Raw genomic sequence first — 227,958 nt, 5'->3', positions numbered from 1 at the left:
GCGGAATGCCCGGGTGGTCCACGATCGTGTTGAGGTTCTCCAGCGCGAACGTGACCCCGTATTTTGCCCCGAGCTCAGCCAGCCGCTCCAGGGTCCGCAGTCCGGTGAGCCACATCTGACCGGTGGAGCGAAGGACCGGGTTGACTGCCGTGCCGCCCTCCCCGAGCTCAGCGGGGTGGACCACCATACGCTCCACGCCCAGCTCAAGGGCTACCGGCACCAGCTTCTCCGCGGAGGCCACCACTTCATCGGCGCTGGCCGGATCGGTGAGGCTGCCGCCGAAGTACCCGCTCATCGAGGAGAATCGGGCGCCGGTGGCGGCGAGGGCCGCGATGTCGCGTCCCCGCGTATCCCAGAGCTCGATGTCGAAACCCTGCTCATGGATACGGACGACGCGCTCGATCAGGGGAAGGTCGCCGTAGACCATCTCCGCGCACACTGCCAGGCGCATGCTCACGATTCCCCTCCAGCCGGCTGCAGTTCAGGTTCGGCGGCGCGGAGCCCGGCAATGGAGCCGACGTCCACCGGCAACCCGGACTCGGCTGACCGGGCGGCGGCCAGTGCCACCGCCAGGGCGTTGCGGGCATCTGCACCGCCCGGGCGTGCAGGGGCGCCGTCTGGCCTCCCGTCGCGGCGGGTCTTCACGCCGTCGACAAAGTGCGCCAATTCGGCGGTGTAGGCGTCATGGAAGAGATCCACGTTGAGCCGGACCGTATCTGAGCCGATACCGGCGGCGGTGTAGGTGGTGGCACTGGATGCCTGGGGACCGCCGGCCGTGACCATGCCGGCGGAACCGAACACTTCGCCGCGAACGTCGTACCCGTAGAGGGCGTTGAAGTTGGCCTCCGCCACGGCGATTGCACCGTTGCTGTAGGTGATGGTCACAACGGCGGTGTCCAGCAGCCCCGTGCCCCTGTGCTCCGGGGCCACCAGGGCGTCGGCCACAGCGTGGACCCGAACGGGGACCGCCCCGGGATTCAGCCAGTTCAGGGTGTCGAAATCATGGATCAGGGTTTCCAGGAAGATGGTGCCCGGCGGAATCCGTTCAGGATTGGCGATACCTGCGGCGGTGCCGGGGTCGCGGGTCAGCGACCGGAGCAGTTGGGGCCGGCCCACGGCACCGTCGTCGATGAGTTTCCGCGCCGCTGCGAAATCCTTGGCGTACCGGCGGTTGAAGCCGAACTGGACCATCACGCCGGATGCCTCGGCGGCGTCAAGGGCGGCATCCAGCTCCTCGATGGTCCGGCCGCCCGGCTTCTCACAGAAAACGTGCTTGCCGGCACGTGCCGCGTCCGCGATGAGCGCTGCATGGAACCGGGCGGGGGCGGCAATCATGATGGCATCCACCTCGGGGTCGGTAAGGACGTCCGCGGGGTCTGTGCTGATCTTCGCCACGCGCAGCCGGTCCGCGAGGGCCTGCACGGCAGGCAGCGCCGGGTCCGCAATGGCTTCAAGGCGGGCGCCCGGAATACGCTCGGCGACGGACTCGGCATGGAAGGTGCCAATCCAGCCGGCCCCGACCAGTCCGATGCGGACCGGCCTGTCGGCGCTGACAGGGTGCTGAAGATAGGGCATGAATACTCCTGCTGTGGGAAGACTAGATCGTTCTAGTGAAGATACTATGGCACGGCTCACGACCCGTGTCTAGATCGTTCTATAGACTGTTTCCCAACGAGGAGGAAAGATGACGGAGCAGCATCGCCGCGCCACCCTGATGGACGTGGCCCAGGCCGCCGGAGTGTCTCGGGCCCTGGTGTCCATCGTCATGCGCGGCGCCCCCGGCGCTTCGGAGGGTACGCGGCAGAAGGTACTGGCAGCGGCCCGGGAATTGGGATACCGGCCGGACTCCCGCGCGCGGCTGCTGCGCAGCAGCCGGACACGGCTACTGGGCCTGAGCTTCTCGAGCTCCCAGCCGTTCCACGCCGAGATCGTTGACGCCGCGTATGCGGCGGTTTCCGCCAAAGGCTACGAGATCGCGCTGGGCGCCGTTGCCAGCGGACGCACCGAAAGCCGCGCCGCTGAGGCACTGCTCGACGTCGGCGCGGAGGCACTCATCCTCGTCTCCCCCACCCTCGGCGACCAGGAGCTGACCCGGCTGGCCGCCCAGGTGCCCGTGGTCAGCCTGCTGCGTGACGACGTCGTGCCTTCCGTCGATTCGGTGAGCAGCGACGACCAGGCGGGAATCCGGGCGGCCGTTGACCACTTGGCAGGGCTGGGCCACCGCAATATCGTGCATGTGGACGGCGGAACGGCGGTATCCGCGGACAAGCGGCGGGAGGCCTTCGGCGCGGAGATGCGGCGCCGCGGCCTCGATCCCGTCACCGTTCCCGGCGGGCCTACCGAGGAGGACGGCATCAGTGCGGGGCCTTTGTTGCCCACGGAAAGGATGACGGCGGTGATCGCCTTCAACGACCGGTGCGCGCTGGGCGTCATGGAGAGCTTACGGGCCGCCGGGCTGGGCGTCCCGTCCGACGTCTCAGTGCTGGGATACGACGACAGCCAGTTCGCCAGGCTGAGCTACGTGCAGCTGTCCTCCGTCAGCCAGGACGCCCCGCTGCTGGCTGCGGCGGCCGTGGACCGCGCCGTCGACCGGGTGGAGCGCGTGGTCCCGCCGGAGCGCCTGGTCCAAACGCCGCACCTGGTGGTACGGCGAACGACGGCGGCTCCGCGACTACCGGACAGGGCAGGCTTCCGCCGGACCTAGAAACCGGTCGGTTCAGTTTCCAGCTCAGGTTCGGTCGGCCGGTGCTCGTGGTGGAGCGGACGTAGCGCCATGGTCCGTGGAAACCAGACCACAGCGTCGTACCGCTTCCCCATGACTGTGGGGACGTAGTTCCCCCGCTCCCGGTCCGGGTTGTACACGACCCCGATGGCCCGGTGGCCGCGCCAACTGGACAACCATGGTCCGGACCGGTCGGAATCGAACACGAGCGCGGCGGGCCCGGCCAGCGCCTGGTTGAGGATCTGCTCGTGGCTGCCGGGCGCCGCCCGGGGGACGTCCATGGCCTGTTCCGGTGAACCCCAGGCCGGGGCCGCGGTGACCGAGCCGGTGAACGAGGAGAAGCCGACCAGGACTGAGGTTCCCGGATGCCGCTGGCGCACCAGCTGGCCAATGTTAACCATGCCGTCGTCGGCCATGTCAGTGGCGCGCGCGTCCCCAACGTGGGTGTTGTGTGCCCAGACAAGTCCCTTGGATCCGAAGCCGTGATGGCGGGCCAACCTGCCGATGGTGTCGCTCATGTGATGGTCGCGGATGTTCCACGACTGCTGGTCGCCGCGGATCATGGTGCGGTAGTAGCGTTCAGCGTTGGCAGCGACGATGGCATTCTGCACGGCGTCGAACGCCGAGGGATCCTCATGCGTCCGCCCAAGCGTGCGGCGGTGCACCTCGGCGAGCAGGGCCACCACATCTTCCTCACAGGGCTGCGGAACCAGGCGGTTGCTCCAGGCGTACCGCTGCGGGTCCTCGCGGAAAGGCACAAAGCATTGCCACGCGCGCAATGCCGCGGGCAGCGCGTCCGCCGCGTTGGCGCCAAGCCAGTTGAAGATCTCCCGGAGGGAATCCCAAAGAGAGTAGACGTCAAGCCCGTAGAACCCGGTGCGCCGGTGTCCGGGCAGACCGAGGTTCCATTCACGGAGCCAGGTCAGGAACGCGGCCACCTCGTGGTTGGCCCACATCCACGTGGGCCAACGTTCAAAGCCTGCCAGCAGCTGGCGGGCGTCGAGCTCCTGGTCCGCTTCCCCGCGGACCCAGCGGTTGATGCGCCAGCAGTCCGGCCAGTCGCCCTCCACTCCGATCCATGTGAAGCCATGTTCCTCAATGAGACGCCGGCTGAGCAGTGCCCGCCAGCGGTAGTACTCATGGGTACCGTGCGACGCTTCGCCCAGGCACACGAACCGGGCGGACCCGGCCAGCCTGACCAGCCCGTCAAGATCGCGGGGGGTGTTCAGCGGCTTTGCCAGGGCACGGATTTCCGCCTGTTCGGGGCCCCAACCCGCATCCTCGTCGGCGACCGGGCCGCTCATTGCCGCACCTCCGTGTTTGGATTCGCTTCAGCGGACGGGAGAAGGTAATGGCTGAACCAGCCGGCAGCGAGTTCGGCCGCCCGGGCAAGCGTTCCCGGCTCCTCAAAGAGATGGGTGGCCCCGGGAACGATCTCCAGGCGCGTGGGGGCCCGCATCAGGGACTGGGCCTGCCGGTTGAGGGTGAGCACCTGCGGATCGGCGCCACCGACGATCAGGAGCGTGGGGGCCCGCACGGCGGCAAGCCGTGCCCCCGCAAGGTCAGGCCGGCCGCCCCGGGATACGACCGCTGCGACGTTGGCCCCCGGCTCGGCTGCTGCCCAGAGCGCGGCACCGGCTCCGGTACTCGCCCCAAAATAGCCTATGCGCCCCTGCCAGCCGTCCTGCCTTGTATCCACCCAGCCCGTGGCCGACCCCAGTCGGCGCGCCAGCAGGGCGATATCGAACACGTTGCTGCGGTCCACTTCCTCCGCCGGGGTGAGCAGGTCAAGGAGCAGCGTTCCCAGGCCGGCATCATGAAGGACCGACGCCACAAACCTGTTCCGGGGGCTGTGCCGGCTGCTGCCGCTGCCGTGGGCGAAGATCACAATTCCCTGGCAGCCCGGAGGGCGGTAGAAGTTCCCGCTCAACCGGACTGCTCCCGCCGGAATTTCGACCTCTTCCTCAGCCCCTTCAGCCTGCAAGTTGGCTTCCTGCCTGCCGTCCCGGACGAGGCGAAGCCGGCGTTCGGCGTCGTCGAGCAACCGCACCACCTCGTCGTCCTCGGTTGCCGAGAAGTCGTGGTAGTAGTAGCCCACGGCTTGGAAGTTCCGGGGGGCAGCCAGGCACACGACGTCATCCGCCTCCGTCAGTGAGGGGATGGTACGCGCCGGAGCCACCGGGACGGCCAGGACCACCCTGGCCGCACCGAGCTGCCGGGCAATGTGGCACGCAACCCGGGCGGTGGAACCTGTGGCGATGCCGTCGTCCACCACCACGGCGGTGCTGCCGCGCAGGTCCATGGGCGGGCGCCCCTGCCGGTAGCGGGCCGTGCGGTCCTCCAGCACCTGGCGTTCATTCTTTTCAACGGCGGCCAGGTCCTCTTCCGTGACGCGGGCCAGGGAAAGGACACGTTCATCCAGGACCCGGGCACCGCCCTCGCCGATGGCGCCCATGGCCACTTCCGGCTGGAACGGAACGCCCAGTTTCCGCACCATAATCACGTCCAGCGGGGCGTCTAGGGCTTTGGCCACCTCGAACGCCACCGGAACTCCGCCGCGGGGCAGGCCCAGCACCACCACGTCCCGGCCCCGCAGGCCGGCCAGCCGCTGTCCAAGCCGCCGGCCCGCGTCGGCCCTGTCCAGGAACTCGAACATCGCGTCGTCCTCTCAGGGGGTCTCTTCCCCGTGCGGTGAAGCCGCCTCGGGAGTCCACCACATGCGAAGGACGAAATGGGCGTCGGCAGTGCTTTTGGCAATCATCGCCCCGGCGTCCCCGACCAGTTTCACGCCGAATTCGATTTCCACCTGCTCAGGGGTGAGTTCCGCCATGGCCTCCAGCGCGGCATGGGCGGCGGGGCGGACACTGGCGAGGGCATCCTCCAGCCGCCTGCCCGTGTCCAGGATCCCCTGTTCGTTGCGGGCCGGATGGTCCACGCCGTAGCTGTTGTCCTCAGCCTCGACAAGGATGGTCCCGGAGCCCACTTCGTACCGCAACACCTCAGTCATGGCGGGCTGCCTCCTCTAGTGGGACATGCGCATGTTGTGGTGGGCCGCGGTGCTTGGCCGGATGGCGGCCGCTGTAACCGCCAGGGCCACAGCCCCTGCGATCCATGACGTCCAGGCTGCCCCCGTTGCGGAGGCGTAAGACCCCAGCCATGGCGAAAGGACAAGGGCGGCGGCCAGGACGGCCTGCACATATTCCATCGCCGGCGTTCCGGGCATGGCCAGGTTTACGATGCCGCTGACGGCCAAGAGCCCGCCCAGGACAAGCATGAGCGTGGCGGACATGCCTTCCTGCCGGGTGAAAAGGACCGCGGCGGCCGTGAAGAGTCCGGCGGCGACGGCCACATAGTCCTGCCACCGATACCACTTTTTCATTGATAGTCCCCTTCCTTGGGGCACGGGCACGCCCTGTGCGTTCCCGTGCGCGGGCGGTCGGGCCCGCGATTCAAGTCAACGCTTCGGCCGGTACGGTCAACAGGGCAGAAAGACCTGTTCCCGTCCCGGCCCGCGAAGGGGACTTTTGGCTCTGGATCCCATGGCCTGGACGGCGGATTGTGGAAGTGCCGGACGGTTACGCGCGTCCGGTCCAATCCTGACAGGAGGCATGACATGACTGACCTGATGAAGTGGTTCGACACCCGTCACTCTCCCCTGGACGTGCTCGAGCGGCTCTTTGACAGCGAACTGGGGAGTTCGGCAATCCGGGTGGAGGAGGTCATCGACGGAAACACGGTGGTGGTGCGGGCTGAACTGCCGGGCATCGACCCTGACAAGGACGTCGATGTGGCAGTGTCCCAGGGCACCCTGGTGATCAAGGCGAAGCGGGAAGAAAAAAAGGAACACAAGGACAAGGACACGTACCGTTCGGAATTCCGGTACGGCTCTTTCGTTCGCCGGATTCCGCTGCCTGACGGCGTAGACGACAGCCAGGTGACGGCTTCGTACAAGGACGGCGTCCTTGAGGTCCGCGCCCCCCTGCCGGAACAGGAAAAGCAGCCAGCGTCATCAAAGATTCCCATCAGCAGGAGCTAAGGCCGACTGGTCCGCCGGCCGCCGGCCATTCATAACCGGGCCGGAACCGGCGGTGGCTGCGGCCACCCCAGCCCGCCGGGTCCTGGCCAGCCCACGACAAAAAAGGAGTACGCCATGGAACGCGTCATCGACAAAGTAGCACTGGTCACCGGAGGAGCCCGCGGTATCGGAGCCGCTGTGGCGACGCGGCTGCACGGAGAAGGCGCCCGTGTGGTCATCGCCGATGTGCTGGACGAAGAGGGGAAGGAAGTTGCCGGGCGGCTGGGATCCGGGGCGCTCTACGTCCATTTGGACGTTACAAGCCCTCAGGACTGGGAAAACGCGGTCAAGGCAGCGGTGGGCACCTTTGGCGGCCTGAATACCTTGGTGAACAACGCCGGAATAGTGAATTTTGCGTCGATTGAGGACTACACGATCGAGCAGTGGAACGCCGTGATCGGAGTTAACCTGACCGGCGTCTTTAACGGGATCAAGGCTGCCATACCGGCACTGAAGGAAGGGAAAGGCGCCTCCATCGTGAACGTCTCCTCGATAGCCGGTCTTCGCGGATACGAGCAGATCCCCGGGTACACCGCTTCCAAATTCGGAGTGCGGGGCCTGACCAAGAGCGCAGCCCTGGATCTGGGGCACTATGGGATCAGGGTCAATTCGATTCACCCGGGGGTGATTTCCACGCCGATGACTGCCGGCTTGGCCACCGACATGAGCCACGTGGCGCTGGGCCGGGTCGGCCATCCCGGCGAGGTAGCCGCCCTGGTGCTCTACCTGGCCTCCGACGAAGCCTCCTTCATCACCGGAGCCGAGTTCGTGATCGATGGCGGTGACACGGCAGGCACCGTCACACCCCGAACGGAGGGCTAGGAAGCCGTGGAGATGACCGGCCAGCAACACGACGATCGGCGAAAGAATGCCGGCGTCTTGAAGGTTCAGCCGTATCTTGCGGACTACGAGGCAACGCGCAAGACCTTCTCATGGGACCAGGCCAGGCGCGGACTGTCCGGCTTGCCCGGAGGCCGTGGCCTCAACATCGCGTACGAAGCGGCTGACCGCCATGCCATCGGGTCCCAGGGCAGGAAGGAAGCATTGCGCTTCATCCGGGCCGACGGCAGCACCTACTCACTGACGTACTCGGAACTGGCCTTCCAAAGCAGCAGGTTTGCTTCTGTCCTCCGCGGCCTTGGCGTACAGGCGGGAGCCCGGGTCTTCACGCTTCTAACCCGGTGCCCCGGGCTTTACATTGCCATGCTGGGCACCTTTAAGAACGCGGGCGTCGTCTGTCCGCTCTTCTCGGCATTCGGGCCGGACCCCATACGCCAGCGGCTGCAACTGGGGACCGGGCAGGTCCTGGTCACCACCAAGGCCCTGTACCGGAAAAAGGTGGCGCCGGTACGGGCGGACCTGCCGGACCTCCGCTACATACTGTTGACCGACGCCGATGGGGCGCCGGAGCCCGGCACCCTGGACCTCGAGGCGCTTATGGCATCGGCGGCCCCTGCGGCCGGGATCGCGCCGACGCAGCCTGAGGACGTGGCCCTGCTGCACTTCACGAGCGGAACCACCGGAACCCCCAAAGGCGCGATCCATGTCCACGAAGCTGTGGTGGCGCACTATGCCACCGGCCGGTTCGTGCTGGACCTCCACCCCGATGATGTCTACTGGTGCACCGCCGACCCGGGATGGGTGACGGGCACCTCTTACGGCGTCATCGCCCCGTTGGTGCACGGAGTCACCGTGCTCGTGGATGAAGAGGAAATGGACGTCGACCGCTGGTACCGGATTCTCGCCGACCAGAAAGTGACCATCTGGTACACGGCCCCCACGGCACTGCGCATGCTGATGAAAGCCGGTGCGGAGCGGGCAGCGGGGTACGGCTTCCCGGCACTGCGGCTCATCGCCAGCGTCGGCGAGCCGCTGAATCCTGAAGCCATCGTTTGGGCACAGAAGGTGTTGGGACTGCCGGTTCATGACAACTGGTGGCAAACGGAAACCGGCGGCATCATGATCGCAAACTACCCCTCAATGCCGATCCGGCCCGGCTCCATGGGAAGACCGATGCCAGGCATCGAAGCCGCCCTGGTGGCGCGGGATTCCGAAGGCAAACCCGTCATCGAGGAGGGCGAAGTGAAACTCATCACCGAGTCGGACACCATGGGTGAACTTGCGCTCCGTCCAGGCTGGCCGTCCATGTTCCGCGGCTACCTCAATGACGAGGAGCGCTACCGCCGCTGCTTCGCCGGCGGCTGGTATCTCACCGGGGATTTGGCCAAGCGCGATAAGGACGGCTACTTCTGGTTCGTGGGCCGTGGAGATGACCTCATAAAGTCTTCAGGCCACTTGATCGGCCCCTTTGAAGTGGAGAGCTGCCTCCTGGAGCACCCGGCGGTCGCCGAAGCCGGCGTGATCGGAATTCCTGATCCGGTGGCAGGCGAAGTTGTAAAGGCCTTTATAGAACTGAAGGCAGGCAACCAGCCGTCGGATGACCTCCGCCTCGAAATCATCGGGTTCGCCCGGAAGCGGCTCGGCGCTGCTGTCGCTCCGCGGCTGCTCGACTTCACCACGGGCCTGCCCAGGACCCGCAGCGGAAAAATACTGCGCCGGCTCCTGAAGGCACGCGAGCTGGGGCTGCCGGAAGGAGACTTATCAACGTTGGAGCAAGGGAGCCGAAGGCCATGAACTCCCTTCGTGAGCCGGGCGTCCCGGACCCGCAGCAAGCCCGCCACCTGTTGCGGCAGATGCTGCGGGTACGGCGCCTTGAGGAAAAGTGCATCGAGCTCTACAGCGCCGCCAAGATCCGCGGATTCCTGCATGTCTACATCGGCGAAGAGGCAGTGGCGGCCGGCGTCCTGGAAACGCTCGCAGCCGGGGACGCAGTGGTGGCCACGTACCGGGAACACGGGCATGCGCTGCTCCGGGGCGTATCCGCCGGCGCCATCCTTGCTGAAATGTACGGGCATGTGGAAGGTTGCTGCCGAGGTCGGGGCGGCTCCATGCATCTCTTCGACGCCGCCACCCGTTTCTACGGCGGAAATGCGATTGTGGCCGGAGGACTGCCGCTTGCCGTCGGGCTGGCACTCGCCGACAAGATGTCCGGGCGGCGACGGGTAACCGCCTGCTTCTTTGGTGAGGGAGCTGTGGCCGAAGGCGAGTTCCACGAAAGCCTGAACCTTGCAGCGCTGTGGCAGCTTCCCGTGCTGTTCTGCTGCGAGAACAATCTTTACGCCATGGGCACTGCGCTGGTCCGGTCTGAATCGCAAACGGACATGGCGCTTAAGGCTGCCGGCTACGAGGTCCCGGCCTGGTCGGTGGACGGCATGGACGTGTTGGCAGTCCAGGAAGCTGCCCGCCGTGCCGTGGATGCGGTGCGGTCAGGCGGCGGCCCGCATTTCCTGGAACTTCGCACGTATCGGTTCCGGGCGCACTCCATGTTCGATCCCGAGTTGTACCGGGAGAAGGCAGAGGTGGCGCGATGGATGGAGCGGGATCCCATCCAGCTGCTCAAGACTGCGATGGAGGCCGCTGGCCAGCTCCCCGAGGAGGAGTGGACGGCGCTGCAGGCCGACGTCGATGCCGAGGTTGGTGCCGCCGTCGAATTCGCCGAAGCGGGCACCCTTGAACCCGTGGAGGACCTGGAACGTTTCGTCTACAGCGAGCGCAGCGCAGCCGGGGAAAGCGGGGCCTGAGGATGAAGACCACCTACAGGGAAGCGGTCCGTGCAGCCTTACGTGAGGCGCTGCAGCGTGACGACCGGGTTTTCCTCATGGGCGAGGACGTGGGCCGCTACGGCGGCAGCTTTGCCGTCAGCCTGGGCCTGCTGGAAGAGTTCGGGCCCGAACGCATACGCGACACGCCGCTGTCAGAGTCCGGGTTCGTGGGCGCCGGCATCGGCGCGGCGCTGGGCGGAATGCGTCCCGTCGTCGAAATCATGACGGTCAACTTCAGTCTGCTGGCGCTGGACCAAATCATTAACAATGCCGCCACGCTGCTGCACATGTCCGGCGGACAGTTCAACGTCCCGCTGGTCGTTCGGATGACCACCGGCGCGGGAAGGCAACTGGGGGCGCAGCATTCGCACAGCCTGGAGGGCTGGTACGCACACATTCCAGGGCTGCGCATCCTGGCTCCGGCGACCCTCGAGGACGCCCGTGGAATGCTTTGGACGGCCCTCGAGGACCCGGACCCGGTCCTGATCTTCGAGCACGGCTCGCTGTATAACGTCGCCGGCGAATTGCCCGACGGCGCAGGGCCGGTAAACATCGGCAAGGCTGCGGTCCGGCGCCCGGGAACCGCAGTTACCCTCATCACCTACGGCGGCACCCTGCCCGCCGTCCTCGATGCTGCAGACCAACTGGCCCTGGAAGGAACGGACGCCGAGGTTATTGACCTGCGGACGTTGCGTCCGCTCGACGAGGTGACGATCCTCGGCAGCGTCGAGAAGACCCACCGCGCGGTGGTCGTCGACGAAGGCTGGCGCAGCGGCAGCCTCTCCGCGGAAATCAGTGCCAGGATCGGCGAGCACGCCTTCTATGCCCTCGATGCCCCCGTGGAACGGGTGTGTACCGTGGAAGCGCCTGTCCCGTATGCGAAGCATCTCGAGGTGGCTGCGCTGCCTTCCGTGGACCGGATCGCCGCTGCCGTCCGCAAGGTGGTGGGAACCCATGGCTGATTTCCGGATGCCGTCCCTTGGTGCAGACATGGAGCACGGCAAAGTGGTGGAGTGGCTGGTGCAACCCGGCGACTACATCCACAAGGGCGATCTGGTGGCCGTGGTGGACACCGACAAGACCGTGATGGACATCGAGTCCTTCGACGAGGGCGTGGTGGCCGAGTTCCTGGTGGATATCGGCGACACCGTGGAAGTGGGCACGCCGATTGCCCGGATAACCGCCACCCCGGCTGAAGTCCCGCCACCCCCGTCAGGGTTGCCCGCTCCCGGCGCCGGGAAGCCGGCCGCCCACCCCGTCCACGGGGACCGGCGTGGCGGAACGGGTGCCACGTTACCTCCGCCCATGCGCCATTTGGCGCATACGCTGGGGGTCGACGTCGGCCGCATCAGCGGCAGCGGCGAGAACGGCGAGGTGACGAGGGCCGACGTCGAACGCGCCGCGTCCGCCCACGTCACCGGGGCGCCGCACGGCGAAGCCCCCGGGCCTCTTCCGCCGGCAAAGGTCCCTGCTGCTGCAGGAGCACATCGCGTGCGTTCCTCGCCGCTGGCACGGCGGTTGGCGGAGCAGCTTGGCGTCAACCTGCAGGCACTGACGGGCACCGGGCCGGACGGCGCCGTGAAGGAAGCTGATGTCCGGCGCGCCGCCGGTGCCGGCGGGAAAGCGCAAACACTCCGGAACGCCATTGGCGCACTGATGTCCCGCTCAAAGACCGAAATTCCGCACTACTACCTCTCAACCACACTGGATCTGGCGGCGGCCATGGCGTGGATGCAGTCGGCCAACCGGCAGCGTGCGCTCGCCTCGCGGCTGGTCCCGTCCGCCCTGCTGCTGAAAGCAGCAGCGCTGGCGGCCAGGGAGGTGCCGGAGATGAACGGCTTCTATACCGACGGCGCCTTCCGTCCCAGCAGCGATGTCCATCTCGGCGTCGCTGTTGCGCTACGGAATGGCGGACTGGTTGCCCCCGCCCTGCGGAATGCGGACACGCTGGCGCTCGATGACTTGATGGAACAGTTGCGGAACCTCGTGGAACGGGCCCGGGCCGGACGGCTCCAGCGTGCGGAAATGGCCGACCCAACCATCACAGTTACGAACCTGGGCGATCTCGGCGTGGAAAGCGTATACGGCATCATCTATCCCCCGCAGGTGGCCATGGTCGGTTTCGGCAGGGTGGTGGAGCAGCCTTGGGCGAACGGGGGCATGCTCGGCATCCGCCACGCAGCCACCGCCACCCTTTCCGCCGATCACCGCGTGAGCAACGGGCTGCGCGGCGGCCGCTTTCTTGCCCGTATTGACGAATTGCTGCAGACCCCGGAGGAGCTATGACCCAGCAGGAAGCACGAACCGCAGTCCAGTCGGCTCTCAGCCAGGTAGCGCCCGACGTCGGGCCCGGCGACCTCGCAGCCGGTGCTCGGCTGCGACAGGACCTCGAATTGGATTCGCTCGATTTTCTCCGCCTGATCGAGACGGTTGCCCGGGACACAGGAGTCGACATACCGGAACAGGATTATCCTTCGGTCGCTACCGTCGGCGGGCTGGTGGATTACATCGCAGCGCACGGCTAGCACTGCGCCCCGGGGCCTAACCCACCGGTAACGTTCCCACGGCGTTAACGGCGGATTCACGTTTTGCTTCACTCCGCTTGCCTGAATGAACGGGTCCAATCCCCGGCCCCTCAGGAGACACTGTGTCCCGTTCACTCACCACGTCACGGCGAGGCTTCCTCGCATCAACGGGCGGTGCCGTCGCGGCAGCGGCCATCTACGGCTTTTCGGCAGCCCCGGCCTGGGCTGATCCGCGCTTCCCGAGCAACCCGTTTACGCTCGGAGTCGCCTCCGGCGATCCCACTCCGGGCGGCGTTGTGCTGTGGACGCGGCTGGCCCCTGAACCGCAGGCAGCCGACGGGATGGGTGGCATGCCCCCGTACAAGATCCAGGTGACGTGGCAGGTGGCCACGGACCCGGATTTCCGTACCGTGGTCAAGGCGGGCAGCGAGCAGGCAACACCGGAGCTTGCCCACTCGGTGCACGCAGAGGTCGGTGGTCTGCTGCCTTCGAGGGACTACTGGTACCGCTTCCTCGTGGGCACCGAAGAAAGCCCGGTGGGACACACGCGCACGGCACCGGCAGCGGGTACGGACCCCCGCCGGCTGACGTTCGCCCTGGCTTCCTGCCAGGCCTGGGCCGGAGGCCGCTACGCAGCGTACCGCACCATGGCCGAAGAGGATCTCGACCTCGTAGTCCACGTGGGCGACTACATCTACGAGGGCCGAAACCACGAGTCCCTGGCCGACTTCCGCAACAACCATGCCAAGTACAAGAGTTCAGTGGACCTGCAGGCGGCACACGCGGCCTTTCCCTTCGTGGTCACGTTCGATGACCACGAAGTGGAGAACAACTGGGCCAACGGCATCTCCCAGCCGGACAATGAGGCGTCCAACGACCCGGAACGTTTCCGTCAGTTGCGGGCCAACGCGTTCCAGGCCTACTACGAGCACCTCCCGCTGCGCCGGCCGCAGCGGCCCACCGGCCCGGACATGGTCCTTTACCGCGGCCTGGACTACGGCAACCTGGCCCGGTTCCACGTTCTGGACACCCGGCAGTACCGCTCCGACCAGCTGACGGAAAACTTTCCCGGCGGTCCGCAGCACCCTGACGTGTACGACCCGTCCCGGACCCTGATGGGTGACGCACAGGAACAGTGGCTGTTCCAGGGCCTGGCCTCCTCACCCGCCCGCTGGAACGTCATCGCCCAGCAGACCATGATGGCGCAGTACGACTACGACCCCGGGGAAACTCTCTCGGTCAACCATGACCAGTGGGACGGCTACGTGGTCTCGCGCAACCGCCTGACCAACTTCATTGCGCAGCAGCGCCCTGCAAACCCTGTTGTCCTCACCGGGGACTGGCATTCGGCATTTGTCAATGACGTCCTGCAGGATCACGCCGATCCGGCCTCGCAAGTGGTCGCTGCGGAATTTGTCGGGACATCCATCAGTTCGGGATGCGGCTGGGCCCAGGCCATCAAGAACGGTCTGCCGGCAAACCCGCACACCCGCTACATCAACCCCGACAAGCGCGGCTGGACACGCTGCACGGTGACGCCGGAGGAGTTCCGCAGCGACTACCTCGTTGTGCCGTCCGCCGCGGACACGGCCGCCCCCGCCGCCGTCGATGCCTCTTTCACAGTCCGGAACGGCGTCGCGGGCGCGGAAAGGATCTGAGCATGCCCGCCTTCAAACTCTCATTCCGCCGGACAGCCGCCGCCGCGCTGGCCCTCGGACTTCCCGCTGCCTCCCTCGCCGTGTCAGCCGGTCCGTCCACCGCCGCACAGCAGGCCCCTGCGGCTGACACGGCAGTGCCAGTGGCGTCCCGGGCCCTTGACCTTGGGGCGGCGGACCTGCCGGAGCAACGCGCTGTCAGCACACTGGCGCCCGGCCTCACGCTGACGTCCATCACCCGCGGCGCGGCCGCGGAAAACCTGTACTGGACGGCGGAAGTGGCTATCCCGTCCGCGTCCCCCGATCCGGATGCGCCGCCGTCGGCCCTTTCCTCTGAAGCGCAGGCCCGTGCGGTGGCCGCGAGGCTCCTGGCAGCCGGGATTCCCGCGCGCGTAGAACACGTCCAGTCCCCACAGCTTGCCGATGCCGGCGGTGACCTCGGCTACCGCGTGCGCGCCGGGCAGTTCGCAGCCAAAGCCGACGGCTCCCCCACTGTCGCCCGGATCAAGGACGCGGGATTCGCCTCCTCCGTGATCTACACCGGCTGGGACGGAGATGAGGGCACCAGCGAAAATACGCGCGGACCCTGGAAGCTGAAAGTCCTCACCATCGATCCGAAGGTTTTCCGGGGCGAGCTCACCTCTTCCTTCGGCCCCAATCTCCAGGACCGGGAAACCACAAGCCAACTGTCCTCCGCTGCGGGTGCGCTCGCGGCCGTCAACGGCGGCTACTTCGTACTGGACCCCGGGGCGGGCGCCCCCGGCGATCCTGCCGGCACCGCGGTACGGGACGGCAAGGTGCTCAGCGAGCCTGTTGGTGACCGCCCTTCCCTGGTCATCGGGAACAGGAACGAGGGCTCCATCCAGCGCCTGCAGTGGGACGGCTCGGTTGCTGCTGCCGGAAAGGCGGCGAAGCTGGCCCTGGACGGCATCAACCGGGTGCCCGGGCTGATCCGCAACTGCGGCGGCGCCGATGACACCCCGACATCGCTGCCCCTTCACGACGTCACCTGCACCGATACCGACGAAATCGTTACCTTCACGCCCGAGTTCGGTCCCGCAACCCCGTCAGGGCCCGGTGTGGAGGTGGTCCTGGACGCGAAGGGAACCGTCACCGCCGTCAACAACGTTCGCGGTACGGCAGTCCCGGCCGGTGGACGCACCATCCAGGCCATCGGAGCGGACGCCCCACGGCTCGCCGGCCTGGCCCGGACGGGTTCCCGACTGACCGTGGAAACCGGCCTCGTGGGAAGCGACGGCAAGCCCCTCGAACAGGGCGCCTCCGATGTGGTCAACGGCGGTCCGATGCTTGTCGAAAACGGCACCGTCCGGGTCACCGCTTCCCGGGACGGCATGGTCCGTGCCGGCGACAGCAACAGCTTCTACTACGGCTGGGTGCACAAGCGGAACCCCCGCACCATCGCCGGCATTGATGCCCAGGGCCGCACCCTGCTGGTGACCGCAGACGGACGGCAAACCGCATCCCTGGGCCTGAGCATCAAGGAAGCGGCGGACGTTGCCCGCTCGCTGGGCATGGTCGACGCCATCAACCTCGACGGCGGCGGGTCCACCACCATGGTCAGCGGCGGCAAGGTAGTGAACTCAACCTCCGACGCAGCCGGCGAACGCCCCGTGGGCGATGCGCTGCTCCTTCTCCCCGGCCGCAAGCCCTGAAGTTTTTCCATCCCCAACCAACAAACTGGAGAACACCAACCATGAAGTACACCAAGCTGCTGACCGCGGCTGCCATGACCGCCGGCCTGGCCCTGGGAACATCCCTCCCGGCCCAGGCGGCGGACACCAACCCCAACGGCACTGCCAACCACTTCGACCTGCAGGCTCACCGCGGCGGGCTGGGCCTTACCGTCGAATCCACCCTGGCGTCCTTTGCCAAGGGCCTCGAGACCGGGGTGAGCACCCTCGAGCTTGACCTGCAGATCACCAAGGATGGCCGCGAAGTCGTCACCCACGACCGCAAAATCAACGGCCTGAAGTGCCAGGACACGGCGCCGGTCACCCCCGGAGATCCGATGTACCCGTACGCGGGCAAGTACATCAAGGACCTGACCTTCGAGCAGGTCCGCAGTATGGACTGCGGCTCCCAAACCCTTGCCAACTACCCCGGGCAGCAGGCTTCCCCCGGGGCCAAAATGCCGACGCTCGCCGAAGTATTCGACCTCACCAAGCGCTACCGCGCCAGCCAGGTGAAGTTCAACATCGAAACCAAGGTCGAAGCCGGAGCGCCCGAGCAGACCGCGCCGCGCGAACAGTTCGTGGACATTGTCCTGCGCGAAATCAAGGCCGCCCACATGGAGGAGCGAGTCTCCATCCAAAGCTTCGACTGGGGTGCGCTGCGGCTCGTCCAGGAACGCGATCCCGGCATCCGGACCGTCGCCCTGACCAACAAGGACTTCCTGCAGGCCGGCCAGCCGGGCTCCTCCCCTTGGCTCGGCGGCATCGACTCCGACGACTTCGGCGGGGACCTGGTGGAAGCAGCAGCATTCCTCGGATTCGACGCCATCTCGCCTGTCCACGGCACGCCGCAGAACGGCAAGGTCACGGACGAGGGATACGTCCCTTATGTAACCGCGGACATGGTGGCGCGTGCGCACGCCAAGGGAATGCAGGTGGTTCCGTGGACCATCAATGACAAGCCGACGATGCGCGCCCTGATGGACGCCGGCGTGGACGGCCTGATCACGGACTACCCGGACCGCCTTCGTGAGGTCATGGCGGAGCGCTCGCTGAAGCTGCCCATGCAGTACACGCTGCAGCCCGGCGCAGCCCCCGCGGCGAACTGACCTGATTCGCGAGGCCCCCGTTCCGGTACTCCCGGGGCGGGGGTCTTTTCAGGCTCCGCGTCCTTCCGGACCAGGCTCGGTCCGGGGGCTGCGGAGCGCCCGCAGCCCGTTCAGGATCGTGGCGAGGTCCACCAGTTCCTGCAGCAATGCTCCCGTGACCGCCGGGATGAATCCCGTCATGGCCACGGCCATCAACCCCACGCTCAGCCCGATGCCGGTCCAGATACTCACGAGCGCCACGTTAACAGTGCGTTTCCCGATGGCGACAGCAAGTGCCACCTTGGACAGGTCGTCAAGCATGATGACGACGTCGGCGGACTCGCTCGCTGCCGTGGCGCCTTTGGCTCCCATGGCGATTCCGACGTCGGCCGCGGCAAGTACGGGGGCGTCATTGACGCCGTCGCCCACCATCATGACCGGACGCGCGCTCACCGCGGCGACGGTGCGCACCTTGTCCTCGGGGAGGCAGTCCGCCTGGACGCTCGTGATTCCTGCCTCCCGGGCGATGTGGGCGGCGGTCCCCGCGGCATCTCCGGTCAGGAGCATGGTGTTGCCAAGGCCCAGCCGGCGCAGCCTGGCGAGGGTCTGTTGCGCTTCGGCGCGCAGGGGATCCCTCATGATGAGCGCGCCTGCGTAGGTGCCGTTGATGGCGACGTAGATGGCGAGCTGGCCGCTTTCCAGGACCGGTTCCCGGAAGCCGGACGACGAACTGCGGACCAGGCCGGCCTTGCCCACGACCACCATGGTGCCGTCGCACACCGCTTCGACGCCCTGGGTGGCATGCTCTTTGGCCTGCGTTACGGGAAGAAGGGGAAGACCGGACGCTGCTGCCGCCCGGATCACCGACGATGCCAGCACGTGGGAGGAATATTGCTCCGCTGAGGCGGCCAGTTGGAGAATGCTGTCGGCATCCGGGGCGTCCTGCCCGACGGTCTCGATCTTGTCCAGTACAGGGCGGCCGGTGGTGAGCGTCCCGGTCTTGTCAAAGACCGCGGTCCGGGCCTTCGCCAGCTGTTCCAGGGTGCCGGTGTTCTTGATGATGATCCCACGGTGGGCCGCCTGGCTGGTGCCAGCGAGGAACGCGACCGGCGCCGCGATGAGGAGCGGGCAGGGTGTTGCCACCACCAGTACCTGGGCAAATCGGACGGGATCGCCTGACAGCCACCAGGCGGTTGCTGCCATGGCGATCGCGAGCACAGTGAACGGCACGGCGTAGCGGTCCGCCAGCCGGACAACGGGTGCGCGGCTGGATGAGGCATCCTTGACCAGGGCAATGATGCGGCTGTACTGGGAGTCCGCAGCGGCGGCGGTGGCCCGCATCCGGAGGGCCGATTCACCGTTGACTGAGCCGCTGAGCAGGAGGTCCCCGGCAGTGTGGTCCACGGGCAGGCTCTCCCCCGTCAACGATGATTCGTCCATGCTGGCCGCAGCGGACAGGAGCTCGCCGTCCACCGGGACCAGCTCCGAGGGGCGCACGACCAGGATGTCGCCCGGCACCACAGCTGCGACGGAAATGTCCTCCAGAGCGGTGCCGTCCGACTCGCGGTGCGCCGAACGCGGTGCGCGGTCCAGCAACGACCTGAGCTCGCGGACTGCGCGGCCCTGGGCGAAGCTTTCCAATGCCTCGCCGCCGGACAACATGAGGATCACCACCAGCGATGCCAGGTACTCCCTCACCCACACCGTGCTGGCCACAGCCATCAGTGCCAGCACGTCGATGCCCCACCTGCCGCCGTGCAGCGAGCGCACCATCGATATGGCACGCAGCAAGCCGACGACGGCGGCGTAAGCGGAGGCGCCCAGCCTCGCCTGCTGCTCCAGGCCAGTCAGCAGCAGGACGCCGGTGGCCGCGAGCACCACGCAGGTGGATACCACAAGGGGGTACCGGCGGACCGGACCGGGCAGGCTGCGCAACCACTCCGGGGTCCGCGTTGGGGGTGCCGCCCCCAGGCCGTGTCGTTCGAGACTGTCCGGGGACGCCGGATCTTTCCCGGGGAGGACAGGGTTGCCGGGCGTCATCCCACTGCCTCCGCGGCACTCCGGCCAGGCAGGCGGCTTGCCGGTGTTAATAAAGGCTTGCGTTGGCGCATACAACTGAAAATATGGCCGTCGCGGCTGCCCGGCTAGGGGATTTGTGCCCTGGCCGAGATCACGACGCCAATATGTCGTGTTATGTTAGGACATTAAGTCTAACTTTAGAGAAACTGTTGGTGGGTCTCTCAGCCCTCCCCGCGCAGTGGCGTACGAAAGGACCCGTAATGCAGCTTGGACTCATCACTGATTCGCTTGGATCGCGTCCCCTTGAGCAGGTTCTCGACACCGCCGCCGCGCTGGGCTTGGAGACTGTGGAGATTGCCACCGGCAACTGGTCCGAGTCACCGCATGCAAACCTGAAGGAGCTCCTTAGCAGTGCTGCGGCACGTAACGTTCTCGCTGAATCCATCAGCTCACGCGGGCTCACGTTGAGCGCTCTGAACGCGAACGGCAACCAGCTTCACCCGGTGACCGGCCCTGCGCATGACGGGGTTGTACGGGACACGATCAGAGTGGCTTCTGAGCTGGGGGTTCCCACCGTCGTGCTGATGTCCGGGCTTCCCGGCGCGCGGGGAGAGAAGGCACCGAACTGGATCACTACGTCGTGGCCGCCGGAGACACTTGAGATCCTTGAATACCAGTGGACCGAGGTTGCCGAGCCCTACTGGGTTGATCTTGCTGATTTCGCGCGGGCCCACGACGTCCGGCTGGCTGTTGAAATGCACGGCCGCCAACTTGTCTTCAATGTGGCCACCCTGAAGCGGCTGCAGGGCATCGTGGGCGAAGATATCGTCGGTGCGAACCTCGATCCGTCCCACCTCATGTGGATGGGAGCGGACATCCTTGCGGTTATACGGGCGCTGGGATCATCGATTTTCCACGTACATGCCAAGGACGCCCGCATCGACAAACCCAACGTGGCGGTCAATGGCATCCTTGACACCCTGCCTCCTGCCCGCACGGCAGACCGATCGTGGAACTACGTGACCCTCGGCCTGGGTCATCCCGGCGGCGCTGGCTTCTGGGCCGATTTCGTTTACACGCTGCAGTCGGTTGGTTATAACGGCCCACTGAATATCGAGCACGAGGATGTCATCGTGAACTCCGGCGAAGGCGTCCGCAGATCTGCCGAGCTCCTGCGTTCCGTCGTGCTGCGGGACGCCCCGGATTGGATGCCCGCACGCATCTAGGGGCTGAATAGCACCATTATGGAGTTCCTGGGCCTCCCGGTCCTGTCCAACAGCGTGACGACCGAGGGGTTTCCGACACCATCGCTTCTGCGGCGCTGACGAGCCGATTGACCCCTCCACCGGACGACTCACCATCCGCGTCCTCGTGGATCTAACGAGCGTGGAGATGTTCATCGGAGATGGACGGGTGGTGCACTCCCACCGGGTATTCCCCTTGACGGTGACGACGGAATTCGCCTTTACGCCCATGAGGGAGCCGCCACTTTCCGGAACCTGACCATTAATGAAATCAAGGCAACGTAGTAGTTCAAACGCCGCGCCATCACCGCGTGGACCATGGCCACGCCCCTTGGGCAGGACAATTCATTCACCTTGCAGCTGCCGGAAACGTCTCAAGAGGAGCCGTCCACGAGGAGTCTCATATCGAAGTCGGCGCCATCGTCTTGTACCCGACACCCTGGAACATGCGGACGGGCTTTCTCTACACGTCACAACAATTCGACTCTGACCCCGAGTGTGCACAATGTCGACAAGTGCCAAAGGATATTCCGCCAGTCTCACTCATCAACCTCGGAGGCGTGGTGCCTCCAGGGGTAGCCCACGGCGGCCATCCGGAGCCATGATGGCACTATGACTGATCCCCAACGGAAGCTGTCCGCCGCCGAGATCGCCGAAGCCCGACTGACAGGCTGGCGCCTGACCGGCGGGGCCCTCACCGCCACCTTCGAGACCCGTAAATTCTCCACCGGCCTGCAACTCGTGAACCGCATCGGCGACTCCGCCGAGGAGGCCAACCACCACCCCGACCTCACGCTCACCTACCCCGAGGTCGGCGTCACGCTCTTGAGCCACGACGTCGGCGGGATCACCAGCCGCGACATTGACCTGGCCCGCACCATCAGCGGCCACGCCGCGGACCTCGGGATCGCCGCCGCGGAGTGATCCCCGACGTCGGGCTGTGGCTCCGGACGTCGAGGCGCTGAAGCCGTGAACGGCTACCGCCGTTACGGCCGCTGTCGCGTGAACCACGGATCTTTCCATCCGTCCCCTTACTCAAGGAACGGGCCCCGGCCGCTGTGCCGCTTCGTTGGTAGACGGCGATCCGGGCTCCATCGCCCGCGCGAAACACCTGTGCAGGTGCAAAGGCCACAAGTCACGCTCACCGACCGCAACGAACTTCGGGAGTGCAGCGTGGACAGGAATTTCCTCAGGTCCGCAGGGTCCTCTTTCGAGCCAGTGGCGCCCAGGCCAGTACGATCCATGCATCGTCGGGGTCACCCTTTGCCAAGGCCGCAAGTTGACCGCTGGGTACGGGGATGCTCATGGTCAACAGGCTGCTGTGAGACATTTAAGGGTCGTGTCCGGCCGGTCCCGCAGGAACGATGTGAGGGGGTGGCGAGGGCCCCTCGACACGAACGGGCAGCTCGTCGTCCCCCCGAAGAATGGCGCGGAGCAACCGCGGCTCCCCTCCCCTGAGCGACATGTGCGCGTCGCCGCGCCGCAGTACCAGGCCCCCGTCCGGGGTGGCATACCTCTTCTGCAGATCTCCCAGCTCCTCGGCTCGCAGCAACGCGACCGTGCTGGACCCAGCCAAGTCGACCACGCGGACCAGCGAGGAGGGTCCTGTCAGATCACTCGCAACGACGCGCTGCTCGCTCTCGGCGAGGATTGTCTTCTGCGCGTCGCGTGTCAGGACCAGGGGACGGGACGGCCCAACCAGCAGTCGGCTCAGCACGTCCGCCGCGGCGTTCGGGCGGCCCGTTCTCTGCGCAGCCTCCTGCATCCGCTGCAGGCGACCCGGCTCCCGCAGCAGCTCGTCGATCTTCCAGCCGATCGTCGCGGGAATATTGCAGCGGACCGCCGCCCCCTGTTCCATCAGGTAATCGCCGTTGCGGACCTCCTGCCCCGGGATGGTATTCACAAGCACCATGGGCAGCCCTGCAGCCATGCACTCCGACGCCGACAGCCCGCCCGGCTTCCCCACAAACAGGTCGGCGCGGCGCAGGAGCTGCGGCATCTCCGCCGTGAAGCCGAGCACCCGATAGCGGTCGCCAGCGGGCGCCACCAGCTGCTCGATTCGCTGCCGAAGCGCATCGTTGCGTCCGCACAGGACCGTGGCCGTAAAGGACGAGCGCATGTGCAGCGTCTGCCGCACGATCGAGAGGGCATAGTCGCCGCCGGTCGCGCCCGCCGAGATCAGCAGCATCGGGGGCTTGTTTGCATCGCGCGCAGGCGCTGGGTTGGGCGGGGTGGCGATAGGGATGCCCGTGACCGCGACGCGGTCGGGGGGCAAACCCAGCGCCATCAGTTGCACCCTCCCTTCCTCCCGGGCGAGGAAGAGCGTATGGAACGCACCCGTAAGCCACAGGCCCTGGAAGTCGTAGTCCGTTGTGACGACGGCGGTCCTCGCGTCAATCACGCCACGAAGGAGCAGCGACGCCAGCAGTTGGGCTGGCAGGAAGTGTGTGCATATGATCGCTGTCGGCCGGAATCGCTTGATCGCATCGATCACTGGAAGAGCGTTCACCCGCGTCCAGGGGTCAACTGGGCCCCGGTGCCGGAACGGACGGTCGTTGATGTTGTAGCCCCACTCGACCAGCCAGGGCAAGTCCTCGACCAGGACGAAGTAACCCTTGCCCAGCAGTGTGCGGTAGAGCAAGCTGCTCACCTGCAGCACGTCCAGCACCTGCACCTCATCGACGTCGGTGCGCACGGCACAGGCTTGCTGCAATGCCGCCGCGGCGCTGTTGTGCCCCGCTCCTACCCCTGCTGACAGGATAAGTACGCGTTCCCTTCCGGCGGCGTCGGGGCCTCGTGCCGACCTTCTGCGCATGAAGGGAGTCTAGCGGGCCGCGTCATCATCCCTGGACCCCAACTTGTACTCGATCAGCATGGCCAACGTGCAACACACGCCCCATAAGCTTCCGCGCCCATGACAATCGTCGCCGGCCTGGCCAATGCCGAAGCCAACAACCCGACATCACAAATATGGACGCCATACCGGTCAAATACCTGAAGAGCGTCCTCAATGTCCAGGTTCGCGGTCGCGCGTCGACGCTTCAACAGATCAGCATCAAGCCTTCTGGGAGACGCAGATTCACGGCTGAAGCAATTGTTTCGGGATGGTCTTCCGGTGTGAGGTGCTTGCCTTTTGGGATCCTGATGAGGTCGCAGCCCAGTTCAGCGGCAAACCTTTCCCCGTATTTGATCTTCTGGAATCGGTCGGCTTCGCCCCATACCACTTGAGCGGGAAGAGCCAAAGTGTGGAGCCGTTCGGAGACTTCCTCCGTGTCCCGCCAGAGAGCCGACCCATTCCAAAAGATATCCAGCCTGGGCTGAAAGGCTGAGATCGATGTTGGCGCCTTGAGGGATACTCGTCCCGTAGCCAGCATTTACCAGGCCAGGCAGCGGCCTTGGATCAGAGGCATGACGTGGCGCCAGAGACGTGGTGACGTCGGGATGCCGTGAACGAGGATTCAACAGCCTGCTGCGGGTGTTGTGTGTGTTTGAGATCGCAGAATCCCAGCCAGGTGCGACCTATCGTTAGCGATATTGGAACAGCCAGCAGAGAACGGGTGAGAGGTAAGAGAATGGTAAAGGCAGTCTGGAACGGGAAAATCATTGCCGAGTCGGAGGAGACCGTGGTGGTTGAGGGCAACCACTATTTTCCGCGCGAGGCGGTGAATCCGCTGTATCTGAAGGATAGTGACATGTATTCCGTCTGCCCTTGGAAGGGGGAGGCCGGCTATCACACACTGGAGGTTGAGGGGAAGATCAACGTGGACGCCGCCTGGTATTACAGGGATCCCAAAAAGCGGGCAGTGATGATCAAGGACCGTGTTGCCTTCTGGCGGGGCGTGCGGATCGAGGAATGACGTGCGGCGTGTTCAGAGGTAGCTGCAGACCCTCGATGGTTCGCAGGCAACCGGGTCTCCCGCGGCCACGGCCTGGTAGGAGGCGGCCACACTTGCCCGCAGCGCCGTCAGCTCTGCAATTTTCACGTCGAGCTCGGCGAGTTGGTCAGCGAGAATGTCCCTGACGTGGACACACGGAGCGCTGCCGGGCTCCCGGGCGGAAAGGATGCTGCGGATTTGGCTTATGGACAGGCCCGCGGCCCTGCCCCGGGCAATGAAGTCAAGCCGGTCCAAGCTGTCTTTACCGTATAGCCGGTATCCGTTGGCTTCCCTTTGTGCAGGCGGAAGCAGCTCCTGTTCTTCATAGAAGCGAAGTGTCTTGGGCGTCATCCCCACAGCTTCGGCGGCTTCACCAATACGCAATTGTGGTCCTCGTTTCCACCGGTATGGGAGCGGTATCTCTACGTTCCAGTATAGGTAGGGGTTGCCGCCGCCCTCTGCAACCTGCCCTGCCCGGCACCCCCGTCTTCTTGACCTTCCCCGCGGGGGAAGGTGCAGGGTGGGATCAGGATGGCGCCAGCGCCCAGAGAACGCCGCATGGTGCCCGTTCAGTTTCGCAACCGGAGGTTTCATGTCTGCTGTACAACGCTTTGACTTCGACCTGGTAATTATCGGTTCCGGCGGAGGTGCGTTCGCCGCGGCAATCCGCGCCGCAAACCTGGGCAAGAGCGTCCTGATGGTGGAGCGGTCAACGATCGGCGGCACCTGCGTGAACACAGGGTGTGTGCCCTCCAAAGCCCTGCTCTCCGCAGCGGAGGCCCGCCACGTGTCCCTGGACGCCGGGAGCCGGTTTCCGGGAATCGCTGCAGGCGCCGGCCCCGTGGACATGCCCGCGTTGGTTGGTGGCAAGCGCGCCTTGGTGGAGAAGATGCGCTCGGACAAGTATGCGGACCTTATTGAAGACTATGGCTGGGAGCTTCGGAAGGGAACCGCGGCTTTTGCAGGCACGCCGGAGGAACCCGCTATCGAGATCACCTCAGCCGACGGCAGGCAGGAGTCGGTGACCGCCAAGCACTATATTGTGGCCACTGGCTCGGCGCCCTGGGCACCGCCGATCCCGGGGCTTCAAGACACTGACTATCTGACCTCCACCTCGGCTATGGAATTGGAAGAGGTCCCCGAATCCCTGCTAGTGGTTGGCGGGGGCTTTGTCGCCCTCGAGCAAGCCCAGCTGTTCGCACGGCTGGGGTCCAAGGTGACGATGCTGGTCCGGTCACGGCTCGCGTCGGCTGAAGAGCCGGAAGTCTCGTTGGCCCTAATGAGCGTCTTCACCGATGAGGGCATCCGTGTCATCCGGCGGGCCACGTTGGTTTCTGTTAGCCAGGATGCTGCGGCAGGAAGCGTGGCGGCGGTGGCAGACGTCTCGGGAAGCCGGGAGGAGTTCCGGGCGGCCCGCCTCTTGATGGCCACAGGTCGGCACCCCGTTACCGAAGCCTTGAACCTCGATAGGGTCGGCGTGAAGACCGGGAACAGGGGCGAAATCCTGGTGGAAAAAAGCCTGGTCAGCAGCAACCCGAGAATCTGGGCCGCCGGTGACGTCACAGGTCACCGGGAGTTTGTCTACGTCGCGTCGGCACACGGCGCCCTGGCAGTGGACAACGCGTTTAACGACGCCGGCCGGGAGGTTGACTACCACCACCTGCCCCGGGTGGCGTTCACCAGCCCGGCAATGGCCGCTGTAGGTCTGACCGACCACCAGGCGAACGGCGCCGGCGTCACCTGTGAATGCCGGGTTCTGCCACTGGAGTACGTTCCGCGCGCTTTGGTGAATCGGGACACCCGTGGGTTTATCAAGCTCGTAGCCGAAAACGGGACCGGGAAAATCCTGGGACTGACCGCCGTCGGCAAGGAGGCGGGCGACCTGGCCGCCGCCGGCGTCTACATCCTGGAAGCAGGCATGACCATTGAACAGGTAGCTAACCTGTGGAGCCCCTACCTCACGATGGCCGAGGGCATCAAAATTGCGGCACAGTCCTACACCACCGACATCTCCAGGCTCTCCTGCTGTGCAACGTGACCAACCCTGACCAGGCGGGGTCACCGGAGCCGGACTGAATTGGGCTGCGGCCAGCGATTACCGAGATTTCATGATCCGGAATCTCGATGACAAAGCGCAGGTCGACGACTATCAGGGCCAGGACGCCACGGTCATCAAGGCCGAAGCCCGCATCACCGGGCCGGGAACGCAGGGAGACGTTCACTGCAACAACTTTGCCGCGGCGGGCTGTGGTCGTCGGAGGCAGCGCAACGGGCACCGAGACAGCCACCTTCCTGAACCGTTTCGGGTGGATGTCACCCTGGTCCACAGGGGACCCCGCCTGATGGAACGCAACTCGACGATGGCACATCGGTGAGTACCGACGTCGTAATTTTCGCAACGGGACGCAAACCGCGTAGCAGCAACCTGGAGTTCGAGTCCGCGAAGGTACAGCTTGGACCCAAGGGGGCCGTGCTGATCGACGAACGGTGCCGGGCGGGCACGAACGTGTGGGCGATCGGGGACGTCACCGGTGTCATGCCCTTTACGCATGTGGCTAAGTACCAGGGCCGCATCGTTGCGGACGCCATCCTGGGCCACTCACGGCCGGCCAACTATGACGGCATCCCGAGGGTGGTGTTCCGGGATCCGGACCGCCGCCGCCGGCATCGCCCAAGGCGCAGACGAGCGAGCAGGGGCTGTCAACAGCCTTCGCCGAACTGGACCTGGCCGAATCGATCACCCGCCCCTCAACCTACGAGCAGGACCCCCGCGGGTACCTCGGACTGCTCACCGACACGGACAGGGGCACCCTCATCGGGGCTTGGGCGGTGTCCCACTGGCCGGAGAGTGGATCCGCCAGGCCTCCCTCGCAATCAGCACGGGGCGCCGGGCCTCCATCCACCATCACTGGCCGGCGCTGACCGCTGCCGACCGGAGGGCAGCCGCATCCTGGATGGTGATGCGTCCGCGGCCCTGACGTATGACTCCCTTGGCGGCGAAGTCGGCCAGGGCTTTGCTGGTGGCTTCGCGGGTCGCGCCGAGAAGACCGGCAATTTGTTCATGGGTGAGGCGGATGGCCTTGCCTTGGCCGAAGCGGCCGCTGGGCGCGGCAGCATCGAGACTGATTAATAGCGAGGCGGTGCGGGCCAGCAGGGGCCGCAGAGCCAGGTCCGTGAGGCGTTCTTCCAGGCGGACCACGCGTTCCCCAAGCAGCCGGGAAATGCGAAGGGCGATGCGGGAATCGGAGATCAGATACCGCTCCACATCCTCAACGCCAAGCTGGCAGATAGCCGCGTCCTCGATTGCCTCGGCGTAATTGTCATACATCCGCTGGCCCACAAGCATCATCTCCCCGAAGACGGCGCCCGGTTCCAGGATCGCCATGGTGAGGGCCTTGCCGTCTTCGGTGACGCGGAAAATCCGGATCCGGCCCGATTTGAGGATAAACAGGGCCGTGACGGGCTGGGACTGGCTAAAGACGAGTTCCCCCCGGCGGAACATCCGCGCCGGGGCCATCATGTCCATGGCGTGCATCTCTTCTGCGCTCAGGTCCGCAAAGAGATCCACCTCGTTGAGGCAGGTGAATGGATCATCTGGACCTGAGGTGAGGGGGTACGGCTCCCGTTGGCCGGGTGACCAGGGCCGGGGGCCGCCCACTGCGGCCTCCAGCCCTTCTTCCCATTTATCGCTCATGCGCGGGCTTCAGGACACGGACGGCAACAACTGCCAGGATGATGCCGTAGACCAGGTGACCCATCAGGGACCAACCAGCGGTCGCGTCGATCATGAACACCGGCATGCCGAGCATTGTGGGCATGATCAGCAGGGGGCCGAGCACCCACCAGAGTGCTCCGTAGGCCAGTCCGATCAGCGCGCCGCGCCCGTAGGACTTCAGGAGCCCTGCGAACGGCACGGTCAGGCCCAGACCAATCAGGACAGAGATCACGAGGTGGATCCCGAAGCCCACCAGGGCGGAGTCCGAGCCGACCATCGAGGCGATCATGGGCAGCATACCCATCATGGCCATGAGGACACCGAAGACCAGGCCGCCGGCGATGCCGCCGATGGTGCCCGCGCTGATGCGGCGGCCCAGGTGATGAGTGAAGGCGTGTGGCTGGTGTGCCACGGGAGATGTAGCGGACATCGTCGTGCTGCCTTTCGTTGAAACGGAACTGCTTACCTTCGAAAGATAGGCCTGCGGGAACTGCCGCTCTGTAATAGCGGACACACAACGCCGGAAGTTTCCGACGGCCCGCGGTGACGGCCCAACCCCGGCGGCGGGGATGCCGTTCGCGGATGATTCAGTCCGTGCGTTCCATGACGTGACCGCAGCAGCAGGTGGGATTCTTGTCTCCGCCCTGCCCAGGGGCCGCGCCCTTGGTGACCGTAATTTCGCATCCGCAGTCCTCGTTCGGGCAACGATAGATCTCACCCTCCTGCAGAGCCATGACCAGCTCCTTCCTTAGTCTTGATTGCCGGTAGGTTCACGCTAAAACCTTCCAGTCTGGGGAAGTCAAGGGTGCAGTGCGGCGCTCGGTGTCCGGGCAGACTGCCGCCAAAGCTGCGGTCGGAAGCTGGACGCGGACGCTGTCTCCGATGGACAGGGTTGGGGAAGGAGTCGCTTCGGCGTGCAGTTCCACGCCGGCCGCCGAGACAGAGACCAAGTGCCGGGGTCCGCGGGAGCGTATGCCGGTCACCACAGCTGGAGTGCCTGCGCTGTGGTTGTGGAGGAGGACGATGCGTTCCTGGCGGATGACCAGCGTGGCAGGCCCGTCCGGCAAATGCTGGTCAGCGGGCAGCGCCTGGGCGCCCAGAACCGAGTCGTGCATCCAGTCCTTGACGGTTCCGGGGATTTCGCAGGCCGGAATCGGTGTGGAGTAGCCCCACCGACGCCGCCCCCACATTGCGGGCACCGACATCGACAGTGTTCTCATCACCGTCACGAGCTTGCCGCACCAGCGGCCCTGCATGATGACCAACCCGTGAAACCGATGAGAGAGGCAAGGGCGGCAGAAATCCCGGCAATGGCCAGGGAGAGAACCAGGCCCCTGAGTAGGTCACCGGCGTGTGCGGTGTGGGCCGTGGTGAACAGCTCAGGATTGCTTTGTCCGGGCGCGGGTCCTGACAGGCAGCGTGCATGTCATGGGGTCAATTACCGGCAAGAATTGTCTTTCCACCAGACCTCATCCAGTGCCGGAACCCATTCGGCGGCAAGCTCCGGATTGGCATTCATGGACAGCACCTCATAGCCCGGGACCACGGGGGACGCGGGAAGATGTTCGGACAGGGCTCGTTCCTCGGGACTGAGTGCACCCGGGTGCAGGACGGGGTACTGTCCCCGGATGTTGAGGGGATGATCAGGAAGCTGGCGTTTCCCACGGTTCCTTCCTCCAGGCTGAAAACCTTGGTACCGGCGGGGTAAGTCCCGTCCGCCACCAGCTTGGTCAGCGCGGCCCGGCCGTAAGTCATGGTGATATCGACCTGTCCGGCGTACAGGGCGTCGAGTTCGGTCACGGACTTCGGACAGGTTGATCCGTTCCGCCAGAGTCTTCAAGTTCGTTCACCAAGGCATGGATGAGCGTGGTGAAAGATTCTTCGTTGAAGACCAGCGGGACATTGGCGTAACCCCCGGAGACGCTGTAGAGCACTTGCCGGATGAAAACCGAACCGGTGAAGTCGGGTGGTGCGGGATAGGTGAGGCGCCCGGGCTTCGTTTTAGCCGAGTCCAGCAGCCCGGCCCGGGTGGCCGGTGGCTCCAGGAACTAGACCATTTCCTGGCCGCGGGTCTTGCGCTCGGAGCTGCGGACCTTTTCCTCGGCCTGGCTGATCGCCCAGGCCGCGTTAACCAGCCCTATATGGCTGAAAGCTTGGGGGAAATTCCCCAGCAGCTCGCCGCTGCCGGGGGCTACCTCCTCGGAAAGCAGGCCGAGCTCGGTCGCAAAACCTGCTGCGCTGTCGAAGACTTCCCGCGCCCGTTGAACGTAGCCCGCCAAGGCAAGGGCATGGGCGAGCCAGAACGTACACAGCAGGAAGGCCCCTTCCGTCCCTGGCAGACCGTCTTCGCCGCCGTATCGGTACACCAGGCCCCGTTCATCGCTCAGGCGACGCTCGATGGCGTCAATGGTAGCCAGCATTCGCGGATCATCCCCCGGAAGGAAGTCGACGATGGAGAGCATCAGCGCTGAAGCATCCAGCTCATCAGACCCGAACGCTTGCGTGTAAGCGTTCGCCTTTTCACTCCAGCCCTCCTTTTGTATTGCAGCGGCAATCTGGTCGCGCACATCCCTCCAAAGGGGAACCCTGTCCGTGGCGTCCAGGAGATCGGCGAGGCTGATGGCCCTGTCCACCGCAACCCAGCACATGAGCTTTGAATACAGGTAATGACGCGGGTCTCCGCGGACCTCCCAAATCCCCTGGTCCGGGGACTGCCACCGGGCAGCCGCCGCATCGGCGGCGTCTGCCAGGAACCTGCGGGTTTCCGGGTCCATTTCGGCCAAGTACTCCGGCAAGGTCGCTGCAGCGTCCAAGAGTTCCCCATACACATCAAGCTGGCTTTGCCGCCACGCCGCATTTCCTACCCGGACAGGAAGGCTCGAACGCCAACCCGCCAGGTGGGGCAGTTCACGTTCTGACAAGTCGCGTTCACCCCCAACCCCATACATGATCTGCAGCTCTTGCCCCTGGCCCAGCTGGCCCAAACCCGCCGTTGCCAGGAAGCGGAAAAACTTTCCGGCCTCATCCGGGCAGGCGGAAACCCAGAGCGCCTGCAAAGTCATGCTTGCATCACGCACCCACGTATAGCGGTAGTCCCAGTTACGCTGCCCACCGATAACCTCCGGCAAAGACGTGGTGGGAGCGGCGACGATCGCCCCGGTCGGAAAGAACGTCAACGCCTGCAGGACCCGGCCGCTCAGCTCGACTATGTCCCGCCACGGGCCGGCATAGCTCTGATGCATTTAGGACCAGCTGGTCCAGCCTTCCCAAGTATCAGCCAGTCGCCTGAAGATTTCCTCCTGGCTCCAAAAGGAAGGTTCGGCCTCCCAGCTGTTGGCATGTTCCAAGGCGAATCCCAGGACATCCCCAGCGTGTATCACGATGCGGGCGCGGGCGACATCGTCCTCCACGGCGAACGGGACGGAAGACGAAAGGGACAAGACAGTGGCGCCTCCTCTCACCAGGAGGCCCTCTGATCCGTCGCGGACGGCCGGGCGTATCAGCCCATACTCCGGCCTCGGAACAAAGACCACATCAAGCTCGACAATTCCCTCGTTACAGGTGACCTGCCGGAAAAGGGCCCCAGAGGCGCCTGCGCCAAGGTCATGTCCCCTGTTCCCATCACCGAGAGCCAATGCATCCGTTAAGGTGACCTCGCCTCCTTCCGTACGAAACGACGTCTCAAGAACCATCGTGGAACCGAGATAACGACGGGTAGAGCTGTAGGCCGCCACAGGTGCAATGGACCAGAACCCTGCCTGCTCCCCCAGAAGACGCCCAAAGACGGAAGGGCTGTCAAAACGCGGCAGGCACAGCCAGTCAACAGAGCCGGCTACACTCACCAATGCAGCTGTCCGGCAATCAGAGAGCAGACCGTAGTCTGCGATGGTTCTACTGGTCATCACCACACCCTGACTGAACCGGTGAATATCTACAAGACGAGCCCATCCGGGACCGGGACGCCCGCCCAGCTCCAATCAGGCTGCGAACTCCTGAAGAGTCTCTTTCGTGGACAGGACAGCCCCTGCGATGTAGTTGAAATTCACCAGAGCGGCCGCATACCCGTCGCCCAGATCGGGGTGCTGTGCGGCGGCGGTAGCGTCGGCAACTACGGCGACCTCGAACCCCTGCTCCAGCAATTCCCGCAGGTGGCTCTCAACACAAAGGTTGGCAGACATGCCCGCAAGAACAACCTTGCTGATCCCCCTCTTACGCAACTGAAGAACCAGATCGTTCTGCTCGGGACCATAAACCTTGTGCGGACTGCACACCACTGTTCTGCCATCTTCAAGATAGGGCTTGAACTGGTCCAGCCAATCCGCCCCCGAGTGCTTGAAGCCAGCCAGGTCCAACGGCCCCGGGCGGTCAAACATACCGATCTCATGCATCTTCTTCTCGAGCGTGCCACCGAACTCCCACTCGAGCTCCCAGGTCACACCGTCGGGACTAAGAAAATCATTTTGCGGATCATTCAAAACAAGAGCCGTAGTAGAACTATCAAACTGCATTGAAAGCCTCCTCATCGATGACTGAAGGCGTAGACATGCCTTCCGGTTCAACGTAGGACCACCGAAAATGCCGGTCTGTAATCTCCCGCACAAAAGGATGACTCAATCAGGTGTCCGACGCCGGGAAAGATCCAGGGTGCGGAACTGCCCCCGGTTTTGACTCCTGCGTTTCGGGCGGAGTGCCTGGAGAAGACTAGGCGGGGTGTGCATGTGATGTGCATACCCCGCCTTGTTTACCGTGGTTCTATCAATGTCCTCGCGTTGGTGAGGCGCGGGCCGGTCAATGGCGCTGCATATTGTGGACGAGGGACGTTTCTTAGCCGAGGCCCGGGACGAGCAGGACTTTGCAGGCGTCTGCGGTGAGCAGGTCTACTGCTTCGTCGATCTGGCTTAGTTTCATGCGGTGGGTGATGAGCCAGTCGAGTTCGAGCTTCCCGGAGTCCAGCAGCAGCAGGCTTTGTTCCCAGGTCTCCCAGAGCCGGCGACCGAAGATTCCGCGAAGGGTGATGCCTTTCTTGTTGATGTAGGCGGCGATGTCGACCTCGGCCGGGCGGCTGGGGTGTCCGACGGTGATGACGGTGGCTTCACGGCGCACGGCTTCGAACAGGGTTGCCAAGGTGCCGGGGGCTCCGGAGCATTCGAAGGCGACGTCGAAGCCGCCGCGTCGGCCGGTGAGTTCGCGGCACCGCTCAACGATGCCGTCGTTGGGGTGCAGAGCGGTCGCGCCGAGCTTTTCGGCCTGGGCGCGCCGGTAGGGGTTGGGGTCGACGGCGATGACGTGGGAGGCACCCATGAGCAGTGCCAGGTTCACCACGACGAGGCCGACCGGTCCTGCGCCACTGACGAGCACGGCCCGTCCTGCAACGGAGTAGTCGGCCCGCTGGATAGCGTGGACGGCTACGCCGGCCGCTTCGAGCAGGGCGCCGGATTCGAGTGACAGGCCGGTGGGGAGCTTGACGCAGATGTCCTGGGGTACCGCTGCGTATTCAGCGAAGACACCGTCGATGTGCATGCCGAGGATGCCGGTCCGTTCGCAGGTGTGGGCATCTCCCGTGCGGCAGGGAAAGCACTGGCCGCAGGTCAGGTGGCTCTCAAGAGCGACCTGGTCGCCCACCTTGAGCCCCCTAACGCCCGCGCCGACTTCGACGACGGTGCCTGCGCCTTCGTGGCCGAGGATGACCGGGAGGTTGAGGTTGAAGGCCTGGGCGGAGGGGGTCCATTCGTAGAGTTCCCGGTCGGTGCCGCAGAGGGACGCGGCCCCCACCTGGATGACGACCGATCCTTCTGTGGCCTTGGGGTCGCCCGCGTCGGTGACGTACTTAACGCCTCGCTCGGCCGCGTTTTTTACTACTGCCCGCATTGGGGGCCGCCTTTCGTTCGTTCTGGTATGCGTGGAGCAATTGCTTGTGGGTGTTACCCGGCGGTTTGGCCGACGAAGCGGCGCAGGATGTCGGTGGGGCCCACCTGGCCGCCCTTGAGGACGAGCCGGCAGCCGGCGACGGCGGAGGCACCGTCGGGTTGCAGGATTGGTCCTGCAGTGACGAACTGGTCGGAGACCCGGAGTTCGCGGACACCCATGGCGATGAGCGCGTGGCTGGAGGTATCCCCGCCACAGACGGCGATGTCGCGGGTGAGCCCTGCGCCGGCCATCCGTGCGGCGACGCCGCCGATCAGCGCGCCGACGTGGCCGGCGTCCAGGGGTGCGCCGGTTCCGTAGCGTGGGTCCGCAGCGCCGCGGGTGGTATGGACGACGACGTTGCGGCCCTTCCGGAGGGCTGCTGAAACGCGCTCGTCGAGGGCCGCCACGGCCGCGGGGTCGTGGCGTTGCAGCAGGCGTGCAGGGACGGGGACGTCTTCCCAGCCGTGGGTGAGGGCGTCGTTGATCTGCTCTGCTGTGGTGCTGGACGCTGAGGCGCTGACGGCCAGCACGGGTCCCGAAGGCCTCTGCGGTCCGGGGGTGCGCGGGGCGTGGTCCGAGACCGTCCGCGCCAGGGCTGCCATGATGCCGCCGGATCCCACCACGATCGAGGGTCCGTGCCCGTGTTCTTCCCGTGTGAGTGCTTCTGCCACGGCGTCCATCTGGTGTTCGTCCACTGCGTCGACGACGAAGGCCTGCGCGCCGGGGTCCCGCCGCCGGTCGGCCCAGGCGTCCTTGAAGGTGCCGTCGTCGTAGGCGGGCAGGTGGATCGCTCCCGGTACCTGGCCGTCGTCGAGCTGTTCGGCCAGGACCTGGCGCAGGTCGGCTTCAGCCATCGGGGTTGAAGGGTGCCGGGACATGACGGGGTGGCGGTCGAGCCGGTAGGTCTTTCCGGCGTGGGTGGCGTAGTGGTTGCTGAAGGCGGTGTACCGCCCGAACCCCGGCTGGGCCGGCACCACGGGGATCGGGCCGTGGAGGGGGAACTGCTCGTGGAGAAGCTGGATGCCGCGGCCGATGCTGCCGACGGTGGTGGAGCTGTCGAAAGTGGAGCAGACCTTGTAGAGCAGTACCTCGAGGTTCAGTGGTGCGATGCCTGCCAGGTCCCTGCGGACCAGGGTGTCGAAGGCTTCCCCGGCCAGGGATCTGGAGGGCCCGGCGATTCCGACGACGTCAGCATCGGCGGGCAGTGGCGCGTCGCCGATAACGAGGACAGCTTCGAGGCCGTAGCGGTGGGACTGGGCCAGGACGTCGGCGGCTCCGGTGAGGTCGTCGGCGACGAAACCGAAAGCGGGCATGTCAGGCACCTTTCGCGAAGGCTTGGACTGCGTGCAGGAGCGCATCGTCCCCGGTTGAGGCGAGTTTGTCGGCGGCGGACTGCAGCGGCACACCGTCCACTGCAGCTTCCCATGCCTGGCGTAGGCTGCGCACCCCGGCCCCTGGACCGTCAGGGTGCGCGGCGACACCGCCGCCGGCGAGCATCATCAGGTCCGTGGAACCCACGGCCTCGAACGTGGGTCCGGGGGTGGTGACGTTCTGCCCGGAGGACAGTACGGGCAGCGGCGCGATGGTCTCACCCAACGGTTCGAGCAGGCGCCGGATGTTCGCGGCGACCTCTTCGTCGAGTTCGTAGAACTTGCTGCCCAGTCCGCTGGCGTGCAGGTGGTCGGCGCCGGCGAGGCGGGCCATCTGCTGCCAGACCCGGTAGTCCATGCCCAGGGCCTTGGACCGCATCGAAGCGGCGAGCCCGGCGCGGTGGCCGTGGATCGGGACTTCGGCGAAGCTGCGCAGCATGGCCAGCGCGGGCAGGCCCATGACCGGGATGTTCAGCATCACGCAGCGGCCGCCGGCTTCGACGACGAGGTCGTGGCGTTTGCGCAGGCCCGCGAGGTCGCCGGTGATGTTGAAGGCGTACATGGTGGCGTGGCCGGTGACCTGCTCGGCGGCGCGGATCTCTTCGGTGGCGACGGCGACCCGGCGTTCCAGTGGCAGGTACGCGGGGTCGGTCATCAGTTCGTCGTCTTTGATCAGGTCAATGGAGGCCATCGCCAGGTCGCGGACCACGAGCCGGAATTCCTCTTCGGAGAGTCCGACGTTGGGCTTGACGATGGTGCCGACCATGACGCCCTGGACGTCGCTGATGAGTTTGCGGGTCCCTTCGATGCCGAATGCCGGGCCGGGGTGGGCGGCGACGAAGTCTTCGGGCAGGGCCATGTCCTGCAGGCGGCAGGCGTAGAGATCGCCCAGTTCGAAGAGGTTGCCGGCGATGGCGGTTTGCAGGGTGGCCAGGTCCGTGCCGACGTTCTCCATGGGGAAATCGACGGTGACAAGGGCAGCCCGGACCTTCTCGGGAGTTGACCGTGAAGGCAGGGAGGGCCGGCAAAAGCCGAGCTCCTGAACGTTCGAGATGCGCGCGGCGTGCCGCTCACGGATCCGGGCTGACTCGCCCGGTACAGGCAGGAACGTGCCGCTGGACTGCTCGCCGGCCATGATGGCTGCGGCCTTTTCAGGGTCGATTTCGGACTCTAGGTAGTAGGTGCAGCGCACCGAGCGCGGGTCGCGCATGGTTTCTCCGTCCATGAAGGGGATATGCAAGGGAAGGTTCAGACTGCGGCGATGACCGGGTCGGCCGGCTGCAGGCCCCCGGCCCGCTTCAGGGCCCAGGACGCGACGATCGGGGCGAGCAGCGCTGTCACGAGGACGGCGGTGGCGGCCTGGGCTGAGGCGGAGGCGACGAAGGGCTCGAACCTCGGGTCCGCGACGGCGACCACCGCAGGGACGGCGACAGCGTTGCCGGCCGTGGTGCCGGCGGCGAAACCGATGCCGCTCTTGGAGCCGCGCCGAAGGATGAACCGGTACCCGAGATAGGTCAGGCCTCCGGTGAACACCACGACGATCAGACCGAGGAAGATTCCGGCGAAACCGCCGGTGAGCACGGTCTTGAGGTTGATGCCGGTGCCAACGGCGAAGGACATGAACGGGATCACGATGTTCGGCACGTGGTCCAGGGCCTTCGTCCACTCGCGGTCCACGGCGCCGATGATCAGGCCGATGATGAACGGGATCAGTGCCGCGGCGAAGGCGAGTACCGGGATGTCGCCCAGCCCGGAAGCGCCCAGGAAGATCAGGGCCAGGAACGGTCCGTCATCAAAGGCGCTGGCGACGTAGGCGCCCTCGTCCCGCTCGTCGCCGTACTGGCCAGCGAACGCCAGCCACAGGGCGCCGTTGCTGTTGCCGAAGATTGCCAGCATCGCCAGGATCGATACGCCTGCGATGCCGTCGATGCCGACCATCAGGCCCAGGATCACGGCAATCGTGGCCGGGATCAGGGTCTTGCAGACCAGCACCACGGTGGTGGTGGAGGCGGCAGCCTTGCCGCTGTGGCTTCCGGTGATTTGTGCGCCCGTGGCGAGGATCAGCACGGCGATCAGCGTCAGGGCGCCCTCCTTGAACAGCGCGGTGGTGAAGCCGCCTATTTTCAGGGCTTCGGGCGCGAAGGTGTTCATCAGCACGCCCAGTACGAGCGGGATCAGCATCATGCCTGCGGGGACCTTTTGGAGGAAAGCAAACATTGGGAAGCGTGAGCGCCCGGTCCTCAAGTGCATCTGTGTCATTTACTCGACCTTTCTACGTCATTGTATGTTCCAGTCGTCGGATCACGTCCGTACAATTAGTACGTACATTACCTGTGGTAGGGATCACCCGTCAAGCGGGAGAATTCAAGCCTGCGGGCTAAGATGTGCTCGAACGGCAAAGGAGTCAGTGTGAGTGTGCAATCAGCCGGGGCAGAGCCCCGGGAGCGGGCCAACGGTCTGAACCGGGAGGAAGGGCCGCCCCTTCATGCGCAGATCCGGGACATCCTGCACCGGCAGATAGTGGAACGGCCCCTGCTGCCGGGGTCGCCCCTTCCCACCGAAGAGGAACTCCAGAAACAGTTCGGCGTCTCCCGGAGCGTTGTACGCCAGGCGTTGTCCGGACTGTCCGACCTTGGACTGATCCGCCGCCAGCGCGGCCGCGGCAGCGTCGTGGCCGCCGCCCCGGTCCTGCGCCGGCATCTGCAGCGGGCCGGCGGGCTGGACGAACAAGCCGCCGCGCACGGCCAGCGCTTGCGGACCCACGTCCTTTCTGTCGAACACGCCGCACCGCCGGAGCCGGCGGTAAACGCCCTGAACACCACGAACACATGGAAAATCGAACGCATCCGCTACTTGGAGGACGTCCCGGTGGCATTCATGAGGACCTGGGTTCCCCGCGACCTCTTTCCGCACTTCACCAAGGAACTGCTGGAGAACGCCTCACTGCTTGGCCTCATGCGCGAGCATGGCTACCATCCGGCGGGCGGGCCCAGGCAGGTCCAGGCGGTGGCCGCAGATGCCGACCTGGCTCACAAACTCAGCTCGAGCGTCCGCGAACCCCTACTCCTGCTTCAAGGCGTAACCCGTGACGCTCTCGGCAACGGTCTGGAATGGTTCAACGTCTGGCACAGCCCCAACACCGTCTTTGACGTCGACGCACAAGTGACATCGCAACCGACGCCTATCTCCCAGGAACACGTCCGGCGCCTTCGATCCCTGGCACAACAACTCGAATCAGAACTGGCAGCCCTGGAGCACAGCACTCGTTGAACAAGTGCGGGCGCGAAGCAACCGGAGACCGGGAAAAGGAGGTAGAAGCACTGCGCCGGGCGCTCGACCTTGCTAATAGAGCGCCAGCAATCCCCGATATGCCCGCTGCGACACCGACGACGAGATCGAAGCCTTCATCCGTGGTGAAACCATGCCGCTAACCGGTTGATCCACAGCAACAGCACCACGAGCGTCCACGCCGTCCGTTTGTTCCCATCAATGAGTGCCTGGAACCGCGCGACGGACTCCAACAAGGCTGCCGCCTTCACCGCGAACTCCGGATAAGTCTCCGTATCCATGACAGCCGTAGCTGTCATGGCCAATGCCGAGGCCAACAAACCGACCTCACGGATGAATTTCTGTGTCCCTGAGACCTTGAACGTCGGCTGGAGAACTTCGTTGAAGGGCGAAGTTCAGAAAATCAACCACGGAAGGATCTGTTCCATTGCCTCTCCTAGCTGATCTTCTCCGGGACGGTGCCGGAAAGCACAGGAGCCTCAGGATGCAGACGTATGAGGCTGATGCCGATGCTGATAAACCAGGCCCAGAGCAGTACACCGTATCCCCAGTAAAACGTTGGTGCCACGAACCGCAGTGCCTCACTGAGCACACCAAGGGCTCCTGTCAGCAGGCCCAGCCAGGCGACCGCCCGAGGCAGTACGCCCTTGAGCATGACCAGTGAGATGAGAAAAATGCCCACGGGCGACAAGAGCCCCGCAATCGCCGGGGTGTTGTTTTCGGCAATGAGCGCTTCCGCCGCCGCTGCGAAGACCCCGCGCTCACCCTCAGAACCTGCCACCGAGTATCGGTCGCTGAGGTAGACAAGGCTGAGCGACCCCCGGCTTGAAACGGGCACAGCCAGCAACAATGCCCACGGCAACCCGCCTACAACCGCGGCAAGGAGAGCCCAGCTCCTGCTCAGCGGGGCCAACGCAATGTAGAGCGCGACGAACACAACCACCGGCAGGATACTGGGCAGTATCCAGAGGATCTGTTCGGCAATATAGAGAGTCTTGTTCTCTGCAATGAATTCCAGCGTTTCACGGCCCCCGTGGACCGGGGGCGGTGCGATGAAATCAATGATCAAGGCTGAGATCAACAGCACAACAAAAAGAATCCCGGCAACGCCGCCGGCCACATAGAGACCACGCACGGACTGGCCAGCGTCTCCCCGCGTCCTCCGTGAAGGTTTTCGCTCATTCATGGTGCAACGCTACCCACCCAGTCCATAGATATGTGAGGGCCGAAGGACCTACTTAAAACGGATACTGGAATCGGGCTCTGTACGCGTTGTGGCGGCCACCACGGATGTGCACGGAAGGAATGTTCGTACGTCCTGGACAGGTTGGAGCAGAATGCAGCGACGCGAGATCCATCAGGGCGTCGACCCTCCGGGAACCAGGATTTGAGGATTGTCTTGTCCGAGATAACAGGAGGAGCAAAGCTTGATCGCTTCGTCGAGTCCTTGCGCGCTCCCCATGCGCCAAATAGCGTTGCGGAATCACCCAGGCCAAGGTGTAAACAAAACCGGGGAAAGCCCCGTCACGCTGGAGGCGGGCCAGGGTCTACTCCGTCTGCGCCGCGCCGCTCGTGTTCCGTTGGGCCCTGATCCAGGCGGAAGGGTGGGTACTCGTCACGCATCAGGGCGGTGTATGTGAGAGTCCGGTAGATCCAGCGGTTGAGTCCGAGAATGAGGTCAAACAATGAGCGAACGTAATGACCGGTGAACAGGAGGGTCACGGCGGCGATGAGCACGAGCAATCCTAGTAGGGAAAGTCCCGTTCCGGTTTCATACCTTATTCCCTGGTTTTCCGGGTTGGTCCAACGGATGGTGCTTGAACCCGTGAACGCCGCCACGATGAGCAAGTGCGGAATTGACAGAAGCCACCATTTTACCAATACCAGCCCTCTGGAAAGCTGCTCGGGGTACTCTGCGTCGAAGTCGGCCGGATAGTCCGTCTTGGCCAGGGTAAAGGGCGGATACCGGTCCGTTCCCAGTGCTGCGTAGGCGTAAAACGCCACCCGCCAGTTCCAGCGCAGGACCCCGACGTTAAAGTGAAAAAGGGAGCGCGGGTAGCGGCCGGTGAACAAGATCGCGAACCCGGCGGTGATCGTGACAATGACGAACGCGAACCAAAGGAAGAACAGCACGATGAAATGCGGAATCGCCAGGAACCATTTGACCAACCACTTCCAGCGTGAAAGAGCGGGATCCAGTTCACCCCGCAACGTTGAAGGGTAGCCATCCGTTTGCCGACGGTGCAGGCTGTAGCCAGACCGGGCAGGTGGTGGCCCGCCGCCGGCCCTGGCATCCAGCATCGACTCACTCCCGGCCGGGTCTGGCTCTGGGAGTGCTGGACCGAGGACCGCAGGCACCGCCACGCCAGGCCCTTGCGAAGGCAGTCCTTGTCCTGCAGATTGAGGTGGCAGCATCCTGGAAGGAGGCCCAATCGAGCGGGTAGCCTGATGCCGTCCCAGCCCTATTGCCCCGAAAATTAGCAGCAGAACCCCGATGACCAGGAGCAAGGTTCCGCCGATCAGCAACCCGACAGCAACCGGACCCAGCAGTTCTGACCTGAATCCGGCCTGCAGATCCACCGCAAGTCCCGGGGTGGCGTCGCCGTTCATCAGCACCACTGACCAATTCCCGGGCTGAATGTTCCAGTCGATCTCCTGTGGACCGGCCCCTGATGCCGAAGCTACCCAAAAGCCTTGTTCCACGGGCAGTCCCGGTTGGGCAGATCCTTCCACTTCCTCATACTCGGCACGGAATGGCCCATAGTTCACTTTCAGAAGTTCGGAGTAGTCTGAGCCGGCCAGGTACCGCTCCACATCACCTCGGGGGGCTATACCTATGAATATTTCCTTCGCTTCTCTGACCGGTTCGGCGCGGATCCTGATGTTGCCGACGTCGAAGGGCAAGGGTTCTGGCACATCGTCGTTCCGCAGGCCTTCGGCCTTGCCGAATGTGATCGCGCGCGAATCGACAGCAAATCTTTCGACGGGTGAGTTGATGTATCCATCGCCGTTTTGTGCGGCGTACGCTCCAATTCCGCCAATGACCAAGCCGGCACCGATCAGTGAAAACAGAACGCCCACGATAAGCATGACAATGAAACGGGTCTTCACCGTAATCCTCCCGGCAGCACCGCAATGGTGAAGACGACGGCAGTAAGAGTCTTCGTAGAGTGCGTCATGTCCGTTCTCCTCGTTTACCGGGACTTGCTTCCTCAACTGGAGGGCCGATGCTCATCACTTGAGAGTTGAGGCGAGCATCTGGCCCCACGCCCGTGCCCGGTCCAGTTCTCCGGGAAGGAGCCCGCTGTCCCCACTGACCAAGAAACTCTCTGGATCCGCCACTAGCTCAAAACCGTGTTCTTTCAGGTTCTTTCCAATAGTTTTGGACGCATGCCCAGTCAATAGTGCCGGCATGTCCACCCGAGTATCGAAGGCTGCTGCCTTGCCAGCGCCCGGCCCGAGAGAGTCGAGCCAATCACGTAGGCCTAAACCTTTGGCCGAGGGATCCACGGTCAGCCCTTTGTTCCTGCTCCTGGAGTCACTTACGGCTGCATGACGTGTTTGCGCCCGTGTCATGCCGTGCGCGTGTGTGGGGCCGCCGACAACCAGTAAGTCGAGGCCGGCGAGATCCATGCGGGTTGCCTCTTGTGCAGAGACCACGTCCGCGGCTCCTGCCGATCCCAGTCCCTCTGCTATTGCCAGGGCGATGCTGTGGGTATTGCCGTACATCGATTCGTAAACGACTGTTGCTTTCACTTTCCCGCCTACAATCTAGAATTTGTCCGAATATCAATCCTGAAGAGACACTGTGGGGCCGGCCACCCCACCCTCCATATGCAAAGGAATACATGTGTCTGTATGCCCGCGCATAGGGTCCTCCGGCCCGCTTTGCCGTCCGCCGGTGCCCAGCTGCGCGGTCCGAACTGCGCCCGAATATCCATCAACGGGCTGCGCACCGGCTATCTGCCTCAGCGCGCATTTGCGTGACCGCTCTTTGGATGACGGCTGACTTGTGCGTCCCGCCTAGCCCTGTCTCACTGGTCTCGGGTGCGCGGAAGACACGCCCTTCCTGGGTGGCGGCCGCGTTTCCTTTCCGAGGCCGCCCGGCCCACTAGATTGTCGGTAACGAGCGACTTACTGGCGGACGACGAACATCGGATGTTCAGAGGTTCGAAGATCTGGCGGAGGTTTGCTCGCTGCAGGGCAGACAGCTTGCTTTCATCGTGACAGTGTTTGCCAAGAGGGACGAAGGTGTCCAAAGCGTCCGCTCTGGGGGCTCGCCTGGCCTCGGCAAATAGCCGCCGTACCATCGGTTGGGCCAGCTCGAAGGAGACACTGCTCCATTTGGCGGTTGATACTGCCAGGGTGATAGCCGACGGATATCGTGCGATAGCGACGAGGTCGAAGCCTTCGTCCGTGGTGAAGTCATGGCGATAACCGTTGATCCACAGCAACAGCACCATGAGGGTCCGGGCGGTCCGTTTGTTCCCATCAATGAGTGGGTGGAAACGGGCTACCGATTCCAACAAGGCTGCCGCCTTCACCGCCAGTTCCCGGGTAGGCTTTCGGCGCCCATGACAGTCGCAGCTGGCCTGGCCAATGCCGAGGCCAGCAACTCGACATCACGGATAGGAAACCCGTGCCGATCGACTACCTGAAGCGCATCCTCAAGGTCCAGGTATGGTGTCACGCGTCCTCAAGGCGCTTCAGCAGATCAGCGTCATGACTCATAACAAAATCAAGACCGTCGCTGATTTCACGCCGGCGGGCGTAGCGCTGCAGAACCAACTCTGCGCCCTGCAACAGAAGCGCGGACTTCGATGTATGTTCCTCGGCAGCCAACTTCTCCAGCCGCCGGTCAAGGTCTTCAGGAACACGGAGATTGATAGCCATACGCTTATGGTACGAAAACGGCGCTTACACTGGAGGGGCTGCACGCACCCTAAATCGATTGAAGCACGCCTGCATTAATACGAATCCCACTCTGGTCAAAGGGATTGGTGTTTGCGTACTGTGACGCCATGAAGCACGAGCTCCAGCGTGGCCCCAAAGAAGAGGTTGTTGACGCGCCGGCGTTGGAATTGCGCGTTCATGGAATTGGCGATCAGCATCTTTTGGACGCCCTCGGCCACCCGCCTGTGCTCTTTCTGGGGTACCCGACTCGCCCTGACACGTTGGCGCCCCCGAGACTTCCTAACCACGAACTTCGGCTCATCAATTGGTCCCGGACGTCCCGCAGGGCAGCTCGGTTCCTCTGGTATTTGGCTCTGCCCTTCACGTTAATCAACGTGGCAGCAAATATGGCGCCTCCTCCGAACGGCCACGGAACCCGCGTAATTGGGTGGATGGTGCGATTCATAGCCGTCATCATCGGTCTCGTGATGACCGTATCGCTCCATCTCTGGGGAGTCGCCATCATCGAAACTGGATTCCGCTGGATCAGATTGCCATCCGCGCCGCAGCTGCCCGTCGTTCCATGGCTGGATCCGGGCAGCAGCCAATTCCCAAACCTGGTTGTTACAACAGTTATCGCCCTTGGGATTATTCTGCGGGTCATCTTTCTGGTCACTCGAAGGCTGACTGCGAATCCAGTAGCGCTTGGACTAATCGGAGCCCTGCACCTCACTGCTGTGCTCGCGACATCCGCTGTTCTTTACTTCTCACCACCGACTCTCTGGCGGGCACCGACAGGGCTGGGTTGGCTAACAGTTCAAAGCCCGACTACGCAGGACCAGCTTGAACAACTCCGTTCTTGGCATGCAACGATGCCTTTGGCAGAGTACTGCACGAGATTGGTTGAAAACCCCCAACTGTTCACTACCCGCTGGGACACACTGACGGCCCTGGTTGCTTCATCCGTTGGGCTGACTCTCTTGTTAGGTGTCCTGCTCATCGCAAGTGGATATGTGACCAAGTCCCAGATGGTGCCGAACTGGCCCGAAAGCCCTCGTGTCAGCGACAAACGCGCACCAAGAAGCCCCAGTCTGGCAGGCGCCGCCTTGGTGCTGATCATCGCCGTCTCATTGTTCCAAGCAACCGGTTCCGCACTCCGCTTCGGGGTCGGCTGGATAGCAACCTACCTCGATGGCTTCGACGGCTTCACGATCTTCCAGGACGGAACCGGGCTCAGCCCGCTCGACCGCCTGGTCATGCCCGCCTATGGCGGAGCGTGCGAAGACGCGGGTGCAATCGTTGACCGTATCCCCCTCTATGGGCTCGTCTGCCTCTTAATTCTCGTTCTGTCGGCATTCCTGATAAACGCCGTATTGCCTCACGGTGCAAGATGGCCACGGGAATGGGAAAGGACCCAACGCGCCGAATACATCCACCGGTTCATAGGCGGTCTTCCGCACACCCTGCTTCCCTCATTACTGTTGGCCCTCGCAGCCTCCGCATACGCCGGCAACGCTTTACTCTTATCCAGCTGGATTCGCGGACCTCTAGGAGAATCCCTCAGTGCGCTTATCTCACAAGTCATCGCCGTGGCGATCGTTGTGTTCATGCTCTTGGCGGGGCACATGCACTCGGTCAGCAAGATCTACAACCAGATTGCCGATGTGGCCGGCTTCTGGCCTGTCGAATGGCACCCCTGGGCAGGGCGGTCATATCGAGAAACTGTGATCCAGGGAGTGACAAATGAACTCAACCGGCAGGGCCTGGAACGCATCGCCCTAGTAGGGCATTCGCAAGGATCAGTAATCTGCGCCTGGCTCCTCGTCCACACGGAGCTCGACAATGATCGGCGGGTTCATCTGATCACCTGCGGCTCCCCCCTTTATTCCCTTTATGCAGCCTTCTTCCCCGCCCACTTCTCCGAGAACTTCTTCGCCAGACTCAGCAACAAATCAATCTCCCTCGCAAATTTTTGGCGCAAGACAGATCCTATTGCGACCCCAATCCCCAGCGCCAACCGGCTAGACAACGTACTGCTGGATGATCCACTCGAACCCGACAAGGATCCAGAACCCCGAGTTCACAGCGACTACTGGATCGACCCCGATCAAATTGAACACATCAGACAGAAACTTAAGCCCTAACGCCCTGCTGCCGGCGCCTCGGAGGTAGTAAGGCGGCAGCCCGCCTATCCGGCCGATTGCCCAAAATCTACGGCCAATTTGACAGGCGTAAATGCCCCATCGTCCATTGCCGAGGTGAACGGCTGACCTGCCGGCCCGGGTCAAGACCATCCGGACCGATCACCACGGCGACAGGTCAAATCGTCTGCTGGGTGTCGGCTCACAGGCCGTGTTCGGATTTCATAGCCTGACCCAAGAATCATTCCCCGGCTCTTTCCGACCGGCAAGACAGCGATACCGTCCGCACTCATCCCGCGCCGGCCATGCCGCCTGATCTCCGCGCGCCAATGAATGCGCGGCTGCTTGTCATTCTGATACGTCCCATGATCGCTGGGCGGGCCCTCCGCGCAACCAAGGCGCTACCGCGCCGGCCCCGGAACCGAAAACTTCCCCACACCCGCAGTAGAAGCAGTGCCTGCGGATGAAGTTTTCGGCCCCGTTGCCGATCCCCCAAGTTGCACTCAGGCTCAACCCAGCGGATGGTCCCCTACGAGAACTACGCCCACCACCGACAACCGCAGAACAATGTCGACGCAAGGGGGTCTAGGAGAACAGTGATCATGGAAAAGCTCGCCATCAAGACACCGCCGGATGTGCTCAGCTTCATCGGGCACACCCTCGGCTTCTGGCCGAAGGAAAGCTTGGTCTGCATTACCCTGAACGAGAACAGCATCAGTGCCACCCTTCGGATCGACATGCCCCGCTAGGCCGGCCTGGAGCTCCCCTACGCGCGCACCGTCGCCCACTACCTCACGGCCGACACCACCGCCACATCCATCCTCTTCCCCCTCTACACCCGCGAACCCTGCCAACCCGGACATCCCAAACCCCACGCCGGCACCATCACCGCCCTCACCGGAGTCCTCGCCGAACAAGGCATGACCATCCGCGACGGGCTCTTCGTCGGAGACGACACCATCTCCCCCTACGACGACGAACCCGGCCACGAGCTCGCCTGCCCGTCAGCTCCACCCAGGCCAGCGCCATCAACGCCGAATTCATCTACCGCGGCAGCGCCATCCAACCCAACAACCAAATCACCCTCCCGACCAGCCGAGAGGCAACTGCTAACGCGGCCGCCGTCGAACGCCACTTTGACGCGAAGCCTTGGTCCGCCGCCAAATCGGACTCCGCCTATTCGACGAAGCCAGATACCGCGAAGCAGCCCAGGAATTCGAATGGGCACGCGACCTCTACCGTCGGCCACCGCGAACACCAGGCCCAAGCCTGCCAACAGGCCATGGCCCGCGCCCTGCAGCTGATAGCCTCCCCCGCTGAAGTCCCTGAGTGAAGGTCGCCCGACATCTGCTGCCACTGCGAGAGCACGGTTATCAAGCAGGTATTACAGCCTGAGGCGGCGGGACCCAATGAATCTGAAGCCTGACAGGATCCTGGCCCGAACTTCACCGCCTTCAAGGTTCACGCGCAAACGGTCCTGGAACCGCGGGATACGCCATCTAAGAGGGGCCAAGATAACCGCTGGGATGTCGGGAGCGTTCCTTCACTGGCGCTGTAGCCCCCAGTGCTGGCAGTGAAAAAGTAAGATGGGTATGGTTGGCACTCCAGAGCTCGGCGTTCGGCGGGATTGGTGTGCACGCAAGAACTTGTGCACCGTAACAGGACCGGAAGGACTCCATGGAGGTTTACGGGAAACCCATCGATGAGCAGACGCGCTGTGTTCACTACCGGACTTACAAGGACGTCGTCGCCATCAAGTTTCGCTGCTGCGGAAAGTACTATCCGTGCTTCCGGTGCCATGAAGAATCCTCCGGCCATCCCGCCCAGGTGTGGCCGGAGGATCAATGGCAAGAGCGCGCCATTCTCTGCGGCGTCTGCCGGGCAGAGCTGACCATTGCTGATTACCGTGCAAGCACCCGCTGCCTATCATGCGAGGCGGAGTTCAACGAAGCATGCAGGAATCACGCCCACCTCTATTTTGATGTCCTGCCTGAGGATCAGGCCTCAGAAACGTCGAATTCGAGGCCTCGGGCTGAGATGGCATCACCGATGGCTTCGGCAGACTGGATCAGCCCGACGATAACGGGAACCACAATTTCATAGCCGGCGGCCTTTTGACCGCGGGCCACAAATGCTTCCCGCGCCGTGGTGATAGACGCTGACAGCATCGGAACCGCGCGTACCGTAAGCGACAGCACCAGGCCGGCCCGCCAGGGGCTGACGCCGACATGATGCAACGGTCCAAGAACTTTACCGAATAAGTCCAGCATGTCGCTGCTGCGGGTGGTGTATGTCAGCAGGCTCGCCAGAAGAACGGCCACGCATATCCGGACCCCGAACACTGCCCCACCGTGCAGACTGCTGAACACCATCTGGGCTGCGACCGTCAGCACTATGAAAGGAATCACGGGTAGGACCGCCGCCCAAGCGAACAGCAACCGGATGCCGGCGACTGGGTAGAGCAGCACGCTGAACAGCAGAATGCCGCCCAGCGCATACAGATTCTCTACGAGAAAAACACCTGCAAGAATCAGGGACAGCAGCAGGAATTTCACGGACGTTGGCGTCCGGTGCAGGACCGAAGCACTATCGACATAGAGACCGGTCATAGGTGAATGTTCTTCTTTTGACGGGAGCCGATCAGGCGCCGATAAGCGGCAACAGCCTCCTGTGGCGATCCGTCGAAGTGAACCTGCCCCCGATCCATGACAATGACCCGATCGAAATCCTCAATGATTTCCAAATGGTGAGTCATCAGGATGATCTGCTGGCTCAAGTCGCCGATGGTTTCGAGGAAGATATGGACGTTGTGCAAATCAAGGAGGGTAGTTGGTTCGTCGCAGATCAGAATCTCCGGATCGGTGACCAGGACGGAGGCCAGGGCGAGCATTTGCTTTTGCCCTCCGGAAAGAAGGTGGGGTGAGTGGGCGGCAAGTCCCGATAGCCCGTAACGGTCCAGGGCCTCGGCCACGATGTCGGCCTTTTTCAGCTTGGACAGTTTTCGTCCCCGTAGCCCCAGACCGATGTCCTCGGCAACAGAGGGCATGATGATCTGGTGATTTGCATCTGAAAACATGAAACCGACCCTGCGACGAACCCGGGCAGCGTCCTTGCGCGTATCAACACCATCCACTGAAATGGATCCGCGCCGCGGGACCAACAACCCATTTAGCGTCCGGGCCAAGGTGGATTTGCCGCTGCCATTGGCGCCAATGAAGGCGATCCGGTGCTCGTGAAGTTCGAGGTTTACTTCCCGGAGCACCTGGAATCCGTCGAAGTCATGGCTGACATTTTGCAGAGAAATCATGCACACACGTCCTTCCTGCTGCCACGAGCGACCCTAGACCGCCCTTTCGCCTCGCCGGACACCTGCAGGCGGAACCGGATAGGCGCGATGCACTGCAGCGGCTACCAACGCGGCCAGTACTGCCTTAAGGATGTCTCCGGGAAGGAATACCGCCGAACCGACCAAGGTGACGCCCAGATCCAAACCGGTGAACAGGGGCGACACCAGCGCTCCGAGCAGGTCAATGACCAGCACTCCACCGAGCAGAACGGCGGTCAGCACCTTTGGAAAATAGCGCTTTCCAGAACGGATCCTGTCCGTAATAAAACCGATAACGAAGGCGCCGGCGACCCACCCGAGCAGATAACCCAATGACGGGGTCATGAACACGCCGATACCTCCCCGGCCTCCGGACAACAGCGGGAGACCTGCTGCAACCAGAGCCAAAAAGGTCACGATGGTCAGCGTTCCCCGCCGAGCACCGAGAACGGCGCCAGCCAGGAACACGCCGAGGTTCTGCAGGATGATCGGCACTGCAAGACCTGCAACCGGAACCGCTACAAATCCCAGGGCTGCTATGAGCGCCGCGAATAGGGCAATAAGTCCCAGGTCTCGCGGCAACAGCAAGGGGCGTCGACCGGGGGAACACAGCTCGGCCCGTTGCTTGGCAATGGAATTACGTGACATGGATATCCTTTCAGCCACGACTCCGGCGTCACGGCGAGTATGGTCTTTTTTCGAGGAGACTTCAACGCGGGGCTAACTGCCTATGTTTTGTCCAGATGTTTGATGGAAAGGCGGCACCCGACCCCCAGTGACGTCGTCGCCTTCGAGGATCCCTTTCGGTAACGGCGACGTGGGGGCTACGGCCGTGTCAAGGCGTGAAAGCTTCCCTGTTGTACGCGCTCACTATGTGCGAATCGACACCGCACCGTACCGTTGCAAAGGCATCTGCCCCTTTAGCTGGAAGCCAAAGGGGCAGGTGCCATCGAACTGAGCTGCTAGGCGTCTTTCAAGTCGATACCTTTGGTCTCGCGCAGTTTGTAGACCACGAAGCCCGTCATTGCACAAAGGATCATTATGTAGACATTCGACATCCAGCCCAGAGACCAGCTGTTGAAAAGTGCGTTGAGATAAGGTGCTGTGCCGCCGAAAATTGCAACCGAGAATGAGTACGCGAAACCAATGCCCTGCGTCCGGATCCTGGTTGGGAATGCTTCGGAAAGAACGGACGCGAGCAGGGCGCCGGAAGCGCCCACGATGAGGAGAGCCGTTGTGGAAGCAACGAACAGCGTCCAGGGCTGGGAGTTGATCATGCTCATCAGTGGGATTTGGGCGATGATCATCGCGAGTGCAAAGCCGATGAGGACAGGGCGGCGTCCGATCTTGTCTGACAACCTGCCCCAAAGAGGGAGCGAAACCAGTGCAATCAATTGCGCGAGAACAGTAACCCAGTAGGCTCCTTCGGCATCCATGCCCTGCCTGGTGATCGCGTAGGTGGACGCGTACGACGTCCACGTATAGTGAGCTGCTGTGATTCCGGATGTCATACCGATCATCATCAGAATGGACCGCACGACCTTTTTGCGGTCCACGGGCGGCACCGTGTAGACAGCCCGCGTTTCCTGCTGTCCGTCGAAGACTTCGCTTTCACTCATGCCCCGGCGCATGTACAGTGCGGCAAGAGCGAGTACGGCGCCGAAGAGGAACGGAATACGCCATCCCCACTCCGCAACTTCCGTGTTGGAGAGCACATTTGTGACCCCGCCACCGATTGAAAAGGCAAGGACAGATCCGCCGAAGATCGCCACGAACACAATTGAGCCCCATTGACCTCGCTTATTGTGGGGTGCAATCTCGGCAATGTATGTGTTGGCAGTCGCAGATTCACCGCCATGCGCAAATCCCTGGGCAACGCGGGCGAGAAGCAACAGAACGGAAGCTGCAACGCCAATCTGACCGTAGGTGGGCATCAGACCAATCAGCAACGACCCGCCTGCCATCATGAGCATCGTTGTTATCAGCACGAACTTACGGCCCTTCACATCGGAGATGCGTCCGAAGATGATGCCGCCGAGTGGTCGCATGAGAAAACCAACCGCGAATACCGCCAAGGTTGACAGCAATGCAGAGACGGGATCGGTTGAGTTAAACATTGCCTTCGCAATGAAGGGCGCGAACACCGCATAGGCGCTCCATTCGTACCATTCCAAGATGTTGCCGACCGTACTGGCCATCATGGAACGTCGTCTGATAGCGGCTGCTCCCGCCGCCGTTGGTGGCTGCTCGACATTGAGGTTAAGTGCCATGAAAGAGATTCCTTTGTAGTCGTGCGACGTCGTTTGTTGTCGTTGATTCCCGGTCCGGTCCCCCGGCCCATACCCCTCCTAACCAGACGGCAAAGGTTAGTCAGGACGATATTTAAGGCATCGCATGGTTCGGTGTGCATCGCCTCGGCGACTCGGGATACACGCCGTCCGAAGACGTCTTCGTAGCCGGGTCAGCGCAGCGGTCCGTTGTCGTGTGGTGAAAAGTTGTGGTACCGATCGATCGGGCACTAGCTAGTCCGAATCCAGGTCATACTGAGCGTCAGGCAAACTTTGAGGGCTGCTCATAGTGCCTGCAAAAGAGTTCTGGCCCAAAGACACCCAAGACTCCACAACTGGGCGGCAGGCCGAGATGCTTGCCTCGTGCTGCCCAGTGAGCAGTCTGCGGCCCCTGTCACTGTCCGCGGTTATCCGCCAGTTTATGTTTGGAGCAGTGCGAACTCTCCTCCTGCTCGTTCTGTCTCCAGGAACTGGGCGACGAATGCGGTGTTGAAGTCTCCGCTTACGAACTTCTCCGTCTCCAGGATTTTTTTGTGGAAGGGTGCTGTGGTGGTGATGCCTTCGATGACGAGTTCGTCCAGGGCGCGCATGGTTCGGGCGATGGCCTCGTCGCGGTCCTTGCCCCAGCAGATGAGTTTGCCGATCATGGAGTCGTAGTAGGGCGGGATGGTGTACCCGGTTTCGATGTGGGTGTCCATCCTGATCCCGAAGCCACCAGGGGCACGGAAGCTTGTGATTGTTCCTGGGCGTGGGACGAAATTATTCTCCGGGTCTTCGGCATTGATGCGGCACTCGATGGCGTGGCCAGTGATGACGATGTCGTCTTGGGTCAGGTTCAGCAGCGTTCCGCCGGCGATCTGCAGCTGGAGCTTGATGAGGTCAATGCCGGAGACCATTTCGGAGACAGGGTGTTCAACCTGGATCCGGGTGTTCATCTCTATGAAGTAGAACTTGCGCTCGACGTTATCGAAAACGAACTCCACGGTCCCGGCGTTTTTGTACCCGACCTCGTGGCAGAGCGCGACTGCGGCGTCGGCCATCTCCTGCCTGAGCTCAGCAGTCAAGACCGGGGAGGGTGATTCCTCGATGAGCTTTTGATTGCGTCGCTGCGCCGTGCAGTCACGCTCCCCTAGGTGAAGCACGGTCTGGCCGTCGGAGATCACTTGAATTTCTATGTGCCGGATGTCGGTGAGGTAACGCTCGATGTAGACCGACGGGTCACCGAACGCGACCTCGGCCTCCGACATGATCTCCGTGAGATCCTTTTCCAGCGTCTGGGCGGTTTCGACGACGCGCATGCCGCGCCCGCCGCCGCCGGCTGCTGCCTTGATCAGGAGGGGGTAGCCGACCTCGCTGGCCACGGCGAGGGCTTCGCTGTATTCAGCAATCGCGCCCAGTGAACCGGGAACGGTGGGCACCCCTGCCCGGCGGGCGATTTTCTTGGCTTCGATTTTGTCTCCCATGCGGCGGATGATGCCGGCAGCGGGACCGATGAAACCGATCTGCTCTTCTTCACACAGTGCGGCGAAGTCCGCGTTCTCGGAGAGGAAACCGTAGCCAGGATGGATGGCGTCCACTTTGTAGGCAAATGCCGCGCTGATGACCGCGCGCCGGTTCCGGTAACTGGCCGTCGCTTGCGCTGGCCCGATGCAGACGGCCTGGTCCGCCAGTTTTACGGGCAGGGAGTTGGCGTCTCCTTCGGAGTAGGCAAGGACACTGCGGATGCCCAATTCCTTGCACGCCCTGATAACTCGCAGGGCTATCTCACCGCGGTTGGCGATGAGCACGCTTTTCAGTGGTTCACCCATTGCGCTTGATCACCATCAGGGGCTGACCGAACTCGACCGCCTGCTCGTTCTCGACCAGGATCCTCACGACAGTGCCCTCGACCTGCGCCTCGATGTTGCTCATCAGTTTCATGACCTCCACAATGCACAGCACCGACTCGGGAGTGACACTGTCACCAACCGAAACGAAGTTAGGGGCACCGGGTTTCGGGGCCGCATAGAAGATTCCGACCATCGGTGCCTTGATCAGCACTTCATCGGAGGCGAGTGCGTCGGCGGAGAAGGGAACAGTCCGGGAGTTTGCCGGCGGTGCCGTCTCGACCGGTGCAGGCACGGCGACCGGGGCGGGTGCCGGAGTTGCAACGACCGGAGCAACCGCAGATACGGGAGCGGGTGCCGAAGCCGAGGCTGGCTGTTGCTGGTCGCGGGAGACGAACAACTCCACGTCGCCGAACTTGAGGGACAATTCGCGGACGTCCTGGGTGAGGTTCGCCCAGTCAACGATGGCCTTGAGTTCCGCGATATCGGGCGGGTTAAGCGACATTTTCGTTTTCTCCTTTTTTGATGCTGATTTGCAGATTTCCTGCGCGCAGCGATTGGCTGCCGGTCTGACTCTTCTGATGGATCGCCTTGATCAGGTCCAGAAGCGGCCGGGGGATTTCATCGGCGTTTCCGCCGTTTGCAACGGTTTTCTTCATTTCGTCGACCTGCGTGCCGGCGAACATCGCGCGCAGGAGCAGCAGGTCGATGCTCTCGTCGGGATAGCGCTTCCGCAGGTCGGGGAGCATCGGCGCGACCGGGGCGGGTTCGAGTGCGATGTTCGATGCGCCGTTGGCCACGATTTTGGCGTGCAGTTCCGGGTCAATCGGCGCCAGCAGCGTGCCGTAGTAACCCAGGGCATACTTCTTGATTTCGTTCGGCACTATTGAGTAACGCTCACCTGAGATCACGTTCATCACCGCCTGGGTCCCCACGAACTGGGCGAAGGGGGTGATCATGATCGGGAAGGCCAGCTCGGACCGCACCCGGGCCACTTCGTGGAGCAGCTCATCGAAGCGATGTGAAAGGCCTGCGGTTGCCAGCTGGGAGTGAAAGTTGGACAGCATGCCCCCGGGAAGCTGATGCATGAAGTGCAGGCCGCTGTACGCGACGGGATGGCCGACCGGCTTGTCCTCCGCCTCAGCAATGGCTGAAAGCTTCCCGCTGATCGTATCGATGATGTCGTCGTCGACATTGACCATATACCCGAGAGCCCGCAGATCACGCACAATATCCTGCGTCGCCGGCTGCGCGGCACCGTTGGCCATGGGACCGACAGAGGTATGCAGCGCGTCGCAGCCTAGTTCCACCGCCTCCAGATAAACCAGCGGCGCCAGCCCCGTCAGACAATGGCTGTGCAGCTCCAGAGTCCGGTCGCCAATAGCTTCTTTGAGCGCAGGAACCAGAGTGCGGACCCGGTCGGGCGTCAAAAGGCCAGCGGCGTCTTTGAGCATGATCGCATCGACATCAGCCTTCTCAATCAGCTCCAGGGCCTTGGCGACGAAGAGCTCGTCAGTGTGCACCGGGCTCTCAGAGAACGAAACCGCCCCGAACGTGGACGCTCCCAGCTCCTTGGCCCGGATCAGGCCCGGAGCGATATTGTCGATGTCGTTGAGTCCATCGAACGAGCCGATCACCCTGAACCCATTGGCGTACAAGTTCTCGACCCAGGCTTCGATGACATCGTCGGCTAGGAAATCAAACGCAGCAATGTTCTTGGAACGGATCAACGCCCTGAACCTGGTGTTGGGAGCATGCTCATGCGCCAGGCGCACCCGCTCCCACGGGTCTTCCTTCAGATAGCGCACCGCCACATCAAACTGAATCGGCGCCATCAGATCGACCTGGTCAAAACCTACCTTGTCGAATTCACCGGCCATCGAAACGATGTGATCACTCCGCATCCGCGTCGCCCACAGGCTTTGATGCGCATCACGCAACGTCGTATCAATAATCTTGATCTCCCGACGGCTGCCCGCCGGACGCCCACCAAGACTCATTACCGACGTAATCGACGGTGTGGTGCTAGTCGACATGGCTCTCCTCATATCAATATAGTGAAAGTTAGTTTCAGGATCTGCCATACTATGGGGTGACCCGGCTAACAAAGTCAACTATTTTTCGAGGCAAGCGGAATGGATGAAGCAATGACTGCAGCGTGGACGAGCGAAGGTGAACCCCTAAAACAACGCCAAGTGATCCAATCCGTCGCGCGGGCTTCGCGCATCCTGCTCGCGGTCGCTCGATCAGCACAAGGACTCACCGCAACTGAGGTCGCGACGGGCCTCGGCCTCGCCATGCCCACGGCCTACCATCTGCTCACGACACTTGAGGAAGAAAAACTACTGAGCAAGGAGTCGGGCAAGCGCTACACCCTCGGCCTGGGCGCCATCGATATCGCGAACTCACCCGGCCTGCGCGTACGCGTCGACGCCAAACACAGACAGGCCCTCAGGCAACTCGCCGAGACCACACGTGAAACGGCATATCTCACCGGCTGGTTCCGCGGGGAGATCCGCATCCTCGCCACGGTTGAAGGATCACAGGCCGTGCGGGTCGCCGGCCTCGAAGTGGGATTCACGGGTGATGTGCACGCACGAGCAAGCGCCAAGGTCCTCCTCGCCTTCGCCGACGAGGAACAGCGCTCATCGATCCTGGACAACCATGAATACACCCGATTCACCCCGATGACGGTGAGCGACCGCGCCGGTCTCGAAGCCCAACTGGCCGAGATACGACGCACCGGAATCCTCTACGACCGTGGCGAATACCGTGAGGATGTTCGGTCCTTGAGCGCCCCGATCCGTAGTGACGGACGCGTCGCCGCTGCCTTGGCGGTCACGGTTCCATCCAGCCGTTACGAGCGTACTGAGGCAGCGCTGGTCGCGGCTCTCCTCTCAGCAGTCTCCTTGGCGCAGCAGTAGGTACGGCGCCACGATATCAGGCCGGTCGCCGTACATCTCTCAGCGGGTTGTCGAAATATTCTTCGCAGATGCCGGGATCAGGGACAGCTTTGATCTACTGCTCACCCTGGCGACCCACGGTCCTGGAAATTTGGACGAGCCCGCCTAGGAGTACGAAGCATCCGCGGGCGGAACAGCGCCCGGTGAATGCTGCTGGTGGCCGGTATCCCTAGGATATTCATGGAGCGGCCAGGGCCGGCCTGGGCACGGCGTGGATCAACCGGTCCGGCGGGCACTACCCCGGATATTTTCAGGCTCCGGACTACACCGTTCCCGGCCTGGACCACCTGGCCTGAGGGCCAAGGAACAGCAATGACGAATCTGGCAGCGCTTAGCCCGCCAGTGGCGACATACCCGAATCCGCAACTCATCACCGCCCGCCATCGGAAGGAACTCCATGACCACCGCCACCACATACTTCGAGCTGAGCGACACCCGCCGGGCCGAAATGCACGATCTGTACCGCCACCTGCACGCACATCCGGAACTGTCCATGCAGGAAACCAGGACGGCCGAGTTCATCCTGCAGAAGCTTCAAGCACTCGGCCTGGAGGCGTTTCTGTGCGGTGGCACCGGCGTAGTAGGCGTCCTCCGGAACGGTGACGGGCCAGTGGTCGGTTACCGCGCAGACACTGACGGTCTTCCCATGCAGGAGGATACAGGGCTCGATTACGCCAGCACCGAAACAGGCACGTTGGCCGACGGGACGGCGGTCCCCGTCATGCACGGATGCGGCCATGACACCCACATCACCGTCGCTCTGACGGCAGCGCAGCTTCTCAGCGAGAACCAGGACACTTGGTCCGGCACCGCCGTCTTCATCTTCCAACCGGGGGAAGAAACGGCCGCCGGTGCAAAGGCAATGGTTGAAGACGGACTCTGGGACAAGGCGCCCACACCGGAGATCATCTACGGCCAGCACGTATGGCCCGGTCTGGCAGGAAGTGTCAACATCAGCAGCGGCACGGCGATGGCGATGGCAGATTCATGGAAGATCACCGTCAGGGGCCGCCAGGCACACGGCTCCCAGCCCGAACAGTCCATTGACCCGATTGTGCTCGGAGCCCACATGGTAGTGCGGATCCAAACCATCGTCGCGCGCGAAATCCACCCCATGAAATCCGCAGTCGTGACCATCGGCACTTTCCATGCCGGCCTGAAGGAGAACATCATCCCGGCCACGGCGGAGTTCTCCGTAAACGTCCGGACCTTTGACGTCGACGTCCGCACCCGCGTGCTCGAATCCCTGCGGCGCATCATCCGCGCTGAAGCCGACGCTTCCGGCGCGCCCGCACCGCTCATTGAAGAGATTTCCAGCTTTCCCCAGTGCTATAACGATCCTGCCTCAGCAGACGCCCTCATCACCGAGCTCCAGGCAACACTGGGAGAAGACCGTGTGAACGTCGTTCCCCCGGTGATGGGCAGTGAGGACTTCGGGCTGCTCGCCGAGGTGCTCGGGGCACCGTCTGTCTACTGGATGTTCGGCGCCTTCTCCCAAGAAAGGCTCGACGCCGAAGGCGACCTGCCGGGCAACCATTCACCGCATTTCGCCCCCGATGTTGAGCCGACGCTGAGCACCGGAGTCCGGGCAGCCTTGACTGCCCTGCTGTCCCGGATGGGGACGTCCCGGGTCCGCCTGTAACGGCGGACGCTGGTTCGCTTTCGGCCACCGATCTGACCTTCGCTATCCGACGTCGGGACAATTCTGCTCGGAGGCCCTGGTGCGCACTTCGCCCGCATCGATGAAGTCGACGGCCGGGCCAACGCGGTCGTGACCGAAGACCGTGAGGACGCATCGGCGCTCGCCGCGGCCGCGGACAGTCTCACCATGTCCGGAGCAGAACTCCCGCGGCTGCGCGGCCTGCCCATGGCCCATAAGGACACCAAAAACACTCAGGGGGCGCCAACCACCTACGGGTCCGTCATTTTTCGGGATTTCGTCCCTGACGTCGAGGACCTGGTCATCGCACGGCTCAACGCATCAGGCGTCGTAACGACAAGGAAGGCCAACGTGCCCCGTCTGAGGCAGGACCACTCACGGTCGCTGAAGTGTTAGGCACGACGGTCAACCTGTACAACCCGGACGTGAGCGCGCGGGGCAGCAGCGGGGGCGCGGCTGCCCCGTTGCCCCCGCATCGAACCCCCGGCGACGGAAGCGATATGGGAGGGTCCCCGCGCATCCCGGCCTCATTCTGCAACATCTCCGGATTCCGGCCGTCGCTGGGAGTGATCCCCTTGGCGCTGACCCACAACTCATGCCCCTGGCTGGCCCGGACGGGAATGATGTGGAGGCATGCGCTGGCCATGGCTTCCGTACCGGACCGGATTCTCTGCGCCCTATTCCTTGTCGGTTACAAGCGGAAGATTCGGGGAACCATTGCAGAGTGACCTGGCTGGTCTGCGGATCGCTTGGTCGGCCGTTTTCGGCTGGACATCCTGGTCGGAAAGGATGTACTGCGCGTCCAAACCAGTTGCAGCGATTCGACGATTTGGGCGCAATCTCGAGGACGCCGCCGCTACGCTGTCACGCGCCTTCAGGGCGCTTGAGCAGATCAGCGTCATGATTCACAACAAAATGAGGGCCCTCGCTGCTTTCACGCCGCGCGCGTGGCGCTTCAGAACCAATTCTGCCCCCTGCGACAGAAGCGCGGAGTTGGAGGTGTATTCATCGGCAGCAAGGTCTCCAGCCATCGACCGGTCTTCAGGGAGGCGGAGATTTCATAGCCATGTCTTCGCGCTATACATCATGCCGTCACTGGCTTAGATGCCCATGTGGCCCCAGTTGTTCGGACCTGCACGTTCTTGGACTATAAAGTTTCTGGATTGGGATCAGCCGTTTGCAGCCACTACTCATTTTTGCAAAGGTCAAGCATTGATGTGAAAAGCCCCTGACCTGCGGAAACACTGTGCCCGAGGTGGGACTCGAACTGCATTCCAGGCCCTGCAAACACTGGGAAGCTGCGGAAACACGCGGAATTCGAAGCAGTACGACTGCTGTAAGGCCCGATCCGAAGCCTTGAGTGTGGACAATGTACACAGCACTTCCTTGCCCCGTCTGCTTCAATCCCTGCCCCCGCGGAGTTGCTCACAATGGCCCTGCTCAGATCGGCCGTGAAGTACATACCCGGCGCCAAAATACCACTTCCACTGTGCGTCTCACCGCGATAAGCGTCCCGGGAATAGGCATTCGGAGGCGGCCACATGCTGCCCGGACTGGTCCGGATTCGCGCCAAAGCTGTTACTGTCTGAGCTCGAGGAGCAGAATTTTAGGTCGCCGAGTAGGTGGTATAGGGCTTTTCTGGTCGGATCTACTGACAGAGTCCGTCTCGTGTACCTTCCGACGCAAATGCCGAGACTATGTCCGGCAGCGGCCTGCCGAGAATCACTTTTTGTGGCAGGGAATTCTGTTGGGCAGGCAGGATGCAGGTTCGCTGGATATCGGTTATTGCCCCGTAAACACAGGTGGACGACCTTCAACAAACGCGGCCATACCTTCAGAAGCGTCCTTGGATGCGAACACAGTGGCTGCTTCAATGTCGGTCAGCGCAATGGTTGGCGCGTCCGTGAAGGAGCCTGGGGTTGCCGCACGGATAAGTCGCTTCGTTGCCTGCACAGCAAGCGGTGCGTTTGCCGCAACAAGTTGGGCTAGGCGGATCGCCTCGGGCAGCACATCGCCGGGAGAAACGACACTATTGACCATTCCCCAGCACGCGGCTTCCTCAGCTGTGAAGAGCCGGCCTGTCAGAAGCAGATCGGATGCGATCTTCTTTGGTAGCTGTTGTGATGCCCGGTGCACACCGCCGCCTGCAGCAAATAGTCCCCGCCTCACCTCTGGAAGACCGAATCGTACCGTTGAGGCGGCAAGGGCGAGATCACAGGCCAGCACGATCTCGAGACCACCTCCCACGGCATCGCCGTTCACCGCTGCAATTAGGGGTTTTGTTATCTTGCGCGTGGCGATCCCTGCGAATCCCCACGTAGGATGTCGAGTTGCCTCAATGGACGCTCCTCTGGCTACAGCCTTCATATCCAGTCCTGCGCAGAATGCCCGTCCGGAACCGGTGATGACACCGATTCGTAGTTCCGGCGACGTTTCGAGTCTCGTCAGCGCTGTGCTGAGTTGGTCGGTCATCGCTCCGTTGACTGCATTGAGTACGTCAGGCCGGTTGAGGGTGACGAGCAGAATTTGACCACGGGCTTCGACCAGCACCTCGCTCCCCCGCTCATCTTGCATCGTGAGCCTTAACCACGATTTCGCTGGCCGGGACACGGATCATCCCCTCTTGGGCAACCGACGCCACCAATTCCCCTCCTCGGTTGTACAGCCGCCCCACAACTAGGCCGCGTTCTCCCCCTGCCCAAGGGCTCTCCTGCACGTACAGTAACCATTCGTCAAGGCCGGCCGGCGCGTGCCACCACATGGAGTGGTCAAGGCTTGCGAGGGACAATCCGGGAGTCGACAACGTTAACCCGTGTCGGAAGATGACGGACTCCAGCACTGTGAAGTCAGTTGCCATGGCAAGGGCCGCGCTGCTCACCGCGTCCGTGTGATTGGGACGGGCAGTAGCACCGCGAGCCCGAAGCCACAACGATTGTCGGGCATTGTCTCCAGATGTTCCCGGATCAAGCTCGCTTGGTACCCGGCGCAATTCCACCGAGTCCCGGTGACCAAATCTGTCAATGTCCGACCCAAAAGTCCTTCGGCCTTGGTTCGCGTTGGGTAAATCTTCCGGATCGGGATACCTACCACTTATCCGGGTCTGATGTTCAAGGCCGACGCGGGTCGCATGGAATGACATTGTTGCTGTGAGTAGGAGCCTGCCCTTCTGATTCGCCCTGATGCCGCGCACAGAGAAGGAGCGTCCGTCACGAATCGTCTCTACGTCATAGTGGATCGGCAGGGAGGCGTCACCAGCGCGTACGAAGTAAGTGTGAAGAGAGTGAGCGAGCCGCTCGGAGATGTCTTCTACTGTCGCTGACGCCGCCATGACCGCCTGTCCGATGAGTTGCCCGCCAAATATACGGCCCTTGGGTCCGGGAACAAGGTTTCCAACGAAAGTACATGGGCGGTCAGGCTCCCGTCTCACTGACACCATGTCGTACAGGTTCATGCTCACTGGCGCGGGCTTTCCGGTGTTCATCAGATGTTGCGTCCGCCGGAGATCTCAAGGGTTATGCCCGTGAGGTAGCTGGACATGTCACTGGCCAGGAAGAGCGCTGCTTGGGCTACCTCTGAAGGCTGACCGAAACGCCCGAGCGGCACGTCAGCCAGGCGCGCTGCCCGTACTTCATCGGTCAGTTTCTGCGTCATGGCGGTCTCAATGATTCCCGGCTGAAGGGCGTTCACGCGCACTCCGGCGAAGCCGACTTCTTTCGCGGCAGCTTTGGTCAGCCCTACTATCCCGGCTTTGGCTGCACTGTAGTTGGTTTGACCGGGGTTGCCGACCTTTCCCGAGATCGATGACATGTTGATGATAGATCCGCCCTGGCCTTGGTCACGCATGAGTGCCGCGGCCGCCCGGGTTCCCAACCATGTACCGCGCAAGTGGACGTCGATCACAAATTCGAAGTCATCCAGGGACATCTTCCGCATCGTCTTGTCACGCGTCACACCTGCGTTGTTCACCATGACATCGAGCCGGCCGAAGGCTGAAGTTGCGAACGTAAGCAACCGGTCAACATCGTCCTCGGAGGTCACATCGCAGGCGACGCCTTGCGCACGTGCCTCAGGTCCAAGTCTTGCGGCAGCGGCATCCGCCGCCGCGCCATCGAGGTCTCCGAGGACGACATTTGCTCCTTGGGCGAAGAACGCTTGGGCGATGGCGAAGCCGAGACCGTTGGCTCCGCCGGTGATCACCGCGGTGCGGCCAGCAAGAAGTGATGTCATGAGGGGTCTCCTAGTAGTACAACGTTTTATCCGAGTGGTTGCCTGCGATATGTGGTCAGGTGACAAGGAGCGAGACCGTGTCAGCGACACATCCGGGCGCGTCATTACCCTCAATTTCGATGGTATTGCGCACGACGACACGAGCACCTGTGGGTGTTGTATCCACGCTGGTGAGGTGTGCCCGCATTCGAATGCGGGAACCGATGAGGACAGGAGCCGGGAATCGCACGCGGTCCAGGCCGTAGTTCACCTTCATCTTGAAGCCAGCGAACGCGTATGCATCCATAGCGAGTAAAGGCAGGAGTGAAAGTGTGAAATACCCATGTGCAATAGTCCCGCCGTATGGTCCCTTCGCGGCTCGTTCCGTGTCCAGATGGATCCACTGATGGTCCCCGGTAACATCTGCAAACTGTCGCACGGCTGTCTGCGTGACCGTGTGCCAGGACCCCACACCGAGTTCCTTCCCGAGAGCTGCATGTACCCCGGTTACACCGTTGAGGGTCCGCATGCTACTTTGACCCTGCTTCGGCGGACATCTGAACAAGGTCAAGTTTGCGGATCTTGCCGGTTGGTGTTTTCGGCATGGAGTCGACCAGATGCAGCCTGGCGGGGATCTTGAACGCGGCCGCCTGCGAACGCATCCATTCCAGGAGTTCCTGGCCGGTTACTTCGACTCCATTCCGCAGCACCACGAAAGCCTCCGGGACCTCGCCCAGGTCCGTATCGGGTGAACCGATCACGGCGGCTTCAAGCACTGCCTCGTGCGAGGAGAGCAGCCGCTCTATCTCACCGGGGTAGATGTTCTGGCCACCGCGAATAATCAGCTCACGTTTGCGGTCTACGATGCTCAAACGACCATTGTTGAACACGCCGATGTCACCGGTCCTCAACCAGCCGTCCTCCACTGGGCGCGGTTCGCTGGTACCTACGTAGGCTGAGAACACGGACTCGCCGCTGATGAGTATCTCGCCGCGGCCGTCGGGCTCGCCCGAGGGTGCGAGCTTCACCTGCACACCAGGTACGACAAGGCCTGCTGAGGAGAAGTCTCCGTTGTTCGCGTCCTTCGTACCGATCCGATTCTGGGATGCGATTGCGGTGCCTTCGGTGAGACCGTAGCCAAAGTACAGGAACGCTTGAGGGAAGACACTCCAAGCGTCTGCGGCAATCTGCGTCGGACTCGCGGCAGCCCCGATGCCCAGGGTGATCGGATGGTTGTACCGGACACCAGCCTGATACAGCCTCGTCATCATTGTCGGTACCAGCGGCAGGAACGTGGGTTTGGAGTCCTCCAATGCGCGACGGACGTTATCTGGCGAGAAGCGGCGAAGCAGCCGCATCGTCGCCCCAGTCATCGCGAGCATGTTAATGCCCTGGTTCAGCGCGTAGGTGTTGAAAATCGGCAACGTGAGCAGGATGACATCCTGCCTTCCGACCCCGATCCAGCGGTACGTGGCGTCGTAGTTGGCGGCCAGATTCCGGATGCTGAGCTGCACCCCTTTGGGACGGCCTGTGGATCCGGACGTTTGCAGCACGAGGGCAGGATCGTCGTTGTCCAGCGTTGCCATCTGCGGAGCTTGCGCTTGGGCTCCAATCGTGTGGAATTCCCCGTCGATGAGATATCCGCCTGCGGACGAACTGCTCACATCGATCGGAGTGTCGCTAACCAGGAAGGAGATACCGAGGTTATCCACCACGTCGAGCACCTCGCTCTGGCGCATGCCCCGGTTGAGAGGAACGACGACGCCGCCGAGGTAAAACACCGCGTACTGGTAGATCACGAAGTTCGGCGTGCTGTCAATGAAGAGCCCGACACGGGTGCCTGGAGAGATCCGCTCGGCCAGTGTGGCTGCAGCACTGAGTATTGCGTCTCGCAGCTCCGCGTATGAATACGACGCGTCGTCGGTGACGATCGCCGGCTTTCCCGGCTGAGAGAACGCCCAGTCGAGGAGCGGCAGAGCCCGGTTCATACTTTCACTCCGGAGTTGAACCAGGCGATAGCACCCTTGAGGCCAAGTTCAGCAATCTTGTCGGTCATCGCATGTGTAGACGGTGAGGTGTGCGCGATTGCATCCCACTCGGCGCCCATGAGAACCGATTCGCGGAATCCCTGTTGGTCGAGCTGCCGATTGAGGGCCAGCTTTTTAAGGCGCAGCAAATCCAAGGGCATCCTCGCAATGTTCGTTGCCAGCTCCTGCGCACTCTCCAGCACAGTTCCGGCCGGCACTGCCGTGTTTGCCCAGCCCAAGGCCGCAGCTTCGCTCCCGCTCATCCGGCTGCCCGCAATGAAGGAGAGCTCCTTCGCCTTTTTAGGCCCGATCAACCACGCCGTCGGCGGACTCAGCAATCCTCCGCCGAGCGGGATGGCGGGCCAGCCGATCACGGCGGACTCGCTGACAACCGTGATGTCTGTGCAGACCGAGAGGATGGTTGCTCCACCCATGCAGTACCCCTCTATTGCCGCGATCACGGGCTTGGGGGTATCCCACACAGCGAGCCATCGATCGATGTTGCGACGAAGGGATGCCCAATCGGCATACGGCTCGTGGCCCGCAGCTGCGTCCGAATATCCGTTCGCCGGTTCGACGTCATAGCCGACACTGAAATTGTTGTCCGCGCCCGAGATGACAATAACCGAGACGTCGTCGTTCCTGCCCAGCTCGGCGATCGTGGTCGAGAATGCGTCAAGCATCGGATCATTCAATGCATTCAGCTTTTGTGGTCGATTCAGCACCACGTGTGCGATGCGTTCGTCGATCGTCGTAGTTACCAGTTGCGTCAAGTCATTCTCCTTTGAATTCGACAGCGTCGAGGTCACCCTTGCTCAAAAAGGTCTGCACGGCAGCTTTGTGGTCCGCTGTCGCTGCGAGGACACCCTGCGCGAGCGATTCACGGTCCAAGGCGTCGGCCAAGGAGCCCTCCATGGCGCGGTTGGCAAGCAATTTGGTCAGTCCGAGGGCCAGCGGCGCCTTCCTGGCGAGAGTTGCACAATAGTCCACGGCGGCCCGATCGAAGTCCTCCTCAAGGATCTCCGCCACGAAGCCGAGTTGCCGTCCTTCCTGGGCGGTGAAGCGGTGACCGGTAAGCAGTGCCGACTTCGCCCGGTGCAGTCCGATCGACTGGGCCAGCAGGTAGGTGCCACCCATGTCCGGCATGAGGCCCATTCTGACGAATGATTGTTGGAACCAGGCGGTGGGTGCCGCGAGGATGATGTCACTTGCCAGTGCAATGTTGAATCCGGCGCCGGAGGCGATACCGTTCACTGCGGCGACGACCGGCTTCTGCAGGTCTGTTATGCCTTCTGTGATTTGGCGGCCAAATGTCAGGACATCATTCGTCTGCGAAGGGGTGCGTATACCCATGCCTCTTACGTCACCTCCAGCGCAGAAGGCGCGGCCTGTTCCCGTGATGAGGACCACGCGGGCATTGGGGTCAGTTGCTATGGAGCGCAGGGCCGTCACGAGCTGCTCTTTCACTTCGTCATCAAGGGCGTTCAGCGTTTCGGTCCCGTTCAGGAGCAGCCGGACCACACCGGGCGCCGGCCGGTCTATCTCAAGGACGGTCATGGTTCTCCCCAAGTAGCGAATCCAGTTCAATGACGTGGTCGAGGAAATGGTGGAGGCCTACCTCCCAGGTGAAACCGACGCCCCCGTGGACCTGGATTCCGAGCTCGATCGCGGTGCGGGAGAGCGCGAAGGCCTGGTGTGCCCAACGGCCGGCGTTCTCGGGCTCGTGTGCAGCCGCGATTGCTGCCGTCCATGCTTGTTCCCGTGCGATGTGGGCGTTGGCGAGATGATGGCGGACGGCTTGGAATGCCTTAATCTTTTGACCGAACTGCTCCCGCGTCTGCGCCCATTCGACGGCCTTGGTGATCACGGCGTCGGCGGCGCCGACTGCAACGGCTGCGAATGCGGCGCCGGCCTCGGCCAGCTGCCGGTCCGTGAGCCCCACGGTTTCCTCCGGGAAGACCGCCATCGGGACGAGCAGCGAGAAGATCTGTGTGGAAGTCGGACTCGCCGTTACTAGCGATCCGGTGCCGTCAAGGACGATGAGACCCGCCGTGTAATAGGGGACCACGGTCTCTGACCCGCGGTGGAATACGGGGACAGCTCCTCGTGCCAGTTGCTCTTCGTCAAGATCGAACCAGCGCCCGGCAAGCAGGGTCGGAACGAGCGGTGTTGAGTACGGGAACCGGCCCGTTACCCGTGCGACTTCGAGTATCTCGCGGAGTTCCATCCCGTTCTCCGAATCAGCGGAAATCGTCTGCCAGCCACCGTCGGCAAGTAGACCCCATATGCTCTGATTCGGTGCGGGTGGTGCGCCGTCGGCACTCCGCAGGATTTCGGCGACGTTCTCAGCGACCATCGTTCCGACCTCTTCAACGATTGTTGCCATGTTTATCTCGCCACTTTCAATACGCGGTCGGTGATGATGTTGCGTTGGATCTCATTTGTGCCTGAATAAATCGACATTGCTTTCGACGCCAGGTAGTTGTGCCTCCAGTAGTCGCGATGCTGTGCACAGCGGCTGTCGAGTCCAAGCCTGGTCGCGTCCTGGATCAGCTCGCTCCACTGCACTTTGAGGACCGAACCGGCGACGAACCAGTCTTCACCAGCGGCCTTCTCTTCTGTGGCGCGGATGATGTGCCAACGCAATAGTTCACGCCGTTCCTGCAACCGGGCAGCATCGCCCTGCATGTGGGTCGCGCAGCATCGGTTCAGCAAATCGATCTGCGCGGTTGCTTCAACCAGCCGGGTCGCAGCTTCTGTCGTGCCACGTTCGTTGCTCAGCACCGTCATCGCAACCGCCCAGCCCTCATGTTCCTCGCCGACAAGGTCTTCGTCAGCAACGAATACATCAGTAAAGAACACGTCGCTGAACTCCTCCTCGCCATTGATTTGGCGGATGGGACGCGCGTCAACACCGTCCTGCTCCATGTCGAGCAGGAAGAAGCTGAGGTTGTGATGCCGCGGCAACCCAGAAGAGCTCTTGGCGAGCATCAGACAGCGCTTCGAGTACTGGGCGAAACTGGTCCATGTCTTTTGGCCGGTGATCAGGTAGCCCCCATCGACCTTCGTCGCTGTTGTGCTCACAGCGGCGAGGTCAGAGCCGGCACCGGGCTCTGAAAAACCTTGGCACCATATCTCTGAAGCGTCGAGGATGCGGGGTAGATATTTTTCCTTCTGTTCAACGGATCCTGCAGCCATGATTGTCGGCCCTGCGAGTACGCGGCCGATGCGGCCGAATCCCTCCGGGGCGTTCGCCCGCGAGGATTCCTCGTAATAGATGAGTTCCTCAATCGGTCCGAGGCCGCGCCCGCCATACTGCGTTGGCCAGGAAAGCCCTGCGTGTCCTTCTTTATAAAGTGCTACGTCCCAGTCCATCTGGATCTGCTGAACCTCGTCCGGGCTCAGGGACTGGCGGTCGGTGCGCCAGATTTCGGGGACCGCGCCGTCAACCCAGGCGCTGACCTCCTGCCTGAATCGTGCCGCGGCGGGGTCGTCAAATCGTGTAATGCTCATGTGCGGTCACTGCTCCTGGGTAGTTTGAGGGTCGATGAGCCGAGTAGGTCCGGGGAGGCGGTAACCATGCGCACTGCCAGGTCGCCATACATGGCGCCCACCTCTGCGGCGCTCAGCCGTCCGCCGGGACGCCACCAGTTGGTGACGGACTCGCCCATGCCAAGGATTGCGAAAGCCGCCGGAGTTTCATCGACCCACCGGAAGTCGCCGGATTCCATCCCCTCTCGAATGATGTCTTTGAAGAGCTGCTCATACGACTTCAGCATCGCCCGCAGTGAGGTGCGGACGTCCTCATTGAAATGGATCAGGCTGTCGCGGAACATTACTACATGGGGCGAGCTGGCGTAATGAACGACGTGGGCCTCCACCGCTGCCGCCAGACGCGCGCTTGGGGAAGGGTCTGCGGCCTCAAGTGCCGTCACGACCGAGTTATGCAATGCTTCAGTTCCTGCGCGGATCATTTTCTCGACGAGCGCCTGCTTTGATGTGGTGTAGTTGTAGATGCTTTGTGCTTCGATACCCACCTCTTTGGCAATCTGGCGTAGCGTCATGCCGGTGTAACCCCACGTGTTGAACAGCCTCGTCGCAGACTCGATAATTCGTTCTTCGGTTCCATTCGTGTCCACGCGCATTTTTACTTCTCTCCGACCGATAGATGCCGGTCAATCAGTTGTGGTTTCGAAACAAGTTCGTCAGGGGGGCCAGCCCACACCATTTGGCCAGTTTCCAGAATGTGTACGCGGTCTGCGAGACCGGTCACGAAACTGAAGTTCTGCTCGGTGATCAGGATTCCCACATCGAACTGGGCGGGCAACGCACCGATGGCGGCTTGAAGCTGTTCGACGATCAGCGGCGCGAGGCCCTCTGTCGGTTCATCCAGCAGCAGATAATCAGGCGCGCTCATCAGAGCCCTGGCGATAGTAACCGCCTGCTGTTCTCCGCCGCTGAGTTCGTAGCCTCGGCGTTTCATGAGCTTCTCGACCAGGGGGATGTTGGTGAGGACTCGATCGAGCTGATCCTTCGGTGCCGTCTTGGACCTCGCCAGATCCAGGTTCTCTGCCACGCTCAGGGCGGTAAAGATGCGGCGGTTATCCGGCACCCATGCGACTCCATGACGGGCCACTTTGTAGGCGGGAAATTTGCCCAGCGAGACGTTGTTAACGCTGATCTCGCCTCTTAGGGTCAGCTCCGGGTCATGGATGATTGCCTTTAGCAGTGTCGTTTTACCGGCGCCGTTCCGGCCGAGCAGTCCGACCGTTTCACCTTTGGCAACCGTGATCGACACATCCGTGAAGGCGACGGCGAGTCCGTATGAGGCGGACAGGGATTTAACGACCAGTTCGTTCATGATGGACCCGCCTCATAGGAATTGCCGAGATAGATCTCGCGGGTGAGAGGGTGGTCGCGCACAGTGGCAGGCTTCCCTTCGAGCGCTATTCGACCGTTTGCCATGAGTACAACCCTGTCTGCGAGAGCGAAGACAAGGTTCATGTCGTGCGCTGTAATCACTACGGTCATGTCCGGCCGGGACTCGCGCAACCGCTGCACCAGCTGCACCGTTCGTGGAATGTCTTCCGCCCCCATGCCCGCCGTTGGCTCATCCATCAGCAACATAGAGGGGTTCTGGACCAGTGCCATGGCCAGTTCGAGCCCCTTGCGGTCACCATGGGCGAGAGTGCTCGATGACTGGTGCCGTCGGCTTTCGAGGCCGACTGCCTCAAGGACTGAGGTAATGCTGCCGTCAGGACGGGGTGTCCGAGAAAGTGGTTTGCAGTACATACCCTTGCGCGCGTCCCTCGCGATTACCAGGTTCTGCTCAACGCTCTTCTCGGGGAAGTAGCGGGCAATCTGAAAGGTCCTTGCGACGCCCATGTGCGCCAGGTGCTTCGCTCCTGCCCGGGTCACGTCTTTGCCGAACAGGGACACCGCGCCCTTCGTAGCGCGGTGCTCCCCAGCCATCACACCGAACAACGTAGTCTTGCCGGCGCCGTTCGGTCCGATGATTGCCACCGTCTCTCCGGTCGATATGGAAAGGGACACATCTTGAACGACGGGTGGACCGCCGTAGTTTTTATAGACGTTTTTAAGTTCGAGCACCGTCATCGTCGACTCCTCATCTTCTTCAGGACGCCGCGCAGCGCCGCCAGCACACCGAGCACGCCGCTGGGGAAGACCAGAACCACAGCGAGCAGGATGATGCCGAGGTAAAGGGTGCCATGGGACGAGCCGCCGAAGACCAGTGCATTGATGAACTGGAACAGAATTGCTCCGATGGCGGGCCCCCAGAACTTCATCATTCCACCCAGCAGAGCCATAATGATTATTTGTCCACTGAAGGTAAAGGCCAACGAGCTGGGGGTCACAATGCCGCCTTGCTGTGCGAAGAGCCCGCCTGCCAAACCAGCTACAGCGCCGGCCAGAGTAAAGGCAGCGAGCCGCATCGACCTCACCGGGATTCCGATGGCCGCAGCTTTAATCGGATCGTCCCGGATGGCGTTCAAGCTCTCACCGAAGGCTGACAGATGGATGCGTCGCAGAATAGCCATCACAACGGCCACCAAGATGACCGAGTACCACCAGAATGAGCTGGGAGGTGTGATGTTGGTCCCGAAAAAACTTCCGCGAGGAATACCGAAGATGCCGTTGTCACCTTGCAATGCCGGAATCCGGAACGTCAGAAGATAGGCGATCTGTCCGACAATCATCGTGAGCATGGCGAACTCGACCTTGGCCAGCCGCTGCCCTAACAGCCCGATGATCAGAGCCGCGGTCCCGGCTATGACGGCCGAGACGGCCAGGAACGCGAGGGGCCCCCATGCTTCGGCCTTCAGCAAGGCTGTCGTGTATGCGCCCATTCCAAAGAACGCGGCATGGCCAAAGGAATAAATGCCGGACCACCCGAAGAGCACGCCCAGGCTGGTCGCCAAGAGTGCGTAGATAATTGAGATACTCAAAATGTATTGGCCGTTTGCCGGCATCATCAGGTACGCGAGGCTTGCCACAACCAAAAAGATCAAAGGTTCGTATACCGGACGCAGATCGTACCGTGAAACCCTAACTGCGGACTTCGTCGGCGGTTCCGCTGGGGCATGCGCAATCGAGTGCGTGTTTGTACTCATGCCGCCCTCCCCAGTTTCGCACTGCCAAGAAGTCCGCGTGGCCGTATAAGGAGCACGGCGGCAACGAGGATATAGAACGTAAAGCCAGTGAGGAACGGCATATAGGCCACGGCGAACGCCTCGCTGACGCCGACAATGAGAGCAGCAACGAGCGAACCTGTCACTGATCCCAAACCGCCGATGATCACAATGGCAAAGCTCTGCAGGATAAATGCATGGCCAAGGCCGGGAGACACCGACACGTTAGGAGCAATGAGGGCGCCTGCCAACCCCGCCAAGGCGCTGCCGATCCCAAACACCAGGAGCATGACGGCCTTCGTGTTGAGCCCGACAGCTTCCCCCATCGTCTGATCCTGTGCTACGGCTCGCACGCCACGTCCGAACCTGCTCTTGTTGATGAGCAGAAACAGCCCGACGGCGATTAAGGCACCGACCACTACCAGCATCGCGTCATAGACGGGGATGGTCGCACCAAGGACCTGGATGCTGCCAGAAAGGGCAGTTGGCTTATCGATGGAACGTGGAGTGTTTCCCCAGATCACCTCCGCAGCGCCTTCAACGATCAACAGGACTGCGAACGTGGCCAGCAGCATGGTGATGTGATCTCTGCGGTATAGCCGGCGCACCACGGTGCTCTCGGTGACCAGCCCCAGGGCAGTGACCACCGCAGTGCCTGCCAGGATCGCTAGGAGAAACGCCGGGATGCTCGGAACGCTTGAGCCAATGAGTGTCGCTGCGATCAGGGCGCCCACGACGAAGAACGATCCGTGGGCGAAGTTCAGCACACCGATAACACCATAGATCAACGTCAGTCCGCTGGCCACCAGGAAGAGTGGCACTCCGTAGGCCACCCCGCTGATGAGCGTTGAAATCATGGTGAACGTCACTTCCTCAGGACGACGGTCTCAAGGACCTTGACGTTTTCCGTGGCGGAGGTGTCACCCACGGTGTTGGTGATCACTACAGGGGCATCTGACTGGTGCGAGGTGGCATCGATGGTCAGCTTGCCGCCGGGGGTTTCGAAGCTCAGACCGGCGAGTGACTCCACCACCTTCGCTGTTTCGGCGGAACCGGCCTTCTCAATCGCTGCCTTCATACCCAGAACGCCGACGTAGGCGTCGTAGCTCCAGTCAACAGGCATTTTGCCGGTCTTGGCCTTGAAGTCATCGACGAACTTTTTGTTCGACTCGGTGTCGAAGGCTGCGTAGTTGTAGTCGTAGGAGTTCCACACTTCGGGAGCAACACCGTTAAGGGTTCGGGCGATCGGATAGTAGCCGCCCGGGTTGGCAATGACTGCGAATTTTGAGGAGAGGTCATATGGAGCAGCCTGCTGGAGGAAACTTCCGGTTCCGGAGCTGAAAGTGCCCAGGTAGAGGGCGCTCTTCTTCGGGTCGCTGACGCCATTCACGAGTTTCTGTACCTGGAGACCGAAATTCTGCTCGCCGATCGGGACGAAGGTCTCGCTGGTTACCTTCACGGGAACCCCTTCGTTCTTGAGCTCCTTCTGGAAGAGACCCCACTGGGTTGTACCGGTCACGTAGTTGTAACCGAACGCTGAATAATCGGTAGCCTCAGGGAACTTCTCAGCAATAGTCTTTGCCAACGGGCCGATCAGAGCAGAATCGTTGTTACTGGTCCGGAAGAAGTTCCGGTATGGGGCTGCCTGCCCGTCCTTCCCGGTGAGCCCGTCATTCGTACACCCGGTCGCCACCATGGCAATGTCCATGCCTTCCAGGGTGGGAGCAACTGCAAGGCAACTCGCACTTGAAAGCATTCCAACGATCAGGTTCACTCCCTGGTTCGACAGGTTCCGCACCGCAGCTGCCGCGGTTTCAGGCGTAGTCTGCTCATCCTGGACCACCAGTTTCAGCTGGCGTCCCAGCACGCCGCCCGTGGCGTTGATCTGCTCGACCGCGACTTCGGCGCCCGCCACCTGGTTCTCACCAATCTCGGCGAGGGGTCCCGTTTTCGGCCCGATCACGCCGATCGTAATGGGATCAGTGCTGCTGCTTCCGGCTGTTCCGCCCGATGCGCACGCCGACATGGCCGCGATCGTTCCTACTGCGGTAGCTACGGCAAAGGAACGTTTCATAAAATTCTTCATCGAATCTCTTCCATTCACTTGTTCGGATAATGCTAGAGAATTGCCAGGGCGTTTCCGGGGGATCCGGAAGCGCCACGGAGGTTAAGGGGAGCCGCGGTGAAAAGAAACTCGTGCCGCGATGCGTCGGAGCAAGCAGCGGAGAGTCCCTCCAGATTGAACAGTTCGGCCAGCGGAATGCCGAGCAGCGGCAGGAGCCTGCGATGCAGCGAGCCGATCCTCGGATCCCCGGGAACCGGCTCCACGGCCGGTAGATCCGTGACCACCGCAGCTACCTGCCAGTTCCACAGCAACCGCGCCGTGTCCTCACCGGCATGTAGGCCCGGAATTTCCGTCACGTGCCCGGCGTCAGGACCCCGCGATGCGTACTTTGCCGGCCACCCCGTACGGATGAGCAGGATGTCGCCTTGGCGCACTTGAGTGCCTTGGGCCCACGCGACCTCACGAAGCAGGTCGGCAGAAAGGGCAAACTGTTCATCGCACGGGATGCCATCTTGCCCTGACAGCAAGAGATGAGCCTCCACGTCGAGCAGGACTCCACGTCCGACGATGCCACGTTCCGCCCAGGTTTCAATTCCAAGCCAGGTGTCGCTGGGATTCTCTGCCGCCTCAACGCCGCCGTAATACCCGAACTCCCTCGCACGCACATGAAAGAAGCCATCCCATTGGCTCGAGCCCTGCGGGAAGTAGCTATTAATCTTGTCGTCCCGCGTATTGCGGTCGACGTCAAACTGAACATGCTCCATCGGCTCACGCCCGAACAGGGGCGGGTTGGGCTGGTCGACGGGAAGGCTGAGCGGGATCACGACGCCGGCTGTTGCCGTTGATAGCGCCGCGCGTATCCGCGCCGGGGTCAGATAGTTGAGAGTGCCGAGCTGGTCGCCGGCCCCAAAGTAGGTCCAGGAGTGCGGCATGCCCAATTTCTCGATGCGTGGCAGCTGGTCATATGCGGGAACTTCATTGTTTGTGTCCACACCCAAAGTATTGACTGACGAGCGTTCGTCAGTCAATACTTTTTCAAGGAATACTTTCGGGCAAAGCGCCCAGAAGCATTCCTTCCCTCTGGCCAAAGGAGCCCATATTGTGCTGACTACACGCTTCACCTCAACGTTCGGGGTCGCTGCGCCCATAATGCAAGGCGGGATGCAGTGGATCGGGAACGCAGACCTTGCCGCCGCTGTTTCGAATGCAGGAGGGCTTGGAACGATCACCGCTCTCACGTTCCCAACGCCAGCAGCGCTCGGTGAGCAGATCCGCCGTTGCCAGGATCTGACCGACAAGCCCTTCGCGGTCAATCTCACGACCCTGCCCTCCATCAACCCGCCGCCGTATGCCGAGTACCAAGCCGTGATCATCAAGCATCGCGTTCCCGTGGTGGAAACTTCAGGCTCCAACCCAGCGATGTTCGTGGATACCTACCACGATGCCGGGATCAAGGTCGTGCATAAGGCAACCAGCATCCGGCATGCCCTAAAAGCCGTGCAGGCAGGCGTGGATGCCATCGCGATCATTGGATTCGAAGCGGGGGGACATCCGGGCGAACTGGACATCCCGCTCTTCGTGCTGCTCGCGGCCGCCGCCCGTAGAATCAGCGTCCCCCTGCTCGCAGCCGGCGGAGTGGCAGACGGCGCCGGCCTAGCTGCGGCCCTGGCACTCGGCGCCGAAGGCGTCCTCATGGCCACCCGGTTCATGGCTACGCAGGAGACACCCATCCACCAGCGGGTCAAGGAGGAGCTGGTCGCCCGCGACGAGTTGCAGACCAACCTCATATTCAGGCAGCTGCACAACACAGCGAGGGTGTCGAAGAACAGCGTATCCGATGAGGTTGTTCGCATCCTCGCTGGTGGTGGTGAATTCGCCGACGTTCGGGAGCTCGTTGCAGGCAAACGCGGCAGGACCGTCTACGAAACCGGAGATCTTGAGGCCGGTATCTGGTGGGCAGGGCTTTCGCAATCGCTCATTGACGATATTCCCACTTGCACCGAGCTCATTGAGCGCATGGTGCGGGAAGCCGAAGAGATCATCGCATCCCGCTGTTCAACGGTCAGCATCTGATGTCAGCACCTGCTGGGCTGGGCTGCGCATCGAAGACAGGTGAAGGAGAATAATGAAAATTGTCGTACTGGCTAAACAAGTACCCGACACGTATGGCGAACGGGACCTCGATCCCACGACCGGGCGCATTGACCGGATGAGCGCAGACGTCGTCATCGACGAGATCTGCGAGCGTGCCCTGGAAGCCGCCCTCGCACACAAAGACGAAACCGATACTGAAGTGGTGCTCATGACCATGGGTCCTGCAGATGCCACCACCATGCTCCGTAGGGGCCTTGCAATCGGAGCTGATTCGGCTGTGCACATCGTAGATGACGCCCTTGCAGGAGCCGATATGCTGCGCACTTCAGCAGTACTCGCATCAGCCCTTGAGCGGGAAGGGTTCGACCTGGTTATCACCGGGAATGAGTCCACGGATGGACGGGGAGGGGCGATGGCAGCGATGCTCTCGGAACGGCTCGGACTCCCCCACGCCACCTATCTGAACACTGTCGAGATAAAAGGAAATACCGTTTCCGGAGAACGCGCCGGTGAAGACAACACCCGGACCATCCGCGCAACCCTGCCCGCCATTATTTCCGTTACTGAACGCATGCCTGAAGCGCGTTTTCCCACGTTCAAAGGCTCGATGCGGGCGAAGAAAAAGCCGATCAAAACCCTCACTCTGGCCGAGCTTCCGGTGCCGGCGTTAACAGCACAATCCGTTGTTATCTCTACGAGCCAGCGGCCGCCCCGCCAAGCCGGCACCAAAATAATCGACGACGGGTCGGCGGCCACACAGCTGGTTGACTTCCTGACTTCATCCCGCCTCATCTAGGAGCTAGCCAATATGAAGGACACACTCGCCCTCATCAGACCCGCCGCAGACGGAAGCGTCGATGTGGCATCGGCCGCGTTGCTTGCGGCAGCTTCACGGCTCGGCCGACCGGTCGCCGTAGTCGTGACGGAGAATACCCTTAGCCAGGCAACCGTCGATGCGCTCAGCCAGTCCGGCGCCGAACAGGTCCTGCACTATGAGGCACCCGGACTCGCCGACGTACTGCTGACACCAATAGTAGATGCCTTAGCGGCCTCGGCAGCAAAAACCCTGCCCGGCGCAATTCTCTTGGAGAACACCGTTGACGGCCGTGAGATTGCCGGTCGGCTCGCTGTGCGTCTGGACACCGGCTTGGTGGTCGACGCGGTAGATGTTCGGGAAGAAGACGGCCGCGCCGTCGCTACCTCTTCTGTCTTCGGCGGTTCCTACACGGTGCAGTCAACCGTCGAGAACGGACCGCTGATCGTTACCGTCCGCCAGGGAGCGATCGAGGGTTCGGCGCCGCCCGCGATCGCGTCCCTGGCGCGAGAAGCGTTACCGTCAAGCACGAAGCCCGCCGCCAGCGTGGAAGCCGTGAAGGAGTCCACAGTCACATCTGACCGCCCAGGGCTGCGCGGCGCCGCACGAGTAGTGGCTGGCGGGCGGGGCCTTCGGTCGCGGGAGGAATTCGTACTGGTTGAGCAACTCGCCGATGCCCTTGGCGCCGCCGTCGGCGCTTCCCGTGCGGCCGTAGATGCCGGCTTCATCCAACAAACTTCGCAGGTGGGCCAGACCGGCATCACCGTCTCCCCGCAACTGTATGTAGCCCTTGGCATCTCTGGTGCCATTCAACACCGCGCTGGAATGCAGACCGCCAAGACGATCATTGCCATCAATAAGGACCCGGACGCCCCCATTTTCGAGATCGCTGACTTCGGCGTCGTCGGTGACGTCTTCACTGTCGTTCCTGAACTGATCCAAGCCATCGGGGCGTCTCGACGATGATCCAGTCAGTGACGAACAGCCTTTCGGATTTCCGTCAGAGCTCGTGGTTCAAGCTGGTCTGGATCATTCCGGTCGCAATTCTGGTAATGCTGGGCGTCCTCTTTGGGGCCCGGGCTTTTCTTGCCGGGGACATGGGCCGGAACTTTCTGCAGGCGTACCCGGGCGAGTCGCATCTGCCGGAAGGGGCACCCGTTGGGTTCCCGGCCTGGCTGGCATGGCAGCATGGCATCAATGCTTTCCTGATGGTTTTCGTCATCAAATCCGGCTGGATGGTGCGTACAGTTAAACGTCCGCAGATGTACTGGAAGCGGACGAACACGGGGATAATCAGAACCCCAAACCCACCGACCAAGATCAGCATCAATCTGTGGTTACATATAGTCACGGACACCCTCTGGGTCCTCAACGGCGCCATCTTTTATGTGCTGCTGTTCACCACCGGTCAATGGACCAGAATCGTGCCGACCACCTGGGACGTATTCCCCAACGCACTCTCAGCCGCCCTCCAATACGCCTCCCTGAACTGGCCGACCGAAAATGGCTGGGTCAACTACAACTCACTGCAGCTGCTGAGCTACTTCGCCATCGTCTTCATGATCGCACCGCTTGCGCTGCTGACCGGGCTGCGCATCTCACCATCTTGGCCCAAAACTGCTCCTGTGCTGAATCGGCTTTACCCCATCGAACTCGCCCGCACCCTACATTTCCCGATCATGCTGGTGTTCGTCGCCTTCATCGTAGTCCACGTCACACTCGTGCTTTCCACAAGTGCACTGCGGAACCTCAACCACATGTACGCCACCAACGACGAGGTGAACTGGCTTGGCTTTTGGATCTTTGTCGGTTCCGTCTTACTAATGGTCGTCGCATGGATCGCCCTGCGACCGATGTCGCTGAGAGTCATAGCCTCCACAATGGGCACAGTCACTAGGAACTGAGGCCCGGGACAGACCATCACGCCTCTCCCTTCACATCGGTTACCCAAGTCAGCAGATAGAGCACAACGCCGGGCAGCAAACAGCGACAGAGTCTTCTTGGTAGAGATCGAGGAAGCCAGTCTCGACAACCTGTTGCCTGCCGGCAAACCAGCGCAGCATGGTCGATGAGCTGGATACAGCCCGAAAGCCTTACCTGGCGCAACCCTTAACTCTCAAAGGAAACGACTCATGAATCAGGCTTTTGTGTACGACGCCGTGCGCACTCCGTTCGGGAAATTTGGCTCCGGCCTCGCCGCCGTCCGCCCGGATGACCTCGCAGCACACGTGATCAAGGAATCCGTGAAGCGCGCCCCGGGGCTTGATCCGGAGCGGATTGATGAGGTGGTGTTCGGCAACGCCAACGGCGCCGGGGAGGAGAACCGCAATATTGCCCGAATGGGCACCCTGCTCGCGGGCCTGCCGGTGTCCATTCCGGGCACCACGGTCAACCGGCTGTGCGGTTCCTCCCTCGACGCGGCGATCATCGCTTCGCGCCAGATCAACGCCGGCGATGCCGACCTCATGCTGGTGGGCGGTGCCGAGTCGATGTCGCGTGCGCCCTGGGTGCTGCCCAAGACGGAGAAGCCCTACCCGGCCGGGGACATGACGCTGGCCTCCACCACCTTGGGCTGGCGCCTGGTGAACAAGGTGATGCCCAAGGAGTGGACCATTTCCCTGGGCGAGGCCACCGAGCGGCTCCGCGAAAAGTACAAGGTGACCCGCGAAGCGCAGGACGAGTTCGCCGCGAACTCGCACAACCTCTCCGCCGCCGCCTGGGACGAGGGGTTCTATGACAACCTGGTGGCGCCGGTTCCCGGTACGGACCTGGTGCGGGATGACGGCATCCCCCCGGCTCCTCCGCGGAGAAACTCGCTGGCCTGAAGACGGTGTTCCGCAACGAAAACGGCACGGTCACTGCTGGCAATGCGTCCCCGCTGTCCGATGGCGCCTCCGCGGCCTGGGTGGGCAGCGAGGCTGCCGCCGGGCTGCTGGGATTGGATCCGCCGGCCCGGATCGCCGGGCGTGGAGCGCATGCAAACGATCCGCAGTACTTCGGTTACGCGCCCGTGGAGGCGGCGAACAATGCCCTCGCGAAGGCGGGGATCGGCTGGGACCAGGTAGGCGCCGTCGAACTTAACGAAGCCTTTGCCGCGCAGTCCCTGGCCTGCATCAACGCCTGGGGCATCGACCCCTCGACCGTGAACCGGCACGGCGGCGCCATCGCCATGGGCAACCCGCTCGGCGCGTCCGGAACCGGATCCTGGGCACCCTCGCCCGGTCCCTGCAGGCCTCCGGGCAGCGCTGGGGTGTCGCGGCGATCTGCATCGGCGTCGGGCAGGGCCTCGCCGCGGTCCTCGAAAACGTAACTGCTCGCAAAAATAGGGACTGCTGACGTCTACGGAAGCCGTAAATGAGCCCTTGCCAAGCAATGGTCCACCAAGAGTGCGGGAGGGGGCCCGCTGGCCTTTGCAGGTACCCCCGCCGGTTACGGAGGGACCGACCTCCTTGCCGTTGACTGCACACATCGACCAGATTGTTGCCTCCCCTTGGATTGGACTCCACTACAGGCACGAGTTTCTGCTCCATCACAGGCACGAATTACTGGAATCCAGATCGAGCGCCAAACAGACACGTCCTTAGTGATATGCCAAGCCGACCAGAATTGACGCCCTGTCTCGCCAGGCAGAGCTTGCACTGGCGCCATGGGCCGCCGCTTCAATTCAGCAGCAGCTCCCCCGCCGTCTTGATCGCCAGCTACGCGGTGCCAGTCCTCGCTGCGCCCCGTTCTTGCCACAACCAGTACCCTCAACGTCTCTGTCCGATCATCACCCATCCCAATGGGAGCACGCCATTCTCCCCTGGACGTAATCATCGCAGTCATCGACATCAACTCCTCCCCTGTGTGGACGCTGGCCCCACCCCAACGAGCATCGCTTCCTCATAGCCAGCTCCAACGAAAGGGCGAAGAAACGTTCCTTCCCGCCCTGCTGCTCCGGGCAATTGCGAGGACGGTCCACCACGATGACCTTCGACATCTCGCCAACCTAGGCAAGCTGGAACGCATCGCTGGCAACGGTCGTTCCGCACCCACGCACTACTGGCCCCGGCCGTCCCTTCAATCCGAATGAATGTGGGCAAGTTCACGAAAATTCTTGATTTTATAAAATATAAAAGTTAGAGTCCTTGGGAACGGGGACTCGCCCCTTTCCTTAAACGGAGGCCTAGATGGACGACTCAATGACGAGTACTTCAAGCCCAGCGGAACGACTGGACCTGGAACCGGAGCTGCCGGTAACTCCGCCACGCGAGCAGCGACGGGTTTTGGTTTCAAGCCTGATCGGTGCGCTGATCGAGTGGTACGACTTCTATCTGTTCGGCATAGCATCCGCCATGGTGTTTAGCGTCCTATTCTTCCCGTCCTTTGATCCGCTCGTCGGGACGTTCCTGGCGTTTACGACCCTGGCCGTGGGTTTCTTTGCCCGCCCGCTCGGCGGGGCGATCTGGGGCCACTACGGCGACAGGATCGGCCGGAAACAGATGCTGGTCCTTTCGATTGTCGCGATGGGCATCTGCACTACGGCCATGGGGTTGTTGCCGACTTATGCCCAGGTCGGGGTGGCGGCACCCATCATGCTTTTACTGCTCCGCCTTGTGCAGGGCGTCGCTGCCGGCGGCGAATGGGGCGGAGCCGTCCTTATGGCGATGGAACACTCGCCCAAGCGCCGCGGATTCTCCAGCAGCTTCCCCCAGATTGGCCTTACCGGCGGAATCCTTGTCGCGAACGGGGTATTTGCTGCGGTCGCCGGCCTGATGTCTGAGGAGCAGCTCTTGGATTGGGGCTGGCGGATACCGTTCCTGTTCTCGGCCGTTCTTGTGATTATCGGCCTGTGGATCCGCTTGGGAGTGAGTGAAAGCCCCGTTTTCCTGGCGGAGCAAAAGAAACAGGCGCAGGATCCGACACGCAAGAAAGCGCCCCTGGTGGAGGTCTTCAGGCACCCGCGGACCCTCATCGTAACGATCCTTTTGGTCATTGGGCCATTTGCAGTTAGCGCCGTCTATCTGACGTTCGCCGCCTCCTACGGCCTGCAGGTAGGTTTCTCGCGGTCCGATTTGTTGACAGCTTCCATCATCGCGGCCGCCCTGGGGGTTATCGGTCAGCCGATTTTTGCCACATGGTCCGACTATATTGGCCGGAAGAAAGTTGTGGCGATCGGCCTGATCCTTCAGGCCGTCACGGGAGTGTTGTTCTTCGCGCAGATGAACGCCGGCAGCGTCCCCGGCCTGTACTGGTCCATCTCCCTGATTTCGATCGCCCATGCGATCTGCTACGCGCCGCTGGCGGCCTGGCTCGGCGAGCTTTTTCCCACCCACCTGCGATACACCGGCTCCTCCATGGGGTACCAGATTGCCGGCACCCTGGGTGGCGGGCTAACCCCGGCAATCTGCACGTCACTTCTGATAGCAGCCGGCGGCGCGCCCCACTCCGAATTGGTCGTTGGCTTCACCGCGGCAATCAGCCTGCTCTCGCTGGTCGGCGTGCTGATGGCCAAAGAAACGTACAACGCGAAGCTCTAAAGCCATGAGCGAACACCGACCCACCAAGGAATACAGATGACGATCACTACCCTCAACACGCCCGCGACTTCCCGCGGATCCAAACTCGGCGTTATTGACGTGGATTTTCACCCGATGCCCCTGCCCGCTGACCCGCAGATCGCAAACCACATTCCCCAGCGGTGGCGTGACTATATCAGCCGTTACGGCCTGGGCGCCATGGGAGGAGGTGTTTACCCGTCACAGCGCGAATTCACGCACCGGCTGGACGCCGTGGACGTGAACGGGCGCGTCGGAGTAGACCCGCACCTTGCCGTAGAACAGGTACTGGACCTCTTCGATATGACGGCAGCCGTGCTGACGTGCCCGCAGACCTACATCATTACCAACGGTGGGGCGAACATGCCGCATCAGCTGGCGACCAGCCTGTACCGCGCCTACAACAACGCCCTCGCCGAAACATGGTGCGGTACCGATGACCGCTTCCGGGCCTCCATCACCGTCGCCCGCGACATCCCCGGGGGCGAAAAGGAAATCGAACGCTGCAAGGAGGGCGAAAACGGGGACAAATTCGTCCAGGTCCTCATGTCACCTTCGGGACAGGACCCGCTCGGAAAGCACCGCTACTGGCCCATCTTTGAAGCCTGCGAGCATTACGACATCCCGTTGTCCTTCCACGTGCCGGGCATGGGACGCCAGCCCACCGGGGCAGGCCGGCAGAATTTCTACGCCGAAACCCACGCAGCCTTCGGCGTCCTACCGCTGGCCCTCGTTCCCAGCCTGATCTTTGAAGGCGTCTTTGACCGCTTCCCCAAACTCAAGATCGCCGTCCTCGAAATGGGCTGGGACTGGGTCGCCCCGTTCAGTTGGCGCCTGGACGCAACCTACAACGCACTGCGGGACGAGGTGTCCCACCTGCAGCGGAAACCATCAGAATATTTGAAGGAGCATTTCTGGTTCAGCACCCAGCCCCTGGAAGAACCCGAGCGTCCGGACCAGCTTGAAGATGTATTTAGGATGTTCGAGGAATCGGGCTTCGCCAACCGTCTCATGTTCTCCTCGGACTACCCGCACTGGGACTACGACTCACCCTATGAGTCTGTCCCGGAAAGCTTTCCCGAGGAACGCCGGCGCCGCATTCTGGGCGAAAACGCCAGCAAGCTCTACGGAATCCCGCTGCGTGAAGACAGCGGACTCCCGTCACCGGCCGGAGCGTAGTCCCCCATGAACATCAACAGCAGGATCCGTCAACGGCGCCTCGAGGCCGTACTGAATTACGACGACGCACGGGCGGCAGCACAAAAGCGGCTGCCCAAGGCAATCTTCGACTACGTCGACGGCGGCGCCGAAGACGAAGTGACACTGCGCCGCAACACGAAGGGTTTCCGCGACCTGTCCTTTGAGCCCAAGGGAGCAACCTGGATCGAACAGCCCGACCTGAAAACCAACATTCTGGGCCTTGAGCTGTCCATGCCGGTACTCACCGCCCCGTGCGGTGGCATGCGGCTCGTCCACCCGGAGGGGGATCTCGGCATCGCAGCCGCAGCAGCCCAAGCCGGCATCGCCCACGTTGCAACATCTGCCTCCGGTTACACCCTGGAAGAAATCGCCGCCACTCCCGGGCCGCAGTGGTTCCAGGCCTACCGGTTCTCCAACCAGGAAGCGATGAGGTCCTTGGTCCACAGGGCCAAGGCCGCGGGCTTCGAGGGTCTGGTCGCCACTATTGATACCAGCGTCTCGGGAAACCGTGAAAAGGATTTCCGCAACGGGTTCAGCTACGACATGAGGATAAACCTCAGCAATGCCCTGCGAATGGCACCGCAGATGCTCCGACGTCCGGAATGGGTCTACCGCTACATGCGCGACGGCATGCCGTTCCAGCTGCCGAACACCGCAGACCTGACCGTGGATGGCAAGCCCATGGAGCTGACCGAGATGATTCGCACCGGAAAGGACTCCCACTCCCCCTCGTGGGAAGACATCGCCTGGATGCGCGCCAACTGGGATGGGCCGCTGATTGTCAAAGGCATCCTCGGCACTGCCGATGCGCTCACGGCAGCCAGACTCGGAGCGGACGGCATCATCGTTTCCAACCACGGCGGCCGCCAACTCGACGGTGCCCCGGCCTCGATCGCTGTGCTGCCCCAGATCGCCGCGGCGGTGGGCGACACTGTCACCGTCCTGCTCGACAGCGGTATCCGCCGCGGAAGCGATGTGCTCAAAGCGCTTTCGCTCGGGGCGAAGGCAGTCCTCGTCGGCCGGCTGCCCGCGTGGGGCCTGGCCGTCAACGGGCAGGCCGGGGTCTCGCACATCCTGGAAATCACCCGGGCCGAGATGATCAGGACGATGCGCCTGCTGGGCTGCCCGTCGGTACAGCAGCTGGACCCCTCTTGGCTCAGCGGCCACATCCTCGCCGGTGCCGACGCACCGTAAGCAGAAAGCACATACCAATGAACGAACCAACAATCATCAAAAGGCCCCAGAAGTTCGTCGTCGCGCGGACCGAGGAAATACCGGAGGGCAGCCGACTCATCGTCGATGTCGGAGGACGCGAAGTAGGCATCTTCAACATCAAGGGCAACTACTACGGCATGCTCAACCGATGCCCCCATGTAGGCGGACCGCTGTGCCAGGGCCAGCTGGTAAACACAGTCACCTCGACCGGCCCCGGCCACATAGCCCTCGATGGCTCACAGGACCTCCTCACGTGCCCTTGGCACAACTGGGAGTTCGACATAAAAACCGGGCAGTCGTACTGGGACCCCAAACACTTGCGCGCTCGGCCCTTCACCGTCGGCGTCGAAGCCGGCCAGGACGTGGCTGAACAGGTCGAAGGCGGAACGCTCGGGCGCATCAAGGGCCCCTACCAGGCCGAAACCATCAAAGTCACCGTCGAATCCGACTACGTCGTGCTGTCCATGCGCCCCCAACGCCCCGGCGCGCCGGCCAAGCCCGGTGCCTGCGCACCGCCACCAGTTCCGCAGCCTGAAGAGAAAGTAGAGGTTTCCCGATGACCACCGCGCTGCTTGCCAGGACCGAAAGAAGCACCCTCTGGACCGGCTCCGTCATTGATTGCGACGTCCACGCCAACGTTGCCTCCATCGAAACACTCTTCAACTACATGGATCCTGTTTGGGTCCAAGGAACCCAGGAACGGGGCTGGCACGGCCCGTCCGGCCCCCGCCTGAGCTACCCGCCAGGCGCTGCCACCACCGTAAGAGAAGAGTGGCACCATGAGGCTCTGATGCCCGCATCCGAGCTGTCCATGCTCCAGAACGACATCCTCAACCCCTGGCAGATCGACCGGGCGGTACTGAACTGCTACTACGGCGTGGACTCCCTTCGCCATCCGGACTGGGCTGCAGCCCTGGCCTCTTCCGTGAATGACTGGATCATCGCCGAATGGCTGAACAAGGACCCCCGCCTCGCCGCGTCCCTGGTCATTCCTGCCCGTGACCCGATCGCCGCGGCAGCCGAAATAGACCGGGTCGGCTCCCACCCCGGCTTCGTCCAGGTCATGCTTCCGGTCCGTTCCGAACGCCTCTACGGCCAACGGATTTTTCACCCGATCTACGAGGCAGCCACCAGGAACGATCTCGTTGTCGGCCTTCAGTGGGGCGGCACCACCGAAGACGCGCCGTCACCCACGGGCTACTCCTCCTGGTACGCGGAGGAATATGCCGCTGAAACGCAGGTCTATCTGGCCCAGCTCACGAGCATGGTTTTCGAAGGTGTCTTCCAAAAATTCCCGAACCTGCGCGTTGCCGTCATGGAAGGGGGGTTCAGCTGGGTCCCCATGTGGGGCTGGAGCATGAACAAGAAATGGAAAGGCCTGCGCCGCGAAACCCCATGGGTCGACCGGCTGCCGCTGGAGATCATCCGGGACCACGTCCGGTTCTCGGTAGCACCGGCGGACCTTGGACCGCGTGAACACTCTCAGCGAATCATCGAATGGCTGGGGTCGGACGACCTGCTGATGTTCGCCACCGACTACCCGCACCGCCACGATGACCACATCGACGAACTGCTGGACATCATCCCCGAGACGATGAAGGCAAAGCTGATGTCCGAAACCGCTAGGAACTGGTACAAGCTATGACCGTCCTGCCCCGCCCCAACAGGCTCAAGGCCCGCCTGTCAGCCGGGCATACGGCCGTCGGTCTCTCCTGCGCCCTGGGAAGCGCACAAATCGCCGAAGAGTTCGCGATGGCAGGTTTCGACTTCATCTACATCGACCAGCAGCACGGATTGACGTCCCAAGACACTCTGATCGAGATGCTCCGCGCCATCGCGGCCAGCGAGACCACGCCCCTGGTGAGAGTCGCCCAGAACGACGGCGCTCTGATCGGCCAGGCACTGGACGCCGGAGCTGCGGGCGTCATCGTTCCGATGATCAATACCGCGGAAGAGGCTGCCCTCGCCGCCCGGGCATGCCGATACCACCCCCAAGGTGAGCGCAGTTGGGGACCAATCCGTGCCCGCTATGGCCTTGGAGCCGATCCTGCAACCGTTAACCGCGAGGTCCTGTGCCTGGTGATGATTGAAACCGTCGAAGCGCTCAACAATCTCGAGGACATCATCACCACACCAGGAATCGACGGTGTCTACATTGGACCGGCCGACTTAGGCGTCAGCCTCGGCGGTCAGCCACTCAACATCGAACATGCCAGCGATCCACACCATCTCCGCGCGATCGCCCGCATCCGGCAGACCTGCCTCAACAACAACAAGATCGTCGGCATTACCGGGGACCCGGAAAAGCTCACCGCGGACGGGTTCAACCTGATTACCGCGGCCCTCGACTTTGCCATCATCCGCAAGGCCCTGGACCAGATCCACCGGCCGACAGCCACAGCAGCAGCAGCGCAATTAATCGCTCAGACAGAAATCGTAAGGACGTAACCCACATGACCAGCATTGAAACAGTCCGGGGACCAGTCACGGTAGAAGCCCTCGGCACCACCCTCACCCACGAGCACCTTTTCACTAAAAACCCCGAGCTGGAACAAAACTATCCTCACCCGGAGTGGGACGAAGACCGTCTTGTCAGGACCGCAATCGACGGCCTGAACACCCTCAAAGCCAAGGGCATCGACACCGTTGTGGACCTGACCGTCCCGGGCCTGGGACGCTACATCCCGAGGATCCAGCAGGTAGCCGCAGAGACGGAAATCAACATTGTAGTGGCGACCGGCTTCTACAGCTTCAAAGACCTGCCCATGTTCTTCAAGGTCAACGGTCCAGGACTGATGGTGGACCGGTCCGAGCCGTTGGAAGAGTACTTCCTCAAGGACATCACCCAAGGCATCGCAGACACCGGGGTCAAGGCGGCCATGATCAAGATCGCCACGGACGAGTACGGCATTACCCCGGACGTCGAGCGGATCATGCGGGCGGCGGCCGTGGCCCATCAGGAAACCGGAACAACCATTACCACCCACACGCACGCCGAACACTTCACCGGGCGGGACCAGCAGAAGTTCTTCGAAGCCCTCGGGGTTCCGCTCGAACACCTGGTCATTGGGCACTGCGGAGACAGCACCGACCTGAGTTACCTGCGGGAGCTTATGGACAACGGATCAACGATCGGGCTCGACCGGTTCGGCATGGAACAGGTGCTGCAGGACGACCAGCGCATAGACATGCTCGTAAAACTCTGCGAACTGGGCTACGCCGACCGGTTGACACTCTCCCACGACGCCGGATTCTTCAGCATCAACACTCCCCCCTCTTGGCGGGCCAAACACGCTCCCAACTGGCACCACGCCAACATCTCCGACCGTATCCTTCCCGCGATTCGCGAGCGGGGCGTCTCAGAAGAAACCATCCACCAGATCATGGTCACCAACGCCGCCCGTGTCCTGACCGGACGCCGCGCCTGACCGCCCAAGGCTAAGCACTAACAGCTAGGAACCAGTCAATGCCAAAGATCTTCTACCACCATGCAAGCGGCAACACAGACGTTGTCGACGCCGTCCCGGGCACCTCCCTCATGCGCGCAGCCGTCACCAACGGGGTCGAAGGCATCATCGGAGAGTGCGGAGGCCAGGCAATGTGCGCCACCTGCCACGTCTACATCCGTGAGGACTACCTCCACAGTCTGCCGGACATGAACGAGGACGAAGAGGAAATGCTTGAAGTCACCTCCTCACCCCGGGATGGGCAGCGCTCACGCCTCGGCTGCCAGATCAAAGTCGGTCCGGCCCTCGAAGAAATCGCCGTCGACGTACCCCTGACACAGGCAGAACAATGAGCGGCATCGTCATCATCGGCGGGGGCCAGGCCGGCGTGCAACTGGCCGACTCCCTCCGCAACGAAGGCTACCAAGGATCTATAGACCTATTCGCGGACGAATCCCATCTGCCCTACCAGCGCCCGCCGCTTTCCAAGGACTTCATGTCCGACGACGACAGCGCCATGCCCCTACCACTGCGGGCGGGAACATTCTTCACCGAACGAACGGTGCAATTCCATCCCGGGACCCGGATCCTCACGGTCGATCGCGCGCAATGTACCGTCACTGCCAGCGATGGCCGCACCGTCCCGTACACGTCGCTCGTCTTCGCAACCGGTGCCCGCAACCGGGAAATGACGATTCCGGGAACGGATCTGAACGGCATCCATTACCTCAGAACGCTGGACGACGCCAAGGCACTGCAGTCTGCCATGGCAGCGACGACGCGTGTGGTGGTCGTAGGGGCAGGATTCATAGGGTTGGAATTTGCTGCAAGTGCCCGACAGCGCGGACTGGATGTCACGGTCCTTGAGTTCGCCCCCCGTCCCATGGCGAGGGTCCTCTCGCCGTCGATGTCGGCATACTTCACAGAAGCCCACACCGGCAACGGAATCAACTTGCGACTGGGCGAGGGCGTCTCCTCATTCACCGAGAAAGACGGAAAAATTACGGGGGCCGTGGGCACCGGCGGGATCGAATACCCCGCTGATCTCGTCGTCATCGGTGTCGGCGTTCTTCCGAACACCGAACTGGCAGAACAAGCAGGTCTCGAGGTCAACAACGGGATCGTCGTAGATTCCTGCCTGCGCACGGCGGACCCCCACATCTTCGCCCTCGGCGACTGCAGCAATTACCCCAACATCCACACCCGGTCACGGCTGCGCCTGGAATCGGTCCAGAACGCAATAGACCAGGCCAGGGCCTTGGCAAAAACCCTCACCGGCAAACCCACACCCTATGAAAACCTGCCTTGGTTCTGGTCCCAGCAAGGCTCCATAAAGCTCCAGATCGCGGGCATTATTGGGGCGGACGACGAAACACTCGTCCGAGGGGAACCCGACACAGGCAAATTCTCCGTATATTGCTTCGCGGATGGCCAACTGACAGGCGTGGAATCAGTCAACAGCCCGGCAGAGCACATGGCTGCCCGCCGAATCCTCGAACTTGGCCTGGGACTCACGCCCGAACAGGTGACGGATGCCAGCTTCGATCTCAAGGGCTTCTCGAAACAACTCCCCTCCCGATCAGATAAGAAAGAACACCTTGAACAGCCCGCGGCTGCCCTATGACTGGCAAGTCCTTTTGGGAACGGACGTAGACGTCCTGCACGCCGGCCGGCTTTTCCGGACCGGTCTCATAGAAGCTGCTACGGTCACCGGAAATGCGTGGATAGCTGCAGATGGAGTTGATTCGAGAATGCTCGTGGATAGGCGCAGCGGCTATGAACTACTGCCAACCAGGCTGTTGTGCGGCGAGAGGACCGGTTAACTCTTGAACGCCCAGCGGCATCACGCCGGTGTCGCTGGGCAAGCGAGTAGAAACGACGAAGCCACCGGATGCACGTTAGGGGGAGAACATGACACCGTCCGGAATAGCTGCCGCCGGGGCCTACGGCAGCCGAAGCCAAGAGGCCAGAGACAGCGCACCTTCCGACGACACACGCAGTTTAAGATTCGATCTCGCTTCCGCGCCTTGGGAGGGCTGGTATCAGTCCACAAGGCGAAACCCTGAATGGGTAGAACAGTATCAGTGAGGGCACGTCCCATCGGGGAGGGACCTCCAGAGCTCACGCGGGAAACCGCCGTCTAATAAGCGAAGCCCGACTTAGTGGGCAGCGACGTGATAAATTATATTTTATGCAGAGGCTCAGCAAACGGGAGTTAATGGGCCAAGCAGTGGCTTCGCTTATACGTGACCAAATACTCAATGGCGACGTCAAGCACGGCGAAGCGCTGAGGCTTGCCCCGCTGGCCGAAAAGCTCGGCATGAGCATCACTCCGGTACGCGAGGCGCTGCTGCAGCTCGCACAAGACGGCTGGGTGGTCCATCAGCCGAACCGTGGTTTTCGAGTGATTCCCATGCGCCGCGACAATGTCGTTGACACCTACTTCATGTGGGCAACCGCGGAAGGCGAACTTGCAGCCCGCGCAGCCACACGCCAGAATCCAGCAGCGATCCATGCTCTCCGCAAGATCGACGACGAGCTGCACAAACTCGAAGACCACCACACTACTGACGCGCTGGAACTCAATTCCAGTCTCCACACCGCCATACACAACATGGCCGATGCTCCCAAACTGCTCTGGTTTGCAGAGGCAGCACGACGGCTCGTGCCTCTGCGGTTTGATTCATCCTTTCACTCCGTCCCTGGCTGGGCCCAAATCAATCGATTCGGGCACAGCGCCATCATTGATCACATTGAAACGGGCAATGCTTCAGGAGCACGTAAACTCATGTTTGACCATTTTCAAAGTACCTGCGACTTGCTGGTGCGTTGGCTGGACTCACTGGAATTCTGGGAGTCTGGGCCAGCACCTGAAACGCGACAGAACTGACCCTCTTCATTGGCGGCTTCCGGTCGCGGTGATGTTTGGTTCGTAAGCGATGGCCGTTTGACACTGACTTTGCGCTTCCCATCAGAGGTCAGGCTGAAGCGCATCCACCTAACGTCAAACAGGCACCGCAGAGACGTCGCATGGGGGTCGATTTCGCTTTACCTCACGGGTCTTGAATCGTTCTCGGACCTGGCCGAATACCGCGCCCCGGTGAGCAAAAGATGTGGAGGCTCGCCTGAACCAGCCGCGAGGCCGTCTGGGAACCGCGCCGACCAGGCGCTGCCTACACCTTTAGCTTTTTCTGTGTCAAGCTTTGTCAACACTCAAAGTGCAAAGTGGCCTCTGACCTGCGGAAACACTGTGCCCGAGGTGGGACTCGAACTGCATTCCACGCCTTGTGAACACTGGAAACCCGCGAAGACATACGGAATCCGGAGCAAACCAAAGGCGTTACGAGGCAGTCGGAGACGAAGAGTGTGGACGTCGTCCACACTCTTCACTAGGGGTGGTCAGAAGCAGGTTCAAGCCGACAGAAGGTCCAATATCGGCTAATAAAATGACCGGGGGGGCAACCCCAAGGTCGCTTGCGGCCGGGTGTCGGTCGATAGGAAGGTGGCCTGTCGGTCACCCTATGAAGCAGGGTGTTCCCGCTGCACAATCTCTACCGCTATGCCGTCCGGGGCGGCCTTCAGGAATGCGCACGGAAGGCCGTACCCGCCAGTGAAGATTCCGCCCACCTGGCCTCTGGACTTCAGGAAGTCCTCAGCGTTGTCGACTGCGAAACAAACATGGTGCAATCCTTCACCCTTTTGGGCGAGGAAGTCCGCGACCGCTCCTGGGCCCAGTGGCTGGACAATTTGAAGGCTGGCCTCCCCGGCCTCTGCCATGGCATTCCTGGGCGCCAGCCACAGCAGGCGTACGCCCACATCTTCGACGACTTCGTCATGGATGCGCTGCAGTCCCAAAACCTCTTCGAACCACTGAGACGACGCGTCCGCATCGTGGGCAGCCATCGCCACATGGTCAATTTTCCGGACGCCCTCGTGCCGCGGCCGGCTGGTGTCCGCCAGGAAAGGGGATTCGCTGCCGCCGGTTGCCGATACTTTGTTCAGTGCATCACCACCGTCGTTCATGATTCCGGGTTCGACGCTGCCTCCCCAGGCGCTGACTACTCGACGACTGCTCATTACAGGCACTCCTTAGGGTGTGAACTCACGCAGCACTCGGGTCTCGACGGGTTCCAGCGGTGTTCTCACGGCAGCGTAGGTCGAGGCTTTAATGGGCTGCTACGGCTGTCACGTGCTTGAAGTACCGGAGGTGTCCGCGGCCAGTTTTCTGCTGATGAAGGTCCGGGCGGAGCCGCCCGGCTGCCGCGGCTCCGTTCGGGGATTCTAAACGGTCGTGACGCTGACCGCGCGCTTCGTCGCCGTTACGACTCCGCTTGGAATATCGCCACGGAGGACCGCGTCGAAGTTCTGCCACACGGTTGCGATGCGGCGCTGAACGTTTTCCCAGCCGACGCCTGCCATGTGGGGCGTGCAGACCACCTGTTCCATGTTCAGCAGCTCACTGGCGGTATTCAGTGGCTCCTTGTCGTAGACGTCAAGTCCGGCTCCTGCGATGCGGCCCTCGCGCAGGAACTCGATGAGAGCGTCCTGGTCTACGACTTCGCCGCGGCCGACATTGACGAGAACGCCGCTGCGCTTCATCAGGGCAAGTTCGTCTTGCCCGATCAACTTGTTCGATTGCGCGTTCAGGGGAAGACTCAGGCAGACGATGTCGGACACTGCCATGAGCTCTCCCAACGGGACGGCGCGGGCCGGGATCAGTTCCGAAACGGTCAACGGGATCTGCGCGTTGTCGTAGAAGACCACGTTGGCGCCGAAACCGTGGTGGACGATCTTGCCGATCCAGCGTCCGATATTTCCCAGTCCGACTATGCCGACTGTTTTGTTGTACATCTCGGAGTAGGACGTCTCGTCCAGGTCTTCGCGCCATTTTCCGTCGCGCAGCAGCTGTGTAGAGGCTGGAATCCGCCGCAGCACCGTGAGCATCAACGTCAGGGCGTGTTCCGCTACAGAGATGGAGTGGGTCTTCATCTGGGCGACCGGAACGCCGAGTTCGTCCAGGACGGTGACCGGAAGCTGCCCGTATCCGGAGCTCATGTATTGAATAAACTGCACGTTCCTAGCGGCGCGGAACACCTCTTCGGGAACATCGACGCCGGAGATGAGGAAATCGGCATCTTCGGCTTCACGGCAAATTTGCGCGAGATCAGCCGATAGAGGCATTACTTTCACGTTGAAACCCTCTGGCGTCGATTCCAGAATGCGGTCGATGTAATCGTTCAGTGGGTTTACGAACAATACCTTGTATGTCATTGGTGGCATCTTTCTTGAGCAATGTTTGTCGGCGGCGACATGACGCTCTGAGCGGGCAGAGCACGGTGCCTACGAAGGGTGCTGGTCGGTCATGGCCCCGGAGGGGTGCCGGGCCGCGCTACTCGTCGGCTATGCCGGCAGGGCGTTGAGTACGGTCTCCAGCACTTTCTGGGTGTCGGCTGTCCCGCCCAGGTCACGTGCCCGGGGTCCCGTTAGGAGTGCCGACTCGACCGCGGTTTGGATGTTCTGTGCTGCCTGGGTGCAGAGGTCATCCCCATGGCGTTCGCCCAGCCACTCCAGCATTATTGCGGCCGAGAGGATCATCGCGGTCGGGTTTGCGATGCCCTTGCCCGCGATGTCGGGCGCACTTCCATGTGAGGGCTGGAACACGCCGTGTGTGAGGCTGATGTCGGCAGAAGGCGCGACGCCGAGACCGCCGACGAGTCCGGCGGCGATCTCGGAAAGGATGTCGCCGAAGATATTTTCTGAGACGACTACGTCGTACCGTTCCGGGTCGGTCACCATGTACATCGAGCCAGCATCGATGTAGTACTTCGCGCTTCCGATATCGGAGTTTTTGGCCGCGACTTCGTCGAATATCTTCTCCATCAAAACGTTGCTGCGCAGAGCGTTTGATTTGTGCAGCAGCGTTACGTGTCCGGGGGTGCCCCGCTTGCGACGGGCCCGCGCCTGTGAAAACGCGACGTCGAAGAGCTTCTCGCAGGTGGCCCGGGTGATGGTCATACGATCACTCGCAGTCTCGTCGCTGGGCTCATGATGATCGGCCAGGCCAGCGAACATCCCTTCGGAGGTTTCGCGGATGACGAGCATGTCGACGTTCTTCGCCTTGACAGGGCTCTCGACTCCCGGGAAAAGCCGAACCGGTCGAAGGCTTGAGAAGAGCCCGTAGTGGGCCCGCATTTCAACCTGAGCGCCCAGTTCAAGGCCCTCGGGTCCGCGCACGTCCGGCAGCCCCATCGCGCCGAACAGTACAGCGTCTTTCTTGCCGATCTCATCCATATCGGCAGGAGTGATCTTTCGTCCGGTACGTCGGTACAGGTCTGCGCTGAAGTCGTAGGACGTGTAGTTAAGCTTCAGTCCGTAGCGTGTTTCGCATTCCTTCAGCACCGAAAGAGCCGCGTCGACGACTTCAGTTCCGATTCCGTCTCCGGGAATGACAGCGATGTCATAGTGAGTCATTGGTCTTCCTGCCTTGCTAAGTGCGCGCGCTCCGGCGCAGAGTGTCTGCCCCAGGAGAGGAAGCCGCGCCTACGCGACAGCCTTACCTATGAGCCTTTCCCATCCCCTGGGAAGCCTTATTTGCTAAGTGGGAAGACGGTAGCAGAAGATGACTTGGCTCACAAGGCAAATTCAGCCGGTCGGATGTCAGAGGGGCCCGGAGGCGGAACGCCAGGCGCCCCACGGGTGGCGTTAGCCGATCAACCTGACCGCATTTACCTGTTGCGCGCATCACAATCCGCTGCTAATGTCTATCCGCTTGATGACAAGCTTCTCCCACACAGTGAGAATCTGACGGGCAAATTGCATTCAACGACGCAGGCAGGAAGACATGACGCAGCAACTTCACCTTGAGGGGAACTCTCTCCCGCTTCAAGGCATCCGGGTGCTGGAGCTTGGCAGTTTCATCGCCGGCCCGTTCGCAGCCCGCATTTTTGGTGATTTTGGCGCTGAAGTCATCAAAATCGAAAAGCCCCAGGGCGGCGATGAGTTGCGCGACTGGCGCAAGACCCGGGGAACGACCTCAATGCTGTTCCGCACCATCGGCCGGAACAAGAAATCCGTTGCCTTGGACCTGCGTTCCGAGGGCGGGCTTGAGGCAGTCAAGAAGATCGCGGCCCAGTGCGACGTAGTGATCGAAAACTTCCGTCCCGGAACCCTTGAAAAGTGGGGTCTGGGCCCGGATGTCCTTCAGGAACTTAACCCCGACATCGTCATGGTCCGGATCTCCGGTTACGGCCAAACCGGCCCCTACAAGAACCGCGCCGGGTTCGGCAGCTCCGCAGAATCCTTCGCAGGTTTGCGCTACGTCACGGGCGAGCCGGACCGGCCTGCAGGGCGTGCGGCGGCCAGCCTGGGCGATACGGTCGCCGGCCTGTACGGGGTGATCGGCGCCCTGATGCTCATGCTCCAGAAAGCCCGCGGGCAGAAGACCGACACCTCCCAGGTAGTCGACGTCGCACTCTACGAAGGCGTCTTCAGCCTCCTCGAATCACTCGTCCCGGACTACGACGCCTACGGCATGGTCCGGAAGCGCACCGGCGGCGCCCTTCCCGGTGTCGTGCCCACCGGCTCCTACCTTTGCGGTGACGACCTCGAGGTCGTTATCGGGGGCAACTCAAACTCCGTGTTCGTCCGGCTCATGCGGGCGATCGGCCGGGACGACCTGGCCGAGGACGAAACCCTCCTTACTACCCAGGGCCGCGGTGCCCGCGAGGAAGAGCTGAACGGCGCCATCTCCGCCTGGACCGGCAGCATGCCCCTGGCTGAGGTCCTGGACAAGCTGGACGATGCGGGCGTCCCGGCTGGGCCCGTCTACGACGCGCCCAGCATCGCTGTGGACAAGCACTACCTGGCCCGCGACATGATCCAGAACCACGAGGTGGTCATCGAAAACGAACCCGAGCTGATCCGCTTCCCCGGCGTCGTTCCCAAGATCCCCGGCCATCAGGGCCAGGTCAAGTGGGTTGGCCCGGAACTGGGCCAACACACCCAGCAGGTCCTCCAGGAACTCGCCGGGATGAACGCTGACGAGATCAATAACCTCGGACTGCAGGAGGTGCGCTGAATGAAGGTGGACATCACCGACGTTTTCCTGCGTGACGGCCTGCAGGACGAACCGGTCATCCTTTCCACGGCCCACAAGCTGGAAATAGCCCAGGCCCTCATTGCCGCTGGAATCAAACGCATCGAGGCCGCCTCCTTCGTGAATCCGAAGCGCGTACCGCAAATGGCCGACGCCGCCGAAGTCATCTCATCACTCCCTGTGGTGGACGGCGTCACCTACACCAGCCTTGCCCTCAATGGGAAGGGCATCGAACGGGCCGTCGCCGCCGGCGCCACGGACATCCAGGTGGTCACATCCGCGAGCCAGGCGCACAGCAATGCGAATACCGGGCAAGCCATAGAGGACGCCCTCGCCGGCATCGGCGCTGCCGTTGCCCGGTACCCGGACACCCGTTTCTTCGCGGGCATTTCCACTGCCTTTACCTGCCCCTTCGAGGGCAGCATTGACCCCGAGTACCTGCTCCGCGTGGTCAGGGCCTTCTCGGACATGGGAATCAAGGACGTCGGCCTGGCCGATACCCTGGGTACCACGCCCACTGAAAAGGTGCTGGCCAGTCTGAACCACGTCCGCGACGCCGAACCGGATTTGACGTACTACCTCCACCTGCACAATGCCCACCACCAGGCATTGGCAACAGCGGGCGCTGCCGTAAGTGCCGGCGTCATCCGATTTGACGCCGCGCTGGGCGGCTACGGCGGGTGCCCCTTCGCACCCGGCGCCCACGGCAACATCGCGACAGAAGAGCTGATCCGCTACCTGCACGATGCGGGCCACGAGACGGGCATCGACGAGAACCGCCTGGCCGACGCCGTACGCCTGGCCCGCGACGTGGTAGCGCACTCCCCCGCCGCGCTGCTGGACCCGGCGCGCTAACGCTCCCGACCGACTCCCCCTGCTCAACCACACAACGCTTCACTAATCCCCCCTCATAAGAAGCAGTTCCCACCCACCATTCCGGAGACGATGATGTCAACAAACCCAGGAACCACTGGAACCACCAGCGAACTAACGGATGACGCCATGAGCGAGACAAGCCCCGGCCCCGCCGGCGGTGTCGAACACCCCGTCACCAAGACTGTCGGTGCCCGTCCGGGCACCCACTACCCTGGTCGCTTAGGATTCAAAATCTCCAGCGTCCCTGCTCCCCTCTACCTCATCCTCGCGGGCCTCGTCCTCGCCGCAGCCCTCACCGGCAACCTTCCCGACACCATGGTGGTCGGATTTGCCGCCACCATGCTTCTCGGTGGACTGTTCATCTGGATCGGTAACCTGTTCCCCGTAGTCCGGGACTTCGGGCTGCCGACCGTCCTGTGCACCTTCGCACCCGCAACGCTTGCCTTCTTCGGCTTGGTGCCCGAGAACCTGGTCACCGTTGTACAGAACTTCACCGACGGCCATGGCTTCCTGGACTTCTTCGTGATCGGCATCATCGCCGGCGCCATCCTCGGCATGCCCCGTGCACTCCTGCTCAAGGCAGGACCGCGCTTCGCAGTACCCATCATCGGCTGCCTCATCGCTACATTCGTCCTGGTCGGGCTCCTGGCGGCAGTGACCGGGTTTGGATTCATCGAAGGCATCCTCTTCATCGCAGCCCCCATCATGGCTGGCGGCCTGGGCGTTGGCGCCCTGCCGATGTCCGAAATGTATGCCGCGAAAACCGGTGGCGACTCCGCGGCCTTTATGGGTGACCTGATGTCCGCCGTCGTCATGGCCAACGTCGTGTGCATCCTCATCGCCGGAATCTATAACGGCCTGGGCAAGCGGAAAAAGCAGCTCTTCGTCGGCTTCAATGGCCACGGCCAGCTCCTGCGGATCAAGGGCCGTTCGGACGAACTCGCCGTTCCCCCGAAGCGGGAGACGTCCTCCTTCATCGCCCTGGGCAAAGGCCTGCTCATCGCCGGTGGCCTCTTTGTCTTCGGCGAACTGATCGCAGCCCTCCTTCCCGGCGGCCTGCACCCCTATGCCTGGGCCATCATCGCGGCTGCCCTCGTGAAAATCTTCGGGCTGCTCCCCCGGGACGTCGAAGATTCCGCCGCCGACTGGGGCGACCTGATCGGCACCGTCCTCGTGCCCGCACTCCTGGTCGGCGTCAGCCTGACCTACATCGACATCACCGAAGTACTCGCCTCGCTGAGCAACCCGCTGTTCATCCTCCTGACCATCAGCACCGTCGTTATCGCCACCCTGACCTCGGGCATCCTGGGATGGCTGGTCAAGTTCAACTTCGTCGAAGCTTCCATCACCCCGGGCCTGGTCATGGCAGACACCGGTGGCAGCGGTGACGTTGCAGTCCTCAGCGCGGCCAACCGCCTGCACCTCATGCCGTTCGCAGCCCTGACTAACCGCCTCGGCGGCGCGCTGGTCCTGTTCGTAACGTCGCTGATCGTCCCCTTCCTCGCCTAACAGCAGGAATTGCGGGCTGCGGTGCCCGGCCCAAGTGGCCGGGCACTGCAGTCGCGGTACCACCACCGAAGGACCACTATGACCGACAACATCCTCGCCGTCAACGGCCGCGCCCCCTCAATCGCATCCGATGCCTGGGTGGCACCGACGGCCAACGTGATTGGCACCAACCATTGGCCCGGCACGGGAATCTTTTACAGAGCCGTCGTGCGGGCAGATGTCGAAGACATAGTCATCGGTGCGAACAGCAATATTCAGGACACCGCCGTCATTCACGCAGACCCGGGACATCCTGCCCGAATCGGCGACGATGCCAGTGTCGGGCATGGGGCCGTGCTCCACGGCTATACCGTGGATGACGGAGCACTTATGGGCATGAACGCGACGGTATTTAACGGTGCCGTTATCGGGGCCGGCTCTTCTCTGGTGGCCGGTGTACCGGCCAAGGTTCGCCGCCCGCTCACCCCGGAAGAGATTCAGCACTGCCGGCAGAACGCTTCCACGTACACCAGACTCACGCAACAACACCGCGACGCAGCACCGGTTGCTGTTACCTAATGAAGCTGTCCTGCCGCCCCCATCTAGGAATGAGAGAAGTCATGACGAGTACCACCACCCAAGTTCTGCCCGGCGAGACAGCGGCCCTGCCGGATGAAGGGAACGTGGCCGCGGTCGTCGCCGACGTGGTCGCGGAGCGCGCGGGGCACATGTTCGGCCTCATGGGCAACGGCAACGTCCACCTCATCAGCCGACTAACGCGCCGGGACTGCCCCTTCACCTCCGCACGCCACGAGTCAGCCACTGTGGCCATGGCCGACGCCTATTACCGGGCAACAGGAAGTATCGCAGCAGCGACCACAACCTACGGTGCCGGATTTACCAACGCCTACACCACCCTCGCCGAAGCCCGGATAGCCCGGATCCCGCTGGTCCTGGTAGTGGGCGACGCGCCCTCCACCGGCCCCAGGCCCTTCGACATCGACCAAACCAAAGCGGCGGAAGCTGCCGGAGTCATCACCCTGGTCGCCGGCCCGGGCAACGCAGAAGCCATCACCCACCGCGCCTTCGACCTCGCCCTGCAAACCGTCCAGCCCGTGGTGCTGGCCCTCCCGTACGACCTGGCTACGGCCCCGCCGTCAGAACCCCAGCCCCTCGAGCCAATGCCCGCCAAACCAGCCTGGCCTGCCGATCCAAGTGACCTCGACCGGGTGGCTGAGCTTCTCGCTGCCGGCAAACGGCCGCTGATCCTAGGCGGGCGCGGCATGCTCCTGGCCGACGCCGTGGCGCCCCTTCTCCAGCTCGGGGACCGCCTTGGCGCGCTCTTCATGACCTCGCTTATGGCAGCCAACGCATTCAACAGTTCTTGGGACCTGGGCATCGCTGGCGGCTTCACCAGACTTCACCGCCTGGACATCGCCCGCCAGGCAGACGTGGTCCTGGTTGTGGGGGCCAGCCAAAATCTGTTCCAGACCCGCTATGGCACCCTGTTCCCGGCGGACACGAAAATCATCCGGATCGATAACGAACCGGACCCGGGCAACCTGATGTCCGCGGAATACATCCGTGCGGACATCCGCCCCTTCGTGGAAGGCCTACTGGAACGTGTCACCGCGGCCACGACAACAACGTGGCGGGACACTGCTCACGAAGTGGCAAGCCCGGAGTTCCGCTCGTCCCTGCCCAGTGAAAACCCCGAGGAGTTTGGCCCGGACGGGCGGCTGAATCCACGGGCCGTCGTCGCGGCCCTGGATGGAATCCTGCCGGCCGAACGGTCCGTGGTGATGGACGGCGGGCACTTCATCGGCTGGGCACCCATGTACCTTTCAGTGCCGGACCCCCACGCCATGGTCTTCGTCGGTACCGCATTCCAATCCATCGGGATGGGCTTCGGATCTGCGGCCGGTGTCTCCGTGGCCCGACCTGACCGGACGACCGTACTGGTCAGCGGCGATGGTGGCGGGCTGATGGGCCTTGCCGACTTCGAAACCTTCATCCGCGCCACCCGCAAAGGCGTCGTCGTGGTGCTCAACGACTCGGCCTACGGCGCAGAGCTGCACCAGTACGCGGCTAAAGGGCTGCACGATCAGGCAATGCTCATTGACGAAGTGGACTTCGCCGCCGTGGGCCGCGCCCTTGGAACCTCGGGCGCGAAAGTTCGCACTATGGCAGACCTGCAACACCTCCAGGACTGGCTGGATACCAATGACGAAGGCGTCTTCGTTCTGGACGTGGCCATTTCACAGAAGGTAGTGGCGGAGTTCATGGCAGAGTCCGTCGCCGCCAAGGGCTGACCTGGCAGCATAGGCTTCTCATATGCCGTCTCCTGAAACCAACGGAAGCAACCGCACTCTCGAGCGCGCCGCCGCGATCCTGGATGCCGTTGGCCGGTCCGCCGTGTCAGCCAGTGAGCTGTCGCGGCGGACCGGCCTGTCAGTGTCCACGGCCCACCGGCTGGCGCTCCAGCTGGCCTCCTATGGCTTCCTCCGCCGAACCGATAACGGGGCGTTCCGGCTCGGCGATCGATTCGTCCGGTCGGCGCTGGAGAATGCAGGCTTGCCAGTCCTGCAGGAGCTGCGGGACCGGACCGGCGAAACTGCCCAGCTATGGGTTAGGCGGGGTCAGGAACGCGTCTGTCTGCTCAGCGCCGACAGCCAACACGAACTCCGCGCCATCCTCCCTCCCGGCTCACGGCTCCCCCTTCCCCAAGGGTCAAGTGGCAGGCTGTTGGCAGCCGACGAGGACGCTCTTGCAGAGCTGGCTGCGAATGGCTGGATTGAGTCCGTTGGTACCCGCACGCCAGGCCTGGGATCGATCAGCGCGCCAGTACAAACAGATGAAGGAATCATTGCCGCGGTCTGCCTGGCCATGCCCCTGGCCCGCGTGGTCGAATCGCCGGGCAAGGACCACGGCGATAAAGTCATTGAAGCAGCGCAGAGGATTGCCCAATTTATGTAGCGGGAAATGTATGACCGGCACAAGTCGAAAACCGCACCGCAGACGCCCGCGTCCTGGCTAACGACGGAAAACTTGAGCAGAATTACTGCGAGATCAACCTAGCTTCTGCCGGCCCTAGGAACGCGGGCAACAACGGTGCTCAGCCTGCTTATCCTTGCCGTCCTGACCCTTTTCCTCAGCATGGAAACCAGCCCCGTCCTTCTCGCCTTTATAACCGGGGCACTCTTGGCCAGTAGCAGCTACTTTTGCATCTCCCCCGGCATACTTATTCACCGAATCCTGGCAGAGTTCAGGGTGGTCGTCGCAGTCAGCAGCGCGCGCTCATAGTCTCTCTGTGGGAGCTTGGGGAGGTGGATCGCTAATGGGAAGCCTTGGCCCGGATACTTTGGGACCCGATGGACCACAGTCGTAAGTGTTAACACTGTCAACACCCGCTGGCAGGACAAACCTTGCATCAGCAGGCTCTCCTCGCCAGTTGAGGGACTCTTTCGCGACGATGCGGGCCCGAAATTGAAAGGTCATGTAGTACCCGTCACCCCAGACCATGAAATGGTGTTGGACACTCCCGCCCAACCCAACAGCGCCGGAACGAGGAACCACTTGATCCCAGCCCGCAGCAGGCGGTAACCCACCAGACACGGCACTGAACCCGTCACCCACACACCTGAATAGGCCACCGCGGCGGCTAGGCCAAAGCCCGCGAACCAATCGTCAGAGTCATTCGGCCAAAGCTTTGTACACACACGCTTAAAGCAAAACCCCCTCTGACGAGGGGGTTTGCGTGCCCAAGGTGGGACTCGAACCCACACACCTTTCGATACCGCATTTTGAGTGCGGCGCGTCTGCCAATTCCGCCACTCGGGCGCGGATTACGTGGCCAACCAAGCTACGCCCACAGCTTACTGTGAGCAACGCGATCGCTTCACGTACGCGGAATTACTCTACATGCAGATAGGCTGAATTCCAGAATCGCGCCGCTGATGCCGCAACTGACCATGCAGGCCAAGTACAGCCCGGGGCGGCACCTAAAATGGAGTTGTCCCGCCGTACCTTTTTCAAGGAGATCCCGTGACTGAACAGACGGAGTCAACACCCACGTCCCAGCCGGCGCGCCGCGTCGTCGTCGCCGAGGACGAAACCCTCATCCGCCTCGACATCATCGAGATCCTGCGCGGTGAAGGCTACGAGGTCGTCGGCGAAGCGGACAACGGCGAGAAGGCCGTCCAGCTCGCCGAAGAGCTGAAGCCGGATCTGGTGCTGATGGACGTCAAGATGCCGGTGATGGACGGGATCTCCGCCGCCGAAAAGATCGTCAAAGCCCGCATCGCCCCCGTCGTCCTGCTCACCGCCTTCAGCCAGAAGGAACTCGTCGAGCGCGCCCGGGACGCCGGCGCCATGGCATACGTCGTCAAGCCGTTCACCCCGGCAGACCTCATCCCCGCCTTGGAAATTGCCCTGTCCCGCCATGAGGAAATCAAGGCACTCGAAAGCGAAGTGACGGACCTGCAGGAACAGTTCGCCACCCGTAAGCTCGTCGAGCGGGCCAAGAGCCTGCTCACCACCAAGATGGGCCTCACCGAGCCCGAGGCCTTCCGCTGGATCCAGAAGACCTCCATGGACCGCCGCCTGAGCATGCGCGAAGTCGCGGAAACCATCATCAACCAGGTCAACTAGCCAAGAGCCGAAACTAAAAGGGAGGTTTCCCGCCAACCGGCGGGAACCTCCCTTTTAGTTTGAGGCCTAAGCCTGCTTCTTTTTCTTCTCGGGCCAGGGGCCGAGCTTTTCGCGCGCCGCAGCGGACTCGCCGCGGGTCGAATCGGCGAGGTCGCCCACCTTGTGGACCTTCAGCGAGTTCGTGGAACCGGCCTTGCCGGGAGGTGAGCCTGCGGCGATAACCACCAGGTCGCCGTCGTCCACCAATCCCATTTCCTCCAGGCTGCGGTCAACCTGCGCGGTCATCTCGTCGGTGTGGTCCACCATCTGCACCAGCACCGGCTGGATACCCCAGGTCAGCGCCAGCTGGTTCCAGACCTGCTCGACCGGAGTGAACGCGAAGACCGGCTTCACCGGCCGCAGGCGGGACAGGCGGCGTGCCGAGTCGCCGGACTGCGTGAACGCACAGATGTACTTGGCGTCCAGCTGGTCGGCGATTTCGACGGCGGCACGGGTGATCGCGCCACCACGGGTCTTGGGCTTCGTCCCCAGCGGGGGAACGCGCTCAAGGCCATGCTCTTCCGTGGATTCGATGATCCGCGCCATCGTCTTGACCGTCTCGATGGGGTACTTGCCAACGCTGGTCTCGCCCGAGAGCATGACTGCGTCCGCACCGTCCAGCACCGCATTGGCGCAGTCCGAAGCCTCAGCACGCGTGGGGCGCGGGTTGTCGATCATGGATTCCAGGACCTGCGTCGCCACGATGACCGGCTTGGCCCAGCGGCGGGCCAGCTCGATGGCGCGCTTCTGCACGATCGGCACTTCCTCCAGCGGAAGCTCCACGCCCAGGTCGCCACGGGCCACCATGATTGCGTCGAACGCGTCCACGATCTCGTGGAGCTGGTCCACGGCCTGCGGCTTCTCGATCTTGGCGATCACCGGAACCCGGCGGCCTTCCTCATCCATGATCTCGTGCACGCGGACAATGTCCGAGGCGTCACGCACGAACGACAGCGCGACCAGGTCAACCCCGCGGCGCATGGCCCAGCGGAGGTCGTCCTCATCCTTTTCGCTCAGCGCGGGAACGTTGACGGCCACACCCGGGAGGTTGATGCCCTTGTTGTTGGACACCATGCCGCCGACCGTCACCTCGGCAACAACCTTGACGTCGTCCACGGCGGTGGCCCGCAGGGCTACCTTGCCGTCGTCGATCAGCAGGGCATCGCCCACATTGACGTCCTCGGTGAGGCTCTTCAGCGTGGTGGAGCAAATGTCCTTGGTGCCTGGAACATCCTCGGTGGTGATGGTGAACGTGTCACCAACAGCGAGGGCGTGCGGGCCGTCCACGAAACGGCCCAGGCGGATCTTGGGGCCCTGCAGGTCGGCCATGATGGCCACGGCCTTGCCCAGGTCAGCTGCTGCCTTGCGGACGTTCTCATACGTGTTGTCGTGCACGGAGTAATCGCCGTGGCTCATGTTCATCCGCGCGACGTCAACACCCGCTTCCAACACTGCGAGGGTGTTTTCATAGCTGGCAATTGCCGGGCCGAATGTGGCCACAATTTTTGCGCGTCTCATATACCTACCCTATTGGTCTCTTGCATTGGTTAAGTTGTCGTGCAGGTGAACCCCCGGTGCACCCTTACAGGACGGCGATGGCGCGGTCCGTCGGAGCGACCGGCGCCGGCAGGATCGTGGTACCCATCAGGTACTGATCCACGGCAGCGGCAGCGGCACGCCCCTCAGCGATGGCCCACACGATGAGCGACTGGCCGCGGCCGGCATCGCCCGCCACGAACACGCCCTCAGTGTTGGTCATGTAGTACCCATCGCGGGACACGTTGCCCCGGCCGTCGAATTCCGCGTGCACCTGTTCGGTGATTCCGGCCGGCTCGGCTCCGGTGAAGCCCAGGGACAGGAACACCAGGTCCGCCGGGATGATCCGCTCGGTACCGGCCTTGGGCAGGCGCTTGCCGTCCACGAACTCGGTCTCGGCCACTTTCACGCCGGTGAGCGTGCCGTTCTCGCCCACGAACTCAACGGTGGATGCAAGGTACGTACGCTCGCCGCCTTCCTCGTGTGCGCTGGCCACCTCGAACAAGGTGGGGAACGTCGGCCACGGCTGGTGGCTGGCACGCTCGGCCGGCGGCTGCTTGCCGATGGCCAGCGTAGTCACCGAAGCCGCGCCGTGGCGGTGTGCGGTGCCCAGGCAGTCCGCGCCGGTGTCGCCGCCGCCCAGGATCACAACGTGCTTGCCCTGCGCATGGATCTGGTTCTCCACAGTCTCCCCCGCCACCGCGCGGTTGGCCGGTACCAGGTAGTCCATAGCGAAATGGACGCCCTCGAGGTCACGCCCCGGGATGGGCAGGTCGCGGGGCACGGTGGCGCCGGTGCAGATCACGACGGCGTCATAGCGCCTCCGCAGCTGCTCCCACGTCACGTCGGTGCCCACGTTAACGCCGGTCCGGAAGCGGGTGCCTTCCGCCTTCATCTGCTCGATGCGGCGGTCCACCTGCTCCTTCTCCATCTTGAAGTCGGGGATGCCATAGCGGAGCAGGCCGCCGATCTTGTCATCGCGCTCGTACACGGCAACGGTGTGGCCCACCCGGGTCAGCTGCTGTGCGACGGCCAGGCCGGCAGGGCCGGAGCCGACGACGGCGACGGTCTTGCCGGTCAGGCGTGCAGGCGGCAGCGGGTGGACCCAGTTGTGGTCCCACGCTTCGTCGATGATCGAGACCTCAACCTGCTTGATGGTCACCGCAGGCTGGTTGATCCCCAGCACGCAGGACGCTTCACAGGGTGCCGGGCACAGCCGGCCGGTAAACTCGGGGAAGTTGTTCGTCGCGTGGAGCCGCTCGATCGCTTCCTCGCCCTTGTCCCGCCATGTGAGGTCGTTCCACTCGGGAATGAGGTTACCCAGCGGGCAGCCCTGGTGGCAGAACGGTATGCCGCAGTCCATGCAGCGCCCGGCCTGGGCCTTAAGGGTGCCCTTCTCCTGCGCCTCGTACACTTCCTTCCAGTCCATGATGCGGACGGGAACGGGACGGCGCGGCTGGGTTTCACGCTGGCGTACTTTCAGAAATCCGCGTGGATCACCCACCGGTCACCTCCAGGATTCGAGACCATACTTCTTCGCCGTCGGGGTCCAGGCCCTCTTCGATGGCGTCGAGACGGGTTTGCAGCACCGCCGCGTAGTCGCGCGGCAGCACCTTGGTAATGCGGGCAGCGGTGTCATCGAAGTTCTCGAGGAGCCGCGCTGCCAGCTGGGAATCGGTTTCTTCAACGTGCTTGACCAGCAGGCCGTGCACGATGTCGCGGTCCTCGGCGTCCAGCTCCAGGAGCTGGAGCTCGCCGGACTGCAGCGCTTCCTTGTTGACCCGGGTAGTCCGCAGGTCCAGGACATATGCGGTTCCACCGGACATGCCGGCGCCGAAGTTCCGGCCCGTGCGGCCCAGGATCAGCGTCTGGCCGCCGGTCATGTACTCGCAGCCGTGATCGCCAATGCCTTCGACGACGGCCGTGGCACCGGAGTTACGGACCAGGAAGCGTTCGCCCACGTGGCCGCGAAGGAACAGTTCCCCGCTGGTGGCGCCGTAGCCGATCACGTTGCCGGCAATGACATTGTCCTCCGCCTTGAACACATTGGTCCGGTCCGGGCGCACCACGATGCGGCCGCCGGAGAGGCCCTTGCCCACGTAGTCGTTGGAGTCGCCGTAGAGCCGCAGGGTGATGCCGGCTGGCAGGAACGCGCCCAGCGACTGCCCGGCTGTGCCGTTCAGCGTGATGTCGATGGTGTCCGTCGCCAACACGTCCGTGCCAAAGGTCTTGGTGACCACGTGCCCCAGCATGGTGCCCACGGACCGGTCCGTGTTAATCACGTCGACGGTGATCTTCACCGGGCTGCGGTCCGTCAGCGCCTCGGCGGCCATGGTGATCAGCCGCTGGTCGAAGTGCTTGTCCAGCTCGTGGTTCTGGCCGGTCATGTTCCGCAGCGGCGCATCGTCGTCGAACTCCAGGCCGTGCAGGATCGGGTCCAGGTCCAGCCCTTCGGCCTTCCAGTGGTCGATCGCCTCACGGGCATCCAGCACCTCTGCGTGGCCGATCGCCTCTTCGAGGCTGCGGAAGCCAAGCTCAGCCAGGATTTCCCGGACTTCCTCGGCCAGGAACTCGAAGAAGTTGACCACGAATTCCGGCTTGCCGGTGAAGCGTGCGCGGAGTTCCGGGTTCTGCGTCGCGACGCCCACCGGGCAGGTGTCCAGGTGGCAGACGCGCATCATGATGCAGCCTTCAACCACGAGCGGAGCGGTGGCGAAGCCGAATTCCTCCCCGCCCAGCAGGGCGGCGATGACCACGTCGCGGCCGGTTTTCAGCTGTCCGTCCACCTGCACGACCACGCGGTCGCGCAGGCCGTTGAGCATCAGCGTCTGCTGGGTCTCGGCCAGGCCGAGCTCCCACGGAACGCCGGCGTGCTTGAGCGAATTCAGCGGGGAAGCGCCGGTGCCGCCGTCGTGTCCGGAGACAAGTACGACGTCGGCCTTCGCCTTGGTCACGCCGGACGCCACAGTGCCGATCCCCACTTCGGACACGAGCTTCACGTGGACGCGCGCCGAGGGATTGGCCCGCTTGGCGTCGTAGATCAGCTGCGCCAGGTCCTCGATGGAGTAGATGTCGTGGTGCGGGGGCGGGGAAATGAGTCCGACGCCGGGCGTCGAGTGCCGCGTCCGGGCCACCCACGGGTAGACCTTCTGCGCCATCAGCTGGCCGCCTTCGCCGGGCTTGGCGCCCTGGGCCATCTTGATCTGGATGTCATCGGCGTTGGTCAGGTACAGGCTGGTTACGCCGAACCGGCCCGACGCGATCTGCTTGACCGCGGAGCGGCGCTCCGGATCGAGCAGGCGCTCAACGTCCTCGCCGCCTTCGCCGGTGTTGGACTTGCCGCCCAGCCGGTTCATCGCGATGGCGAGCGTCTCGTGGGCTTCCTTGGAGATGGACCCGTAGCTCATGGCACCAGTGGAGAACCGCTTGACGATGCTGGAGACTGGCTCCACTTCCTCTAAGGGAACGGGCGGCCGCTCGTTCTTGAACTTGAGCAGCCCGCGGAGGGTCATCAGGTTCGTGGACTGGTCGTCCACGCCCTTGGTGTACGCCTTGAAGATGTCGTAGCGGCGTTCACGGGTGGCGTGCTGCAGCCGGAAAACGGTCTCCGGGTTGAACAGGTGCGGCTCGCCGTCGCGGCGCCACTGGTACTCGCCGCCGCCCAGCAGGGGTCGGTGCGGCTGCTCGATGCCACCCTCCGGGTAGGCCATCTGGTGGCGCGCGGACACTTCGGCCGCGATGACGTCCAGGCCCACGCCGCCCAGCTGGGAGTGCGTGCCGGCGAAGAACTCGTCCACCAGTTCCTGGCCCAGGCCGAGCGCTTCAAACGTCTGGGCGCCGGTGTAGGAGGCCACCGTGGAGATGCCCATCTTGGACATGATCTTCAGGACGCCCTTGCCCAGGCCCTTGATGAGGTTGTACACGCCGTCCTGCGGGGTCACGCCCGTGACGTCGCCGGCAGCGATCAACTGCTCCACCGATTCCATGGCCAGGTACGGGTTCACTGCGGACGCGCCGTAACCGATCAGTACGGCCACATGGTGGGTCTCCCGGACGTCACCGGCCTCCACGACGAGTGCGGTCTTGGTGCGGTTGGCGCTGCGCAGCAGGTGGTGGTGCACGGCGCTGACGAGCAACAGGGACGGGATGGGGGCCCACTGCGCGTTGGAGTCACGGTCGGAGAGCACCACGTACTGCACGCCGCGGTTGATGGCGCCGGAAACCTGCTCGCAGATTTCGGTCAGGCGGGCACGCAGGGCGTTCTCGCCGCCTTCGGGTCGGTACAGGCCGCGGACCTTCATGGCCACACGGTCGCCGTCGGCATCCTCGATGTTGGCGATTTTGGCCAGCTGGTCGTTGTTGATCACCGGGAAGGGCAGCTGGACCTGCGGCTGGCGAACCTGCTTAGTGTCCAACAGGTTGCCGTTGGGGCCGATGGCGCAGGTCAGCGAGGTGACCAATTCTTCACGGATGGCGTCCAGCGGCGGGTTGGTGACCTGCGCAAAGGACTGCACGAAGTAGTCGAAGAGCAGGCGAGGGCGCTTGGAGAGGACAGCCACCGGGGTGTCGGAACCCATGGCGCCCAGCGGCTCGGCGCCGGTCCGGGCCATCGGGCCCAGGAGGATCTTCAGTTCCTCGGTGGTGTAGCCGAACGTGCGCTGGCGGATGTTCACGGACGCCGCAGTGTGCACCACGTGCTCGCGCTCGGGCAGCTCGTTCAGGTCGATCAGGTTGTCCTTGACCCACTCGGCCCACGGGTTGGCCGCGGCAACTTCGGCCTTGACCTCTTCGTCGTCGATGATCCGGCCTTCGCCCGTGTCCACCAGGAACATCTTGCCGGGAGAAACGCGGCCCTTCTTGACCACCTTGGCAGGTTCGACGTCGATCACGCCAACCTCGGAGGCGAAGACGACCAGGCCGTCCTCGGTGATCCAGTAACGGCCCGGGCGCAGTCCGTTGCGGTCCAGGGTGGCGCCCACGACGTTTCCGTCGGTGAAGGATACGGCGGCAGGACCGTCCCACGGCTCCATGAGCAGGGAGTGGTATTCGTAGAACGCCCGGCGGGCAGGATCCATCGTGGCGTGGTTTTCCCACGCCTCGGGGATCATCATCATGATCGAGTGCGTGATGGGACGCCCGGAGAGCCACAAAAGCTCGGCCACCTCGTCGAAGGACGCGGAGTCGGAGGCACCCGGGGTACAGATCGGGTACAGCTCTTCCGGGGAATCGCCCAGGAGCGGGTTGGCCAGCTGGGACTGCCTGGCACGCATCCAGTTCCGGTTGCCCTTAACGGTATTGATTTCACCGTTGTGTGCGATGGTGCGGAACGGTTGCGCCAGGGGCCAGGACGGGAAAGTGTTCGTGGAGAACCGGGAGTGCACGATGGCCAGCTTGGTCTTGAACCGCTTGTCCGAAAGGTCCGGATAGAACGGCTCCAGCTGTGCCGTGGTGAGCATGCCCTTGTAGACGATGGTGCGCGAGGACAGCGAGGGGAAGTAGACCCCGAACTTGTTCTGGGCACGCTTGCGGATCCGCCAGGCGCGGGAGTCCAGTTCGTTCCGGTCCAGCTCCTCGCCCGTGGCCGAGGCCAGGAAGGGCTGGGAGAAGTACGGCATGCAGGCGCGGGCCATGGCACCCACCAGGTCTGCTACAACCGGGACTTCGCGCCAGCCAAGGACTTCCAGTCCCTCGTCGGCAGCGAGGCCCTCAATGCCGGCGCGGGCGGCGTCGGCCTCGCGCTGCTCCGCGGGGAGGAACGCAGTGCCGGCCACGTACTGGCCGGATGCCGGCAGTTCGAACTCGGTGACGGCGCGAAAGAATTCGTCCGGGATCTGCATGAGGAGGCCGGCGCCGTCGCCCGTTCCCTCATCAGCACCCACAGCGCCGCGGTGTTCGAGGTTGCGCAGGGCGGTCAGGGCGGCATCGACGATGTCGTAGCCAGGTTCGCCGCGCAGGGTGGCGATGATGGCCAGTCCGCACGCGTCCTTTTCCTGCTCGGGGTTGTACAGTCCGCCCGCGTCAGGGAGGGCCGCGAAGCGCTTGAACGGCGACATGGCAGCCTCAGGCTGATCCGGTTCGGACCAGCTGGGAGTGTGAAGAGTTTGGGTCATGGGAGACGTCCTTCCTCCTGATCGTGCGTATGGAAGGGACACCGTTGGCCCCACTCGTCGGCGCCGGTGTGATGGGCACAACAAAGTGTTATTTACAGGAAATTGTAGGTCAGCTCGGCCTGCTGAACGAAGAGTTACGCAGGCCCCTGCCCCGGGCTACGCCGAAGGCCAGCTGTACGCTGATCCGGCGGATCCCATGCCACGACGCTGTGGTTTGCGGGCTGTTCGAGCGGTGGCTCGCCTGCCCTTCGAGCCGGCTACTTGCTGTCGCCGGCCTCTGGCGCGGATCCCGTGGCTGTGCTGCCGGAAGATCCGGCGGCCGGTGCATCCGTGCCGGGCCTGGGGCCGGACGGTGCCGCCGCGGCTTCTTCCGTGGGGTCGGAAGCAGGCCGGGAACCGCTGTGGTTATCACGGAGATTATCACGCGATTCACTATCTGAGACAACGGAGTCCGGATCACGGACGTCATTTGCGGCAGTATCGGTTGCCGCGCCTGCGGCCACCGGTGCGGGCTCCTTGCCCGGCAGGTATGGCGTATCCGGCTGCGGGCGGCCTTTGAGGCCCAGGAGCACGAAGGCGGCCAGCGCCACCAGGAAAACGAAGATGCTGGTCCACACGTTGAGGCGGGTAGTTATGCCGAACAGGGAAATCTGTTCCGCGTCGTCGATACGCATGGCCTCGATCCAGACGCGGCCCAGGGTGTAGTACATGGCGTACAGCCAGAACAGACGGCTGCGGCGGAAGTTGAACCGGCGGTCCAGTGCGAGCAGGATGATGACGCCGGCAACGTTCCACAGGGACTCATACAGGAACGTGGGGTGGAACAGGGTGCCCTCGGCCATGCCGGCCGGGAAATTGGGGTTGTCGGCGTCCACTTCGAGGCCCCAGGGTACCGTGGTGGGGCCGCCGAAGAGTTCCTGGTTGAAGTAGTTGCCCCAGCGCCCGATGGCCTGGGCCAGGAGCAGTCCGGGGGCGGCCGCATCGAGGAACGCGGTGAGCTTGACGCCACTGCGGCGGCAGCCGATCCAGGCGCCGACGACGCCCAGGAGGACGGCGCCCCAGATGCCCAGACCGCCGCGCTGGATCTGCGGGATCAGCGACAGGTCCCCGGTCCCGTCAAAGCCGGGTCCGAAGTACGCGTCAGGGGACGAAAAGACGTGGTAGAGCCGCCCGCCGATGATGCCGAAGGGGATGGCCCAGATGACGATGTCCCACACGCTCCCTTCCGGCGCCCCGCGCTTCGCCCAGCGGACCGAGGTCAGCCACAGGCCGGCCACGATTCCCGCAAGGATGCACAGCGCGTAGGCGTGGATGCGCAGGGCACCCCACGGCAGGGGAATGTCGAAGCCGGACCAGTCCGGGCTGGGGATACTGGCCGGCACCAGGGCGGCAGCCTGCAGGAGTGTTTGCATTGCTTAGGCTTCTTCTTTCCTGGCCAGGCCGGTGCTGAGGTCTCGGGTGAGGGCACCGACTGCGTCCACGCCGCCGTCGCCCAGGGTCTTGACCAGGGCCGTGCCGACGATGACGCCTTCTGCGTAGGCGGCGATCTCGCGGACCTGGTCGGCGTTGGACACGCCCAGGCCGACGCACACACGTTCCGCTCCGGCAGCGTGTGCGGCAGCCACGACGTCCTTTGCAGCCGTACTCACGGACGTCCGGGCTCCGGTGACGCCCATGATGGACACGGCGTACACGAAGCCGCGGCTGGCGTCCACCGTGCGCTGCATGCGCCCGGGGGTGGAAGATGGCGCCACCAGGAACACCCGATCCAGCCCGTACTTGTCAGAAGCCTCGATCCATTCGGCTGCCTCATCGGGAATGAGGTCCGGGGTAATGAGTCCCGCTCCCCCGGCTTCCGCGAGGCGGCGGGAAAACTCGTCCACGCCCATCCGCACCACCGGGTTCCAGTAGGTCATGACCAGGACGGCAGCATCGGTCTGGCTCGTGATTCCGGCGACGACGTCGAACACCTGGCCCACCTTGAAGCCGTTCGCCAGGGCCTGGGTGGTGGCGGCCTGGATAACCTGGCCATCCATCACGGGGTCGGAGTAGGGGATGCCCACCTCAATGAGGTCTGCGCCGTTGCGGGCCGCAGCAACGCCGGCGGCAATGGATTCCTCGACGCTGGGGTAGCCCGCGGGCAGGTATGCGACGAGGGCGGCACGGCCCTCGCCACGGGCCCGGTCGATCGCCGCTGCCGCCTTGCTGGTCATCTGTACCCCGTTTGCCGTCTCTGCGCCGCTCACAGCTGCTCACCCTCTTTACCGATTTCCGACTCGGCCGAACCCTTGTCCAGCAGGTTGAACCATTCAGCCGCGGTGGCCACGTCCTTGTCGCCGCGGCCGGACAGGTTCACGATCACGATCTTCCCGGCAGCGGCGGCGGGATCCTCTTGGGCGAGCCGCTGGCCCACCTTGATGGCTCCGGCCAGCGCGTGGGCTGACTCGATGGCGGGAATGATGCCCTCGGTCCGGCACAGGAGGCGGAAGGCATCCATGGCCTCGCTGTCCGTGATGGGCTCGTAGCTGACGCGGCCGATGTCCGCCAGGTACGAGTGCTCCGGACCAACGCCCGGGTAGTCAAGCCCCGCCGAAATGGAGTGCGACTCGATGGTCTGGCCGTCATCGTCCTGCATGAGGTACGAGCGGGCGCCGTGCAGCACACCAGGCTTGCCCAGGGTGATGGTGGCAGCGTGCCGGCCGGTGTCCACGCCGTCGCCGCCTGCCTCGAAGCCGTAGATCTTCACGGACGGATCGTCGAGGAAGCCGTGGAAGATGCCGATGGCGTTGGAGCCGCCCCCGATGCAGGCACAGACAGCGTCCGGCAGCCGGCCTTCCTGCTCCAGGATCTGGGCCCGGGCTTCTTCGCCGATAACCTCGTGGAAGTAACGCACCATGGCCGGGAACGGGTGCGCCCCCGCCGCGGTGCCCAGCAGGTAGTGGGTGTGGTCCACGTTGGCCACCCAGTCGCGGAGCGCATCGTTGATGGCGTCCTTGAGTGTCTGGGATCCGCTGGTCACAGGGATGACGGTGGCGCCGAGCAGCTCCATCCGGGCAACGTTCAGCGCCTGCCGGCGGCAGTCCTCGGCACCCATGTACACCACGCACTCGAGGCCCATCAGGGCTGCGGCGGTGGCGCTGGCCACGCCGTGCTGGCCTGCACCGGTCTCGGCAATGACGCGGGTCTTGCCCATGCGCTTGGCCAGGAGCGCCTGGCCCAGGACGTTGTTGATCTTGTGCGAGCCGGTGTGGTTCAGGTCCTCGCGCTTGAGGAAGATCCGGACTCCGCCGGCGTGGCCGGAGAACCGCTTGGCTTCGGTCAGCAGTGACGGGCGGCCCGAGTAGTTCTTGTTGAGGTCCGCGATCTGGGCGCGGAAGTCAGGATCGTCCTTTGCCTGGTTGAACGTCTCTTCGAGTTCGTCCAGGGCGGCGATGAGGGATTCCGGCATCCAGCGTCCGCCGTAGTTGCCGAAGTACGGCCCCGGCGCGTGGCGGAGGGAGCCGCCCTGCAGGAAGGCTTCCGTGGCGTTGTGATCGGCATCGTTGTGGGCTGCGCCGGAGGGTGCGTGGGCCATCAGTCCGTCCTGTTCCAGTTGTTCGGGCAAAATCGGGTGCCCCGGCAGTTGCTCCGGGGTGGCAGGCATTCCCGGCCCCCGCTCCGGGGACCGGACCGCTGCCGTCAGCCGCGGGCGGCGATGGCGGCGGCCCCTGCGGCGGTGAATTCGGCGATGCGATCCGCCGGCGTGGAGTGGCTGACCAGGGCCTCGCCCACCAGCACGGCGTCGGCGCCGCTGGCGGCGTAGTGGGTGACGTCGGCAGCGTCCCTGACGCCGGATTCAGCGACTACCAGCGCACCGGCCGGCACGCGGCCTGCCAGCGCGGCAAAAACCGAACGGTCGACGTCGAGCGTCTTCAGGTTCCGCACGTTGACGCCGATGATGCGCGCCTTGGCGGCAGCGGCCCGCTCGATTTCCTCTTCCGTGTGCGTCTCCACCAGCACGTTCATGCCGAGCCCGTGGCTCAGGGCGCTGAAGTCCTCAAGCTGGGCATCGGATAGGGCCGCAACGATGAGCAGGATGAGGTCGGCGCCGTGGGCGCGGGCCTCCCAGATCTGGTACTCGTCCAGCGTAAAGTCCTTGCGCAGCAAGGGCACGTCGACGGCGGCACGCACGGCGTCGAGGTCCGCCAGGGACCCGTTGAACCGGCGCTGTTCGGTGAGGACGCTAATGACGGAAGCACCGCCGTCGGCGTACTGCCGGGCAAGGGACGCCGGATCGGCGATGCCGGCCAGGTCGCCTTTAGAGGGGCTGCGGCGCTTGATCTCCGCAATGACCTTGAGCTGGTCCCGGAGCGGCGCAGTGCCACCGAGGGCTGCCCAGGCGTCCCGGGCGGCCGGAGCCGCCTGGGCGCGGTCTTTCAGTTCAGCGAGGGAAACGAGCCGTTTCCGGGCTTCCATATCCTCCCTGACACCAGCGTTGATGTCATCGAGAACAGTTGCCATCAGTGGCCGGAGTTCTTCAGCTTGCTGCCTTCGACGCCGTAACCTGCCTTGCGCATGACGTAACCGAGGATCAGGCCGAGGACCATGATGGCGCCGCCCACGATGAAGATGGGGGTGCTGGCGATAACGAAGGCAATGGAGGCAATGAGCGCGCCGACCAGCATCACGATGACGCAGGTCCAGGCAGCGGGGCTGTTGCCGTGGCCGAGTTCCTGGCTGTGGTCAATGGCGCCGGGGGCCACAACGCGGGTGCCGGAGTCGGAAACGGACGCGGGTGCTTTGCTCATGGAAATCTCCTCAGGGGTAAATGCTGCTTACATTCTGCCATTTTTTGGGCACCGTCCGCGTATCCGGGAACCGGCGGCGGTGAACGGTTACCGTCACGCTGCCGGTCAGGTGGGGTCGTCGCCGCGGGAAAGCCGGTCCCAGCTGTCGATCTCGTCCACGGGCCCAGCTGTTGCCGCCGCCGTTCCACGGCCCGCCACGTCATACTTGGTCCGGGCCTTCCAGTGCCGGCCTGCGGGAACCACCAGCAGCCCCGCCAGGGCGAGCAGGATGCCGCAGGCCACGGCGAGGAACGGAAAGGCGGTGGCTTCCACCTGCGCCTGGCCGCCCGAAACGCCGGTAGCGGCGGCGATGGAGCCTTGGGCGGCGGCCAGCGGGTCGGCCAGCACAGTGGCTGCGGCCGCGACAATGCCCGCCGCAGCCAGCACGATGATCACGGTGATGACCCAGCGTGCGATCCTGCCGGCGATCGATGCGGCAAGCCCGCCCGCAAGGGCGACCAGGGCGAGGCCCGTCACCGCCGTCGCGGCCTTGCTGCCCTGCACGTCCAGGACGTCTCCCCCGGCGCCGGCCTGCGCCGGATCCAGCGAGACGGACAGCCAGGTCTGGGTGGTGGTTCCGAAAACCGCCAGCGCAAGGACGGCGATGAGCAGGACCACCGTGGACTTGCGGGCCCACGCGGGCATCAGGACTCTTTCCCGCCGGGAAGGGACTCGGCGGAGATGTTGTGCAGCGAGCCCGCGGTGTGCACGGCGCGGAGCGGGGCCGCAGCTTTGTTGACGGTTTCCAGCGCTTCGGCGGGATTGACCGAGTCCGCCACAATGCCGCCGCCTGCCTGCACATACGCGCGGCCTTCGCGGAGCAGGGCGGAGCGGATCGCAATGGCCATGTCCATGTCCCCGGCAAAGTCCAGGTAGCCCACCACGCCGCCGTAGATGCCGCGGCGGTGCGGTTCCAGTTCGTCCAGGAGCCGCAGTGCACGGGGCTTGGGCGCGCCCGAGAGCGTGCCGGCCGGGAACGTCGCCTTGAGCACGTCGTAGGCTGTGGCTTCCGGGGCGAGCCGGCCCACCACGGTGGAGACCAGGTGCATGATGTGGCTGAAGCGTTCCACCTCCATGAACTGGGTGACGTCTACTGTCCCGGCCACGCACACCTTGGAGAGGTCGTTGCGGGACAGGTCCACCAGCATGAGGTGCTCCGCGCGTTCCTTCTGGTCCGCCAGAAGTTCCTCGGCCAGGGCTTTGTCCGCCTCGACGGTCTTGCCGCGGGGACGGGAGCCGGCGATCGGATGGGTGATGACCTCTTCACCCGTGACCGTTACCAGGGCCTCGGGCGACGATCCGACGATCGAGTACTCCCGTCCGTCGGCGTCGGCGAGGCTGAAGATGTACATGTACGGGCTGGGATTGGTGTTCCGCAGGACCCGGTAGACGTCCAGCGGTGACGCGCCGCAGTCCATCTCGAAGCGGCGCGAGATGACCACCTGGAACACTTCGCCGTCCACGATGGCTTCCTTGCCGCGGTCCAGCGCTGCGAGGTACTCGTTTTCGTCCCAGCGCTCCTGCACGCTGGAGGCGAAGTCCAGGGCTGCCGGCTCCAGGACCGAGACCGGCTGGGCGACGGGCGTGCTGATCCGGGTGAGCAGGGCCTTGACCCGGGACACCGCGTCTTCCCACGCCTCATCGACGCGCTCGGAGCTGTCGTCGAAGTTGATGGCGTTGGCGATGAGCAGCACGGTGCCGTCCACATTGTCGTGCACAGCCATGTCCGTGACCAGGTTAAGGGCCATCTCGGGCAGGTGCAGGTCGTCCTCCGGCGGGCTGACCAGGCGTTCCCAGTGCCGGACGGTCTCCCAGCCGAGGAACCCGACCAGGCCCGAGGTGAAGGGCGGGAGCCCTTCAAAGCGGTCCGTGCGGAGGGCTTCGACCGTGTCCCGGATGGCATCCACCGGGCTGCCGTCAACCGGCACGCCGGCGGGCGGTTCACCCAACCAGTGCGCCTGGCCGTCCTTGGTGGTCAGGGTGGCGCGCGATTTCGCGCCGATGAACGAGTACCTGGACCAGGCACCGCCCACAGCGGCGGATTCCATCAGAAAGGTTCCGGGCTGGCCCTGCGCGAGCTTCCGGTACAGGCCGATGGGCGTTTCAGCGTCCGCCAGCACCTTGAGCGTGACGGGGATGACCCGGCGGTGCCGTGCCAGCTCGCGGAACTCGTCCAGTCCGGGGCTGATGATTCCAAGGTCCTGCATGGTTAAGCTGTTCCGCCTGTCCTTGTTCCTGTGGTGACGCTGAGTTCCCGGCCGTCAAAGCAGGTCCGGGTGCCCGTGTGGCACGCGGCGCCTACCTGGTCCACCCGCACCAGGAGGGCATCGCCGTCGCAGTCCAGCGCCACGGACTTGACCCACTGCACGTGCCCGGAGGTGTCACCCTTGCGCCAGTACTCCTGCCGGGACCGCGAATAGAAGGTCACGCGGCCAGTGGTCAGCGTGCGGTGCAGCGCTTCGTCGTCCATCCACCCAAGCATCAGCACCTCGTTGGTGTCGAACTGCTGCACGACGGCGGCCACCAGGCCTGCGCTGTCACGCTTCAGGGCGGCGGAAAGGTCCGCCGGAAGGGGGCCCGCGGGCACAGTCGGCCCGGGCGTGGACGTGGGGATGGGCTGCTCAGACATCGGGTCCAGTCTAGTGCCTTCGGCCATGCCGGAGCCGATGTGAACAGCGGCACGCGGACGGCCGTGGTCATGCTGCCCAACTGCGCGCGTGTCGTGCTAGTTTCACAAGTGATGCATTTCGTCGAACCGTCCCGAGAAGTCCTGGCCGAAACCCTGCTGGCGGCCGGTCCTGATGCGCCCACGCTTTGCAAGGGCTGGCGTACCAGGGACCTCGCCGCGCACCTTTACCTCCGGGAGCGGAAGGCCGCCGTCGGACTCGGACTGATCATCAAGCGCCTGGCCAAGGCCTCGGACCAGGCTACGGCCCGCCTCGCCGCCCGGCTCAAGACGGCCGACGACTACGCGGACCTGGTCAACGCCTTCCGCGCCGGACCGCCGGCGCTCTCCCCCATGAACATCAAGGCGCTGGACGAAAGCTCCAACCTCATCGAATACTTCGTGCACACTGAGGACGTCCGCCGCGCCGTGGACCGCTGGGCACCCCGGGCCCTGGACGAGGAGTACTCGGACGCCTTGTGGGATGAACTCGTCAAACGTGCCGCGATCCTTTACCGGGGCGTGGACCTCGGCATCGTGCTGGTCCGGCCTTCGGGTCCCCGCCACGTCGCCAAGCGCGCTCCCGTGTCGGTTGCCATCGTGGGCGAGCCGGGAGAACTGCTGATGCACGCGCACGGACGCACCCGCCACGCCCTGGTCACCTTCGAAGGCCAGCCCGACGCCGTCGCCCTCCTCCAGTCAGCAGAAGTAGGCCTCTAACCCCTAGCGGACCTCGAAGCCGGCGGCGCGGATCTCGTCCTTGACCCGGCTGATCATGTCATCGGGACCCCAGTGGAAGATCGATGCTGCCAGTACGGCATCCGCCCCTGCCGCCACAGCCGGCGGGAAGTGCGCCGGCTCGCCGGCGCCGCCCGAGGCGATCAGCGGAACCTTGACCGCCGCGCGCACCAGCCGGATCAGTTCGAGGTCGAAGCCGTCCTTGGTGCCGTCAGCGTCGATCGAGTTCAGCAGGATCTCCCCCACGCCGCGGTTGGCCGCTTCCCGCGCCCACTCGATGGCGTCGATGCCCGTTCCGGTCCGTCCTCCGTGGGTGGTCACTTCAAAGCCCGACGGCGTGGGCTGCGATCCGGGGCGGGTGCGCCGCGCGTCCACGGACAGGACAAGGACCTGCGAACCGAAGTGCCGGGTGATTTCGTCGATAACCTCGGGCCGGGTCACCGCAGCAGTGTTGATGGCAGCCTTGTCCGCGCCGTACCTGAGGAGCTTGTCCACCTCCGCCACGCCGCGGACGCCGCCGCCTACACACAGCGGAATGAAGACCTCTTCGGCGGTGCGCCGGACGACGTCGAAGGTGGTTTCGCGGTTGCCCGAGGACGCCGTGACGTCGAGGAAGGTCAGTTCGTCTGCGCCGGCGTTGTCGTAGCGGTGCGCCAGTTCCACGGGGTCGCCGGCGTCGCGGAGGCCCTCGAAGTTGACGCCCTTGACGACGCGTCCGGCGTCGACATCAAGGCAGGGGATGACGCGGACTGCTACGGCCATGGATAACTCCTGGAATGCTTTGCGGTGCGAAGGGTGCGGGTCAGATGCGGCAGGCGTGGATGCTGCTGACCAGAATGGCGCGGGCGCCGAGGTCGTAGAGTTCGTCCATGATGCGGTTCGTTTCCCTCTTGGGCACCATGGACCGCACCGCTACCCAGTCGGAGTCGCGCAGCGGCGAGACCGTGGGCGACTCGAGCCCCGGAGTCAGGCCGGCAGCCTGCTCCACGAGTTCCTTGCGGATGTCGTAATCCATGAGGACGTACTGTCGTGCCACCAGGACACCCTGCAGCCGCCGGATGAGGACCTCGATCTCCTTGGCCGTGCCGTTGGCGGAACCGTTGCCCGTGCGGCGGATCAGCACCGCTTCGGACTTCAGGATGGGCTCGCCAAAGATTTCCATGCCGGCGGCTTTGAGGGTGTTGCCGGTTTCCACCACGTCCGCGATGGCATCGGCCACGCCCAGGCGCACGGAAGACTCCACGGCGCCGTCCAGGCGGACCACCTTGGCGTTGATGCCGCGCTCCGCCAGGTAGCCGCGCAGGAGGCCGTCGTAGCTGGTGGCCAGGCGCTTGCCCTCCAGCTGCTCGGCCGCGGAGAAGTCGCCCACGGGCCCGGCGAAGCGGAAGGTGGATGCCGCGAAGCCCAGCGGAAGCAGCTCCTCTGCCTCAACCTCGGCGTCCAGGAGGAGGTCGCGGCCGGTGATGCCGACGTCGAGAGTTCCCTGCCCCACGTACACCGCGATGTCCCGCGGCCGGAGGAAGAAGAACTCGATGTCGTTGTCCGGGTCCACCATGACCAGCTCGCGCGAGTCGCGGCGCTGGCGGTAGCCGGCTTCGGACAGCATTGCGGAGGCGGCTTCGGACAGGGATCCCTTGTTGGGGACGGCTACTCGCAGCATGGAAAATCTTTCTGGTTCAAGAGGTCTTGGGGGTCATGCAAATGCAGGCCACGGCGGGCCCGGCGGCAAAACGCGCGCCGGCCGGTGGCTACAGATGCTTGTAGACGTCTTCCAGGGTCAGGCCCTTGGCCAGCATGAGGACCTGCAGGTGGTACAGCAGCTGGGAGATTTCCTCGGCCGCGGCTTCATCGGACTCGTACTCGGCAGCCATCCAGACTTCGGCTGCTTCCTCCACGACTTTCTTGCCTATGCCATGGACGCCGGAGTCCAATTCGGCGACGGTGCGGGAGCCTTCCGGTCGGGTGGCTGCCTTCTCGCTGAGCTCAGCGAACAGCGTCTCGAAATTCTTCACGCCTTCCAGACTACTTGGTGCGGCCCGCGGGGCGCTCACCGGGTCCGGGCATGACGGACGCGATGTGAGGGAATACACACCGCGCCCGTCCGGGTTTGCCCTGCGCCGCGCCCTGGCGCGGGTCAGTACTGCTTGAGGACGACGGCGGCAGCCAGGGCCGCGGTCACGGCCTCGTGGCCTTTGTCCTCCTTGGAACCGGGCAGGCCTGCCCGGTCCAGTCCCTGCTGTTCGTCGTCGCACGTCAGCACGCCGAAGCCGACCGGCACGCCGGTGGCCACGCTGACGTCGGTGAGTCCCGCCGTCGCGGCCTGGCAGACGTAGTCAAAGTGCGGCGTGCCGCCACGGATAACGACGCCGAGCGCCACCACCGCGTCGAAGTGCGGAGCCAGGCGGGCGGCGGCAACGGGCAGTTCAAAGCTGCCGGGAACCCGCAGCACGGTGGGATCGCTGATGCCGGCATCCTTGGCGGCGCGGAGGGCACCGTCCAGCAGGCCGTCCATGATCTGCGTATGCCAGCTGGCGGCGACGATCGCCAGCTTGAGCCGCGACGTCTCGTCGGGGTGGAGGGTGGTCAGGTCGATGGTGGGGGCGCCGTGTCCGCTCATGGGTGGTTGTTCCGTTCAGTCTTGTTCGTGGCTAAAGGTATCGGGGGCAGTGACCGGCAGCGCGGCCACGCGGTTATCCAGCTGCAGCCGGTGCTCCATACGGTCCTTCTTGGTCTGCAGGTACCGGATGTTCTGTTCCCGGGACGGTACTTCGGTGGGAACCATTTCCACTACCGTCACGCCGGCACTGGCCAGCCTGTTCTGCTTGTCCGGATTGTTGCTCAGGAGGCGGACCTCGTGCAGCCCCATCTCGGCGAGGACCTGAGCGGCGGCCTTGTAGCAGCGGGCGTCTACGGGAAGGCCCAGCTGTTCATTGGCCTCCACAGTGTCGAAGCCGGCTTCCTGCAGGGCGTAGGCCTTGATCTTGTTGGCCAGGCCGATGCCTCGGCCTTCCTGCCCGCGCAGGTACAGCAGGGTGCCGCCGTGTTCGTGGATCAGTTCCAGCGCATAGGCCAGCTGTTCGCCGCAGTCGCAGCGGTAGGAGCCAAACACGTCTCCCGTGAGGCATTCCGAGTGCAGCCGCACCAGCGGCGCCTTGCCGTCCCTGGGCGGGTTCGGTGAGCTGACGGCGAGGTGTTCCACGCCCGTAGCCAAGTCCGTCCAGGCCTGGGCGACGAAATCGCCGAAAGCGGTGGGCAGCTGCACCACCGGGCCTCCGCTGACGGGATGGACACCCTCCTGGTGCCTTCCGTTGCCGGATACAGATGCCGTCATGAATTCTCCTTCGTTCCACCCGCAGCCGCTCGGCTGCCGACCGGGTGCTCCCCCGCGGCGAGATAGGCTGCCAGGTCCTCGATGGACACCAGGGGGCAGCCGTGCTCATCGGCGAAGGCCCGGAGTCCGTCGAGGCGCATCATCTCGCCGTCGTCGTACACTACCTCTGCAATCACGCCCACGGGCTCCAGACCCGCCAGGCGGCACAGGTCCACCGCGGCCTCGGTATGGCCGGGGCGCTCCCGCACACCTCCGTCAACTGCGCGCAGCGGAAAAATATGCCCAGGGCGGGTCACAGCGGCGGGACCTGCCCCCGGATCGGCCAGCACCCGCGCCGTCACGGCCCGGTCCGTGGCCGAAATTCCGGTGCTGACCCCCACGGCCGCATCGCAGGACACCGTGTAGGCGGTGCCCTTGGAATCCTGGTTGACGGTGGTCATAGGCGGCAGGTCCAGCGCGTCAGCCCGGCTGGCGGGCAGGGGTACGCAGACCACGCCCGAGCTGTACCGTATGGTCCAGCCCATCAGGGCAGGCGTGGCGAACTGCGCGGCGAAGATGATGTCCCCTTCGTTTTCGCGGTCCTCGTTGTCCACCACCAGGACAGGCCGACCGGCGGCAATTGCGCGCACGGCGTCCTCGACCGGATCCAGGAGCTTCACAACGGCCGGCCCGGCAGCGGAACCCGGGGCCGCAGGCACAGTCCCGGCGCCGGTTTCAAGGCGTACTGCGGCGCTCATCGTGCTTCTCCTTCGGTGCCGCGGAATGCCAGCAGCCGTTCCGTGTACTTGGCCAGGACGTCCACTTCCAGGTTCACCCGGGCGCCAGTGGCCTTGGCTCCCAGCCCGGTCTCCGCCAGCGTGGTGGGGATAAGGCCCACTTCGAACCATGGATCCTGGACGGCGGCGTCGCTGACGGCGGTGACCGTGAGGGAGACGCCGTCGATGGCGATGGAGCCCTTCTCCGCGATGTACCGGGCAAGCCTGGCGGGGACGCCGAAGCGGAGCCTTTCCCAGTTCCCCTGGTGCTCACGCTCCTGCAGGGTGCCCACGCCGTCTACGTGGCCCTGGACCACATGGCCATCCAGCCGGCCACCGGCGGGAACGCAGCGCTCCAGGTTGACGGCGTCCCCCGGCGCCAGCTCGCCAATGGTGCTGCGGACCAGCGTCTCCCCCATGACGTCCACGCTGAAATCGCGGCCGTCGATGGCGGTGGCCGTCAGGCACACCCCGTTGACGGCGATGGAGCCTCCCAGCGCGAGCCCGTCGGTGCTGCCGGGTGCGTGGAGTCGGACGGTGGCGCTGGCGTCTCCGTCGCGCTCGACGGAGAGCACCCGCCCCTGTTCGGCAATAATTCCGGTAAACATCAGTAGCCTTCCTGGGCTTGCTCCGCGGTGGTGCGGGATGGTTGTGGATCAAGGGCAACAATGCGTTGCGGCCTGAGGTGGAGTCGGAGGTCCCGGCCCAGCGTGCGCACGGCACCGCCATCGGACCCGTCCCATTCCCAGTGCTGGGCGTCGGCGAGCGTGGTGATGCCCAGTCCGTCCAGTGCGGGCGTACCGGATCCGAGCAGCGTGGGGGCCAGGTAGACGATCAGTTCGTCCACCAGTCCGGCCGTGAGGAACGTGCTGAGGATCCGCGAGCCGCCCTCCACCATGAGGTGGCGTACGCCTTGGCCGTACAGGAGGGAAAGCGCTTCGTGGGGATCGCGGGTGGGCAGGTGCACCATGAGCCCGTCGTCGCCCCGGACGGCGGCGTCTTCCGGGATATCCCGGAGGCCCATCACGGCCCGTACCGGCTGCTTCCCGGCGGGGTTGCCCTCGGCGTCCCGGGCGGTGAGCCGCGGATTGTCCACCAGCACGGTCTGGGTTCCCACCAGGATCGCGTCAATGCGGTTCCGCAGCCCGTGGTTGTCTGCCAGCGATTCGGGGCTGGAGATCCACTGGCTGGTTCCGTCCTCGGCAGCTATCCGGCTGTCCAGCGTCTGCGCGATGTGAAGCGTGACGAAGGGACGCCGTGCCGTGACGGCCTCGAACCACTGGCGGTTGAGGTCCAGCGCTTCGTCGGCGCCGAGGCCGCTCCGGACGCTGACGCCGGCGGCGCGCAGCGTTGCTGCCCCGCCCGCGGCGGGGTCATGGGGATCGTCCACCGCGTACACCACGTCAGTGATGCCGGCAGCGATGATCGCCTGGGCGCACGGGCCGGTGCGGCCAACATGGTTGCAGGGTTCCAGCGTCACCAGCATGGTGCATCCGGTGAGGTCCAGCCCCGCCGCCGAAGCCTGGGCAATGGCATCCGCTTCGGCATGCGCGGTTCCGGCCCCGCGGTGGTAGCCGGTGACAAGGTGGCGGCCCTCGGAATCGACGACGACGGCGCCCACCAGGGGATTCGCTCCCCGGGGCCCGCGCCGGGCCGTCTCGAGGGCGGCGTCCATGGCGCGCACCTCACCGGCGCTGAAGGCAGTAACTGCCCCCTGGGCGGGATTTTCGGCTGCCGCAGGCCACCGCGTGGGGTTCATTCCCGTGTCGTTCCTTCCCTCTAGGGCCGCGAGGGCTCCGGGGGTATACGACAGCAGAAGGCTGCGGCACTGTCGGGCGCCACAGGTACAGCTGTACGTGCTTCTCTCATCCAGACTTTAACTGTCGGTACCGGAATTCCACCGGTTCAACCGTCCGCCGGAAACTTCCTGGGAAGCTTGCCGGCTCGCGGGTCGCGGACTGTCACCGCCGGTTCGGACTTACACCGACCCCGGAGCACGTATGTGTGTTGTTATTGTGCCACAACCTACGGCAGCCTCCGGCTATTCCGCCGACGCCGTGCGTAACGTCCGGCTGCCGGCGTCGCGGAGCCGCCCGATGGCAGCGGCAGGATCGTCGGCCCCGTAAACCGCGGAGCCCGCCACAAAGACGTTGGCACCGGCTTCCGCCGCCCGAATAATGGTTTCCTCCGTGATCCCGCCGTCCACCTGCAGCGCCACACCGATGCCCAAACCGTCGATCGCCGCACGGGCCCGCCGGATCTTGGGCAGCGTGATATCCAGGAACGCCTGGCCGCCGAAGCCGGGCTCCACGGTCATCACCAGCAGCATGTCCAGTTCCGGCAGCATGTCCAGGTAGGGCTCAACCGGAGTGGCCGGGCGCAGCGCCATGCCTGCCTTCGCGCCGCGGGCGCGCAACTCCCGCGCCAGCTTGACCGGGGCGATCGAGGCTTCCGCGTGGAAGGTGACGGATGCGAGGCCGGCAGAGGCGAAGTCCGGGGCCCAGCGGTCCGCATCCGAAATCATCAGGTGCGCGTCCAGCGGCACCGGACTGACCTCCTGGATCCGCTTGACCACCGGGAGGCCGATGGTCAAGTTGGGTACGAAGTGGTTGTCCATGACGTCGACATGCACAGCGTCGGCCGAGGCGATGCGGTGCAGTTCCGCCTCAAGATTGACGAAGTCGGCGGACAGGATGCTCGGGTTGATGCAGCACTGCGTCACAGGGCGCGCCTTTCACTGGTACTGGCAGGATTCGGGGATTGTCAGGCCTTTTTCCGGATGAGCGCCAGGAACATGGCGTCCGTTCCGTGGATGTGCGGCCATAGCTGGGCGGTGGAGTCGTGTCCGGCCCCGAGGTTCCCGGTGAGGCTCACGGCGTCCAGCGCGGCACCGGCATCAAGGAGCTCCAGGTCGTCACGCTTACGCAGCGCGTCCGTCACCACCGCAGTGGTTTCTGCGGGGTGCGGCGAGCACGTCACATAGGCCACAACTCCCCCGGGCCGTACGGCGGCGATGGCGGAGGCCAGAAGTTCACGCTGCAGGGGGCCAAGGTCCGCCAGGTCCTTGGGCGTGCGGCGCCAGCGGGATTCGGGGCGGCGCCGGAGGGCACCGAGTCCGCTGCAGGGCACATCCGCCAGTACGCGGTCGAACTGCGCCGGCTGTTCTGTCCCCAGGTCCCGGCCGTCGCCGGTACGGACCCGCCAGGTGCCTTGCGGCAGGGCCGCCAGGGCCTGGCCCACCAGCTTGGCACGGTGGGGGGCGGGCTCGTTGGCCAGCAGGGTGGCGCCGCGCTCGTTGGCCAGTGCCGCCAGCAGCGCCGCCTTGCCGCCGGGCCCCGCGCAAAGGTCCAGCCAAGATTCGGCGCTGTCCGGCTCACCGGCGCCGTCCAGTTCAATCCCGGCCATGGCCCGGGCGACCAGCTGCGAACCCACGTCCTGGACCCTGGTGGTGCCTTCGCGGACCGATGCGAGCCTGCCCAGGTCTCCGCCGCTGGACAGCGCGGATCCTGTTACGAGCTCGCCGGGGGTTGCCCCGTTTTCCAAGGCCTCGTCCAGGTTACCCAGGCCGGGCAGGGCCACGAGGTTGACCACCGGCGCCGCGTTGTCCGCTTCGAGCAGGCTGTCTATTTCCGTGGCCGGGCGGCCGTGCGCCACCAGGGACTGGCGCATGGCGCGCACGATCCATTCCGGGTGCGCATGGCGCAGCGCGGCGATGCGGGTCTGGTCTGTTTCGCCTGCCACCAGGGCGTCCAGCCATTCGTCGAGGCTGTGCGCGGAGACTTTCCGGAGCACGGCATTGATCAGGGCAGAGGGACCTGCGCCGATGACGGCCCGCGCCAGGCCTACCGTCTGGTCCAGGGCCGCGTGGGCGGGAACGCGCATGGCAAGCAGCTGGTGGGCGCCGATGCGCAGGGCGTCCAGGATGGCAGGGTCAAGCTGGTCCAGCGGACGGTCCACGCAGCGGGCCAGGATGGCATCGTACGTTCCCTGGCCGCGCAGGGCGCCGTAGGTGAGTTCGGTGGCAAACCCGGCGTCGCGCCTGTCGAGGCCGTGGTGGCGGATCCGCACCGGCAGCACCAGGTTGGCATAGGCGTCCTCGGAGGCTACGGTGCGCAGCACTTCGAAGGCCACGAGTCGTGCCGGGTCGGCCCGCCTGGTGCGCTGGGAGGGTGCCTGGCCGGTGTAGGTGCGCGGTCCGCGGTTGCGTTCCCTGCCCTGGGCATTGCGCCGGCTGCTGTCCTTGGGGCCGCCCTTGCCGCGTCCGCCGGAACTGCTCATTCGAATACCACGCCTTCCAGTGAAGCCATGCCGCGCGCCCAGTCGGCTGCGGCCATCATTTTCTTTCCGGCGGGCTGGATCCTGGTCAGCTCCACCGCATGGGAGGCCGTTCCCACCAGGACGCTCTTGCCGCGGAGCTCCACCGCCCCTGGTGCCAGGCCCGTCACGTCAGGCCGGAGCCGGACGGGTTCAAGCTTGACCCGCTGCCCTGCCAGCATGGTCCAGGCACCCGGTTCCGGGGTAGCGCCGCGGGCCTGCCGTCCGACGGCCAACGCCGGGTGGCTCCAGTTAAGGTGCCCGTCCTCGAGGGTCAGCTTGGGCGCCAGCGTGATGTCCCCGGATTGGGGCACTGCCACGGCCCTGCCTGACTCGACGGCGGAAAGCGTCTGGGCCAGGAGCACGGCGCCGCTGCGGGAGAGCCGCTCCAGCAGCCCGCCGGCGGTGTCCTCCGGGCCCACAGTTTCAGTGAGCGTCCCGAAGACAGGTCCGGTGTCCAGGCCTTCTTCCAACTGGAAGGTGACAGCGCCGGTCACGTCATCGCCGGCCATCACAGCGCGCTGCACGGGGGCAGCGCCTCGCCAGGCAGGCAGGAGGGAGAAATGCAGGTTGATCCAGCCGTGCCGGGGCACGGCCAGGGCAGCGGGCGGCACGAGCCCGCCGTAGGCAACGATGGCAGCCACGTCAGGTTCGGCGGCGGCAATGGCGGCCGTGGCTTCGGCATCGACCTTCGCGGCACGGATCACCGGGAGGCCCAGCTCGGCAGCACGGGCGGCAACGGGCGACGGCGTGAGCACCCGTTTGCGCCCTAGCGGCGCGTCGGGCCGGGTCAGGACGGCGACGACGTTAAAGCCGGCCTCAACCAGCGCGTCCAGGGAGGGCACGGCGACAGCGGGAGTCCCCGCAAAGAGAACCCTCACCCGGCGGCGCCCGCACCAAAAGCTGAGCCGGAACCGCCAAAACTGGAACCAACGGATTTGGCGCGGGCCGACGTCGTGCGTTCGGTCACCGCATCGTAGTTCGCGGCGCGGATGGCACGGAGGGCCGCCCTCCGGTCCTCACCCTCGAGCCGGTCCGTATAGAGGATGCCGTCCAGGTGGTCGTTTTCGTGCTGGAAGCAGCGCGCCAGCATCCCTTCGCCTTCGATGGTGACCGGGTTGCCGTGCACGTCCACACCGGTGACGCGGGTGGACCGGAAGCGCCGGACCGGGAACGCCAGCCCGGGAATGGAGAGGCAGCCTTCGGACTGGTCCGGCTGGTGGTCCTCCGAGTTTTCCAGGACGGGGTTGATGATGTGTCCTTCGACGCCATCGATCCGATAGGTAAACACACGCAGGCTCACGCCCACCTGCGGGGCGGCCAGGCCTGCCCCTTCCACGTCCTCCATGGTCTCCGTCATGTCGGCGACCAGCTTGGCCAGCTCGGGCCCGAACTCCGTCACGGGGTCGGCGACCGTGCGCAGCACGGGGTCTCCGATAATGCGGATATTCAGAATTGCCATGCGGGTTTTGTCCTCACGGTTGGCGGCAACAGGGGATGGCTCCAGTTTAGGCGGTACGTACCTGTGGCAGCGGCGGCGGTGCAATGGGCAGCAGCGCCGGACCGGCGCTGAGGGTATCGGCGGAGAGCTCCCAGACGCGCCGCAGGGCGCAGAACTTCCACCAGTGGTGCTTCAGAACTTCAGGGTTGGCCCGCACAGGGCGCACCTCCGTTTCCCCAATGGCGACCGCGAGGAGAACGGGGTCGTCGCCGTGCTTCCACGCCTCCCAGGTCCCTTCCTGCGGATCCACCAGGCTTTCCTCGGCCTTCATGCCGGCTACCAACTGCATGACCACCTTGTCATCCAGCGGCTTCACCTGGCCGTCGCGCGTGGTCCCCTTGGTCTTGTAGTCGATCAGGCAGATCCGGCCGTTGATCCGGGCCACCAGGTCCAGCGTGCCGGCATAGCCCACGGCGTTGTTCCACACCGTAATCTCCGGAGCGATGGGCTCCACCCGGTAGAGCTCCCACCACTCATCGAACCTGACGGCAAAGGCTTCTTCACCGTTCGCAGCGAGGGCCTCGCGCGCTTCCTTCATGCCGTGCGGACGGCCCAGGGCACGCAAGGCCACCTGCTCGCAGTAGTTATGTACCCGGTCCCCGCGCTGCGCTGCCTCATCCCGGTAGGCCTCGGCAGCTTTGGCGGCACGGTTGACGGCCTGCCGGATCTTCGCAGGGCTGCCAAGGCAGTCTGCCAGCAGCGGGTCCTTCGCCAGGCTGCTGGCGCCCATGTAGCCGAACCAGCCGTCCAGCCCGTGCGGCTGCTGGCTGATCACTGTGGTGATGGAGGGTACGGAGAACGGTGCGGTGGTGGACCGCGCATACATCCGGCCGTATTCCGTGGCGTGGGCGAGCAGTGGATCGGTCATGGAAAAGACTCTTTCACAGGGGGCTGACAATCACAGGTCCGGATCTGTTCCCGGGGACGGCCGGACATGAAGAAAGGGTCCGTTTCCGCTGCTGATGAGCGGAAACGGACCCTTGTGCGTGGGCGATACTGGGTTCGAACCAGTGACCTCTTCGGTGTGAACGAAGCGCGCTACCACTGCGCCAATCGCCCCGATGCATTTGAATGCTAGCCCACGTTGCGGCCAATTCAAAAATCAGCCCCAGCGGCGTCCGCGCACCCGGGTGGCGCTATGCTTTGGCCGCCCCGCCCCAGTCGGCCCTGCATCCCCGCCCCTCCTGCCGGCGCCGTAAATTACAGGGCTGTAACTTGGAGAAACCCTTGCCATTACTGGGAAGCAGGGCCATTAGGCCCGGTACCGAAGGCATCGATTTGGAGAATCCCCGAACCTCCTATATTGTTTTTACTCGTTGGAACGCGAGGAAATGCCGGGAACGGCAGGGAATCAAGCCTCAACAATGCGGACGTAGCTCAGCTGGTAGAGCACCACCTTGCCAAGGTGGATGTCGCGAGTTCGAATCTCGTCGTCCGCTCGCAGGACACTGTCACGGCATAGGTTTTTTGGAACCGACGCTTACACGGTGGGTTGGCCGAGAGGCGAGGCAGCGGCCTGCAAAGCCGTATACACGGGTTCGAATCCCGTACCCACCTCGGTGAAAACCATGGTTTTCCGGGCATCATCCGGAGAAGTATGGGCGATTGGCGCAGCGGTAGCGCGCTTCCCTGACACGGAAGAGGTCACTGGTTCGATCCCAGTATCGCCCACCAAGCAAGGAAACTTGCTTCATGCAGTACGCACCGGCTCCAGCCGGAACGCACTTCATACGCGGACGTAGCTCAGCTGGTAGAGCACCACCTTGCCAAGGTGGATGTCGCGAGTTCGAATCTCGTCGTCCGCTCTCTAACCCTAAATCCCATAAGCCGGACTTCCGGTTCCGGGCGATTGGCGCAGCGGTAGCGCGCTTCCCTGACACGGAAGAGGTCACTGGTTCGATCCCAGTATCGCCCACATGCAGCAGCTCCCCGGAGCTGCTTTTTTCTTGCCCGGAGCCTGCATCCGCTACGGGCGAACGGCCAATGACCCCGGTTTCCTTGTTGGGTGTTCACCGCGGGGCTAGGATCGAACGCGGAGGAGCGACCTGGCTCCGCGATTGAAGGGAGGTGCTCGTGGGACTGATTGACGATCTAAAGGGCAAGGCTCAGGGTCTCATCCGCGGCAACGAGCAGGCCATCAAGAACGGCATCAACAAGGCCGGTGACTTCGTCGACACCAAGACCGGAGGCAAGTACTCGGGCCACGTCGACAAGGTCCAGGATGGCGCTTCCAAGCTCATTGACAAGAACGGAACCCCGGGCCAGACACCTGCCGCTGAGCAGGTTCCGCCGGTCACCCCCGTCAACCCGGTTCCGCCGGCTGACAGGACTCCGTAACAAGGATTTGGCCAGGGTCTTGCCCTAGCACGTCAAGGGGGTGCGGGTCCCGCCGGGAGGCGGCACCTGCACCTTTGGCGTTTAAGGCCTTAGGCATTTAAGGACGACGCCGGCCCAACGGGCTTCGGGGGCGCGGTTCAGTGCCCGGTCAGGACGGCTCGTGGTTCTGGCCCTCGCGGGCCAGCGCCGTGAGGCGGGAAACAGCGCGGAAGTACTTCTTCATGTAGCCGCCGGTCATCATCTCCTCGGTGAAGAGCTTGTCGAACGGAACTCCGCTGGCGAGGATCGGGACGTCCTTGTCGTACAGCCTGTCGGCGAGGACCACAAAGCGCAGTGCCACGGCCTGCTCGGTGATGGTTTCAACGTTGCGCCACACCACGGCGTCGACCCCGTCGATCAGCTGGCGGTACCGGCTGGGGTGCACACCGGCGAGATGGTGGATCAGCGTGCCGAACTCGTCCTGCGCCACGGTCTTGCCGTCGAACTCCGCCTTCATGCGGCCGGGGAGGTCGCTGTTCTTCAGCGGTGCCGGCGCCGCTGGCAGACCGCGGTGGCGGAAATCCTCGCCGTCGATCCGGATCACGTCGAACTGGTCCGCCAGGACCTGGATCTCACGCTGAAAGTCCACGGCGGCAAACCGGCCGTCGCCCAGGGAACCAGGCAGGGTGTTGGAAGTTGCAGCCAGCTTCACGCCGGCGTCGGCCAGTTCCCGCATCAGGCGGGACATGAGCACCGTGTCACCGGGATCGTCGAGCTCGAATTCGTCAATGCACACGAGCTTGTAGCTGCTCAGCGCCTCGACGGTCTTCCGGAAGGACAGCGCACCCACGAGGTTGGTGTATTCAACAAAGGTGCCGAACGCCTTGGGGCCCGGGGCCGCGTGCCAAAGCGATGCCAGCAGGTGGGTCTTGCCGACGCCGAAGCCGCCGTCCAGGTAGATTCCGGCCCGGCCGGCGTCGTCCTTCTTGCCGAACAGCTTCTTGAAGAGGCCCCCGCCCCCATTGCCGGCACCCACTGCGCCGGCAAAATGCTCCAGCGCGCGGACCGCAGCGGCCTGGCTGGGCTGCTTGGGATCCGGGCGGTAGCTGGCGAAGGAGACCTGGCCAAACCGCGGCGACGGGTAGAAACCCTTCAGGAGCTCATCCACCGAGACTGCCGGAGTGCGGGCGGCGAGCTGTTCGATCTGTACCAAGGTGGTCCGTTCTGGTCGTGGTTGGTCCCCAGAAAGGATACCGGCAATGGAACGGAGGCCCGGCTTTCGCCAACGCCCGGGCAGCCCGGCGTGAGGAAGGCAACATTTCCTCCTGTTAACGGAATACGGACATCCTCCGGGGTGCTGGCTAGGGTGGGAACAGGTTTCCCTGCCCGCCCCGCGGCTGACCGCGCACCCAACGAAAGGCCATGACATGACCTACCCGGTTGAACAGAACGAGAAGTTCGCTGCCTACGCCCATCCGGAGCGCCTGGTGTCCACGGACTGGCTGGCTGCCGCACTGGATAGCGGAGCCGTGGAAAACGGCGAACTGGTCCTGGTGGAATCCGACGAGGATGTGCTGCTCTACGAAACCGGCCACATTCCCGGGGCCGTAAAGATCGACTGGCACACCGACCTCAATGACGAAGTGACCCGCGACTATGTGGACGGCACTGCCTTCGCCGAACTGGCGGCGTCGAAGGGCATCTCCCGGGACACCACCGTGGTTATCTACGGCGACAAGTCCAACTGGTGGGCCGCCTATGCCCTCTGGGTCTTCACCCTGTTCGGCCACGAGGACGTGCGCCTCCTGGACGGCGGCCGCGACAAGTGGATCGCCGAAGGTCGCAGCCTCGCCACGGAAAAGCCCTCCCCGGCCCGCGCCGACTACCCGGTGGTGGAGCGCAACGATGCCCCCATCCGGGCCTTCAAGGACGACGTCCTGGCGCACCTGGGCAAGCCGCTGATTGATGTCCGTTCCCCCGAGGAATACAGTGGCCAGCGCACCCACATGCCGGCCTATCCGGAGGAAGGCGCCCTCCGCGGCGGCCACATCCCCACCGCGGCCTCCATCCCCTGGGCCCGCGCCGCCGCCCCGGACGGTACTTACCGCAGCCGCGAAGAGCTTGAGGCGCTCTACCTGGGCGAGGCCGGACTGACGCCAGGAGACGACGTGGTGGCCTATTGCCGGATCGGTGAACGCTCCAGCCACACCTGGTTCGCGCTCAAGTACCTCCTGGGCTTCGACACCGTACGCAACTACGACGGCTCCTGGACGGAATGGGGCAACGCCGTCCGCGTGCCGATCGTCAAGGGCACCGAGCGCGGGGCCCTCCCCGTGACGGCCTGAGCGCCCCGGCCCGCCGTCAACCACTCCCGCGTAGAATTGGACCGATGAGTACCCAAGCCCTGCCTTCCGCCCTGGCGGCCATCGTGGACGACTTCCAGGCAGTCTCCGAACCCGAGCGCCTGCAGCTCCTGCTGGAGTTTTCCCAGGGGCTCCCGGAGCTCCCCGAGCGGCTCCAGGACCACCCGGAACTGCTGGAGCAGGTGGTGGAGTGCCAGTCGCCGCTGTTCCTCACCATCGAGGCGGAGGAGAACGACGGCGGCGCCTCCCCGGCGGTCAGGCTCTACTTCAAGGCACCCGCCGAGGCGCCCACCACCCGCGGTTTCGCCGGCGTACTCCACGAAGGCCTCGACGGGCTTCCGGCGGAGGACATCCTCTCCGTTCCGGACGACATGCCCGAACTGCTGGGCCTCACCCGGGCCATCACTCCCCTGCGCATGCGCGGCATGACAGCGATGCTGGGCCGCATCAAGCGCAAGGTGGCTGCACTTCCGGCACCGCAGTCCTAGCCGGGAGCGGGCTGTGATGGCACGCAGGAACGCGGCGCGCAACGCATCAGCACAGGGAACCCCGGCCACGGCCGCACTCGCGGCCGCCGGGGTTTCCTTTGTGCTCCACCCTTACGACCACGACCCCGCGGCCGCCAGTTATGGTGCTGAAGCCGCAGCTCTCCTCGGCGTCGACCCCGCGAGGGTCTTCAAAACGCTCATGGTGGAGGTGGATGGCCGGCTCGCGGCGGGGATAGTCCCGGTCAGCGGCACCCTGGACCTCAAGGCCTTTGCAGCGGCCATGGGCACCAAGAAGGCGGCGATGGCCGACCCCGCTGCGGCCCAGCGCCGCACCGGTTACGTCCTGGGGGGCATCTCGCCGCTGGGCCAGCGGCTTCCCTCCCCCACCGTCCTGGACTCCAGCGCCCTGTCGCTGGAGTCAATGTTGGTATCCGGCGGCCGGCGAGGGCTGGACATTGAGCTCGCACCCGCCGACCTCGTCCGCCTCACCGACGCTGCCACAGCAGCGATCAGCTCCGCTTAGCCGGGATGTCCTGAAGCGATCCGACCGGTGCCATGGCACCGCCGGGGTTGGACCGTGGCGCCAGCCTGCCCCGCAGCCACGCCTTGACCAGGCTTTCCCACCGCTCCGGGTCGACATTCCATTCCTTGGTGTGCCGGGCACGGTCGAACGACTCGAACGTGACCATCTCCGGGTTGCGCTGCGCAAGCAGGGCCGACGGCCCGTACGGCACATACTCGTCATCCACGCTGTGCACGATCAGGGTGGGCGTGCGCAGCTCCACGGCACGGGACAGCCAGTCCATGGCCTTCAGGTCCACCGGGGCGGACAGCCCGGTGAGCCGCCGTCCCAGCGGATGCCCGAGCATCAGCTGCCCGTACCGCCCCACCAGCGACGGGATGCGGTTCAGCTGGGCGTGGTGCGCCAGGACGTTCACCCAGTCGATGACCGGAGCGTCAAGCACCATGGCCCTGATCAGGTGCCGGTACCGGGACTGGTCCGCCGTCTGCAGGCAGATCGCTCCGCCCATGGACCAGCCGAAAAGGATGATCTCCTCCGCCCCGTTCGCCAGCGCGTAGGCGATCGCCGCCTCGACATCGCGCCACTCCGTGGAACCCAACCCATAGCGCCCGTCGTCGGCTGACGGCGCCTGGCCGTCGTTGCGGTAGGACACCACCAGGCTGGTCAGCCCCAGCTCAAGCGCCGGCCCCACGGCGCGCAGCCCCTCCTGGCGCGTGGCGCCGCGGCCGTGCACCATGATGGCCCAGGTGCGCGCGGTCCCGCGGGCACGCACCAGCCACGCGGGGGCCTGCCCGCGTTCCACCTCGATCAGCACCTCTTCGGCGGGAAGCCCGACAGTGTCCGGATCGGGGTAGAGGGCGCCGCTCCACCAGCCCCAGCGGGCCGTGGAGAGGTCTCCGGCGTACACGGCTTCCACTTCGCGCTGGACTGTCCTGTCCGCCGGTGAGTACGACACGATGCGGCCGATGCGCGCATGCCCTTTGCCTCCGTCGAAAAAGAAGCCATACGTCCCGTCCACCGTGGTGTCATCGGTGGCGGCGAAAATGACCTGCAGGCTGCTGCCGTCCCGGATTACAGCAAGGACCTCCTGGTCCGAGGCGCGCTGGCGGGCCGGGGTAATCACGCGGCGGGCAAAATACACGGCCAGCGCGGACGAGCCTGTGGCCAGGAGACCGGCGATACTGCCACCCGCGATCGCGCCGCCGACGGCCCACTTGGTCCGAAGAGACATCCCACCCGGTTCCGGGACGGGGGCGGGCGCTGTGCTGGATCGCTGCAGGAATGCCATGGCACTATTCTTACCGCCGCGCACGGGGAAGCCCGAATTGGTGCGGGCGGGCAGCCGCCGGACTAGGCTAAGGCCATGAGTGATCCCATCGTCATCCTGACCGAAGAACCGCTAGGGGCGGACGACCGCCTGAACATCGAACGGCTGGTGGACGGGACGGACACGCAGTTGCTGGTCCTGGTTCCCGCCAACACGGAGCGGCACCTCCTGGTGGACTTCCTCGAGAATCTTTCCATGCTGGAGATCGCCAAGGCCTTCCGCGACCTGACGTCCCACGCACCGGATCCCGGCACGGAGCGCGCCCATGCAGCCGAGGCCCTGGCGGCATCCCTCAGTGCCCTGGCTGGCCTGGGCTCGGGCGTGACCGGCGAGGTGCTGGAGGGCCGGGCCGTGGACGGGCTCGTGGCCAAGGTCCGGGAGACCGGCGCGTCCCAGGCTGTGGTGATCACCCGGCCGCATGCGGTGGCCGATACTTTCCACACGGACTGGGCCAACAAGGCCCAGGACCAGTTGGGGGTCCCGGTGCTTCACCTCTACGCCGGCTCGGGATTTATCGGCGACTCGTAGGCGTTATACAAGCCATGGAGACGAAGACAGATGCGCAGTGGCGTGAAGAACTGACCCCTGAGGAGTACCACGTCCTTCGGCAGGCCGGCACGGAACGGCCGTACACGGGCGAGTACTGGGATACCCATACCGCCGGGGTCTACCAGTGCCGCGCGTGCGGTGCAGAACTGTTCACCAGCAAGGAGAAGTTCGATTCGCACTGCGGCTGGCCGTCTTTCTGGGCACCGCTGACCGAGGGCACGGTCCGGTATATCCACGACCGCACGCTGGGCATGGACCGGATCGAAGTCCGCTGCACCAACTGCGACTCCCATTTGGGGCACGTTTTCGAGGGCGAGGGGTACGCCACCCCGACGGACCAGCGGTACTGCATCAACTCGGTATCGCTCCGTCTGGTCCCGCAGGAGGACTGATGTCCAGAGGTATTCCTCGATGCGTCGCGGACACCCCTTAGCGAAAGCGTTTCTTAGGCTTGGGCATTATTTGAGTTAGCCATGCTGACGGCTTGCTAGGCTCGCAACAGAGCACAGCAACAGAAAGGCAGCCGACGATGACCGCAACCCTGACCACCGCCGCTACCCGCATTTCCGCGGACAACAAGGACTGGCTCCGGCTCAAGTCCGCTGCAGCGGAACTGCAGCCGCTGCAGGCACAGGACGGGTCCGTTCCGGACGCCGCCACCCACGCCGACGCCGCAGCCCATGTGGATGTGATCATTGAGAGCGTCCGCGCCCTGGCTCCGGCTTTCCCACATGATGCCGCCTACCTTGAGGCGGTCTGCACGGACTTCCGTACCTGGGCAGCCGGCGGTTTCGGCTCACCCGACTTCCTGTCGTCGCTGCTTGCCTTCCAGCCCCAGGAGCAGCGCGTGGACGGCCTGCAGCACCTGGTGGTCTTTCCCATGTACACCCAGAACGGCAGCAGCAACCGGTTGGTGGAAGCGGTCCTCATCGAAGTCATTTGGCCCGAATTCATCGCCGGGCTGGAAGCGGGCGATTACTCCAACAAGCTGTTCGTCCCTATCCGGTTCCTGGACTTCACGGCGGGCTACGACACCAACTCCGCCGTACTCTTCCCCGAAACAGTTGCCGTCTCCAGCACCCCCACCTTCACCTGGGGCGCCATCTTCGCCGACCGCGAGGCCGCCCGGTTCCGCCGGGTGCTCAAGGCCGCCGCGGCCACCACACAGCTGGAGCTTCCTGAGGACGCCGCAGAAATGCTGGCGGACCAGGACCTGACCGAGTCCGTCTTCGTCATGTGGGACCTCATCCATGACCGCACCCACATGCGCGGGGACCTGCCCTTCGATCCGTTCATGATCAAGCAGCGGATGCCCTACTTCCTGTATTCACTGGAAGAGCTGCGGTGCGACCTCACCGCCTTCCGCGAGTCGGTCCGGATCGAAAAGGACGAGGACGCTGATCCCGAAGCCCGGCGCCACGCCCGGCTGGTCCAGTACGCGATCATCTTCGACCGTATTTTCCGGTTTGCCATCACCGGCAGCCGGGTGCGCAACTACGACGGCCTGGGCGGGCAGCTGCTCTTCGCGTGGCTGCACCAGCACCACGTCCTGCACTGGACGGACACCCGGCTGGCCATCGACTGGGACCAGGTGGCCGACTCCGTCATCGCCCTGGGTGCCGAAATTGACGACCTCTACTGGCGCTCGATCGACCGGCCCAAGACCGCGCACTGGCTTGCCGCGTACCAGCTCATCGCTGCTACCGTCACGCCCAACCCGGCGTCACTCTGGGCCAAGGGTCCTGACGCGCTGCCGCTGGCCGGTCCCCCGCGCGGGCTGACGGACCAGGTGCTGGACGACGAGTTCCCGCTGTCCATGTTCTACGAGGCACTGGAGAAGAAAATGCGCCCCGTCATCGAATCCACTGCCGGCGTCACGGGCCGGTCCGCCCTGTGACCGCTGACGCGGGCTTGAACATCCTGGTGACCGGCGGCAGCGGCGCCTCGGGCATCGCTGCCGCGCGGGCCCTCCGCGCCGCGGGTCACCGGGTGTTCGCGGTGGGATCGGACCGGGACCGGATTGACACTGCTGCGTCTAAAGCGGGCGACGGCGTCACTCCCCTCGTGTGCGACCTCGCCGCTGCCGACGCCGTCAGGGAGCTTCACAGCGCCCTGGCGGCGGACGGCGTGCGGATGGGCGGGGTGGTCCATCTGGTGGGCGGCTGGCGGGGCGGGCACGGGATACCCGACCAGACCGACGAGGACTGGGATTTCCTGGAGCGCGGATCGGTGACCACCCTGCGGAACGTGTCCCGGACCTTCTTTGACGATCTCGCCGCTTCCCCCCGCGGCCGGTTCGCCATGGTCTCTTCCACCACGGTGGAAAAACCCACGGCCGCCCTGGCAAACTACGCCGCCGCCAAGGCCGCGGCCGAGGCCTGGACCATGGCCATGGCCGACGGATTCCGCCGCGCCGCCGAAGCCGGCAAAGGTGATGCGGCCGCCGTCATCCTCGTGGTCAAGGCCCTGGTGGACGATGAAATCCGCCGTAAGCACCCGGAACGGTCCTTCCCCGGGGCGACAGACGTCGCCGACCTGGCAGCCGCCGTCGTACGCCTGTTTGCCCAGCCCGCGGCGGCACTGAACGGGACGCGCATACGCCTGGCCCCGTGACTGCCGCAGATGACCGGCCGCAATACCTAGACTGAAAGTGTGAGCAAAGCCATGACAACCACTGCCGAAGCCGGAACCGCCGCGCGCCTCCACGACCCCTCGGTACGCGGGTTCGCCTCCGACAACTACTCGGGCGTGCATCCCGAAATCCTCGCGGCGCTGGCCGCCGCCAACGAGGGCCACCAGGTGGCCTACGGCGAGGACCAGTACACCGCCCGGCTCCAGGAGGTCATGGAGCAGCATTTCGGCCCGGGCATCGAATGCTTTCCTGTCTTCAACGGAACCGGGGCCAATGTCCTGTCGCTGCAGTCGCTGCTCCCCCGGTGGGGCGCGGTGGTGTGCGCCGCCACCGCGCACATCAACATGGATGAGAACGGCGCACCGGAGCGGATCGGCGGCATTAAGCTGCTGCAGGTTCCCACCCCCGACGGAAAACTCACCCCCGAGCTGATCGACCGGGAAGCCTGGGGCTGGGGCGACGAACACCGCGCCCAGCCGCTGGCCGTATCCATCACGCAAACCACGGAGCTGGGCACCTGCTACACGCCGGAGGAAATCAGGGCCATTTCCGACCACGTGCACGCCAAGGGCATGAAGCTGCACATGGACGGCGCCCGTCTTGCCAACGCGGCGGCCCACCTGGACATGCCGCTGCGGGCCTTCACCCGCGACGCCGGGGTGGACATCCTCTCCTTTGGCGGGACCAAGAACGGGCTGCTCTACGGCGAAGTGGTGGTGGCATTGAACCCCGACGCCGCACACGGCCTGGTCTACCTTCGCAAGATGAATATGCAGCTGGCCTCGAAGATGCGCTTCATGTCCGCCCAATTCATCGCGCTCCTCGAAGGCGACCTCTGGCTCCGCTCCGCGACGCACGCCAATGCCATGGCTACGAGACTGCGCGCCGCCGTCGAAGGCGTTCCGGGCGTCCGGCCCACGCAGAAGACCGAATCGAACGGCGTCTTCGCGGTCCTGCCCGCCGGTGTTGCCGACCGGCTGCGGGAATCGTTCCGGTTCTACGACTGGGACGAGGCAACCGGCGAAGTACGCTGGATGTGCTCATTCGATACCACCGAGGAGGACATCGACGCCTTCGCCGCAGCGATCCGGCGGGAACTCCGGGGACACAATGCTGCCGAGGGCGGCGCCGCCGACTGAGCCGACGGCGAGCCTTCCCCGCTTGCCAGGCGGATGTGCGTAATCTGCGATGGTGAACGCACTTGACCAGGTTCCCCCGGCGTTTCGGCACGCCTTGGGAACCCTCAGGAAAGCCAAGAGCCGCCGCGAACTCCGGCTTGCTGAAATTCCTGCGCCTGCGCGGCTGGCCCCCTTCGCAGTTGCGCTCGGCGCAGAAGTCCTGGCCCCGGGCGCGGGAACCCCCGCCGCGGCCGTCCACGGCCCGGCCCGCATGGCACTGGCGGCCTCGCCTGCCACAGGCGACGACTCGGAAACCGAACTGGCAACGGGCCGTTTCATCCTCCTGCACGATCCCGCGGGTCCGGACGTCTGGGACGGCGAATTCCGGATTGTCACCTATATCCGGGCCGAACTCGAGCCGGACATGGGCAACGACGAGATGCTCGGATCGGTGGCATGGACCTGGCTCATAGAAGCCCTGGAGAATCACCGCGCCGCCTACCGGGCCGCCGGCGGAACCGCCACCCGCGTGCTGTCCGAAAGCTTCGGGACGCTGGCCGGGCGCCCCGGAACCATCGACATCGAACTGCGCGCGTCGTGGACCCCGGCATCGTCCGACGTCACAGCGCACCTGGAAGCATGGTGCGACATGGTGTGTACCTTCGCCGGCCTCCCACCCCTGCCCGACGGTGTAACGGCACTGCCCCAGCGCCGCCGGAACCCGGGCACGCACCCCGGATGACGGGCGGGAACGGAGCCCGGACGCCGCCGCCGGGTAAACTGAAGGACACCATGACCCCTGACACTCCGGAAAACACCACGGCCGGCGCCCCGGCTGCTGATACCGCACCCCACATCACCGTAGAAGGCTTCGACAGCCCCATCCCCGCCGTCATCGACCTGGACGCACCCCGCGACGGCGTCCCGCTGGTAATCGAAACGCAGTCCGGCCTGGAGCGCTGTGCCGCCGCCATCGCGGCCGGCACCGGCCCTGCCGGGGTGGACGCCGAACGCGCCTCCGGATTCCGCTACGGCCAGAGAGCTTTCCTGGTCCAGATCCGCAGGGAAGGATCCGGTACCTGGCTGATCGATCCCGAGCCCTTTGAGAATCTGGACATCATCAATGATGCGCTCAGCGGCGTCGAATGGATCCTCCACGCTGCCAGCCAGGACCTGCCATGCCTCCTGGAACTGGGCATGTGGCCCGACCGCCTGTTCGATACGGAACTTGCTGCACGCCTGGCCGGCCTGCCCCGCGTCGGCCTGGCCGCAGTGATCGAACAACTCCTGGGCTTCGGCCTGGCCAAGGAACACTCCGCCGCAGACTGGTCAACGAGGCCCCTGCCCGAACCCTGGCTGCGCTACGCCGCCCTCGACGTCGAAGTGCTCACAGAGCTCCGCGAAGAACTCATCGAACTCCTCCAGTCGGACGGAAAGCTGGACTACGCCGAACAGGAATTCGCAGCCATCCTGGCCGCCGGCGTGGCGCCGCCCCGCGTGGACCCCTGGCGGAAAACGTCCGGACTGCACCAGATCCGGGACCGCCGTCAACTGGCCGCGGTGCGTGAACTCTGGCTCGAACGCGACTCCCTCGCCCAAAAGCGCGACGTGGCCCCGGGGCGGCTCATTCCGGACTCCGCACTGGTCGCGGCAGCTAAGGCGATGCCCACTACGGTGCCGCAGCTGCTCGGAACCAAGGGATTCCACGGCCGGGCAGCCCAACGTGAAGCGCCGCGGTGGCTGCGCTGCATTGCCGCAGCCAGGGACCTCGAAGACCTGCCTCCGCTGCACCTGCCCACCAATGCACCCCCGCCGCCCCGGGTCTGGGCCGAGCGGGATCCGGAAGCCGCGGCCCGCCTGGCCACCGCCCGCCCCCTGCTGCAGGAGAAGGCGGACCAGCTAAAGCTGCCATTGGAGAACCTCCTCACCCCGGACCACCTCCGCCGCGTGGCCTGGCGGCCGCCGACCGAACTGGACGAGGCCTCCATTGCGGCGGAACTGCGCAGCCTGGGCGCTCGGGAGTGGCAGGTGGAGCTCACCGCGCCGCTCATGACCAGAGCCTTCCTTGATCCCCAGCCCCTGCCGCCCAAGGAACCAAAAGAGGCGAAGACGCCGACAGCTGCCACCGGGGAGTAAACCCCGCAGCAACATTGGGACCGCCCTTGCAGGCTAAGTTACTCGCGAGTAACATCGTGGTTACTGCCGCCCTGCCTGCCCTACCGCGGCATGCAACGGGCGCCTACGTCTCAATGAGGAGTTACACGTGAGCCACCACGGAAGCGGCGCACCACTGCGCACCATCCGCGACGTCGTCTTTGTCGACGGCCTCCGCACCCCCTTCGGCCGGGCCGGTGAAAAAGGAATCTACGCCGGCACCCGCGCGGACGACCTAATCGTCAAGTGCCTGCGCGAACTGCTCCGCCGCAACCCCTCGCTGCCGCCCGAAAAGGTTGACGAGGTTGCGATCGCCGCCACCACCCAGACCGGCGACCAGGGCCTGACGCTCGGCCGCACCGCGGCACTGCTGGCGGGGCTACCCCGCACGGTGCCCGGATTCGCCGTCGACCGGATGTGTGCGGGCGCCCTGACAGCAGTGACGTCGACCGCCGGAGGCATTGGTTTCGGTGCCTACGACGTGGTCATTGCCGGCGGAGTTGAGCACATGGGCAACCACCCGATGGGCTCCGGCGCGGATCCCAACCCCCGGTTCATGTCCGAACGCCTGGTGGATCCGGCCGCCCTGAACATGGGCAACACCGCCGAAAACCTGCATGACCGGTTCCCGTCCATCACCAAGGAACGGGCTGACGCCTACGCCGTGGCGTCGCAGCGCAAGCTGGCCGCCGCCTATGGCGCCGGGCAGATCCAGCCGGACCTGGTGCCCGTCGCGGCCCGTAAGCCTGGCCAGGGCTGGACCGTCCACAGCGTGGACGAGCCTCCGAGGCCGGACACCACCATGGAGGACCTGGCGTCGCTCCGGACCCCGTTCCGTGCCCACGGCCGGGTTACCGCAGGCAACGCGGCCGGCCTCAACGATGGCGCAACGGCAGCACTGCTGGCCTCCGCGGAAACTGCCGAAGCCTTCGGCCTGCCGGTGCGGATGCGTTTGGTCAGCTACGCCTACGCCGGCGTCGCACCGGAAGTCATGGGCATCGGTCCCGTCCCCGCTACGGAAAAGGCGCTTCGGAACGCCGGACTGTCCATTGGGGACATTGGGCTGTTCGAAATCAATGAGGCCTTCGCTGTCCAGGTGCTCAGCTTCCTGGAGCACTTCGGCATTGCCGACGACGACCCCCGGGTCAACCGGTACGGCGGCGCCATTGCCGTGGGCCACCCGCTGGCGTCCTCCGGCGTCCGGCTGATGATCCAGCTGGCGCGCCAGTTCGAGGAAGACCCCTCGGTCCGCTACGGCATCACCACGATGTGTGTTGGACTGGGCATGGGCGCCACCGTCATTTGGGAAAACCCGCACCACCCCGCCTACAGCGGAACCGTCACCGAAGGAGCCACGGCATGAGCGCAGCAGATTTCACCACTTTCGCCCACCTCTTTCCCGCCGAGACCGTCACCCACTCCTACGTCCAGGACATCCAGCTTCCCGCCGCCGCCGGCGGCACCTTCGCCCTGGTCACCCTGGACAACGGCCTGGATCACACCAAGCCGACCACCCTGGGACCGAACACCCTGGTGGAGCTGGGCTCAATCCTGGAGGGCCTGCGCGACCGGGCAGCCCGCGGCGAGATCGTTGGCGTCGGCATCACCGGCAAGCCGTACTACCTGGTGGCGGGCGCCGACCTCTCCGCCGTGAAGTCACTCGAGGAGCGTGAACATGGCCGCCTGATGGCTCAGCTGGGCCACGATGTCTACTCGACACTGGCCAACCTGGGCGTTCCCAGCTTTGCTTTCATCAATGGTGCGGCACTGGGCGGCGGCCTGGAGGTCGCGCTGCAGTCCACCTACCGAACAGTGTCCACCGGTGCCGGCGCCCTGGCCCTGCCCGAGGCCTTCATCGGGCTGGTCCCTGGCTGGGGCGGCGTGTATATCCTGCCGCGCCTGATCGGTCCGGAAAATGCGGTGCGGGTGATGATCGAAAACCCGCTCAGCAACAACCGCACGCTCACGGGCCCCCAGGCCTTCGAGCTGGGCATCGCGGACGCCCTTTTCGAGCCGGCGGACTTCCTGGAACAGTCCCTGGCGTGGGCCGCGAAAGTCATTTCCGGCGAGGTGGTTCCCGAACGGCCCCACGCTGTGGACCCGTCATCCCCGGAGACGGCCGCCCGCTGGTCCGACGCCGTTGCGGCCGGTCGCGCCTTCGTTGAGGCAAAGATCTCCAACGCCGCGCCGGCGCCGGCCAAGGTCCTGGATGTCATGGAAGCCAACCGCACCATGACCCAGGCCGAGTCAGCTGCGCTGGAATGCGAAACGCTCGCGGACCTGATGCAGACGGACGAGTTCAGGACCACGGTCTACGCGTTCCTCGACCTGGTCCAGAAGCGCGCCAAACGGCCTGCCGGGGCCCCCGACCGGAAACTCGCCCGCCCGGTCACCAAGATCGGAGTCGTGGGCGCCGGGCTGATGGCAGGCCAGCTGGCCCTCCTGTTTGCCCGGCAGCTTAAGGTTCCCGTGGTCCTCACGGACATAGACCAGGAACGGGTGGACAAGGGAGTGGCCTACGTCCACGCCGAGGTGGACAAGCTCCTGGCCAGGAAGCGCCTCAGCCAGGACGCGGCCAACCGCACCCGGGCACTGGTGACAGGATCGGTATCCAAGCAGGCCTTCGCGGACGCAGACTTCGTCATCGAGGCCGTCTTTGAGGAGCTGGCCGTCAAAAAGCAGGTCTTCGCGGAGCTGGAAGCCATCGTGGCCGAGGACTGCATCCTGGCCACCAACACGTCCTCGCTGTCCGTCACCGCGATGGCCGCCGACCTGCAGCATCCGGAACGGCTGGTGGGCTTCCACTTCTTCAACCCTGTGGCAGTGATGCCGCTCCTGGAAATCGTCCGCGCCCCCCGCACGGACGACACCGTCCTGGCCACGGCCTTCGAGCTGGCCAAGGCCCTGAAGAAGACCGGCGTACTGGTCAAGGATGCCCCTGCCTTCGTGGTCAACCGCATCCTGCTGCGGCTGATGGGTGAGGTCACGGCGGCCTTTGACGAGGGAACTCCGGCCGGGGTGGCGGACAACGCGCTGCGCCCCATGGGGCTGCCGATGACCCCTTTTACGCTGCTCGCCATGGTTGGCCTGCCCGTAGCGCAGCACGTGCAGGAATCCCTGCACGAAGCGTTCGGCGACCGTTTCCCGGTGAGCACCAACCTGCAGAAGCTCATCGACAACGGCGTGCGGACCCTGTGGGCGGATAACGGGGACGGAACGCGGTCCATCCCGGATTCCACCATGTCGCTGCTCTCCCAGGGCAGCTCGCCGTCGACGGCGGACCAGGTGCTGCGGCGGACCCAGGATGCCCTGGCGGAGGAAATCGGACTGATGCTCTCCGAAGGCGTGGTGGCCGGCCCCGAGGACATCGACCTTTGCATGATCCTGGGCGCCGGCTGGCCCATGTTCCTGGGCGGCATCACCCCGTACCTCGACCGGATGGGTGCCTCCGAACGCGTCAACGGCAGGCGTTTCCTCCCGCCGGGCACCGCATCCCGGCCGCGTCCGGCGTAACTGGACTGGTAGTCGGGGCTTGCGTTTCGGGGCTGGCAGGTGTGCTTAGTGCCCTGCCAGCCGGCCGCCGTCGAGCGCCACGACACGGTGCGCCGCCGTCCGTGCGTAGTCCAGGTCATGCGTGACCAGTACGACGGCGGCGCCCTCCGCCGCAGCGGACCGCACGGCCGCATCCAGGACGGCCAGGCCATCCGCGTCCAGAGCCACGGTGGGTTCGTCAAGGGCCAGCACGGCGGGCCGGCGGGCCAGGACGGTGGCGAGGGCCAGCAGGCGCTGGCGTGAGCCCGGAAGTTCCGCCGGGTGGGCCAGCGCCTCGGCTGCCAGGCCAACGGCCTCCAGCGCTGCGCGGGCGCGCCGCTCCGCTTCCACAGCCGGGAAAAGCCGGTCCAGGCCAAACCTGACCTCCCGCAGGACGGTACGTTCAAAGAGCTGGTGGCGCGGATGTTGGAACAGGAATCCCACGGCCGCCGCCACGTCCCCGACGGGTTTGCCGGCAATGCCGCACCCCTGCACCAGGACGGCGCCACGGTCCGGCTGCAGCAGCCCGTTCGCATGGCGCAGCAGCGTGGATTTTCCGGCGCCGTTGGCACCCGTGACAGCCACGACTTCCCCCGGCCGCACCGTGAGGTCAACGCCATGAAGGACAGGATGTGCCGGACTGTCGGCACGGACGGCGGCATAGCTGAACGCCACTGCCCGGAATTCCAGCGCTGCTCCGGACGGTTTGCCTGACTCGGCGGGACGGGCCGCAGGGGCGGCATCGGGCGGGGTTCCAGGCTTGCCGAAGAGGGGCCTGCGGACGGAGGCGGGCAACGGCGCGTCCCCGCGGAGGAATTCATCCCGGTGCCCGCGCGCCGTGGCCTTGCCGGCCGAAAGGACAACCCAGTCCGGGGCGGCCAGGACCAGGTCGTCCACGGCCTGGCTGAGGATAACGACGGCGGTGCCCGCCGCTGCGAGGTCTGTCACCAGCAGCGTCAGTTCTGCCAGGCCCCCGCCGTCCAGCGAGGCGGCCGGCTCGTCAAGCACCAGCACGGGCGGATCGGCGATGACGGCGCAGCCGATGGCCAGGCGGCGGAGCTGCCCGCCGGACAGCGTTGCAGGGTCCTGCTCCAGGAGCCTGGAGAGGCCCACCAGCCCGGCAGTGCGTTCCACGGCAGCCACCATGGCGGCCCGTTCCACGCCGGCGTTCTCGAGCCCGAACGCCAGTTCCTCGGCCACGGTGGCACGGACGGTGGACATGGCCGCAGCGGCGTCCTGCGGAACGAAGCCCACCAGCCTGCCCCACGCCGCGGGGTCGATCCGCGGGTCGTCGGGGCCGCCGTCGAACTCCAGGACGGTGCCCGCCGCGGCGAGGCGGCCATGGAATGTGCCGTGGCTTCCGGGCATCAGCCAGCCAGCCAGAATCCTGCCGAGAGTGGATTTGCCGCTGCCGGAAGCGCCGATGATGGCGGTACGGGACCCCGGAACGAAGGACAGCTCAAGCCCGGCCAGGGCGGGCGTGTCTTCGCCGTGGAAGGCAAAGGACCGGATGGAAGCTGCCAGGGCCGGGGTGGCGGTAGCGTGCATGCTAGGTCCCCGCCGCGGTGGTCCAGAGCCGCGCACCAATGGCCGCGACTGCAGCCAACACCAGCGCGGCGCGCAGGATGTGCTGCCCGCGGGAATCGGGCACTTCCCGGTAGCTGGTGCGCGGACCGCTGCTGCTGAAGCCGCGCGCGTCGAGGGCCGCGGCACGCGTGCCGGCTTCCTCGACGAGCGACAAGACAAGCGGTACCGCCTGCAGCCGGAACGACGCCATCCGGTGGAGGAGCCCGCGGCGGATGACGAGGCCGCGCGCCTCCTGGGCCTGCCGGATCACCGCGGTCCTGGCTGTAATCGCAGGCAGCAGCGTCAGGGTGGATGCCAGGACAAAGGCGACCCTGCCACTGACGCCCCGGGCGGACAGGGCAGCCACCAGGTCCGGCACCCTGACGGTGAAGGAGAACAGCAGCAGAGACACCACCACGGCGGCCAGCAGGGCCGTCCGTTCCAGCGCGAACGCCAGCCCCTCAGCGGTGATCCGCACCGGCCCCCATTGCGCCAGAACAGTACGTCCCTCAGGAAAAAATAACCCATGCACCATGAGCAGCGAGACAGCCAGCGGCAGCAGCACGGCTGCTGCCGCTGGAAGCACCCGGCGCGCCGTCCCGCCCTGAAACGCAAGCGCAGCGCAGCCGGCGGTTACGGCCAGCGAGAGCGGCAGGCTCGCCGCCGCAGTCGTTATGGCCGCAGTGCTGCCGGCCGCTGCCAGCGAGGTCAGCGGGTGTAGACGCATGGATGCTGCCTAGGCGTCCTGTCCGGGAACCTTGCCGGCCAGCACCCTGTGGCGGCGGACGAACGGGAACTGCAGGCGGGCCCGGCGCGGGAGGGCGTAGACCAGGATGGCCACGACAGTGAAGACGATCGCCTTGTCCATCGGGTCAGAAATCAGGGCCTGTTTGGTGATGGCGGTCAGCAGCGAGTCGCCCATGGCGCGGAAGGCGCTGACGATTGCTCCGGTGGCAACGCCGGAGGTGCCGCCGAAGACGAAGGCCGCGACAGGCGCCGAGACCACGCCGGCCAGAATGCCAGTGGCGAAGCCGGCCACGGGGGCCAGGTAGAAGCGGCGGAAGAGCCCGTAACGGGCGGCGAGCCCGGCAAGGCAGCCGATCAGCGCGGCGCCGGCGGCGAAAGGCAGGACCGTGGGGTTGAAGAAGGACCAGACGATGCTGCTGAGAACGCCGGTCGCGGCACCGGCGGCGGGGCCCGCGAGGACTGCGATGAGGACTGTGCCGATCGCGTCCAGGTAGAACGGAACCAGGGTGCTGCCCACGAACTGGCCCAGCACGATGTTCAGCACCAGCGCCACCGGGATCAGCACCAGCGTGGAGGTGGGGAGGGTGGGCAGGACGGCGACGATGAGCAGGACGGCGCCTGCCAGGAAGCCGGAGAGTGCGATCAGGGCCGAGGCGCTGCCGGGGCCCCCTGTGATATCTGCCGGCTGGTTCAGGACAAGGTAGATGTAGGTGCCGGCGATGGCCACGGCGCCGAGGATCTCGAGCAGGCGGCGCCTGCGGGCGGCGGCGGGTGCCGGGGACGGCAACGTCAGGGAGGGCGATGACATGCGGTTTCCTTTGGGTGCAGGCGCGGGAGGCCCGGAGGTTCCGGGCCCTGGGGAACGCCGCCTATGTCACCTCGGCAGCGGCGGCCGGGCAGCAGTGCCTGGCCGGACCGCCCCCATTCTACCGCCGGGACAGGCCGCCGCTCAGCCGCGTTCCCGCGCCAGGCGGCCGACCGTCGACACCAGTTCAGCGAAGGCCTGCGCGGGGTTGTTGTCGGTGACAATGCGGGCATTCGGGGGGAATCCCCAGAGGCCGCGGAAGTCGGCAACGGTTGTCCCGGCCAGCAGCGGCGAATCAGCTTCCACGTCCACCGTGGCAGGCCGGGCAGAATACTCCAGGGTGCCGGCTGCCACGCCCGCAGCGAAGAAGTCGTGGACATGGGCCAGGTAGCCCTGGTCGTAGCGTCGGTGGAACTCGAAGTAGAACCGCAGGGCGTCCGACAGGTGGCGGATGATCCGGTTGTCCGAGGTGCTGCGCTGCCCTTCCGGCTGGTCCGGCAGCACCAGTTCGGGAACGGCTGCGCCCGCCGCTTCTGCCAGCAGGCGGACGTGTTCCGGGTGCAGCTCCATCCGCTCCGTGCTGTCCAGGGAACAGACCACCGGAAGTTTCTCCAGCGGCCGGCCGCGGTAGGCGGCATAGACTTCCTTGGCCGCGTGCGGGTCCACGTGGGTATTCCACTCGGCGGTGGGCGTGGTGTTGCCCTGGTAGAAGAAAGACCCGCCCATGATCACTACACCGGCCAGCAGTTCCGGCAACTCCGGCTCCTGCCGCAGCGCCAGAGCAAAGTTGGTCAGCGGCGCGGTGATGAGCGCCGTCAGCTCGCCCGGGCGTGCCCGGGCCTTGTCAATCCAAAGGTCGACGGCGTTGCGCGCCGAGAGCCGTCCCTGCGGTTCCGGCAGCAGGGCGTGGCCGATGCCCTGCGGCCCGTGGGTTTCGGGGGTGGTGAGCAACGGGATGGACAGGGGGGCGCGGGCCCCGATGGCCATCTCCACGTCCGGCCGGCCGCAAAGCTCCAGCAGGGCAAGGGTGTTGCGGGCCACCTGGTCCGCGTCCACGTTGCCGGGCGAGGCCGTGACGGCGGCGAATTCGGTGTCCGGCAGCGCGGCCAGGTACACCAGGGCCAGGGCATCGTCGATGCCGGTGTCCACGTCCAGCAGGAAGGCGGCCACGGCTAGAAGAGGGCCACTTTGGGAACGGGTGGGAAGATGGCGTCCAGTTCCGCGAGATCCTCCACCGACGGCGCCCATCCGGCGGCGGCCGCGTTCTCGCGTACCTGCCCGGGGCTCGTGGCGCCGGCGATGACGCTGGCCACGGACGGCTGGGCCGCGAGCCAGGAGAAGGCTACCTGCACCTCGGTCAGCCCGCGCTCCCGTGCGAACAGGCTGAACCTGCCCAGCTGGTCCCAGTCGGCGTCTTCCACCATGTGGGTCCGGGTGTGGCTGAGGCGGGATCCCTCCGGAGCCCGGCCCGGAGCGTATTTCCCGGTCAGCAGCCCGTTGGCCAGCGGGAAGTACGGCAACACCCCGAGGCCGAATTCCTCGGCAGCCGGCATGACCTCCAGTTCAGCGCGCCGGTCCAGGAGGTTGTAGTGGTTCTGCGTGGAGATGAAGCGGCTGCTGCCGAGTTCGCGGGCAACGTATTCAGCCTGCGAGATCTGCCAGCCGGCCCGGTTGGAGTGGCCGATGTACCGGACCTTGCCGCTGCGGACCAGGCCGTCCAGGGCTGCGAGGGTCTCGTCGATGGGCGTCAGCGGATCCGGCGTATGGAACTGGTAAAGGTCGATCCAGTCTGTCGCCAGCCTGCGGAGGGAGGACTCCACGGCCTGGATGATGTACCGCCGCGAACCCCGCGCGCCGTAGTCGGCGCCGTTGGCCCCCTTCATGTCCATGCCGAACTTGGTGGCCAGCACCGCTTCGGCCCGGCGTCCGCCCAGGGCCCTGCCCAGCATCGTTTCGCTCAGGCCAGGCTCGCGGCCGTAGGTGTCGGCGACGTCAAACAGGGTGATGCCGGCGTCCAGGGCTGCGCGGACCACCGCATCAGTGCCGGCCTGGGATTCGGTGGCCGTGTTGGCACGGCCCAGGTTGTTGCAGCCCAGGCCCACCGCGGAAACAGTAAGTCCGGATTTGCCGACGCGTCGGTACGGGGTCACGGAACCCTCCTAAAGGCTGAAGCTGTTTGCTGGTTTGGCCGAGTGCTTGAGCTTGAACCGGTCCGGCTCCCCGAACGGTGCGGCGCCGATGCTGAGCTTGGTGAAATCCAGGTCCTCGCCGCGGATGCACACCTTGATGGCGTTCACGGCCTTGCTCACTTCCGGAGACAGGCAAAAGATGTTCAGCTTGTAGTCCGTGAATTCCGAACGTTCCACGGTGCCCAGGCCACGCCAGGCCAGGTGGCTGATCAGCGCATCGGTGGCCTTTTCCTGGAGGTAGCGGTCGCGGTCCGTGCCCTCCCGGGTCTTCAGGGCGAACTGGGCAACCACCCAGGACTGCTCCTCGTCCGGGATTTCCTTGTAGCCGTCCTCGGCGCACTGTGCGGCGAAGGCATCCAGCAGGCCCTCCGCGGCGCCGGCATCGGGCACGTCCGTCTCTTCGGTCTTGCTCTGGTGTCCCACCACGCCGTAGTTCATCACGAACTGGCTGTAGTCCTCATCGAACCAGGCCTCCCGGAAGTGCAGGACACCTTCGTCGTCGCGCCGGTAAACCCTGATGATGCCGCTCATGTGCGTCCTTTGGTAAACCATTCGGCGTCGGTGCCGTCGAACGGTGCGTACTGTGCCTTCACTGCGTTTAACAGCTGGTCTGCTGCCGCCTCGAGCTGTCCGGCCAGCTCCTGCGGGTAGTCCATGGCCACCCGGTGCTGGGCGAACTCGTCCTCATCGTCGATGAAGACGCCGCGACCCGAGGTGCGCACCACGTCCAGGTCCATGTCGATCACATGGAATTCCATCACGTCGGGCCGGATGGATTGCCACTCGTGGGCGACGGCAAGGTCGATGTAGACGCGGACTCCGCCGGGGTGGGCGTCATCGTAGAACGTAGCCACCCATTGTCCTTCGCGGGGTATGAGCAGCACTGCGTCCGACTGCGTGTAGAACGCAGCCCCGGGGCGTGAACAGAATTCGTTGGTGCCCTGGAAGATCCACCAGCCATGCCGGTCCTCCCCCAGGTAGCGGCCCGGCACCACCCAGTGCGCCTTGCCGTTCCACTTCCGGTTCCGCGCCACGACCAACTGGCCGGGCCGGAGTCCTTCCGGCACCCGCGTGGCGCCCGGGTGCCCGGGGCCGGCGGGCTCACCCAGCACCCCGGGGTATTTGAGTTCCGCCTCGCCCCTCACAGGATGGGAAGGCTGCCGGTCGTGGGGTGCTGCTGCCCGGGCAGGGGGCGCGCAAAGGGAACCTTTGTTCCCAGAACCTGCGCAACGACGTCGTGCGTAATCTGCTGGGCGGTGACGCCCACGCGCTCCAGGACCTGGCTGCGCGTGCCGTGGTCCAGGAATTCGACCGGCAGGCCCACTTCGTTCAAGGCTGTGTCTACTCCGGCCGCGCGCATTTCCTGCCGGATGCGCGATCCCACGCCGCCGGCGCGCACGCCGTCCTCAATGCAGACCACCAGGCGGTGGTGCGAGGCCAATGCAACGATCGAACGCCGCACGGGCAGGACCCAGCGCGGATCAACGACGGTGGTGCTGATGCCCTGGGCGCCCAGACGGTTGGAGACATCCAGCGCCAGTTCGGACATGGCGCCCACGCTGACGATCAGGACGTCGTTGTCGGTGGATCCGGCGGGACGGCGGGCCAGGACGTCCACGCCGTCGCTGAGCCGCTCGATCGCTTCAATTTCTGCGCCTACCGATCCCTTGGAGAAGCGGACCACGCTGGGGGCGTCGGTGATGGCCATGGCCTCGCGGAGCTCTTCACGCAGGCGGCTGGCGTCACGTGGCGCGGCAAGGTGCAGGCCGGGCACAATCTGGACCATGGCCATGTCCCACATGCCGTGGTGGCTGGCACCGTCAGGGCCTGTGACTCCGGCCCGGTCCAGGACGATGGTCACCCCGGCCTTGTGCAGCGCCACATCCATGAGCAGCTGGTCGAAAGCCCGGTTTAGGAAGGTGGCATACACGGCCACCACAGGGTGCAGGCCGCCGAATGCCATCCCGGCGGCTGAGGTGAGGGCATGCTGTTCGGCGATGCCGACGTCGATCACCCGGTCCGGGTGGCGGGCCGCGAACTTGTGCAGGCCCACGGGGATGAGCATGGCGCCGGTGATGCCGACCACGTCCTCGCGCTCATCGGCGATGTCCGCGATTTCGTCCGCGAAGACGGACGTCCAGGACTGGGCTCCGCCGCTGCCGGTGGGTTCCCCGGTTTCGGGGTCAATGATGCCGACGGCGTGGAACTGGTCCGCCTCATGGGCGCGGGCCGGGGCGTAGCCGTGGCCCTTCTCCGTCATGGCGTGCACGATGACCGGCCCGTTATAGTTCCGCGCCGTGGACAGGGCGTGCTCCATGGCCTGGAGGTTGTGCCCGTCCACAGGGCCGATGTACTTCATGCCGAGGTCCTCGAACATGCCCTGCGGCGCCCACCAGTCCTTGATGCCCTTCTTCATGGCGTGCAGGCTGCGGTAAGTGAACTGGCCGACGGGGCCGCCGTTCTGGAGTTTCTTCTTCCACCAGTCCAGGGCCACCTCGTACGCAGGGGCGGCGCGGAAGGAATCGATGGTGGGGCGCAGCGACGCGAGGTAGTCGGCGAAGCCGCCAACAGTGGGTGCGTAGGAGCGGCCGTTGTCATTGACCACGATCACCACGCGGCGCTTCTTGTCCGCCGCGATGTTGTTGATGGCTTCCCAGGCCATGCCGCCGGTGAGGGCGCCGTCGCCAACCACGGCCACCACATGCCGGTCGCCTTGGCCGGTGAGCTGGCGGGCGCGGGAGATGCCGTCTGCCCAGGACAGGGATGAGGAGGCGTGCGAGCTCTCCACAATGTCGTGCTCCGACTCGGCGCGCGAGGGGTAGCCGGAAAGTCCGCCTTCCTGGCGGAGGGTGCTGAAATCCTGGCGCCCGGTCAGCAGCTTGTGCACGTAGGACTGGTGTCCGGTATCAAAGACGATGCTGTCCCGCGGCGAGTCGAAGATGCGGTGCACGGCGAGCGTCAGTTCCACCACGCCCAGGTTCGGTCCGAGGTGCCCGCCCGTCTGGGAGACGTTCGTGATCAGGAACTCCCTGATCTCCGAAGCCAGCTGTGACAGCTGTTCTTCGGACAACTCGTTCAGGTCCTGCGGATTCCGGATGGTGTCCAAGATTCCCAACGACCCCTCCTTCGGGTGGTAGACGTGCCGTTTAACTCTAACGCCTTGGTTTGGGTGCAAAGCCGAAGCCCCGGCTGGTCGGTGACCGGCCGGGGCTTCGGTAAAGGGTGCCTGCTGGCGGGATCCGTTAGTTGGCGGAGATCTGGCGCAGGACGTACTGCAGGATGCCGCCGTTGCGGTAGTAGTCCGCTTCGCCCGGGGTATCGATGCGCAGGACGGCATCGAAGGACGTGGCGGTTCCGTCTTCGGCGGTGGCCGTGACCTTGAGGGTCTTCGGCGTGGTGCCCTCGTTCAGCGCGGTGACGCCCTCAACAGAGAAGGTTTCCGTGCCGGACAGGCCCAGGCTGGCGGCGTTCTCACCGGCCGGGAACTGCAGCGGCAGGACGCCCATGCCAATGAGGTTGGAGCGGTGGATGCGCTCGTAGCTCTCGGCGATGACGGCTTTGACGCCCAGCAGGGCGGTACCCTTGGCAGCCCAGTCGCGGGAGGAACCCGAACCGTATTCCTTGCCGGCCAGGACCACCAGCGGGGTTCCCGCTTCCTGGTAGTTCTGCGCAGCATCGTAGACGTAAGCCTGCGGGCCGCCTTCCTGGGTGAAGTCGCGGGTGAAGCCACCCTCGACGCCGTCCAGGATCTGGTTCTTGATGCGGATGTTCGCGAACGTACCGCGGATCATCACCTCATGGTTGCCGCGGCGGGAGCCGTAGGAGTTGAAGTCCTTGCGCTCGACGCCGTTGGCCAGCAGGTACTGGCCGGCCGGGGTGTCGGACTTGAAGGAACCTGCCGGGGAGATGTGGTCGGTGGTGACCGAATCGCCCAGCTTCAGGAGCACGCGGGCGCCCGTGATGTCCTTGACCGGCTCGGGCTGTGCCTGCATGCCCTCGAAGTACGGGGGCTTCCGGACGTAGGTGGAGTTCGGATCCCAGGCGAAGGTGTCGCCGGCCGGGGTGTCCAGCGCCTTCCAACGCTCGTCACCCTCGAAAACGCCTTGGTAACCCCTGGTGAACATGTCCTTGTCGATCGAGGAGTCGATGACCTGCTGGACCTCAACCGGATTAGGCCAGATGTCCTTCAGGAAGACGTCGTTGCCGGCCTCGTCCTTACCGAGCGCATCGGTTTCGAAGTCGAAGTCCATGGATCCGGCCAGGGCGTAGGCGATGACCAGCGGCGGGGAGGCCAGGTAGTTCATCTTGATATCCGGGTTGATGCGGCCTTCAAAGTTGCGGTTGCCCGAGAGGACGGCCGAAACGGCGAGGTCGTTGGCCTGGATGGCCTCGGAGATCTCGGGTTCCAGCGGTCCGGAGTTGCCGATGCAGGTGGCGCAGCCGTAGCCAACGATGTAGAAGCCCAGCTTCTCCAGGTAGGGGGTCAGACCGGACTTCTCGTAGTAGTCCGTGACAACCTTGGATCCGGGGGCAACAGAGGTCTTGACCCACGGCTTGGCGGTCAGGCCCTTCTCGACGGCGTTGCGGGCAAGCACTGCGGCGGCCAGCATGACGGACGGGTTGGACGTGTTGGTGCAGGACGTGATGGAGGCGATGGTTACCGCTCCGTGGTCCAGCTCGAACTCGCGTCCGTCCGCCATCTTGACCGGCACGGGCTTGGAGATGCGTCCCGCGCCGCCATGCGCTGCCGAATACTTCGGCGGTTCACGGTCGGTGTCGGAGATGTGGGTGGCTCCGGCGGTGAAGGACGGTGCATCGGAAGCGGGGAACGATTCCTCAAGTGACTCGTCCAGGGTGCCGGCGTCCGCTTCGTGGGAGACGTAGTTCTTGAGGTCGTGGCGGAACTCGTCCTTAGCCTCGGTCAGTTCGATGCGGTCCTGCGGGCGCTTGGGGCCGGCGATGGACGGAACAACCGTGGACAGGTCCAGTTCCAGGTACTCGGAGAACTTGATGTCGCGGGAAGGGTCGTGCCAGAGACCCTGTTCCTTGGCGTAGGCCTCCACCAGGGCGACGTTCTGCTCCGAGCGGCCGGTGAGGCGCAGGTAGTCCAGGGTGACGTCGTCGATCGGGAACATGGCGGCGGTGGAACCGAATTCGGGGCTCATGTTGCCGATGGTGGCGCGGTTGGCGAGCGGCACGGCGGCCACACCTTCGCCGTAGAACTCCACGAACTTGCCCACCACACCGTGCTTGCGCAGCATTTCGGTGATGGTCAGCACTACGTCGGTTGCGGTGGCGCCTGCGGGAATGCTGCCGCTGAGCTTGAAGCCCACGACGCGCGGGATCAGCATGGAGACGGGCTGGCCGAGCATGGCCGCCTCGGCTTCAATGCCGCCGACGCCCCAGCCGAGCACGCCCAGGCCGTTGACCATGGTGGTGTGCGAGTCGGTGCCCACGCAGGTGTCGGGGTAGGCGCGGAGGGCGCCGTCCACTTCACGGGTCATGACGGTGCGCGCCAGGTATTCGATGTTGACCTGGTGGACGATGCCGGTTCCCGGGGGAACCACCTTGAAGTCGTCGAACGCGGTCTGGCCCCAGCGCAGGAACTGGTAACGCTCCCCGTTGCGCTGGTATTCGATCTCCATGTTGCGCTCCAGTGCGCCGGAGTTGCCGAAGGCGTCGATCTGGACCGAGTGGTCGATGACCATCTCGGCAGGCGCCAGCGGGTTGACCCGCTTGGGGTCGCCGCCCAGTTCCTTGACCGCTTCACGCATGGTCGCCAGGTCCACCACGCAGGGGACACCGGTGAAGTCCTGCATGATCACGCGGGCAGGCGTGAACTGGATTTCTGTATCGGGCTGGGCGTTGGGATCCCAGCCTGCCAAGGCGCGAACGTGATCGGCAGTGATGTTCGCGCCGTCCTCGGTCCTCAACAGGTTTTCAAGCAATACCTTGAGGCTGAACGGAAGGTTTTCTGCACCTTCAACGGAGTTCAACCGGAAAATTTCATATTCGGTTCCGGCTACATTAAGTTGGCCTTTTGAACCGAAGCTGTCCACAGTGCTCATCGCAGGACTCCTCTCGCAACAGTTTCATCTTTGTCGCGCGGTTGACCGCCTGCTAGTTAGGACGCCCTAATTAGTTCGGGCCCGAAAATTGCACACGGCCGGCCGTGATTACGGGCGCGACGTGGGACTACTACGGCCATCGTAGTCGAAAACCACCTCCGGCATCATGGCGCGGGAGTCAGCAGTGCCACGGTCTCCAGGTGGTGGGTGTGCGGGTAGAGGTCGAACGCGCGCAGCCCCGAAAGCTCCCACCCCGCCTGCCGGAAGTAGCCAACGTCCCGGGCAAATGAAGCGGGGTCGCAGGAAACATAGGCGATGGCCCGTGGTGCCGATGCCACCAGCTGCCCCACGACGGCCTTGCCGGCCCCGGCCCGGGGCGGGTCCAGGATGAGGGCGTCGAAGTCCCGCGATTGCTGGCGGAGGACCCGTTCCACCCTGCCCTGCACAATCTCCACCTGCGGCGCGGCGTGCAGGTTCTTGCGTGCGTCGCGGCTGCTTCCGGGCGACCCTTCAACGGAAAGGACGGAGCCTGTCTCGCCCACTGCGTCGGCCAGCACGGCAGTGAACAGGCCGGCGCCGGCGTAGAGGTCTGCCACCACCGAGCCGGGGCGGAGGAAACCGCCGTTGCCGAGGAAATCTGTGACCGCACCCACAAGCGTCCCGGGCGCGTCGCGGTGGATCTGCCAGAACCCCGCCCCGGTCACGCGGTATTCATGTCCCGCCGCGGTTTCCTGCACCCAGGTGCGGCCCCGGACCTGGCGCACCTCTTCAGTGGCCGGGTCGAACGTTGCCACGGACACGTCCTGCGGCAGGGCCGCGACGACGGCGCTGAGCCGCTTGCCCTTCATGCCCTGCACTGGTGCCAACAGGACCAGCGGCCGGCTCCCGTTGGCCGGCGCCGCAACCTCGACGCGCTCGATGCCCTGCAGATCTGCATCCCACAGCCGCAGCGCGTTGATCGCATCGCTGGCCAGCGGCATCTCCCGCATGGGAACGATGTGGTCGGAGCGGTGGGCGTGCATGCCCAGCCGGCCTGACGGTGTGACCGAGAAGCTCGCCCGGGTGCGCCACCCGAGGCCCCCGCCGCCGTCGGACGCTCCTTCCTGCCGGGGCGTACGGCCCACGGCCTCCACGGTGATTCCCTCGCCGCCGGCGGAAAGGTCCGCGCCGGACGGAAGGCGGTCGACGCCGGCCAGCCGCCTCAGCTGCTCAGCCAGCACCTCAGCCTTCAGCCGCCGCTGCCGGGGCAGGGTGATGTGGCCGAATTCAGCGCCGCCTACCGGCGGGTGCCCGTGGGACCAGGCACGCCCGGAGTCTGCAGGGTGCCAGAAATGCTCCACACGGTCCGGGGAGGCTTCCAGGACCTCCACGACGTCGGCGCGCCAGAACTTGGCACTGTCTTCGGCGTCCGTGAACCGGACCCGGACTTTTTCGCCCGGGATGGCGTGCCGGACGAAGACCACCCGGCCGCCGTCGCGGGCGACGCAGTGCCCGCCGTGGGCCACGGGCCCGATATCCAGGACGGCTTCGCGGACTGCGCCGGCGGGACCATCGGTCCGGGATCCGTTGGTGGAGGGGATGTGGGAGGTCATTGCACGTCCTGCATGTTCTTGGCTTCTTCGGATGATTTGAGCTGCCACGGAACACTGGCCACCATAACGCCTGGTTCAAAGTGCAGCCGGGTCTTGATGCGCAGTGCCGTCTGGTTATGGACCAGCTGCTCCCACCATTTACCCACCACGTACTCGGGGATATAGACCACGATCAGGTCGCGGGGTGAATCGCGCCGCATCTGTTTGATGTACTCCATGATGGGCGTCACCGTCTCCCGGTACGGGCTGGCGAGGACCGTCAGCGGCACCGGGATCCCGAGCTTCTCCCAGTCGGCCACGGTACCGGCCGTCTCCTCCGCATCGATGTCCACGGTGACCGCATCCAGCCTGGACGGGCGCGATGCGCGGGCGTAGGCGAGGGCCCGCAGGACAGGCTTGCGCACGTGCGAGACGAGCAGCACCGCGTGCACCCGGGTGGGCAGGGCCCGCGGGGACGAATCCTCGTCCACGGCAAGTTCCTTGGCCACGTTGTCGTAGTGCGCCCGGATGCTCCACATCATCAGGAACAGGCCCAGCATGACGATCAGCGTGATCCAGGCGCCCTGTTCGAACTTGGTGACGACTACGATGACCAGCACCAGCGCGGTCATGCCGAAGCCCACGCTGTTGATCGCACGCGACTTGGCCATGCGCAGCCGGGTGGGTTTGTCCCTTGCCAGTTTGAGCTTCCTGCCCCAGTGCCGGATCATGCCCAGCTGGCTGGCGGTAAAGGAGATAAAGACGCCCACGATGTACAGCTGGATGAGCTTGGTGACGTCGGCGTTGAACGCCAGGATCAGGACCAGCGCGCCGGCAGCCAGGGCCAGCACTCCGTTGCTGAACGCCAGGCGGTCACCGCGGGTGCGGAGCTGGCGGGGCAGGTAGCCGTCCTGGGCAAGGATGGAGCCCAGGACCGGGAAGCCATTGAAGGCCGTGTTGGACGCGAAGACCAGGATGAGGCCGGTAGCGGCCACCACCAGATAGAACGGCAGGGATCCGGCCCCGAAAATGGTCTGGGCGATCTGGCTGATGGCCGGGTTCTGGATGTACCCCTCGGGCAACGGTTTGCCGTCCAGGAGGAACTCCGTGGCCGGGTCCAGCACAATGTGGACCTTGGTGGCGTTCGCCAGGTAGATGACCCCGGCAAACATGACGGCACTGAGGAGGCCCAGCAGCAGCAGGGTGGTGGCAGCGTTCCGGCTCTTGGGCGGACGGAAGTTCGGCACCCCGTTGCTGATGGCTTCGACGCCGGTCAGCGCTGCAGCGCCGGAGGAAAAGGCACGCAACAGCAGGAACGCACCGGCCAGGCCCATCAGCCCTTCGTCGAATCCGGGGGCCGGAACAATGGTGAACGCCGCCGACGGCGCTTGGCCCAGGGTGCCGGTGGACGCCTGGAAAAGCCCTACCGCCGTCATGCCCAGGATGGCCACCATGAAGATATAGGAGGGTGCGGCGAACAGGGTTCCGGCTTCCTTCACGCCGCGGAGGTTTACCAGCGCCAGTCCCGCCACCCCGGCTGCCGCCACGAGGGCCTGCTGGCCGTGGAGCGCCGGGATTGCGGTGGTCACGTAGGAAGCGGCCGAGGCCATGGATACCGCCACGGTCATGACGTAGTCCACCAGCAGCGCTGACGCCACCGTCAGGCCGGCGTACTTGCCCAGGTTCTCGTTGGCTATCTGGTAATCGCCTCCCCCGGAGGGATAGGCGTGGACGTTTTGGCGGTAGGAGGCCACCACGGTGAGCAGCACCACCATGACGGCCAGGCCAACCCATGGCGAGAAAGCGACAGCGCTGACGCCGGACAGTGCCAGGGTCAGGAGGATTTCATCGGGCGCGTAGGCTACGGAGGACCAGGCGTCGGACGAGAACACCGGAAGTGCGATCCGCTTGGGCAGCAGCGTGTGGGTCAGCCGGTCATTCCTGAACGGCCTGCCCACCAGCACCCGCTTGGCGGCATTGAATATTGTCAGCACCCCACAAAGCTAGTCTGATTCCCGGGCGATGTCATGACGGCCTGCCCCGGGCGCGATCAGGGGACGGGCCGGTAGAGTTTCGTGCTGCAGCACGTTGTCGGTGATGAAGAGGAGATACGGTGGCGCACTTCGTGATCATGGGATGCGGCCGGGTGGGTGCAACCCTCGCGCACACGCTCGAAGATGCCGGGCATTCCGTGGCCATCATCGACCAGGACGACCGGGCTTTCCGCCGGCTCCGGCAGGGCTTCACCGGCCGCAAGGTGACCGGCGTGGGCTTCGACCGCGATACTCTGCGGCAGGCAGGCGTTGACGAGGCCTACGCCTTCGCCGCCGTGTCCAGCGGGGACAACTCGAACATCCTGGCCACCAGGGTGGCGCGCGAGACGTTCCACGTCCCGCACGTGGTGGCCCGCATTTACGACCCCGGCCGGGCCGAGATCTACCAACGGCTGGGCATTCCCACCGTGGCGGCAGTCCGCTGGAGCGCAGACCAGGTCCTACGCCGGATTCTTCCCGAACAGCACCTCGCCGGCGACTTCCGCGAACCGTCCGGCCGGCTCGTCCTGGCCGAACTGGACCTGGACGCAGCCTGGGTGGGACATCGGATCAGCAGCATCGAGGCGGCTGCGGGCATCCGGGTGGCGTACCTGACCCGCTTTGGCGAGGGCCTGCTGCCGGAGGCCGGCACCGCCTACCAGGACGGCGATACCGTCCATGCCATGCTGCACGTGGACCGCAGCGCCCAGGTGGCGCAGGTCCTGGCCAAAGCACCTGCCAAGGAGTTTCAGTGAAAGTCGTGATCGTTGGCGCAGGCAGCGTCGGTTCCTCCATAGCCAGGGAACTGCTGGCCCACCGCCACGAAATCCTGCTGATCGACCAGAAGCCGGAGGTCATCGGCCGCAGCGGGCTGCGCGGCGCGCACTGGCTGGTGGGCGACGCCTGCGAACTGAGCACACTCCAGGGCGCCAAAGTCGAGGAGGCGGACGTGGTGGTTTCGGCCACGGGCGACGACAAGGTCAACCTGGTGGTCTCGCTGTTGGCCAAGACGGAGTTTGGAGTGGGCCGGACCGTGGGTCGGGTGAACAATCCGAAGAATGACTGGATGTTCAACGACTCCTGGGGCGTCGACGTCGCCGTCAACACCCCGCAGCTCATGACAGCGCTGGTGGAGGAGGCGGTGGAGATCGGCGACCTGGTCCGGCTCCTCACGCTGCAGACCGGAGTGTCATCGCTGGTGGAGTTCACCGTTCCGCACGATTCGCATGTGATCGGGAAGACGGTAGGCGACATCCGTTGGCCGGAGGATTCCACCCTGGTGGCCATCCTCCGCGACCATGCTCCCATCACCCCCAGCCGGGATGATGTCATCGACGGCGGCGACGAGCTGTTCTTCGTCACGACCATTGCCGCGGAGGACGAACTGCGGGCACTGCTGTCAGCGGAGGAGGCAGAGACCGCTCCGGGCAGGGAAGCCGCAGCCGAGCCGCAACAGGCCCAGGAGGATGACGGCTTCGACGGTTAGGAGGCGGCAGGCGCAGGTTTGGTGACCAGCCAGGCCACCCACACGCCCAGGATGTACAGCGGCGCGCCCATGATGAGCCGTGTCGTGGCTAGGGCGGTGAGTCCATCCGGGCCCAGCAGGTACAACGGCACCTGGACAACCAGCCGCAGGGCCAGGACAGCCACGATGATCCAGGTACCCAGCCGGTAGGCCTTGAGCCGCCCCGGGTCCTTCCGCCAGTCCAGGCCCTCATTGCGGATGAACCCGAAAAGCAGGCCGGCGACGGGCCACTTGGCCAGGATCGAAATGACCATGGCCACGATGTAGGCGGCGTTTGTGAAGAAACCAGGCAGGTAGAAGTCCTCGGCTTTGCCCGTGGTGTTTGCCAGCCATGCCGAAATTCCAACACCCACCACACCCGCCAGGGCCTGGGTCAGGGGGCGCCGCTGGATAATCCGGACCACAGTGAAGACAGCGGCTCCCGCGAGGGCGGCGACCAGCGACGGGGTCAATTCACGGGTGATGGTGAAGACCACCAGGAACACCAGTCCCGGGACGATGCTTTCGGCAATGCCCTGGACTCCTCCAGCACTGCGCAGCACGTCCACCCGGCCGTCGTCGGTACGGTGCAGCCCGGCCTTGGCCGCATAGCCGGCCGCGATGTCCGCCATGGGAGTCCCCGTCTGCCGGTCAGCGGCGGCGCTGTCGTTACCGCCAGCGTCGCGGTGGCTTTGGCCACCGGGCGTCGGGTCGGGCTGGGACGATGTCATTCATTCTCCTGGCGGGACAGTATTTCGTAACGCGGGTTATAGATGGTGGGCAGGCCCCGGCTGTGCGAGAGCATGCCTTCGAGCCGCAGCTCCGTCCCCGGTTCGATCCCGGGGACCCGCCGGCGGCCCAGCCACACCACCCGAAGCCGGCCGTGCTCCCCGCCGGGGCGGGCAGCACGGCCCTTCCTGCCCTTGGCGGAGTCCGACACGATGGCGGTGAAGGCCGGAGTTTCACCCGGCGGGACGTATGTCACCGACTCGATCCGGCCGCAGCACAGCACCCGGCCCTTCGCCGGCAGGCGGTCCAGGGACAGGCAGCCGACGTCGCCGTCCGGCTGCGCGGAACCCGGCCCGGTGGCCATCGGATCAGCCAATCTGTGTTGTCTCCGGGCCGCGTTCGGGTTCCTGCAGGGCAGGCACGGCGGCCGGAGGCGTTGCGGTGGCGTCCTTGGGAAGCCGGAGCTGCAGCAGGTCACGCGGGGGCATGGGGTTTTCGCCGCGGACCACCACCACCTGGCGGAACAGCGCCTCGAGCGGTTCAGCAGCGGACCGTTCCAGCGCGGCAGCACCGCCGAGCACACCTCGGAGGAACCAGCGCGGCCCGTCGACACCCACGAAACGGGCCACGCGGTAGCCCTGGCTGCCGTCAGCGGCCGACGCCGGAAGCTTGGCGATGAGTTCAGTCCCGAAGGGACCTTCGATTTCTTCGACCTGGCCGCCCTGTGCGCCCACGGACTGGCCGATCTGGCCGCGGATCTCGTCCCACAGCCCTTCGGTCTTCGGCGCGGCAAAGGCCTGCAGCTGGAGGCTGGAGCCGTTGAGGTCCAGGGTCACGGCCACCACGCGCTGGGTCGCCTCCTCAACTTCGAGGCGCAGCTGGAGGCCTTCGGAGGGGGCAACCAGCAGTGCTCCCAGATCCACGTAGCCGTCGCGGCCCGTCACCTCGGATTCGTCGAACGGGCCGCTGGCCCGCCGGTGGTCGCCTTCGGCAGCCTTGTCCGAAAGCTCCGCGGCAGTCAGGGACTCCTCGGGTTCAGTGGCCTGTTCCTTCTTGGTTTTCCTGCCGAGCCCAAAGACCATGGGGCTGTCTCCTTAGTGTGATGTGCGCCGGCCCGCCTGAGGTGGGTGCCGCCGTCGTGCGTTGCTGCCGCCGTAACGGAAACCGGGAAAGTCAGGTCCTGGGCTGGACGAATCCGCCTGTGGAGCCGAACCCGCCGGTGCCGCGCACCGATCCGCTCAATTCATCCACGGGAACAAACTGTGCATACTCCACGCGCTGAATGACCATTTGGGCAATTCTATCGCCGCGGCGCAGCTCTATCGCCTGCGAGGAGTCTGTATTCAGCAGGGTCACGGCGATTTCGCCGCGGTACCCGGCATCCACTGTTCCCGGGGCGTTGACGATGGTCAGGCCGTGCCTGGTGGCCAGGCCCGAACGGGGGTGGATGAGCGCCACATAGCCGAACGGCAGGGCAATGGAAACTCCCGTGGGGACCATCCTGCGCTCCCCCGGCTGGAGGACAACGTCCTCGCGGGCGCGAAGGTCGGCGCCGGCATCACCCGGATGCGCGTAGGAGGGCGCCTCCAGTCCTGGATCCAGCATCTTCAGCCCCACCTGCAGCGTGGGTTCCCATGCTTCGTCTGCGGTGGGGATGTCGTTGATAACGGTACCTGGTGCGGCGGAATGGTCAGTCACAGTCACTCACTCTAACCCGGGCCGTGGTGCCTCACCTAGGCGCGCGGGAGGGATCCCGGGCGCGCAGCCGGCAGCCGGGATGAAATAGCACGCCAAAGATGAAAAGCTGTCCCCATGCCCGAATCCAGCCCTGCCGCGCCCCTTCCCAGCATTCCGCCAACCGGCACCGGGGTGATCTACCGCGAGAAGCTGTGGCCCAATGCATGGATCTGGATCATCGCAGCCGGAATCTCCGGGGCAGGCATTCTGGTGTTTGCCCCCATCAGCATGGCTGCGGGCTTCACCGCCGCGGCGGTGCTGTTTGCCGTCATCGCTGTGCTCCTGCTGACCTCCACGCCGGCCATCGAAGTCACCGGTGAGACACTGACCGTGGGCCGGGCCACCATCGAACGCCGCTTCGTGGGCGAGGTGGAGGCCTTCCGCGGTTCCGAAGCGACCGCCGAACGCGGGACCCGGCTCAACGGCCTGGCCTACCTGTGCATCCGCGGCTGGATCGATCCCGTTGTCAGGATCCGGATCACCGACCCCGCAGACCGTACCCCGTACTGGCTCACGTCCACCCGGCACCCGGATCAGCTGACCGCCGCACTCACCCGCCGCTAGCGCCTCCCGGCCCCTGGCCGCCGCTAATTCGCGGCGCGCCCTGCACCTTGAGCCAATTCCGGGCACGCGGATGGCAGAGTTTCGATTGATAGTAATGCCAGGGTGGAGGATTTGCATGCAGGATCTACGGCTTGTAGGCGTACACGACGACGGGACGCATCTCCTGTTGAGCGGTGCCGGCGGCGAGATGTTCCAGCTGCCGATCGATGAAGCACTCCGGGCGGCGAGCCGCGCACCAGCCAAAAAAACGGTGGAGCGGCCTGCCATTCCCATGTCTCCGCGGGACATCCAGGCGCGGATCCGGGCCGGTGCCACGGCCGCGGACGTCGCTGAGCTTTCCGGGCTGCCGCTGTCCAAGGTGGAACGCTACGAGGGCCCGGTGCTGGCCGAGCGCGAATACGTGGCCCAGCAGGCCCGCAAAATCGAGGTGGCGTCGCCCACTCCCGGACATGATGCCTACCGCGCAGCATTCGGTGACAGCCCGGCCACGCTGGCCGACATGGTGGGGCACCGGCTTTCGGCCCACGGCATCGACCCGGCCGGCGTGGAGTGGGATTCCTGGCGCCGCCAGGACGGCACGTGGACCGTTTCCGCCAGTTTCGAAGCCAACACCGGGGCCGCCGGAATCGGCGAAGAGCCGCCCGCCCTGTGGACCTTCGTCCCCTCCCGCAAATCACTGCAGAACGCCAACCGCTGGGCGCAGCAGCTGAGCGAGCTGGAGCCGCTGGACGGACCGGTTCCGGCCCGCCGGCTTTCCGCCGTCTCGGACCGGCCCTTCGATTTCGAGACGGATGCCGACGCCGCCCGTCCCGCCCGTGGTCCGCAGCCTGTGCCGGCCGGCTCCGACGAGGACCCGGCAGCCGGGACCGAACCGGACGAGCTCCTGGACATGCTCCGCTCACGGCGCGGCCAGCGCCTGGGTGTGGACGAGGATTCGGACGACGCCCTGGCGCTCCTCCTGGCCCACGGTGTCCCGGCCGCCCACCCCCGTCCCTCCGAAGTGGTGGCAGAGGAGGAAGAGGAGCCCGAGGTTCCGGAGGAGCCGCAGGAAGCCCCGCCGGGACGGGGCGATTCCTTTATCCGGCGACGCGACGCCCGCCCTTCCATGCTGTCCCGGCTGAGCCTCATCCCGCCGCTGCGCGACACAGCGGACGACGACGGACTGGACGAATCGCTGCGTCTGCACGACGGCGTCAGCACCGCCACGCGGGAGATCACCATCGTGGCGTCTCCGCAAAAGGGCTCCCAGGGAGGCGGCACAGGCCGCAGTTCAGGCGGCGCGGGGCTGGATGAGCTGCTTGGCGGCAGCCAACGCCGGCCGGCACCACGGCACGACGACAATTCCTCCAACGCATCGTCCCCGCCTGATCCCGAGGTGCCCGAGCGCCAGCCGGCCCGGCCCAAGCGGTCCAGCGTCCCGTCCTGGGACGAGATCGTGTTCGGTACCCGCACCGACTAGAAAGCGCCTGAGCCCCGCCACAGGCACGCGTCGACGTCGAACGGCAGCAACTGGTCCTGCCCTGCCATGAGCGCGGCGCCGTGCGCGGTCACGCGGCGCATGTAATGCCGGCGGCAGAGCGTTTCGTATCCCACCACCGGGATGTGGTCGGCGGCCGCTGTGGCAGCGGGGCCAGCCATATCCACGTCGCCCACCACCACCTGGGCCCCTTCGGTGACCATGACGCCGTCGACCGTCCTGGCATTGTGGGTGGCGCGGCGTCCGCACCAGCACAGCGCCTCCACCTGGAGCACCTGCACCCGGTCAGCGAGCTCGATAAGCCGCCGGGAGCCGGGAAAGAGCCGGGTGCGGAAATCGGCGGTGATGCCGAATGCGAAGACGTCCACGTCAATCTCGTCCACCACCTTGGCAAGCTGTTCAACCTGCGCCGGTGAATAGAACTGCGCCTCGTCGCAGATGAGGTAGTCCACCCGCTGCCCCTGCGTACGGCGGCGCATCACCTCATCCCAGAAATCGGTGCTGTCCAGCACTTCCACCGCGTCCGTCTGCAGCCCCAGCCGGCTGGAAATCCGCGATTCGCCGGCGCGGTCGTTGCGGCTGAACCGCACGCCGCCCCGCCCGCGGGCCCGGTGGTTGTGGTCCATCTGCAGCGCCAGCGTGGACTTGCCGCAGTCCATCGTCCCGGAGAAGAAAACCAGCTCAGCCACGCCGCGCTGTCCTGCCCTGGGCTTGGAAACAGAGCAGGGGAACCTCACGTTCGGCCTTGGTCAGGGAGCCGTGCTGGCCCACCACCTCCATGGCGGCCGGCCGGACGCGGCGGGTGTCGTAGAAGGCCACAGCGTCACGGGCGGCCACCATGACGTCGCCGATCCTGCCCGCGGCTTCCGGCCGGACCGGACCAAAGAGGCCCGCGGCCAGGGCATCGTCCCGGGTGAACGCCCAGATCCGTGCGCCGAAGCGGGCACGCCACGCGTCCGCGAGCCTGGCTGCCGCGTCCGGGCCGGCGTCCCGCTCCAGGTACAGGTGCACCATGCGCGGCTCCCCTGCCGTGTGCCGGACACCCTGGATCAGGGCCGGGTCTGCGGAGTAGTCCAGCCGCTGCTGCTCCTGCACGTCCAGCATGCCGTGGTCCGCGGTCAGGAGGATTGTGGTGCCGGCCGGCAGGGTGGCGTGGAGCCGCTTGAGGGTGGCGTCCAGTTCCTCCAGCTGGTGTTCCCACTGGGCTGACTGGCAGCCGTAGCGATGCCCCGCCTTGTCCAGTTCGTTCACGTAGAAGTACATGAGGGACGCGCCCGGTGCAGCCATGGTTTCGGCTGCGGCTGCTGTCCTGGCATGGGAGGTGGTCCCGGACACGAAGTCTCCACCGCGCAGGACGGCACGCGTCATCGGGGAATCCCCGAACTGGGGAAGGCTGACCGTGGTGACGGTTACGTGGTCTGCGGCGCGTTCCAGGACGGTGGGAAACGGCTGCCAGGCCAGGGGGTCCACGCCGGGATCCCAGTTGCCCAGCAGGTTGACCACCTTGTCCTGGGCCGGGTCCAGGACGTCATAGCCCACCATGCCGTGCTGCCCGGGCGGAAGTCCGGTGCCCAGGCTGGCCAGCGCTGCCGCCGTGGTGGTGGGGAACGCCGAGTCCAGCCAGACGGGAATGTCCCCCTGGCCCGCCTGGATGACGGAGCGAAGGAACGGGGTGTGGGCGGTCTTTTGCTTCAGCAGATTGCGTCCCAGGCCGTCCGCCACCACCACGCAGACCCGGGAAGCGTCGGGCAGGCCGAGGACGTTGGCGAAGCCCGGCACGCCCAGGCTTGCGGCGGCACTTGAGAAGACTTCGGCCACGGAACGCCGTCCATAGGCGGGGGCGGGAGGCAGGTCCGGGGTGTGGACTGCCGGAACAGTGGCGCTGCCGGCCGTGTGGGGTTCCTGGGGCATCTCAGCGCTGCTGGTGCCCGCGGCTGAGGCGGTTGCCGAAGACCCCGGCCCGGGGCCGCGGCGGCAGGGACTGCGGCCGCGGCGCCGGTGCAGCGGAACCCGTATTGACGGCACGGAGGGCTCGGGCGAACAGCTTGGCATCCTGGACAGCCTGGAGGCCGTCCGCTTCGGCGCTGATCCGCAGGACGATGTCCTCCTGGGTGATGGTTCCGCTGTAGCCGTGGTCGGCCTCGCACTGGGGGTCCCCGCACGTGGCGGGTCCCATGTCCAGCCGCTGCCCGCCGGACCAGGCGATGGAGAGCGTCATCTCCCGCACGGGATCAGACGGCTTGTAGTCCTGCGGCTGGGCGTACATGTAGCTCAGCACCACGGAGCGGATCTGCGCCACCGGCACCGATTCGGTGGAAATCTGGGCGACGATCTGCTCGCCGGCATCGTCGAGCTGCTGGTCGTCCACATGCGTGATCACCAGCATGTCCGCGGTGAGGACCAGTACGGTAATGTGGCGGCGCACCTCGGCCCGGTCGAAGTGGGTTTCCAGGTGGACCAGGTGCGCTAGGCAGTCGCGGCCGTCCAGCGCGTCATCCACGACGTCGGCGACCAGCCGCGGGTAGAAGCCTGCCTTCTGCAGCGCACCGTCCAGGCTGTGGCCCTGGTCCGTGTGGCTGTGTGAGCTGTGGTGGCGGACTGCCTGGTTTTCGTGGCCGGGCGTTTGCGGCGCCGATGCTGGAGGCTGGGAGCTCATTCCCCCATTTTCACAGATCGGCCGGGCACTTGCTAACCGCTTCAGCCGAGCATGGCCCGCCTGGCGCTGTCCGTGCGCTGGGCGGCGTTGCCAATGCGGACGTCTGCGGCCAGGATGGTCGCGCCCGTGGTGCCGCACAGCACGGGATTGAACTCCACCAGTGCGACTTCCGGGTGGTTGTCCTTGAGCCAGGCCAGCCGGCCGGCCAGGTCCTCCAGCGCCGCGATGTCCACGGCGGGCAGCCCCTGGTAGCCGAACAGCTTCCGTGCGGCCCGGGGCGCCCGGACAAAGTCATGGACGTCCGCGGCGGAAAGTGGCGGAACCCGGTGCGCCCAGTCGTCCAGGAGGTTGACTGCGTCCCCGGCGAGTCCGAAGGAAATTACCGGCCCCAGCAGCGGATCCTCGATGGCCCTGAAGGTGCAGGCCTGCCCCACCGGCGCCATGCTTTGGACTTCCAGGGCCGCGTCGCCGTAGGACGCCAGGGCGCGGCGCATTTGCACCACGTTCTGCCGCAGCGAGCCGGCGTCCTGGATGTCCAGGCGGACCCCGCCCAGGTCCAGCCGGTGCCGCAGTGCCGGCTCGGTGGTCTTGAGCGCTACCGGCCAGCCGAGCGCGTTGGCGGCTTCCACCGCCTCGTCGGGGGTGGTGAAGCCCGCGGAAGGCAGCACGGTGATGCCGTAGTGGCCCAGCAGGGAGGCAGCTGCCGCGTGGTCCAGCTGCATGAGCTGCTCGCCCTTGACGTCCCGCAGCAGCACCTGCAATTCCTCCCATGCCGCGGCGGGATCGCAACCGGCCGGTTCCACGAAGTGTCCGTGGTCGCGGGCGGACCATTCTGCGTACCGCACCACGGCCGCCAGTGCCGCCACGGCGGCGCCGGGGTTGGAGAAGCAGGGAACGGCAGTGCCGGCCGGGCCCACCATGCCTTCAACGTAGACAGAGGGGTCGAGGATGCCGGTGAACGCCGCCAGCACGGGCTTGCCGGCGGCTGCTGAACACTCGGCCAGGACTCCGGCGATGCTGTCCACAGTGAGTCCACGGGCCGGCAGCAGCGCGGCCACGACGGCATGCACGGCCGGATCCGAAAGCGCCTCGGTGAGGGCGGAGCGGAGTGCCGGCAGCGCCACGGACTGTCCGGCGTCAAGGTCGATGCCGGTGACCAGGCGGGACACGTTAAGGCCGTGCGCGGCAGCGCTATCCGCCACGACCTTGCCCAGGGCGTCGGAGTTGCTGAAGAGCGCCAGGCCGGGGCCCGCCGGCAGCGGTTGCCCGGAGACCACCTGCGCCACGTCCACCAGTTGTTCAATGGTTTCCACCCGGATCACGCCGGACTGCCGGAGCATGGCGTCCAGGGCCCCGGCAGGCGCCTGCGTGGTGCGCACTGCGTGCCCGGGGGGCAGCCGCAGGCCCATGGCGTCGGACTTGGCCACGATGACCGGCTTGGTGCGCGCCAGTCGCCGGGCCAGCCGGGAGAATTTGCGCGGGTTCCCGATCGACTCCAGATAGAGTCCCACGGCGGAGGTATCGGCGTCGTCCTCCCAGTACTGCATCATGTCATTGCCGGAGACGTCCGCCCGGTTGCCCGCGGACAGGAACGTGGACAGCCCCAGCCGCCGCCGGCTGGACGCCGCGTAGAGTGAGACCCCAATGGCGGCGGACTGGCTGAACAGCCCCAGTCCCCCGCGGGCGGGCAGTGCAGGGGCCATGGAGGCGTTCAGTGACACATCGGGATGGGTGTTCACAATGCCCAGCGACGCCGGACCGATCACCCGCATGCCGCTGGCCCGCGCCTGCCGTACCAAATCACGCTGCCGCGCCAGGCCGCGTTCGCCGTCCTCGCCGAAACCCGCGGACGCGATCACCAGCCCCTTCACGCCGGCAGCTGCGCACTCGGCCACCACCCCGGCAACTTCCTCATACGGCACCGCGATCACGGCCAGCTGGACCGGCTCGGGAACCTCGGCCAGCTTCCCGAAGGAGAGCATGCCGGCCAGTTCCAGAGCTTCGGGGTTGATGGCATAGATGGGGCCCGGGAAGTGCCCCTCGATGATGTGCTCCAGCAGCTGGTAGCCCACCGTTCCCCATTTGCGGCTGGCGCCAATCACGGCAACGGACGACGGCGTCAGCAGGTCCCGTACGCTCCTCGCCTCGGCGCGGTGCTCGCGTGCCTCCATGACCGCCCGGGATTTCTCGGTGGGGTCGATGTTGAACTCCAGGCTGACGACGCCGTCGTCAAAGTGGCGTTTGACGTCGTAGCCGGCATCGGCAAAGACCATCAGCATCTTGCGGTTTTCCGGCAGCACCTCCGCGCTGAACCTGCGGATTCCGTTTTCATGCGCCGCCGCAGCCAGGTGCTCCAGCAGGATGGACCCGATGCCCCGTCCCTGGTGGGCGTCGGCGATATTGAAGGCCACTTCGGCCTCAGTCGGATCGTCCAGCCGGTCGTAGCGACCGATCCCGATGATGGCGCCGCCGATGGTGATGACGAACGCCACTCTGTCCCGGTAATCGACCTCCGTGAAGCGCTTGAGCTCCTTGCTGGACAGCCGGGCCTTGAAGGCGAAGAAGCGCATGTAGATTGAGTTCTGCGACTGGCCGGTGTGGAATGCCTGGACGGCGTCCGCATCAGAGGGGTGGATGGGCCGCAGGTGGGCCGTACCGCCGTCACGCAGGACGACATCGGCTTCCCAATGTTCCGGATATTCGCCGTCCCCGGGCCGATCCACCATAGGCTTAGCCTAGCCAAAAACTTCCGCAGCGCACCCGTGGCCCTGCACAGCACCCCCGAGAAGGATCCACCAGCCCCATGGCACGCCGCCAATCTTCAGCCCCTCCCGTGGACAGCACGCCCTACACGGAGAACATCGTGGACATCGATGTCACTTCCGAAATGGAAGGCTCCTTCCTGGAATACGCGTACTCGGTGATCTATTCCCGGGCGCTGCCTGACGCCAGGGACGGGCTGAAGCCGGTGCAGCGGCGGATCCTGTACATGATGAGCGACATGGGCCTGCGCCCGGACCGCGGCCATGTCAAGAGCGCCCGCGTGGTGGGCGAGGTGATGGGCAAGCTGCACCCGCACGGCGACACTGCCATCTATGACGCCATGGTGCGCATGGCACAGGACTTCTCGCTCCGGCTGCCGCTGATCGATGGACACGGCAACTTTGGATCGCTCGACGACGGCCCGGCAGCTCCGCGGTATACCGAGGCACGATTGGCGGCGGCTGCGCTGACGCTGACCGACCATCTCGATGAAGACGTGGTGGACTTTGTCCCCAACTACGACAACCAGCTCACCCAGCCGGACGTCCTTCCCGCGGCGTTCCCCAACCTGCTGGTCAACGGCGCGACGGGCATCGCCGTCGGCATGGCCACCAACATGGCCCCCCACAACCTGGTGGAAGTAATCAACGCCGCCCGGCACCTGATCGCCCACCCGGACGCCACGCTGGATGACATCATGCGCTTCGTGCCGGGGCCGGACCTGCCCAGCGGCGGCCGGATTGTCGGTCTGGACGGCATCCGCGACGCCTACGCCACGGGACGCGGCTCCTTCAAGACCCGCGCCAAGGTGGAAATCGAGCAGCTTTCAGCGCGGCGGACCGGTCTCGTAGTCACGGAACTCCCCTACATGGTGGGCCCGGAGAAGGTGATCGAGAAGATCAAGGACGCCGTCAACGCCAAGAAGCTGACCGGCATCAGCGACATCGTGGACCTGACGGACCGGAAGCACGGCCTGCGGCTGGTCATCGAACTCAAGAACGGCTTCAACCCCAACGCTGTGCTCCAGCAGCTGTACCGCTACTCGCCGATGGAGGACTCCTTCGGCATCAACAACGTCACCCTGGTGGACGGCCAGCCGCAGACCCTGGGACTGGTCCAGCTGCTCACCGTCTACGTCAACCACCGCATTGACGTGGTCCGCCGCCGCACCGTCTTCCGGCTGGGGAAGAAGAAGGACCGCCTGCACCTGGTGGAAGGCCTCCTCATCGCCATCGTGGACATCGACGAGGTCATCCAGATCATCCGTTCCTCGGACGAGGCCGCCGCCGCGCGTGAACGGCTGATGTCCATCTACGACCTGTCCGAAGTCCAGGCCAACTACATCCTGGAGCTGCGGCTCCGGCAGCTGACCAAGTATTCCCGGATCGAGCTGGAGAAGGAACAGGACGAACTCCGCCGCGAGATCGCGGAGCTGGAGGCCATCCTCGGCTCCGATGAGCGGCTGCGGGCACTGGTGTCCGACGAGCTTGCGGCCATCGCCGAAGCGCACGGCACGCCCCGGCGCACCGTGCTGCTGGAGTCCGAGGCGGTCTCCCCCACGGTTGCCGCCGAGGTGGCCGGCTCCAGGAAGGGCAAGGCCGCCCCGCTTGCGCTGGAAATCGCCGATGATCCTTGCTGGGCCATCCTGACCGCCTCGGGCCAGGTGGCCCGCACCAGCAACCAGGAACCGCTGGCCGAGGCCGGTCCCCGGGGCAAGCATGATGTGTACAACTCCGTAGTGAAGACGACGGCGCGCGGCGAAATCGCGGCGGTCACCTCACTGGGCCGGATGCTGCGGCTGCAGGTCATGGACATGCCGGTGCTGCCGCCGGTGGCGGGCCTGCCCAACCTCGCCGGGGGCGTCCCCGCCAAGGAGTTCCTGACGCTGCTCAAGGGCGAGTCGCTGGTGGCGTTCGTTCCACTGGACGAGGTGCTGGCCATCGGGACGGCCCAGGGCGTGGTGAAGCGCGTCCAGCCGGACTATCCGCTCAACCGCGAGGACTGGGAGATCATCTCCCTGAAGGACAAGGATTTTGTGGTGGGCGTGGCTCCGGCCGGGGCAGACGACGCGGACCTCGTGTTCGTCACCGTTCAGGCGCAGCTGCTGAAGTTTCCGGCCGCTGCCGTCCGCCCGCAGGGCCGCACCGCCGGCGGCATGGCCGGCATTAAACTCGCCGCTGACGACCGCGTCATCTCCTTCGGCGTCGTAGCTCCCAAGGACGAGGCCGCCGTCGTGGTCACCATCGCCGGTACCGTGGGTGCCCTGCCCGGCACAGCCCCGGGAACCGCCAAGGTGACCGCGTTCTCGGAGTACCCTGCCAAGGGCCGCGCCACCTCCGGTGTCCGCGCGCACCGGTTCCTGAAGGGTGAGGACACCCTGCTGCTGGCCTGGGCCGGCCACGGTCCTGCCAAGGCTTCCTCCGCCGCCGGGGTGGCCCGCTCGCTGCCCCAGGAGCACGGCCGACGTGACGGCTCGGGCGTACCGCTCTCGCAGGCGGTGGATGCGGTGGGTCCCGCCATGGCGTGGCCCGATCAGGCCTAGACTGCTGGCATGCCTATCGTTCCTGATGACAAGGACTGGACCTGGGTCCTGACGCGCCCCTGCCCGGAGTGCTCGTTCGATTCCGCCACGGCCACACCGGCGACGGTGCCTGGCGTGATCGAAAACATGCTGCCGCGGTGGCGCGCGGTCCTGCGCCGGCCGGACGCCGTGGAGCGGCCTGATGACCACACCTGGTCCCCGCTGGAATACGCGTGCCACGTGCGGGATGTCTTCGGCCTGTTCGACCAGCGGCTGAACCTGATGCTTGACCAGGACGACGCACAGTTCGAGAAGTGGGACCAGGACCAGACGGCCATCGACCAGGACTATGCCGGCGCCGACCCCGCGGTGGTCAGCGCCCAGCTGACGGCGGAGGGCAGGCAGGTGGCGGAGTCCTTCGCCGGCGTCCGGGAGCAGGACTGGGGCCGGAAGGGGCTGCGCAGCAACGGTTCGGAGTTCACCGTGCTGACGCTCGCCCAATATTTCCTGCACGATGTGGTCCACCACCTCCACGACGTAGACGGCTGACTACCCCGCAGCAGCCCCCGCCCCGGCCCGGACACGCGGGCTCCCGGCATCCGTGGTTCCGGCCGCCGTGTTGCCGGCGCCGGGACCCAGGACCAGCCGGGCGTCCTCCGGCCTGATATCCGCCGCATGATGGGTTACCAGGACCACGGTCCGGTCCCGCAGGCCTGATCTCAGGTCAGCCAGCATGGCGGCCGCGGATTCGTTGTCCAGGTGCGCTGTGGGCTCATCGAGCAGGATCACCGCGGCTCCCGTCATGAGGGTGCGGGCCACGGCCAGTCGCTGGCGTTCCCCGCCGCTGAGGAAGGCCCCGCCGGGACCGATCCGCGTGTCCAGCCCGGCCGGCAGCCGGTCCACCAGCGGAGTGAGTCCGACGGCGGCAAGGGCCTGGCGCATGTCCGTTTCCGCGGGCTCGCTGCCGCCCTGCGGACGTCCCAACAGCAGGTTTCCCCGGATGGTCGAGTCGAACAGGTGCGCTTCCTGCGGGCACCACGCCACCCGGCCCGTGGCCCGCACCGCGCCGGCGGCGGCCGGCAGGAATCCCAGCAGCACGGACAGCAGCGTGGATTTTCCGGAGCCGGACGGCCCGGTCACGGCCAGCCACCGTCCAGGTTTCCCTGCGGCGTCCAGCCCGGAGAAGACGTCCGGTCCTCCCGGCCACGCAGCGGCAAGGCCCAAAAGTTCGACGCCGGCCTGCCCGCCAGGGCGTGCAGGTACCGGGACGCGGCCGTCACCGGCCGATCCATCACCGCCCGCTTCGTCCGCTCTGCCGCCGGCCGGACTTCCCAGCACTCCGGACTCCCCTATCCGGCGCAGGACGGTGCGGAGCGCCGGCATTTGGCGTACCGCCGTCGTCATCGCCGCGTAGGGTTCCACAAGCGCCGGCAGAAGCAGGACCACCACGGCCGCGGTGGCCGGTGCGGTCACTCCGGCAAGAACACCCGGCGCCGCAAGCCCGGCAGCGGCGAAGGCCGCAGTGCCGCAGGCTGCCGTGGCTGCGGCATGGCCCAGCCCGTCCGCCCAGGCGGAACGCCGGGACGCTGCCGTAGCGAGGCGGTCGCGGCGCAGCAGGCCGGCCAGCACCCGGAGAGCCACACCATTGACGTGCAGGTCTGCCCGGGCATCAAGTGCCGACGCAACACGGCCCAGGACGTCCCGGCGCAGCGCCTGCTCGGCGGAGGCCGACGCGCGGTCCGCCCACAGGGCAAGTGCCGGGGCCAACAGCAGGCTTGCGCCTCCTGCGGCCACGACGGCGGGCAACGCGGCAGGGACGAGGAGGCCCGTGGCGGCCACGGCCAGGACAGTCACCGCGACGGCTGTGACCGGCGGCAGGACGACGCGGGGCAGCAGGTCGCGCACGGTGTCGACATCGTCGATGACTGTTCCCAGGACGTTCCCGCCCTGGAGCAGGCGCCGCACGGCGAGCGCCTTCCGGCTCAGCGATTCCCAGAGCCGTCCGCGCAGCCGGGTCAGGGCGGCGAAAACGGCGTCGTGGAGCAGAAGCCGTTCCCAGTAACGCAGCACCGCCCGGCCGATGCCGAAGAAGCGGACACCGACGATGGCGGCCAGCAGATACAGGATGGGCGGCTGTTCGCTGGCCCGGATGATCAGCCAGCCGGACAGCCCGGACAGTGCGACGGCGAACACCGCGGCCAGGGTCCCAACCACCGCGGCGGCCAGGAACCTGCCGCGGACCGGCGCCACGAGGCCGGCCAGCAGGCGCAGCGGAGCGGATGGAACGGCAACGCCGGGCGTGTCCGGTCCGCGGCGGCTGGCGGTCTCCGCCGTGCCATCCGCCGTCGCAGCTTCCGCGGCAACGGGTCGGGGTAGTCCTGCGTGCGTTCCGGCACCGGCTGCGGCACCCGGAACCGCAGTGGTCGAGGGTGCGTCCGGCGCGATCTGGACGACGTGGTCGGCGAGCGCGCGGGTGCGGTCCTCGTGCGCCACCAGGATCACGGTGACCCGGCCACGCAGCCGCGCGACTGCCCCTTCGACGGCGATGGCGGAGGCCTCGTCCAGGTGGGCTGTGGGTTCATCGAGCAGCAGGACGGTGGCTCCGGCCGCCACCCGGGCAAGGCCGCGCGCCAGGGCAACGCGGCGCAGCTCGCCGGGGCTGAGTTCGGCGGGGTGCCTCGCTGCCAGGTGTCCGGCCGCGGCCAGTTCCAGGCATTCCCGGGCGGCTCCGGCGCCCGGGAGCGCCGGCGCGTCCGGAGTTGTCGCTGCAGCCGGAGCGGCAACAGGGCCTTGACAGTACAGCTCGACCTCGCCGAGGACCGTATCCGCTACCGCCGCAGGGTGCTGCGGCACCCAGGCCACCATGCTCCTGTCCAGGCCGGTGAGGGCGCCCGTGACGGTGGTGCCTGCCCCCTGGCCCACGGTGCCTGCCAGGACACCCAGGACGGTGCTCTTGCCGGCGCCGCTGGGGCCTGCCAGGGCGGTGATCCTGCCTGCCGGCGCCACGAAGGACAGCGGGCCGACCGCGGCCCTACCCCCGTACGTGACCGTCAGCCCCCTGACGCCGACCGCCCCGGCGGAGGCACCGCCGTCGTTCGCTGCCCCGTGGCTCGCTGCTGCGGCGGCCCGGGATACGGGAAGGGGCGCGGGCTCCGGCGCGTCCAGCACGGCGTTGGTTTCGGCGAGCGCAACCCTTCCGTCGTCGCTCGCGTGGTGGGCCGTGCCGAGTTCCCGCAGCGGGAGGTAGCAGTCCGGCGCCAGGATCAAAGCCAGCAGTCCTGCCTCCAGCGGCATGTCGCCGTGCACCAGCCGTACACCGATGAACACGGCAACCACGGCCACGGAGATGGTGGCGATGAGTTCCAGCGCCAGCGCGGACAGGAATGCGGTGCGCAGTGTTCCCATCGTGCGGGAGCGGTATTCCTCGGAGATCTCCTCCAGGGCCTTCCGCTGGGCAGTGGCCCGGCCCAGGCCAACGAGCACCGGCAGGCCCCTGGCCAGCTCCACCATGTGCGCGGACAGCCTGGCCAGCGCCCCCTGGGCCTCGCGGACGCGGTCCTCCGTATACCGGCCGACCAGCACCATGAACAGCGGCACCAGCGGCACGGTCAGCACCACCACCACCGCGCTGAGCCAGTCCGCGAACAGGATCCGGACGCCGAGGAGCAGCGGCACCACCGCGCAGTTCACCAGGGCGGGCAGGAACTGGGTGTAGTAGCTGTCGAGGGCATCCAGGCCCCGGGTGGCCAGCACGGCCAGGCCACCGTCAGCCGGCCCCTCCGCGCGAACGCCGTTCCGCAGCGCCCGCTCCAGCAGCTGCGCGCGCAGTTCCTCCTTGACCCCCAGCGCCGCCCTCCGTGCGGCCACAGCCTGCCCCCACACGGTCAGGGAGCGGAGGACGACGCCGGCAGCGCCCGCCGCCATGCCCTCACCCCAGGCGGGGTCCCCGGCGGAGAGGCCGCCCAGCGCGGCTGCGAGCGCGCTGCCGATCAGCACCAGGGACAGGGCCTTGAGGGCGGCCAGGAGGCCCAGCAGGTAGAGTGCGGCGCGGGTTGACGGGCCGGACGGGAACTCGGGGCGCACGTCAGCCCTTCGTGGTCAGGGCCCTGGCGGCCACCGCGGGCAGGAAGCTGTGCGCTTCGGGGATGGAGGCTGCACTGACCCGGCGCCGGAACACCCAGTACGTCCAGGCCTGGTAGGCGATCACCAGCGGCAGCCCCACCGCGGCCACGATGCTCATCAGGCCCAGGGTGTAGTCCGAGGAGGAGGCGTTGGTGACCGTGAGGTCGAACGCCGCGTCGATGGTGGAGGGCAGCACCACAGGGAACACGGCTCCGAAGATGGCAGTGGTCCCCAGTACCAGGAAGGCGCCCAGCGCAAGGAAAGCCCTGCCTTCCGCGCCGGACCGCGCCAGCAGCCAGGCAGCGGTGGCGGCGGCCACTGCCAGGAGCACCGCCGCCCAGGTCCAGGGCTTGCCGGCCTCCCACTGGATGGCCAGCGCCCACGCAGCGATCGGCAGCAGGAGCAGCGGAAGCAGCCGCACAAACCAGCGCCTGGCCCGGTGGCGGATGCCGCCGTCGGTCTTCAGGACGATGAAGGCGAGCGCGTGCAGCAGGGAGAAACCCGCCACGGCCAGTCCGCCCAGCAAGGCATAGCCGCTGAACCAGGACAGCGGGCCGCCCACCCGGTCGCCGTTGGCGTTCAGGGGCAGTCCGGTGGTGGTCAGCGCCAGGGCGGCACCCACGCCGAAGGCTGCGAAGAAGGAGCCCAGCCCGATGGCCCAGTCCCAGGTGGCGCGCCACCGGTCGGTGTCCACTTTGCCGCGGTATTCGAAGGCCACCGCGCGGAAGATCAGGGCAACCAGGACCACCAGCAGCGGAAGGTAGAGGGCGGAGAAGAGCGAGGCATACCACAGCGGAAAGGCCGCAAAGGTGGCGCCGCCGGCCGTCAGCAGCCACACTTCGTTGCCGTCCCACACCGGGCCGATAGTGTTCAGCAGGACGCGCCGTTCAGTGTCGTTGCGGGCAAAGACCTTCATCAGCATTCCCACGCCCAGGTCGAAGCCCTCCAGGAAGAGATATCCCGTCCACAGCACCGCGATGGCGACGAACCAGATGGTTGGCAGCAGTTCCATTTGTCGATTCCTCTGCTTTTTGTTCTGTGCGCTTAGTAGGCGAAGGCCAGGACGTCGTCGGCGTGCGTCGTGCCACCTCGTCCGTCATCCCGGGATGTCGCGTCTTCGTTTTCGTCCACGGGGGCGTGGTTAAGTTCCGGCATGGCCGAGGCAACTCCGCCGCGGATGAACTTCACCAGGAGCTTGACCTCCACCACCAACAGGACGGCGTAGACGACGGTCAAAGTGATCAGGGAGCCGAGCAGTTCACCTGCCGATACCCCGGGGGATACTGCCGCGGCGGTGAACATGAAGACCTGGTCGATGCCGTTGGGATCCGGATTCGGGGCTACCACGAACGGCTGGCGGCCCATCTCGGTGAAAATCCAGCCGGCGGCATTGGCTCCGAAGGGTGCCAGGATCCCGAAGACGGCCAGGCGCATGAGCCAGCGGGACTGCGGCACGGTGCCCTTCAGGGTCAGCCACAGTGCCACCAGTGCGGCCAGGGCAGCGAGGGCTCCAAACCCGATCATCATCCGGAAGCCCCAGTAGGTGACTTCCATGACCGGCAGGTATTCGATTTCCTGGCCGGCGCGCTCGCCGTAGATGGGGTTGTCCGGCAGGTGCGTGCCGTACTTCTCCTGGTACTGCGGCAGGAGCGTGTTCACACCCGGGACTTCGGTGCTGAAGTCGCCCTTGGCGAGGAAGGAGAGGATGCCCGGCACTTCCACCACGGCAACGATGTCATCGCAGTTCTGCGAGCCCAGGTTGCCGATGCTCAGGACGGAGAATCCGGTGCCGTCGTGGCACGCTGCTTCTGCGGCGGCCATCTTCATGGGTTGCTGTTCGAACATCAGCTTGCCCTGGATATCTCCTGTGACGGCGGTGCCGGCGAAGGAGATCATCGCCACCACCGCGCCGATGCGCAGGGAGCGGATCCACACGCTGTGGTCCGTGCGGTCGCGGCCCGGAATGTGGGGGGCGGCACCTGGGATCACCGTGCCGTCCGGACCCACGGTGTCGATGCCGTCACGCCGTCTCCGCCACAGGTGGTACCAGGCGATGCCGAGGAGGAAGCCCCCGGCCACGGCCAGCGCGCCGAACAGGGTGTGCGGAACCGCAACCAGTGCGGTGTTGTTGGTGAACACGGCCCAGGCATCGGTCATGACGGGGCGCCCGTCAACCATCTCCACTCCTACAGGGTGCTGCATCCAACTGTTGGCCACGATGATGAAGTAGGCGGAAAACATGGAGCCGACCACTGCCACCCACAGGCAGGCGAGGTGGATCTGCGGTTTGAGCTGCTTCCAGCCGAAGATCCAGAGTCCCAGGAATGTGGACTCAACAAAGAAGGCCAGCAGCGCCTCGAGCGCCAGTGGAGCACCGAACACGTCGCCCACAAACCGGCTGTACTCGCTCCAGGCCATACCGAACTGGAATTCCTGGACGATGCCGGTGGCCACGCCCATGATGAAGTTGATGAGGAACAGCTTTCCCCAAAACTTGGTCATCCGGAGGTATTCAGGATTTCCGGTGCGGTGCCAGATGGTCTGCATGACGGCCACCACCAGGCCCAGGCCGATGGTCAGCGGGACCATCATGAAGTGGTAGACGGTGGTGATACCGAATTGCCAGCGTGCGATTTCCAAGGCGTCCAAGGCTGTCCCTACTGTTGGCCGAAAGGATTTTCTACGTTTCGTAGAACACCGATTTCTACCGAGTGTAGAACACGACGCGCCACGTGTTCTACCTGACGTAGAAAGTGCCGCGTTTTCGGGGTAAATTGGTAGTCATAGTTGAAGCGACACCGCATTGGCACCGCCCCCGAGGGAAGCCAATGCGGGAGGAGACAAAGGAAAAGTGCAATGGCGAGTCTTGGTGAACTGGAACGGGCAGTGATGGATCTGCTCTGGGCGGGCCAGGAAGCGGCCACGGCCAACACCCTCCGGGACCAGCTGGCCCGGACATCGGGTGTGCAGGACGGCGCCGGGCACGAGGGCAAGGAACTGGCGGTGACCACGGTGCTGACGGTGCTGTCCCGGCTGGAAAAGAAGGGGCTGGTGGAGCGGGAACGCGGTACCCGCCCGCACCGCTACCAGGCCGTCTCCAGCCGCGAGGAGCACACCGCCGAGCTGATGCATGAGGTCCTCGGCTCCGCCCCTGACCGCGAGGCCGTACTGGCCCGCTTCATCGGCTCCGTCTCCGAGGGCGAAGCAGAGACGCTGCGCAAGCTGCTGGGCCACTCCTAGCAGCCCATGTTCTGGGCCTCGTACCTCCTGGCGGTCCTGGCGATCATCCTGGCGTGGCCGGTGCCGGTCTTGCTGTCGCGGGCCCAGTGGCCGGCCCGTTCGCCCTTCACCGCCATGCTGCTGTGGCAGGCCATCGCGCTCGCGGGCGGGCTCTCCATGATCGGGGCCATGCTGGTGTACGGGCTGGAACCCATCGGCGATAACCTGATAGCCGGCCTCCGCGCCCTGGCCGGCATGGTCCTTTTCAACGCCCCCACCACCGCCTTGGGCTTCTGGCACATCTTCGCGCTGTCGGCCGCAGCACTGCTGACCGCGCACCTCGTATTTACCCTACTGCTGACCTATTACCGGATTGAGCGCCAGCGCCGGCGGCACCGCGAACTCCTGGCACTGCTGGCCTCCCCGTCGGCGCAAAGTGCAGGAACCCTGGTCATCAACCACGACTCGCCCGTGGCCTACTGCCTCCCCGGCGGCGCGCGCTCCGTCACTGTCCTCTCGGACGGGCTCATGGCAGCCCTGGAGCCGGCGGAACTCCGCGCCGTCCTGATCCACGAAAACGCCCATCTCAGCCAGCGGCACCACCTGCTGCTGTGGGCGTTCGCCGCGTGGCGTCAGGCTCTTCCGTGGCTCCCCACCACCCGGCTGGCGCAGGAATCGGTGAGCTCCCTGATCGAAATGCTCGCGGACGACGCCGCCTTGAAGACAGAGGGAAAAGCGGCCCTGATCAAGGCGATCGCCATCGTAGCCAGCGGCTCCCGGTCCGCCCCCAGGGAACAGGGGTACCAGCAGGCCACTGCGGGACCCGACGCGCTGTCCGGCAGCGGCGGGGCGGACTCGGCCCGCACCACCGCGTCCCGGGTCAGCAGGCTTCTTGCTGCGGAGCCGGAACTGCCTGCCCCTGTCCGCGCGCTCGTCCTGGCCGGGTCGCTGCTGCTCCTGGCCATTCCCACAGCCCTCCTGGTGGTGCCGGGGCTGCTGTCCTGAGCCCGGCCGTCAGGCGTCGATGCGCTCCCGGTCCAGGCTGGAGGCGCCTGCGATGATGAAGTCCTTGCGCGGGGCAACATCCGAGCCCATCAGCAGGTCGAAGATCTCTTCGGCCTGCTTGGCATTCTCGATGCCCACCTTGCGCAGCGTGCGGTGCCGGGGGTCCATGGTGGTCTCGGCGAGCTGTTCGGCATCCATCTCCCCCAGGCCCTTGTACCGCTGGATGGGTTCCTTGTACCGCTTGCCCTCCTTCACCAGGCGCGCCAGCAGCGCGTGCAGCTCCGCCTCGGAATAGGTGTAGATCATCTCGTTGGCCTTCTGGCCGGGATTGATGACTTCCACCCGGTGCAGCGGCGGGACCGCGGCGAACACCCGGCCCTCGTCGATCATGGGTCGCATGTAGCGGAAGAACAGCGTCAGCAGCAGGGTGCGGATGTGGGCGCCATCGACGTCGGCGTCGGTCATCAGGATGACCTTGCCGTACCGCGCCGCCGAGATGTCGAAGCTGCGGCCGGAACCCGCCCCCACCACCTGGATCAGCGCGGCACACTCGGCGTTGGAGAGCATGTCCCCCACGGACGCCTTCTGGACGTTGAGGATCTTGCCGCGGATGGGCAGCAGCGCCTGGAAGTCCGAGGACCTGGCCAGCTTGGCCGTCCCCAGCGCGGAGTCGCCCTCCACGATGAACAGTTCCGAGCGTTCGACGTCGTCCGTCCGGCAGTCTGCGAGCTTGGTGGGCATGGACGACGTCTCCAGCGCGTTCTTGCGCCGCTGTGTCTCCTTGTGGACCCGGGCAGAGATGCGGGACTTCATCTCGCTGACGATCTTTTCCAGCAGCAAGGCGGCCTGGGCTTTGTCGTTCCGGTTGGATGAGGCCAGCTTGGCTGAGATCTCCCGCTCCACCACCTTGGCGACGATGGCCCGCACGGCCGATGTGCCCAGGATCTCCTTCGTCTGGCCTTCGAACTGAGGTTCGGCCAAGCGCACGGTCAGCACCGCGGTGAGGCCCGCGAAGATGTCGTCCTTTTCGATCTTGTCATTGCCGGCCTTGAGCTTGCGCGCGTTGGTTTCCACGGCTTTGCGGAAAGTCTTCACCAGCGCCTGCTCCAAGCCGGACTGGTGGGTGCCGCCCTTGGGCGTGGAGATGATGTTGACGAAGCTGCGGACGGTGCTGTCATAGCCGATGCCCCAGCGGAGGGCAACGTCCACCTCGCAATCCCGCTCCACCTCGGCCAGCTGGCTGTGCCCGCGTTCGTCCAGGACAGGAACGGTCTCCTTGAACTTTCCGGAGCCATGCAGCCGCCACACATCCGTGACGGCGGGATCCGCGGCCAGGAATTCGACGAACTCGGAGATGCCGCCGTCGTGGTGGAAGACTTCCTCGTGGGGGCCCGCTTCACCGGGGGTTCCGGGCAGTTTCCGCTCGTCCCGGACGGTGAGCTTCAGTCCAGGCACCAGGAAGGACGTCTGGCGGGCCCGGGCGGCGAGCTCTTCGTAGGAGAACCTGGCGTCCGGGGTGAAGATCTGCCGGTCGGACCAGTACCGGATACGGGTGCCCGTGACTCCCCGCTTGGCCTTGCCCACGACGTCCAGCACGGAGTCGTCAACGAAGGGCGTGAAGGGCGCCGCCGGGTCGGACCGCGTCCCGGTGTCCTTGAAGCGTCCGGGCTCGCCGCGGCGGAAGGACATCCGGTAGGTCTTGCCGCCGCGGTCCACCTCCACGTCAAGGCGGGCGGACAGGGCATTGACCACGGAGGCGCCGACGCCATGCAGGCCGCCGGAGGCGGTGTAGGACCCGCCGCCGAACTTTCCGCCGGCGTGAAGCTTGGTGAATACCACCTCGACGCCAGTGAGTCCCGTCTTTGGTTCCTTGTCGATGGGAATGCCGCGGCCGTCGTCGTGGATCTCCACGGAGTTGTCCGCGTGGAGGATGATCTTGATGTCGTGCCCGAAGCCGGCCAGTGCCTCGTCCACGGAGTTGTCGATGATTTCCCAGAGGCAATGCATGAGGCCGCGGGAGTCGGTGGAGCCGATGTACATGCCCGGGCGCTTGCGGACTGCTTCAAGTCCTTCCAGAACGGACAGGTGCCGGGCAGTGTACTCAGAGCTGGGTGCCACCGGTGATGAACTCCTTCAGGGGACGGAACTGCGGGCGCCGGAAGCGCCTTCTCTAGGATAGTCGGCCCGCAGGGTGCGCCGAACTTGAGCAAACTTTGCAGGTACGCGCACAGCGAACTTGCCCCATCCTTGCGATGGATCTGTTACGAATGCTGGTTATATAGACATACAGATCTACTAAGGAGGCCGACATGACTACAGCAGTGGCAGACCGCACACTTGATGCACTTGACCGGTGCGACCGTTGCGGAGCCCAGGCATATGTCCGGGTAGTACTCGAGTCCTCCGGTGGTGAGCTGCTCTTCTGCGGCCACCACGCACGTGCCGTGGAGCCCACGCTTAAGCCGCTGAGCTCGGACTGGCACGACGAAACGGGCCGGCTGCACGAGAAAGCCACCGTCGAGATCGATTAGCGTACCCACAAGAAGAAGCCCCGCCGGATCTGGCTGATCCAGATCCGGCGGGGCTTCTTTGTGGCGTTTAGCCCCAAACGCTTGGTCACTTCAGGGCCCTCCCCCGGGGGATTTTTCGGCCGGATGTGACACCGCGTTTGGGGCTGTCCTTTAGTCCAGGTAGTCGCGCAGCACCTGTGACCGGGACGGGTGGCGCAGCTTGGACATGGTCTTCGATTCGATCTGTCGGATCCGCTCGCGGGTGACTCCGTAGACCTTTCCGATTTCGTCTAAAGTCTTCGGCTGGCCGTCGGTGAGGCCAAAGCGCATGGCCACCACGCCGGCTTCGCGCTCGGACAGGGTGTCCAGCACGGAGTGCAGCTGCTCCTGCAGCAGCGTGAAGCTCACTGCGTCGGCGGGAACCACGGCTTCGGAATCCTCGATCAGGTCACCGAACTCGGAGTCGCCGTCCTCACCCAGCGGCGTGTGCAGCGAGATGGGCTCGCGGCCGTACTTCTGGACCTCGACTACCTTTTCGGGGGTCATGTCCAGTTCGAGGGCGAGCTCTTCAGGCGTGGGTTCGCGGCCCAGGTCCTGAAGCATCTGGCGCTGGACGCGGGCCAGCTTGTTGATGACTTCCACCATGTGCACGGGGATACGGATCGTGCGGGCCTGGTCTGCCATGGCGCGGGTGATCGCCTGGCGGATCCACCAGGTGGCATAGGTGGAGAACTTGAAGCCCTTGGTGTAGTCGAACTTCTCCACGGCGCGGATCAAACCGAGGTTGCCTTCCTGGATCAGGTCGAGGAAGAGCATGCCGCGCCCGGTGTAGCGCTTGGCCAGCGATACCACCAGGCGGAGGTTGGCCTCGAGCAGGTGGTTCTTGGCCCGCTTGCCGTCATGGATGATGAATTCGAGCTCACGCCTGTACTTCGGATCCATGGATCCGTCGTCAGCGTTGATCTTCTCTTCGGCGAACAGGCCGGCCTCGATGCGCAGCGCCAGGTCGACTTCCTGCTCGGCGTTGAGCAGTGCCACCTTGCCGATCTGCTTCAGGTAGTCCTTGACCGGGTCCGCCGTGGCTCCGGCGGACATGACCTGCTGGACGGGAGCGTCGTCGTCGTCCGCGTCGGAGTAGACAAAGCCCTTCCCGCTTCCCACTGCGCCCTTGGCGGTTTCGGCTTCGGTTTCGTCGGCTGCGTCGGGACCGTCTGCGGGCATGTCGTCGAGCTCGGCGTCAACGTCCTCGACCTCATCCGGTTCGGTTTCCCCGGCGGCGGCCTTCGCGGCGGCAGCCTTGGCTCCGGGCTTGGGTCCGCGCTTCTTCGGCTCGCGCTTGCCCTCGTCCGCTCCCTGTCCGGCGGAAGCCTTGTTGGCTGCACGCGTGGCTGCGCGCTTGGCGTTGGCAGCAGCCTGCTTCTCCTCAGCGGACAGTTCGTCCTTTGCGGCGGGGTCCTTCTTCGTGGAAGACGGGGTCACAGAAAACCTTTCTAGCGGCGGTCTGTGGAATCGCCATACGGGCAACACCACTATGACCCTGTCAAGTCCGTGGTGGAAACCAAGCGCCACCACGGCCGGCAGAGTCACTCAAGACAACTGACGGAGTGGCGATAATGTTCCCGTTGGGAACACCACCAGGCACTCGATACACGGACCCAACCGGGTCTCGGCATCCATTGTCTCATGATTTCGCCGTTTGGGGCCTCTCCCGTTCCCAAAGAAGTCTCCGGCAGCGGACTGCGCTGGCTCAGCGGGCCCTGCTCCCACGGGAATCAGGCGGCGTCCGGCCCGAACTTACGCCATGCTGCTTCCTGACGGCCCGCCCAGCCGCACAGCGTCCCACGCCCGGCCATCTCTAGCAGGAGGCCGGCGAGCCGGTAACCCGGCACAATTTCCAGCGACTGCTTAAAGTAGGCGGCGGCATAGGAACCCCTGCCCCGACACCAGGCAATCCAGCCCCGTCCGGTCAGGGAGGCGGCCGCCGCCGGGCCGCCCAGCGCCGCCAACTGTTCCAGGAGCGCATCGAGCGCCTCCATCCGTCCCCAGTGGGGCACGGCTGGTTCAAGGCCCAGCAGCACCTCGCCGTAACCGGGCGGATCGCTGCCGGCCCCCAGCCAGTCATCAATGCTTTCCGCACCGGCACCGGAACCGGGCTCCACGGCGTCCGCGCCCTCGCCCTGGCTGAACAGGCCGAAGCGCTCCGCTCCCGCCTCGGCCGCCTCGGTTCCGGCTGCCGCCATCACCAGGACGGCATCGCGCCAAGCCGGGACCAGGAGCGTTGCCCGCAGGAAAGCGTCGCGTTGTGCCACCGGGCGGACCGGCAGCCCGCCCGGGCGGGACAGGACCTCCAGCCACGTGCGGAGGACCGCCCGGAACTGGGACCTGCTTTCCCGGCGGGGTTCCAGGTTGGCCGACCACTCCGCCTCGGCCGCCAGGACCGCCCCGCGGTACTCCTCTGGAACTGGCAGTGCAGTGCCCGGCAACTCTCCCGGAGCCGCACCCACACTGCTGCCCAGGTAAACCATCTCCGCGTTGAGCGCGCTGTCCTTGATCTGTTGCACGGGACGGCCTGGTAAGGGGCAGCAGGACAGGTCCTGGCACAGGGCGTCGCGCCAGAACCTGTCCCCGACGTACCACGCCTCGAGGACCGGCATACCGGCGTCACCGAGAACGTGCCGCAGCAACGCGAGCAGGCCGTCGTATCCGCACGGCGCCGCGTTCCGGCTCTGGGGCGTAAAGACGGCCAGGAGGGTCCCGGTGGCCTGCCGGTCGGCCTGCAGGTAGGAGCACACGGATGAGGCGAATCCGGCGGGGTCGGCCAGGACGTCGGATCCGGGCAGGTCCACGCGCAGCGTTGCTCCCAGCGACCGGCCCTGCATGGTCATCGCCACCAGGCTGGACGCCGGCCAATAGCCGAGCGTGTGGGGAATGAACCCGAGGATGTCTTCGGGACCGCGGACTTTCAGGTGCTGGGGCTTTGTCATGGCAACAGCTTTGGCCCTTGGTTCCGCTGCCGTCAGGGTGCTGCTGCCGCAAGTGGATAACCGGGGCTGTGGAGGACGGGTCAGTCGTCTAGCCGGGTTGCCTGCCGCCGGCGGGCAAGGTTCTCCCGGCGCTGCCGGGCCAGAGCGCTGCGGAGCGGCGGCACCACAATGCCCTGCTCGGCCATCTGCCGGCGGACCTTCCGGCGGCAGGCCACGATGGCGGCGGCACCGGAGCCCAGGAGGAGGAACTGGGCGCTCAGCGCGATCCGGAAGGGGTCCAGCCCGTACAGGACGCCGCCGGAAAAACCGGCGGCATACAGGATGTCCAGCACCAGCCCGATCAGGAAGATCGCCACCAGGGCGGCGATGAACCCGCCAACATTAACGATGCCCGTGGCTGTCCCGATACAGTGCGCAGGATTGAAGGTCCGGGCGAAATCGAAGCCGATCATGGATCCGGGGCCACCTGCGGCCAGGACCACCACCAGTGCCGCCAACAGCCACAGCGGCGCAGGACCCGGCAGGGCCAGGACCGCGGCCCAGGCCCCTGCCGTGCCGCCGGCGATGAGGAGGACCATGGTGGAGCGGCGCAGCGGATGCCGCGAGACGAACCGGCCAATGAACGGCCCCATGGCCAGGCCGGCCCCCACGTAGAGGGCCAGGAGTGCAGCCACCGTGCCGCCGTCGAGCCCCTGCCCCGAGATCAGGAACGGATAACCCCATGTCATGGCGAACACCGTCCCGCTGAACTGGATGGTGAAATGGCTCCACAGGCCCAGCCGGGTTCCGGGCTGGGCCCAGGCCCGGGCAAGCGACACACCCGTTGCCCTGAGCCCCTGCCGCGATTGGGGCCTCTCAGTGCCGGGCGGAACATCCTGCAGGAACACCAGGACCAGCACGACGGCGGCAGCTGACATCCCGGCGAGCATCAGGAACGCCGAGGTCCAGCCCGCCAGGTGAAGCACATAGGCGAATGGGATGACGCTGAACAGCTGGCCGAGCTGGCCGGTCATGCCAGTCAGCTGGGTAACCAGCGGCACCTTGGCCGGGGCGAACCAGAGTGGCACCAGCCGGATGACGGAAATGAACGTCATGGCATCGCCAGCGCCCACCAGGACCCGCCCCGCAACGCCGCCGGGAACAGTGTCCGCAAATGCCAGCTGGAGCTGACCCAGGCCCATCAGCAGGGCGCCGCCGGCAATCATGGCGCGGGAGCCAAACCGGTCCACCAACAGGCCCACGGGGATCTGCAGCCCTGCATATACCAGCAACTGGAGCACGGTGAAGAACGAAATCGCAGAGGCGCTGGCCTGAAACCGTTCGGTGGCTTCGAGGCCCACCACTCCGAAGGACGTGCGCTGCGCCACCGCAACCAGGTATCCGAAAACCCCGATGGTCCAAATCAGCCAGGCGCGGGGTGCAGTCATCAGTTCATTATGCCCGCGCCGCAGAACGGAATCGGAAGTGCCACGGCTTGTTGCGTCCTGCTACGCTGGCGGAATTTCCCTCGCCAGGTAGGCCTCGACAGCGGCACCCAGCACATCGGCGTCGGGCAGTTCATCATTCTCATCGGCCAGCAGCGAGCGGCGGACGGTTCCCTCCGCTTTCTCGTCGTAGCGCTCCTCAAGGCGGGAGACCACCTGGCGCACGTCGTCGGACGCCTCCATCTGCTCATCGATCTGCCGGGTGACGTCCCGCCCCGTTTCCCGGAGCCGGTCAGAAGGAAGCATGAGGGATGTGGCCGCGCCCAGGTACTCCAGGCCGGCCACCGCCGCGGTGGGGTACTCCGCCTCGGCGAGGTAGTGCGGCACATGGATGACGTAACCGGCCACGCTGCGGCCCGCCTCGGCCAAGCGCAACTCGAGGATGTGGCCTACGGCTGCGGGGACTTCCACCGTAGGCTTCCATACCGATATGCCTTCGATGAGGTCCGGCCGGTTGCCGTGGACAGTCACGCCGACCGGCCGGGTGTGCGGGACGGGCATGGGAATCGAATGGATCCATGTGACCAGGTTGACGTCGAGGTGCTCCACGATGCCCACCACGGCCCGCGCAAAACGTTCCCACTGCAGGTCCGGTTCGAAGCCCGCAAGAAGCAGGAAGGGTTTGCCCAGCCCATCCACCAGCCGGTACAGCGCCAGCCGCGGCTCCTGGTAGTCCTGGAGGTGGTCTTCAACGAACGTCAGGTGCGGACGGCGCGACCGGTAGTCGATCAGCTGGTCCGCATCAAAGACCGCGACTGGCCGGGCGTCCAGAGAGTCCAGCAATTCAGCATTGATCTGCCTGACCACGTGGCCGGCGTCGGCGAACCCGGTAAACCCCATCACCAGGTCCAGACCGCGCAGGGACGGATCGTAGAAGAGTTCGGTGTCCCGCGCGTACAGCGCTTCGGGGTCCAGCAGGGAGCCGGAAATTCGTTCAAGCACGGCTTGTTCCTTTCATGGACGCAGGCAGGCATCGTCTTCAACGCTCATCAGGCGCGGCGCATTCCGGGGCGCCGTGTGGCGCGTGTCTCAGTAATCCCGGTGCCCGTGGGGGCGACGGGCTACGATCGGAACTGGCCTGCCCGGCAGGCCTGCACTCCCCCGGACTGCGCCCGACCGGCAGGGTCCGGGCCCTGCGCGGAGAGCCAAACACGCTTCCCTGCCCAACCGACGTCGAGAATTGAGGACTCATCCCTGTGGTAAAGAATACTGAAATCAACCTTAGTACCCTCTCGCGGGACGTGAAGAAGGCGCCCGGCGACGCAGTGATCATCGGGGTGGCGCAGGCCTCCGGCGGACCCGTTCTCCTGGACAACCCGCTGACGGCCAAGTCAGCCGAGGCGCTGGCTGACTCCCTTAAGGCGCTCGGTATCACCGGCGCCGCAGACCAGGTGGTGCGGCTTCCCGGCCTTCCCGAGACCGGCGCCGGCATCCTCGTCCTCGCCGGCGTGGGCAAGCTTGGGGATGGTGAGTCCGCCACCGGCGAGGCGCTCCGCCGCGCCGCCGGGTCCGCCGTCCGGCAGCTTGCCGGGCTGGCCACCGTAACGCTGGCATTCCCGACGGCGTCCGTTGCCGATGTGGCGGCTGTCGCCGAGGGTGCCGCGCTGGGCGCCTACTCCTACACTGAGTTCCGCTCTTCCCGGGAAGGCCTCAAGGATCCGGTCCGCAACGCCATCATCTTTACGGAGCTCTCCGGCAAGGAGGTTGACAGCGCGCTGGAGCGCGCCGCCGTCGTAGGTACCGCCGTCAACGCCACCCGTTCGCTGGTCAACCAGCCGCCGAGCCATTTGTACCCCGAGTCCTTCGCCGAGGCTGCCCGCGAGCTCGCGAAGGGGCTGCCCGTAAAGGTCACCGTGTGGGACGAGAAGCGGCTGGAAAAGGAAGGCTTCGGCGGCATTATGGGCGTGGGCAAGGGTTCGGCCCGCCAGCCGCGCCTGGTCAAGGTGGAATACGCCCCCGCCAAGGCAGGCTCCAAGGTGGCATTCGTGGGCAAGGGCATTACGTTCGACACCGGCGGAATTTCCATCAAGCCGGCCCAGGGCATGGGTGACATGAAGAGCGACATGGCGGGCGCCGCCGTCGTCCTTAACACCGTCCTGGCCCTGGCCCGGCTGCGTGTGCCCGTGAAGGCGTCCGCGTGGCTCTGCATTGCCGAGAACATGCCCTCGGGCGCCGCCTCCCGCCCCGCCGATGTCCTCACCATGTTCGGCGGCAAGACCGTCGAGGTGCTTAATACGGATGCCGAGGGACGCCTGGTGATGGCGGACGGCATCGTCGCCGCGAGCCAGGAATATCCGGACGCCATCATCGATGTCGCCACCCTCACCGGCGCCCAGCTGATCGCCCTGGGAAACCGGACTGCCGGCATCATGGGCTCGGACGAGATCACCGGAGCCCTCAAAGCCGCCGCGGACCGCGCAGGCGAACTGGTATGGCCCATGCCGCTGCCCGAGGAACTGCGGCCCAGCCTCGACTCGCAGGTGGCCGACCTTGCCAACATCGGCGAACGCCACGGCGGCATGATGACCGCGGCCGTCTTCCTGCGCGAGTTCGTGGGCAAGGACAAGGCGGGCGAACAGATCCCCTGGGCGCACATCGACATCGCCGGCCCGTCATTCAACAACGGCAGCCCGTACGGCTACACGCACAAGCAGGGGACCGGCTGCACGGTCCGTACACTGCTGGCCTACGCTGAGGACCTCGCGGCCGCTGCCGGATGACACCGGCGAGGGCAGCGTCGCGCCCGGCTTCCCGGTCAAAGACCGCGTGACACTCGACACAAGCGCTCCACAAAAGCAGCGCCAAGGTGGAGCATAGACAAGTGGTTCGCTAAGGTGAACCACGATAGTCACAAATGCAAGAAAACCCGCCTGCTGGCAGAATCACGGCAGTTCAGGTTCCAAGACCAGATGATGCGCAGGACCGCGTCATCGTTCACGCGAGGGAGCGTCTAAGTGGCCGATCAGGCAACTGCGCAAGAATTCGACATCCTGGTACTCGGTGGCGGCAGCGGCGGTTACGCTGCGGCGCTGCGGGCCGTACAGCTCGGTCTCACCGTCGGCCTCGTGGAGAAGGCCAAGCTGGGCGGCACCTGCCTCCACAACGGCTGCATTCCCACCAAGGCGCTGCTCCACTCCGCCGAACTGGCCGACCACGCCCGTGACTCCGCCAAGTACGGCGTGAACGTCACCCTGGACGGCATCGACATCAACGCGGTCAACGCGTACAAGGACGGCATCATCGCCGGCAAGTTCAAGGGCCTGCAGGGGCTCATCAAGTCCAAGGGCATCACCGTCATCGAGGGCGAAGGCAAGCTCCAGGGCACCGACACCGTCGTGGTGGACGGCACCGCCTACAAGGCCAAGAACATCGTCCTGGCCACCGGTTCCTATTCCCGCACCCTTCCGGGCCTGGAAATCGGTGGCAAGGTCATCACGTCCGACGAAGCCCTGAAGATGGATTCCATCCCCAAGAGCGCCATCATCCTGGGCGGCGGCGTCATCGGCGTCGAGTTCGCCTCGGTGTGGAAGTCCTTCGGCGTGGACGTCACCATCGTTGAGGGCCTCCCCTCGCTGGTCCCCAACGAGGACGCCACCATCGTCAAGAACTTCGAGCGGGCGTTCAAGAAGCGCGGCATCAAGTTCTCCACCGGCGTGTTCTTCCAGGGCGTCGAGCAGAATGACGACGGCGTCAAGGTCACCCTGGTGGACGGCAAGACCTTCGAAGCTGACCTCCTGCTGGTCGCAGTGGGCCGTGGCCCTGTCACCGCCAACCTCGGCTACGAGGAAGCCGGCATCACCATCGACCGCGGCTTCGTCATCACCAACGACCGCCTGCACACCGGCGTCGGCAACATCTACGCCGTCGGCGACATCGTTCCCGGCGTCCAGCTTGCGCACCGCGGCTACCAGCAGGGCATTTTCGTGGCCGAGGAGATCGCCGGCCTGAAGCCCGTGATCGTCGAGGACATCAACATCCCCAAGGTCACCTACTCCGAGCCTGAAATCGCCACTGTGGGCTACACCGAAAAGGCCGCCAAGGAGAAGTTCGGCGAGGACCAGGTCCAGACCCAGGAATACAACCTTGCCGGCAACGGCAAGAGCTCCATCCTGGGCACGGCGGGCCTGGTCAAGCTGGTCCGCCAGAAGGACGGCCCCGTGGTGGGCGTCCACATGATCGGCGCCCGCATGGGTGAGCAGGTGGGCGAGGCCCAGCTGATCGTCAACTGGGAAGCCTACCCCGAGGATGTGGCCCAGCTGCTGCACGCCCACCCGACCCAGAACGAGTCCCTGGGTGAAGCCCACCTGGCACTCGCGGGCAAGCCCCTTCACGGCTGATATCCCCCAGCACTAAAAGGGCCTGGTGCACCCGGCACGACATGCCGGGTGCACTAGGCTTCCACCTAAGCAGCAACCATCCGCACTAAAGATCAATAAGGAGAACGGGGACGACATGTCTGAATCCGTTAACTTGCCCGCCCTCGGTGAGAGCGTCACCGAAGGAACCGTCACCCGCTGGCTGAAGCAGGTAGGTGACCGGGTAGAGGTGGACGAGCCGCTGCTCGAGGTCTCCACCGACAAAGTCGACACCGAAATCCCCTCTCCTGTCGCCGGCGTGATCGAGGAAATCCTGGTCGCCGAAGACGAGACCGCCGAGGTAGGCGCTCCCCTGGTCCGCATCGGCGACGGCTCCGGCACCGGTTCCGCTGCGCCCGCCGAAGAAGCCCCCGCCGAGGAAGCCCCGGCTGAAGCTCCCGCACAGGAGGCCCCCGCCGCGGAGGCGCCTTCCCCGGATGCACCCGCCGAAGCACCGGCCCAGGAAGCCCCCGCGGCTTCCGGCGACAGCCACGAGGTCACCCTCCCCGCACTGGGCGAGAGCGTCACCGAAGGCACCGTCACCCGATGGCTCAAGGCCGTCGGCGACACCGTCGAGGTCGACGAGCCGCTGCTGGAAGTGTCCACCGACAAGGTAGACACCGAGATCCCCTCCCCCGTGGCAGGCACCCTCCAGGAAATCCGCGTGAACGAGGACGAGACCGCAGAGGTTGGCTCCGTCCTGGCCGTCATCGGATCCGGCGCCGCCCCGAAGGCCGAAGCCCCCAAGGCGGAAGCGCCGAAGGCCGAGGAAGCCCCGGCACCGGAAGCACCTCAGGAAGAAGCCCCACAGGCTGAAGCTCCGAAGGCCGCCCCGGCGCCTGAGGCTCCGAAGGAAGAGGCTCCGAAGGAAGAAGCTCCCAAGGCTGAGGCACCAAAGGCTGCGCCCGCCGCCGCCGAGGGTGGCTCCGAGTCCAGCTACGTCACTCCCCTGGTCCGCAAGCTGGCAAATCAGCACGGCGTGGACATTGCCGGCCTGTCCGGGACCGGCGTGGGCGGCCGCATCCGGAAGCAGGACGTCATCGCCGCAGCCGAGGCTAAGGCCGCTCCCGCAGCAGCTTCGGCCGCCGCGGCACCGGCACCGGCCGCAGCCGGCGCTGCAGCGTCCTCCCTGCGTGGCACCACCCAGAAGGCGCCCCGCATCCGCCAGGTCATCGCCCGCCGTATGCGGGAATCCCTGGAAATCTCCACGCAGCTGACCCAGGTCCACGAAGTGGACATGACCAAGGTCGCCAAGCTCCGGGCCCGCGCGAAGAACTCGTTCCAGGCCCAGAACGGCACCAAGCTGACGTTCCTGCCGTTCATTGCCAAGGCTGTTGCCGAAGCGCTCAAGCAGCACCCCAAGCTCAACGCTGCCTATGACGAGGACAAGCAGGAGATCACCTACCACAACGCCGAGCACCTGGCGATTGCGGTGGACACGGACAAGGGCCTCCTGGTTCCGGTCATCTCGGATGCAGGCAGCCTGAACCTCGCCGGCCTCGCCGGCAAGATCGCCGACGTCGCCTCCCGCACCCGTGACGGGAAAATCGGCCCGGACGAGCTCTCCGGCGGCACGTTCAGCATCACCAATATCGGTTCGGTGGGCGCGCTGTTCGACACCCCGATCATCAACCAGCCGCAGGTGGGAATTCTGGGCACCGGCGCCATCGTCAAGCGCGCCGTGGTGGTTGCCGATGAAAATGGGGATGACTCGATCGCGATCCGCTCGATGATGTACCTGTCGCTGACGTACGACCACCGTCTGGTGGACGGCGCGGACGCCGGCCGGTTCCTGCAGACGCTGAAGGCGCGCCTCGAAGAGGGAGCCTTCGAGGCGGACCTGGGGCTGTAACGGCCTGACCGCATGACCGCACGACGGCGGTCCGGTACCCGGCGGGAAATCCCGCCAGGGTTCCGGGCCGCCGTCGGCCGTTAACGACGTGGCACACCCGGCACCGTGACGTTGCGCGTGGCCTACTACCGGGTGTAGAAGGACTGGCTACACTGGTCACATGGATATCGTCTATAACATCGTGGTTTTCCTGCACATCGTCGGCGCGGCCATGATCGTCGGCCTCTGGATTGGCCAGATGAAGAAGCCCACCGTCCACCCCCGCCAGTTCGACGGCGCCATGCTGCAGCTCCTTACCGGCATCGCACTCATGGGCCTCATCCCCGCCCTCGACATGGACGCGAACTACTTCAAACTCGGCATCAAGTTCGCCATTGCACTGGCTGTCGGCGTCCTTGCGTTCATCGGCCGCCGCAAGTACAAGAAGGACGAGCCCATCAGCGCCGGCCTCGCGCACGGCGTGGGCGGCCTCGCGCTGCTGAACATCGCGATCGCGACGATCTGGCAATAGCCGCCCCGCGCCCAGCGATGACGGCGACGCTCCCTCGCAGGAGACGGCGCCGTCGTCTGTTTAACGGCCCGGTCATAATCCTCTGACAGCGGACAGCCGATGCATGCCACAGGTGAAATCCCTAGGATGGAAAACGGCGGGTCCAGGCAGCAGCCTGTCCCGGTATACATCGACCCTGAGGAGTGAACATGGCAGCAACACGTTCAGCAAACGCAGTATGGAACGGCAACCTGACGGAGGGTTCCGGTACAACCAGCCTGGCAACCTCAGGCCTGGGAACCTTCGACGTCACCTGGAAAGCCCGCACTGAAGCGGCCGACGGCAAGACCAGCCCGGAGGAACTTATCGCCGCAGCCCACGCCGCGTGTTTCTCCATGGCCTTCAGCAACGAACTTGATAAGGCCGGCCACAGGCCCGAGGAAGTCCGCACCAAGGCCGACGTGACATTTGTCCCCGGCACCGGCATCACCGGCAGCCACCTGACGATGACGGCGCGGATCCCTGGCATTTCCGAGGAGGAATTCCAGAAAATCGCAGGCGAGGCAAAGGTAGGCTGCCCCGTGTCCGGCGCCCTGGCCAGCATCGACATCACCCTGGATGCGACTTTGGCGTCCTAATCCCGGAATAGTGATAAGCCCCTGCCCGGCGGCTCCGGCCAGGCAGGGGCTTATCGCTGCACTGCCCCTTTGCGTGCAGGAATTACATGCCCTGGCTGCGTGCAGGGAGCGGCGCCGGGCGCACCAGACGGTAGCCTTCACGGGCCGGCGGCCGGTCCGTGGGCAGTTCCTGGATCATTTCCTTCAGTGCGCCGATGCCGTATTCCAGCTGTGGGTCGCGGCCGGCCGCGTAAGCGTGGGGCGGGAAGACGACCTCAATGTCCGGGTCAACGCCGTAGTTCTCCACGCTCCAGCCCACTCCGCCGCCGAACCAGGTGGCGTACCGCGGCTGGGTGACGCCGGTACCGTCGGCCAGGGCGAACCGGTTGTCGATGCCCACCACGCCACCCCAGGTTCGCGTACCAATGACGGGACCGATCCCGCGGAGCTTGGACACCTGGGTGATGATGTCACCGTCCGAACCGGCGAATTCATCCGCCAGGATGATGACCGGCCCCCGCGGGGCATGGTGCGGGTACGTGCGGGGCTTCTCGCCGCGCGGCATGCTCCACCCGGTGACCTTCCGGCCAATCAGTTCGGCCACCAGCTGTGAAGTGTGACCGCCCCGGTTGCGGCGGACGTCCACGATCAGCCCGTCCAGGGCGGTCTCGGTGTCAAGGTCACGGTGCAGCTGTGCCCAGCCGTTGGCCATCATGTCCGGAACGTGCAGGTATCCGAACGTGCCGCCCGAGGCTTCCCGCACGGTCCTGCGGTTGCCGGCCACCCATTCCTGGTAGCGCAGGCGCTGCTCGTCCTTGACGGGTACGACGGCGACACGGCGTTGGGTGCCGGCAGCGGCCTCATGGGCGGGGCCGTTGAGCAGGGTCAGCTCTACGGCCCGGCCGGCAGCACCCACCAGCTGCATGGCCGGGGTCACTTCCGCGGAAAGCGGGACGCCGTCGATGGCCAGGAGGATATCGCCGGCCTTCGCGCCGACCCCTGGCCGGGTCAGCGGCGATGTTGCGAGGGGGTCGGACGACTCACCGGCAAGGACGCGGGTGATCTCCCAGCCGGATGCCGTCAGGGTGAGGTCGGCGCCCAGCCGGCCCTGTCCGCGGCTGCCCCGCTCCGTCACGGCTGCGGGCCGGACGTAGGCGTGGGACGTGCCCAGCTCGCCGTGCAGTTCCCACAGCAGATCCACCAGGTCGTCGTGGGAGCCCAGCCGGTCCACGAGCGGGCGGTACCGCATCCGGACCGCCTCCCAGTCCTGCCCGGCCATGTCCTCGGCCCAGAAGAAGTCACGCTGCAGCCGCCATGCCTCGTCAAAGGCCTGGCCCCAGACGCTGACCGGGTCCATCATCACCCGGATACGCCCAAGGTCCACCTTCACCAGCTTCCCTGAGTCCTCGTCCGCCTTGGAGTCCGCCGGAACCGCCGTCACCTGCTTGTCCTTGATGAAGACCACAGCGGCGCCGTCTCCGGAGATCCGGTAACTGTCCAGCGCCTCCACCAGGGTGGACTGCTTCCGGCGGGCGAGGTCGAATCGCGCCAGCGACGGGCGGGCGTCCTTGTCCTCCTGGCTGGCTTTGCCGTCCCCGGTCACGCCGGCAAGGGCCCAGTCGAGCCACAGGAGCGCGCCGCTCGTGGCCCTCAGGGCCGTGTAGTTGCCCTGCGGCACGGGGACCGTGATAACCCTGTGGGCCAGTCCTTCGGCATCGACCCGCACGGCTGGCGCCGCGCCGCCGTCGGTTCCCTCCGTTGCCTCCTCCGGTTGCTCCGTCCCGGCAGGATCCACGTCGGGGCCAAAGGGCGACGGCGTATCCGCCGCGAGTGCCACCAGGTATGGCTTGATGGGGCTGGGGAAGGAAAGATCAAAGGAATGCCCGTCGTACACCGGGTCGAAGCTCCGGTTGGACAGGAAGGCCAGGAACTTGCCGTCCGGGGTGAACGCCGGGGAGGCGTCGCGGAAGCGCCCGTCCGTCACATCCACGGGTGCGCTGTCCGGGGCTGTGGCGTCCACCAGGCGCAGGCGGCTGCGCGAGCCGAAGGAGGTCACCGGCTCCGACCACGCCAGCCAGCGGGAGTCGGCCGACCAGGCAAGGTCCGACACGGTTCCTTCCCCGATGCTGGCCCGCAGGCCGAGTTCGCCGGTTCCGGTGTTGGCCAGGAAGACCTCACCAAAAGTGGTTCCTACGGCAATCCACCGGCCGTTGGGGCTGGCCTCCAGTGCGCTGGCCCGCGAGGTCCCTGGGAACGCAATCCGCTTGCCCCGGGATGGGCTCTGCTGGGCTTCCGCTGCGCCCGCGGAGTCGCCGGGCGCCACGTCGGCCCGCTGCTCATCGGTCGCGGGAACGACGGGGGCCGCGGTGGCGGCCGATCCGGCAGCCGGGACTGGCCGCGGCAGGGGCACCGCATCCCCTGCCGGTGCCGTCGCTGCTGCCGCCGCGGGGACGGCCGTTGCCGCCGAAGGAAGATCAGGCGCAATGTCCTTGATGTACAGCGCTTCCTCGCCGCCGTGGTCCGCCACGTAGGCAATTCGGCCATCGCCCAGCGGGCGCGGCAGGCGGGCACGAACGCCCGGGGCAGCCTCAATAATCCGGGAGGGGCCATCCTTGTGCCGCACCCAGTGGACCGTGCCGTGGGCTTCCACGGCGCTGGCCAGTCCCGCCGTGTCCGGGACGACGTCTCCCAGGTACCGTGCGGCGTCGAGCAGCGCCGGGCGCCGGGACTGCGAAGCCGACCCCAGGGTGATGTCGAGGCGGACAGCTTCAGCCTCCAGGTGGGGCAAAACCCAGAGTTCGCCTGCGGACTCGAAGATCACACGCTTTCCGTCCGTGGACGCATGGCGGACGTAGAAGTCCTGGTGGTCCGTATGCCGGCGCAGGTCCTGCCCGTTCGGAAGCACAGAGTAGAGGTTCCCATAGCCTTCGTGGTCGGAGAGGAAAGCGATGCGGCCGTCCACCCAGAGGGGATCAGTGAGGTTGCCGTCCAGCTCAGGCAGGAGCCGTTCGAATTCCCCGTTTCCGTCCGAATCAAGCCACAGCTTCCCTGCGGTGCCGCCGCGGTAACGCTTCCACCAGGCCGGCTCGCGTGAGAGGACGCTGGCGACCACCACCGGGCGTTCGTCTCCTACTTCCGGGCCGAAAGCCACCGACTCCACGGGTCCGAAGGGAAGCTCTTCGGCAGAGCCGCCGTCGAGTGGGACGCTGTACGCGTACGTGTGCCTGCTTTCGGCCTGGCGGAAGGCGCTGGTGACCACAACGGCGCCGTTCGCCGTGAAGCCCTTTACTCGGGTGGTGTCATGGCCGAAGTAGGTCAGCTGGCGGTACCCGCCGCCTCCGACCTCGGCAGACACGACCTCCGGAGCGGCTCCCTGGACGACCGTCCACACCAGCCGCTTGCCGTCCGGGGTAAAGCGCGGGTTGCGGGCCGGCAGCTGAAGCGCGGAAACGCGCCAGGCGCGTCCCCCGTCCAAGGGCGCGGTCCACACATCGTCCTCGGCCACGAAGGTGACCAGATCGCCGTGCAGATGCGGGAAACGGAAGTAGCTCGAAGAGGTCATCGTACGATCATAGTCAACCGTTTCGGGCCCGCCGGCGTCAGTTGAGGCGCCCCCACGTGATCGGATGGACCATGCGCATCGTCATTAGCGGAGCTTCCGGCCTTCTCGGCACCCACATGTCCCATACCTTCCAGGAGGCAGGACACGACGTCGTCCGACTGGTCCGCAGGAAGCCGGCCGGCCCGGCGGAAATCGAGTGGGACCCGGCGGCCGGGCGGCTGGACGCTGCGGCACTCCAGGGCGCCCACGCCGTCGTGAACCTTTCCGGTGCGGGCATCGGGGACTGGCCGTGGACGCGCAGGCGGGTGGCGGAACTGTTCAGCTCGCGCATTGGACCCACCCGGACCCTGGCGGCCGCGATGCACCGCATGGATTCGCCCCCGCCGGTATTCCTCAGCCAGTCGGGCTCCGGATACTACGGCGACGGCGGCACTACGGTCCTGCGGGAGACCTCACCGCCGGGAACCGGGACCCTGGCCCGGATTTGCCGTGAGTGGGAAGCAGCGGCAGCGTCAGCTCCCGATGGAGTCCGCGTGGTGACACCCAGGACCGGCGTGGTACTCAGCCGTTCCGGCGGAGCGCTGGGCCGGCTGATGCCCCTGCTGCGGGCAGGAGTAGGGGGGCCGCTGGGGAACGGCCGGCAATACTGGCCGTGGGTGACGCTGCCGGATGTCTCCGCGGCGTTCCTGTTCCTTCTCACCGCACCCGTGAACGGCCCCGTAAACCTCTGCGCGCCGGAACAGGCCGACGTCAACACGCTGGTCCGCGCCTTGGGCCAGGCGCTTCACCGGCCGACTGCGCTGCGCGTCCCCGCTCCGGCACTGCGGCTGCTCCTGCGGGATCTCGCCGAGGAACTCCTGCTGGCCAGCCAGCGCATGGAGCCCGGTGTACTGGCCGGTCAGGGATTCGTGTGGCAACACCCGGATGTTGTCTCTGCAGCGGCATGGGTTGCCAGCCGAAAGGGCTGACCGACGACGGAGCGGTGTCCGCTGCCGGTCAGGGACCCCCGGCAAGAATCTCGGTGATGCGCCAGTTCCCGGCATCCGAAACCAGCACCAGCCGCAGTGGCTGGGGCCGGCCTGCCCGGCCCACGCCCACCACCGTCCCGGTGGAGTCCCGCTCCTCGTAGGCCGAAGTTGTGGAGGTGGCCTGAACCACTGCCCCGCCCCCACTGGCGCCGGCTTCACTCCTGACGTCCGAAAGAGCCGTGGTGAATCCCGCCAGCACAGTGTCCGAGGCAATCAGCTGATTCACCGTCCTGCGGTCCGCAGCGTCCGCGGGTGAACCGGTCCGGTTGACTTCGTCCAGCAACTCCGGACGGCCCAGGCTGAACGCGAGGCTCCGGAGCGCCGCCAGTCCGAGGACAGCGTCGGCGGGATCCGGCGCCGACGCAAGTTTCCTGGCCTCCTTCACTTGTCCAGTGGCCCGCTCTTCCGGAGTGCCTGCGCCCCTCGTTGCTTCCTCCGGTGCACCTGTTGCCTGCGATGACACGGTCCCGTCAACTGACCCCGTACTGCCCTGCGGTGCCGACACGCCAGCGGAGAGCCCCCAACCGGCAGCGGCCAACAGAGCCACCGCGCCCAGGGCAAGCGGCCGGAGCCTGGAGGGCCGGCGCGCTGGCCCGGTGCCGGTGCCGTGGTGCCTCGGGTGTTCGGCGGCGTGCCTTCCTCGAACGTGTGCCGTCTCTGGTGTCACTGCCGGAAACGGCATCCGCGGGGGACGCCTGTATCTGCCGGGAAGCTTTGCGGTAAACGTCCTGGCCACGCCGGCCAGCCGCGCCCGGAGCGGGCCGGCTTGCTTCGCGGGGACATGCCGGCGCGTCAGCAACTCGGGGATCACGGTGGGATGGACGGCTGCAGCGAGATCCAGCGGCAGCGGCGCGGCGCTCCTGTAAACCGCTGCGGCCAGTTCCGCGGCGGCAGGCCGCAACCGCCGGTCCTCATTGAGCCCGGCTTCCAGGGCTGCGGCCATTTCCTTGGGGACCTCAGGGCGCAGCAGTGTGAGAGGCGGCCGCACGGCGGACCGGGGCGGGGCACTGCCTGTCAGACAAAACCAGCCCACGGCAGCCGCCCCATAAACATCGCCCTCCGGGTGGAGTCCTGCCCGGACCGCATCCACCGGCACGGGGTCCGTGAATCCAGGTGTGCCGTGGCCGGCGTTTCCGGCGGGATCCCCGACCAGGCGGGTGATGCCGAGATCGGAAAGTAACGGTTTCCCCTGGCCTGTGAACAATACGTTTCCCGGCGAGACGTCCGAATGGGCCATACCCTTCCCGTGCAGGAATCCCAGGACCTGAGCGAGTGGCGTGAGGACGGTGACCACCTCCCCTACGGTCAGTTGTCCCCGGGCAGACACGAGGGAAGCCAGCGAACCGCCGGATGCGTAATCCATCAGCAGCGCCTGGCATTCACCGCAGGAACCGATCACCGTGACCGCCTTGTGAGCCCGTACCAGGTGAGGGTGTTCCAGGACAGAGAGGATACGGATTTCGCGCCGGATCCCGTCCGCGGTCAATGAGTCCGAAAGAATATCCCTGGCATCCTGGGGCGGGGCACCGCCGTCAAAGCACTTCATCGCGAACCTGAGCCCTGTATGCTCCTGGCGCACCAGCCATACGGTGGCGCTGCTGCCGCGCCCCAGCAACCGGTCAACGCTGAATCCGGGAACGTCCGGAGCCTTTGCACCATCCATGCCTTATGTCTAACGGAATTCCCGACGGCCTGCAGAAGTTTTCCACAGGCTGCAGGACCGGAGCAGAAGAGTGCCGGGCCGCGGTGAGTTTAAGCACTAAATCAGGCGCCATACGCTGCGGGGTCTAAGCTTGAAGGCATGACTCTTGAGTTTTCACAGCTCGGTCTTGCCCCTGATTTCGTCGACTACACCCGTGGTTGGGAAATCCAAAGCGAACTCCACGCCAAAGTGGTGGCGGGCGAAGCGCCGAGCACAGTCCTGCTCCTGGAACACGCAGCCGTGTACACAGCCGGCAAACGGACAGAGGACCACGAACGGCCTTTTGACGGCACACCAGTGGTCCCCGTGGACCGTGGCGGCAAACTCACCTGGCACGGTCCCGGCCAGCTGGTGGGCTACCCCATCATCAAACTTAAGAACCGGGCGGGAATCCGTGACTATGTGGAGCGGCTCGAAGCCGTGATCATCGCCGTCCTGGCGGACTATGGCATCGAGGCGGACCGAATCAAGGGCCGGGCCGGAGTGTGGATCAAGGCTGATGCCAATGGCCCGGACCGTAAGATCGCTGCGATCGGGATCCGCGTCCACGAGAGCGTCACCATGCACGGGTTTGCCATCAACTGCAATAACGATCTGGCCCCCTACGGCCAGATCATCGCGTGCGGAATCACCGACGCGGGTGTGACCACCATTGCCCGGGAAACGGGCAGGGACGTGGCCCCCGCGGATCTCGTCGACAGGATCGTCGAGGAACTGAAGAAGCACGAAGAAGCCCTCGTGGCCGTCCCCGAAGGAGTTTTACAGTGACATTGGCACCTGAGGGCCGGAAGATGCTGCGGATTGAGCAGCGTAACGCGGCTGTCCCGGTGGAGCGGAAGCCGGAGTGGATTAAGGCGAAGGTCCAGATGGGGCCGGAGTTCGTCGGGCTCAAGAACCTGGTCAAGAAAGAGGGCCTGCACACGGTGTGTGAGGAGGCCGGCTGCCCGAACATTTTCGAGTGCTGGGAGGACCGGGAGGCGACGTTCCTGATTGGCGGGTCCGAGTGCACCCGGCGGTGTGATTTTTGCCAGATCGATACCGGCAAACCGTCCCCGGTGGACATGTTCGAACCGACCAAGGTGGCCCGGTCGGTGCAGTCGATGAACCTGCGCTACGCGACCGTGACCGGGGTGGCCCGTGATGACCTGGCCGATGAGGGTGTGTGGCTGTACGCCGAAACGGTCCGGAAGATCCACGAACTGAACCCCGGCACCGGCGTGGAGCTGCTGATCCCTGACTTTTCCGGGAAGCCGGAGCACATCGCGGCGATCTGCGATTCGGCCCCGGAGGTGTTCGCGCACAACGTCGAGACCGTGCCCCGGATTTTCAAGCGGATCCGGCCCGCGTTCCGGTACGAGCGGTCCCTGGATGTCATCACCCAGGGCCGGAACCTGGGCATGGTCACCAAGTCCAACCTGATCCTGGGCATGGGCGAAACCCGCGAGGAAATCTCCGAGGCCCTGCGGGACCTGCACGGGGCCGGGTGTGACCTGATCACCATCACCCAGTACCTGCGCCCGTCCGAGCGGCACCTGCCCGTGGACCGGTGGGTCAAGCCCCAGGAATTCGTAGACCTCCAGGACGAGGCACTGGAACTGGGGTTCCTCGGCGTGATGTCCGGGCCCCTGGTCCGGTCCTCCTACCGGGCCGGCCGGCTCTGGGCCACCGCCATGCGCAAAAAGGGACGCGAAATCCCCGAACACCTCGCCCACATCGCCGAAGGCATCCAGGACTCCGGCACCACCCGCCAGGAAGCCGCCAGCCTCCTCGCCCGCTAAAACCCCAACGCCGGGTCACGTAGAATTAAGGAACTATGGCGAAATCCCCTGATTCCAGCAATTCCACTCCGGCAGATTCCGGCGCGCAGAAGCGCGGGCTCTTCTCCCGCAAGCCCAAAGCGCCCAAGGCCAAGAAGCCCAGCCGGCTCAAGCAGATCCGCGAGGTCTTCAACATGACCCGCCGGCACGACCCCATGGTCCCGTGGCTGATGCTCGCGGTTTTCCTGGGCATCGTGGCCGTCAGCTTCCTGGTGGGATTCCTGCTGGACAACTGGATCACCGGTCTCATCATCGGTATTCCGCTGGGCCTCCTGGCCGCAACCTTCATTCTGTCGCGCAGGGCAGAGCGTGCCGCATTCGCCCAGATTGAGAACCAGCCCGGCGCTTCTGGCGCCGCCCTCGGAACCCTGCGCCGCGGCTGGATCACCGAAGAGCAGCCTGTTGCTGTTAACCCGCGCACGCAGGATGCCGTGTTCCGCGCCATTGGCCGGCCCGGCGTCGTGCTGATCAGCGAGGGCCCCACGCACCGCGTCAAGCCTCTCCTGGATGCCGAGCGCAAGCGCCTGGCCCGCATCCTTCCCAACGTCACCGTGCACGTCATCGAGAGCGGCCGCGGTGAAGGGCAGGTGCCGCTGAACCAGCTGGCCAGGCACATGGGCAAGCTGAAAAAGGAGCTGACCAAGCTCGAGGTGAATGCCGTATCCAAGCGGATCTCTTCGCTGGGCAACCGGCTTCCCATTCCGAAGGGCATCGATCCCTATAAGGCGCGTCCCAGCCGCGGCCGCTAGATTCCCCGCCCCGGTTCCGGCACTTGCCTGGACCGGGGCTTTTTCTGCCCGCCGTCATCCGTACTGCACCTAAGGAACCCGTCTTGCCGCTGAACAACACCGTCCTCCGCATCTTCCGTGTGCTCGCCGTGGCCGAGGCCGTCAGCTGGGCAGCGCTGCTGGTGGGGATGTATTTCAAATGGATCGCCGGCACCACCGAACTTGGCGTGCAGGTCGCCGGCCCCGTCCACGGGGCGCTCTTCATGGCCTACGGTCTCGCCGCACTTGCCTTGTGGCGGATGCTGCGGTGGCCGTTCAGGGTGGCGTTCTTCGCGGGCCTGTCGGCCATCTTTCCCTTCGCCACCCTGCTCTTTGAACGCTGGGCCGGCAACCGGGGCTTCCTCGGTGCTGCGGACTCGGCCGAAACGGCCAAGGCAAGCGCCGCCGGATCCGTGCTCGAAGGGAGCAGCCACTAGCCAGGCCGGGACCGCGTCCCGGCTGAGGCGGACCTCCGTCAGTTCCGGACGAGGACCGTATTCATCGCTTTGTCGTGCAGGCCACGGTGGTCAGCGTCAAAAATGACTGCTGGAACCACCAGGCACAGCAGCAGGGCGCGCACCAATCCTGCCAACGGCCCGGGCGTTCCGCCTGCCAGGCGCCTGACGGAAATTCCCATGACGCGGTGGCCGATGCTGTACCCCAGCGTCCCGACCAGAAGCGCCTGTTCGACGGCGAAGATCGCCAGGGTCGCCCACCGGTCCCCTTCGAACGCGAAACCAGCGATCAGCATGGCCACGCCCCAGTCGACGGCAATCGCTGCGATCCGCCGGCCAGCGCGGGCGACGGAACCCGGCCCCGATTCGGGAAGTCCCAGGCGCGCACCTGGGTACCGTGAGATGCCGGAAGTGTCCGGCCCGGTGAGCCACGAGCCAATATCTTTGCGATCTACCACCATGCAAGTTTACCGGCAGAACCCCGCCCATACTGTGGATGCTTCTGGACCACAGTATGGACACCCGATAGCGTGGAGATATCAGGGCATTCTGTAACGTGCCCGAAACAATGCGGACATGGACGGGAAATGCCATGTCCATAGGCTGTTAGCAGTTTCAAGCGATCCCCACAGGCGGGGGCGTTGACCCCCGCAGGACAACACGCGCAGGGTAGGCCGTAACGGCTCCCCTGCGTTTGGATTGCGCTGGATCAGCTGGCTGCATGCCACATATTTACATATGCGTTAGGAGCATAGATGTTCAAGACTGCGGACGAAGTCCTCAAGTTCATCAAGGACGAGGATGTTAAATTCGTCGATATCCGCTTCACCGACCTTCCGGGCGTCCAGCAGCACTTTAACGTTCCCGCCAAGAGTGTCGACGCTGACTTCTTCGTCAACGGCCAGCTCTTCGACGGATCTTCCATCCGCGGCTTCCAGGGCATCGCCGAATCCGACATGCAGCTGATCCCGGACGTCACCACCGCTTTCCTGGACACCTTCCGCATGGAGAAGACCCTCGCGCTGAACTTCTCCATCGTCAACCCGCGCACCGGCGACCCCTACCACCGCGACCCCCGCGGTGTTGCCGAGAAGGCCGAGGCCTATCTCGCTTCCACCGGCATCGCCGACACCGCATTCTTCGCCCCCGAAGCCGAGTTCTTCGTCTTCGACAACGTCCAGTACCAGTCCTCCCCGCAGGGCAGCTTCTACAAGATCGACTCCGAAGAAGCGCACTGGAACACCGGCCGCGAGGAAGAGGGCGGAAACCTCGGCTACAAGACCCCCGTCAAGGGCGGTTACTTCCCCGTGTCCCCCACGGACAAGCAGGCTGACCTGCGCGACGCCATGTGTGTTGCCTTGGACGAAGCCGGCCTCGAGGTCGAGCGCAGCCACCACGAAGTGGGCTCCGCCGGCCAGGCCGAGATCAACTACAAGTTCACCACCCTGACCCACGCTGCCGATGACCTGCAGAAGTTCAAGTACGTCATCAAGAACACCGCAGACGCCTGGGGCAAGTCCGTGACCTTCATGCCCAAGCCGGTCTTTGGCGACAACGGCTCCGGCATGCACTGCCACCAGTCGCTCTGGAACGGTGGCGAGCCGCTGTTCTACGACGAAAAGGGCTACGCCGGGCTGTCCGACACTGCCCGCTGGTACATCGGTGGCCTGCTCAAGCACGCCTCCGCCGTCCTGGCCTTCACCAACCCCACGGTGAACTCCTACCGCCGTCTGGTCAAGGGCTTCGAAGCCCCGGTCAACATGGTCTACTCGCAGGGCAACCGCTCCGCCGGTATCCGTATCCCGATCACCGGTTCCAACCCGAAGGCCAAGCGCATCGAATTCCGCGCTCCGGACCCCTCCTCCAACCCGTACCTGGCATTCGCTGCCCAGCTGATGGCCGGCATCGACGGCATCCGCAACCGCATCGAGCCCCCGGCACCGATCGACAAGGACCTCTACGAGCTCCCTGCCGAAGAGGCCAAGGACATCCCCAAGGCGCCGGGCACCCTGGAAGAAGCACTCGAGGCACTGCGTGAGGACAACGAGTTCCTGCAGGCCGGCGGCGTCTTCACCCAGGACCTGATCGACACTTGGATCGAGTACAAGTACGAGAACGAGATCCGCCCGCTGTCACTCCGCCCGAACCCCTACGAGTTCGAGCTCTACTACGGCGTCTAGTCCGAATACGCGGCTGGAGCAGGCGTAGACCTGCACCGTCCGCGAGTATGAGGCGAAGAAAGGGCTGGTTCCGGGCGTAAGTCCGGAGCCAGCCCTTTCCTGCTGCCCAGCCCGGCGCAGGATTTGACCAAGGTGTGCGTTTCCGGTCGGACGCGCCCGCGTGCGTGGAAGACTCAACGGCTATGGGGAACAACTTCACACCCAAAACGACGCTCGTGGCCATGCTGGCGGCCGCCCTTTCGCTGCCGGCTACCCTACCCGGCGGAGGTCGCCACGACTCACGCCATAAGCTGCGGGCGGCGGCGCGCGCCCTGCCCTTTACATCTCCCGGGTATAGCTTCTGCCCTTCGCAGGTCAGTGTCGCAGAAGATCAGTGTCCGTAGAAGACCCGCTCAAACACGGCCCGCGCCTGCCGGCTCACCCGGAGGTAGTCTTCCTCCAGTACCGCCGCATGTCCGGGTTCATACCCGCACCAGCGGGCCACGGCCTCCAGGTCCCGGCGGGAAGACGGCAGCAGATCGGACGCTTTTCCGTTCCAGATAACGTTGGCGGAGCGGATCCTGCCTGCCAGCCGCCAAGCCCTGGCCAGGATGTCGGCGTCATCCCGTTCCACGAGGCCCAGGCCGGCGGCCGCCTCGAGTGCTTCCACGGTGGAAGTGGTCCGCAGTTCCGGATGCGCGCCGGCGTGCTGGAGCTGCAGGAGCTGGACCAGCCACTCAACGTCGCTAAGGCCACCACGTCCCAGCTTGAGGTGCCGGGCAGGATCGGCCCCGCGCGGCAGCCGTTCCGCCTCGACCCGGGCCTTCACCCTCCTGATTTCCCGGATATCCTGCTCCGACACGGATTCCGGGTACCGGATGGGATCGACCAGCTGGATGAAGTCGGCCGCGAGCCCGTCATCACCGGCCATGGGCCGGGCACGGAGCAGCGCCTGCGCCTCCCAAATCAGCGACCACCGGCGGTAGTACTCAGCGAACGAGTCCAGCGACCGCACCATCGGCCCGTTCTTTCCCTCCGGCCGCAGGTCAGCATCGATCTGCAGGACACGCTCAGCCATGATTGCAGGCTTCAGCGGCTGCGTGAGCAGGCTGGAAACCTTGCCGACAATCCGCAGGGCCTGTTCCCGGGCTTCCTCCTCGGAATAATTCGGCAGCGCGCGGTGGACATACATGACATCGGCGTCGGAACCGTATCCGATCTCGCGTCCGCCCTGGCGGCCCATGGCCACCACGAGCACGGCGGTCATCAGCGGCCCAGAGCCCGCAACAATGCCCTCGGCAACACGCAAGGCGCCGAGCACGGCCGCCCGGTCCGCGTCCGCCAGTGCTGTTCCCACCCGGTCTTGGTCCACCAGCCCGGCGGAGTCCGCGATCGCGATGCGAAGGGTCTCCCGGCGCCGGATCAAGCGGATCAAACGCATCGCGCTCTCCGGGTCAGAGTGCCGCGCCATCTTGGCAGTGATCTCCTGCCACTGTGCCTCAAAGGACAACGGCGCCAAATCCTTGTCCTGGCCAAGCCAGGCCACCGATTCAGGCGAAACCTCAAGGAGGTCCGAAATCAGCCTCGAGTTGGAGAGCATGTGGCAAAGCCGTTCGGCGGCGGCATTCGAGTCGCGCAGCAGGCCTAAATACCAATGCGTTGTGCCCAGGGATTCGCTGATCCGGCGGAACGCCAGCAGCCCCGCGTCCGGGTCCACGCCTTCGGCGAGCCAGTCCAGGAGGACAGGCAGCAGTTGCCGTTGCAGGGCAGCGCGCCGGCTTACCCCGGCGGTCAGGGCCTCGATATGACGCATGGCCCCCTGTGGATCGCGGTAGCCAAGCGCGGCGAGCCGCCCTTGGGCCGCCTCCGGCGTGAGCCGGGCGTCCTCGCTGCTGAGTTTCGCCGCCGTATTCAGCAGCGGCCGGTAGAAGATCCGTTCGTGCAGCTCCCGGACGGACTTCTTCGTCTTCTGCCAGGCAGCCACGAGGGCGTCGGGGTGCGGACGGTCGGTGGAGAACGGCCCCAGCACGCCCTTGGCCAACGTCCGCAGTGCCGGTTCCGTCACAGGCATGAGGTGCGTGCGCCGAAGCTGGAACAGCTGGATGCGGTGCTCCAGCAGCCGCAGGTAGCGGTAGGCGTTGTCGAACGCGGCGGCATCCGACCGGCCAATATAGCCGCCGTTCGAAAGGGCGGCGATCGCCGAGGTGGTGTCCCGCCGTCGTAATGATTCATCCGCCTTGCCGTGCACCAGCTGCAGCAACTGCACGGTGAACTCGACGTCCCGCAGGCCTCCCCGTCCCAGCTTGATCTGCCGGGCCTCTTCTGCCGAAGGGATGTGTTCGGTGACCCTGCGCCGCATGGCCTGCACGGATTCGACGAAGCCGTCCCGTCCGGCCGAACTCCAGATCAGCGGCGCGACCGCGTCCTCGTAGCGCCGCCCCAGCTCGGCATCGCCGGCGATGTGCCGCGCCTTGAGCAGCGCCTGAAACTCCCAGCTCTCGGCCCACCGCGCATAGTAGGACTCGTGCGAGGCGAGCGTCCGCACCAGCGGCCCGGATTTTCCCTCAGGCCGAAGGTTCGCGTCCACTTCCCACAGCCCCGGTTCACGTGCCGCCGACGAAATGGCGCGCGAAATGCCGCTGGCCAGCGCCGTCCCGATCGTGTTCGCCTGGGCATCCCCCAAGTCGCCGGGGTCGACGACGTAGATGACATCGACGTCGGAAATATAATTCAGCTCCCGGGCACCGCATTTGCCCATTCCAATAACGGAAAGTCCGACGCCGGCCACCTCGCCTTCGCCGTGTTGGCCCGCCGCTTCGGCACGGGAGACAGCCAGGGCGGCTTCGATCGCCGCCCCCGCCAGATCGGCCAGTTCGCCGCCGACGGCGGGCAGGAAGTCGAGCGGGTCGGCGGCGCAAAGGTCCTTGACCGCCAGGTCCACCACCCCCCGGCGATAGGCAGTGCGGAGCGCCGCGTAGGCGTCCACGCCCGTCAAGCCTGCCACCGGCCGCGCTGCCCGCGGATCTGCGCCCACGGACCGCAGCAGGGCAGCCCGAAGTTCCGCGGGATCGGCCTGGACCGGCTCGGGACTGGGCCTTACGTCGAAGGCGTCGAGATGCTCGGGATGCCGGATGAGGAACTCGCCCAGTGCCTCGGACGCCCCAAGCACCCGGTAGAGCGGCTCGCTCTGCTCCGGATCTGCCGAGGCCAGCTCCCGCAGTGCCGGGTGTTTCTCGATCAGCCTGACCAGGGACTGCAGCGCAGTGTCCGGGCTCGCTGCCATCTGGAGGCCGCCGAACAGCTTGTCCTGGTCCAGCCCCTCCAGCTCCCGGGCAGCAAGAAACCGCTCCCCTTTTTCAAGGTCGCTGAAACCGGCCGCGATGAGGCGGCGCGCCAGGCTCACGCCCGCAGCCTTAGAGGATGCCGAGGTTGCGCTGCAACTCGTAAGGCGTCACCTGGAGCCGGTAATCCTGCCACTCGGCCCGCTTGTTCCGCAGGAAGTGTTCAAAGACCTGCTCACCCAGGATCTGAGGCATCAGGTCGGAGTCCTCCATGGACCGGATCGCGTCGTGGAGGCTGGCCGGCAGCGGGTCATGCCCCATGGCACGACGTTCGGCGGAGCTGAGGGACCAGACGTCGTCCTCGGCAGCGGCGGGCAGGTCGTAGCCTTCCTCGATTCCCTTCAGGCCGGCGCCGAGCAGCACGGCGTAGGCGAGGTACGGATTGGCTGCCGAATCGATGCCGCGGTATTCGATCCGGGCGGACTGGCCCTTGCCGGGCTTGTACAACGGAACGCGCACCAGGGCCGAACGGTTGTTGTGCCCCCAGCTGAGGTAGCTGGGGGCCTCGCCGCCGCCCCACAGCCGCTTGTACGAGTTCACGAACTGGTTGGTCACCGCCGTGAACTCCGGTGCGTGCTTGAGGATGCCGGCGATGAACTGCCGGGCAGTCCGGGACAGCTGGTACTCGGCACCGGCCTCGAAAAACGCGTTGGTGTCGCCTTCAAACAGCGAAAAGTGGGTGTGCATGCCGGAGCCTGGGTGGGCGGTGAACGGCTTGGGCATGAAGGTGGCGTAGGTGCCCTGCTGGAGGGCCACTTCCTTGATGACCGTGCGGAACGTCATGATGTTGTCGGCCGTCTGGAGGGCGTCCGCGTAACGAAGGTCGATCTCGTTCTGGCCGGGGCCGCCTTCGTGGTGGCTGAACTCCACCGAGATCCCGACCGATTCCAGCATGGTGACTGCGGTGCGGCGGAAATCCTGGGCCACGCCGCCGGGAACGTGGTCGAAGTAGCCGCCCTCGTCCACCGGGACCGGCGCGCCGTCCGGGCCAAGGTCCTGCGACTTGAGGAGGTAGAACTCGATCTCGGGGTGCGTGTAGCAGGTAAAGCCCATGTCCGCGGCCTTGGCCAGGGTCCGCTTCAGGACGTTGCGCGGATCAGCGGTGGAGGGCTCGCCGTCGGGCGTCAAAATGTCGCAGAACATACGGGAGGTCTGCTCCGTCTCGCCGCGCCACGGCAGGATCTGGAAGGTCGCCGGGTCCGGCTGCAGAAGCATGTCCGACTCGAACACGCGAGCAAGGCCTTCGATCGAGGACCCGTCGAAGCCGAGTCCTTCCTCGAACGCACCCTCCACTTCGGCCGGGGCCAGCGCTACGGACTTCAGGGAGCCAACGACGTCGGTGAACCAGAGGCGCACGAAACGTACGTCGCGCTCTTCGATCGTGCGCAGGACAAACTCTTGCTGGCGGTCCATGGTGGCCTCTTCTCCGGTCAACGTCCATGCTCCCGCTCCGGGATACGGGCAGCGGGGAGCAGTTCACAAACACTGTACTAAGCATTCGACGCCGATGCTTGAGCCGCCGCCGCGCGTAACACAGCGTTAACACGGCCCGCCGGCGGACGCCGGTAGCTAGGACGGCCGGTACCGCATTAAGCTCATCTCATGGCCACCAGCAACAGCTCAGATTCCAGCATGCCCGCAGACCACCCTGCCCCCTACGGGAGCGGCCCGGGGCGGAAGGATTCACAGCCGGCCGGTCCGGAGGCGGCGCGGACTCCGGCAAAGATCCGGGTGCACCACCTGCAGCAGGCCAAGCGGGATGGCACCAGGTTTGCGATGCTCACCGCCTACGAACAGTATTCAGCCGGGATTTTCGACGAAGCCGGCATCGAGGTGCTGCTGGTGGGCGACTCGGCGTCGAACAATGTCTTCGGCAACGAGACCAGCCTCCCCGTCACCGTGGACGAGCTGCTTCCCCTTTGCCGCGCCGTCTCCCGGTCCGCCAAACGCGCGCTGATCGTGGCCGACCTTCCGTTCGGCAGCTACGAGGTCTCACCGGAGCAGGCGGTGGCAACCGGAGTCCGTTTCCTGAAAGAGGGCCTTGCTCACGCCGTCAAGATCGAAGGCGGCAAGTATTACGCCCCCACCGTGCGGGCCATGGTCCAGGCCGGCATTCCCGTGATGGCCCACATCGGCTTCACCCCGCAGAGCGAGCACGCTCTGGGCGGCTACCGGGTGCAGGGCCGCGGCGAGGACGCCCAACGGCTGGTGGATGACGCCGTGGCGCTGGCCGACGCCGGCGCGTTCAGTGTCCTGATGGAAATGGTGCCCGCGGAGGTTGCGGCAGCCGTGGACGCTGCTGTCGCCGTTCCCACCGTAGGCATCGGCGCCGGCAAGGAAACCACCGGGCAGGTCCTTGTGTGGCAGGACATGGCAGGCCTCCGCGGCGGACGGATGGCAAAGTTCGTCAAGCAGTACGCGGACCTGCGCACCACCCTCCTGGAAGCAGCCACCGCCTACGGCGAGGACGTCCGCTCGGGAGAATTTCCCGGCCCCGAACACACCTTCTAGCGGCCAGCCGGGCGGCGGTGGTCAGTCCTCGTCGCCCTTTTCCCAGGCTTCATTGCGTGCCTGGACCTTTTCGAGCGCATGTTCGGCCTCTTCCCTGGTCTTGTAGGGGCCGATCAGCTGGCTCCAGTCGGAAAGCCTGTCCTCTTCCACCTGGTGCGTGTTCACGTTGTACCAGTACTCAGTCATCGTCGCTTCCTCAGTTCCCGCGGGCGGCAGCCGGGTGATCCGCGTAACTTAAATGCATACGCGGGGCTTCCCGGCATCCCGGTTGTTCGGCGTTCTGCCCTGCCTTATATGATCAATCTATGCCTTCCCTTGCCTCGACTGCACCCATCGGCACCCTCACCCCGGGAACCGTGGGCCCGCAGCGCCCCGTGCCGGCGTCCATCCCCCGCCCCGAATACGTGGGCAGGCCCGCACCGGCAAAGTTCACCGGCTCCGAGGTCAAGACACGGGAAACCATCGAAAAGATCCGCATCGCCGGGAAGATCGCCGCGCAGGCCATTGTCGAAGTCGGCAAGCACATCCAGCCCGGTGTCACTACCGACCACCTGGACAAGGTGGGCCACGAGTTCCTCCTGGACCACCATGCCTACCCTTCAACGCTCGGCTACCGGGGCTTTCCAAAGTCCCTTTGCTCGTCCCTCAACGAGGTCATTTGCCACGGCATCCCGGACAGCACCGTGGTTAACGACGGCGACATCATCAACATCGACATCACGGCGTACATCAACGGGGTCCACGGAGACACCAACCACACCTTCCTGGTGGGCGACGTCGATGAGGAATCCCGCCTGCTCGTGGAGCGGACCCGGGAATCACTGAACCGGGCCATCAAGGCCGTCGCCCCGGGCCGGGAGATCAACGTCATCGGCCGTGCCATCGAGTCCTACGCGAAGCGCTTCGGTTACGGTGTGGTGCGTGATTTTACGGGCCACGGGGTGGGCGAAGCCTTCCACACCGGCCTCATCATTCCGCACTACGACGCCGCGCCGGCCTACAACACCGTGATCGAGGCCGGCATGGTGTTCACCATTGAGCCGATGCTCACCCTCGGCACTGTGGAATGGGACATGTGGGCGGACGACTGGACCGTGGTGACCCGCGACCGCAAACGGACGGCGCAGTTCGAGCACACCCTCCTGGTGACCGAGTCCGGCGCCGAGATCCTGACCCTCCCATAGCTTCCAGTGGCGGGACGGTTCGGACCGGCCCGCGCTGATTCCGGCACTGCCGGACACCCCCGGCCGGCACCGGCCGCCCATCCCTGACCGCACCTGCCAGAACGGAATCCCATTGGCCAAGAAGGACGAGAAGTCTCCAAAGAACGCACCGCTGATCGGCATCGACATCGGAGGCACGGGCATCAAGGGCGGCATTGTCGACCTGAAGAAGGGCAAGCTGCTGGGCGAGCGCTTCCGCGTCCCCACGCCCCAGCCCGCTACGCCGGAGGCGGTGGCCGAGGCCGTGGCCCTGGTGGTGGCGGAACTGTCCGCACGTCCCGAAGCCCCCGCCGCGGGCTCCCCCGTGGGCGTCACTTTTCCGGGCATCATCCAGCACGGCGTGGTCCATTCCGCTGCCAATGTGGACAAGAGCTGGCTGGACACTGACATCGATGCCCTCCTCACGGCCCGCCTGGGCAGGCCGGTGGAGGTCATCAACGACGCCGACGCCGCCGGCCTGGCCGAGGCGCGCTACGGCGCAGGAGCCGGCGTCAACGGCACGGTCCTGGTCATCACGCTGGGCACGGGAATCGGTTCCGCGTTCATCTTTGACGGCAAGCTGGTCCCCAACGCCGAGCTGGGACACCTTGAGATCGACGGGCACGACGCTGAAACGAAGGCTTCAGCTGTGGCTCGGGAACGCGACGGCCTGTCCTGGGACGAATACAGCGTCCTGCTGCAGCGCTACTTCTCCCACGTGGAATTCCTCTTCTCACCGGAACTGTTCATTGTGGGCGGCGGCATTTCAAAGCGTGCGGACGAGTACCTTCCCAACCTGAAGCTGCGCACGCCGATCGTACCGGCCGTCCTGCGGAATGAAGCGGGGATTGTGGGCGCCGCCATCGAGATTGCGCTCCAGCACAAACTGGCAAAGTAGAGCGTGATGCCGGTGGCGGCAGCGGCTTCCCCTCCGCTGCCGCCACCGGAAGATTAGAGCGGGCTCTTCTCGGAGCTCTTGCTGCCCTTGGCTGCTGCGCCCTTGGAGTCTTCTCCCTCATGGCGGAGCAGGGCGATGGCGGTTTCGAAGTCTTCGAGCGACTCGAAAGCCTGGTAGACACTGGCGAACCGCAGGTAGGCCACCTTGTCCAGCTTCTGCAGGGGTCCGAGGATGACCAGGCCAACCTCGTGGGCGTCGATTTCCGCGGCGCCGGATGCCCGGATCTGCTCTTCGACCTCCTGGGCCAGCAGGGCAAGATCATCTTCGCTCACCGGGCGGCCCTGGCAGGCCTTGCGCACGCCATTGATGACCTTGCTCCGGCTGAAGGGCTCGCCCACGCCGGAGCGCTTGATGACCGACAGGCTGGTGGTTTCCACGGTGGTGAACCGGCGGCCGCACTCGGGGCATTGCCGGCGGCGCCGGATGGAGGAGCCGTCGTCGGCCATGCGGCTGTCCACGACCCGGGAGTCGGGGTTGCGGCAGAACGGACAGTACATGGCATCCCCTCTTTCGCGCGAACCGGCTGGGAGCGCACGTCAGCGGTCCCATAGCGCCTTCCAGTCTACGGCCACATGTAGCGTAATAACAAGCCTGTAATTACTACATGTAGTGGCTAGGACGGGGCAGCGAAGCGCACCGTCACAGCGTCGCCGTGCGCGGGAAGGTCCTCCGCGCGGGAAAGGCTCACGATGTGGCCCCCGACCTCCTGGAGCGCTTCGCGGGTGTAGTTGACCACCTGGATGGCGCGCAGGAAGGTGGTGACATTCAGGCCCGAGGAGAAGGCCGCGGTTCCACTGGTGGGCAGGACGTGGTTGGACCCTGCGCAATAGTCGCCCAGGCTGACCGGGCTGTAGTCCCCCACGAAGATGGCGCCGGCATTGCGGATCCGTGCCGCCACTGCGGGCGCATCCGCGGTCATGATCTCGAGGTGTTCCGCCGCATAGGCGTCGCACGCCGCAATTCCCTGCTCCAGTCCGTCCACCAGGACCACTCCGGACTGTGGCCCGGACAGCGCCTCCTGCACCCGGGCAGAGTGCCGGGTGGCGGCCGCCTGGCGGTCCAGTTCCACGCGCACGGCAGCTGCCAGGTCCGCCGAGTCGGTGATCAGCACGGACGCTGCCTTGGGATCATGTTCCGCCTGGCTAATGAGATCCGCGGCAACCAGCGCGGGTTTGGCCGTGGCATCCGCCAGGATGGCAATCTCCGTGGTCCCCGCTTCGGAGTCAATGCCCACCACGCCCTTGACCAGCCGCTTGGCGGTGGCCACGAAGATGTTGCCAGGCCCGGTGACGACGTCAACGGGTTCCAGCGCCGGTCCGGCTTCGGAACCTTCCACCCCGTAGGCGAACGCGGCGATGGCCTGCGCTCCACCGATGGCGTAGACCTCGGTAATGCCCAGCAGTTCGGCCGCCGCCAGGATGGTGGGATGCGGAAGCCCGCCGAACTCCTTCTGCGGCGGGGAAGCCAGGGCAATGGAGGCCACCCCGGCGGCCAGGGCCGGCACCACATTCATAACCACGGAGGATGGGTACACGGCAAGACCGCCGGGCACATAAAGGCCGACACGCGCCACGGGGACCCAGTTCTGGCTGACCACGGCACCGTCACCGAGTTCGACGTCAACGTTCCGCGGCCGCTGGGCGTCCGCGAATTTCCGCGCCCGGCCGATGGATTCCTCCAGGGCCCTGCGGACCGCCGGATCAAGCTGCTCCAGGGCAGTCCGGAGGGCAGCAGCCGGAACGCGCGGGTGCTGCTGCTCTACGCCATCAAACCTCCCGGCCAACTCCGAGAGCGCTGCAAAGCCGCTCTGCCGGACCGCGGAAATAATTGCGGTGACTTTGTCTTCGGCGTCCGCCACGGTGCTGCCCTGGGCCCGCGGAACGGCTGCGCGCAGCCCGGCCAGGGACAGTGCCTGCCCTCGGAGGTCGACGGTACGGAAGTTCACGGCTGAAGCAGCGGGCACGGCGTCCGGGGAGATAGTCACGGCTCCTATTTTACGGCTCCGCCACCAGGCCATTGGCGCCGCCGGCCGTCCCGGACCTCTTCCGGCCTCCAACGTCCAGCACTTCCAGCGCGAACACCGCGATAGCGGTAGCCGCGGGCCACAGCAGCAGCACGGGCCAGGCGCGCAGGGAAAAGGCGATGCTGGCGTTCGCCGAGGCGTCCACAGGCGGGCTCCACAGCCGCGCCGCCGCCATCCCTGCCTGCCAAGCCACCAATGCGCCCAGCGCTGCTCCGGTCAAAGCGAGCATCAGCGCCGCCTGCCGGCGGGGCCGCCGTCCATCCACCAGGAAGACCGCCAGCAGACACCCGGCGAACAGCAGGACACCACCCAGTGTCAGGTCCCGGGGCAGCCAGGTTGCCGGGTTGGCGCCGGTAGCCAGGGCGGAATCGCGGGTGATGAGGTTGAGCCCGCCGGGGGCCAGGAGCCACCAGAGGATTCCGGCCGGAATTCCCGCCAGGGCCGGAGCGGCCAGCATGGCCCAGGGCAGGCGGCGGGTCCCGCCGGTACTTTTACGCATGCAACAAACCTTAACAAACGCCCGGCACAGGTCCTTCCAGGGCGAACCTGCGCCGGCAGTTTCCGGGGGCCGGCCGCCGGCAAATACCCTAGGAAGGGGAAACACAGACATTTATCTTTCAGGAGTACCGGGTGACCGACAATACCGTCCCGTTTGGGCCGACGTTCAAGGAGATCTTCCGCCGCCACGCTGCGGGCGTCGCCATCATCACGGCCAACTACCAGGACCGGCCCTACGGGTTCACGGCAACGTCTGTCGCTTCACTGTCCGCCGAGCCTCCGCGCTTCACTTTCAACATGGCCCGTAGCTCGAGTTCCTGGCCGGCGGTTGCCAACACCACCTACATCGGCGTGCACATGCTGGGCCTGGAAAACCACGAACTGGCTGACCGGTTCGCACGCACCAGCAACAGGTTCGAGGGCGACCACTGGGAGACCGGACCGCATGGCGTGCCGATCCTCAAGGATGTGGCCGGGTGGCTGATCGGGGAGGTCCAGATGCGGCTGTCTTTCGAAAACAACGCCGTGGTGGTGGTGCAGGTGGTGGACGGCCAGGTGGGAGGCGACGGTTCTCCGCTGCTATACCACGGCGGCGGCTACAGCCAGCCGGTCCCCCTGGACTATGAAATCTAGCAGGCCCGGCATAACAGCGGCCGACGGCGGGAGGAGGCTCCCGCCGTCGGCCGCTGTTTGTTTTCAGGCGTCCAGGCAGGCCGGCCCCAGCAGGACTTTCAGGTCGCCAAAGAGGGAGGGGCTGGGGTTGACCCGCAGGTGCACCGGCAGCGCCATGATTTCCGTCCGGGTGTCGCCCAGCAGGTGCAGGCGCACCTCGGAGTTACCGCGGTGGGTACGCAGGACATCGCCGAGTTCGGTGACGACGGCCTCGGTGGCCTTGTGCGTGGGCATGGTGATGACCAGCGGCCCGTTGAGGCCCTCGCTCAGGTCAGGCACCGACAGCTCCATGCAGTTCAGCGTGATGGCGCCGTCGTCCCGCTTCTGCAGGCGGCCCTTGACCACCACGATGAGGTCCTCAGCCAGCACGGAGGCGATGGGCCCGTAGACCTGGCCGAAGAACATGACCTCGATCGAAGCTCCAAGGTCTTCCACCTCCGCGCGGGCGTACGCGTTCCCGCTCGCCTTGGCGATGCGGCGGCTGAGCGAGGTGATCATCCCGGCAATGGTGATGATGGCGCCGTCCTGCGGGCCGTCCTCGCCGAGCACCGAGGTGATGGTCTGCTCTGCGTGCTGGCTTAGGACTCCCTCGAGCCCCTGTAGCGGATGGTCAGAAACATAGAGGCCAAGCATGTCCCGCTCGAAGGAAAGCTTGTCCTTCTTCTCCCACTCGGGCAGGTCCGGGATTTCGATGCTCAGGGACGCCTCAGACTCGGTTTCCTCGAAGCCCGCGAACAGGTCGAACTGGCCAATGGCTTCGTTGCGCTTCAGCGTGATCACCGAGTCGATGGCTTCTTCGTGGACCATGGCCAGGGCACGGCGGTGGTGTCCGAGCGAATCGAAGGCGCCGGACTTGATCAGCGATTCTATGGTCCGCTTGTTGCAGACGACCGCCGGGACCTTCATCAGGTAATCCTTGAAGGACGTGAACGCCCCTTCGCTTTCGCGGGCGGCGACCATGGCCTCCACCGCGTTGACGCCCACGTTGCGGATCGCGCCCATGCCGAAGCGGATGTCATTTCCGACCGGGGTGAAGTTCAGCGCCGACTCGTTCACGTCCGGCGGCAGCACGGTAATGCCCATGCGCCTGCATTCATTGAGGTAAATGGCCGACTTGTCCTTGTCGTCACCCACGGACGTCAGCAGTGCAGCCATGTACTCCGGGGCATAGTGCGCCTTGAGGTAGGCGGTCCAGTAGGAGATGACGCCGTAGGCCGCCGAGTGGGCCTTGTTGAAGGCGTAGTCGGAGAATGGCAGGAGGATGTCCCACAGGGTCTTGACGGCTTCCATGGAGTAACCGTTGTCCTGCATGCCCTGGGAGAATCCGGCAAACTGCTTGTCCAGTTCCGACTTCTTCTTCTTGCCCATGGCGCGGCGCAAAATGTCTGCCTGGCCCAGCGAGTAGCCCGCGAGCTTCTGGGCCACCGCCATGACCTGCTCCTGGTACACGATCAGGCCGAACGTGCCGCCGAGGATTTCCCTGAGGGGCTCTTCGAGCTCCGGGTGGATGGGAATGACTTCCTGGATGCCGTTTTTGCGCAGCGCATAGTCGGTGTGCGCGTTGGCGCCCATGGGGCCCGGGCGGTACAGCGCCAGAACCGCTGAGATGTCCTCGAAGTTGTCAGGCTTCATGAGCTTGAGCAGGGACCGCATGGGCCCGCCGTCGAGCTGGAACACGCCCAGGGTGTCGCCGCGGGCCAGGAGTTCGTAGGAGGCGGCGTCGTCCAGTTCCAGGTTTTCCAGGTCCAGGTCGATGCCGCGGTTCATTTTGATGTTCTCGAGGGCGTCGGAAATGATCGTCAGGTTCCGCAGGCCCAGGAAGTCCATTTTGATCAGGCCAAGGCCCTCGGACGTGGGGTAGTCAAACTGGGTGATCACCTGCCCGTCCTGGAACCGGCGCATGATCGGGATGACATCGATGATGGGGTCGGAGGACATGATGACGCCGGCGGCGTGGACGCCCCACTGGCGCTTCAGCCCTTCGATGCCGAGTGCTGTCTCGAACACCTTCGCCGCTTCGGGATCCGTAGCGATCAGCTGGCGGAAGTCGCCTGCCTCGCCGTAGCGCTTCGCTTCCGGGTTCTGGATGTCCGCCAGCGGGATGTCCTTGGCCATCACCGCAGGCGGCAGCGCCTTGGTGAGCTGCTCGCCCATGCTGAACGGATAGCCCAGCACGCGTGAGGAGTCCTTGAGCGCCTGCTTGGTCTTGATGGTGCCGTACGTGACGATCATTGCCACGCGCTCATCGCCGTACTTCCGCGTCACGTAGTCGATGACCTCGGAGCGGCGGCGGTCATCGAAGTCGACGTCGAAGTCGGGCATGGAGACACGGTCCGGGTTGAGGAACCGCTCGAAGATCAGTCCGTGCCGCAACGGGTCGAGGTCGGTGATGCGCATGGCGTAGGCCACCATGGAACCGGCGCCGGAACCACGGCCGGGACCCACCCTGATGCCGTTGTTCTTGGCCCAGTTGATGAAGTCGGCCACCACCAGGAAGTAGCCGGGGAAGCCCATGGAAGTGATGACGCCGAGCTCGTAGTCCGCCTGCTTGCGTACCTCGTCCGGCACGCCTTTCGGGTAGCGGTACTGCAGGCCCTTGTCCACTTCCTTAACCAGCCAGGACGTCTCGTCCTCGCCCGGCGGGCAGGGGAAGCGGGGCATGTAGTTGGCGTCGGTGTTGAAGGAGACTTCGCAGCGCTCTGCGATGAGCAGCGTGTTGTCGCAGGCCTCAGGATGGTCGCGGAAAAGTTCGCGCATCTCGCGGGGCGATTTCAAGTAGTAGCCGCTGCCGGAAAACGCGAACCTGGACCCGCCATTGTCGTAGGTGGGCTCCAGCAGCGTGGAACCGGACTGGATGGCGAGCAGTGCCTCGTGGGCCTTGGCGTCGTGCTCGTGGGTGTAGTGGAGGTCGTTGGTGGCCACCAGGGGCAGGTTCAGTTCCTTGGCCAGGCGGAGCAGGTCGCCGGTGACCCTGCGCTCGATGTCCAGTCCGTGGTCCATGAGCTCGCAGAAGTAGTTTTCGGCCCCGAAAATGTCCCGGAATTCCGCTGCGGCTTCCAGTGCCTCGCGGTATTGCCCCAGGCGGAGGCGGGTCTGCACTTCGCCGGACGGGCAACCGGTGGTGGCAATAAGCCCTTCCGAGTAGGTGTTGAGCAGTTCGCGGTCCAGCCGGGGCCACTTGCCGAAAACCGAGTCCAGCGAAGCGATGGAGGAGGCGCGGAACAGATTGCGCATGCCCACGTTGTTGTAGCTCAACAGGGTCATGTGCGTGTAGGAGCCACCGCCGGAGACGTCGTCCTTGCGCTGTGACTCGTCGCCCCACCTCACGCGCTCTTTGTCCGTCCGGGCGGTACCCGGAGTCACGTAGGCTTCGACGCCGATGATGGGCTTGATGCCCTTGGCCTGGGCTTTCTGCCAGAAATCGAAGGCCCCGAACAGGTAACCATGGTCCGTGGTGGCCAGGGCGGGCATGCCCAGCCGCTCCGTCTCGTCGAACAACTCACCCAGCCGGGCGGCCCCATCCAGCATGGAGTATTCGGTGTGCGTGTGGAGGTGGACGAACGAGTCATTGCTGGAAGTCACCGCACCATTCTATGCGCTGGCCTCGGCAGCACCCGCTCAGGCCCTGCCGGACTCCAGGACTTCCAGGGCGTACGCGAGGTCCTGCGGATACTCGCTGGTGACCCGGATCCGCTCTCCGGTCACGGGGTGTTCGAAACCAAGTTCCCGGGCGTGCAGCCATTGCCGGGTCAGGCCAAGGGTCGCCGCCAGACGCGGGTCGGCGCCGTAGGTGAGGTCTCCCGCGCAGGGGTGCCGCAGGGCCGAGAAATGCACGCGGATCTGGTGGGTCCGGCCGGTCTCCAGGTGTACTTCCACCAGGCTCGCCTTTCCAAACGCCTCCAGCACCTCGTAGTGGGTCACCGATGGCCGGCCGTCCTCGATGACGGCGAACCGCCAGTCATGCCCGGGGTGACGCCCGATCGGGGCGTCGATGGTCCCCGTCAGCGGATCGGGCAGGCCCTGAACCACGGCGTGGTAGACCTTATCCACGGTGCGTTCCTTGAAGGCCCGCTTCAGGGCGGTATACGCACGTTCGGATTTAGCCACGACCATGACACCCGAGGTGCCGACGTCGAGCCGGTGGACGATCCCTGCCCGCTCGGGCGATCCGGAGGTCGAGATCCGGTATCCCGCCCCGGCGAGGCCACCCACGACGGTGGGACCCACCCAGCCGGGCGACGGATGGGCGGCGACGCCCACAGGCTTATCGACAACGACGAAATCGTCGTCGTCCAGCAGGATGTTCAGGCCTTCCACTTCTTCCTCCACGACTTCCAGCGGGTCCCGCTGCTCCGGCACAGTCACCTGCAGCACATCCCCCGCCACGAGCTTGGCCGATTTGCCGAGGGGCCTGCCGGCATTCAGGACGTGGCCGCCGGCGATGAGCGCGGCCGCGGCGGAGCGGGAGATCCCCAGCAGCCCCGCCAATCCGGCGTCTGCCCGGGAGCCGGCGAAATCGTCGGAGACCACCAGGCTGTCAGTCATCGCCGTTCCCGTTCCTGCCTTGTTCTGCGTCCTCGCCCCGGTCTGCGGCGACGAGCCGCGTTCCGTCCAGGGCTATTCCGCGCAGTGTAAGGATGCAGATGATCGCCACGGCAGAGACCACCGCGGAATCAGCGATGTTGAAGATGGCGAAATTGGGGAGCTGGATGAAGTCCACCACATGCCCCATGCCGAACGATGGTTCACGGAATAACCGGTCCGTGAGGTTACCCAGGGCCCCGCCCAAGAGCAGTCCCAGCGCCAGGGCCCACCAGGCCGAGCCGAGTTTGCGCACTTGGAAAAGGATGGCGATTGCCACCGCGGCCATGATGATGGAGAACACCCACGTGACGTTTTCACCGATGGAAAAAGCAGCGCCGGAGTTACGGATGAAGTACCAGTGCAGCAAGGGCGGAAGGACAGGGATCCGTTCGCCTTCCACCATGGTGGAAGTCACCCAAATCTTGGTCAGCTGGTCCAGCGCGTAGGCGAAAACGGCGCATCCGGCAAAGAGGCCAAGGAGCAGCCCCCGGGAGTACCTGCGGGCGGGCGGCTGGGGCGGTGCCGCACCAGCGGCAAGTTCGTCTGTCATGGCGCTTTCATTCGTAAAAACAGGTGGCAAGCAGAAAGCCGGCGGCCGAGGAGTCCTCAGCCACCGGCTTTCAGAATACGTGGTTGACGCGTTAGTTGGCTTCGCTGACTTCCGGCGTTGCCACGGAACCGCGGGCGTCCAGGTCGCGCAGCTGGCCTTCGATGTAGGCCTTCAGGCGCGAACGGTAGTCGCGTTCGAAGCCGCGGAGCTGCTCGACCTTGCGCTCCAGGACCGAGCGCTGCTGCTCGAGGGCGCCGAGGATCTTGCGGGACTTCTCCTGCGCGTCGTTGACGAGGCTGCTGGCTTCGATCTGCGCCTCGGCAATGATCTTTTCCTTCTGGGCCTGGCCTTCGGCGACGTGGCGGTCGTGCATCTGCTGGGCCATGGCCAGCAGGCCGGCCGCGGACTCGGCGGACGGCGTGGAGGCAGGAGCCTGGGCTGCTGCGGCCGGTGCGGGGACGGGAGCTGCAGCTTCCTTCTTCTTGGCTGCTTCAGCGGCCTTGGCTTCGGCTTCAGCCTTCTCGCGGGCTTCATCCTTTTCAGCCTTGGCGGGAGCGGGGACCTTTTCCACAACGGGAGCGGCTGCGGAGCTGGCGGGGACGCTGGAACCGGCTTCGGCGAGCTTCTTGCGGAGCTCATCGTTTTCCTGGTTCAGGCGGCGGAGTTCAACAACGATCTCGTCCAGGAAGTCATCAACCTCGTCCTGGTCGTAGCCCTCGCGGAACTTGGTCGGCTGAAAGCGCTTGTTGACAACGTCTTCTGGCGTCAGAGCCATCTGGTCACCTCACTGGTCTAGTTAGTCAGTAGGCCTTCCGGCCGTCAAAACTACGGTACCTAAATTATGTCTGGTTACTCTAATCCAACACCGGGGTGTCAAACGCGAGGTTTCCTCGCTTTACAGTAACCGCTCAATGCGGGTTCGGTCCGCATTGGGTTGATTGATCAGGGGAAATTATGTGAGATTCCTTGTGATTCCCATCGCAATGCTCACCGCGATGAAGAGGACAAGGAACCCTAGGTCCAGCGATATCCCTCCGAGCCGCAGCGGCGGAATCGCCCGGCGCAGCACCCTCAGGGGCGGATCGGTGACCGAATAGACGGCGTGCGCCGCCACCAGCGCGGCACCCCGGGGGCGCCACTCCCGGGCAAACATCTGCACCCAGTCGAACACCAGGCGGATGATAAGGGCCACAAAAAACAGCAGCAGGGCGAGATAGACAAGTCCGAAAACAATTCCCATGACTTAACTCATATCTCCAAGTCCATTGTTGCCGCCGCGGCACCGTGCCGGGGGATCGTATCCATTTCAGCACAGATGCCAGGCAGGTGCTCCTGCCTGGCATCTGTGAACAGAGCCCGGGTCAGCTCTGGTTGAAGAAGCTGGCCTGCGTCTCGCTGGCCTTCTTGTCGTCACCGATGACCTCTATGTAGGACGGCGAAAGAAGGAAGACTTTGTTGGTGACCCGCTCGATGCTGCCGCGCAGGCCAAAGACCAGGCCAGCAGAGAAGTCCACCAGGCGCTTGGCGTCGGCTTCGCCCATGTCCGTGACGTTCATGATCACTGGAATGCCGTCGCGGAAGCTTTCGCCAATGAGTTTGGCGTCATTGTACGAACGCGGGTGGATGGTGGTGATCTGGCGGAGTCCGGAGGGTTCCTCACGGCTCGACGCCGCACGCTTAATTGGAGTCACAGGGGCGCGGTATTCCTCTTCGGGGGCGTGGGACGATTCGCGGCTGGCCTCACGGACGGGTGCGGGTGCACGGCGCTCCTCGCGGTCAGCTTCCATCGTTTCGTCCTCATCCTTACGTACAGTCTGGTGCTCGGACTCGTAGTGCTCATCGCCATCGGCGAGCCCAAGATAGATCATTGTCTTGCGCAGAGTGCCGGTCATGGTCGACTCCTTATCGTGTCCCTGTCGCGGGCCGCCCAATGACTTGACAGCACTGGTGTCCCCCGCCCATCACTTCCAATAGGTCCGACGCTACCGCACCGCCGGACGCGTTCCGAGAATATCGGAACCGATTCTGAGGTGTGTCGCTCCAAACTGGACAGCGGCCTCCAGATCCTGGCTCATTCCCGCGGAAATCCCCCTCGCCTCCGGATGGGAAGCCGCCAGGTCAGCGGAGATGCGGGACAGCTTCTCGAAGGCCGGACCGGGCGGTGCGCCCAACGGAGCTACGGCCATCACGCCGGCCAAGCGAAGGCCGGAGGCCCCCGCGATGCGCTCAGCCAGCCCCGGAACATCACCGGGCGCTGCCCCGCCCCGGTGCGCTCCGGCGTCGTCCTCCAGGCTGACCTGGATGAAGCATTCGAGGGGAAGCCGCCTGCTGGCCTCCATTTCCACAGCCATGGCCCGGTCAAGGGCATCCACGAGCTGCGGACGGTCCACGGAATGCACGGCGGTGGCGTACTTGACCACGGATCTGGATTTTTTGGTCTGGAGTTGACCGACGAAGTGCCAGTTCAAGGCACAGTCCGACAGCTCGGCAGCTTTGGCGGCGGCCTCCTGGTCCCGGTTCTCACCGACGTCGGTGACCCCCAGCGCGGCGAGGCGCCGGATGTCCGCAGCGGGGTGGAATTTGGTGACCACGATGAGCGACGGCAGGGAATCCCGGCGCCCGGCCGCCGCCGCGGCGGCTGCTATCCGGCGGCGGACCACGGCGAGCCGCCCGGCCAGCTCCGTGGCCCTCGGGTCGGCCGCCTCCGGAAGGCGCTCAGTCATGGCACCAGATAACGCCGGCGAACCTGCCGGTGCTGTTGTTCCGGCGGTACGAGTAGAGCGACTCCGCCTCAAGGGTGCACGGGCCGGAATATTCCACGCCTACTCCGGCATCCTCAAGTTGGCTTCGGGCTCCAGCGGGGAGGTCGAGGCCAGGAGTTCCCCATGAGGTTGTGGTCTTCGCGGCGGGCACAGCGGCAGCCACCTGTTCCTGCAGGCCCTCCGGAACCTCGTAGCAACGGCCGCAGATGGACGGCCCCAACCACGCCCGGATGTCGGCAGCGCCCATGGCCCGCATCCGGCTCACCGCTGCGGGCACGATGCCGGCCTCCAGGCCGGGGCGTCCCGCATGGACTGCGGACAGCACCGGTCCCGAGGCGGATACGCCGGCCAGCAGCAGAGGAATGCAGTCCGCCACCATGACGGCCAGCGGCGTCCCGAGGGACACCATGGCATCGGCTTCGGGCACCGGTGTCCCGTCCGCAACTGCAACAGTGGCGCCGTGGACCTGGTTCATGAACTTGAGCGAACCGGCGGCGATGCCCATTTCGGCTTCCAACTGCCGGCGCCGCTGCAGGACGAGGGACGGGTCGTCCCCCACATGCAGGGCGAGGTTGCCCGCAGCCGTATCCGTGAAAGCGGCCGAGACCCCCGGAAGGATCCCGGCTTGCCAGTGGAACAAACCGGGGCCTACTTCAGGAAGTCGGGGACATCCAGGTCATCCGGGTGG

The 227,958-nt window shown here is 65.1% G+C and carries 207 protein-coding genes, 7 tRNA genes, 2 pseudogenes and 1 riboswitch (2 of these 217 running past the window's edge); of the genes and pseudogenes, 91 read left to right on the top strand and 125 right to left on the bottom strand.

Annotation, left to right across the window (positions count from 1 at the left end; translation table 11 throughout):
* Positions 1-451, bottom strand: partial view of a TIM barrel protein gene (locus tag ACIQC0_RS07125; protein ID WP_400533917.1) — the 5' portion only. The gene continues 335 nt to the left of window position 1, outside the view; 451 of the gene's 786 nt are visible here — the first part of the coding sequence; the start codon lies at positions 449-451; the stop codon falls past the left edge of the window.
* 2 nt (positions 452-453) lie between these two features.
* Entirely contained in the window at positions 454-1,575 is a 1,122-nt protein-coding gene (locus ACIQC0_RS07120; protein WP_400533693.1) for a Gfo/Idh/MocA family oxidoreductase, read from the bottom strand.
* Positions 1,576-1,684: 109 nt separating this feature from the next.
* Between ACIQC0_RS07120 and ACIQC0_RS07115 the strand changes: the two genes are divergently transcribed.
* Positions 1,685-2,704, top strand: coding sequence for a LacI family DNA-binding transcriptional regulator (locus ACIQC0_RS07115; protein WP_400533690.1), 1,020 nt, complete (start codon positions 1,685-1,687; stop codon positions 2,702-2,704).
* Here the strand turns inward: ACIQC0_RS07115 and ACIQC0_RS07110 are convergent.
* From ACIQC0_RS07110 to ACIQC0_RS07095, 4 genes are read right to left on the bottom strand one after another with little or no spacing between them, the layout of a single operon-like run.
* Entirely contained in the window at positions 2,701-4,026 is a 1,326-nt protein-coding gene (locus tag ACIQC0_RS07110) for an erythromycin esterase family protein (protein WP_400533687.1), read from the bottom strand. The two genes, ACIQC0_RS07115 and ACIQC0_RS07110, sit on opposite strands and share 4 nt — an antisense overlap.
* Positions 4,023-5,378 carry a phosphoribosyltransferase family protein gene (locus ACIQC0_RS07105; RefSeq protein ID WP_377215759.1) on the bottom strand — a complete coding sequence of 452 codons (1,356 nt, stop codon included), beginning with the start codon at positions 5,376-5,378 and terminating at the stop codon, positions 4,023-4,025. The genes ACIQC0_RS07110 and ACIQC0_RS07105 overlap by 4 nt, the downstream gene beginning before the upstream one ends.
* 12 nt (positions 5,379-5,390) lie before the next feature.
* On the bottom strand, positions 5,391-5,729 hold the full coding sequence (locus ACIQC0_RS07100) for a CU044_2847 family protein (protein ID WP_377215758.1): 339 nt from the start codon (positions 5,727-5,729) through the stop codon (positions 5,391-5,393).
* Between the two features lie 15 nt (positions 5,730-5,744).
* Positions 5,745-6,101, bottom strand: coding sequence for an SPW repeat protein (locus ACIQC0_RS07095; RefSeq protein ID WP_400533683.1), 357 nt, complete (start codon positions 6,099-6,101; stop codon positions 5,745-5,747).
* Between the two features lie 234 nt (positions 6,102-6,335).
* Here ACIQC0_RS07095 and ACIQC0_RS07090 point away from each other — a divergent pair, with 234 nt between their 5' ends.
* The 10 genes from ACIQC0_RS07090 (at position 6,336) to ACIQC0_RS07045 (ending at position 17,439) form a co-directional block, all read left to right on the top strand.
* A complete protein-coding gene (locus ACIQC0_RS07090; RefSeq protein WP_377215756.1) occupies positions 6,336-6,758 on the top strand; it encodes an Hsp20/alpha crystallin family protein in 423 nt (140 codons plus the stop codon).
* A gap of 114 nt (positions 6,759-6,872) precedes the next feature.
* A complete protein-coding gene (locus tag ACIQC0_RS07085) occupies positions 6,873-7,619 on the top strand; it encodes a glucose 1-dehydrogenase (protein ID WP_400533680.1) in 747 nt (248 codons plus the stop codon).
* Between the two features lie 12 nt (positions 7,620-7,631).
* Positions 7,632-9,431, top strand: coding sequence for an acetate--CoA ligase (gene acsA / locus ACIQC0_RS07080; protein ID WP_400533677.1), 1,800 nt, complete (start codon positions 7,632-7,634; stop codon positions 9,429-9,431).
* Positions 9,428-10,438 carry a pyruvate dehydrogenase (acetyl-transferring) E1 component subunit alpha gene (pdhA, locus tag ACIQC0_RS07075; RefSeq protein WP_400533674.1) on the top strand — a complete coding sequence of 337 codons (1,011 nt, stop codon included), beginning with the start codon at positions 9,428-9,430 and terminating at the stop codon, positions 10,436-10,438. The genes acsA and pdhA overlap by 4 nt, the downstream gene beginning before the upstream one ends.
* Positions 10,439-10,440: 2 nt before the next feature.
* Positions 10,441-11,421, top strand: a complete 981-nt coding sequence (locus ACIQC0_RS07070; protein WP_400533672.1) for an alpha-ketoacid dehydrogenase subunit beta — start codon at positions 10,441-10,443, stop codon at positions 11,419-11,421.
* Positions 11,414-12,745: a 2-oxo acid dehydrogenase subunit E2 gene (locus ACIQC0_RS07065; protein ID WP_400533669.1), complete on the top strand. Its 1,332-nt coding sequence runs from the start codon at positions 11,414-11,416 to the stop codon at positions 12,743-12,745. Before ACIQC0_RS07070 ends, ACIQC0_RS07065 begins: the two co-directional genes overlap by 8 nt.
* Complete coding sequence (locus ACIQC0_RS07060; RefSeq protein ID WP_377215750.1) at positions 12,742-12,984, top strand: acyl carrier protein; 243 nt, start codon at positions 12,742-12,744, stop codon at positions 12,982-12,984. The genes ACIQC0_RS07065 and ACIQC0_RS07060 overlap by 4 nt, the downstream gene beginning before the upstream one ends.
* Before the next feature lie 122 nt (positions 12,985-13,106).
* Positions 13,107-14,642: an alkaline phosphatase D family protein gene (locus tag ACIQC0_RS07055; protein WP_400533666.1), complete on the top strand. Its 1,536-nt coding sequence runs from the start codon at positions 13,107-13,109 to the stop codon at positions 14,640-14,642.
* Positions 14,643-14,644: 2 nt separating this feature from the next.
* Complete coding sequence (locus ACIQC0_RS07050) at positions 14,645-16,312, top strand: phosphodiester glycosidase family protein (protein ID WP_400533663.1); 1,668 nt, start codon at positions 14,645-14,647, stop codon at positions 16,310-16,312.
* Positions 16,313-16,353: 41 nt separating this feature from the next.
* A complete protein-coding gene (locus ACIQC0_RS07045) occupies positions 16,354-17,439 on the top strand; it encodes a glycerophosphodiester phosphodiesterase (protein ID WP_400533660.1) in 1,086 nt (361 codons plus the stop codon).
* Between the two features lie 48 nt (positions 17,440-17,487).
* On the opposite strand, the gene ACIQC0_RS07040 is transcribed toward ACIQC0_RS07045, so the two are convergent.
* Complete coding sequence (locus ACIQC0_RS07040; RefSeq protein WP_400533657.1) at positions 17,488-19,458, bottom strand: heavy metal translocating P-type ATPase; 1,971 nt, start codon at positions 19,456-19,458, stop codon at positions 17,488-17,490.
* A 239-nt stretch (positions 19,459-19,697) separates the two neighbouring features.
* Between ACIQC0_RS07040 and ACIQC0_RS07035 the strand changes: the two genes are divergently transcribed.
* The 3 genes from ACIQC0_RS07035 to ACIQC0_RS07025 all read left to right on the top strand — a co-directional run bounded on the left by ACIQC0_RS07035 (position 19,698) and on the right by ACIQC0_RS07025 (position 21,605).
* Entirely contained in the window at positions 19,698-20,663 is a 966-nt protein-coding gene (locus tag ACIQC0_RS07035) for a sugar phosphate isomerase/epimerase family protein (protein WP_400533655.1), read from the top strand.
* A gap of 145 nt (positions 20,664-20,808) precedes the next feature.
* The gene (locus tag ACIQC0_RS07030) at positions 20,809-20,940 is read left to right on the top strand and encodes a GH32 C-terminal domain-containing protein (protein WP_400533652.1); all 132 of its coding nucleotides are present in this window, start codon (positions 20,809-20,811) and stop codon (positions 20,938-20,940) included.
* 353 nt (positions 20,941-21,293) lie between these two features.
* A complete protein-coding gene (locus ACIQC0_RS07025) occupies positions 21,294-21,605 on the top strand; it encodes a 4a-hydroxytetrahydrobiopterin dehydratase (protein ID WP_400533649.1) in 312 nt (103 codons plus the stop codon).
* 406 nt (positions 21,606-22,011) lie between these two features.
* Here ACIQC0_RS07025 and ACIQC0_RS07020 read toward each other — a convergent pair whose 3' ends face one another.
* On the bottom strand, positions 22,012-23,496 hold the full coding sequence (locus ACIQC0_RS07020; protein ID WP_400533646.1) for a glycosyltransferase: 1,485 nt from the start codon (positions 23,494-23,496) through the stop codon (positions 22,012-22,014).
* A gap of 757 nt (positions 23,497-24,253) precedes the next feature.
* On the opposite strand from ACIQC0_RS07020, the gene ACIQC0_RS07015 reads away from it, so the two are divergent.
* Positions 24,254-24,538: a DUF427 domain-containing protein gene (locus tag ACIQC0_RS07015; RefSeq protein ID WP_377215736.1), complete on the top strand. Its 285-nt coding sequence runs from the start codon at positions 24,254-24,256 to the stop codon at positions 24,536-24,538.
* A 12-nt stretch (positions 24,539-24,550) separates the two neighbouring features.
* On the opposite strand, the gene ACIQC0_RS07010 is transcribed toward ACIQC0_RS07015, so the two are convergent.
* Complete coding sequence (locus tag ACIQC0_RS07010) at positions 24,551-24,940, bottom strand: heavy metal-responsive transcriptional regulator (protein ID WP_400533643.1); 390 nt, start codon at positions 24,938-24,940, stop codon at positions 24,551-24,553.
* A 208-nt stretch (positions 24,941-25,148) separates the two neighbouring features.
* On the opposite strand from ACIQC0_RS07010, the gene merA reads away from it, so the two are divergent.
* The 3 genes and pseudogenes from merA to ACIQC0_RS06995 all read left to right on the top strand — a co-directional run.
* Positions 25,149-26,594 (top strand): mercury(II) reductase, encoded by a 1,446-nt coding sequence (merA, locus tag ACIQC0_RS07005; protein ID WP_377215734.1) that lies wholly within the window; start codon positions 25,149-25,151, stop codon positions 26,592-26,594.
* 70 nt (positions 26,595-26,664) lie between these two features.
* Entirely contained in the window at positions 26,665-26,931 is a 267-nt protein-coding gene (locus ACIQC0_RS07000; protein WP_377215733.1) for a hypothetical protein, read from the top strand.
* Positions 26,928-27,065 (top strand): annotated as a pseudogene (locus ACIQC0_RS06995) (pyridine nucleotide-disulfide oxidoreductase); the annotation flags it as partial. The gene ACIQC0_RS07000 and the pseudogene ACIQC0_RS06995, both read left to right, overlap by 4 nt.
* A 396-nt stretch (positions 27,066-27,461) precedes the next feature.
* On the opposite strand, the gene ACIQC0_RS06990 reads toward ACIQC0_RS06995, so the two are convergent.
* The 11 genes from ACIQC0_RS06990 to ACIQC0_RS06940 all read right to left on the bottom strand — a co-directional run bounded on the left by ACIQC0_RS06990 (position 27,462) and on the right by ACIQC0_RS06940 (position 37,765).
* Positions 27,462-28,250, bottom strand: coding sequence for a Crp/Fnr family transcriptional regulator (locus tag ACIQC0_RS06990; RefSeq protein ID WP_377215732.1), 789 nt, complete (start codon positions 28,248-28,250; stop codon positions 27,462-27,464).
* Positions 28,240-28,701 (bottom strand): hypothetical protein, encoded by a 462-nt coding sequence (locus tag ACIQC0_RS06985; protein ID WP_400533639.1) that lies wholly within the window; start codon positions 28,699-28,701, stop codon positions 28,240-28,242. Before ACIQC0_RS06985 ends, ACIQC0_RS06990 begins: the two co-directional genes overlap by 11 nt.
* Positions 28,702-28,858: 157 nt before the next feature.
* Positions 28,859-29,005 carry a hypothetical protein gene (locus ACIQC0_RS06980; protein ID WP_377215730.1) on the bottom strand — a complete coding sequence of 49 codons (147 nt, stop codon included), beginning with the start codon at positions 29,003-29,005 and terminating at the stop codon, positions 28,859-28,861.
* A 36-nt stretch (positions 29,006-29,041) separates the two neighbouring features.
* Complete coding sequence (locus ACIQC0_RS06975) at positions 29,042-29,536, bottom strand: hypothetical protein (RefSeq protein WP_400533636.1); 495 nt, start codon at positions 29,534-29,536, stop codon at positions 29,042-29,044.
* 783 nt (positions 29,537-30,319) lie between these two features.
* Complete coding sequence (locus ACIQC0_RS06970) at positions 30,320-31,513, bottom strand: glycoside hydrolase family 15 protein (RefSeq protein ID WP_400533633.1); 1,194 nt, start codon at positions 31,511-31,513, stop codon at positions 30,320-30,322.
* A complete protein-coding gene (locus ACIQC0_RS06965; RefSeq protein WP_400533630.1) occupies positions 31,514-32,173 on the bottom strand; it encodes a trehalase-like domain-containing protein in 660 nt (219 codons plus the stop codon). It abuts the gene before it with no gap.
* 75 nt (positions 32,174-32,248) lie between these two features.
* Positions 32,249-32,779, bottom strand: coding sequence for an isochorismatase family protein (locus ACIQC0_RS06960; protein ID WP_400533627.1), 531 nt, complete (start codon positions 32,777-32,779; stop codon positions 32,249-32,251).
* 316 nt (positions 32,780-33,095) lie between these two features.
* Positions 33,096-34,139: a zinc-binding dehydrogenase gene (locus ACIQC0_RS06955; RefSeq protein ID WP_400533624.1), complete on the bottom strand. Its 1,044-nt coding sequence runs from the start codon at positions 34,137-34,139 to the stop codon at positions 33,096-33,098.
* Positions 34,140-34,192: 53 nt separating this feature from the next.
* Entirely contained in the window at positions 34,193-35,491 is a 1,299-nt protein-coding gene (locus ACIQC0_RS06950; RefSeq protein ID WP_400533621.1) for a four-carbon acid sugar kinase family protein, read from the bottom strand.
* A gap of 1 nt (position 35,492) precedes the next feature.
* Entirely contained in the window at positions 35,493-36,758 is a 1,266-nt protein-coding gene (locus ACIQC0_RS06945) for a RuBisCO large subunit C-terminal-like domain-containing protein (protein WP_377215725.1), read from the bottom strand.
* Between the two features lie 38 nt (positions 36,759-36,796).
* Complete coding sequence (locus ACIQC0_RS06940; RefSeq protein WP_400533617.1) at positions 36,797-37,765, bottom strand: 2-keto-3-deoxygluconate permease; 969 nt, start codon at positions 37,763-37,765, stop codon at positions 36,797-36,799.
* Between the two features lie 192 nt (positions 37,766-37,957).
* Here ACIQC0_RS06940 and ACIQC0_RS06935 point away from each other — a divergent pair, with 192 nt between their 5' ends.
* Complete coding sequence (locus tag ACIQC0_RS06935; protein ID WP_377215723.1) at positions 37,958-38,818, top strand: GntR family transcriptional regulator; 861 nt, start codon at positions 37,958-37,960, stop codon at positions 38,816-38,818.
* Between the two features lie 134 nt (positions 38,819-38,952).
* Here ACIQC0_RS06935 and ACIQC0_RS06930 read toward each other — a convergent pair whose 3' ends face one another.
* From ACIQC0_RS06930 to ACIQC0_RS06905, 6 genes are all read right to left on the bottom strand, one after another.
* Positions 38,953-39,135: a Fic family protein gene (locus ACIQC0_RS06930; protein WP_377215722.1), complete on the bottom strand. Its 183-nt coding sequence runs from the start codon at positions 39,133-39,135 to the stop codon at positions 38,953-38,955.
* 137 nt (positions 39,136-39,272) lie between these two features.
* Positions 39,273-40,022, bottom strand: a complete 750-nt coding sequence (locus tag ACIQC0_RS06925) for a DUF4386 family protein (RefSeq protein ID WP_400533613.1) — start codon at positions 40,020-40,022, stop codon at positions 39,273-39,275.
* 338 nt (positions 40,023-40,360) lie between these two features.
* Positions 40,361-41,947 carry a DUF4389 domain-containing protein gene (locus tag ACIQC0_RS06920; protein ID WP_400533610.1) on the bottom strand — a complete coding sequence of 529 codons (1,587 nt, stop codon included), beginning with the start codon at positions 41,945-41,947 and terminating at the stop codon, positions 40,361-40,363.
* Between the two features lie 123 nt (positions 41,948-42,070).
* A complete protein-coding gene (locus ACIQC0_RS06915) occupies positions 42,071-42,592 on the bottom strand; it encodes a flavodoxin family protein (protein ID WP_400533608.1) in 522 nt (173 codons plus the stop codon).
* A 278-nt stretch (positions 42,593-42,870) separates the two neighbouring features.
* The gene (locus ACIQC0_RS06910; RefSeq protein WP_400533606.1) at positions 42,871-43,380 is read right to left on the bottom strand and encodes a Fic family protein; all 510 of its coding nucleotides are present in this window, start codon (positions 43,378-43,380) and stop codon (positions 42,871-42,873) included.
* 142 nt (positions 43,381-43,522) lie between these two features.
* The gene (locus ACIQC0_RS06905; protein ID WP_400533603.1) at positions 43,523-43,729 is read right to left on the bottom strand and encodes a ribbon-helix-helix protein, CopG family; all 207 of its coding nucleotides are present in this window, start codon (positions 43,727-43,729) and stop codon (positions 43,523-43,525) included.
* Positions 43,730-43,857: 128 nt separating this feature from the next.
* Between ACIQC0_RS06905 and ACIQC0_RS06900 the strand changes: the two genes are divergently transcribed.
* The 3 genes from ACIQC0_RS06900 (at position 43,858) to ACIQC0_RS06890 (ending at position 47,973) form a co-directional block, all read left to right on the top strand.
* The gene (locus tag ACIQC0_RS06900; RefSeq protein WP_400533600.1) at positions 43,858-45,873 is read left to right on the top strand and encodes a hypothetical protein; all 2,016 of its coding nucleotides are present in this window, start codon (positions 43,858-43,860) and stop codon (positions 45,871-45,873) included.
* Positions 45,874-46,472: 599 nt separating this feature from the next.
* A complete protein-coding gene (locus ACIQC0_RS06895) occupies positions 46,473-46,619 on the top strand; it encodes a DUF4192 family protein (protein WP_377215715.1) in 147 nt (48 codons plus the stop codon).
* Between the two features lie 928 nt (positions 46,620-47,547).
* Positions 47,548-47,973: a CHY zinc finger protein gene (locus tag ACIQC0_RS06890; protein ID WP_377215714.1), complete on the top strand. Its 426-nt coding sequence runs from the start codon at positions 47,548-47,550 to the stop codon at positions 47,971-47,973.
* Here the strand turns inward: ACIQC0_RS06890 and ACIQC0_RS06885 are convergent.
* The 7 genes from ACIQC0_RS06885 to ACIQC0_RS06855 all read right to left on the bottom strand — a co-directional run bounded on the left by ACIQC0_RS06885 (position 47,868) and on the right by ACIQC0_RS06855 (position 55,345).
* Positions 47,868-48,479: an energy-coupling factor transporter transmembrane component T family protein gene (locus ACIQC0_RS06885; protein ID WP_400533596.1), complete on the bottom strand. Its 612-nt coding sequence runs from the start codon at positions 48,477-48,479 to the stop codon at positions 47,868-47,870. The two genes, ACIQC0_RS06890 and ACIQC0_RS06885, sit on opposite strands and share 106 nt — an antisense overlap.
* On the bottom strand, positions 48,476-49,177 hold the full coding sequence (locus tag ACIQC0_RS06880; protein WP_400533593.1) for an energy-coupling factor ABC transporter ATP-binding protein: 702 nt from the start codon (positions 49,175-49,177) through the stop codon (positions 48,476-48,478). Before ACIQC0_RS06880 ends, ACIQC0_RS06885 begins: the two co-directional genes overlap by 4 nt.
* Positions 49,178-49,210: 33 nt before the next feature.
* The gene (locus tag ACIQC0_RS06875) at positions 49,211-49,843 is read right to left on the bottom strand and encodes a biotin transporter BioY (protein ID WP_377215711.1); all 633 of its coding nucleotides are present in this window, start codon (positions 49,841-49,843) and stop codon (positions 49,211-49,213) included.
* 314 nt (positions 49,844-50,157) lie between these two features.
* Positions 50,158-51,465 (bottom strand): MFS transporter, encoded by a 1,308-nt coding sequence (locus ACIQC0_RS06870; RefSeq protein WP_377215710.1) that lies wholly within the window; start codon positions 51,463-51,465, stop codon positions 50,158-50,160.
* A gap of 437 nt (positions 51,466-51,902) precedes the next feature.
* On the bottom strand, positions 51,903-53,291 hold the full coding sequence (accC, locus tag ACIQC0_RS06865; protein WP_400533590.1) for an acetyl-CoA carboxylase biotin carboxylase subunit: 1,389 nt from the start codon (positions 53,289-53,291) through the stop codon (positions 51,903-51,905).
* Complete coding sequence (accB, locus tag ACIQC0_RS06860) at positions 53,284-53,814, bottom strand: acetyl-CoA carboxylase biotin carboxyl carrier protein (protein WP_400533587.1); 531 nt, start codon at positions 53,812-53,814, stop codon at positions 53,284-53,286. The genes accC and accB overlap by 8 nt, the downstream gene beginning before the upstream one ends.
* Positions 53,804-55,345 (bottom strand): pyruvate carboxylase subunit B, encoded by a 1,542-nt coding sequence (locus ACIQC0_RS06855; protein ID WP_400533584.1) that lies wholly within the window; start codon positions 55,343-55,345, stop codon positions 53,804-53,806. Before ACIQC0_RS06855 ends, accB begins: the two co-directional genes overlap by 11 nt.
* A 99-nt stretch (positions 55,346-55,444) precedes the next feature.
* Between ACIQC0_RS06855 and ACIQC0_RS06850 the strand changes: the two genes are divergently transcribed.
* The 4 genes from ACIQC0_RS06850 to ACIQC0_RS06835 all read left to right on the top strand — a co-directional run bounded on the left by ACIQC0_RS06850 (position 55,445) and on the right by ACIQC0_RS06835 (position 58,660).
* Positions 55,445-56,233: an IclR family transcriptional regulator gene (locus ACIQC0_RS06850; RefSeq protein ID WP_400533582.1), complete on the top strand. Its 789-nt coding sequence runs from the start codon at positions 55,445-55,447 to the stop codon at positions 56,231-56,233.
* A 436-nt stretch (positions 56,234-56,669) separates the two neighbouring features.
* Positions 56,670-57,914, top strand: coding sequence for an amidohydrolase (locus tag ACIQC0_RS06845; RefSeq protein WP_400533579.1), 1,245 nt, complete (start codon positions 56,670-56,672; stop codon positions 57,912-57,914).
* Between the two features lie 60 nt (positions 57,915-57,974).
* Positions 57,975-58,328: an amidase family protein gene (locus tag ACIQC0_RS06840; RefSeq protein ID WP_400533914.1), complete on the top strand. Its 354-nt coding sequence runs from the start codon at positions 57,975-57,977 to the stop codon at positions 58,326-58,328.
* Positions 58,322-58,660: an amidase family protein gene (locus ACIQC0_RS06835; RefSeq protein WP_400533576.1), complete on the top strand. Its 339-nt coding sequence runs from the start codon at positions 58,322-58,324 to the stop codon at positions 58,658-58,660. Before ACIQC0_RS06840 ends, ACIQC0_RS06835 begins: the two co-directional genes overlap by 7 nt.
* 1,054 nt (positions 58,661-59,714) lie before the next feature.
* Here ACIQC0_RS06835 and ACIQC0_RS06830 read toward each other — a convergent pair.
* Genes ACIQC0_RS06830 through ACIQC0_RS06755 form a run of 16 tightly spaced genes read right to left on the bottom strand, consistent with a single transcriptional unit; the run spans position 59,715 to position 73,812 of the window.
* Positions 59,715-60,482 carry an enoyl-CoA hydratase-related protein gene (locus tag ACIQC0_RS06830; protein ID WP_400533573.1) on the bottom strand — a complete coding sequence of 256 codons (768 nt, stop codon included), beginning with the start codon at positions 60,480-60,482 and terminating at the stop codon, positions 59,715-59,717.
* A 13-nt stretch (positions 60,483-60,495) separates the two neighbouring features.
* Entirely contained in the window at positions 60,496-61,368 is an 873-nt protein-coding gene (locus ACIQC0_RS06825) for an acyl-CoA thioesterase (RefSeq protein WP_400533911.1), read from the bottom strand.
* Between the two features lie 44 nt (positions 61,369-61,412).
* On the bottom strand, positions 61,413-62,159 hold the full coding sequence (gene fabG / locus ACIQC0_RS06820; protein WP_400533570.1) for a 3-oxoacyl-ACP reductase FabG: 747 nt from the start codon (positions 62,157-62,159) through the stop codon (positions 61,413-61,415).
* 55 nt (positions 62,160-62,214) lie between these two features.
* On the bottom strand, positions 62,215-62,667 hold the full coding sequence (locus tag ACIQC0_RS06815) for a MaoC family dehydratase (protein ID WP_400533568.1): 453 nt from the start codon (positions 62,665-62,667) through the stop codon (positions 62,215-62,217).
* Position 62,668: 1 nt separating this feature from the next.
* Complete coding sequence (locus ACIQC0_RS06810) at positions 62,669-64,126, bottom strand: class I adenylate-forming enzyme family protein (RefSeq protein WP_400533565.1); 1,458 nt, start codon at positions 64,124-64,126, stop codon at positions 62,669-62,671.
* Positions 64,123-64,938: an enoyl-CoA hydratase-related protein gene (locus ACIQC0_RS06805; RefSeq protein WP_400533562.1), complete on the bottom strand. Its 816-nt coding sequence runs from the start codon at positions 64,936-64,938 to the stop codon at positions 64,123-64,125. The genes ACIQC0_RS06810 and ACIQC0_RS06805 overlap by 4 nt, the downstream gene beginning before the upstream one ends.
* 1 nt (position 64,939) lies before the next feature.
* Entirely contained in the window at positions 64,940-65,722 is a 783-nt protein-coding gene (locus ACIQC0_RS06800; RefSeq protein WP_400533559.1) for an enoyl-CoA hydratase/isomerase family protein, read from the bottom strand.
* Positions 65,709-66,551, bottom strand: a complete 843-nt coding sequence (locus tag ACIQC0_RS06795) for an acyl-CoA dehydrogenase family protein (protein WP_400533556.1) — start codon at positions 66,549-66,551, stop codon at positions 65,709-65,711. The genes ACIQC0_RS06800 and ACIQC0_RS06795 overlap by 14 nt, the downstream gene beginning before the upstream one ends.
* A gap of 2 nt (positions 66,552-66,553) precedes the next feature.
* Positions 66,554-67,678 (bottom strand): acyl-CoA dehydrogenase family protein, encoded by a 1,125-nt coding sequence (locus ACIQC0_RS06790; protein WP_400533553.1) that lies wholly within the window; start codon positions 67,676-67,678, stop codon positions 66,554-66,556.
* On the bottom strand, positions 67,675-68,310 hold the full coding sequence (locus ACIQC0_RS06785; protein WP_400533550.1) for a TetR/AcrR family transcriptional regulator: 636 nt from the start codon (positions 68,308-68,310) through the stop codon (positions 67,675-67,677). Before ACIQC0_RS06785 ends, ACIQC0_RS06790 begins: the two co-directional genes overlap by 4 nt.
* Positions 68,311-68,312: 2 nt before the next feature.
* Positions 68,313-69,026, bottom strand: a complete 714-nt coding sequence (locus ACIQC0_RS06780) for an ABC transporter ATP-binding protein (protein WP_400533547.1) — start codon at positions 69,024-69,026, stop codon at positions 68,313-68,315.
* Entirely contained in the window at positions 69,023-69,781 is a 759-nt protein-coding gene (locus ACIQC0_RS06775) for an ABC transporter ATP-binding protein (RefSeq protein WP_400533544.1), read from the bottom strand. The genes ACIQC0_RS06780 and ACIQC0_RS06775 overlap by 4 nt, the downstream gene beginning before the upstream one ends.
* Positions 69,778-70,797, bottom strand: coding sequence for a branched-chain amino acid ABC transporter permease (locus ACIQC0_RS06770; protein ID WP_400533541.1), 1,020 nt, complete (start codon positions 70,795-70,797; stop codon positions 69,778-69,780). The genes ACIQC0_RS06775 and ACIQC0_RS06770 overlap by 4 nt, the downstream gene beginning before the upstream one ends.
* Positions 70,794-71,672 carry a branched-chain amino acid ABC transporter permease gene (locus ACIQC0_RS06765; RefSeq protein ID WP_400533538.1) on the bottom strand — a complete coding sequence of 293 codons (879 nt, stop codon included), beginning with the start codon at positions 71,670-71,672 and terminating at the stop codon, positions 70,794-70,796. Before ACIQC0_RS06765 ends, ACIQC0_RS06770 begins: the two co-directional genes overlap by 4 nt.
* Before the next feature lie 8 nt (positions 71,673-71,680).
* Entirely contained in the window at positions 71,681-72,889 is a 1,209-nt protein-coding gene (locus ACIQC0_RS06760; RefSeq protein ID WP_400533535.1) for an ABC transporter substrate-binding protein, read from the bottom strand.
* Positions 72,890-72,933: 44 nt separating this feature from the next.
* On the bottom strand, positions 72,934-73,812 hold the full coding sequence (locus ACIQC0_RS06755) for a cyclase family protein (RefSeq protein WP_400533532.1): 879 nt from the start codon (positions 73,810-73,812) through the stop codon (positions 72,934-72,936).
* On the opposite strand from ACIQC0_RS06755, the gene ACIQC0_RS06750 reads away from it, so the two are divergent.
* The 15 genes and pseudogenes from ACIQC0_RS06750 (at position 73,811) to ACIQC0_RS06680 (ending at position 90,076) form a co-directional block, all read left to right on the top strand.
* Positions 73,811-74,953, top strand: a complete 1,143-nt coding sequence (locus ACIQC0_RS06750; RefSeq protein ID WP_400533530.1) for an NAD(P)H-dependent flavin oxidoreductase — start codon at positions 73,811-73,813, stop codon at positions 74,951-74,953. The genes ACIQC0_RS06755 and ACIQC0_RS06750 overlap by 2 nt on opposite strands.
* A 52-nt stretch (positions 74,954-75,005) precedes the next feature.
* Positions 75,006-75,770 carry an electron transfer flavoprotein subunit beta/FixA family protein gene (locus ACIQC0_RS06745; protein ID WP_400533528.1) on the top strand — a complete coding sequence of 255 codons (765 nt, stop codon included), beginning with the start codon at positions 75,006-75,008 and terminating at the stop codon, positions 75,768-75,770.
* A gap of 12 nt (positions 75,771-75,782) precedes the next feature.
* Positions 75,783-76,754 (top strand): electron transfer flavoprotein subunit alpha/FixB family protein, encoded by a 972-nt coding sequence (locus tag ACIQC0_RS06740; RefSeq protein ID WP_400533526.1) that lies wholly within the window; start codon positions 75,783-75,785, stop codon positions 76,752-76,754.
* Entirely contained in the window at positions 76,751-77,692 is a 942-nt protein-coding gene (locus ACIQC0_RS06735; protein ID WP_400533524.1) for a cytochrome b/b6 domain-containing protein, read from the top strand. The genes ACIQC0_RS06740 and ACIQC0_RS06735 overlap by 4 nt, the downstream gene beginning before the upstream one ends.
* A gap of 228 nt (positions 77,693-77,920) precedes the next feature.
* A pseudogene (locus ACIQC0_RS06730) lies at positions 77,921-79,124 on the top strand (thiolase family protein).
* Between the two features lie 833 nt (positions 79,125-79,957).
* Positions 79,958-81,307 (top strand): MFS transporter, encoded by a 1,350-nt coding sequence (locus ACIQC0_RS06725; RefSeq protein ID WP_400533522.1) that lies wholly within the window; start codon positions 79,958-79,960, stop codon positions 81,305-81,307.
* A 36-nt stretch (positions 81,308-81,343) separates the two neighbouring features.
* A complete protein-coding gene (locus ACIQC0_RS06720; protein WP_400533520.1) occupies positions 81,344-82,504 on the top strand; it encodes an amidohydrolase family protein in 1,161 nt (386 codons plus the stop codon).
* 6 nt (positions 82,505-82,510) lie between these two features.
* Positions 82,511-83,719 (top strand): alpha-hydroxy acid oxidase, encoded by a 1,209-nt coding sequence (locus ACIQC0_RS06715; RefSeq protein WP_400533518.1) that lies wholly within the window; start codon positions 82,511-82,513, stop codon positions 83,717-83,719.
* Between the two features lie 17 nt (positions 83,720-83,736).
* On the top strand, positions 83,737-84,300 hold the full coding sequence (locus ACIQC0_RS06710) for a Rieske (2Fe-2S) protein (protein WP_400533516.1): 564 nt from the start codon (positions 83,737-83,739) through the stop codon (positions 84,298-84,300).
* Entirely contained in the window at positions 84,297-85,385 is a 1,089-nt protein-coding gene (locus ACIQC0_RS06705; RefSeq protein WP_400533514.1) for an amidohydrolase family protein, read from the top strand. The genes ACIQC0_RS06710 and ACIQC0_RS06705 overlap by 4 nt, the downstream gene beginning before the upstream one ends.
* Positions 85,382-86,188 (top strand): HpcH/HpaI aldolase/citrate lyase family protein, encoded by an 807-nt coding sequence (locus ACIQC0_RS06700; RefSeq protein WP_400533512.1) that lies wholly within the window; start codon positions 85,382-85,384, stop codon positions 86,186-86,188. Before ACIQC0_RS06705 ends, ACIQC0_RS06700 begins: the two co-directional genes overlap by 4 nt.
* A gap of 5 nt (positions 86,189-86,193) precedes the next feature.
* The gene (locus tag ACIQC0_RS06695; protein WP_400533510.1) at positions 86,194-87,168 is read left to right on the top strand and encodes a phosphotriesterase; all 975 of its coding nucleotides are present in this window, start codon (positions 86,194-86,196) and stop codon (positions 87,166-87,168) included.
* A gap of 38 nt (positions 87,169-87,206) precedes the next feature.
* Positions 87,207-87,539 carry a 2Fe-2S iron-sulfur cluster-binding protein gene (locus tag ACIQC0_RS06690; protein WP_400533508.1) on the top strand — a complete coding sequence of 111 codons (333 nt, stop codon included), beginning with the start codon at positions 87,207-87,209 and terminating at the stop codon, positions 87,537-87,539.
* Entirely contained in the window at positions 87,536-88,810 is a 1,275-nt protein-coding gene (locus ACIQC0_RS06685) for an NAD(P)/FAD-dependent oxidoreductase (protein WP_400533506.1), read from the top strand. Before ACIQC0_RS06690 ends, ACIQC0_RS06685 begins: the two co-directional genes overlap by 4 nt.
* 567 nt (positions 88,811-89,377) lie before the next feature.
* Entirely contained in the window at positions 89,378-90,076 is a 699-nt protein-coding gene (locus ACIQC0_RS06680; protein ID WP_400533504.1) for a GntR family transcriptional regulator, read from the top strand.
* A 629-nt stretch (positions 90,077-90,705) separates the two neighbouring features.
* Here ACIQC0_RS06680 and ACIQC0_RS06675 read toward each other — a convergent pair.
* The 3 genes from ACIQC0_RS06675 to ACIQC0_RS06665 form a co-directional block, all read right to left on the bottom strand.
* Positions 90,706-91,263 (bottom strand): VOC family protein, encoded by a 558-nt coding sequence (locus ACIQC0_RS06675; protein WP_400533502.1) that lies wholly within the window; start codon positions 91,261-91,263, stop codon positions 90,706-90,708.
* Positions 91,264-91,467: 204 nt separating this feature from the next.
* On the bottom strand, positions 91,468-92,457 hold the full coding sequence (locus tag ACIQC0_RS06670; RefSeq protein ID WP_400533500.1) for an NAD(P)-dependent oxidoreductase: 990 nt from the start codon (positions 92,455-92,457) through the stop codon (positions 91,468-91,470).
* Positions 92,458-92,586: 129 nt separating this feature from the next.
* Complete coding sequence (locus ACIQC0_RS06665) at positions 92,587-93,657, bottom strand: isocitrate/isopropylmalate dehydrogenase family protein (RefSeq protein WP_400533498.1); 1,071 nt, start codon at positions 93,655-93,657, stop codon at positions 92,587-92,589.
* Between the two features lie 370 nt (positions 93,658-94,027).
* Here ACIQC0_RS06665 and ACIQC0_RS06660 point away from each other — a divergent pair, with 370 nt between their 5' ends.
* The 6 genes from ACIQC0_RS06660 to ACIQC0_RS06635 all read left to right on the top strand — a co-directional run bounded on the left by ACIQC0_RS06660 (position 94,028) and on the right by ACIQC0_RS06635 (position 100,621).
* Positions 94,028-95,263: a CaiB/BaiF CoA transferase family protein gene (locus ACIQC0_RS06660; protein WP_400533496.1), complete on the top strand. Its 1,236-nt coding sequence runs from the start codon at positions 94,028-94,030 to the stop codon at positions 95,261-95,263.
* The gene (locus tag ACIQC0_RS06655) at positions 95,264-96,136 is read left to right on the top strand and encodes a hydroxymethylglutaryl-CoA lyase (protein WP_400533494.1); all 873 of its coding nucleotides are present in this window, start codon (positions 95,264-95,266) and stop codon (positions 96,134-96,136) included.
* A 147-nt stretch (positions 96,137-96,283) separates the two neighbouring features.
* A complete protein-coding gene (locus ACIQC0_RS06650) occupies positions 96,284-97,666 on the top strand; it encodes a 2-hydroxycarboxylate transporter family protein (protein ID WP_400533492.1) in 1,383 nt (460 codons plus the stop codon).
* Between the two features lie 78 nt (positions 97,667-97,744).
* A complete protein-coding gene (locus ACIQC0_RS06645; protein WP_400533490.1) occupies positions 97,745-98,224 on the top strand; it encodes a gamma carbonic anhydrase family protein in 480 nt (159 codons plus the stop codon).
* Between the two features lie 41 nt (positions 98,225-98,265).
* Positions 98,266-99,957 carry a thiamine pyrophosphate-binding protein gene (locus ACIQC0_RS06640; RefSeq protein ID WP_400533488.1) on the top strand — a complete coding sequence of 564 codons (1,692 nt, stop codon included), beginning with the start codon at positions 98,266-98,268 and terminating at the stop codon, positions 99,955-99,957.
* A gap of 22 nt (positions 99,958-99,979) precedes the next feature.
* The gene (locus ACIQC0_RS06635) at positions 99,980-100,621 is read left to right on the top strand and encodes an IclR family transcriptional regulator (protein WP_400533486.1); all 642 of its coding nucleotides are present in this window, start codon (positions 99,980-99,982) and stop codon (positions 100,619-100,621) included.
* 782 nt (positions 100,622-101,403) lie between these two features.
* On the opposite strand, the gene ACIQC0_RS06630 is transcribed toward ACIQC0_RS06635, so the two are convergent.
* Positions 101,404-101,485 (bottom strand) — tRNA-Leu (locus ACIQC0_RS06630).
* Between the two features lie 204 nt (positions 101,486-101,689).
* On the opposite strand from ACIQC0_RS06630, the gene ACIQC0_RS06625 reads away from it, so the two are divergent.
* The gene (locus ACIQC0_RS06625; protein WP_377215603.1) at positions 101,690-102,295 is read left to right on the top strand and encodes an ANTAR domain-containing response regulator; all 606 of its coding nucleotides are present in this window, start codon (positions 101,690-101,692) and stop codon (positions 102,293-102,295) included.
* Between the two features lie 66 nt (positions 102,296-102,361).
* Here ACIQC0_RS06625 and pyk read toward each other — a convergent pair whose 3' ends face one another.
* The 11 genes from pyk to hisI form a co-directional block, all read right to left on the bottom strand.
* On the bottom strand, positions 102,362-103,852 hold the full coding sequence (gene pyk, locus ACIQC0_RS06620; protein WP_377215602.1) for a pyruvate kinase: 1,491 nt from the start codon (positions 103,850-103,852) through the stop codon (positions 102,362-102,364).
* Between the two features lie 64 nt (positions 103,853-103,916).
* Complete coding sequence (locus ACIQC0_RS06615) at positions 103,917-105,374, bottom strand: glutamate synthase subunit beta (RefSeq protein ID WP_400533483.1); 1,458 nt, start codon at positions 105,372-105,374, stop codon at positions 103,917-103,919.
* Positions 105,367-109,980, bottom strand: a complete 4,614-nt coding sequence (gene gltB, locus ACIQC0_RS06610) for a glutamate synthase large subunit (RefSeq protein ID WP_400533481.1) — start codon at positions 109,978-109,980, stop codon at positions 105,367-105,369. The genes ACIQC0_RS06615 and gltB overlap by 8 nt, the downstream gene beginning before the upstream one ends.
* A 257-nt stretch (positions 109,981-110,237) precedes the next feature.
* Positions 110,238-111,392, bottom strand: coding sequence for a prolipoprotein diacylglyceryl transferase (gene lgt / locus ACIQC0_RS06605; RefSeq protein WP_400533479.1), 1,155 nt, complete (start codon positions 111,390-111,392; stop codon positions 110,238-110,240).
* A gap of 3 nt (positions 111,393-111,395) precedes the next feature.
* Positions 111,396-112,193, bottom strand: a complete 798-nt coding sequence (gene trpA, locus ACIQC0_RS06600; protein ID WP_377215902.1) for a tryptophan synthase subunit alpha — start codon at positions 112,191-112,193, stop codon at positions 111,396-111,398.
* A 29-nt stretch (positions 112,194-112,222) separates the two neighbouring features.
* Positions 112,223-113,554: a tryptophan synthase subunit beta gene (trpB, locus tag ACIQC0_RS06595; protein WP_377215598.1), complete on the bottom strand. Its 1,332-nt coding sequence runs from the start codon at positions 113,552-113,554 to the stop codon at positions 112,223-112,225.
* A 104-nt stretch (positions 113,555-113,658) separates the two neighbouring features.
* The gene (gene trpC, locus ACIQC0_RS06590) at positions 113,659-114,480 is read right to left on the bottom strand and encodes an indole-3-glycerol phosphate synthase TrpC (RefSeq protein ID WP_400533477.1); all 822 of its coding nucleotides are present in this window, start codon (positions 114,478-114,480) and stop codon (positions 113,659-113,661) included.
* On the bottom strand, positions 114,480-114,767 hold the full coding sequence (locus tag ACIQC0_RS06585; RefSeq protein ID WP_377215596.1) for an HGxxPAAW family protein: 288 nt from the start codon (positions 114,765-114,767) through the stop codon (positions 114,480-114,482). Before ACIQC0_RS06585 ends, trpC begins: the two co-directional genes overlap by 1 nt.
* Before the next feature lie 105 nt (positions 114,768-114,872).
* A complete protein-coding gene (locus tag ACIQC0_RS06580) occupies positions 114,873-115,451 on the bottom strand; it encodes a Trp biosynthesis-associated membrane protein (RefSeq protein ID WP_400533475.1) in 579 nt (192 codons plus the stop codon).
* The gene (locus ACIQC0_RS06575; protein WP_400533473.1) at positions 115,451-117,013 is read right to left on the bottom strand and encodes an anthranilate synthase component I; all 1,563 of its coding nucleotides are present in this window, start codon (positions 117,011-117,013) and stop codon (positions 115,451-115,453) included. Before ACIQC0_RS06575 ends, ACIQC0_RS06580 begins: the two co-directional genes overlap by 1 nt.
* A 2-nt stretch (positions 117,014-117,015) precedes the next feature.
* Complete coding sequence (gene hisI / locus ACIQC0_RS06570; protein ID WP_377215593.1) at positions 117,016-117,435, bottom strand: phosphoribosyl-AMP cyclohydrolase; 420 nt, start codon at positions 117,433-117,435, stop codon at positions 117,016-117,018.
* Between the two features lie 111 nt (positions 117,436-117,546).
* Between hisI and ACIQC0_RS06565 the strand changes: the two genes are divergently transcribed.
* Positions 117,547-118,191, top strand: a complete 645-nt coding sequence (locus tag ACIQC0_RS06565; RefSeq protein ID WP_377215592.1) for a TIGR03085 family metal-binding protein — start codon at positions 117,547-117,549, stop codon at positions 118,189-118,191.
* Between the two features lie 3 nt (positions 118,192-118,194).
* Here ACIQC0_RS06565 and hisF read toward each other — a convergent pair whose 3' ends face one another.
* From hisF to ACIQC0_RS06495, 14 genes are all read right to left on the bottom strand, one after another.
* Positions 118,195-118,971, bottom strand: coding sequence for an imidazole glycerol phosphate synthase subunit HisF (hisF, locus tag ACIQC0_RS06560; RefSeq protein WP_377215591.1), 777 nt, complete (start codon positions 118,969-118,971; stop codon positions 118,195-118,197).
* A 40-nt stretch (positions 118,972-119,011) separates the two neighbouring features.
* Positions 119,012-119,869 (bottom strand): ATP phosphoribosyltransferase, encoded by an 858-nt coding sequence (hisG, locus tag ACIQC0_RS06555; protein WP_377215590.1) that lies wholly within the window; start codon positions 119,867-119,869, stop codon positions 119,012-119,014.
* Between the two features lie 88 nt (positions 119,870-119,957).
* The gene (locus ACIQC0_RS06550) at positions 119,958-120,221 is read right to left on the bottom strand and encodes a phosphoribosyl-ATP diphosphatase (protein ID WP_015936881.1); all 264 of its coding nucleotides are present in this window, start codon (positions 120,219-120,221) and stop codon (positions 119,958-119,960) included.
* A gap of 122 nt (positions 120,222-120,343) precedes the next feature.
* Positions 120,344-120,826: a 6,7-dimethyl-8-ribityllumazine synthase gene (ribH, locus tag ACIQC0_RS06545; protein WP_400533470.1), complete on the bottom strand. Its 483-nt coding sequence runs from the start codon at positions 120,824-120,826 to the stop codon at positions 120,344-120,346.
* Positions 120,827-120,841: 15 nt separating this feature from the next.
* Positions 120,842-121,540, bottom strand: coding sequence for a GTP cyclohydrolase II (gene ribA, locus ACIQC0_RS06540; RefSeq protein WP_400533468.1), 699 nt, complete (start codon positions 121,538-121,540; stop codon positions 120,842-120,844).
* Entirely contained in the window at positions 121,537-122,277 is a 741-nt protein-coding gene (ribB, locus tag ACIQC0_RS06535; protein WP_400533466.1) for a 3,4-dihydroxy-2-butanone-4-phosphate synthase, read from the bottom strand. The genes ribA and ribB overlap by 4 nt, the downstream gene beginning before the upstream one ends.
* Positions 122,274-122,903 carry a riboflavin synthase gene (locus tag ACIQC0_RS06530; protein ID WP_400533464.1) on the bottom strand — a complete coding sequence of 210 codons (630 nt, stop codon included), beginning with the start codon at positions 122,901-122,903 and terminating at the stop codon, positions 122,274-122,276. The genes ribB and ACIQC0_RS06530 overlap by 4 nt, the downstream gene beginning before the upstream one ends.
* Positions 122,903-124,054, bottom strand: coding sequence for a bifunctional diaminohydroxyphosphoribosylaminopyrimidine deaminase/5-amino-6-(5-phosphoribosylamino)uracil reductase RibD (gene ribD / locus ACIQC0_RS06525; protein ID WP_400533462.1), 1,152 nt, complete (start codon positions 124,052-124,054; stop codon positions 122,903-122,905). The genes ACIQC0_RS06530 and ribD overlap by 1 nt, the downstream gene beginning before the upstream one ends.
* Positions 124,055-124,147: 93 nt before the next feature.
* Positions 124,148-124,297, bottom strand: a riboswitch (FMN riboswitch).
* A gap of 39 nt (positions 124,298-124,336) precedes the next feature.
* Complete coding sequence (gene rpe, locus ACIQC0_RS06520; RefSeq protein ID WP_400533460.1) at positions 124,337-125,017, bottom strand: ribulose-phosphate 3-epimerase; 681 nt, start codon at positions 125,015-125,017, stop codon at positions 124,337-124,339.
* Positions 125,018-125,058: 41 nt separating this feature from the next.
* Positions 125,059-126,573, bottom strand: a complete 1,515-nt coding sequence (locus ACIQC0_RS06515; RefSeq protein WP_400533458.1) for an RsmB/NOP family class I SAM-dependent RNA methyltransferase — start codon at positions 126,571-126,573, stop codon at positions 125,059-125,061.
* Positions 126,570-127,490, bottom strand: a complete 921-nt coding sequence (gene fmt / locus ACIQC0_RS06510) for a methionyl-tRNA formyltransferase (RefSeq protein WP_400533456.1) — start codon at positions 127,488-127,490, stop codon at positions 126,570-126,572. The genes ACIQC0_RS06515 and fmt overlap by 4 nt, the downstream gene beginning before the upstream one ends.
* A complete protein-coding gene (gene def, locus ACIQC0_RS06505) occupies positions 127,487-128,071 on the bottom strand; it encodes a peptide deformylase (protein WP_377215581.1) in 585 nt (194 codons plus the stop codon). The genes fmt and def overlap by 4 nt, the downstream gene beginning before the upstream one ends.
* 46 nt (positions 128,072-128,117) lie before the next feature.
* Entirely contained in the window at positions 128,118-128,978 is an 861-nt protein-coding gene (locus ACIQC0_RS06500) for a cytochrome (RefSeq protein ID WP_377215580.1), read from the bottom strand.
* Positions 128,979-129,097: 119 nt separating this feature from the next.
* Positions 129,098-129,169: transfer RNA gene (locus ACIQC0_RS06495), tRNA-Val, on the bottom strand.
* 307 nt (positions 129,170-129,476) lie between these two features.
* Here ACIQC0_RS06495 and ACIQC0_RS06490 point away from each other — a divergent pair.
* From ACIQC0_RS06490 to ACIQC0_RS06465, 6 genes are all read left to right on the top strand, one after another.
* Positions 129,477-129,549 (top strand) — tRNA-Gly (locus ACIQC0_RS06490).
* A 47-nt stretch (positions 129,550-129,596) separates the two neighbouring features.
* A tRNA-Cys gene (locus tag ACIQC0_RS06485) sits at positions 129,597-129,667 on the top strand.
* Between the two features lie 42 nt (positions 129,668-129,709).
* Positions 129,710-129,784: transfer RNA gene (locus ACIQC0_RS06480), tRNA-Val, on the top strand.
* 58 nt (positions 129,785-129,842) lie between these two features.
* Positions 129,843-129,915: transfer RNA gene (locus tag ACIQC0_RS06475), tRNA-Gly, on the top strand.
* 38 nt (positions 129,916-129,953) lie between these two features.
* Positions 129,954-130,025, top strand: a tRNA-Val gene (locus ACIQC0_RS06470).
* Positions 130,026-130,183: 158 nt separating this feature from the next.
* Positions 130,184-130,447: an antitoxin gene (locus ACIQC0_RS06465; protein ID WP_400533453.1), complete on the top strand. Its 264-nt coding sequence runs from the start codon at positions 130,184-130,186 to the stop codon at positions 130,445-130,447.
* A 148-nt stretch (positions 130,448-130,595) separates the two neighbouring features.
* On the opposite strand, the gene zapE is transcribed toward ACIQC0_RS06465, so the two are convergent.
* Positions 130,596-131,639: a cell division protein ZapE gene (gene zapE, locus ACIQC0_RS06460; protein ID WP_377215578.1), complete on the bottom strand. Its 1,044-nt coding sequence runs from the start codon at positions 131,637-131,639 to the stop codon at positions 130,596-130,598.
* A 214-nt stretch (positions 131,640-131,853) separates the two neighbouring features.
* Between zapE and ACIQC0_RS06455 the strand changes: the two genes are divergently transcribed.
* Genes ACIQC0_RS06455 through ybaK form a run of 3 tightly spaced genes read left to right on the top strand, consistent with a single transcriptional unit; the run spans position 131,854 to position 133,800 of the window.
* The gene (locus ACIQC0_RS06455; protein ID WP_400533450.1) at positions 131,854-132,771 is read left to right on the top strand and encodes a sulfurtransferase; all 918 of its coding nucleotides are present in this window, start codon (positions 131,854-131,856) and stop codon (positions 132,769-132,771) included.
* Positions 132,772-132,815: 44 nt separating this feature from the next.
* Complete coding sequence (locus ACIQC0_RS06450; protein ID WP_377215576.1) at positions 132,816-133,277, top strand: SufE family protein; 462 nt, start codon at positions 132,816-132,818, stop codon at positions 133,275-133,277.
* 16 nt (positions 133,278-133,293) lie between these two features.
* Entirely contained in the window at positions 133,294-133,800 is a 507-nt protein-coding gene (ybaK, locus tag ACIQC0_RS06445; RefSeq protein WP_400533448.1) for a Cys-tRNA(Pro) deacylase, read from the top strand.
* On the opposite strand, the gene ACIQC0_RS06440 is transcribed toward ybaK, so the two are convergent.
* Positions 133,787-135,088 (bottom strand): alpha/beta hydrolase family protein, encoded by a 1,302-nt coding sequence (locus ACIQC0_RS06440; RefSeq protein ID WP_400533446.1) that lies wholly within the window; start codon positions 135,086-135,088, stop codon positions 133,787-133,789. The two genes, ybaK and ACIQC0_RS06440, sit on opposite strands and share 14 nt — an antisense overlap.
* A 75-nt stretch (positions 135,089-135,163) precedes the next feature.
* Between ACIQC0_RS06440 and ACIQC0_RS06435 the strand changes: the two genes are divergently transcribed.
* The 9 genes from ACIQC0_RS06435 to ACIQC0_RS06395 all read left to right on the top strand — a co-directional run bounded on the left by ACIQC0_RS06435 (position 135,164) and on the right by ACIQC0_RS06395 (position 145,093).
* Positions 135,164-135,655 (top strand): hypothetical protein, encoded by a 492-nt coding sequence (locus tag ACIQC0_RS06435; protein ID WP_377215573.1) that lies wholly within the window; start codon positions 135,164-135,166, stop codon positions 135,653-135,655.
* Between the two features lie 14 nt (positions 135,656-135,669).
* Positions 135,670-136,068 (top strand): peptide-methionine (R)-S-oxide reductase MsrB, encoded by a 399-nt coding sequence (gene msrB, locus ACIQC0_RS06430; protein ID WP_377215572.1) that lies wholly within the window; start codon positions 135,670-135,672, stop codon positions 136,066-136,068.
* Between the two features lie 137 nt (positions 136,069-136,205).
* Positions 136,206-137,573, top strand: a complete 1,368-nt coding sequence (locus ACIQC0_RS06425) for a DUF6421 family protein (protein WP_400533443.1) — start codon at positions 136,206-136,208, stop codon at positions 137,571-137,573.
* Entirely contained in the window at positions 137,570-138,289 is a 720-nt protein-coding gene (locus tag ACIQC0_RS06420) for an SDR family NAD(P)-dependent oxidoreductase (protein ID WP_400533441.1), read from the top strand. Before ACIQC0_RS06425 ends, ACIQC0_RS06420 begins: the two co-directional genes overlap by 4 nt.
* A 51-nt stretch (positions 138,290-138,340) precedes the next feature.
* Positions 138,341-139,447 (top strand): threonine aldolase family protein, encoded by a 1,107-nt coding sequence (locus tag ACIQC0_RS06415; RefSeq protein ID WP_400533909.1) that lies wholly within the window; start codon positions 138,341-138,343, stop codon positions 139,445-139,447.
* 49 nt (positions 139,448-139,496) lie between these two features.
* Entirely contained in the window at positions 139,497-140,168 is a 672-nt protein-coding gene (locus ACIQC0_RS06410; RefSeq protein ID WP_377215569.1) for a DUF3000 domain-containing protein, read from the top strand.
* A gap of 50 nt (positions 140,169-140,218) precedes the next feature.
* The gene (locus ACIQC0_RS06405) at positions 140,219-141,562 is read left to right on the top strand and encodes an HRDC domain-containing protein (RefSeq protein WP_400533439.1); all 1,344 of its coding nucleotides are present in this window, start codon (positions 140,219-140,221) and stop codon (positions 141,560-141,562) included.
* Between the two features lie 127 nt (positions 141,563-141,689).
* Entirely contained in the window at positions 141,690-142,943 is a 1,254-nt protein-coding gene (locus tag ACIQC0_RS06400; protein ID WP_377215567.1) for a thiolase family protein, read from the top strand.
* The gene (locus tag ACIQC0_RS06395) at positions 142,940-145,093 is read left to right on the top strand and encodes a 3-hydroxyacyl-CoA dehydrogenase NAD-binding domain-containing protein (RefSeq protein ID WP_400533437.1); all 2,154 of its coding nucleotides are present in this window, start codon (positions 142,940-142,942) and stop codon (positions 145,091-145,093) included. The genes ACIQC0_RS06400 and ACIQC0_RS06395 overlap by 4 nt, the downstream gene beginning before the upstream one ends.
* A gap of 45 nt (positions 145,094-145,138) precedes the next feature.
* On the opposite strand, the gene ACIQC0_RS06390 is transcribed toward ACIQC0_RS06395, so the two are convergent.
* The 11 genes from ACIQC0_RS06390 to ACIQC0_RS06340 all read right to left on the bottom strand — a co-directional run bounded on the left by ACIQC0_RS06390 (position 145,139) and on the right by ACIQC0_RS06340 (position 160,051).
* Positions 145,139-146,659 carry an ABC transporter ATP-binding protein gene (locus ACIQC0_RS06390; protein ID WP_377215565.1) on the bottom strand — a complete coding sequence of 507 codons (1,521 nt, stop codon included), beginning with the start codon at positions 146,657-146,659 and terminating at the stop codon, positions 145,139-145,141.
* Position 146,660: 1 nt separating this feature from the next.
* Positions 146,661-147,404 carry an energy-coupling factor transporter transmembrane component T gene (locus ACIQC0_RS06385; RefSeq protein WP_377215564.1) on the bottom strand — a complete coding sequence of 248 codons (744 nt, stop codon included), beginning with the start codon at positions 147,402-147,404 and terminating at the stop codon, positions 146,661-146,663.
* 9 nt (positions 147,405-147,413) lie between these two features.
* Positions 147,414-148,232: an ECF transporter S component gene (locus tag ACIQC0_RS06380; protein ID WP_377215563.1), complete on the bottom strand. Its 819-nt coding sequence runs from the start codon at positions 148,230-148,232 to the stop codon at positions 147,414-147,416.
* Between the two features lie 141 nt (positions 148,233-148,373).
* On the bottom strand, positions 148,374-149,399 hold the full coding sequence (locus ACIQC0_RS06375; protein ID WP_400533434.1) for a nucleoside hydrolase: 1,026 nt from the start codon (positions 149,397-149,399) through the stop codon (positions 148,374-148,376).
* A gap of 2 nt (positions 149,400-149,401) precedes the next feature.
* A complete protein-coding gene (locus ACIQC0_RS06370; protein WP_400533432.1) occupies positions 149,402-150,379 on the bottom strand; it encodes an aldo/keto reductase in 978 nt (325 codons plus the stop codon).
* A gap of 9 nt (positions 150,380-150,388) precedes the next feature.
* Complete coding sequence (locus ACIQC0_RS06365; protein ID WP_377215560.1) at positions 150,389-150,949, bottom strand: hypothetical protein; 561 nt, start codon at positions 150,947-150,949, stop codon at positions 150,389-150,391.
* Complete coding sequence (locus ACIQC0_RS06360) at positions 150,946-151,563, bottom strand: DUF402 domain-containing protein (protein WP_400533429.1); 618 nt, start codon at positions 151,561-151,563, stop codon at positions 150,946-150,948. The genes ACIQC0_RS06365 and ACIQC0_RS06360 overlap by 4 nt, the downstream gene beginning before the upstream one ends.
* Positions 151,560-153,533, bottom strand: a complete 1,974-nt coding sequence (gene dxs / locus ACIQC0_RS06355) for a 1-deoxy-D-xylulose-5-phosphate synthase (protein ID WP_400533427.1) — start codon at positions 153,531-153,533, stop codon at positions 151,560-151,562. The genes ACIQC0_RS06360 and dxs overlap by 4 nt, the downstream gene beginning before the upstream one ends.
* A 127-nt stretch (positions 153,534-153,660) precedes the next feature.
* A complete protein-coding gene (locus tag ACIQC0_RS06350) occupies positions 153,661-156,486 on the bottom strand; it encodes an aconitate hydratase (protein WP_400533425.1) in 2,826 nt (941 codons plus the stop codon).
* A 164-nt stretch (positions 156,487-156,650) separates the two neighbouring features.
* Positions 156,651-158,078 carry a class I SAM-dependent RNA methyltransferase gene (locus ACIQC0_RS06345; protein WP_400533423.1) on the bottom strand — a complete coding sequence of 476 codons (1,428 nt, stop codon included), beginning with the start codon at positions 158,076-158,078 and terminating at the stop codon, positions 156,651-156,653.
* Complete coding sequence (locus ACIQC0_RS06340) at positions 158,075-160,051, bottom strand: APC family permease (protein ID WP_400533421.1); 1,977 nt, start codon at positions 160,049-160,051, stop codon at positions 158,075-158,077. Before ACIQC0_RS06340 ends, ACIQC0_RS06345 begins: the two co-directional genes overlap by 4 nt.
* A 119-nt stretch (positions 160,052-160,170) precedes the next feature.
* Between ACIQC0_RS06340 and ACIQC0_RS06335 the strand changes: the two genes are divergently transcribed.
* Positions 160,171-160,845, top strand: a complete 675-nt coding sequence (locus ACIQC0_RS06335) for a potassium channel family protein (RefSeq protein WP_377215554.1) — start codon at positions 160,171-160,173, stop codon at positions 160,843-160,845.
* Positions 160,842-161,576, top strand: coding sequence for a potassium channel family protein (locus ACIQC0_RS06330; protein WP_377215553.1), 735 nt, complete (start codon positions 160,842-160,844; stop codon positions 161,574-161,576). The genes ACIQC0_RS06335 and ACIQC0_RS06330 overlap by 4 nt, the downstream gene beginning before the upstream one ends.
* Here ACIQC0_RS06330 and ACIQC0_RS06325 read toward each other — a convergent pair.
* The 4 genes from ACIQC0_RS06325 to dut form a co-directional block, all read right to left on the bottom strand.
* Complete coding sequence (locus ACIQC0_RS06325; protein WP_400533906.1) at positions 161,573-162,226, bottom strand: DUF3159 domain-containing protein; 654 nt, start codon at positions 162,224-162,226, stop codon at positions 161,573-161,575. The genes ACIQC0_RS06330 and ACIQC0_RS06325 overlap by 4 nt on opposite strands.
* 95 nt (positions 162,227-162,321) lie before the next feature.
* Entirely contained in the window at positions 162,322-162,699 is a 378-nt protein-coding gene (locus tag ACIQC0_RS06320) for an OB-fold nucleic acid binding domain-containing protein (protein ID WP_377215552.1), read from the bottom strand.
* Positions 162,692-163,405 carry a DUF3710 domain-containing protein gene (locus ACIQC0_RS06315; RefSeq protein WP_377215551.1) on the bottom strand — a complete coding sequence of 238 codons (714 nt, stop codon included), beginning with the start codon at positions 163,403-163,405 and terminating at the stop codon, positions 162,692-162,694. Before ACIQC0_RS06315 ends, ACIQC0_RS06320 begins: the two co-directional genes overlap by 8 nt.
* A 91-nt stretch (positions 163,406-163,496) precedes the next feature.
* The gene (gene dut, locus ACIQC0_RS06310; protein WP_400533418.1) at positions 163,497-164,021 is read right to left on the bottom strand and encodes a dUTP diphosphatase; all 525 of its coding nucleotides are present in this window, start codon (positions 164,019-164,021) and stop codon (positions 163,497-163,499) included.
* A 114-nt stretch (positions 164,022-164,135) separates the two neighbouring features.
* Between dut and ACIQC0_RS06305 the strand changes: the two genes are divergently transcribed.
* Both ACIQC0_RS06305 and sepH read left to right on the top strand, forming a co-directional pair.
* Complete coding sequence (locus tag ACIQC0_RS06305) at positions 164,136-164,624, top strand: DUF3093 domain-containing protein (protein WP_400533416.1); 489 nt, start codon at positions 164,136-164,138, stop codon at positions 164,622-164,624.
* Positions 164,625-164,739: 115 nt separating this feature from the next.
* Positions 164,740-166,083, top strand: coding sequence for a septation protein SepH (gene sepH / locus ACIQC0_RS06300; RefSeq protein ID WP_400533414.1), 1,344 nt, complete (start codon positions 164,740-164,742; stop codon positions 166,081-166,083).
* Here sepH and ACIQC0_RS06295 read toward each other — a convergent pair.
* From ACIQC0_RS06295 to ACIQC0_RS06280, 4 genes are read right to left on the bottom strand one after another with little or no spacing between them, the layout of a single operon-like run.
* A complete protein-coding gene (locus tag ACIQC0_RS06295) occupies positions 166,080-166,790 on the bottom strand; it encodes a thymidine kinase (RefSeq protein WP_400533412.1) in 711 nt (236 codons plus the stop codon). The genes sepH and ACIQC0_RS06295 overlap by 4 nt on opposite strands.
* On the bottom strand, positions 166,783-168,012 hold the full coding sequence (locus ACIQC0_RS06290; protein WP_377215546.1) for an alkaline phosphatase family protein: 1,230 nt from the start codon (positions 168,010-168,012) through the stop codon (positions 166,783-166,785). Before ACIQC0_RS06290 ends, ACIQC0_RS06295 begins: the two co-directional genes overlap by 8 nt.
* A 1-nt stretch (position 168,013) precedes the next feature.
* Complete coding sequence (locus ACIQC0_RS06285; protein ID WP_400533409.1) at positions 168,014-168,757, bottom strand: DUF5998 family protein; 744 nt, start codon at positions 168,755-168,757, stop codon at positions 168,014-168,016.
* Between the two features lie 41 nt (positions 168,758-168,798).
* Positions 168,799-171,483: a GNAT family N-acetyltransferase gene (locus tag ACIQC0_RS06280; RefSeq protein ID WP_400533407.1), complete on the bottom strand. Its 2,685-nt coding sequence runs from the start codon at positions 171,481-171,483 to the stop codon at positions 168,799-168,801.
* A gap of 77 nt (positions 171,484-171,560) precedes the next feature.
* Between ACIQC0_RS06280 and ACIQC0_RS06275 the strand changes: the two genes are divergently transcribed.
* Positions 171,561-174,062, top strand: a complete 2,502-nt coding sequence (locus tag ACIQC0_RS06275) for a DNA topoisomerase (ATP-hydrolyzing) subunit A (RefSeq protein WP_400533405.1) — start codon at positions 171,561-171,563, stop codon at positions 174,060-174,062.
* A 9-nt stretch (positions 174,063-174,071) separates the two neighbouring features.
* Positions 174,072-174,590 (top strand): DinB family protein, encoded by a 519-nt coding sequence (locus tag ACIQC0_RS06270; protein WP_400533403.1) that lies wholly within the window; start codon positions 174,072-174,074, stop codon positions 174,588-174,590.
* Here ACIQC0_RS06270 and cydD read toward each other — a convergent pair whose 3' ends face one another.
* Genes cydD through ACIQC0_RS06255 form a run of 3 tightly spaced genes read right to left on the bottom strand, consistent with a single transcriptional unit; the run spans position 174,591 to position 180,812 of the window.
* A complete protein-coding gene (gene cydD, locus ACIQC0_RS06265) occupies positions 174,591-178,124 on the bottom strand; it encodes a thiol reductant ABC exporter subunit CydD (RefSeq protein WP_400533401.1) in 3,534 nt (1,177 codons plus the stop codon).
* Between the two features lies 1 nt (position 178,125).
* Positions 178,126-179,175 (bottom strand): cytochrome d ubiquinol oxidase subunit II, encoded by a 1,050-nt coding sequence (gene cydB / locus ACIQC0_RS06260; RefSeq protein WP_400533399.1) that lies wholly within the window; start codon positions 179,173-179,175, stop codon positions 178,126-178,128.
* A 32-nt stretch (positions 179,176-179,207) separates the two neighbouring features.
* Complete coding sequence (locus ACIQC0_RS06255; protein WP_400533397.1) at positions 179,208-180,812, bottom strand: cytochrome ubiquinol oxidase subunit I; 1,605 nt, start codon at positions 180,810-180,812, stop codon at positions 179,208-179,210.
* 207 nt (positions 180,813-181,019) lie between these two features.
* On the opposite strand from ACIQC0_RS06255, the gene ACIQC0_RS06250 reads away from it, so the two are divergent.
* Both ACIQC0_RS06250 and ACIQC0_RS06245 read left to right on the top strand, forming a co-directional pair.
* Positions 181,020-181,403, top strand: a complete 384-nt coding sequence (locus ACIQC0_RS06250; protein WP_377215538.1) for a BlaI/MecI/CopY family transcriptional regulator — start codon at positions 181,020-181,022, stop codon at positions 181,401-181,403.
* 6 nt (positions 181,404-181,409) lie between these two features.
* Positions 181,410-182,387 carry a M56 family metallopeptidase gene (locus tag ACIQC0_RS06245; RefSeq protein ID WP_400533395.1) on the top strand — a complete coding sequence of 326 codons (978 nt, stop codon included), beginning with the start codon at positions 181,410-181,412 and terminating at the stop codon, positions 182,385-182,387.
* A gap of 9 nt (positions 182,388-182,396) precedes the next feature.
* On the opposite strand, the gene ACIQC0_RS06240 is transcribed toward ACIQC0_RS06245, so the two are convergent.
* Positions 182,397-184,505 (bottom strand): type IIA DNA topoisomerase subunit B, encoded by a 2,109-nt coding sequence (locus ACIQC0_RS06240; protein ID WP_400533393.1) that lies wholly within the window; start codon positions 184,503-184,505, stop codon positions 182,397-182,399.
* 191 nt (positions 184,506-184,696) lie between these two features.
* Here ACIQC0_RS06240 and ACIQC0_RS06235 point away from each other — a divergent pair, with 191 nt between their 5' ends.
* Positions 184,697-184,918: a hypothetical protein gene (locus tag ACIQC0_RS06235; RefSeq protein ID WP_377215535.1), complete on the top strand. Its 222-nt coding sequence runs from the start codon at positions 184,697-184,699 to the stop codon at positions 184,916-184,918.
* Between the two features lie 150 nt (positions 184,919-185,068).
* Here ACIQC0_RS06235 and ACIQC0_RS06230 read toward each other — a convergent pair whose 3' ends face one another.
* The 4 genes from ACIQC0_RS06230 to ACIQC0_RS06215 all read right to left on the bottom strand — a co-directional run bounded on the left by ACIQC0_RS06230 (position 185,069) and on the right by ACIQC0_RS06215 (position 190,307).
* A complete protein-coding gene (locus ACIQC0_RS06230) occupies positions 185,069-186,376 on the bottom strand; it encodes an RNA polymerase sigma factor (RefSeq protein ID WP_377215534.1) in 1,308 nt (435 codons plus the stop codon).
* A gap of 293 nt (positions 186,377-186,669) precedes the next feature.
* A complete protein-coding gene (locus ACIQC0_RS06225; RefSeq protein WP_400533390.1) occupies positions 186,670-187,881 on the bottom strand; it encodes a DUF4192 family protein in 1,212 nt (403 codons plus the stop codon).
* An 80-nt stretch (positions 187,882-187,961) separates the two neighbouring features.
* Positions 187,962-189,308, bottom strand: coding sequence for a nitrate/nitrite transporter (locus ACIQC0_RS06220; RefSeq protein WP_400533388.1), 1,347 nt, complete (start codon positions 189,306-189,308; stop codon positions 187,962-187,964).
* A gap of 60 nt (positions 189,309-189,368) precedes the next feature.
* Positions 189,369-190,307, bottom strand: a complete 939-nt coding sequence (locus tag ACIQC0_RS06215) for a proteasome assembly chaperone family protein (protein ID WP_377215531.1) — start codon at positions 190,305-190,307, stop codon at positions 189,369-189,371.
* Between the two features lie 254 nt (positions 190,308-190,561).
* Between ACIQC0_RS06215 and ACIQC0_RS06210 the strand changes: the two genes are divergently transcribed.
* The 5 genes from ACIQC0_RS06210 to ACIQC0_RS06190 all read left to right on the top strand — a co-directional run bounded on the left by ACIQC0_RS06210 (position 190,562) and on the right by ACIQC0_RS06190 (position 196,700).
* Entirely contained in the window at positions 190,562-192,085 is a 1,524-nt protein-coding gene (locus tag ACIQC0_RS06210; protein ID WP_400533385.1) for a leucyl aminopeptidase, read from the top strand.
* Between the two features lie 234 nt (positions 192,086-192,319).
* On the top strand, positions 192,320-193,702 hold the full coding sequence (gene lpdA, locus ACIQC0_RS06205; RefSeq protein WP_400533383.1) for a dihydrolipoyl dehydrogenase: 1,383 nt from the start codon (positions 192,320-192,322) through the stop codon (positions 193,700-193,702).
* 115 nt (positions 193,703-193,817) lie between these two features.
* Positions 193,818-195,572, top strand: a complete 1,755-nt coding sequence (gene sucB / locus ACIQC0_RS06200) for a 2-oxoglutarate dehydrogenase, E2 component, dihydrolipoamide succinyltransferase (RefSeq protein WP_400533381.1) — start codon at positions 193,818-193,820, stop codon at positions 195,570-195,572.
* Between the two features lie 160 nt (positions 195,573-195,732).
* On the top strand, positions 195,733-196,083 hold the full coding sequence (locus ACIQC0_RS06195) for a hypothetical protein (protein ID WP_377215527.1): 351 nt from the start codon (positions 195,733-195,735) through the stop codon (positions 196,081-196,083).
* Positions 196,084-196,271: 188 nt separating this feature from the next.
* Positions 196,272-196,700 carry an OsmC family protein gene (locus ACIQC0_RS06190; protein WP_400533379.1) on the top strand — a complete coding sequence of 143 codons (429 nt, stop codon included), beginning with the start codon at positions 196,272-196,274 and terminating at the stop codon, positions 196,698-196,700.
* Between the two features lie 82 nt (positions 196,701-196,782).
* Here ACIQC0_RS06190 and ACIQC0_RS06185 read toward each other — a convergent pair whose 3' ends face one another.
* On the bottom strand, positions 196,783-200,241 hold the full coding sequence (locus ACIQC0_RS06185; protein WP_400533377.1) for a S41 family peptidase: 3,459 nt from the start codon (positions 200,239-200,241) through the stop codon (positions 196,783-196,785).
* 71 nt (positions 200,242-200,312) lie between these two features.
* Between ACIQC0_RS06185 and ACIQC0_RS06180 the strand changes: the two genes are divergently transcribed.
* Positions 200,313-201,209, top strand: coding sequence for a TIGR01777 family oxidoreductase (locus ACIQC0_RS06180; protein ID WP_377215899.1), 897 nt, complete (start codon positions 200,313-200,315; stop codon positions 201,207-201,209).
* A gap of 28 nt (positions 201,210-201,237) precedes the next feature.
* On the opposite strand, the gene ACIQC0_RS06175 is transcribed toward ACIQC0_RS06180, so the two are convergent.
* The gene (locus ACIQC0_RS06175; protein ID WP_400533375.1) at positions 201,238-202,932 is read right to left on the bottom strand and encodes a serine/threonine protein kinase; all 1,695 of its coding nucleotides are present in this window, start codon (positions 202,930-202,932) and stop codon (positions 201,238-201,240) included.
* A gap of 138 nt (positions 202,933-203,070) precedes the next feature.
* Between ACIQC0_RS06175 and lipB the strand changes: the two genes are divergently transcribed.
* The 4 genes from lipB (at position 203,071) to ACIQC0_RS06155 (ending at position 205,992) form a co-directional block, all read left to right on the top strand.
* Positions 203,071-203,739, top strand: coding sequence for a lipoyl(octanoyl) transferase LipB (gene lipB, locus ACIQC0_RS06170; protein ID WP_400533373.1), 669 nt, complete (start codon positions 203,071-203,073; stop codon positions 203,737-203,739).
* The gene (gene lipA / locus ACIQC0_RS06165; RefSeq protein WP_400533371.1) at positions 203,736-204,749 is read left to right on the top strand and encodes a lipoyl synthase; all 1,014 of its coding nucleotides are present in this window, start codon (positions 203,736-203,738) and stop codon (positions 204,747-204,749) included. Before lipB ends, lipA begins: the two co-directional genes overlap by 4 nt.
* A gap of 35 nt (positions 204,750-204,784) precedes the next feature.
* Positions 204,785-205,537 (top strand): DUF4191 domain-containing protein, encoded by a 753-nt coding sequence (locus ACIQC0_RS06160; protein ID WP_400533369.1) that lies wholly within the window; start codon positions 204,785-204,787, stop codon positions 205,535-205,537.
* A gap of 83 nt (positions 205,538-205,620) precedes the next feature.
* Positions 205,621-205,992 (top strand): DUF3817 domain-containing protein, encoded by a 372-nt coding sequence (locus ACIQC0_RS06155; protein WP_400533367.1) that lies wholly within the window; start codon positions 205,621-205,623, stop codon positions 205,990-205,992.
* Positions 205,993-206,030: 38 nt separating this feature from the next.
* Here the strand turns inward: ACIQC0_RS06155 and ACIQC0_RS06150 are convergent, their stop codons facing one another.
* Positions 206,031-206,468 carry an RDD family protein gene (locus tag ACIQC0_RS06150; RefSeq protein WP_400533365.1) on the bottom strand — a complete coding sequence of 146 codons (438 nt, stop codon included), beginning with the start codon at positions 206,466-206,468 and terminating at the stop codon, positions 206,031-206,033.
* Between the two features lie 297 nt (positions 206,469-206,765).
* On the opposite strand from ACIQC0_RS06150, the gene glnA reads away from it, so the two are divergent.
* Complete coding sequence (gene glnA / locus ACIQC0_RS06145) at positions 206,766-208,190, top strand: type I glutamate--ammonia ligase (protein WP_018763577.1); 1,425 nt, start codon at positions 206,766-206,768, stop codon at positions 208,188-208,190.
* A 370-nt stretch (positions 208,191-208,560) separates the two neighbouring features.
* Here the strand turns inward: glnA and ACIQC0_RS06140 are convergent, their stop codons facing one another.
* Together ACIQC0_RS06140 and ACIQC0_RS06135 are read right to left on the bottom strand one after the other, a co-directional pair.
* The gene (locus tag ACIQC0_RS06140) at positions 208,561-211,572 is read right to left on the bottom strand and encodes a bifunctional [glutamine synthetase] adenylyltransferase/[glutamine synthetase]-adenylyl-L-tyrosine phosphorylase (protein ID WP_400533362.1); all 3,012 of its coding nucleotides are present in this window, start codon (positions 211,570-211,572) and stop codon (positions 208,561-208,563) included.
* Between the two features lie 10 nt (positions 211,573-211,582).
* Positions 211,583-212,923 (bottom strand): glutamine synthetase family protein, encoded by a 1,341-nt coding sequence (locus ACIQC0_RS06135; protein ID WP_377217058.1) that lies wholly within the window; start codon positions 212,921-212,923, stop codon positions 211,583-211,585.
* A 189-nt stretch (positions 212,924-213,112) separates the two neighbouring features.
* On the opposite strand from ACIQC0_RS06135, the gene panB reads away from it, so the two are divergent.
* A complete protein-coding gene (gene panB / locus ACIQC0_RS06130; RefSeq protein ID WP_377217057.1) occupies positions 213,113-214,021 on the top strand; it encodes a 3-methyl-2-oxobutanoate hydroxymethyltransferase in 909 nt (302 codons plus the stop codon).
* Between the two features lie 21 nt (positions 214,022-214,042).
* Here the strand turns inward: panB and ACIQC0_RS06125 are convergent, their stop codons facing one another.
* On the bottom strand, positions 214,043-214,207 hold the full coding sequence (locus tag ACIQC0_RS06125; RefSeq protein ID WP_377217056.1) for an SPOR domain-containing protein: 165 nt from the start codon (positions 214,205-214,207) through the stop codon (positions 214,043-214,045).
* A 119-nt stretch (positions 214,208-214,326) separates the two neighbouring features.
* Here ACIQC0_RS06125 and map point away from each other — a divergent pair, with 119 nt between their 5' ends.
* Entirely contained in the window at positions 214,327-215,205 is an 879-nt protein-coding gene (map, locus tag ACIQC0_RS06120; protein WP_400533359.1) for a type I methionyl aminopeptidase, read from the top strand.
* 112 nt (positions 215,206-215,317) lie between these two features.
* Positions 215,318-216,121 carry a polyphosphate--glucose phosphotransferase gene (gene ppgK / locus ACIQC0_RS06115; RefSeq protein ID WP_377217054.1) on the top strand — a complete coding sequence of 268 codons (804 nt, stop codon included), beginning with the start codon at positions 215,318-215,320 and terminating at the stop codon, positions 216,119-216,121.
* Positions 216,122-216,174: 53 nt separating this feature from the next.
* On the opposite strand, the gene nrdR is transcribed toward ppgK, so the two are convergent.
* The 3 genes from nrdR to ACIQC0_RS06100 form a co-directional block, all read right to left on the bottom strand.
* Complete coding sequence (nrdR, locus tag ACIQC0_RS06110; RefSeq protein WP_400533357.1) at positions 216,175-216,678, bottom strand: transcriptional regulator NrdR; 504 nt, start codon at positions 216,676-216,678, stop codon at positions 216,175-216,177.
* A 116-nt stretch (positions 216,679-216,794) separates the two neighbouring features.
* On the bottom strand, positions 216,795-218,165 hold the full coding sequence (gene hisD, locus ACIQC0_RS06105) for a histidinol dehydrogenase (RefSeq protein WP_400533355.1): 1,371 nt from the start codon (positions 218,163-218,165) through the stop codon (positions 216,795-216,797).
* 10 nt (positions 218,166-218,175) lie between these two features.
* Positions 218,176-218,703 carry a hypothetical protein gene (locus ACIQC0_RS06100; protein WP_400533353.1) on the bottom strand — a complete coding sequence of 176 codons (528 nt, stop codon included), beginning with the start codon at positions 218,701-218,703 and terminating at the stop codon, positions 218,176-218,178.
* 131 nt (positions 218,704-218,834) lie between these two features.
* Between ACIQC0_RS06100 and ACIQC0_RS06095 the strand changes: the two genes are divergently transcribed.
* On the top strand, positions 218,835-219,335 hold the full coding sequence (locus tag ACIQC0_RS06095; protein ID WP_377217050.1) for a flavin reductase family protein: 501 nt from the start codon (positions 218,835-218,837) through the stop codon (positions 219,333-219,335).
* A 63-nt stretch (positions 219,336-219,398) separates the two neighbouring features.
* On the opposite strand, the gene dnaE is transcribed toward ACIQC0_RS06095, so the two are convergent.
* From dnaE to ftsZ, 9 genes are all read right to left on the bottom strand, one after another.
* Positions 219,399-222,956 (bottom strand): DNA polymerase III subunit alpha, encoded by a 3,558-nt coding sequence (gene dnaE / locus ACIQC0_RS06090; RefSeq protein ID WP_400533351.1) that lies wholly within the window; start codon positions 222,954-222,956, stop codon positions 219,399-219,401.
* Positions 222,957-222,992: 36 nt separating this feature from the next.
* Positions 222,993-223,919: an RluA family pseudouridine synthase gene (locus tag ACIQC0_RS06085; protein WP_377217048.1), complete on the bottom strand. Its 927-nt coding sequence runs from the start codon at positions 223,917-223,919 to the stop codon at positions 222,993-222,995.
* Complete coding sequence (gene lspA, locus ACIQC0_RS06080) at positions 223,912-224,508, bottom strand: signal peptidase II (RefSeq protein WP_377217047.1); 597 nt, start codon at positions 224,506-224,508, stop codon at positions 223,912-223,914. The genes ACIQC0_RS06085 and lspA overlap by 8 nt, the downstream gene beginning before the upstream one ends.
* A 91-nt stretch (positions 224,509-224,599) precedes the next feature.
* Positions 224,600-225,283: a DivIVA domain-containing protein gene (locus tag ACIQC0_RS06075; RefSeq protein ID WP_377217046.1), complete on the bottom strand. Its 684-nt coding sequence runs from the start codon at positions 225,281-225,283 to the stop codon at positions 224,600-224,602.
* Positions 225,284-225,460: 177 nt separating this feature from the next.
* Positions 225,461-225,748, bottom strand: a complete 288-nt coding sequence (locus tag ACIQC0_RS06070) for a YggT family protein (protein WP_377217045.1) — start codon at positions 225,746-225,748, stop codon at positions 225,461-225,463.
* Between the two features lie 121 nt (positions 225,749-225,869).
* Positions 225,870-226,400, bottom strand: coding sequence for a cell division protein SepF (locus tag ACIQC0_RS06065; protein WP_377217044.1), 531 nt, complete (start codon positions 226,398-226,400; stop codon positions 225,870-225,872).
* A 90-nt stretch (positions 226,401-226,490) separates the two neighbouring features.
* Positions 226,491-227,231, bottom strand: a complete 741-nt coding sequence (locus ACIQC0_RS06060) for a YggS family pyridoxal phosphate-dependent enzyme (protein WP_400533347.1) — start codon at positions 227,229-227,231, stop codon at positions 226,491-226,493.
* Positions 227,224-227,910 carry a polyphenol oxidase family protein gene (locus ACIQC0_RS06055; protein WP_400533345.1) on the bottom strand — a complete coding sequence of 229 codons (687 nt, stop codon included), beginning with the start codon at positions 227,908-227,910 and terminating at the stop codon, positions 227,224-227,226. The genes ACIQC0_RS06060 and ACIQC0_RS06055 overlap by 8 nt, the downstream gene beginning before the upstream one ends.
* Positions 227,911-227,918: 8 nt before the next feature.
* A protein-coding gene (gene ftsZ / locus ACIQC0_RS06050; RefSeq protein WP_377217041.1) for a cell division protein FtsZ crosses the window boundary here: on the bottom strand, positions 227,919-227,958 show its final stretch. 1,199 nt of this gene lie beyond the right edge of the window; only the last 40 of its 1,239 coding nucleotides appear in the window; its start codon lies beyond the right edge, outside the window; it ends in the stop codon at positions 227,919-227,921.

It is taken from the genome of Pseudarthrobacter sp. NPDC092419 (assembly GCF_044755045.1).
Classification (GTDB): Bacteria; Actinomycetota; Actinomycetes; order Actinomycetales; family Micrococcaceae; genus Arthrobacter.
The sequence above is the reverse complement of the archived record's forward strand: the minus strand, read 5'-3'. Positions and strand labels throughout refer to the sequence as shown.

Excerpts from the sequence above, each read along its gene's own strand:
- ACIQC0_RS07120 (WP_400533693.1), bottom strand. The coding sequence starts at position 1,575 with ATGCCCTATCTTCAGCACCCTGTCAGCGCCGACAGGCCGGTCCGCATC.
- ACIQC0_RS07115 (WP_400533690.1), top strand. The coding sequence starts at position 1,685 with ATGACGGAGCAGCATCGCCGCGCCACCCTGATGGACGTGGCCCAGGCC.
- ACIQC0_RS07110 (WP_400533687.1), bottom strand. The coding sequence starts at position 4,026 with ATGAGCGGCCCGGTCGCCGACGAGGATGCGGGTTGGGGCCCCGAACAG.
- ACIQC0_RS07105 (WP_377215759.1), bottom strand. The coding sequence starts at position 5,378 with ATGTTCGAGTTCCTGGACAGGGCCGACGCGGGCCGGCGGCTTGGACAG.
- ACIQC0_RS07100 (WP_377215758.1), bottom strand. The coding sequence starts at position 5,729 with ATGACTGAGGTGTTGCGGTACGAAGTGGGCTCCGGGACCATCCTTGTC.
- ACIQC0_RS07095 (WP_400533683.1), bottom strand. The coding sequence starts at position 6,101 with ATGAAAAAGTGGTATCGGTGGCAGGACTATGTGGCCGTCGCCGCCGGA.
- ACIQC0_RS07090 (WP_377215756.1), top strand. The coding sequence starts at position 6,336 with ATGACTGACCTGATGAAGTGGTTCGACACCCGTCACTCTCCCCTGGAC.
- ACIQC0_RS07085 (WP_400533680.1), top strand. The coding sequence starts at position 6,873 with ATGGAACGCGTCATCGACAAAGTAGCACTGGTCACCGGAGGAGCCCGC.
- acsA (WP_400533677.1), top strand. The coding sequence starts at position 7,632 with ATGACCGGCCAGCAACACGACGATCGGCGAAAGAATGCCGGCGTCTTG.
- pdhA (WP_400533674.1), top strand. The coding sequence starts at position 9,428 with ATGAACTCCCTTCGTGAGCCGGGCGTCCCGGACCCGCAGCAAGCCCGC.
- ACIQC0_RS07070 (WP_400533672.1), top strand. The coding sequence starts at position 10,441 with ATGAAGACCACCTACAGGGAAGCGGTCCGTGCAGCCTTACGTGAGGCG.
- ACIQC0_RS07065 (WP_400533669.1), top strand. The coding sequence starts at position 11,414 with ATGGCTGATTTCCGGATGCCGTCCCTTGGTGCAGACATGGAGCACGGC.
- ACIQC0_RS07060 (WP_377215750.1), top strand. The coding sequence starts at position 12,742 with ATGACCCAGCAGGAAGCACGAACCGCAGTCCAGTCGGCTCTCAGCCAG.
- ACIQC0_RS07050 (WP_400533663.1), top strand. The coding sequence starts at position 14,645 with ATGCCCGCCTTCAAACTCTCATTCCGCCGGACAGCCGCCGCCGCGCTG.
- ACIQC0_RS07045 (WP_400533660.1), top strand. The coding sequence starts at position 16,354 with ATGAAGTACACCAAGCTGCTGACCGCGGCTGCCATGACCGCCGGCCTG.
- ACIQC0_RS07040 (WP_400533657.1), bottom strand. The coding sequence starts at position 19,458 with ATGACGCCCGGCAACCCTGTCCTCCCCGGGAAAGATCCGGCGTCCCCG.
- ACIQC0_RS07035 (WP_400533655.1), top strand. The coding sequence starts at position 19,698 with ATGCAGCTTGGACTCATCACTGATTCGCTTGGATCGCGTCCCCTTGAG.
- ACIQC0_RS07025 (WP_400533649.1), top strand. The coding sequence starts at position 21,294 with ATGACTGATCCCCAACGGAAGCTGTCCGCCGCCGAGATCGCCGAAGCC.
- ACIQC0_RS07020 (WP_400533646.1), bottom strand. The coding sequence starts at position 23,496 with ATGCGCAGAAGGTCGGCACGAGGCCCCGACGCCGCCGGAAGGGAACGC.
- ACIQC0_RS07015 (WP_377215736.1), top strand. The coding sequence starts at position 24,254 with ATGGTAAAGGCAGTCTGGAACGGGAAAATCATTGCCGAGTCGGAGGAG.
- merA (WP_377215734.1), top strand. The coding sequence starts at position 25,149 with ATGTCTGCTGTACAACGCTTTGACTTCGACCTGGTAATTATCGGTTCC.
- ACIQC0_RS07000 (WP_377215733.1), top strand. The coding sequence starts at position 26,665 with ATGATCCGGAATCTCGATGACAAAGCGCAGGTCGACGACTATCAGGGC.
- ACIQC0_RS06990 (WP_377215732.1), bottom strand. The coding sequence starts at position 28,250 with ATGAGCGATAAATGGGAAGAAGGGCTGGAGGCCGCAGTGGGCGGCCCC.
- ACIQC0_RS06985 (WP_400533639.1), bottom strand. The coding sequence starts at position 28,701 with ATGTCCGCTACATCTCCCGTGGCACACCAGCCACACGCCTTCACTCAT.
- ACIQC0_RS06980 (WP_377215730.1), bottom strand. The coding sequence starts at position 29,005 with ATGGCTCTGCAGGAGGGTGAGATCTATCGTTGCCCGAACGAGGACTGC.
- ACIQC0_RS06970 (WP_400533633.1), bottom strand. The coding sequence starts at position 31,513 with ATGCATCAGAGCTATGCCGGCCCGTGGCGGGACATAGTCGAGCTGAGC.
- ACIQC0_RS06965 (WP_400533630.1), bottom strand. The coding sequence starts at position 32,173 with ATGACCAGTAGAACCATCGCAGACTACGGTCTGCTCTCTGATTGCCGG.
- ACIQC0_RS06960 (WP_400533627.1), bottom strand. The coding sequence starts at position 32,779 with ATGCAGTTTGATAGTTCTACTACGGCTCTTGTTTTGAATGATCCGCAA.
- ACIQC0_RS06955 (WP_400533624.1), bottom strand. The coding sequence starts at position 34,139 with ATGCGGGCAGTAGTAAAAAACGCGGCCGAGCGAGGCGTTAAGTACGTC.
- ACIQC0_RS06950 (WP_400533621.1), bottom strand. The coding sequence starts at position 35,491 with ATGCCCGCTTTCGGTTTCGTCGCCGACGACCTCACCGGAGCCGCCGAC.
- ACIQC0_RS06945 (WP_377215725.1), bottom strand. The coding sequence starts at position 36,758 with ATGCGCGACCCGCGCTCGGTGCGCTGCACCTACTACCTAGAGTCCGAA.
- ACIQC0_RS06940 (WP_400533617.1), bottom strand. The coding sequence starts at position 37,765 with ATGTTTGCTTTCCTCCAAAAGGTCCCCGCAGGCATGATGCTGATCCCG.
- ACIQC0_RS06930 (WP_377215722.1), bottom strand. The coding sequence starts at position 39,135 with ATGACAGCTACGGCTGTCATGGATACGGAGACTTATCCGGAGTTCGCG.
- ACIQC0_RS06925 (WP_400533613.1), bottom strand. The coding sequence starts at position 40,022 with ATGAATGAGCGAAAACCTTCACGGAGGACGCGGGGAGACGCTGGCCAG.
- ACIQC0_RS06905 (WP_400533603.1), bottom strand. The coding sequence starts at position 43,729 with ATGGCTATCAATCTCCGTGTTCCTGAAGACCTTGACCGGCGGCTGGAG.
- ACIQC0_RS06900 (WP_400533600.1), top strand. The coding sequence starts at position 43,858 with ATGAAGCACGAGCTCCAGCGTGGCCCCAAAGAAGAGGTTGTTGACGCG.
- ACIQC0_RS06895 (WP_377215715.1), top strand. The coding sequence starts at position 46,473 with ATGGAAAAGCTCGCCATCAAGACACCGCCGGATGTGCTCAGCTTCATC.
- ACIQC0_RS06890 (WP_377215714.1), top strand. The coding sequence starts at position 47,548 with ATGGAGGTTTACGGGAAACCCATCGATGAGCAGACGCGCTGTGTTCAC.
- ACIQC0_RS06885 (WP_400533596.1), bottom strand. The coding sequence starts at position 48,479 with ATGACCGGTCTCTATGTCGATAGTGCTTCGGTCCTGCACCGGACGCCA.
- ACIQC0_RS06880 (WP_400533593.1), bottom strand. The coding sequence starts at position 49,177 with ATGATTTCTCTGCAAAATGTCAGCCATGACTTCGACGGATTCCAGGTG.
- ACIQC0_RS06875 (WP_377215711.1), bottom strand. The coding sequence starts at position 49,843 with ATGTCACGTAATTCCATTGCCAAGCAACGGGCCGAGCTGTGTTCCCCC.
- ACIQC0_RS06870 (WP_377215710.1), bottom strand. The coding sequence starts at position 51,465 with ATGGCACTTAACCTCAATGTCGAGCAGCCACCAACGGCGGCGGGAGCA.
- accC (WP_400533590.1), bottom strand. The coding sequence starts at position 53,291 with ATGGGTGAACCACTGAAAAGCGTGCTCATCGCCAACCGCGGTGAGATA.
- accB (WP_400533587.1), bottom strand. The coding sequence starts at position 53,814 with ATGTCGCTTAACCCGCCCGATATCGCGGAACTCAAGGCCATCGTTGAC.
- ACIQC0_RS06855 (WP_400533584.1), bottom strand. The coding sequence starts at position 55,345 with ATGTCGACTAGCACCACACCGTCGATTACGTCGGTAATGAGTCTTGGT.
- ACIQC0_RS06850 (WP_400533582.1), top strand. The coding sequence starts at position 55,445 with ATGGATGAAGCAATGACTGCAGCGTGGACGAGCGAAGGTGAACCCCTA.
- ACIQC0_RS06845 (WP_400533579.1), top strand. The coding sequence starts at position 56,670 with ATGACCACCGCCACCACATACTTCGAGCTGAGCGACACCCGCCGGGCC.
- ACIQC0_RS06825 (WP_400533911.1), bottom strand. The coding sequence starts at position 61,368 with ATGGTGTCAGTGAGACGGGAGCCTGACCGCCCATGTACTTTCGTTGGA.
- fabG (WP_400533570.1), bottom strand. The coding sequence starts at position 62,159 with ATGACATCACTTCTTGCTGGCCGCACCGCGGTGATCACCGGCGGAGCC.
- ACIQC0_RS06815 (WP_400533568.1), bottom strand. The coding sequence starts at position 62,667 with ATGCGGACCCTCAACGGTGTAACCGGGGTACATGCAGCTCTCGGGAAG.
- ACIQC0_RS06810 (WP_400533565.1), bottom strand. The coding sequence starts at position 64,126 with ATGAACCGGGCTCTGCCGCTCCTCGACTGGGCGTTCTCTCAGCCGGGA.
- ACIQC0_RS06800 (WP_400533559.1), bottom strand. The coding sequence starts at position 65,722 with ATGACCGTCCTTGAGATAGACCGGCCGGCGCCCGGTGTGGTCCGGCTG.
- ACIQC0_RS06795 (WP_400533556.1), bottom strand. The coding sequence starts at position 66,551 with ATGGCAACAATCGTTGAAGAGGTCGGAACGATGGTCGCTGAGAACGTC.
- ACIQC0_RS06790 (WP_400533553.1), bottom strand. The coding sequence starts at position 67,678 with ATGAGCATTACACGATTTGACGACCCCGCCGCGGCACGATTCAGGCAG.
- ACIQC0_RS06785 (WP_400533550.1), bottom strand. The coding sequence starts at position 68,310 with ATGCGCGTGGACACGAATGGAACCGAAGAACGAATTATCGAGTCTGCG.
- ACIQC0_RS06780 (WP_400533547.1), bottom strand. The coding sequence starts at position 69,026 with ATGAACGAACTGGTCGTTAAATCCCTGTCCGCCTCATACGGACTCGCC.
- ACIQC0_RS06775 (WP_400533544.1), bottom strand. The coding sequence starts at position 69,781 with ATGACGGTGCTCGAACTTAAAAACGTCTATAAAAACTACGGCGGTCCA.
- ACIQC0_RS06770 (WP_400533541.1), bottom strand. The coding sequence starts at position 70,797 with ATGAGTACAAACACGCACTCGATTGCGCATGCCCCAGCGGAACCGCCG.
- ACIQC0_RS06765 (WP_400533538.1), bottom strand. The coding sequence starts at position 71,672 with ATGATTTCAACGCTCATCAGCGGGGTGGCCTACGGAGTGCCACTCTTC.
- ACIQC0_RS06760 (WP_400533535.1), bottom strand. The coding sequence starts at position 72,889 with ATGAAACGTTCCTTTGCCGTAGCTACCGCAGTAGGAACGATCGCGGCC.
- ACIQC0_RS06750 (WP_400533530.1), top strand. The coding sequence starts at position 73,811 with ATGCCCAATTTCTCGATGCGTGGCAGCTGGTCATATGCGGGAACTTCA.
- ACIQC0_RS06755 (WP_400533532.1), bottom strand. The coding sequence starts at position 73,812 with ATGCCGCACTCCTGGACCTACTTTGGGGCCGGCGACCAGCTCGGCACT.
- ACIQC0_RS06745 (WP_400533528.1), top strand. The coding sequence starts at position 75,006 with ATGAAAATTGTCGTACTGGCTAAACAAGTACCCGACACGTATGGCGAA.
- ACIQC0_RS06740 (WP_400533526.1), top strand. The coding sequence starts at position 75,783 with ATGAAGGACACACTCGCCCTCATCAGACCCGCCGCAGACGGAAGCGTC.
- ACIQC0_RS06735 (WP_400533524.1), top strand. The coding sequence starts at position 76,751 with ATGATCCAGTCAGTGACGAACAGCCTTTCGGATTTCCGTCAGAGCTCG.
- ACIQC0_RS06725 (WP_400533522.1), top strand. The coding sequence starts at position 79,958 with ATGGACGACTCAATGACGAGTACTTCAAGCCCAGCGGAACGACTGGAC.
- ACIQC0_RS06720 (WP_400533520.1), top strand. The coding sequence starts at position 81,344 with ATGACGATCACTACCCTCAACACGCCCGCGACTTCCCGCGGATCCAAA.
- ACIQC0_RS06715 (WP_400533518.1), top strand. The coding sequence starts at position 82,511 with ATGAACATCAACAGCAGGATCCGTCAACGGCGCCTCGAGGCCGTACTG.
- ACIQC0_RS06710 (WP_400533516.1), top strand. The coding sequence starts at position 83,737 with ATGAACGAACCAACAATCATCAAAAGGCCCCAGAAGTTCGTCGTCGCG.
- ACIQC0_RS06705 (WP_400533514.1), top strand. The coding sequence starts at position 84,297 with ATGACCACCGCGCTGCTTGCCAGGACCGAAAGAAGCACCCTCTGGACC.
- ACIQC0_RS06700 (WP_400533512.1), top strand. The coding sequence starts at position 85,382 with ATGACCGTCCTGCCCCGCCCCAACAGGCTCAAGGCCCGCCTGTCAGCC.
- ACIQC0_RS06695 (WP_400533510.1), top strand. The coding sequence starts at position 86,194 with ATGACCAGCATTGAAACAGTCCGGGGACCAGTCACGGTAGAAGCCCTC.
- ACIQC0_RS06690 (WP_400533508.1), top strand. The coding sequence starts at position 87,207 with ATGCCAAAGATCTTCTACCACCATGCAAGCGGCAACACAGACGTTGTC.
- ACIQC0_RS06685 (WP_400533506.1), top strand. The coding sequence starts at position 87,536 with ATGAGCGGCATCGTCATCATCGGCGGGGGCCAGGCCGGCGTGCAACTG.
- ACIQC0_RS06680 (WP_400533504.1), top strand. The coding sequence starts at position 89,378 with ATGCAGAGGCTCAGCAAACGGGAGTTAATGGGCCAAGCAGTGGCTTCG.
- ACIQC0_RS06675 (WP_400533502.1), bottom strand. The coding sequence starts at position 91,263 with ATGAGCAGTCGTCGAGTAGTCAGCGCCTGGGGAGGCAGCGTCGAACCC.
- ACIQC0_RS06670 (WP_400533500.1), bottom strand. The coding sequence starts at position 92,457 with ATGACATACAAGGTATTGTTCGTAAACCCACTGAACGATTACATCGAC.
- ACIQC0_RS06665 (WP_400533498.1), bottom strand. The coding sequence starts at position 93,657 with ATGACTCACTATGACATCGCTGTCATTCCCGGAGACGGAATCGGAACT.
- ACIQC0_RS06660 (WP_400533496.1), top strand. The coding sequence starts at position 94,028 with ATGACGCAGCAACTTCACCTTGAGGGGAACTCTCTCCCGCTTCAAGGC.
- ACIQC0_RS06655 (WP_400533494.1), top strand. The coding sequence starts at position 95,264 with ATGAAGGTGGACATCACCGACGTTTTCCTGCGTGACGGCCTGCAGGAC.
- ACIQC0_RS06650 (WP_400533492.1), top strand. The coding sequence starts at position 96,284 with ATGAGCGAGACAAGCCCCGGCCCCGCCGGCGGTGTCGAACACCCCGTC.
- ACIQC0_RS06645 (WP_400533490.1), top strand. The coding sequence starts at position 97,745 with ATGACCGACAACATCCTCGCCGTCAACGGCCGCGCCCCCTCAATCGCA.
- ACIQC0_RS06640 (WP_400533488.1), top strand. The coding sequence starts at position 98,266 with ATGACGAGTACCACCACCCAAGTTCTGCCCGGCGAGACAGCGGCCCTG.
- ACIQC0_RS06635 (WP_400533486.1), top strand. The coding sequence starts at position 99,980 with ATGCCGTCTCCTGAAACCAACGGAAGCAACCGCACTCTCGAGCGCGCC.
- pyk (WP_377215602.1), bottom strand. The coding sequence starts at position 103,852 with ATGAGACGCGCAAAAATTGTGGCCACATTCGGCCCGGCAATTGCCAGC.
- gltB (WP_400533481.1), bottom strand. The coding sequence starts at position 109,980 with ATGACCCAAACTCTTCACACTCCCAGCTGGTCCGAACCGGATCAGCCT.
- lgt (WP_400533479.1), bottom strand. The coding sequence starts at position 111,392 with ATGCAAACACTCCTGCAGGCTGCCGCCCTGGTGCCGGCCAGTATCCCC.
- trpA (WP_377215902.1), bottom strand. The coding sequence starts at position 112,193 with ATGACCAGCAAGGCGGCAGCGGCGATCGACCGGGCCCGTGGCGAGGGC.
- trpB (WP_377215598.1), bottom strand. The coding sequence starts at position 113,554 with ATGGCCCACGCACCCTCCGGCGCAGCCCACAACGATGCCGATCACAAC.
- trpC (WP_400533477.1), bottom strand. The coding sequence starts at position 114,480 with ATGGCAACTGTTCTCGATGACATCAACGCTGGTGTCAGGGAGGATATG.
- ACIQC0_RS06585 (WP_377215596.1), bottom strand. The coding sequence starts at position 114,767 with ATGAGCAAAGCACCCGCGTCCGTTTCCGACTCCGGCACCCGCGTTGTG.
- ACIQC0_RS06580 (WP_400533475.1), bottom strand. The coding sequence starts at position 115,451 with ATGCCCGCGTGGGCCCGCAAGTCCACGGTGGTCCTGCTCATCGCCGTC.
- ACIQC0_RS06575 (WP_400533473.1), bottom strand. The coding sequence starts at position 117,013 with ATGCAGGACCTTGGAATCATCAGCCCCGGACTGGACGAGTTCCGCGAG.
- hisI (WP_377215593.1), bottom strand. The coding sequence starts at position 117,435 with ATGTCTGAGCAGCCCATCCCCACGTCCACGCCCGGGCCGACTGTGCCC.
- ACIQC0_RS06565 (WP_377215592.1), top strand. The coding sequence starts at position 117,547 with ATGCATTTCGTCGAACCGTCCCGAGAAGTCCTGGCCGAAACCCTGCTG.
- hisF (WP_377215591.1), bottom strand. The coding sequence starts at position 118,971 with ATGGCCGTAGCAGTCCGCGTCATCCCCTGCCTTGATGTCGACGCCGGA.
- hisG (WP_377215590.1), bottom strand. The coding sequence starts at position 119,869 with ATGCTGCGAGTAGCCGTCCCCAACAAGGGATCCCTGTCCGAAGCCGCC.
- ribH (WP_400533470.1), bottom strand. The coding sequence starts at position 120,826 with ATGAGCGGACACGGCGCCCCCACCATCGACCTGACCACCCTCCACCCC.
- ribA (WP_400533468.1), bottom strand. The coding sequence starts at position 121,540 with ATGACGGCATCTGTATCCGGCAACGGAAGGCACCAGGAGGGTGTCCAT.
- ribB (WP_400533466.1), bottom strand. The coding sequence starts at position 122,277 with ATGAGCGCCGCAGTACGCCTTGAAACCGGCGCCGGGACTGTGCCTGCG.
- ACIQC0_RS06530 (WP_400533464.1), bottom strand. The coding sequence starts at position 122,903 with ATGTTTACCGGAATTATTGCCGAACAGGGGCGGGTGCTCTCCGTCGAG.
- ribD (WP_400533462.1), bottom strand. The coding sequence starts at position 124,054 with ATGAACCCCACGCGGTGGCCTGCGGCAGCCGAAAATCCCGCCCAGGGG.
- ACIQC0_RS06515 (WP_400533458.1), bottom strand. The coding sequence starts at position 126,573 with ATGAGCAGTTCCGGCGGACGCGGCAAGGGCGGCCCCAAGGACAGCAGC.
- def (WP_377215581.1), bottom strand. The coding sequence starts at position 128,071 with ATGGCAATTCTGAATATCCGCATTATCGGAGACCCCGTGCTGCGCACG.
- ACIQC0_RS06500 (WP_377215580.1), bottom strand. The coding sequence starts at position 128,978 with ATGACCGATCCACTGCTCGCCCACGCCACGGAATACGGCCGGATGTAT.
- ACIQC0_RS06455 (WP_400533450.1), top strand. The coding sequence starts at position 131,854 with ATGACCTACCCGGTTGAACAGAACGAGAAGTTCGCTGCCTACGCCCAT.
- ACIQC0_RS06450 (WP_377215576.1), top strand. The coding sequence starts at position 132,816 with ATGAGTACCCAAGCCCTGCCTTCCGCCCTGGCGGCCATCGTGGACGAC.
- ybaK (WP_400533448.1), top strand. The coding sequence starts at position 133,294 with ATGGCACGCAGGAACGCGGCGCGCAACGCATCAGCACAGGGAACCCCG.
- ACIQC0_RS06440 (WP_400533446.1), bottom strand. The coding sequence starts at position 135,088 with ATGGCATTCCTGCAGCGATCCAGCACAGCGCCCGCCCCCGTCCCGGAA.
- ACIQC0_RS06435 (WP_377215573.1), top strand. The coding sequence starts at position 135,164 with ATGAGTGATCCCATCGTCATCCTGACCGAAGAACCGCTAGGGGCGGAC.
- msrB (WP_377215572.1), top strand. The coding sequence starts at position 135,670 with ATGGAGACGAAGACAGATGCGCAGTGGCGTGAAGAACTGACCCCTGAG.
- ACIQC0_RS06425 (WP_400533443.1), top strand. The coding sequence starts at position 136,206 with ATGACCGCAACCCTGACCACCGCCGCTACCCGCATTTCCGCGGACAAC.
- ACIQC0_RS06415 (WP_400533909.1), top strand. The coding sequence starts at position 138,341 with ATGACAACCACTGCCGAAGCCGGAACCGCCGCGCGCCTCCACGACCCC.
- ACIQC0_RS06410 (WP_377215569.1), top strand. The coding sequence starts at position 139,497 with ATGGTGAACGCACTTGACCAGGTTCCCCCGGCGTTTCGGCACGCCTTG.
- ACIQC0_RS06405 (WP_400533439.1), top strand. The coding sequence starts at position 140,219 with ATGACCCCTGACACTCCGGAAAACACCACGGCCGGCGCCCCGGCTGCT.
- ACIQC0_RS06395 (WP_400533437.1), top strand. The coding sequence starts at position 142,940 with ATGAGCGCAGCAGATTTCACCACTTTCGCCCACCTCTTTCCCGCCGAG.
- ACIQC0_RS06390 (WP_377215565.1), bottom strand. The coding sequence starts at position 146,659 with ATGCACGCTACCGCCACCCCGGCCCTGGCAGCTTCCATCCGGTCCTTT.
- ACIQC0_RS06385 (WP_377215564.1), bottom strand. The coding sequence starts at position 147,404 with ATGCGTCTACACCCGCTGACCTCGCTGGCAGCGGCCGGCAGCACTGCG.
- ACIQC0_RS06380 (WP_377215563.1), bottom strand. The coding sequence starts at position 148,232 with ATGTCATCGCCCTCCCTGACGTTGCCGTCCCCGGCACCCGCCGCCGCC.
- ACIQC0_RS06365 (WP_377215560.1), bottom strand. The coding sequence starts at position 150,949 with ATGAGCGGCATCATCAGGGTTTACCGGCGCGACGACGAAGGTGTCCTG.
- ACIQC0_RS06350 (WP_400533425.1), bottom strand. The coding sequence starts at position 156,486 with ATGAGCACTGTGGACAGCTTCGGTTCAAAAGGCCAACTTAATGTAGCC.
- ACIQC0_RS06345 (WP_400533423.1), bottom strand. The coding sequence starts at position 158,078 with ATGACCTCCCACATCCCCTCCACCAACGGATCCCGGACCGATGGTCCC.
- ACIQC0_RS06325 (WP_400533906.1), bottom strand. The coding sequence starts at position 162,226 with ATGGCGGACATCGCGGCCGGCTATGCGGCCAAGGCCGGGCTGCACCGT.
- ACIQC0_RS06315 (WP_377215551.1), bottom strand. The coding sequence starts at position 163,405 with ATGGTCTTTGGGCTCGGCAGGAAAACCAAGAAGGAACAGGCCACTGAA.
- ACIQC0_RS06305 (WP_400533416.1), top strand. The coding sequence starts at position 164,136 with ATGCCCGAATCCAGCCCTGCCGCGCCCCTTCCCAGCATTCCGCCAACC.
- sepH (WP_400533414.1), top strand. The coding sequence starts at position 164,740 with ATGCAGGATCTACGGCTTGTAGGCGTACACGACGACGGGACGCATCTC.
- ACIQC0_RS06290 (WP_377215546.1), bottom strand. The coding sequence starts at position 168,012 with ATGCCCCAGGAACCCCACACGGCCGGCAGCGCCACTGTTCCGGCAGTC.
- ACIQC0_RS06285 (WP_400533409.1), bottom strand. The coding sequence starts at position 168,757 with ATGAGCTCCCAGCCTCCAGCATCGGCGCCGCAAACGCCCGGCCACGAA.
- ACIQC0_RS06280 (WP_400533407.1), bottom strand. The coding sequence starts at position 171,483 with ATGGTGGATCGGCCCGGGGACGGCGAATATCCGGAACATTGGGAAGCC.
- ACIQC0_RS06275 (WP_400533405.1), top strand. The coding sequence starts at position 171,561 with ATGGCACGCCGCCAATCTTCAGCCCCTCCCGTGGACAGCACGCCCTAC.
- ACIQC0_RS06270 (WP_400533403.1), top strand. The coding sequence starts at position 174,072 with ATGCCTATCGTTCCTGATGACAAGGACTGGACCTGGGTCCTGACGCGC.
- cydB (WP_400533399.1), bottom strand. The coding sequence starts at position 179,175 with ATGGAACTGCTGCCAACCATCTGGTTCGTCGCCATCGCGGTGCTGTGG.
- ACIQC0_RS06250 (WP_377215538.1), top strand. The coding sequence starts at position 181,020 with ATGGCGAGTCTTGGTGAACTGGAACGGGCAGTGATGGATCTGCTCTGG.
- ACIQC0_RS06245 (WP_400533395.1), top strand. The coding sequence starts at position 181,410 with ATGTTCTGGGCCTCGTACCTCCTGGCGGTCCTGGCGATCATCCTGGCG.
- ACIQC0_RS06235 (WP_377215535.1), top strand. The coding sequence starts at position 184,697 with ATGACTACAGCAGTGGCAGACCGCACACTTGATGCACTTGACCGGTGC.
- ACIQC0_RS06225 (WP_400533390.1), bottom strand. The coding sequence starts at position 187,881 with ATGACAAAGCCCCAGCACCTGAAAGTCCGCGGTCCCGAAGACATCCTC.
- ACIQC0_RS06220 (WP_400533388.1), bottom strand. The coding sequence starts at position 189,308 with ATGACTGCACCCCGCGCCTGGCTGATTTGGACCATCGGGGTTTTCGGA.
- sucB (WP_400533381.1), top strand. The coding sequence starts at position 193,818 with ATGTCTGAATCCGTTAACTTGCCCGCCCTCGGTGAGAGCGTCACCGAA.
- ACIQC0_RS06195 (WP_377215527.1), top strand. The coding sequence starts at position 195,733 with ATGGATATCGTCTATAACATCGTGGTTTTCCTGCACATCGTCGGCGCG.
- ACIQC0_RS06190 (WP_400533379.1), top strand. The coding sequence starts at position 196,272 with ATGGCAGCAACACGTTCAGCAAACGCAGTATGGAACGGCAACCTGACG.
- ACIQC0_RS06185 (WP_400533377.1), bottom strand. The coding sequence starts at position 200,241 with ATGACCTCTTCGAGCTACTTCCGTTTCCCGCATCTGCACGGCGATCTG.
- ACIQC0_RS06180 (WP_377215899.1), top strand. The coding sequence starts at position 200,313 with ATGCGCATCGTCATTAGCGGAGCTTCCGGCCTTCTCGGCACCCACATG.
- ACIQC0_RS06175 (WP_400533375.1), bottom strand. The coding sequence starts at position 202,932 with ATGGATGGTGCAAAGGCTCCGGACGTTCCCGGATTCAGCGTTGACCGG.
- lipB (WP_400533373.1), top strand. The coding sequence starts at position 203,071 with ATGACTCTTGAGTTTTCACAGCTCGGTCTTGCCCCTGATTTCGTCGAC.
- ACIQC0_RS06160 (WP_400533369.1), top strand. The coding sequence starts at position 204,785 with ATGGCGAAATCCCCTGATTCCAGCAATTCCACTCCGGCAGATTCCGGC.
- glnA (WP_018763577.1), top strand. The coding sequence starts at position 206,766 with ATGTTCAAGACTGCGGACGAAGTCCTCAAGTTCATCAAGGACGAGGAT.
- ACIQC0_RS06135 (WP_377217058.1), bottom strand. The coding sequence starts at position 212,923 with ATGGACCGCCAGCAAGAGTTTGTCCTGCGCACGATCGAAGAGCGCGAC.
- panB (WP_377217057.1), top strand. The coding sequence starts at position 213,113 with ATGGCCACCAGCAACAGCTCAGATTCCAGCATGCCCGCAGACCACCCT.
- ACIQC0_RS06125 (WP_377217056.1), bottom strand. The coding sequence starts at position 214,207 with ATGACTGAGTACTGGTACAACGTGAACACGCACCAGGTGGAAGAGGAC.
- map (WP_400533359.1), top strand. The coding sequence starts at position 214,327 with ATGCCTTCCCTTGCCTCGACTGCACCCATCGGCACCCTCACCCCGGGA.
- nrdR (WP_400533357.1), bottom strand. The coding sequence starts at position 216,678 with ATGTACTGTCCGTTCTGCCGCAACCCCGACTCCCGGGTCGTGGACAGC.
- ACIQC0_RS06100 (WP_400533353.1), bottom strand. The coding sequence starts at position 218,703 with ATGCGTAAAAGTACCGGCGGGACCCGCCGCCTGCCCTGGGCCATGCTG.
- ACIQC0_RS06085 (WP_377217048.1), bottom strand. The coding sequence starts at position 223,919 with ATGACTGACAGCCTGGTGGTCTCCGACGATTTCGCCGGCTCCCGGGCA.
- lspA (WP_377217047.1), bottom strand. The coding sequence starts at position 224,508 with ATGACAGACGAACTTGCCGCTGGTGCGGCACCGCCCCAGCCGCCCGCC.
- ACIQC0_RS06075 (WP_377217046.1), bottom strand. The coding sequence starts at position 225,283 with ATGGCTCTGACGCCAGAAGACGTTGTCAACAAGCGCTTTCAGCCGACC.
- ACIQC0_RS06070 (WP_377217045.1), bottom strand. The coding sequence starts at position 225,748 with ATGGGAATTGTTTTCGGACTTGTCTATCTCGCCCTGCTGCTGTTTTTT.
- ACIQC0_RS06065 (WP_377217044.1), bottom strand. The coding sequence starts at position 226,400 with ATGACCGGCACTCTGCGCAAGACAATGATCTATCTTGGGCTCGCCGAT.
- ACIQC0_RS06060 (WP_400533347.1), bottom strand. The coding sequence starts at position 227,231 with ATGACTGAGCGCCTTCCGGAGGCGGCCGACCCGAGGGCCACGGAGCTG.